Source organism: Hymenobacter sp. HD11105, assembly GCF_054051685.1.
The window spans coordinates 1-230,686 of the sequence record NZ_JBSWBR010000004.1 but is presented as its reverse complement, the minus strand read 5'-3'; the positions used below and the strand labels follow the sequence as shown (position 1 = coordinate 230,686).

Genomic DNA, 230,686 nt, shown 5'->3' with positions numbered 1-230,686 from the left:
CTATTGGCTCAGGGGTTTTGTGAGGTCGAAGTCAGCCTGAAACCGTAGCTGCCCATCGCGCTTCAGAATGTAGCTGAACGTTTTCTGGTCTTCGCTGAGTGCCGTCGACCACTCGTTGGTGGCGGCAGCAGGTATCAGCTTGGCCGTGTAGTCGTCGGCCGGAAAACTTTGGCTGTACAGAGTGCCGCCGGCTTTGGCATAGCCTCCGTACATGGTCACCGAGTCGGGGGTGCCATCGGGGTGGCGGTGGTCGTGCTTGAGCAGGAGGCCCTGGTCGCTTTTAGTAAACACCCAGGTACGCGACTTATCCTCGCCAACTTGAAACGGTACGCGTATTTCGGTGGGAGAGCAGCTTTGCAACCGCATCACCAATGCCTTGCCCGCAAATGGATCTTTGCCGCCTTCCGGATACACCACTTTGCCCTGATACGCCTGATTGCACAAGCTGCTGAGGCGCCCGAAAAAGTCGGGGGCGGGCGTGGGGGGCATTTTGGCCGTAGTGCAGCCCAATACAAAAAGGATGAGAAGGAGGTAAGCGTTTTTCATAAATGATACGTATTGAGGGCTAGACCACCAGCGGGCGTTTGCGGTATGTGTTGCTCAATTTAGACCTTGTCGAGCTGTAAGATTACGCTAAAACCAGCAGTTCAGCCGCTGGGCTATCAGGATGTGCAGCCCCACAGTACGCGTACCCAGCTTGGGAAAGGTTACTTATTCATTCACCGCCGGGCCGCCCCGGAGTTATAAATTCCACCCTAGCATAATTTCACCATGCCAAATACCCCTGATCTCGAAACGCTGCTCGATACGCAGCAGAAAAAGCTGAGCTTTTTTCAGAATCTGGTACTAGTGGCCGCCGCCGATGGTGTGCTCGACAATAGTGAAAGCGACTTTCTACTGCAAATTGGCCGTAGGCTAGGCCTGTCGGCCGAAGATGTGCAGCCCATTGCCGACAACCTTGATATACTCAGCTTCGTGGTAGCCTCAGAAGGCATGCAGCGCACGATGGAGTTGCAAACCCTAGTGCAAATGATGCTGCAAGACGGCCAGATTGACCCCCGCGAATACGGCCTGTGCATGGAGTACGCCAACCGCATCGGCTACAGCAAAGACATTCTGGATGACATGGTAAGCCAATTGGCCGGCGGCGAGCCCACTGGTGGCAACCGCAACCCGCCCACAGTAAAGTAAGGCTGGGCTTGCATCAGCGGCCTTTCACGCCGGGATAAAGCGTTTGAACTATATCACTTTGGACGAATTCTTTGGTACGCACATTCATCAGGGTCAACAGCCCGCCGTAGGCCGCACCTTGGTCTAGGTTCCAGACGTTGGCCCGCTGGCACGGCACAGCGCTAGCGGGCCAAGTAGGAGTGTGCCCAATGAAGCATTCCTTGTAAGCATTGGCAAACAAGCCATTACGCCAAAGTAATCGGTCCCAAACCAGGTCGTAAGGATTTTGCTTGGCTATTGGCTGGTAAGGGTCGAAGCCACCGTGCACATATAGGTTGCCTGCTTCGTCCTCAAAATATGGTTGCTGCTGACCAAAGAAAGTCTGAAAATGCCGCTCAAGCTGCTCCTGTGGCCCACGTTCATAGGAGTCGTAGGTAGCCTTGCCGCCCTGCTGATACCATAGCATATTGACCTTTGTCCGCGGTGGTTCGGTAGCCATCCACTCGGCCGTCCACCAGTCATGGTTGCCTTGCAGCCAGATGCTGTTTGGAATGCTAAGCAGTCGTTCCACACATTCAGCTGTTTCGGGCCAGCCATCGGAGATGTCGCCCAGATGAACGAGGCGGTCAATACCGGGCCGAAAGGGGCTGCGTTCTAATACTTGTTCGAGGGCACGATAGGCACCGTGAATGTCGCCGAGAGCATAAGTTTCCATGCCGACTACTACGGGCACAGAGGCAAGTGGGCTGTGGTTGAGCTGGGGGGCTTTTTTAGTTTATCGACAAAAGTTGAACAAAGTAGAAGCGCCTAGTTGCGTCTCGTTGTTGCTGAAGTTGCTTGGCCAAAAGGCTCAGTAACAACCCTTCAACGACGAGACACAACTAGGCGCTTCTACTTTGCTTTGTATTTACAGAGCCAGCACGCCAACAGCAGTGGCTACATTTATGCGGCCCCAGCCAAGCGTGCTGCTACGGGCGCTGCGGTTGGAGCTGGCCGCTACCAACCGATTCATGATTTGGGCGCGGGTTTCGGTCGGATATTTCGCCCACACCAGCGCGGTCATGCCGGCCATGGTGGCAGTGGCGGCAGAAGAGCCGCCAACGGTGCTGGGCGCATCGCCGCTCATCGCCAAGGTAAGAGTAGTCAGGTCGTTGCTGGGTTTCTGCATCACTACCGTGAACTCAACTTCAGCCCCCACGTGGCAATCATCGCAGCGCGTGGTCAGGTTGTCTTTTACGCCGGTGACGGCCACAGCTTCGGGAAGAGTAGCCGGGTAAGTAACCCCCACAAACCCCGACGACCAGTCGAAGGAAGTGCCCGCCGCGCAGAAGATAAGCTTGCCTCGATTGTAGGCATAGCGGATGGCGTCGGTCATTTGTGAGGAAGTAGTCAGGCGGCCCATGCTCATGCTGATGATGCGCACATCGGAGCGGTTGCCAGCCAAGATATACGCATCAGACACACCTTTTACCTCGCGACTCGCATCCAAAAACACGTCCTGCGCAGCGCGTATTGTGATGAGGTTGGCATTATACGCCACGCCTACCGAAGCCCCATCAGTACCGCGTGGAGCAGCCGCTACGCCGGCCATGCTTGTACCGTGCCCGCAGGCATCGTCGGGCGTTTCTACGGGGCCCGTAGGAATACCCAGGAAAGTAGGCCGCGGCAAGGTTACGAGCCGCTCAATGGTGCGGCCCGCGCTTAGACCCTGGTTAAAGTCGGAGCCTAGGTTTTCCTGCGCTAACGACGAGCCCGAATCAATGATGACAATCTTGATGCCTCGCCCCGTGCTTTGGCTCCAGCCAGCCCGAATACCGTGAAACTGGTCGGCCTGATTCCACGACGATTTACTGCCATTCGATAAAACGGTGTAGTCGGCGCCGGCTAATAAGCCAGGGGCGGGCACGTTGTTATCGCAGCCGCTGCTGCTCAGAATAGAGGCCGTGCTGTTGGCCGTAACACTCGGCCGACGGTTGGGCTCGTAACCCATGGGCTCGGCGTAGCGCACCAGTCTGGAAGCGCGCAGCTTTTCAATCGTGCTCAACTCCCGCACCGTTACGTCAAGCACGGGCAGTACATTCTCCTCATAGGCAACTATTTGGGCAGGGTTCAGCTCGGGGTTGGCTTTGCGTTCTTCCTCCATAATCAGCTCCAACACTTGAGCGCGGGCTTCCTGCCATGCGGGCGACGTAGCATCAGCGGGTAGTTCCCCCTCAAAGCCAGCGGGCCGGTAGCCTACCGACAGCACATAGTCGGAGCGGCGGAGGGCACTCCAAACAAAGTGGGCCGAAGCCTGATTCCAGTCAAAACGGCCCGTTTCGCGCAAACGCTTCATAATCTGCGAGTCGAGCTGCTGGGTGCTGAGCGCCACGGTAGGGTCAACTTTGGGTTGAGGCGTCAGTTGGTCGTCGGACTGCTGCTGGCAGCTTGTCAGCAATGCAGCCAGCAAAGCCGTGGAAAGAAGAGAAGTAGAAGTGCGCATATGCTTTCGATAATAAGAGTAGGGTGGGAATATCAGTAGATTAATTGACGGAAAATCAGCGTCAAACGCAAGTGATTTTAGTAGTATTACGGCACTACCTCTCCCCGACAACTCACCAACCCAAAACGCCCTCCAACCTTCCACTACAACCGCCGCTATGAACATCCAAGAAGCCTACAACACCTGGGCCGACAGCTACGACACAGTTCTAAACAAAACCCGCGACCTGGAAGCCCGCGCTATCCGCGCCGTGGTACCTGGGGGGCATTTTGCCCAAGTAATTGAGCTAGGCTGCGGCACTGGCAAGAACACCGAGTGGCTGGCCACCCGCGCCGCCCACCTCACCGCCGTCGATTTTTCCCAAGAAATGCTGCTCAAGGCCCAGCAGAAGCTTCAGCAGCCGCACATTTCCTTCCAGCAGGCCGACATTACCCAGGACTGGCAATTCGCTCACAACCCCGCCAACCTCATCACATGCAGCCTCATCCTGGAGCATATCCAAGACTTGAACCACGTCTTTGATCAAGCCCGCAAAGCACTCCAGCCCAACGGCCATTTTTACATCGGGGAGCTCCACCCATTCAAACAATACCAAGGAAGCAAAGCCCGCTTCGACACGGCTGCGGGGGGCATTTTTGAGCTTGATTGCTACGTTCACCACATCTCAGACTTCACCGAAGCCGCCCGCCGCCACGGCTTCAGCTGCGTAAGCCTGCAAGAGTGGTTCGATGATAACGACCGCACTACCACCCCGCGAATCGTGTGCTTTCTTTTTCGTCGAGAAGAATAGGCAGGTTGGGTAAAACTGACAATTAATAAAAAGGCGGTCATGCAGAGGCGGAGCCGAAGCATCTCGCGCTGATGTCAGAGTAGTAACCAACTAAACACGCGAGATGCTTCGGCTCCGCCTCTGCAAGACGGGCAAATAAGCGTAAATTCTACCGTCTACCCCCTCTAGCTGAATCAGATGAAAAAGCTTGGTTTACTTCTCATATTTCAGGTGATGACGCTAAGAGGCTTCGCTCAAGATGCAGGCTTTACTAAAACGAAATTCGAGATTGGCATATCCGCTCCCGAATTGCTGCACGCAGGCGTTGGGTTCGATGTAACTTCATACAATCAGCTAGGTTTTACTGTTGGGGTGGGGCCTACGATGGGTGGCGTGTGGCCGGCGCTAAGTGCAGAGCACCGCCTATATTTTGGGAACGTACAAGCCAGCACCAACCGTCGAAAATTGTTCTTTCGTCAGGGTGCGACATACTTTCCCGCCGGCGATGAAGCTGCCGGCGTATTGTCGTTGGGTATTGATTTAAAATCAAAAAAAGCAAACAGAGGCTGGACTATCGACGCGAGCTATTTTCTGCTGTTTCCACGCACGGAAGACCGAAACAGAGACTCTGCTCCAGCGCTGCGGTTTCAGTATTACAGCTATTTCAAGAAACCGTAGAGAGCTGCGTTAAGTCAATGCACAAAAAACAATAAGCCCCATTACAAGGCTACTTGGGGGGCTTTTGCCTTCAAGTAGCCTTGTAATGGGGCTTATTAGTCTTCGAATTTTAGCTCTCTTCCTCTACTAAACTATCAGCCTGAGTAGTGGCTTCGTAGGTGTCGGCGTACTTAAAATCATCGAGCCAGTAAGCGGAGCTAACCACATCGAACACGACGGACTTTTCCTCGTGCTTTAGGGGTTTCAGCTGCCAAATGATAGACGGTGCTTCAGGGAAGCTAGTGCCGTCGAGCTGCTCGTGAAACAGGCGCTTGAGCAGGGTGCTGTCGGGCATGCCTTGGGCTAGGAGGCGCAGGAGGGGGGCTTCCGGCTGGGTGTCGAACAGGGCCAGGCCTTCGGCGTCATCGGTGGTGAGCTGCACTTGAAACTGCACCGCCTCTGCACGCGGAAACTTGCCGTTGTAGGCAGTGTATAGCAGTTGGGTGGCTTTAAAAAAGCCTTCGTGCTGGTCTAGCTCCGGGTTTTCTTCCCACAGTTTCTCCGTGAGCATCTGGTGGGCTAGGTTTTCTATCTGGCCGGTCGTGAGCTGACCCTGGAGGAGATGCTCCAATACGAGTTGGGCTGCTGCCGTGGGCTCCAGGTCGGTGAGGGCCATGTGGCACATGGTCTTTAGCTCGTCGGGGGCTATTTCGTCGGGGTTATCGTAGCCGGTTTTGAGCAGGAGAGCTTTGTAGTCTTGGGGTTGCCAGGAGTTCGGTAGCTCCGTAAGGGAATCGAAGGACAGGCGCTCTACGGTGAATTTTTGCATGATCAGGAATACTTGGGGTGGCCAGCGTTGGCCACGGGCGGGGCTGGCACGCGTGTATCCTGTGTACGGGAGCTGGACAGAAGCAACTAGAAATGCTCCCAACTTCTTGATTCGGACTATCTCACTCGACGTGCATCAATGAATCTCTACAAGATCGCGCCAGCTTTGGGAATTTTTATATGTTAAATATAGTGTCCTCTTTATCAATTGGTTTAAGGAGATTAAACTTTTGCTTTTCTATCTCATTTAGTGACTTGCCATTTACGTCCTTCCAATTCTCCCTTCCATTAATATTGTATCCTACAATAACAGCCGCAGCAGCTGAGGGAGAGCCGAATAATACATCATTCTGGAATAGATATTTGTTTTCGTTGAGTACCAAAGAATTATTTGCTATTAAATCTTCTCGAAGATTTCTATAGCCTAATCCTAGATTAGCAGTATGTACTTCTGCTGCTTCAGAGTTTTTGCAAACAACTAACCCCTCGTTTGTTTGTATTGCGTTTGCTTTTAAGGTTCCTACTTTAAGAAATAATGAAGATGTAATATCATCATAAGATATACTATCATTATTTGTAAGTGATTTAAGATCTTGAGTATGCGACTTAGTCTGATGAGGAGCTATTGGCTCAAGTGTATATTTCCCAAATACGCCTAGTAGTAATTTGATGTACACTAGCAACTCCTCCATTGCTTCTTTGTCTGCAACAGGCAAGGTAGATAATTGCGGTTGGTTGATATTATCAACGGTATTTCTTTTTACGAAAAAAGCAATTTCTATAGCCTTGCTTTCTAAATATTTAACATGTGATTTTGTTAAATTCTCATCCTTGCTTGTGAAGAAAATAACTTCATCCCAAAAATCCTTTTTATTAGCGTGCTCTTGAATGCGACTAAATATATTCTCAGCTTCACCAATATAAACTTTAGGTAATGTTGTTGATTCATCTATGCCGAAAAGAAAATAAATTCCTGGTCTATTTGCTTCGCTGAAAGTATAAAGCTCATTAACTCTCGTACGCGGACACGTAACGGACTGAATTGTATGATTTACTATTTCGGCAAACCTAATTCCTGTTGAAGTGCCGTCTTTTAAAAAGATTCTTACGCTCTTGCCAAATGTGGTCACGATTGCTATTAGTTTTTAGTGGATTTTCTCAAATGTAATATTTATCATAATACCTCTTCACGCTGCCGTATCCTCTACTTCATCTCCATCATCCACCATTACCCGCGCTAGCTTCTCGATATTGAGGCTGCGGGCCGAGGCGTCGAAGATCTCGCGGTAGGCGCCGCGCTTGTCGTAGAGCTCGTCGTGGGTGCCGCTTTCTACCATGCGGCCCTGCTTCATGACGTAGATGCAGTCGGAGTCCACGATTTGGGCGAGACTGTGGGAGATGATGACCACCGTGCGGCCCTGCTTGATGGCGTCGAGCGAGTTCTTGATTTGCTCAGTGGCAATGGCGTCGAGGGAGGCGGTGGGCTCGTCGAGGAAGATGATTGGCGGGTTTTTGAGGAAGAGCCGGGCAATGGCAATGCGCTGCTGCTGCCCACCCGACAGCTGCTGAGCATCGGACTGATACTGCTGGGGCAGGGCCATGATTTGGTCGTGGAGGTAGGCCTGCTTGGCGGCGGCTTTTATCTCGTCCAAGGTCGCGGAGAAGTTGCCGTAGCGGATGTTTTCCTCGATGCTGCCCTTGAAAATGTGGTTTTTCTGGAGCACCAGCCCGATGCGCTGGCGCAGGGCGTGGGTGTCGTAGTCGGAGAGGGGGCGGCCGTCGAGGAGCATTTCGCCGCCGTTGGGCTCGTAGAATTTGCACAGTAGATTGAGAATCGTGCTTTTGCCCGCCCCGGAGAGGCCGACCAGGGCGGTGGTTTGGCCGGCCGCAATGGTGAGGCTGACATCGTGGAGGGCCTGGGTGCCGCTGGGGTAAGTGAAGTCGACGTGGCGGAGCGAAAAAGCCCCCCGGAGCTGGTCGGGCGGGGTGGGGCCGGTGCGCTCGGTTTCGGTGGTGGCGTCGAGGATGTCGAAGAAGCCTTCGGAGTAAGTGAGGGCCTCGTTCATCTCGTCGTAGATGCGGTGGAGCTGGCGGATGGGCGCCGACACGTTATTGAACAGCAGAATATGGAACATGATGGCCCCGATGGAGATCTGCCGATCTAGCACGAGGTAGGCCGTCAGGATGATGATGAGTACCACGCCAATCTGCTCCACGAAGGTTTTGAGGCCGTCGAAGAGGAAGTTGGTTTTGCGGGTTTCGAGCTGGGTAGTCACGAGGTTACGCTGCATGCCGGCCTGCTTCTCGCCTTCGTAATCTTCACGCACAAAGCTCTTAATCACCACAATAGAGTCGATGATGTTGATGAGGCCCTGGCTGCGCTGCTCGCGCAACCCGCGCAGACTACGGCGCACGCCGTTGAGCTTATCGGCCTGCCGGTAGCTGATCCAGAAGTAGATTGGCAGAATGCCCAGGGCCACCAGCCCCACGTACACGTTGGCCGTGAACATGATAATGAGGGCCACAATGGAGTTGGCAAACAGCGGCAGGATGTCGATAAAGAAGTTCTGGACCAGCTTCATCAGGCTCTCCACGCCGCGGTCGATGCGGGTTTGGAGCTTGCCGGTTTGGTTGCCGCTGTCGGAGTAGAAACCTAGCTGGTAGCTCAAAATCTTATCCACGGCCGACTGGTGTAGGGTGCTCGAAACGTTGATGCGAATTTTCTCGCCGTAAAACTTCTGCCCAAACTGTATGAAGGTGTTGATTACTTCCTTGCCCAACAGCAGCGCGCTAACAACAAGCAGCAAATTTGCCCCCTGGGTCAGTCCGAGGCCCTGATCCAGCAGCCCCTGCACGGTATCCACGGTGTAGCGCAGCACAAACGGATTGACTTGCGCCGCTAACGACCCCACCAACGTCAGCAGCAACGTGCTGATAACCAGCCCGCGGTAAGGCAGAACATACGGGTACAGGCGGCGGATAATTTGCCAAAGACTCATAGCAGCAGCGGAACAGTAAAAGCTGCTGGGTTAGACGAGGGAGGTGGGGGTGGGGTTATTGGGGGCAAAAAAGAAAGCCTAACTTATGAGGTCAAGCTTCCAGTTACTTAGGGCAATTAAGCTGATATATTGATACTACTGCACAGGCATTATGAAACTTGATTCTTGCACAGCTAAAGTATCACCGGGACCTATAGTAGCAATAGCCGCTTCATTAAACTCATTGAATAATAATCCAGATAATTCATTGCTAGGAAATCCCAAAGAATTACGTTTGAGACGATAGTGCAACAAAGCAACTCTCATATTGCTTTGACCTCTATAGCCTACTCGTACTTCCTTAGTAAGATGCATTATTGAAGAAGAGCTTACAGGAAGTTCAACTATTGGAGCAATGTATTTCAATAACGCTCTAATATGAGTTTCAGGGGCACCACTAAACCTGTTAGTGGGTATCTGTACGGATCTTACAGAGTAAAACAAGTGCTGATTGCCGTTTTGAGTTACGTAAAAGCTCATGCCCCCTGTACCAAATATAGCAGTGTCCGGTGCTACAAATCGAATAATAGCCGCTGGATCAATTACAGTAGGTACAGTAAATGGAGTACCTGAATTTATAATAAAGCGGCCTTTTACACGCTGGTCTTTTATTTCGATTCCGTTAGTAAAGACACGCTGACGTACCTTTATATCAGGACTCTGATCATCTTTTTTGCAAGACGATAAGAAGAGGATACTTAGTGATAACGATAAGATGGAGCGAATTAACATTTCGAGTATAATACAATTTTGATCATGCAAGATATCACTAGTTACTTGGTCTAATGCAACTTGCGATGTTTTCTTGCCTCTTTGCCTATCAAACTATCTCTCACCACCAACCAAACCACATGACAACACTCCGACTCTTAGCCTTGGCCGGTGGCCTGGCGCTGGCCGCACCTACCTTAGCCCAACAAGCCGAAAAAGTTGATCAGGCCATGATTGCCAAGATCAAAGACGAAGGCATGAACCGCTCTAAGGTGATGGAAACGGCCTTTTACCTCACCGACGTTTGCGGTCCGCGGCTGGCCAACTCCGACGGCCTGAAGCGCGCCAACGAGTGGACCAAAGGCCAGCTCACCAAGTGGGGCATGAGCAACGCCAACATCGAGCCTTGGGGCGACTTTGGTCGCGGCTGGGACATCGAGAAGTCATATGTGGCTATGACGGCGCCGTATTATCACGCCATGATTGGTGCACCGAAGGCCTGGACGCCCTCTACCAACGGCAACGTAAAGAAGCAGGTGGTGTACGTGCAGGCCGCTACCGAGGCCGATTTGGCCAAGTACCAAGGGAAAGTGCGCGATAAAATCGTGGTGATGGCCGTGGCTACGCCGCCCAAAACCACTTTCGAGGCCGACGCCAAGCGCTACACCGATGAGGAACTGACCAAAATGCTGGAAGCTCCAGCCGCGCGCTCAGCCGCTGATGAGGCTGCCATGGCCGAGCGCATGACTACCTACCGTGCTCAACTCGCCCTGCGCACCAAGCTCAATGAAATGCTGATGAGCGAAGGCGCGGCCGCTGTGCTAAGCACCCGCGGCGGCTCGCACGGTACTTTCTTCACCAGCAATGGCGCCCCTTACGCTGCCAATGCGAAGCCGGTACTGCCCGAAATAGAAATGTCGCCCGAGGATCAGCTGCGTCTGATTCGGTTGGTGGAAGCCGGGATTACGGTGGAAGTAGAAATGGAAACCAAAACCCGTTTCCAGAACACGGATTTGAAAGGCTATAATGTCATCGCCGAAATCCCTGGCACTGACAAGAAGCTGAAAAAGGAAATAGTGATGCTTGGGGGGCATTTAGACTCCTGGCACGCCGCCACTGGTGCTACAGACAACGCGGCCGGTTGCGCCGTGATGATGGAAGCCATGCGCATCCTGAAAGCTACCGGTGTAAAGCCCCGCCGCACCATCCGCATTGCCCTGTGGGGCGAGGAGGAGCAGGGTCTGCACGGCTCGCGCAACTATGTGAAGAACCACTTTGCTGACCCCGCTACCATGAAGCTGTTGCCCGACCACGAGAAACTGGCCGGCTACTTCAACCTCGATAACGGCGGCGGCAAAATCCGCGGTATCTACTTGCAGGGCAACGAAGGCGTAGCGCCCATCTTTACCGCTTGGCTCAAGCCCTTCGCTGACCTAGGCGCCACGACCGTAACGCCCCGCAACACGGGCGGCACTGACCACCTAGCTTTCGACGCAGTAGGATTACCCGGTTTCCAGTTCGTTCAGGACGGCCTCGACTACAACACCCGTACTCACCACACTAACCAAGATACCTTCGACCGTCTGCAGGCTGATGACCTGAAGCAAGCCTCGGTTATCGTGGCTTCCTTCGTTTACCACACTGCCATGCGCGACCAGAAGCTGCCGCGCAAGCCACTGCCAGCGGCCGTGCCTAAGTCGTAGTGCTTTGCTAGTGAAGCATAAAAAAGCCCCCCAGACTGTTTCTGGGGGGCTTTTTTAATGATGATATTTTGCTTTTCCACGAAAAGACAACAGAATAATTTATTTAGCTCGGCGAAGTAAATAAGCTAAACCGTTATCTCCGTAAGCGCTCATCTGAACTACTTCCCAGCCTTCCGCTGCTGCATCATTTAGTGCTTTCGTCAAAGTAGTGCGCATTTTCTGGCTACGGTCATCTCTGGCTTTAAGCTGCTTTTCAACTTGCTGTCTATATTTTTCCCGACGCTCTTTCGCTTCGGCCTTATACTTAGGGTCCTGTGTATCTACACTCCTGACTTCAATAAGTTGATTCTTATCTGTCTGGGTTGTCGAGGTGGATGAGGGCCCGATAACAGTATCAACTATACTCGGTTCATCCAGCTTAACATCTGTCTGGTTGTGAAAGGCTGGGCTAAAACTCATGAATGCGAAGCCGGAAGAAACTGCTGGGCCATTGAAAAAAATCTGCATGTACGTGTAGGGCTTTGACACGGTACTTTGTGCCTGCACCGATGCAGAAAACTCGCTTAAAGCAGCAAATAGAAGCAGGAATGTGAGTAACTTTTTTTTCATGAAAGCAACAAAATATACTTTGAAAATCAGGTTCTAAAAGTCAGCCTATCCTACTGGCTTTTGCATTTAGCAAGCCATAAACCATTGTATTTCCACCAATAGCCCTTTATCGAAAAGCAAAAGCCAAGACTCGTCACTCACATTTCTACCCATTGCTAAGGAAACCTCTATTCGTTTGCCGACTTTGTGCACGTCCAGTTCGCCCTGCTTTTTTACGGCCTGCGGATAGATTTTAGCAAGCGACGCTAGAGTAGTTTTATTGTTTAGCCGCAGAGTAGGAGTTTTTAATTCTAACTCCGGATTGTGGCGAAAATCAATGGAGGTCATGACCGCCGTATCACCATATACTTCTGCGCGGCTTTCTTTGAAATAAGCATACTGGAAAATCTTATCATCAAAGTAGTGAACGCATACATCATTAAAGTCTGGGCTTACCAAACTATCAGGCTGGCCTAAAAGCTTATATAAATCCGCAGTTTTTCCAATCAGCGGCAGCTTGCCGTTAAGTCTCACAGCGTCCCAATCCAAGTATTCATCAACGAAAACAGGTGCTGCCGCGGCTTCGGGCAACTGACCCACAGCCGTGGTATCGAGGATTGGTGAATGAGTAGCAGTTGGAGCCGTAGAGGTTTGCGTGGAGGGCTTTTCCTGACAACTTACAGCAAATACCGTCCAACACGAAACACCTACCACTCTCAAGGTAGGCCTGAATAAGGATATCATTAAGCTGAAATAGCCTAGCTTAACTCCTTCTTAAACAACCCCAATGTCCGCTCCCAGGCTAGCTTGGCGGCTTCGGCGTTGTAGCGAGCAGGGGAGGAGTCGTTGTTGAAAGCGTGGTTTACGCCCTCATACATAAACTGCTGATACTTAACATTGGCAGCTTTCAGTGTTGCTTCGTAGGCGGCAGCTCCAGCATTCACGCGCTCATCGAGGGCGGCGTAGTGGAGCATTAGGTGAGCTTTGATTTTAGATACGTCGGCGTCCTTAGGCTGGGTACCGTAATAGGCCACGGCGGCGTTGAGTTTGGGGTCGCTGAGGGCGAGGCGGTTGGCCATGGCACCACCCCAGCAGAAACCGACGCAACCGGTTTTGCCGTTGCTGTCGGGGCGCTGGCGCAGATAGGTGAGGGCAGCGAGGTAATTGTTGAGCGTTTTTTGCGGGTCGAGCTGGCCGATGAGCGTGCGGCCTTGGTCTTCGTCGGTGGGCGTGCCGCCCAACTGAGACAGGGCATCGACGCCCAGCGCTAAGTAGCCGGCTTGGGCTACACGGCGGGTTACGTCTTTGATATGGGGTGTCAGGCCACGGTTTTCGTGAATAACCACCACCGCACCGCGCTTTTTTTTACCCTTTGGGTGCACTAAGTAGCCCTGCATGGTAGCACCGTCACCGGGCCAGGTTACGGTTTCTTCTTCCAGCTTAGCATCCTGTACAGGCACGGTGGCGGCGTTGGCGTAGCCAGGCTCCAACACGGCTAGCGCCGCCGTTGCCAACGCTGCGCCGCCGGTTATTTTCATCAACCGCTCCATGAACTCCTTGCGGGAGAGTGGGGCATGGGTGTATTCGTCGAAGAGGTTGATGATGCGCTGATCCATAGGGGATAGGGTAGAGGAAGTGTAAGGCCAGGCCGTGGCGTGGCAAATCGTTAGAAAATGATTTCTGGGGGCATTTTGCGGTGTTGCGCACGCTCCGTCAGCCCCTTGAACAGCGCCGTTACGCAGGAGTTTAACGCTACTCTTCCCGGTTCACGGTGTCCATCGAAAAAGCGGGTACGCAAATCGACCAGTACTCACACTCCGCATCGAACGGATTAGAGTACCGCACCCGCGCCCCGGCCTTGATCAGCAGCGACTCGCCGGCGCTCAGTTCAATGATGTCGCCATCTACCTCGAACCGCTTACGGCCGCGCACTACGATGGTGATTTCGTCGAACTGCGGGCGCTGGTGAGGCTCGCTCCACTGCGGCGGCGCCACCATATGGGCCACGCTGTACTCGCTGGTGTGGGTGCTGGCCAGGCCAATGTGCTCCTCAATGAGCTTGCCATCGGTGGTGGGTACGCGGAAGGGCGCTTGCTGGCGGAAGTACTTTTTTTCGTCGGGCATATAGGGGGCAACTATTCGATTTAGGGTTTCTCGGGGCATTCTCCTTTGGTATAGGAGAGCACGCCGGCATTGGTAGCTACGCAGTCGTTGCTGTAGGTTTTGCCGTTGCAGCCGCACACCGGGTCGTACTGCATGGTACAGATGCCCGCCGGGTCGATTTTGGTCGAGTCGATGCAGGCAGCGGTGGTAGTGGTGGGCGTGGAGGCCGTAGAAGCGGCCGGTGGTTGATTGCACATAGCCAGCAACGGTAGGCCGACAACCGCGAAAAGCAAGTTTTTCATAATGCAAGTACGCCAAAACAGCTTAGCCGCTCAAGATGAGTCGGTAGCTCAAAGTACGACTTAGGTTTAAAAAAGCCCCCCAAGCACCTAAATATCTTATTTCATCTATTTTTTGCTGCTTAGATATAACCCAGCTTAACTGTGTTCGTATAGGCAATCAGCTTAACAAGCCAGGCGCACCTTCTTTTGGCATTTTCCTACCGTTGGAGCCACTGATACCGCCGCCTGTTTTCAAGTATTCACATTCTCTCCCTTACCAACATGTCGTATCAACAAGAAGACAACTCAGGCAAAATTCTCCTCGCTGTATTAGCTGGTGCTAGCGCCGGTATCATTGCTGGCCTGCTAATGGCGCCCGATAAAGGCGTAGCTACCCGCGGCAACCTGAAGAACGCTGCCACCAAATACAGCGGCCAACTCGGCGAGCAGCTTTCCAAGTATGGCGAGCAGCTGGATGCACAGTTCAAAGGCTACGTTGAAAAGCTCGAAGATATGGGCATCACGGGTGCTGGTAGCAGCCTCAAGCTGAAAGGCGACTGGAACGAGAGCAAAGGTAAACTGCGTCAGCAGTATGCTCAGCTCACCGACGAAGATCTGCAATATGCTGAAGGTCAAGAAGAAGACCTCGTAGGCCGTTTGCAGCAGAAGCTAGGCAAAGGCAAGCGTGAAATCACGAAAATGCTGAATGACCTGTAAGCCACCCCTGGCTTTCGATTAGTAAAAAAAGACCCTCATCTTAGTAGATGAGGGTCTTTTTTATGATAACCTTCGCGTAACAAACGCGTTACTCTTTGCGGATTGGTCGGAAGCTCTTTCATCTCAACGCCAGTTCTTCGTTCACTTTTCTATTCTCACTCTACCCTCATGAAGGACCAAAACGGCAAAATCATTCTTTCCCTGCTGGCCGGCGCCAGCGCTGGTATCATCGCAGGCTTACTCTTAGCCCCCGATACTGGCGAGGAAACCCGCACTACTCTAAAGAAATCGGCCTCCAAATTCAGCGACGACCTGACCAAGCTTTTCCAGGACAGCCTAGCGAAGGTTAACGATTTAAAAGGCAGTGTTGTGCAGAGCGGCCAGGACTTGGCAAACCGAGCCAACGCCGACGACATTCTTAATTCCTTGAAATCATCGGTTGGTACGCGCGGCGACCAAAGCGGTGACCTAGCCACTCCCGCTGGCGCTGGTCAGCAGGGCGGCCACGACATCACGGAGCCCGGCTCTATAGGTGGCGCTGTTGGCGGTGAAGATGCTGACGCTGGCTTAGGCCGCGGCTTGTAAAAGTTTTTTAGCTCATTCGTAACCTTCGTTTGGCTGAGCCGTTAAAGACACTATAACCGGCTTGAAAGAAGATCGGAAATGCACTGGAAGCAAAATTGCCGATAATAGGAGCTTCTACTGAGTATTGGTTTATTGAACTTGGTAGCAAAATCAGATTATCCATCGCAAGCTTCTTCTTGTTCGCCCCGATCGGAAGGGTAAGCCAGTTTTAAAAAGAAAAGCCTCTCGCGTTTAATTGCGAGAGGCTTTTCGATTTTATATAGTTTCGCTAACACAAAAAAAAGCCCCCCAGAGCTATTCTGAGGGGCTTTTTTGGGTCACAAAGGAAACGAATACAGAATCCGCGATTTAGAGCGCTTCCGGCTTCATCTGAGGGAAGAAGAGCACATCCTGAATGGAGTTAGAATTAGTCATAATCATGCTCAGGCGGTCGATGCCGATACCTAGACCAGCTGTGGGGGGCATTCCGTATTCTAGAGCCCGCAGGAAGTCCTCGTCGAGCACCATAGCTTCCACGTCGCCGCGCTTGCCTAGTTCCAGCTGCTCCTCAAAGCGCTGGCGCTGGTCGATGGGGTCGTTGAGCTCAGAGAAGGCGTTGCAGATTTCTTTGCCATTGCAGATGGCCTCAAAGCGCTCTACTAAGCCGGGCTTAGAGCGGTGCTTCTTGGCCAACGGCGACATTTCCACTGGGTAGTCAGTGATGAATGTAGGCTGAATCAGCTTAGGCTCGCACAGTTCACCGAACAGCTCGTCAATGATCTTAGCCTTGCCCATGCTCGGGTCCGTGTGTACGTTAAGCTTCTGAGCTGTTTCGCGCAGGGCTGCCTCGTCCATATTGGTAATATCGACGCCGCTGAAGTGCTGAATGGCCTCGAACATAGTGAAGCGCTGCCAGGGGCGCTGGAAGTTGATAAGGTTATCGCCTACCTGCACTTCAGTTTTACCGTGCAGTTCGAAGGCTACACGCTCTACCATCTCCTCCACTAGGTCCATCATCCAATAGTAGTCTTTATAGGCCACGTACAGCTCCATCTGAGTGAACTCCGGGTTGTGGAACCGCGACATACCCTCATTACGGAAGTCCTTGCTGAACTCATACACGCCATCGAAGCCGCCGACAATCAGGCGCTTGAGGTACAACTCGTTGGCAATGCGCAGATACAGCGTCATGTCCAGCGTATTGTGGAAGGTCTTGAAAGGACGCGCCGCCGCGCCACCGTACAGGGGCTGTAGGATAGGTGTTTCTACCTCCAAATAACCCTTGTCGTTCAGGTAGTTGCGCATTGCTTGCACTAGCAGCGTCCGCTTAATGAACGTCTCGCGCACCTGTGGATTCACCACCATGTCCACGTAGCGCTGACGGTAGCGCTGCTCGGGGTCGGTGAAGGCGTCGTATACTTGGCCGTCTTTTTCCTTTACTACCGGCAGCGGACGCAAGGCTTTCGACAGCAACTTGAACTCCGTTACGTGCACCGATGTCTCGCCCACCTGAGTTTTGAACACGTGGCCTTTCACGCCCACGAAGTCGCCCAAGTCAACCAGCTTCTTGAAAACAGTGTTGTAGAGCTCCTTATTCTCGCCGGGGCAAATTTCGTCGCGGTTGATATACAGTTGAATGCGGCCCGAGGAGTCCATCAGCTCCGCGAAGGAAGCTTTGCCCATCACGCGCTGCGACATAATGCGGCCGGCCAGCACAACTTCCTGGAAGTTGTTAAGCTCGGGGTGGTAGTTGTCCAGAATCTCCTGGGCAGAGAAGTTCACGTCGAACAGCTCGGACGGATACGGCTCAATACCAAGCTTATGTAGCTCGTCGAGCTTGTGGCGGCGTTGCTGTTCCTGTTCGCTGAGATGGTGCATGGTCAAAGGCTTAGAAATAAGGCCGCGAAGTTACGCCCGCCGCCCGGATTATATAGTAACAAAAAGCGCTGCCCCAAGGGAGCAGCGCTTACGTGTATCTGTAGTAAGACAGTAAATAGAACGGATTAAGCCGCGATGTTCATCTGGGCAGGGGCCTCGCCAGTCAGCAGTGGCTCGATGCGGTTGCGCAAGCGGTCAGCTACGAAGCTGTGCTGCAAGTGCTTCGGCAGATCAGCGATAAGCTGCTGATAGCGCTCAAGACCCATGGCCTTGGCTACATAGCTCTCGTGAATACCATTGAGGTAACTCACAATGTTGAGCAGCGACTGGTGGAAAAGCTTAAAGTCAATCTCGGCTTCCACGTAGCGCTCAATCTCACGGCTGGTCTGCGAGATGCGCAGACGGCTAAGCAGATCGAAGATGGTGGTATAGCCTAAGCGCCACGTGATCTGCTGCCAATGGGCGGCCGTCCACTTATCCAGCACCTTGCCGGTCTTCTGGCTACGTAGCGCGGTGTTGGGGTTAGCCTGTACCTGCTGACGCGTGATCTGAGCTTTCATCTTGCGCGTAGTGCGCAGGAACTGCCCGATCTGAGCCTGAGCCTCAATCTCTTTGCCAGCGATGTGCAAGCCAGCCTTGTAGCCAGCCAGCGGCAGACGGTGTATGCTGAAGTCGCCGTAGGCACCAGCGGCGTAGAACGACACCGGCCGCGGATAGGCATTGCGTACCACCAGGCGCCCCACCTCACGCTGCACGAGCGAAGGGTTATTAGACCGCACCCCAGTAGTATACAGGAAAGCCTGCAAACCAGATAAGATAGTATGATACGCCTGCGGGAAAGTCCAGTGCAGGGCGTTGCGCAAGTAATCCTCATCACCTAGCTCGGCGGTGGCACGCAAGGCGTACTCCGTGCTCCAGCAGGCGTGAAGGAGCTTGGTCACGTTCGGGAGGTCGGCGTCGGTTAGCTCAGCTTGGTGTGCCCGGAAGTAGGGCAGGTGCTGCAAGCCGCCGGTAGCGTCGTCGTTTTCCTGAATGTGGTAGTTGATCGCAAAGAAGTAGTTGAGAAAAACCTGGGCCGGAATCGATTTGCGCCACGTTTCCTCCGCTAGCTTCTGCTCGTCTGTCACGAGCGGAATGATGTTATTCTCTAATATCGTTGTCATGCTAAGTAAACAGGTTAAGGCCAGTATGAGTTGCATATTTACTAAAAATAATCGCAAATATTTTACTGTATTAAATCATTGATTATGAGGTATTTATGCAAGATATATATTACCTATTTAGCAATGGCTTTTAGGGTCGATTTACTAACTACATTGTCAAGAAACTTTGGCCAACAAAAAAGCCCCCCAGAATCGTTCTGGGGGGCTTTTTAGAAAGTTGCTTTGAAAGCAAACTAGCTTAGATCTGGTCTTTGATTACAGCTACAGCTTCCCGTAGGGTAATGTCTTTCTTTAGGTTGCGAGTGAAGCGGCTAGCGCGGTTCACCTGTACTGTGTCGGAGCTTAACTGACGTAAGTCAACGGCCAAGGGAGCAATTTCGAGCGGCTTTGCAGCTTTCTGCAACTGCTCATATTTATCTGACTCAGCTTTGGCTTGTAGCTGCTCGGCCCGATAGGTATCAAGCTTTAGGCTTACCATCGTCTCATTCTTCCGCTTGACCATACGTTGAACCATATCGTTGATCAGCTTGAAGCTTGGGCTGTTATCTACGCGCTTCTTGCTGGCCTCGCTTAGCTTAGCTACAGCTGGAGCACCGCTCCAAGGACGGTAACGAGCTGGGCTGATTTCGTCCCACTTCAATGGGTAGTCCTGCTCCTTCTCACCCTGATCGAGGTAGCTGTACAGATCAGGAAGAATGATGTCTGGTACTACGCCTTTGAACTGCGTGGAGCCCCCGTTGATACGGTAGAATTTCTGGGTTGTCAGCTTCAGCGAACCAAAGGGCTTGATATTGTTGAACTCAGCTGGCATAGCGTCGTCAAGGTCGAAGATGCGCTGCACGGTGCCTTTACCATAGGTGCTAGACGAGCCCATCACGATACCACGCTTGTAGTCCTGAATGGCAGCGGCCAAAATCTCGGAGGCAGAAGCACTGTACTTGTTCACCAGCACTACTAGCGGGCCCGAGTACTGTATGCGTGGGTCACGGTCGTTGAGGATGTTAGGTGCGCCTTGGCTTGAGCGAACCTGCACTACTGGACCATTCTCCACGAACAAGCCCGCCATCTCAACTGCATCTTGTAGGGAGCCACCACCATTAGAACGCAAGTCGAGCACTACGCCTTGCACGTTCTCGCGGGTCAGCTTCTCCAGCTCTTTCTTAACGTCAGCGGCGCTGCTGCGGCCCCCGTTATCGTTAAAGTCAGCATAAAAGCCGGGCAAACGGATATAGCCTACTTTCTTGCCGTCTTCATTAATAGTAGCCGACTTAGCGAAGGTTTCTTCAATAATTACCACATCACGAATGATGGGAATAACCTGGGTGCTGCCATCAGCTTTCTTAACCGTCAGGCGTACCTCTGTGCCTTTCTTGCCTTTGATTAGGGCTACAGCCTTATCCAAGCGCAGGCCTTCAATAGAAACTGGTTCTGCGGCACCTTGCGCCACGCGCAGAATAATATCACCAGCTTTTAATTCGCCCTGACGATAGGAAGCGCTGCCCGGAATCAAATCGGATACTTTGATTTGACCGTCTTTCTCCTGCAAAGAAGCACCGATGCCCTCAAACTGGCCCGTCATCTGCTCATCGAACTTGTCTTTGTCGCGGGGGGCAAAATACTCGGTATGGGGGTCGTAGGTATTGGCAATAACGTTGGCGTACAGAGCTAAGCGCTCAGCTGCGTCCGTTTGCATCATGTCCTGAAACTGGCTATCGAAGTATTTCAGCACCCGCTTGCGGGCCTCAATTTCCATTTCGGCCGGGGTCCGGTTAGGCTCATTGGTAGCTACAATGGGAGTTTTGCCGATAGAGGCAGTTGGCGCAGACGCTTTTTCTTTGCGCTTGGCCTGCTCATCCATCATCTCTGACACCCGTGATAGGGTCTGGTACTTTAAGTATTTGCGCCACTCTTCGCGCTGAGCTGCCTTATCGGATGCATAGGTCATTTTATCCGACTCGGTTTCAAACGACTCTTCCTTCGTGAAATCGAAAGGCTGCGTTAAGATCTCGCGGTACATTACCTGTACCTCCTTCATGCGCTGGTCCATGAGCTGAGAGGCGAGGTCCAAGAACTCGTGCGTTCCGGCTTTCACCTGGTCGTCAATGGCCGTCTGGTACTTGCGCAATTGAGCTACATCCGACTGCAACAAGAACTTCTTGTTGTAATCGAGGCGCTTCAAGGTTAAGTCAAATACCCGCTTCGAGAAGGCATCGTCTACTTTCTCGGGCTGGTAGTGCGCTACAGTTAAGCCCTGTAGCATGGCTTTGATAAGGACTTCATCTTTCTGCGGCGCCCGGGCATCGCTACGCCGGTATAGCTTATAAGAAGCAAGCACAAAAATGGCCATCACCAGCGAGGCATATAGCCCTATTTTCAAGCGAGGAGAAGACATGGAAATCGGCGTGAAATGGAGGAAAATCGACTACAAACAAAACGTGTTCCGGATACCTGCTAACAAGCAAGCGACCAGTTACTCTTTCAAAACGTTGGTTATTGGCAAATAAGTGCCCAATATTTAAGGAAAGGCCCCAGCTTACCGGTTGAGGTTGCATCACCGGAACTAGGCCACTCACAAAAGCAATAACTGATACGCAATAGAAGCTTATTTGGATAATGAAACATAGGCCTCTTGGTTAAAATACATAATTAAGCTCGGCAGGCAAATCTCGCTTAAAACAAAAAAGCCCCCTCCAGATTGGAGGGGGCTTTTTCAAAAGTTAATCAGCTACTAGTAGCGACGAACCCGGTCACCGTTGTTGCGACGGAATTCTTCTTCGAAATACTTAGCGTCATCATCGTTGCGGGGCTTCACGCCCATCACGATGCCGCCTTGCTTAATGTCTTGCTCGTACTCAGCAGCGTGCTCCTCAGGAATGCCTGAGCCTACTAGAGCGCCTACTAGGCCACCTGTCAAACCACCGGCACCAGCACCTGCTAAAGCAGCTGCAATAGGACCAGCAATAACGAGGCCTAAGCCTGGCAGAGCAACTGAAGTACCAATGGCAGCAATAGCACCGATTACGGCACCAGCAGTACCACCAATAGCCGAACCTACACCAGCACCTTCCATAGCCTTATCGCCTAGGTCAGTATCAGGAGTGTTGTCGCCGAAATGCTTCTTACGAGTTTCGTCCGACATCAATACGTTGACATCGTCCTTGCTGTAACCACGCGACGATAGAGTGGTATAGGCACGCTCAGCGCTGTCACGGTCGCGGAAAGAGCTAGTCATCATACCGCTACCCGAACCTGACTGATATGGCTGGCCAGTTGCGGCATGTGCTGCGTGGTCGGCAGTATTTTGTACGGCATCAACGCCACGGCCTACTACTGCACCAGCAGTACCAGCTGCAGCTGCACCTTTGGCTGTTGCGCTATAGTCATCGCCGCTAACATTAGAGCTTCCAGTGCTTGCGTTGCCCATGTTGCCGCTTGATGTTGTATTACCCGATGTGCTGTTGCTCATGCCGGTACCAGCTGAGCCAGTTCCGTAATTAGCGCCTGAGCCTGTACCAGTATTCATTGGGTTGTTGCTTTCGTTCGTTTCCATGGGTAGTTTAAGTTTGGGATTAAGGGAGATGTAGTTCTAGCTAGCAGAGCTTAAATAAAAAGCGCCGAATAGCCAGATGAGTAGCTAAACGGCGCGATTACGGTGGGGGTTACAGAAATTTGAATCTGCTTCCTATTATATCTATGAATTATTGTTTATTAGCTCTCTATATCAGCTTAATCAGCGAATTTCTCATAATTCGTGTCGGTCTGCCAAAACGCTCGACACTCGTCCCGCAGGTTCTTTAAGAAGTCAGGGTCCTGTTTAAGAGTGCGCCATTCGCCTAAACCCAAACGTTCGCAGAGCTTAAAGAAAGTATCCCCTTGGCCTTTAGAGCCAGCTACTTTCACAAGGCAGCTAAGGATAGGGCGACCGTTACGATATTCTTTCTCCGAAATCTCACTCAGAATATCATTTAAGCGAGCTTTCTCGTGGGAGATTTCCAAATTGAGACCCAATTCGGCTTCCTGAACCAGATTCAAATAGCTAGTAGTGCCCACTTGGTTGCGGGCGAAACGAATTAGGTGACTGCGGACGCGTGCATTCATCGAGGCAATGGGCGAGTGGGCGGGCGGAAAATATCAGCAATGTACTACTCTAAATGAATATACCAGAGGAGTACAGGGCCCGTAAACCAAAATTGTGCCGACGTAGCTAAACCTTTTGTACGTCCTATTTTTTCGCCTTGCGACGCGCCATTTCTCTTTGAATAAGCGAAAACTCCCGGCTGCTCTGGCCCGCTATGGCCGTATTCTCATCGGCCCGGCGTAGCAGGTAGGGCATTACGGCTTCTACTGGACCGTATGGAACGTATTTAGCGGTATTATAACCGGCGTTTGCTAGGTTATAGCTCAGGTTATCGCTCATGCCATAGAGCTGAGCAAACCAGATGCGCGTATCCTGGGGCTGCAGATTATGCTCCTGCATGAGTTCAGTGAGCAGCAAAGAACTAGCCTCATTGTGCGTACCGGCACAAATGCTGATGCGGTCCACATGAGCTACACAATAGCGCAACGACTCATTATAGAGCTGATCGGTAGCTTCTTTGGTTGGATTGATGGGGTTTTGGTAGCCACGCTGGACCGCCGTGCGACTTTCCTTTTCCATGTAGGCACCGCGCACCAATTTGCCCCCCAGGAAGTAGCCATCGCGCTTGGCGTCGGCATAGGCTTGCTGAATGGCTTCCAACCGGTCGTGGCGATAGAGCTGGTAGGTGTTCCACACAATGGCCGACTCACGGTTGTACTTGGCCATCATCTCATAGGCCAGCGTGTCGATGGTCTCCTGAAACCAGCTTTCCTCGGCATCCACAAACACACGCACTCCATACTGGTGTGCCCGGGCACAAATGGCGTCTACCCGCGCCTTGGAGCGGTCGTAGCTAACTTGTTCAGCTTTGGTGAGCGTTTGCTTAGCCTGCACTTTCTCCAGAATAGCGCTGTCGGCGAGGCCCGTAACCTTAAACACTGAGAAAGGAATATGAGTAGAGCGGTGGGCCATGTCGATGGTGGCCAAAATCTCATCGCGGGTGAGGTCGAAGCTTTTGTCGCTGCCTTCACCTTCCACCGAGTAGTCGAGAATAGTACCGATGTTGTAGCGCCCCAACTCCTCAATGACGGGCAGGCATTCCTGAATAGTCTCGCCGCCGCAGAACTGCTCGAAAATAGTTTTTTTGATCAAAAACTTTACCGGTAGGCCCCACTTGAGCGCCGTTTTCATCATTCCGCCCCCAGCCTTGACCAAGGTGTTATTATTCATGGCCGCGAACAGTGCGTACATCTGGCGCAGCTCCGCATCCGATTTGGAAGCAAAGGCAACGGCCGTATCATTGAAGGAAAGGGCGGGGGCGTGGGTGGCTAACATAGGGCGGGTGGTTTTTAAACGACGCTTTTGGGTGGGCGAAGATAGGTTTTAAACAACGTTTTGACCGGCAGAGTTACCTTGCAGCCCGCTCTTTTTCTGATAGCCTCCCTGATGAGGCTGGGGGGCTTTTTACGTATGCCTTCTCATTTTCCGTATTCGCTTTCATGGAAATTCCTGCTGTCACTACTTTTTTTACCAGTCGCTTAGCGGCTAAAGGCCGTCCGCTGCTTATTGCTGGCCCTTGCAGTGCCGAAACCGAGGAACAAGTATTGACCACGGCTCGGGCGCTGAAAGCACTAGGCCAAGTAGATATGTTTCGCTCTGGGGTGTGGAAACCCCGCACTAAGCCCGGCGGCTTTGAAGGCATGGGCGCGGCAGCTTTGCCCTGGCTACAGCGCGTGCGCGAGGAGGTTGGTCTACCTGTCACCATAGAGGTAGCCACGCCCCGCCACGTGGAAGAAGCCCTGCGCGCGGGCATTGATGTGCTCTGGATTGGGGCCCGTACCACGGTTAATCCATTCGCCGTGCAGGAGTTGGCCGATGCCCTGGCTGGTACCGGCGTACCCGTAATGGTCAAAAATCCGGTTAACCCCGATGTGGCTTTGTGGGCCGGAGCGCTTGAGCGCCTGGAGCGCGTAGGCATCACTGATCTGGCGGCTATTCACCGTGGCTTCAGCACGTTTGCGCCCTCGCGCTACCGCAACGCGCCCACCTGGCAATTAGCGTTTGAGTTGAAAGCCCGCTTCCCGCATGTTCCCCTTATCTGCGACCCCAGCCACATCAGCGGCCGCCGCGACTTGATTCTGCCCGTGTCCCAAAAGGCACTGGACCTCGACTACGATGGGCTGATGATCGAGACTCACCCCGACCCCGACCACGCTCTTTCTGATGCTGCCCAACAAGTAACGCCCGCTAGGCTTGGCGAAATCCTGGCAGAGCTAAAATACCGTTATCGCTCCTCAAACAATGCCGAGTTTCTAAACAAAGCCGAAGAGCTGCGCCAGCAAATAGACACGGCCGACCGCGAAATCGTGGAGGCGCTAGCTACGCGCATGGCGTTGGTGGAGCAACTGGCCGAGTACAAGAAGGAAAACAACGTGAAGATTCTGCAAATGGACCGGTGGCAGGAGATCTTTGATTCACGTCGGGAGTGGGGGGCAAAATTGCGGCTCAACGAGCCTTTTGTGGCCAAGCTCTACGAGCTGATTCACTTAGAAAGCATCCGTAAGCAAACGGAAGTAATGAATCAGCCAGAATAGACTGGCTTGGTGATACTTCGAATTTCGCGGAGCAAGTAGTACTACCACTGTCCTTACAGAAATCACTAGCGGTAATAAGGCATCTGCAACACTACTGAACTGCTGTTTTCTCTATTATCTTCTCCTGCCGCTCCATACACTGTTGGCCGAATGAAGTTCGCGGAAAGGCTTAAAATTGTGTCATAAGCAACTCGTTGCTTGATACCGACAGGCGTGTTGCGCAAGCCTGCTAATCCTTTACAAGTCGTTACTCTCTCGTTTTCATGAAAATACTTCTGATTGTATTGCTGGGCTGCTTGGCAATGAGTTCAGCTAACGCTCAGCAAGGTGCTGAGCCGGTGAAAGTGACTGACTTGCTAAAAATTCAGCAAATCGGCAGCATCACGCTCACCCGCGACGGACGCAAAGCTGCCTTCACCGTGCTAGGCGTGGAGCCCGACGAGAAGAATAAGGCTGACTATAAAAACGTGAGCCAGCTTTATGAAATAGGAACCGAAGCCGGTGCTAAGCCTCGACAGCTCACCTCCTCAAAAGAAGGCGCCTCACAGCCAGCTTGGAGTCCGGATGGGCGGCAACTAGCCTTTGTGCGAACCGTGGATGAGAAGCCTCAGGTGTTTGTAATGGCTGCTATGGGCGGCGAAGGACGGCAGCTTACGCGCTACAAGCACGGCGCTACTGCTCCCAAATGGTCGCCTGATGGCCGGCAGGTTCTGTTTTCCTCCGCCATTCCGCTGCGCGAGTTGTTAAAAGATTCCCTGCTAAACGCCGCCAAGCGCCTGCCCCGATGGCCTTTTGAAAAGCCTGGCTTCGATAAAAACGACCAGCTAGCCGCCACTACCGCCAAGCCTAACGCCAACGGCACCCTGGCCGAAATCAGAGCTTATCTCGATCAGAATGAGATTGACAAAAAGGCCAAGGTGCTCACCAAGCTTAACTTTCAGGATGAGCGTGATGTGTCGGCGGAGCAAACCTTCTCGCAGTTCTTCGTAATTGATGCTACTGATGTAGAAGCGAAGCCCGTGGCCCTTACCAGTGGCTTTTACCGCTTCAATCAGGCTGCATTCACCCCCGATGGCCAGCACCTGCTGCTCTCCGCTGACATTGACTCGGTGCAGCACCCGGACCGCTCGCTGGAAAACGAGATTTATCTGGCTGACCGCAATGGCCGCAACCCGCGCTTACTGCTAGGCCAAGATAACACCATCTACTCGAACCCTGAAGTTTCGCCCTCCGGCAAGTGGCTAGCCTTTCAGATGGCGCCTACAATGGGCGTAAACGTACCTGAACTAGCCGTAATGCCCCTCAATGGCACCGCTAAGGATATTATTACCATCCCTTTCGACCGCAACAAGGGCAACCTAGTGTGGAACGACGATGACAAGTATGTCTACTTCACAGCGCAGAGTAATGGCGGTGCACCACTTTATAGAGCCAATATCAAGACGCGAAAAGTAGAGAAACTCTCGGCCAATGACACGGGAATTTTAAGCTTTGACGTGGCGAAAAACAAAGTTGTGTTTGCCCAAACGGGCGTACTTAATCCATCTGATTTATTCGTGGCCGATGCTGGGCTCAAGAAATTGCAGCGCGCTGGCACCTTCAACGAGTGGGTGAAAACCCGGCGGCTTTCATTGCCCGAAAAGCACACCTTTGTAAATGATAAGGGCTTGACGGTAGAATATTGGGTGATGAAGCCCACTGCATACCAGGCTGGCAAGAAATACCCGGTGGTGCTGGAAATCCACGGTGGCCCCTCAGCCATGTGGGGGCCTGGTGAGGCCAGCATGTGGCACGAGTTTCAGTATTTTGCTGCTCAAGGCTACGGGGTAGTATATGGAAATCCTCGCGGTTCGGGTGGATACGGGCAAGAGTTCCTTCGGGCCAACATCAAAGATTGGGGAACGGGCCCTAGCAGCGACGTACTTACTGCCCTCGACAAAACGGTGGCCGAAGGCTGGGCAGATCCAGCCAAACTCACGGTGACTGGCGGCTCCTATGCTGGTTATCTTGTGGCCTGGATTATCAGCCACGACCAGCGTTTTAAGGCAGCTTGCTCCCAGCGCGGCGTGTACGATTTGGCCACATTCTTCGGTGAGGGCAATGCCTGGCGTCTGGTACCCAACTATTTTGGTGGTCACCCCTGGGAGCCCGCTGTGAAGGAGGTGCTCACTCGCGAATCGCCTATTAGCTACGTGCAGAATATTACCACGCCCTACATTCTGTTTCATGGCGAAAACGACCGTCGCACTGGCTTTGTGCAAAGCGAGATGATGTACCGCAGCCTCAAGGTGTTGGGTCGGCCAGTGGAGTACGTGCGCCACCCCGGCGGCACCCACGAGCTCACTCGCTCCGGCGACAACCGCCAGCGCATCGACCAAATGCTGCGTACCTACGAGTTCTTTGAGCGATATATTGATGCCAGAAGCTTAGTTAATTAACCGGGGGCTCACTCGTGCTAACTGTGTGAACAACGCCAAACCACTTATCAAAGTAGACCCTTATGTGAGTAACGGCCTACTTGAATTTGCTTGGGAGAGCTTGGTTCATACATCTCAACCGCATACAACTCAAATCCTATCGTATTGATTGATAGGCTGATTTGCGAAACTATCTACTTCAGCTGTGTTTTCACCAGATACTATCTTCATCGGTCCTGAGGCCCTAACGGCTCTCGCAGATTTCTTACGCCAGCCAGCAGTTAGCCAGGTTTTCGTGCTGGCTGACGATAATACGGCCCGCCTCTGCTACCCTCAGCTTCGGGCGCATTTACCCGACAATCACACCTTTATTCCGATTGAAGCTGGCGAGGAGTATAAGACGTTAGCTACTTGCGAAATAGTGTGGGATGCACTAACCGAAGCCCGCGCCGACCGCTTTGCTGTACTCGTGAATCTTGGGGGCGGGGTCATTACCGATCTGGGGGGCTTTTGCGCGGCGTTGTATAAGCGCGGTATCCGCTTCGTGCAGGTGCCTACTACCTTACTAGCCCAAGTCGACGCTAGCGTGGGGGGCAAAACCGGCATCGATTTTCAGAATTATAAGAACCAGCTAGGCGTGTTTCAGGCGCCTGCATCTGTATTTATCGAGCCTCGGTTCTTGACAACACTTGACCCTCGCCAGCTAAAATCAGGCTACGCGGAGGTGGTAAAGCACTGGCTGATTGATGATGCCGCTGCATTTGATCACCACCGCCGCGCCGGCTTTTTCGTGGACGATTGGACGCCCATCATCCGCGAATCGGTGGCCACCAAGCAGCGCATTGTAGCCGCTGACCCGCTGGAAAGTGGAATGCGCAAAGTGCTCAACTTCGGTCATACGGTAGGGCATGCGCTCGAAAGCTACTTGCTGGTGCAGCCCGGCCGCGAGATTCTACACGGCGAAGCCATTGCCGCCGGTATGATTTGCGAAAGCTGGCTTTCCATGAAAAAAGGACTGTTGAGCGAAACGGAGCTAGACAAGATCGAAACGTTTCTGTTTTCAGTGTTTGAGAAGGTGCAATTCGTGACTCTCGAAACCGACGCCATTGCCGAGCTAGCCCTGCAAGACAAGAAAAACGCCGGGGCCACCATCAATTGCACCTTGCTGGAAGGTATCGGCCACGCCGTGTATGATCAACCCGTTACGCTGCGGGAGATTGGAGAATCATTGCGCTATTATCATCGGCTGTTGAGCTAAATACAGTTTCTTAAGCCCAGCGCCCACTTATTCCGATTACAATACCAGAATGCCCGAAGCACTAACCTTAACTTGGTCCGGCGGCCCTTTGCAGGGCACAGCCCAGCTCCCTGCCTCCAAGAGTGAAAGCAACCGCGCCCTTATTATTCAGGCCCTAGCCGGCAACGGCACCCTTACCAATCTCTCCGACGCCAACGATACCCAGCTCATGCGCCGGTTGCTGACCGACCCAACTGCTGAAACCCTTGACGCAGAAGATGCCGGTACCGTCATGCGCTTTCTAACTGCTTATTTATCTGTTACCAATCGCCGAGTGCATCTTACGGGTACCGTCCGCATGCGGGAGCGCCCCATTGCCGTGCTCGTCAATGCATTGCGTGAGCTAGGAATGCAGGTTGATTATGCGGAGCAAGAGGGTTATCCACCACTAAATATTCAGGGTTGGGGGACAAATTTGCCCCCTACGGAAATGGCGGAGCTTACTGTACGCGGCGACATCAGCAGTCAGTACATCTCGGCTTTAATGATGATTGCGCCTCAATTGGCCGGCGGCTTGCAGTTATTTCTAACTGGTAAAGTTGGGTCGCGGCCCTATATCCGCATGACTCAGGCGCTTATGCAGCATTTCGGGGCCAAATGCCGCGATTTGGGCTCTGTCATAGAGGTGCGTCCCGGCTCGTATCAGCCTGCCGATTATGCTGTCGAATCCGATTGGTCGGCGGCGAGCTACTGGTATGCTATGGTGGCCTTATCGCCCGCTGGGGGGCAAATTCAGCTGCCCGGCCTCCGTCGTTACTCCCTGCAAGGCGACCAAGCCATAGTGGGTATTATGGAACATTTAGGAGTGGCCACCGAATTCCTGCCCGATGGTGGCGTACAGCTTACTCAGCAGCCTCCGACGGGCGCCTTCTCCCAGGATTTTACGCACTGCCCCGATCTAGCCCAAACCGTAGCGGTAGTAGCCGCCGCCCAAGGTGTAGAAGTCGAAATGACGGGTCTGGAAAGTTTGCGCATTAAGGAAACCGATCGCATTCTAGCACTTCAAACCGAACTAGCCAAGTTTGGCGCCGTTCTCACCGAAACGCGCCCGGACGTATTACACGTGGCGGCTCCTGATTTCCAAGTAAACGGCCAAACCGTAGCCACCTATCACGACCATCGTATGGCTATGGCCTTCGCACCGCTAGCATTACGCGGCCCACTGACCATAAATGCCCCCCAGGTTGTACGCAAGTCGTACCCTAGCTTTTGGAATGAGCTAGAACTGGCCGGTTTCAACCTATAAGCATGCATTAAAGAGCTGTCAGACAGAGTTCAACGCTGCCTGATAGCCGTTTGCCATGTATTTTAATTCTCAATTGCCCTCCTCAGATCAGCGAAATAAGCGGCTGATTTGAGCAAGCGGCTACCGTACCAGCTAAACAACTCCCCATCCACAATTCTGATTTTCGCTGGGGAGCAAATTTGCTGAAACTCGGCCACGTGCTTATCCGCGAATGGATAAGGCTCCGAGGATAAAAGCAGAACACTTGAAGCTGCCGCCGCGAGCTGCTCCGCCGACACTTCTGGGTAGCGTTGCTGGGGGGCAAATACGTTGGCAAAACCCGCGCGCGTCAGCATATCATCAATAAAAGTGCCCGCGGCCGCCACCATGTAGGGTTTGCGCCAGATGAAATAAGCCACAGACAGTGGCGAGGCTACTAGTGCAAGCTGCGCAAAAGAGCTCTCAATGTCTGCGGCTAGTTGGTCGGCCTTGGTTTTGGCACCTACCACCACGCCCACCTGCCGAATCATGCGCAGGGCATCATCAAGGTTGGTGATGTCGCTGAGCCAAACCGGATAGCGGTCCGCGAGCTGCTCGATACCAGCTTGGTAGTTTTCTTCTTTGTTGCCAATGATAAGATCGGGTTGCAGGGCATCAATCTTCTCGAAGTCAAAATTCTTAGTGCCACCAATTACAGCTGCCTGCTGCCGCGCCTGGGTGGGATGAATGCAGAATTTAGTCACGCCGACTACCCGCTCGCCCACTCCCAAATCAAACAGCAGCTCCGTCTGGGAAGGTACAAGCGACACGATGCGCCGCGGCGGATACGGCACCACCACTCGCCTGCCCATCTGGTCGGTGAGCGTTAGGGGTAGGGTCGGAGTTGGCGGCAGAAGCTGCGGCATAAAGAGAATAGAATGTAGTATAAGCTACCTGTGAAATCGAAACGCCGGCCTGACGTTATAGTGTCAAACCGGCGTCCCGCTTAGTTGATTTTAACCTTATCTCTACTTAAAATAGCGGAAGTCGTGGCCATCTTCAATGCGCAAAAGCGTTTCGTAGATAAGCCGAATTACGTTTTCCACATCATCCCGATGCACCGTTTCTACGGTGGTATGCATGTACTTTAGAGGCAGAGAAATAAGAGCAGCGGCTACCCCTGAGTTGGAGTAAGCAAAAGCGTCCGTATCGGTGCCGGTAGCCCGAGTGGCGGCGGCCCGCTGGAAAGGAATATCTGCCGTAGCGGCGGTGCCGATGATGAGGTCGCGAAGATTGTTTTGCACGGCCGGGCCATAAGTGATAACCGGTCCTTTACCGCAGTGCAGGTCGCCGCTGGTTTTCTTCTCGTACATGGGCGCCTGCGTGTCATGCGTCACATCGGTAATAATGGCTACATCAGGCTGAATACGGTGGGCCACCATTTCGGCGCCCCGCAACCCTATTTCTTCCTGCACCGCATTCACGATATACAGGCCGAAGGGAAGCTCCTGCTTGTTTTCTTTAAGCATTCGAGCTACCTCCGCAATCATGAAACCGCCGATCCGGTTGTCGAGGGCCCGGCCCACAAAGTACTGCTGGTTCATCACCATAAACTCGTCCTCAAACGTGACGACCGAGCCCACATGGATACCCATACGCTCCACCTCGTCTCTGGAAGTGGCGCCGCAGTCAAGGAAAATCGTTTCGATAGTAGGCGCCTTATCCTGTTCTACCTTGCGCACGTGAATAGCCGGCCAGCCAAAAATGGCTTTGACGATGCCCTTATCCGTGTGAATGTTCACCCGCTTCGATGGGGCCACCAACGCATCCGAGCCGCCATTGCGCCGCACGTATATGTAGCCTTCTTTCGTGATATAATTCACGAAATAGGAAATCTCATCAGCGTGGGCTTCAATAACCACTTTGTATTTCGCCTTCGGATTAATCACCCCCACCACTGTTCCGTATGTGTCGACGAAATACTCGTCGATGTACGGTTTAATGTATTCAAGCCACAACTTCTGCCCTTCTTTTTCGAAGCCAGTCGGGGAGGGGTTGTTTAAATACTTCTGAAGAAAATCAAAGGATTCGCTGCGCATAGTAGAATCAATTTAATAGTTGCCATCCAGTAGAAACAATAGCACGCAAGGCGTACGCTCAGCTAACTTGCCAATCAGCTAAAGTGTCTTCACGCGGTGCATTCAGGATGACTAATTGAATGCAGCTTAAGTGTAAGACAAGAATAAAAGTTTGTCTTACAGAGGAATATTGCCGTGTTTTTTACGTGGCAACACGTCCACTTTATTTTCCAGCATTTTAAACGCCCGAATCAGTTTCTGCCGGGTTTGCGATGGCAGAATTACTTCGTCGACAAAGCCACGGTGAGCAGCGCGGTAAGGCGTAGCAAACTTCTGCTGATACTCTTCTACTTTTTCGGCCAGCTTGGCTTCGGGATCAGCGGCTATAGCAATTTCTCGCTTGAAGATGATCTCAGCTGCTCCTTTAGCACCCATTACCGCGATTTCGGCGGTTGGCCAGGCGTAGTTCAAGTCGGCTCCGATGTGTTTAGAGTTCATTACATCGTAGGCACCCCCATATGCTTTGCGGGTAATCACGGTAATGCGTGGCACAGTAGCTTCGCAGAACGCATAAAGTAGCTTCGCGCCGTTGGTAATAATGCCGCGCCACTCTTGGTCGGTGCCCGGCAGGAAGCCCGGAACATCTTCCAATACTAATAATGGAATATTAAACGAGTCGCAGAACCGCACGAAGCGAGCTGCTTTCGTACTGGCATTGATATCGAGCACGCCCGCTAATACCGCCGGCTGATTGCCCACAATGCCAATGCTGCGCCCACCCAAACGGGCAAAGCCAACTACAATGTTTTCCGCAAAATTCTGATGCACTTCCAAGAAAGTGTCGGCATCAATAATCCCCTCAATTACTTCCCGAATGTCATACGGCTGATTCGGATTTTCGGGAATAATAGTATCAAGTACGGCGCGCAGCTCATCGCCTTGAGGCTCGTATGGAAGGCTGGGGGGCGTTTCTTCGCAGTTCTGCGGCATGTAGCTCAGCAGCTGCTTGAGGTGAGTAATGCAGGCAACCTCGTTGGCGCAGGAAAAATGCGTCACGCCACTTTTGGCCGAGTGCGTGCTGGCGCCGCCAAGCTCTTCGCTGGTTACGTTCTCGTGAGTTACTGTTTTTACTACGTTGGGGCCCGTCACGAACATATAGCTCGTATTCTCCACCATCAGAATAAAATCAGTGATGGCCGGTGAGTATACAGCTCCACCAGCACACGGACCCATAATGGCGGAAAGCTGGGGAATAACTCCCGAGGCCAGCGTGTTTTTGTAGAATATGTCAGCATAACCCCCTAGGCTAACTACACCTTCCTGAATACGAGCTCCACCCGAATCATTCAGGCCAACAACGGGGGCGCCATTCTTCATGGCGAGGTCCATTATTTTAACGATTTTCTCGGCGTGCGTTTCCGATAAGGAGCCACCGAATACTGTGAAATCCTGGGAGAAAACGTAAACCAAGCGGCCATTCACGGTACCATAACCTGTCACTACACCGTCGCCGAGGTAATACTCTTTATCCAACCCAAAGTCCTTCGAGCGGTGCATGACAAACTTGCCTATTTCCTCAAACGAGCCTTCATCCACCAGCAAATCTATCCGTTCTCGGGCCGTCAGCTTTCCTTTTTGGTGTTGGGCATCAATGCGAATTTGCCCCCCACCAAGCAATGCTTCGGCGTTTTTGCGTTCGAGAATTTCGATTTTGCTTAGGTGAGCTTCGATGTGTGGATCGGACATATGTGGGTGGGGGAAATATATGTAGCTACTTAGGTTGTGAAGCCAAAGGTAACCGAAGGAGGCAAAATAAGCCGCACAGAAATTGGGCTACTTCTTATATGCATGCGTGAAACAAGGTAAACGCAATCCAGCTGAAATGCTAAGCAAAAAAAAGAGCCGGTCTCTATTCAGAAACCGGCTCTTTCACTAAGCTATAACTTACTTACCCTTGCCCTTATCAGTCGCGTCGTCGGCATCTGGCTCGGGGGCTTCAGCGGGTCGCTCGTCGCTGGCTAAGTCAGGCTTATTACCACTGCTGCTTACGGCGAAAGTTAGTTCTTCAGCACCCTCCGCGAAGTCAGCGGTAATCACGTCACCTTGGGCAATTTCTGCCTTCAGGATTTCTTCCGCAATCGGATCTTCGATGTACTTCTGGATAGCCCTGTTCAGCGGACGTGCACCGTATTTCGGATCGTAGCCTTTGTCGGCCACAAAGTCCTTAGCGGCTTCAGTCAACTCAACTTTGTAACCCAAGGTCTGGATACGCGACAATAGCTTGGCTAGCGAGATGTCGATGATTTTGTGGATGTCTTTCTTCTCTAGTGAGTTGAAGACAATCACATCGTCCAAACGGTTGAGGAATTCTGGCGAGAAAGTCTTACGAAGGGCGTTGGTGATGGTGCCCTTCATGATATCATCCATGTTCTCCATCCGGTTTTTCGTGCCGAAGCCGATACCAGCACCGAAGTCCTGCAAGTCGCGGGCACCGATGTTAGAGGTCATGATGATAATCGTGTTGCGAAAGTCCACCTTGCGGCCTAAACCGTCGGTCAGGATACCGTCGTCAAGTACTTGCAACAGCAGGTTGTAGACATCGGGGTGAGCCTTCTCGATCTCATCGAGCAGGATAACTGAATAAGGCTTGCGACGAATTTTCTCCGTTAACTGACCACCTTCTTCGTAACCTACGTAGCCGGGAGGCGCGCCCACCAGGCGCGATACGCTGAATTTCTCCATGTACTCACTCATGTCAATACGCACGAGTGACTCTTCCTTGTCGAAGAGATAAGTAGCTAATACCTTGGCAAGCTCCGTCTTACCTACACCCGTTGGGCCGAGGAACACAAAGGAGCCGATTGGCTTCTTGGGGTCTTTTAGGCCAACGCGGGTACGCTGGATGGCTTTCACCAATTGCTTGATAGCCTTATCCTGACCAATTACTCGACCTTGCAGCTCTTCACCCATGTTGAGCAGCTTAGCGCTCTCGTTTTGGGCTACGCGCACCACCGGAATACCAGTCATCATGGCGATTACCTCGGCCACGTTTTCCTCTTTCACAGTGTAACGCTTCTTCTTGGTTTCATCTTCCCAGCTTTTCTTAGCTGAGTCGAGTTGCTCGAGAAGCTTCTTCTCTTTGTCGCGAAGCTGAGCGGCTTCTTCGTATTTCTGCGACTTCACCACGCGGTTTTTCTCCACTTTGATATTCTCAATCTGCTCTTCGAGCTTGAGAATATCTTCGGGAACTACGATGTTGTTGATGTGCACGCGGGCACCCGCTTCGTCGAGAATATCGATGGCTTTATCTGGCAGGAAACGGTCAGACATGTAACGGTCCGAAAGCTTCACGCACGACTCAATCGCCTTATCGGTATAGATAACGTGGTGGTGGTCCTGATACTTATCCTTGATGTTGTGCAGGATTTCAATCGTCTCCTCAGGTGTGGTGGGGTCCACCATTACCATCTGGAAACGACGAGCCAAGGCACCATCTTTCTCAATGTACTGACGATACTCGTCGAGCGTGGTAGCGCCAATGCATTGAATCTCGCCGCGGGCTAGAGCGGGCTTGAACATGTTGGAGGCATCCAGCGAGCCCGAAGCTCCACCAGCACCTACAATCGTGTGCAGCTCGTCAATGAAGAGGATAACGTCGGGCGACTTTTCCAGCTCGTTCATCACGGCCTTCATGCGCTCCTCAAATTGCCCCCTGTACTTAGTGCCAGCCACCAAAGAAGCAAGATCCAGCGTTACCACGCGCTTGCCGAAGAGCACACGCGATACTTTCTTCTGGATAATACGCAGGGCTAAGCCTTCCGCAATGGCGGTTTTACCAACACCAGGCTCACCGATGAGGATGGGGTTGTTTTTCTTACGACGCGACAAAATCTGCGCTACGCGCTCAATTTCTTTTTCGCGGCCCACAATAGGGTCGAGCTTGTCGTCCTCGGCCAGCTTAGTCAAGTCGCGGCCAAAGTTGTCGAGCACCGGGGTGCGCGACTTCTCGCCGGGCTTCTTCGCTGCTGAGCTGCTGCCGGAGCTGCTGCCGCGGCTAGAGCCGCCGAAGAGCTTGTCGTTGTCGTCGTCGTCTGTGTCGGGGGCGCGGTCGGTGGGGGCAGGGTTGCCGTGATAGTCCAGCGAGTCGCGTACGGATTCGTAGTTCACGTTGAATTTGCTGAGGATTTGCGAAGAAATATTGTCTTCATCACGCAGAATCGACAGCAGCAGATGCTCCGTGCCGATAATTTCGCTCTTGAAGATTTTAGCCTCTAGATAGGTTATCTTGAGTACTTTCTCGGTTTGTTTGGTCAGCGGAATAGAGCCGGTAATGCTCGTGCCTTGCGTAGCCGTGTTGCGAGTGGCTTGTTCCAACGCATACTTAAGCTCTTCCACCGAAACACCCAATTTCTTGAGCAGTCCGATGGCAGTGCCCTCGCCTTCGCGGATCATGCCCAGCAGCAGGTGTTCGGTGCCGATATAATCGTGCCCGAGCCGGATGGCTTCTTCCCGGCTCAAAGAGATGACCTCTTTGACTCGATTTGAGAATTTAGCTTCCATGCAGATAAGGTAGTGAAGAAAATATAGATCCCCGCTATAAAACGGGTTGGGCCGGATCAACCTGAAAACAGGAAAGGGCGGGCGAAGGTTCGGGGGCAGCATTAAGGAAATCTACGCGAGATAACTGCCGGCGTTGGGGCCCTGCGAAAATAGCAGGTCCAGGATGCTCAAATGGGGAACAAATTGCAGGCCAAAGGTCTGCGAATAAGGCTGCACCCAGCCGTGTTCGGACGGAGTGTCAGGTTCGGGGTGAGCGGGGGCTTTTGGTGTCAGCCAATCGCGCCGGTCGCGCACTGTGGGGTCGGAGTAGGAGGGGCGATAGTCGGTAGTGAATGCCAACGGAATGCGCAACCGTAGGCAGCGTAAGTAGAAGTGCAATAAGGTGAGATTGAAGTTAAACAGCAGCGGTGGTTTTTGTACGTAGATATCGTGCAAATAGTCGGCGTAATATTCAAAATACGGACTGCTGCCGTAAGCGGTTTGCAGTGTACGCCAATGCTGGTGAACCCAGTTCTGCCGATAATCAATTTCTATGTCTGCTGTTTTAACTTTCTCGCTCCGATTACCATCTACTACAGGCACAGTAAGCGGCTTTACACCCTGAGCTGTAAGGATAAGACACCGATTACGATAGGTTTGTTTACGATAGTTCTCGTGGCTTTCTACTAACAAAGAATCAGCTCCCACTAGTTCGGCAAAAAAGGCAATAGGCGGATTATAAGGCAATTCAAATAAAACGGGCATGATGCTGGCAAGTCGGGCGCAAAAATGAAGGTCCTGCAATAGTAAGGAGTTCGGGAGTACTTTTGTCCCGCCATTAATCAGCCAAAATGACAAAATTCTTTGCCCTGCGCTTGCTCGTCGGGTTACTACTGCTCAGCAATGCCTTGGCGGCTCAGGCCCAAAAGCCGACACTACTGCTCGATGTTACTCGCTTCCGCAATGAAAACTCTACGGCCAAAGGAGCCGTGGTAGAGCTATACGCAACCGTTTCCGGTCAGGCTCTGATTTACCGGAAGCGGGCCCCCAAAGTGTACCAAGCCGCCGCCGTGCTTACGCTGGAGGCGCTACGGGCCGATGGCTCGGCGGCTTACCAAGAAACCATCACCCTGAAACCGCCCGTGCTGAATGACACGAGCAGCGCTATCAAGAACCCAATTAGTTTTCAGAAGCGCTTGTTACTGCCCGATGGACAGTACACGCTGCGGGCCAAGGTGCAGGATCAGATGAGTAAAAAGAGCCTTGGACAGTTAGAGCAGCCATTGGTGTTAGACTTCGATCAGGAGAAAACCCGTTTAAGCGATATAGTGCTGCTAAGTCGGGTGGGGGGCAAATCGGCGGTGGAAGGCGATAATTTTACGCGTGGGGGCTATAGTCTTGCCCGCACACCCAACGGCTTGTACGCCCGCGGCGCCGACCGGCTGGCTTGGTATGCCGAGCTTTATGACGCGCCATCGCCCCTTGTGTTAGCCACCCGCGCCAGAATACGCCCAGCAGTTGGTGGCTCTGATGTAATGACCTCTGCTGGTCTGGCTCGCCCCGTAGCGGGCGCCCCGCATCTGGTGCTCGGCGATATGAACATCGCGAATCTGATGGCCGGCGACTATGAGCTGATCATTGAAGTACGTGATGCCAAGGGGAAACTGCTGACCTCACAAACCACCCGCCTCCAGCGTCGCCCCGACGAGTACGCGCCTGCCTCGGCCACTGTATCTCAATGAAGAGTCTTCCCCACAAACCCTATCCTTGGTACTATCTGCCCTTGGAGTGGCTCCTGCTAGGCTTGGCGCATTTGCCGCTCTCGGTGCTCTACGTAGTGGCCGATGGATTTTATCTGCTCATGCTTTATGGGCTGCGCTATCGGCGGCGGGTAGTGCTCGAAAACTTGCGCAACTCATTTCCTGATAAAACCGAAGATGAGATTCAACAGCTAGCCAAGGAGTTTTACCAACACTTTGCCGAACTGCTGGTGGAAATACTTAAGCTGGGGGGCATTTCTGTTGATGAGCTTAAGCAGCGGGTACACATGCCAAACCCAGAGGTGCTGGAGAAACTGCTGGATAAAGGCGGTCCGGTTCTGGCGCTGGGTTCGCACGCCGGCAATTGGGAGTGGATTATCACGGCCGGCGCGCTTTGGCTGGGCCCGCGGGCCGACGGAGTGTACAAACCGCTTTCCAATCCATTTTTTGAAAATTTCGTGTATCGGCTGCGCACTCAAACCGGGGCCAAACTCGTGCCCATGCGCGATACGCTCCGCCACTTGGTACGCCACCGCAACGAAGGACGCGTACTAAGCCTGCTCAGCGACCAAAGCCCCAGCCGCGCCGATCAGCAGTTCTGGACCACCTTCCTGCACCAAGACACAGCTTTTTACACTGGCGCCGACAAAATGGCGGCTCAGTTTCATTGTCCGGTGGTGTACGTCAGCATCCAGCGTCTCCGGCGTGGTCACTATGAGATGCACCTCATCGAACTCTACGATGGTGAAGCGCCCTTACCCAAGGATGGCCACCAGATTACCGAAGCCTTTGCCCGCCAGCTAGAGCGCGACATCCGCATTGACCCTGCTAACTACCTATGGTCGCACCGACGCTGGAAGCATAAACGCCCCGCTTAGTGAGGTAGTTAATATCTTGAACACGTATGATAGCGAATAAAAAGCCCCCCAGAATTTATCTGGGGGGCTTTTTTACTACAAAGACAATTCCTCAATACTTATCAGCGTGCTACAGGTACTGCTCAATATCGCCGGCACCTTGGCGAATGATGTCGAAGTCATCATTTGTGCAGTCGACGACGGTGCTGGCGATGTTATTGCCGAAGCCGCCATCAATAACCAAGTCTACCAGAGGGCGATATTTCTCGAAGATGAGGTCAGGATCGGTGGAGTATTCAATCAAAGTATCTTCGTCGTGGATAGAAGTGCTCACGATGGGATTACCCAGCTCACGCACCATGCCCAGGCAGATATTGTGGTCGGGAACGCGAATACCCACGGTTTTGCGCTTAACGCCGCCGTAGCGCGGGGCCTTCGGACTGGCTTCAAAAATAAACGTAAACGGGCCAGGCAACGCCTTCTTCAACACTTTGTACACCGGCGTCGTGATACCGTGGGCGTAATCGGTGATGTGGGAAAGATCGTGGCAGATAAACGACAGATTAGCTTTTTCGGGATGAATGCCCTTGATGCGGCACAGCTTTTCAACGGCTTTCGCGTTGTGGATATCGCAGCCCAGGCCATAAATCGTGTCCGTTGGATAAATAATGACTCCGCCTTTGCGCAGCACTTCCACGGCTTGCAACAATCGGTTTTGGGGTGGATTATCAGGATGGATGCGTAGCAGCGTAGCGGACATGAACGGGCGAGTAAAAGGTGAAAGAATCGGAAGGAAACCGGTGCTGGGCCGAAATCGGGCAAGATACTGTAGTAACTAAGTAACTGTCCCTCCTTCGCAAATTTTTGCTGAAGGTTACTGTTTGCTCTGTTTAAATCCAAAAAATGGCTTCCATTGGCTGCAACTGAACACCGGGGGGCATTTTTATCGTTAGCAAAACCAGAAGCTACAGAAGTGTACTTTTGAGCCCGAAAAAATAAGCTGCTGATAGGCGCGGTTTGCGTCTCTGGGTTTCATTATAAGCCGTATCTCATTTTCCAATGTCTCAACTTACCCGCGCCGAATCCAAGGCAAGAGCCCAGAAGCGCCGAAATCGTTTTGCCGCCGTGGTGGCCGTACTGGGCGTCCTGTTCGTGTCGTTCTCCTACTATTTCTACCAGGTTTTCTACACGCCCAACGTCGAAACCAAAGGCCAGCCAACCTACGTGCTCATTCGGCAGGGGCAGAGCTACAAGTCCGTCATGGACTCGATCGATGCAAAAAATGTCATCATCGACCGGCTCTCATTTCGCTTCGTGGCTAAGCTCATGAAATATAATGAGCTCGTGAAGCCCGGCCGCTACGAGCTAAAAGATGGGTATACCAACCGCGAAATGATCAACGATCTGCGTCGCGGTATACAGTCGCCACTCAAGCTCACTTTTCAGAATATCCGCCTGCGCAAGGACCTAGCTCAGAAGCTTAGCACCACCATCGACGCCCGCCCCCACGAGTTCGATAGCCTGCTCAGCAGCCCTAGCTACACCCGCACGCTAGGCTTCGACACGACCAGCATCCTCGGCATGTTTATCCCGAACACCTACGAGTTGTACTGGAACACTTCGGCCGAAAACCTCATGCAGCGCATGAAAAAGGAGTACGAGAAGTTCTGGACGCCCACCCGCGACGCCAAAGCCAAAGCCTTGGGCTTGAGTCGCGCTCAGGTAAGTACCCTGGCCAGCATTGTGGAAGCCGAGCAGCAGCAGCACGCCGACGAGCGTCCGCGCGTGGCCGGCGTGTACCTCAACCGCTTAGAGCGCGGCATGCTGCTCCAGGCTGACCCGACCGTGGTATATGCCAACGGCGACTTCGGCATTAAGCGCGTCTTGAACGTACACCTGGCTAAAGACTCGCCCTACAACACGTACAAGTACAAAGGTTTGCCCCCCGGCCCCATCAATCTGCCCAGCATTGCTAGCATCGACGCTGTGCTAAACCCCGAGAAGCACCAGTACATTTATTTCTGCGCGAAAGAAGACTTTAGCGGCTACCACGCCTTCGCCACCAACGAGCGCGACCATCTGCTGAACGCCCGCCGCTACCAAGCTGCTCTCACCCGAAGCGGCATTATGAAATAAATTGGTGAGTTCCCAAAGGTTAAATGGCTGGTCGTTCCAACAAACTGTAGAACGACCAGCCATTTAACCTTTGGGCATTTAGCCATTCAACTCTTCAGCTCATGTACTCTTCCGATATCCAAATCCGCGTCCGCTACGCCGAAACCGACCAAATGGGCTATGTGTACCACGGCAACTACGCGGCTTACTTTGAAGTCGCCCGCACAGAAGCGTTTCGGCAGCTTGGTATTCGCTACAAAGATTTGGAGGCCGACGGCGTCGGTATGCCCGTTGGTGAGATTCGGACCCGTTTCCGGCGCCCCGCCCGCTACGACGACTTGCTGACGGTTAGGCTGATGCTGCGCCAACCCGCTGAAGGGTCGAGGGTATTATTTGAGTACGAAATCTATAATGAGGCCTTAGAACTGCTCACCGAAGGCCACACGCTCATGGTTTTTGTGAGCACCACTACGGGCCGCCCGGTGCCCATTCCGGCCGACATTCAGGATAAGCTCATGCCCTACTTCACCGACGATGAAACGGCTGGTCCGCTCACGCCTACTTCGGCCAAATTGCCCCCCGATGCACCCGCGCCGGCTGCCTTTGCTCCAAAGAAAGAAGGGTAAAAGCGAGCGTGATAGCCTCTAAGATTGTTGTTCGGTACATAGTCTTCTGAGCTACCAGTCACGTATTCAGCTAGTCACTCATTATTTATGAAAAATCCAGTGCGTCGCTATCATTACTCCGAAGTGCGCCGCCGACGTTCGTACCGCAAATTCATCGTGTGGCTCAAGCGTCTACGCTTCAACCACGGACGCGCGTCGGTGTACGACGTGCTCGACCGCATGATTCAGGAGTTGAGGCTGGATAGCATTACCAAGCGCGCCAGCTACATGGCCTTCAACTTCACCATTGCCATCTTCCCAACCATAATCTTCCTGTTCACGCTCATCCCATACATCCCCATTCCCGAGCTGAACATTGATATTCTGCAGTTTCTGCGCGACATTATGCCGCGGGAAATGTACGTGGCCACCGCCGGCACCATCGAAGACATTGTAAACATTCCGCACGGCGGGTTGCTGTCTTTCGGTTTCCTAACCGCGCTAGTACTCTCTTCTAATGGCATTATGGCGTTGCTGGACGCTTTTGAGAAGAAATACCCCTCGTTTAAGCGCCGCACCTACGTGCGTAAGCGTGTTATTGCTACTCTGCTCACTGTGGCGCTGTCATCGGTGCTGCTGTTCGCCGTTGCGGGCATTTTCTTTGGTACCTACATTATCGACACGCTGGTTTTCTATGAAATCGTGCCCGGCGAGCTGACCAATCAGCTGATCAGTCTGCTCAAGTACGGGTCGGTAGCGGGGTTATTTTTGCTTACCACATGCGTCATTTATTATTACGTGCCACCGGTGCTTGATAAATGGCCCTTTCTGTCGGCGGGGGCAGTGGTGGCTACGCTGCTCATCTTTTTGGTGTCGTTTCTGTTTATTCTGTACATCAAGATTTTTGATAGCTACAACCACTTTTATGGCTCTATCGGCACGTTGGTCGGCTTTATGGTGTGGCTGGACTTTGTATGTATGACCCTAATTCTGGGCTTTGAGGTGAACGTGAGTATTGATGCCGTTACGGGTCGGCTACGGACCGTGGCCAATGAGGCTACAGCCAAGAGTGGCAGGCGCTTGGCGGCAGCTGGTCGGCACTAAATAGGAGGGAGGTATAAAAATTTCACTTATAATTGCCCCCTAGGCATTGCTAATTGTTAATTGCCTCTTACTTTTGCCGTCCCCAAACCGCCTATTTGGGGAAGCGTTAGAGAGGTGGCAGAGTGGTCGAATGCGACGGATTCGAAATCCGTTATACCGGCAACGGTATCGGGGGTTCGAATCCCCCCCTCTCTGCTGAAGTTAAAGTACGCGTGACCTAGAGAGCTGGCAGAGTGGTCGATTGCGGCGGTCTTGAAAACCGTTGAGGGTTAAACCTCCGGGGGTTCGAATCCCTCGCTCTCTACAAAAAGCCCCGTTTCTGATACAGAAACGGGGCTTTTATTTTATGCTACAAATTTTCTCAGGCATTAGCTAGTTAGCTTATTTGGCAGAAATCAATTGCCAACTGGTTGGGCGTAGCATCAATTGATTGTGCGGATAATCAATTACAATATCGAAGCGGCGTAGCACATCAAAGCCGAGAGTGCCATTGCGCGGGATGGTGATACGTTGCGCTATATTATTGGAGGCATCGGGAAAGGAAGTAGCTAACGATTCTAGTTGATAGCCGCCAAGCTGTAGCGACCTCACTCGCCCCACAAAGCCCCTTATCGATCCACTGAGACCCTGGCCTAGATAAGCCCGCATGCGTTGCTTAGGCAAACACAAGCTCGGGTGAGAGCCGAGTTCAAGCGAGAGGGCATGGCCGGCCCCTGTGTCTACCACAAGCTTCAGGGGCAATACTATTGATTCGGTTACGGCAATATCGGCCGTGATATATGGTTTGGAATCCTCCAAAGCTAGCGGGATGCTAGTCCAACTGTTGTCTTTTACCAGATCTGACCGAGTAGGGTCGGTGAAGGTGATAGTGCCGCGCGTTGGCTGCACGGTCACAATAAAGCTTTGAAACAAGTCGAAGCCCAAAATACCATCGATTGGTACGCCCGTAAGTCTTTCAAAATCTAAGGCTTTCTCCGTGACAATAGTGAAGGAGAAATTAAGTGCTTCAATGCCGGCAAACTCTACATGTACGGGCTGGGTTCTGTATGCCAATAAAGGTGTTTTAGGTCCTACCCCGGCTATACTGTATTCCTTAGCAGTGTGTATACCTAACTGCCGCTTTAGCCTCGGATTAGTAATCGTAGATGTTGCGACTCCAGTATCCAGCAAGAAATTGAACGGGCCTTTCCCATTTAAGTAGACCGGAATGACCAGTAAATTGGTTTCGGCGGCATAAGCTACCGATACCTGGTGCTGAGTAGACTCCTTGAAGCGAAATGGCAGGTTTGGAAAAACCTCGGCCGCGTAACTGGCATAACTCAGCAGACAGCAAACAAGCAAGCTGTAGAGGCTGCGTTGAACCCGATAGAGAAAAGAGAAGGGGAGCAGCAGAGCTACTCGCTGAATGACGGCTTTTGACTCCTCAAAAAAGCCCTGCCAACGCACGAAAGCCACCATAGCACACCAGAAGTTAGAGTAGAAGACCGGTGCCGCCGACACCTCCGTGGTGCCTCCTGACCGAAATCCGCCCCTATACAATCACTTTGGGGTGCCTACTTCAAGGTGTATTCTGTGAGATGCCCTAATCGTCCTGTAAGCTGCGTATTTACGGGCCAAATAGAGTAGCATCAGGGCTGAAAAAACAAGTAAAATTGGCCGTGTTTACTTCTTTCTATCTACCTGAGATGGCCTTGTACTTCGAGTTAACTTTTGTCTAAAACCTTTGACTACTAGTGTGTTATTACCTGTTTCCTTCGCTTTAAAACGCACAAGGGAGCTAGCCACCTAAGGTGGCTAGCTCCCTTCTGACAACCCTAGCGGGCAATTGTGTACCTACTGGTTTTTAGTAAGAAAAGCCTTTGCGTTTTCCCGATAGCAGCGAGTCCATTTCAGCGTATGACCGCCCGTAAGCTTGACCAGATATTCCCCATTGAAATAGCTCTCTAGCTCTTCCACATAATTCAGGTTGATCAAGTAAGAGCGGTTGATGCGAGTAAAGTCTGATGGATCAAGCCGTTGTTCTAGCTGTGTAAGGCTCTCATACAGCATAAACGTGCGCTGCAAGGTGTGCAGCGTGATATAATTGCCGTCCGCATCAAAGTAAATAATATCATCAACCTTGATAAAATAAAGCTTGTGATGGTCTTTGACCATGATGCGCTTCATGGGGGTGGCAGGAGGAGGCTCCTTCCGCTTTTGGGGCAGCAATTTGTCTCCTTCTTGCGACGATTGGGCTCGGGTTAAGTTGGTTTTCATAGGTCAAAGGCTTGGGAGAAATTGCGGCAATTCAACACACATCTTGTATAAGAGACTGAGCTCACCTACTTGTAAGCTCTCATCAACCCTGCCGATTATAAGGTCCTCAAAAGCTTAGAAAAGACACTTATTCCAAGCCTTTCATGTGCTTACAATACTCACCATCATAGGTTAGCATTTGTCTTGTTGGCGAGAAAGCGTAATCCTTATTCTAAGGATGGCTAATGTCTGGAATACGTTGCCTCGTCGGAGAATTAGTTAGCTAAATGACGCTGGTATTTTCTTAGGGCTGCATAGGCATACGAATATTTTCGTATGCCTTGAAAGCTAGCTAGCAAAGCCAAGTGGTAACGAGAGTGTACAGGCAATCAGCTTCTACAAGGGAGGTAAAGTCGTAAGTGGTTGAAAATAAGGCGTTAAATTTTTTAACGTCTCTCTTCTGGCTATTCGACGTGTGTTTGCATGACCGAGCCGCTGGATATGGTCAAAACGCCCCCCAGCCTGGTAACGAGCAAAGTTCAGCCTAAGCCAAGCCTCTTAAAGTGTCTAACGAACACTCGCACTGCAGCGACCGGCAACGTTCCCGATAACGATTGCATAAATAAAGCCTCTGATAGTCAGGGAATAGGCAACAGGAATATTTAACATTATGGCACGCTAATCTTCAATAGGAAGAAATCTGAAAGGTTTTAATGCTTAGCACTAGTGAGCAGAACCTGGGGTAGCTGACACAAAGGTTAAACTCGGACAGTAGTCAAAACCTTGCGTGCTTGGTGGTGCTCTTGCTGCGCGCCTGTATCGTGCTGTGTCTCAATTTCATTCATCACATACACTATGAAACACAAACTACTCGTACCAGTGATCCTGCTTTGTGCGGGCATGCCGGCTTGGGCGCAACAAGCCCGTTCGGTTACGGGCCGCGTGCTTGATGCCGCTACCGGGGAAGGCTTGCCCGGTGTGACCGTTATCGTGAAGAATAGCACGGTTGGGGCCTCCACCGATAACGACGGCCGCTTTCTGCTAAGCTTGCCTGATGGCGGGGAAGCAAGCCTGACGGTAAGCTCCATCGGCTACCTTACGCAAACGATTAATGTAGGCACGCAAACGGACCTCAAAATCCGCCTCGCCCCTGATACTAAGGCGCTGGATGAAGTAGTAGTAATTGGGTACGGGCAGGTGAAAAAGAGTGACGTAACCGGTGCTATTGTGTCGGTGAAAGAAGCCGACCTGAAAAAGGTGCCGGTGGCCAACGTCATGGAATCGTTGCAGGGACGGCTGCCGGGCGTTGACATCGTCAGTGCTGGTGGGCAGGCGGGTGCACCAGTGAACATCACGGTGCGCGGCAACCGCTCCATCAATGCCAGCAACGGACCGCTGTTCGTGGTAGATGGGGTGCAGTACAACTCTATTCAGGACATCAACCCCAACGACATTGCCTCCATGGAGGTGCTGAAAGATGCGGCTTCTACGGCCATCTACGGTGCCCGGGGGGCAAATGGCGTTATTATCGTGAGCACTAAGAAAGGGGCGGCGGGCAAAACGCGCGTTACGCTCAATTCCTACTACGGCATCACCGATCGGGTGTATTACCCAGAGGTAAACAACGCAGCTGAGTTCGTAGCCCAAAAGCGGGAAGCCAACCGCACCAGCGGACGTTGGGCCACCGTTGCCGACGACCCGAAGATTTTTACGGCTGCCGAACTGGAGGCTATTGCCAATGGAACCTCTACCAACTGGTCTGATCTGCTTTTCCGCGATGGTGTGCAGCAGGAACACCAAATCGGCCTTTCAGGCGGCTCGGAGAAGACCAAGTTCTACCTGTCGGGCGACTTCTATAACGAGCAGGGCTTGTTTCGCAACGACAACCTCAACCGGTATTCCTTTCGGGCCAACATCGATCAGGCACTTAATGATAAAATAACCATCGGCCTGCAAAATCAGCTGACTTACTACAACCAGGATACCCGCCGCGACCCTACCAACCAGGCTAACAAAATTAATCCTCTGGGTACGCCCTATGACGCGAACGGTGATATTATACAGTATCCTAATAATCAGGCATTTATCAATCCATTGGTAGATGAGCTGCCAGGTAACTACACCAATAATACCCGCACCACCCGCACGTTCTCCACGGCTTACATCAGCTATCAGATTCTGCCGAGCCTGAACCTACGCTCCAACTTGGGCCTGACGCTTTCCAATGGCCGCACAGGCATTTATTTAGGTCAGTACACTCTCGACCGCAACGGCCAAGTGTCGCAGTCGTCGTACGGCACGCGGTTCGACACAAACTGGAGTTGGGAAAGCATTCTTAACTATAATAAGACTTTCGGCAACCACTCCTTAACTGCCACTGGTGTTACGTCGCTGCTGACTTTCAATACGGAAAACTCCAATGCCCAAGGCCGCAATCAGCTGCTGGCGTACCAGGAGTTTTACGCCTTGGCTAATGCCAACCAGCAGGTTGGCATCAATAGCGCTTACACAGACAGCAAGCTGATCTCGTTCACGGGTCGGGTGCAATACGGCTTCCGCGGTAAGTACCTGCTGACGCTGACGGGCCGCGAGGATTTGTCGTCTAAGCTGGCGCGAGGCAACAAGGGCTCCTTCTTTCCCTCAGCCGCTGTGGCCTGGCGCGTGATCGACGAGGAGTTCATGAAAAACCTGACGCCAGTTACGGATCTGAAGCTGCGCGTGAGCTACGGCCGGGCTGGCAACTATGATGTGCCGGAATATTCTTCGCAGAGTTTGCTGTCGCGCATTCCGTATGCTTTTGGCGAAACAGCCGCCGCGGGCTACACTTTTGCTAATCGCATCGGTAACCCTGAGCTAGGCTGGGAAATTTCGTGGACTAAGAACCTCGGCCTTGATTTCGGCTTTTTGGATAATCGCGTGACCGGCTCTTTGGACGTGTATGACACCAAGACCAGCGACCTGCTGCTCAACCGCTTTCTGCCGTTGTCGTCGGGCGTGTCGTTCATCACTCAGAACATTGGCCAGACCCGCAACCGCGGGGTAGAATTGGGCATGAATGCGCGCGTCATCGAGCGGGAGGATCTGAGCTGGAACGTAGGCTTGACCTGGTTTAAGAACAAAGAAGAGATTCTGGAGCTAGGCACCGGCGCCAACGACATTACTAATGGCTTGTTCATCGGCTCGCCGGTGCGGGTGTTCTACGACTACGAGAAGATCGGCATCTGGCAAACTGAAGAAGCTGACGCAGCGCGGGCTTTTGGCCAAAAGCCTGGTCAGATCAAAGTGAAAGACTTGAACGGCGACGGCCGCATCACGGCGGCCGACGACCGGCGCGTACTGGGCTCAGCTGTGCCTAAGTGGAGCGGCAGCTTGAGCAGCGACCTGAGCTACAAGGGCTTTGACCTTTCGTTGCAGGTGTTTGCGCGCATCGGGCAGATGATCAATTACGAGTACGCACAGGTATTTGACCCCCAGGGCATTGAAAATAGCTCGCGCCAAAACTACTGGACCCCCGAAAACCCTTCCAACGACTACCCGCGCCCCGACGCAGCCCTTTCTAAAAGCACGCTCCAGAACGGCCTGTTTGGCACCACGCTCGGCTACCGCGACGGCTCGTTTGTAAAGCTACGCGGCGTGACGCTGGGCTACAACCTACCCGCGGCGTGGCTGCAAAAAGTGGCTATCGGATCGGCTCGCGTGTACGTGCAGGGCAAGAATCTAGTGACGCTCAGCGAGATTGATAACTATGATCCTGAGCGCGGCGGCCCCATTACCACGCCTATTCCGCGCGTGATATCAGCAGGCATCAACCTGGGTTTCTAGGGGGCTTTTTTGCTGGCTGAGGCCTCCGTTTTCAACCTGTATTTGACGAAGAAGATGAAACTAACGAAGATAACTTTAGGACTGGCTGCTTGTGCGCTGGCCTTCTTGACCTCCTGCGAAAAGCAGCTGGAAGAATATAACCCCTCCGGCCTCACCGCTGATGCCGTGTACACTACGCCAGCCGGTTTTGAAAGCCTCGTAAATGCCGCTTACTCCTACACACGCTGGTGGTATGGCAAGGAAGACGGCTTCAGCATGTCGGAAATGGGGACGGACCTGTGGCTACGCGGCGCCGGTGACGTGAACCCCGACCTGACCGAGTATACCACTTTGCAATCTAGCTCGCGGGCGGTGGAAAGCCTATGGGGTAAGCTCTACACGGCTATTAACCTATGCAATGCTGGCATCTCCCGGGTAGGAAACTCGGGCATGACGGATGCGCAGAAAGCCGTTCGGGAAGGTGAATTACGCTTCCTGCGGGCTTTCTACTACTGGCACGTTGTGGAAACCTGGGGCGGGGTGCACTTTACCACCACCGAAACGGCCGGGGTACAAACTACTTCTAACCGCACGCCGGTTGATACCTTTTACAAGCAAATACTAGAAGATTTGGCCATAGCCGTGGCTAATCTGCCGAACACGACCACAGAGTACGGCCGTGTTACTAAACCCGCAGCTGAGGCTTTCTTAGCCAAAATCTACCTGACGCGGGGCGAAAACCAACAGGCGGCTACGCTGGCCCAGAAGGTTATTTCGGGCTACAACTTTACCTTGCTGCCTAGCTACGCCAGTCTGTGGGCAATGAACAACCTAGAAAACCGGGAAATCGTGTGGGCCGTGAACTACACGCGGGAGCTGACCTTGAACGACCGGGTAGACAACACGCTCTACCCCGACGGGCACTCGCGGGGCGGCAACAATGGACACTTACTTTGGATGATGAAGTACGACGACCAGCCCGGCATGACCCGCGACATTGCCAACGGCCGGCCCTTCAACCGCTTCATGCCGACCAAATTTCTGCTGAATCTGTTCGACGAAACTAAAGATTCGCGCTACGCGGCCTCCTTCCGCACGGTGTGGTTGGCCAATACGGCCGTGGCCGGTCGCTTAGCCGTGGGCGACACGGCTATTCTGGCCACCAAAAAGGCAATACCAGCCGCGGTACAGGCATCAAAGAAGTACGTGACCTACGACGTAAACACCGTATACAACGCCAACGGCACGGCCAAAAACCGCTTGCAGTACGTGTGTCTGCGTAAGTTTGACGACCCCACTCGTCCCACCATTCAAGAGGAGCAAAGCGCCCGCGACGCCTACGTTATTCGCCTGGCCGATGTGTACCTTATGGCCGCCGAGGCTAATTTCAAGCTGGGTAACACCGCTCAAGCTGTCACCCAGATTAATGCCGTGAGAGAGCGGGCCGCCTTGCCGGGCCGCGCCGCCGACATGCGCATCACCGCCACCAACCTCAGCCTAGACTTTATTCTGGACGAGCGTGCCCGCGAGTTGGCCGGTGAGCAAGTGCGCTGGTTTGATCTGAAGCGCACCAACAAGCTCGTGGAGCGCGTGAAGGCCAACAACCCCGAGGCAGGCGCCAGCATACAGGCCTATCACACCGTGCGGCCCATCCCGCAGCGCCAGCTTGATGCCATCCTGAACAAGGAGGAGTTTACCCAAAACCCGAGCTACCGCTAGATTTCGATTTCAACTAGGTCTTAACCGCACTGGCCATTCGTGGTCAGTGCGGTTTCGTTTTTAGGCTGTATGCACACTATAGACTAAAGACATTAGAAACTACTGACCGAAATAGGGGCGGTCATGCAGAGCAGAGCGAAGCATCTCGCGTGCTGATGCTAGATTACTAATCACACTACCGCGAGCGAGATGCTTCGCTCTGCTCTGCATGACCGCCCTTATTTGTCTACTGTTAATAAAGAAGACAAAACCGAAGTGCCAGCTAAGCTAGCTAAGAGTTGCTCTAAGCGTCTGGGGGGCATTTTTAAGGCGTTATTCATTCAGCAGAAAGCCCCGTTCCCATATTGGAAACGGGGCTTTCTGCTGAGGAACTTTACCAAGTACTGGGGGCATTTTTAAGCCTTGCGCCACTTGATGGTGCAGCCTACCGCCTTAGTTGAATTGGTGGTAGCTGGCTTGCCGGCCATAATTTCGGTGAGAGCGTTTTCTACGTACTTGGTTTTCACGGCCGTTGGCTCCTCCGAGTTGTCATCGATGGCGCCAATGTAGGCCACTTTCAGGGCGTTGCCTTGGCGGGTGAGCACGTAGAGGTGAGGCGTGCGCGTGGCGCCGTAGGCTTGGGCTACGCTCTGAGTTTCGTCGAAGAGGTAGGGGAAAGGGTACTTTTTGCTGCTGGCGCGAGCCTGCATTTTGTCGAAGGAGTCGCCGGGGGCAATGGCCGGGTCGTTGGGGTTAATGGCGACAACAGGGTAGCCCTGGGGGGCAAATTTCTTGTGCAGATCAATAATACGGCTCTCGTACGCTTGGGCGTAGGGGCAGGTGTTGCAAGTAAACACCACAATAAAGCCCTTAGCCGTCTGATTGTCGGCCATGGACATGAGCTTGCCGTCCACGTTTTTTAGCTTAAAATCGGTGGCCGTATCGCCTACCTGGTAGCCGCCAGCGGTGGGGCGAACGAAGGCACTCAGCAGCACAAAGCTCAGGCAGAGCGCGAAAAAGGAAGTCAGCTTTTTCATGGGAAGGCAAAAAAGTTAGGAGGTGTTAAAACGGGTTAGAAAGGCAAGCTATTGCAAAAATTTTTGGAGCTGCGTAGTCAATTCGGCTTGGGTAAACTCCTGCTCGAAGGCGGCACGCTTCTGCTTCTTGTTGTTGAGCATCAGCGTAAAGGGTATAGCTCCCGACCACTGCTTATCTACTTTTTCGAGCCAGGTATTAGGATCAGTTTCGTTGAGCAGCAATATCTCCGATTTCAGACCGCGCTTCTGCACAAAGGGTTTTACCTTCTTATCGAGCTGCGAAGCATAATCGAGACTTACCAGCAGCACCTTCACCTTTTTGCCAGCGTAAGCGGCATTGGCCTTCTCAAAATAGGGCAGCTCCTTAATGCAGGGTCCGCACCAGGTAGCCCAGAAGTTGACCACGTAAGTAGTGTCGTTGGGCTGACTCAAGCGCTTTTGCAGGACCGGAAACTTAATGACTTCCACTTGTTGGGCCTCGCTGGGGGCCGCCAGCAGCAAAAGGACACTAGCTAGAAGAATTCTGAAAACTAACATGGGCATTAAACGTTGCTTACGGAGCTTTGGTACCAAGGACACTAAAAAATGAAGCGGGTGGCATGGCTCCGTGTCTTTCAACTGAATTTGCTGGTTGAGTTGCTCGGATACCGCCTCGTAAGTTTAACTTTTTCAGAGAAATAACAGCCGTTGCCGCGGAGTTTACCGTTTAGGGGGCATTGTAATTACAATAACTGAATTTTGCCTGATAGCCCGACCTCTGCGTCCATCCTGACCTCTTCAGCTGCGCCGAAGAAGGCACGCAGATGGGGCAGATGGATATTGGGCGTCGCGCTAGTGCTGGGCATACTCATTGGGGCCATGCTGCTCTTGCTGGACCCCTGGCTGCGCCGCACCTTGGAGCGACAAGTAACAAAGGCCTCCGGTGGCTACTATCAGTTACAGGTCGAAGATCTCCGCACCAGCTTATGGAGCCGCTCCATTACACTACGTGGCTTGCAGCTCCGCTCATCCGATTTGACCACGCATGAACGCCTGCCCCGCCTACGGGCCGATGTCGGCTTGATACGATTGCAAGGTATCGGGTTGCTGGCCTTACTACGCCGGGATGTGGTGCCGCTAGATACAGTATTGGTACAGCGCATGCAGCTAGGAGTAGGGGAAATGCCTACCAGCACGCCCGATTCGGCTAAGGCTCTGCACGAAAAACTTCCCCTCAACTTGAAAGGTTTGCGAGTTGGCTATCTGTCGCTTCGCAACCTAGGGGGCAATTATACACCCGAACAGCAACTGGTAGCTTCCCTGCGCCGCGCTGACTTAGAAGCGCACGATATATTAATCAGTGCAGCTGGGGCGGCCGACACCCAACGACTAGGGTACGCTCGCCGTCTGGCTTTTCAACTCGCCGATGGTAGTGTGTGGGCGCAACAGCACGCGGGCAGCTTCAGGGCAATACGCTTTTCTACCAACCAGCAGCGGCTGGAGTTGGATTCGGTTCGGGTGCGACCCGTAGGTAGAAATAAGCAGGCTGCTACCACGCCACGCCTAACCCTTGCTTTAGCCCAACTACGCCTGACAGGCCTCCGTGCGCCGCAGCTAGCGCGTCAACAATTCCGGGCCGATTCGCTGTTGCTCACTGCGCCTCACCTTACGTTCTTGGCCGCAAAGTCGGCTGCTAAAACGGGGGCTCTACACCAACAATTGGCGCCGTGGCTGCGCCGCAGCGTATTGCGGTACATTGGGGTTTCTGGGGGGCAATTGCAGCTACCGGGCCTGAGTGAAGCACCTACGTTTCGCGCTATTGAAGTAAGCGGCCACGACCTGGTGCTAGATTCCGTGTCGGCCCAAGATAAGGCGCGCATTTACTACGCCCGCGTTTGGCAAGTACGCACCGGGCCTGCTACGGCGGTAGTAGAAGCACCTTTTTACCGAGCCCGCTACGAAAAGCTCTCCTTAGATACCCGCACTGGAGCGGCTCAGGCCGACAACCTGACGCTAACCCCAACGATGGGCCCGGCAGAGTTTGCCCGTCGCAAAAGACAGTCAGTGTCGCGCCTGACGGTGCAGATTCCCCAACTACGCCTTGCAGGGCTTAATTACGCTGCATTAGCACGCAGCGGTGCCCTGATTGCCAAGGTATTGGAGCTGCGCAACCCCCGTCTGCAAGTAACCAGCGACGCCAATTATCCGCAGCCAGCGCGCCAGTCTATCGTCTCGCCCGAGCAGATTGGCAAGTTGCCTTTCCGAGTAGATATAGACGTGACGCGCATTATCAACTTCAATTTTCGGAGCGCCGAAATTTCCCAGGGGGCTTCCGTGCCGGGAATATTTGCAATTACCCGCTTCAATGCCAACATCACCAATTTAACAAATAGACCGGGCTCTCCACCGACTATCGGGCGCGTATCGGGGTGGCTCGAAGACAAGTGCTTGATGGAGGGCGTATTCCGATTCAACCTGCGCGACCCACAGGGCAGCCACAGTTACGAAGGCACCTTTGGGGCCGCGCCGTTTGCTATTCTCAACCCCGTGAGCGAGCCCGCCGCGTTTATCCGCTTCGAGCGGGGCCAGGTGCAGCGCATTGCGTGCAAGCTGCAGTTCAGCCGTCAGGGGGCCCGTGGTGTGGTGTGGGCTCGTTACTCTGACTTGAAGGTGTCTTGGCTAAAGAAGAGTCCTGGCCCGGATAAGAAGAATATTTTGACCCGCATTGGGTCTTTGGCTACCAATAAGCTCATTGTGCGCGACAACAACCCGCGCCGGGCTGGTCAGGCCCTGCAGGCAGGACAGGTAGATGTGGACCGCGACCTGCGCTATTCCGTGTTTCGGGTGTGGCGCGTGGCGGTGGTAGATGGTGTTCTGAGCAGCTTCGGCGTGCCAGAAGCCATTGCCGATAAAGTGGAATAATACCTTATTGCTTTTCACGAAACGTCTTTCGGGCTTAACTCCTCCTACCTTCAGCGGTTCTCAGGAGGTAGCGTAGCTTACCAGCCTCAAAATGCCTTCTAATGCAGTAGCTTTACGCGGCGCTAGGCCGCAGAGAAATCTGTGGTTAAGGACAAAACTCCGGTTGAGCTTTCGCGTACTGACTACTCTAAAAATCCAACTTTCAGCATCACACCTTGTGCTTCTCGTCCCTACTATGCTGAAATGGCTTTTTTCTGCCTTGGCCGCTTTGCTGCTATTTGCCCCGTCAGCGTCGGCGTATTCGGTGCTTACCCATCAAGCCAACATCGACTCAACTTGGGATGAGTGCTTGGTGCCACTGCTCAAAACCAAGTACGGCGACGCCACCCGAGAAGAATGGGTTGAAGCCAAATCGCACGCTTACGGGGGGGCAATTATTCAGGATATGGGCTTCTATCCGTTTGGCGCCAAGCTTTTTACTAACCTGACGCACTATGTACGCAGCGGGGACTTCGTGCGGCATCTGCTAGATGAGGCTCACGACCGTAACGAGTACGCTTTTGCCCTCGGTGCTTTGGCCCACTACGTAGCTGATATCAAGGGTCACCCCATCGGTACCAATGTGGCTATGGCTTCCGTGTACCCCGATTTGAAAGCCAAATTTGGACCCACTATCACTTACCACGAGGCCCCCGTGCAGCACACGCAGCTGGAATTTGCCTTCGATGTGGTGCAGCTGGCTTCAGGGCGCTACCGCTCAGCCAATTATCAAAGCTTTATTGGTTTTCAGGTTAGTAAGCCCGTGCTGGAGCGGGCATTTTTGAAAACTTACGGTCTGGAGCTAGGTCAAGTGCTGGTGAATGTGGATCTGGCTATTGGCAGCTACCGTTTTGCCGTGCGCCAGCTTATTCCCATTGCGGCTCGGGCAGCCTGGCACGCTGAGCGCGATGAGATTAGGAAGCTAAGCCCCCGGGCGCGCCGCCGCGACTACATGTACCGTCAGAGTGAGCGGGCTTATCGCAAACAGTATGGCTCAGATTACCAAAGGCCAGGACTAGGGGCTCGCCTCCTGTCCAAAGTAGTGCGCGTGCTACCCAAAATTGGCCCCCTGCAGCCCTTCGCTTTTAAGCTGCCTACCCCAGAGGCTCAGGAAGTGTTCAAGAAAAGCGTGCGCGTAGTGATGCGGGAATACTGTAGCATGGCCCAGCAGGAGCAGAGCGGCAAAGCTCATCCGTTGCCCAATACCGATTTCGACACGGGCAAACCCACCCTCGCCGGCGAGTATGCGCTCGCTGACGAAACCTATGGTGAGTGGTTGCGCAAGCTGGCCGATAAAAAGTTTGATAATATAACTGCCCTCCAGCGACAGAACATTCTGAACTTCTTCGGTGATATGCCAAAGCAGCCAGTTGATGAGGAAGAGCAGCAAGCCAAGACCATTGCTAAGACGCAAGAAGCACTCCGTGAGCTACGGGAAATGCAGCTGCCCTCAGTTCAAGAAGCAAAACCTAAATAGCCGCTCAACACCGAACGCCCACCTCAACCAGCCTAAGCCAAGCGGTGGACCAGAGTTGTGGTTGCAACTCGACCAATGAAAAAGCCCCCCAGACTGTTAAATCACAGTCTGGGGGGCTTTTTCGGGTGCTATGCTATGCGCTAGGGGCGGGGTGTACCTTCTTGTACTAAGTACCCACTAAGACGGCGCAGGGCGGTCTCGGCCTGCTTGGCTTGGTAGCGAATATCCAGCAAACGAACTTCAGCATCGAGCTGGCTGCGCTGGGCTACCCGTAGATCGAGGGGCGTGAGCAGGCCCAGGCGGTAGCGCTCCAGAGCAATATTCACGTTTTGGCGGGCCAGCAAAATGTTTTCCTCTTCCAGCTCCAGCAGCTGCAGACGATTCTTGTAGCGATTTAGGGCTTGCTCAGTCTCGGCGTCGAGGTTGAGGCGAGTCTGGTCCAGTAGCAGACGGCTTTGCTCTTCCAGCACACGAGCGTTCTGCTCAAGGCGGCGCTGCTCAAATCCATTAAAAATCGGGACGCTAGCCACTACTCCGTAGTTTAAGCCTTGGTTGCGACTGATGTTGGTGGCCAGCTGCGTACCAAAGAAAGCCGCATTATTGATATTACGGTTCAAGCCATAGCCACTTGTCAGGCTCACTTGGGGCCAACGATTTGACCTTACCAAGCGGCGTTCGTAGCGGGCTACATCTACGCCGAGGCGCGCCTGTTGCAAACGCGGGTTGCGGTCGAGTACGCCCTGCACGATTTCTTCGGCCCGCAAGCCCGTCGTGACTACGATTGAATCGACGGGCTGAAAATCGATGAGCGTGGTGCGGCCCAATAGGTTGTTCAGGTTGATTTTGGCCGTGTTCAACAATTCCTGCTGTTGGAGTAGCAAGGAACGGTCGGCGTTATAATCAACCCGGGCCGTCAGTACTTCCACTTTCGCGCTAACGCCCACATCAACGCGGCCCTGGGTCAGATCAATGCGTTGCTGGCCAATGGCAAGCGCTTCTTCTAGGGAGCGAATCTTGCCCGACTCCCGCACCACGTTGTAGTAAGCATCCGTAATGTTGGCTATGCCTTCCTCAATAGTAGCGCGCGTAATTTGTTGCTGCTGCCGCTCTAAGGTTTTTAGTTGATCATAGGCGATAAACATGCCCAGGCCATCGAAAACAGTCCAGTTAAGAGCTACGTTGGTATTAAGCTGGTTCGACTCGGCGCCATTAGCAATACGCGGATCTTGGTCACCGAGCTGCTGGCGTACATTGTTGCGATTGAAGTTGCGAGTGAAGTTGCCATTGATAGACGGCAGCTGCCCCGCGTTGCCCCGCGTTACGTTGTTGTTGGCAATCTGCTCGTCGGTACGGGCCAAACGAATGCCGTAGTTATTCTCTAGTCCGATGCGAATTGCATCCAGCAGGGTGAGCGGTGGAGCAGGAGCTACCGTTTGCGGCTTGGCGGTCTGATCTTGTTGTCCCCACGCTAGCGGCGTAATACTAAACAGCAGGGAAAGAGAAAGCAACGAACGGAAAAGGGGGGACATTCTTACCACAAAAACGCGGGTCAATAAAAAAGAGGGGTCGTAGGGGCCGTTGAGGGCTTCAGCGGGGGGCTGGGGGGCAATTAGCGCAAGGCCAGTTCCTCCTCAGTTTCTTCCACCTTCTTGCTGTGCTTCTTGGCCGTTGCAAAGTACGAGTACATTACCGGTACCACGTACAGTGTAAGACCCGTTGCAAAAAACAGCCCGCCGACTACACCAATACCCATGGCCCGGCGGCTCAACGCACCGGCGCCAGTAGCAATGGCAATCGGCAGAATACCCAGAATAGCCGATAAGCTGGTCATCAGGATGGGACGCAGACGAGCCGTAGCGCCTTCTACTAGGCCGGTCATATAATCGGCACCTTGCTCTACGCGCTGGTTGGCGAACTCAACGATCAGGATACCGTTTTTCGTCACCAGACCAATCAACATAATAATGCCGATCTGGGAGAACAGGTTAAGGGTCTGGTTGAAATACCACAAGCTCAATAAGGCACCAGACAATGCCAGCGGCACCGTCACCATGATAATGAAGGGGTCGCGGAAACTTTCGAACTGCGCCGCTAGTACCAAGTAAATCAGTATCAGGGCCAAGCCGAAGGCAAAAATTAGAGAAGAAGAACTCTCCTGGAAGTCGCGGGAGGCACCCGAGAGTTCGGTCGAGAAAGTCTCGTCCAACTGCTTGTCGGCGATAGCCTGCATGGCCGCAATGCCGTCGCCCAAGCTTTGGCCAGGCGCCAGCGAAGCAGAGAAAGTAGCCGAGTTATAGCGATTAGTCCGGTAGAGCTGAGGCGGTGTGCTGCTCTCTGTCAGGCGAATCACGTTATCGAGCTGCACCAGTTTTCCATCGGCGCTTTTCACTGATAGCAGACGCACGTCCAGGGGCTGGTTACGGTCTTCGCGGGCTACCTGCCCAATAATTTGGTACTGCTTGCTGCCCCGAATAAAATAGCCGTAGCGCTGCCCGCTCAGGCCTGCCTGCAACGTCTGGCTAATGCTTTGCACCGATACACCTAGGCTTTGGGCTTTTTCCCGATCAATGGTGATACGCAGCTCTGGCTTATTAAATTTCAGGTTTACATCCACGAATTGAAACGTTGGATCTTGACGGGCAGCATCCAAAAACTTAGGTACTGCTGCGCGCAACTTTTCGAAGTCCTGGGTTTGAATAACGAACTGAACTGGCAAACCACCCCCGCCATTACCTATACTCTGATCCTGCGAAACTGAGGTGCGGGCCGCCGACAAACGCTTCACCCCATTTGATAATGTGGCCGCTATTTGATCCTGCGTAAGAGGGCGCTTGTCAGCGTCAAGTAGTAGTACCCGCGCATTGCCTGAGTTGCTGCTGCCACCTCCCCATCCTGGCGAGGTTACCGTAAAGACACTACTCAGGTTTTCCTTGCTAACCGAGTCAGTAATTAGCTTGGTTACGTCGGCCATATAGGCATCCATGTACTCAAACGAGGCTCCTTCTGGTCCCGTAGCATTCATATTGACGCGGCTACGGTCTTCTACTGGCGCCAGCTCTGAGGGAATGATTTTCATAAAGCCCCAGATACCTATACCTGTACCTACTACAATCAGCCAAGCCATCCAACGGTTGCGCAGGAAGGATCTGAGGCTACTTTCGTACCCAGCAATCATGCGCTCAAAAAACGGTTCGGTCTTACGATAAAACCAGTTGTGCTTTTCCTCCCGTTTCAAAAGAACCGAGCACATCATTGGCGTGAGCGTAAGTGATACGAAGGCGGAAATCAGTACCGAGCCTGCCACCACAATGCCAAATTCGCGGAAAAGACGACCCGTGATACCCGTCAGGAATACTACGGGCAAGAACACTGCGGCCAGAACCACCGTGGTACTTACTACTGCCAGCAGAATTTCCTCGGAACCTTTGATGGAAGCCGTTCTAGGGTCTTCGCCGTTCTCTATTCGGGAATAGATATTCTCCAGCACCACAATCGCGTCATCTACCACCAAGCCAATGGCCAGCACGACGGCCAGTAGCGTGAGCACGTTGATGGAGAAGTTGAGCAGGTACATCACGAAGAAAATGCCCACTAGCGACACCGGAATAGCTACTACTGGGATAAGAGTAGAACGCCAATCGCGCAGAAACAGGAAGATGATAACTACCACCAGCACAAACGCTTCGATGATGGTGTGCTGCACTTCCGAGATAGACTGCCGAATAAAAACGGAGTAGTCAATGGCGGTCTGTAGCTTCAGATCCTCAGGGAGGTCTTTGCCATAAAGCTCGATTCGCTTGTTGAACTCGTCCGCGATATCAATCTGGTTGGAGCCAGGCTGGGGCACTACAGCCAAGGCTACACCGGGTGTCCCGTTTACCCGGAAAATGGTCTGGTCGTTTTCGGGGTACAGCTCAGCATACCCAATGTCGGAAAGCCGCACCAACGAGGAGGCATCCTTGCGAATGATGAGGTTATTGAATTCTTCGACCGTGGTAAGACGACCCATGGTACGCAAGGTGAGCTGGGTATTTTGACCCGTCACGGCGCCGCTGGGAAGCTCTACGTTTTCACGGGCAAGGGCAGCTTGCACGTCCACCGGCGACACGCCCAGCGCCGACAACTTCACGGGGTTCAGCCAGAGCCGCATAGAGTACCTCCGCTCTCCATATACCCGAATTTCTGAAACGCCTGGAATGGTCTGCAGACGCTCTTTAAGGGTGTTGTTTGCGTAGTCGGTCAGTTCCAGCAGGTTGCGGCGGTTGGAGCTGACATAAGTCATTACAATGGGCTGGGAGTCGGCGTTGGCCTTGCTCACAACCGGCGGGTCGATGTCGCGTGGTAGGCGGCCCTGGGCACCCGACACCTTATCTCGCACGTCGTTAGCGGCCGTTTCCAAGTCAGCATCGAGGTCAAACTCTACTGTGATCTGGGTGCGACCGTCGCGCGAGCTGGAAGTCAGGTTTTTAATACCCGCAATACCGTTCAACGCTTCTTCCAGCGGCTCCGTCACCTGTCCCTGCATTACATCAGCCGAGGCACCAGTGTAAGAAGCCGAAACACTAATGATAGGAGGGTCAACACTCGGATATTCCCGAACGCTTAAGTACCGAAACCCGATAACGCCAAAAATCACGATGACGAGGCTCATCACGATGGCAAGAACGGGGCGGTTGATACTGGTGGAGGATAAGCTCATAAGTTGTTGTCAGAATAAAACTATCCCGGCCTTAGCCAAGGCAAAGCTTACTTGTTCACTTTCGTCACGCGCACTGCGTCGCCGGGCTTCACTTGTAGAATACCAGTCTGGATCACAGAGTCGCCAACAGCTAGGCCGTCGGTAATCTCAATGACCTTATCGGAGCGGATACCTATTTTAACTTTCTTGGGGACCATTTTGCCCCCCTGCACCGTGTATACGCTGTAACCGCTGGCCTCAGGAATTACAGCCTCTGTAGGAATTTGCAGGGCGTCGGTTGATTCGCCTAGCTTCAGGTTTACTTTCACGTAAGCGCCGGGACGTAGCTCGTTGTTGCCATTGGCGTAGCGGGCTCGTACTGGCTGCGTCCTACTCACTGGGTCAATTTGGGGGTCGATGGCGTAGACTTTCGCTTCGTACACCTTATTGGTGCCCTCGTCGGTTATGCTCACTACGTCGCCCACCCGTATCTGATTAGCGAAGCGGCCCGGCACAGAAAAGTCAATCTTGACGGGACGCACCCGGGAGAGTGTAGTAATTTCAAAGCCGGGGCTTACATAAGTGCCTACCGTAGCAGTAGTCAGGCCCAGTACCCCATCAAACGGAGCCCGCACAAATGCCCTATTCAGCGTAGCTCGCAGAGCCTGCAAGTCCGATTGGGCCGTGAGATACTGGTTATTGGCCTGCTCGTACTCTTGAGCGCTGATGTATTCTTTCTCCAGCAGCGTGCGCTGGCGTTGTTCCTGGTCGCGGAAAAGCTTGATGTTGTACTCCTGTTTGCGAATGGCAGCCTGCGCTTCGTCGGCATTAATACTAAAGAGTAGCTGGCCCTTCTTTACTGGCTGACCTTCCTTAATATTGAGACTGGTGATTTTTCCCGACAGCTCGCTCTTAATTACCACCGACTCATCGGGTAACACCGAGCCCGTAGCAGCTACTTGGTTGGAAAGGTTGGTCGCCTGTACTATGTATACCTGCACGGGCGATTTGCCACCGCCGCCACCGCCACCTCCGGCGGCACCTTTACCGCCGCCAGCACCGCCCTTGCCGCCCGCAGCGGGGGAGGGGAAGTATTTCATCTTCACAAAAACGGCGGCCCCGATAAAGGCCAATACCAATACTATCCAGAGTATTTTACGCCCGGGGCGAGACTCTTCTATTTCGGGCGCTAGTACTTCTTTCTCCTTTGTTTGCATGTGGTAAGGGAGCTATTCCCGACTCAGTATCAGTGTAATAGTGTAATAAGGTGCTGGCAGGGTGGCGAGCGTATATCAACGCCTTCGCTCCATAGTAAGTTTAGTAGTAGCCCCAGTAACTAGGAAATAAATGTCGCGCACACAATCGTTTGAGCTTTATTTGCCCCCCAGGCTCGATTAGGACTACTTCCTCGTCGGTTTGCTTAAGCAGTTAAGACACAAAAAAAGCCTGCAGGTTGCAGGCTTTTTTATAAAAAGTTGGAAAGCTTACATTGCCTTCTGGTTCAGGTAGTTCTTGGCTAAGTCGTTGAGCTTGGTGTCAGTCAGTTGCTCTTCTTCCAAAGACTGACGCAGCAAAGAAGCCGCTTCGTCTTGGCCGAGGCGCTCCGCATAGTGAGCGGCTGTACCATAGCCCGCAATTTCGTAGTGCTCGATGCGCTGGGAGGTGGCAATCAGGGCTGCGTCCATTACTTCGTCAGTCGCATTTTCCGACATGGTTTCGTTGCCTTCGGCGATTAGGCCTTCCATGGCCTTACAAGTGTGGCCGCCCAAGTCGATGTTCATGGACTTACCGATTTGCTCCAGGCGAGCTACTTGGTTTTCAGTCTCGCGCAGGTGACGCTCAAAGCCTTGGCGCAAGCGGCCATCTTTAGCTTCAGCCGCCATTTTCGGTAATGCCTTCACCAGCTGATTTTCGGCGCTGTAAAGGTCTTTCAGTTGCATTTCTAGCAGATCGTCGAGGCTCTCAAGTTTGCTGAACATAGTAATTAGTTAGGTTGGATGGGTTGAGGAAATAAAGCGCCGTCTTCATCGGCAGCGCCCTGCTTGGTTACGACTACAACCTTGTGCAGGTTGGTGTAAAAAATGGTTTTTTACTAGTGTTGAGCTTGTTTCGGGCAATGGCCTCGCTTCTAATTTTAGTTACTTTGCTCTATGAAAACCCCGCAGGCACCGACTGATACGCAGCGCAATTTTTTCCAAGATGTGCATGAGGTAGTGCGCCTGATTCCGCCGGGCCGTGTGAGTACCTATGGGGCCATCGCTCATTACCTGGGCGCCCGTCACGGCGCTCGGATGGTAGGCTACGCGCTTATAGCGGCCGTTCCGGCCCGCGGCTTAGAGCAAGTGCCGGCCCAGCGCGTGGTGAATCGGCAGGGACTACTTACCGGGCGCCACCATTTCGCTACGCCTACCGCTATGCAGGAAGCATTAGAAGCTGAAGGGGTGCGCGTAGTAGATGACCAAGTGCAGGATTTTGCAAACGTATTCTGGGACCCAGCCCTGGAACTGGTGTAGGGTATACGTGTACGAGTGGTTACAAAAAAGCCCCCCAGACATGTCTGGGGGGCTTTTTTTAAGGTGTCATACTTTAAGGCTACTGATTCTGAATGACTGAGTTAGGCTTATTAGCTTGCTGGCGAACAACGATTTCAATGGCCTTACGCACTTCCTCAGGGTTGGCATTTTTGAGCAAATACCCGTGGGCTCCCTCCGTACGCAGGTTGTCGATTAGTTCAGGCTCATCGTGCATAGAGATGATAATGACCCGCACGTAAGGATATTGTACCCGCAGCAGTCGCACCGTTTGCAGACCATCGAGCACCGGCATTTGCAGGTCCATAAGTATGACGTCGGGCACCACGCCGAAGTCGAGACGTTCGAGTAGCTCCTGGCCATCGCCAGCCTCGAACAACACTTCCATATTGGCAAACCCGTTCACCAGAGCCCGCAGACCTTTGCGAAACAAGAGGTGGTCATCGACCACGGCGATGCGGATAATGTCATTATTCATGGAATGAACTGGTAATAGGTGTCTGATCGGTAACAAGATACGGTAGGGGTATTGTAATCCAAACGCTAGTGCCGGCCCCCGGTGCCGACTCATGATGAAGGGTGCCACGGAGTACGGCTACACGGCTGCGCAAGTTGGTTAGCCCCAGGCCTGTGCGCGCGCCGGGTGCTGGCAGGGCATCGCCAAGCATGGGGTTGTAGCCTACGCCATTATCGGTGTAGTGCAGGGTAAGCTGCTGAGGTTGGAAGTCGACAGCAATACGCAGGGTTTGGGCATGAGCATGCTTCAGGCCATTGCCCAACAGCTCCTGCGCAATCCGGTACACAATCAGCTCCAAGCCAGGATCAAGGCGACGTGGGTCACCCGTTTGCTTGATGCGAACCTGCGTGGGGCCATCGGGCGGCACTATGCGGGCCAGCGCATCGAGGGCGAAGGGAAGGCCAAACTTTTGCAGCGCCGCCGGTAGCAGATTGCGCGAGATGCGCCGCACTTCCGCAATTACCTGATCGAGCAACTCCGTGACTTCCTGGGTGTGCGGGGAGTTGCCGAGGGCGTGCAGGTGCATTTTGGCAATGGCCAGGGTGGTACCCACGCCATCGTGCAGGTCAGCTGCTATCCGCTGCCGCTCCTCCTCCTGGGCCAGCAAAGCTGCTTCGAGAGCTTGTTGCTGAGCATCTTCGCGGAGCTTCTGCATTTGCCGGTGCTGCCGCATGCGCCGCCGCTGTTCCCGAATCACAAACACCACAATGCCACCGGCTAGCAGCAGCAGAATGGGGGTGATCAGGAGAAGAGCTAGTAGCGCTTTATTCATTCGCGGCAGATGAAACCGGGGAAGATGTGCCCAGCACGGCCGGCGTAATTAGTGGTATGGGAGTAGAACAGCAAGAAAACCAATGGCACTAAAAAATGCCCCCCATAGTATGCATAAAGGTAACGAAGAGCAAAAGTTAAATACCTAACACTTTTGAAGTTCCTTACTAAGTAGCTGCTCGGTAAACGGTTGGTGTAGCAAGCGGAAAGGGCGCGGGTGCCAACTGCTATAGTGCAACCATTTGGGTAAGGCCCGGCGCGGGTTAGTACTAAGCGGATAGAAGGAAAACATCCACGCTAGTAATGCCATAGCTACAGCCAATAAAACAACATCAGGAGTCTCAAAAAGATAGTCTAGCCTGGAATCATAGCCTGGTGAAAAATATATAGAGCTAGCTATATGTGTGATGAATGAACACGAACTGTAAACTAGAACTGCTAAACTTAAAAAAAAGCTGGGCTCTTTTTCCAATAGATCATAGCGAGTGTCCGTGGTTAGGTGGGCTATGTGAGCCATTGCTAAAACAAGGAGCATGCTGCAGCCAAAAGGATGAGAATACCTATTGACCATAGTAAATAATCCATCAAGGAAAGCGGCATCTAGGAAGGCTACCGTGTAAAAAAGAAATAAACCTACTGGGATAGCTGATCGGACTCTGCTAGGTGGAAGTATCCTACTATATGTTTGAGTGAAGAAAAAGACCAATACAAATGTGCCTAAATGATAGAGGTACATGTTATTATGTACCGTAATCCGACTTAGTCTATCTAGGAAATAAAAGAAAGTCTCGACTCCTACGTAGTAATAAATGGGTTTGAATTCGTAAGGAATATGACGCCGCCGCAGCCAAGCTGCGGCGAACGCCAATAAAGGAGCAGACTCTAGAACTCGGTTAACAAGATGAAGCCGCGCATAGGGATCCATAAAGATCGTTGAGAAGGAATTCCGCTAAAGCCTATTGCATCAATGGGCTATTTGTGTCACATGTTGAAGGGCAAGCCATAGGCGAATCACCTACTATGCCGCCTCCGTCGTCCGGTAAGGTGCCGTCCTCGTTAATGGGGCCAATCAGGTCGTTGCCTTGAGCATCAACACCAACTACCAACACGCGGCGCGTTCCTTCATCGTCTATGGCTTGGTAGATGCGCAGGCCAGCGCAGGTATCTTCTTTTAGAATGCTCTGCAGAAATTCTTTGCCGAAGTATTGAGCAAGAGTAGGCGTGTCACCGTGCTTGCGGGGCTTGAGGCGGTAGTTCTTGGTCCAGCGTGCAGCATCTTTTGGCTTTACTTTTTTGCCGGCTTTAGGATCGAAGGGAGCTTTTAAAACTTCCATTAGGGGTAAAAATAGATGTGGTAAAAAGAGAAAATCGCCCAAGTACAACTTGAGCAAAGAGCGAATTCAAATATAGCTACAGGCTATTGTTTTGAAACGCAAGGCTTCTCTTATCATCAAAATAAAGGCTAGCGCTACCCCTGCACTTTAAGAGTTGTTCAGAAGCGGGAGGCAAGACGGGCTGGGGGCAAATGTGTGTTTTGCAACCAGGCCGCTTTTACCAGCCTGCGCTAGCAGCTTTATCAGAAAGGTAACTCGCCCGGCAAGTGGGGCGGCGGGGCCGTTGGCCGCACGCGCGGAGTCAGGCCGCCGGGCGTAGTGTGGGGAGGTGCTGGCTCATCGTCATTCTCGTCGGCCGGCAAGTCCTCGTCCAATTCGTCTTCTTCATCCAGGTTCTCAAACACTCGATCGATGGCTGACTCGGCGGAGCGGAGCTTTTGCTTGCAAAGCCGGATAAGTTCGGCCGAGCGCTGCACGCGGGCCGTGAGGTCGTCCACGTCAACAGTGTCGGTTTCGAGGGCTCGCAGGATGGTTTCCAACTCTTCAATGGCTTGGCGGTAAGTTAGGTCGTTGGTCATAAATGGCTCATGTCGCGCCGGGTTTAGCAAAGCTGCCAACGCGCGGCGACGAAGTAAGTAAAGGTAAAAATGGGGAGCTTTTTAGTTTGTAAAGACCGGCGGGCAGAGCAGGAGAGAAGCCCGCCGGCCTCTGCTATAAGCTAAGGATTGACTTCGGGCGGAAGCGCAGGTAATGATCCCACCAAAATGCCCCCCAGCACGTCAGGTTGAGGAATAGCTTGCAGGTGTGCTAGCCGCAGCTCAGCCCGATGCAATAGCCGTTCCGCCGCGAGCTGTAACTGATAGCGCTGCCGCAGTAACTGAAGCTGCCGCCGCTGCTGGTGGCGCCGGAAGCGTTGGGCCAACGCCCGCCCAAAGGTGCGCAACTGGCGCTGCTGGCCGGCTAGTGCCCGCTGTGCGGCGCGCTGTGCAGTGTGGCGCGTCCGGTTTAGGCTACGGTACTGCTGGCGCAATTGGGCCCGCGGCGCGGTGGCAGCCAACCGGATGCGCTGGTGCAGCAAGTTGCGTTGCTGGGTAAACTGCGCTTGGGCCGCTTGCTGTGTATAGCGGGCCAAGCGACGCAACTGCTCAGCGGCGGTTTGCACCTGGTTCAAAGCCAATTCCTGAATACGCTCCGCATACCCATCAAAAGCCGCATCGAGGCGGGCAAGACGCTCCAGAAAGAAGATAGCCACGGCCGTGGGCGTTTTCAAGGCCGTGTGCGCCGTCAGGTCGACTACGGCCTCGTCGCGGTCGTGGCCGATGCCGGTAATAACGGGCAGCGGAAAGGCGCCCACGGCGGCAGCTAGGCCATAATCGTCGAATGCCAACAGGTCAGTTTTGCCCCCGCCACCCCGGATGATGATGACCGCATCGAAGGAGCGCCGCCGGGGCCGGATATGGTCTAGAGCGGCGCGGATGCTGGCTGGCGCCTCCGCACCCTGCATGAGGGCCGGCACCAAGGTCACCGAGAAGTCATACACCGACTCGCTGAGCTGCTGCATAAAATCCTGAAAGCCCGCGGCCGTGGGTGAGGAAATAACGGCCAAGCGCTGAGGCCCAATGGCGAGCGGAAGACGCTTTTGTCGCTCCAGCAAGCCTTTAGCTGTGAGCTTGCGCACCGTATCGAGGCGCTGCCGGGCCAAATCACCCACGGTATAGGTAGGGTCGAGGGCCAGTACATCGAGGCTGAGGCCGTACTGCTCGTGAAACTTGATTTGCACCCGCAGCATCACCTTCAGGCCCGGCTGAAGCGGCTGACCCGTAGCCTCGTAGAAAGCTGGCGCCAAGGCCTGATAGCGCTGGCTCCAGATGGTAGCGCGAGCCTGGGCCTTGAGTTCGGCGCCGCGGCCGGTGCGGTGCTGGTCGGTGAGGGTAAGGTAACAATGGGCACCGTCGTGGCGGGGCGGAGTCAGCTCCGCTATTTCGGCCAGCACCCAGTAAGAGTCCGCAAAGCGGTCAGTGAGCGTTTGTTTTACGCGCAGCAGCAGCTCGGCTAACGGCAAAGCCAGCGGCGGACGGCTGGGGGGCAAATTGGGCTCGGGGCGACGATTGAATAGCGGCGGCATATACTACAAAGTACGGAATTGAGGGATGCGGGAACAAGGAAAGCCATAAGAGTACTTATAGGACAGATGGTGACTAGTATAACTTAGCCATCATCTGTTTGGACGCTTTCGCTTATCTTTCTTGCCTCAATCATCTGTTTCACCAACCTATTTCATATGAAAAACCGCAACAGTCTGACGCTGGCCGCTCTGGCCGCGGTGAGTCTGGCTTGGGCCGGCTGTAGCTCCTCGAAGACGTCGACCACGTCGGACACTGCTTCTGCCGCTACCACTGCTACAACTGCCAGCACCGAGGGAGCCGTTGTGAAAGGCGTGGGTTTGGACCCAGCCAACATTGACCAGTCGGTGCAGCCTTGTGATGACTTCTTCCAATACGCTTCGGGCACCTGGCTTAAGAACAATCCTATTCCGGCCACCGAATCGCGCTGGAGTTCCTGGAACACGCTTATCAACCAGAACGAGGCCGTAATGCGCCAGATTCTGGAGGAAGCCGCCGCCAATACCAGTGCTCCCAAAGGCAGCAACCTGCAGAAAGTAGGCGACTTCTACGCCTCTGCCATGGACTCGGCGGCTATTGAGGCCGCTGGCTTGAAGCCCTTGCAGCCCGAGTTAAGCCGCATCGCGGCTATTAAGGATTTGAAAGGCCTGCAATCAGTGCTCGTGCGCCAGCAGATGCTCCAAACCCGCTCGGTATTTGGTGCTTATGTAGGGCAGGACCGCAAAAACAGCACCCAGTATGCCGTTTATATGTCACAGGGTGGTCTCACCCTGCCCGACCGTGACTATTACCTGAAAGACGACGCGCGTTCTAAAACTATTCGCTCGGCTTACATGACATATCTGACCAATATGTTTAAGATGTTGGGCGATAATGAGGCCACTGCTGCTAAGAATGCCAGCACGGTAATGCGCTTAGAAACACGCTTAGCAAAGGCTAGCAAGGACCGGGTAGCCCTGCGCGACCCGTATACCAACTACAACAAGATGACTGTGGCCGAGGCCAACAAGCAGTTTCCGAACCTGAACGTGCCCGTGCTGCTTCAGCAAATGGGTTTGGGGTCGGCCAAAGAGGTAATTGTAGGACAGCCTGATTTCTTGAAGGAAGCCAGCACTGCTCTGAAATCTGAGCCACTGGCCGACTGGAAAACTTATCTGCGCTGGCACGTAGCTTCCACAGCGGTTCCAGCTTTGCCCAAAGCCTTCGTAGACGAATCATTCCGCTTTAATCAGGTCCTGACGGGGGCTAAGCAACAGCAGCCGCGCTGGAAGCGCATGTTGCGCGCTACCGATGCTTCGTTGGGCGAGGCTTTTGGCCAACTCTATGTAGATAAAGCCTTCACGCCTGAGACGAAAGAGAAGGCGATGGAGATGGTGAACAACATCCGCGAGGCTATGTCGGAGCACATCAACCAACTGGATTGGATGAGCGCCGACACCAAAGCCGAAGCTCAGAAAAAGCTCGCCGCCTTCGTAGTAAAAATCGGTTATCCCGATAAGTGGAAAGACTACTCCGCTCTGGATATTTCGCGCGAGTCGTATTTGCAGAACATGCTCAACGCTCGCATGTGGGAATACAAAGACAACGTGAGTAAGTTCGGCAAGCCCATCGACCGCGGCGAGTGGGGCATGACCCCCCCCACGGTGAATGCCTACTATAATTCGTCGTTGAATGAGATTGTGTTCCCGGCCGGTATCATGCAGCCGCCCTTCTTCGATCCGAAGGCCGACGACGCGGTGAACTACGGTGGTATGGGTGCCGTCATTGGCCACGAAATCACGCACGGCTTTGATGACCGTGGCCGCCAGTCGGACGCGGAAGGCAACCTGCGCGATTGGTGGACCAAAGAGGACGCAGAGAAATTCACCCAGCGCGCCGACATGGTGGGTGCTCAGTACAGCGCTTTCTCGCCCCTCGACTCGGTATATGTGAATGGCAAGCTGACCATGGGTGAAAACCTCGCTGACTTTGGTGGCCTGAACATCGCCTTTACGGCTCTGCAGAAGCAGCTCAAGAAGAAGTATCCGAATGGCAACGTGCCTAAGTACGATGGCTTCACGCCCGAGCAGCGTTTCTTCCTCTCGTGGGCTCAGATTTGGCGTACCAATGCCCGGCCGGAGTATCTCCGTCAGCAGGTGCTGACCGACTCGCACTCGCCGGCTCAGTATCGCACCAACGGTCCGCTCATGAACATGCCCCAGTTCTATGAGGCCTTCGGCTGTAAGGAAGACGCCAAAATGGTACGCGCACAGAATCAGCGCGCTCGTATTTGGTAAGCTTGATTTGATTATTGCTCTTGAAAAAGCCCCCCAGCCTGTGGTTGGGGGCTTTTTTGTGCTGCATGGCTTTGCTCACTGCCTCCTTAGACGAGCTTTTTCTTTATCTTTCACCTCGAAATACTCCTGTTTTACACCCTTTTTCTGCCTTTCCACCCATTATGAACAAACAGAAAAGTCTGACCCTGGCCGTAGTAGCCGCTGCCGGGTTAGCCCTTGGGGGCTGTGCCACCAGCACTCCACCTGCCGCCACCGACACTGCCGCTACCACGAATACCACCACCGAGGAGCCTATGGTAAAAGGCGTAGGTCTGGATGTAGCCAATCTAGATAAGTCGGTAGATCCTTGCCAAGATTTCTTCCAATACGCCAGCGGCAACTGGCTCAAGAACAACCCAATTCCGGCGGCTGAATCTCGCTGGGGTAGCTTCAATGAGCTGGCCGACAAGAACAACGCCATCATGCGCCAGATTCTGGATGAGGCATCAGCCAACACCAGCGCTGCTAAAGGCTCCAACGCTCAGAAAGTAGGTGATTACTACTTCACGGCTATGGATTCAATGGCCATTGAGAAGGCTGGCATTACGCCCCTTAAACCCGAGCTGGACCGCATTGCAGCTGTAAAAGACCTGAAGGGTTTGCAAACTCTACTCGCACGTCATCAGATGCTGGGCACGGGGGCCTTTTTTAGCGCTTACGTAGGGCAGGATGATAAAATGAGCACCCAGTACGCGGTGAATATGTACCAGGGCGGCCTAAGCCTTCCCGACCGCGACTACTACCTGAAGGACGATGCGCGTTCCAAAGCTATCCGCACTGCCTACCAAACGTATTTGACCAACACGTTCAAGCTGGCCGGTGATACAGAAGCTGTTGCGGCCAAAAACGCAGCTACGGTAATGCGCATCGAAACGCGCTTGGCGAAGGCCAGCAAGGCTCGCGTGGAGCTACGCGACCCGTATGCCAACTACAATAAAATGACCGTGGCCGAGGCCAACAAGCAGTTCCCAAACCTGGGTCTGCCTACGCTGCTGGCTAACAATAAGCTCGGGGCCGCCAAAGAAGTGATTATTGGGCAGCCAGCATTCTTCAAAGAAGCCAGCACCTTAATGAAAGATACGCCGCTGGCCGATCTGAAAACATACATGCGCTGGCACTTTGTAACGTCGATGACCTCGGCGCTGCCCAAGTCGTTCGTGGATGAGTCGTTCCGTTTCAGCCAAGTGCTCAGTGGTGCCAAGGCCCAGCAGCCGCGCTGGAAGCGTATGCTGCGCGCCACCGATGGCGCTTTAGGTGAAGCATTCGGGCAACTGTACGTGGATAAGGCGTTCACGCCTGAGGCTAAGGCCAAGGCGCTAGAAATGGTAAATAATCTGCGTTCGGCCTTCTCCGAGCACATTCAGAAGAATACCTGGATGAGCGCCGCTACCAAGGCTGAGGCCCAGAAGAAGCTCGACGCCTTCACGGTGAAAATTGGTTATCCGGATCAGTGGAAGGATTATTCGGCCTTGAACATTAGCCGAGATTCTTACGCGCAAAACGTGATTAATACCCGTATTTGGGGTTTTAACGACAACGTAAGCAAGTTCGGCAAGCCTATCGACCGCAAGGAGTGGGGTATGACACCACCCACGGTGAATGCTTACTACAACCCATCAATGAATGAGATTGTGTTCCCGGCTGGTATTATGCAGCCGCCGTTCTTCGATCCGAAAGCCGATGATGCCGTAAACTACGGTGGTATGGGTGCCGTCATCGGCCACGAGCTTACCCACGGTTTCGACGACCAGGGCCGTCAGTACGACGCTGAAGGCAACCTGCGCGACTGGTGGACTAAAGAGGATGCAGAAAAGTTTGAAGCCCGCGCCGCCATCGTGGGCGCCCAGTACGACGCCTTCACGCCCCTCGACTCGGTACACGTAAACGGTAAGCTGACCATGGGCGAAAACCTCGCTGACCTCGGCGGCTTGAGCATTGCTTACACTGCCCTGCAAAAGCAGCTGGAAGGCAAGCCCAAAACTAAAATCGACGGCCTGACGCCCGAGCAGCGCTTCTTCCTAGCATGGGCCCAGATCTGGCGCACCAACGCCCGCCCGGAGTACCTGCGCCAGCAGGTGTTGACCGATCCGCACTCGCCAGCTCAATTCCGCACCAACGGCCCGCTCCAGAATATGCCTCAGTTCTTCGAAGCCTTCGGCTGCAAGGACGACGCGAAGATGGTGCGTGCTGAAACCAAGCGCGCCGTTATCTGGTAAGCGTGTAGATTTTTGACTATGCTAAAAGGCGACTCGCACCATGCGGGTCGCCTTTTATCGTTATTGTCTCAGGTAGTTGCCTTTGAACGGGACACGTAAAAGCTATCAGATTTCCAGCCAATTTGCCCTCCAACTCCTTATGAAACTCCGACTCTTTCCGCTCCTGCGGCCCGCTTTCATTAGCTTTCTTTATTCCCTGATTCTGCTGGTTGGTTGTCAGAGTAAAGAGCAAACACTTCAAGATTATCTGGCGAGTCCAGAGGCAGGTGATGTGTATGTAGTTAGCTACCAACCCGCGGGCAGCACGAAGCCGAGTTATTTCTACTATCAGTTAATCCGCTTTTCTGCCGACAGTGCCCATTTTCACCCCGCCCGCCGCGAAGTAACTTCTGCCGACGTGGACCTGGAAAAGGAGCCCAATCTGTTTGACTCGAACTCAACTAAAAGCTTCTCGCGTCAGGAGCTACAAGAGTTCACTCAAGCTCAGCAAGGTGACGCGTACAAGATTCTGCTCACAGCTATTCGCCGGGAGTAGAAAGCTAACAGCTAATAGCACAGTCCAAATGGCCGTCATGCAGAGCGGAGCGAAGCATCTCGCATGTTTAGTTGTTTAGCTTGGCAACGTCAGCACGCGAGATGCTTCGCTCTGCTCTGCATGACGGCCTTACTAGCAACTGCCTTACTAGTTCTCTACTTTTTCTCTACTACTTCAATCTTGATACCCACATCTTTCAGGGGCCATTTATAAGCGTCGACGGGCTCGGCGGCAATTTTATTCATTACTTCCAAGCCTTCCACAACCTCCCCAAACACCGTGTACTGGCCATCGAGAGGGGGCACGCCACCTAGGGTAGCGTAGGTACTTACTTGCTCGGGGGTGAGGGTGCGGGTAGTCATGCGGCGCGATTGGTCGGGGGTGAGCTTTTCGCCGAGGGTGAAGTAGAAGTCGGTGGAGGAGGAGCGGCGGTCGGGGTTTTGGTCATCGTCGTAGCGGGCCATGGCTAGGGCGCCGCGCTTGTGAAATCGATTGGGGCGAAATTCCGCGGGCAGACGGTAGCGGGCAATTGGGATAGTACGATTCTCGCCCCGGCCACCCTGAATGGCAAAGCCTTTTACCACGCGGTTAAAAACGGTTTCGTCGAACACACCGTGGCGGGAGAGGAGCAGGAAATTGGCTTTGTGAATAGGCGTGTCGTCGTAGAGGCGCACGCGCATATCGCCGTGGCGAGTATGCACGATTACCTCATCGGCGGGGTATTGTTTGAGATAGGGGAGGAGCAGTTCAGTTACATTGCTGTCGGATAGAGACGTAAGCTCGGGGCCGGGAATAGTGGGAGCGGCGGGTGCTTCCGGTGTGGCGGTTTCCGCTGGGGGTTGGTACTGATTGCAGGCCGGCAGAAACCCAATAGTCAGTCCTAGTGCTACCAGCGACATACGCCAGCCTGGGGGGCAAATTTGAGAAGCAGCGAAGAGGAAACGCATACGACAAGGCAAATGCACGGACCGACCTACGCCTGCCGTCCGTTTGGTGAAGCCAAAAAAAAGGTGCTGCCATTCAACCGAAGGCAGCACCCAAATCTAAGTAGCCGAAGCCAGAACTATTCAGTTACATCTTCATACCCATTTTCTTGGCGATGTCCTTGAACATATCGGGGTCGTAGTCGTCGGCGCCGGGCGAGTTAAGCTGGGGCTCCTCTTCCAACTCTGGGTACGGTACGCCTTGAAAACCGCCCTGAATCAGTTCCAGTGGTTGGCCATCCTCGGGGTGATTGCCATTCCAAATGATACCAGCCTGCTTATAGTCGTCGGGGCTAAAGGTGTAGAGCTTGAGGTGAAGCTTCTGCTGGTCCTGAAGCTTTTTGGCCTCGGGGAAAGCATCGTTGCTCAGCTCAGGTACGGGCACCAGTTTGGTCACTTCCACGCCGGTCAGCTTTTCGAGGGCTTTGGCGTAGGCCACTACGTGCAGGCCGCCGCGTACCAGCAGGTAGCCTACCATCGTGCGGGCGCAGGGGTCCGTCACCATTTCATACACCCGCATTTTGTTGGCGCGGGCGCCGCACTCCAAGAAAAAGTTGTGCAGCAAATCCAGCTTCAAATTGCCACTGCTATGCACATATTGACCCGTCCAAGGGTTACCCATCGAATCGAAAGGCACAGCGGCTTGAGGGCTGCTCAGGAAATGGTAGCTATTGCGGGCATCAACCGCGCCTTTCAGCGGGCCGGGCACCGGATCTTTACCACGCACGGTCTGGCCGGTCAGCAGCAAGTTAATGGCGTACGATACGGCTTCAATGTGGCTATATTCTTCAGCAGCAATGCTGCACGTTAGGTCATAGAAAGGACGGAGCCGGTCGCGGCCCCGGAAGTTGAACGACTGAAACGTATAATTCATCAGCGTCGACATCTCACCATATTTGCCCCCCAGTAGCTCCTGAATGGCAGCGGCATCGTTGGGCGAAGGATTTTTGGGCTTGGGCAACTCAACGGCCAGCCGATCATAGCGTAAGATCATAGCGGTAATCTGGTAAGAGTGTGGAAGTGAAAGAATAGAACGCCCAGCCCGTAAGCTCAACGAGTCCGTTTTAACCCTACGGCTCACACAAGCTGAAGTTTAAACTAATCCACTGAAGATCAACTATATAGCTATAGATGAAAGGATAGCTAAGTAGCTGATACTAACAGCTTAAGCTTGACAGCTCAACCGTAGTTAGAGGATGATACATAATACGGGCATGCTGGCGCACAAACAAAAAGCTTCCCCCAACCAGCCAGTTACCTGAATGATTGGAGGAAGCTTCTAGTAAGCAGCAAAACGGCCGCTGGGGGCTTTTTTACCAGCCGTCGTCGGTCTTTTTGGCCTTTTGCTTATCGGTGCCCGTTGGGGTCTTCACTTTGGTTTTCACCTTTTCGGGCACTACGGGCATGGAAGCTGGGGCTGGGGCGGGCACGATGGCCGGAGCCGGGGTCGGCTCAGCAGGCGCGGGGGCAGGCGCTGACTGGTCGGCCGATTTGATTTCATCGGGGCGCTCTACTACTTTCTCTTTCTGCAAGGCCAATAGTGTGTTTTGCGCTACTAGCTCATTGTTCTTCCAGGTTTTTAGCTGGGCCGCAAGGATGGCTTTTTCCTCTTTGTCCGGCTTGCGGGTCATCAGGGCGTTCAAGTCGGGCTTGCCGGCATCCTGCCAGGCCGTGAGCCACATCGAGGCAACCGACGTGGGCGCCTGCTTGAGGCGATAAGCCACCATGCCGCCTACTTTTTCATGATACGCATCAGCAAAAGCGTCGGAGTAAGCCCGGCGGGTTTTGCCATAGCGGTGCGAGAAAGTGTATTTGGTTTCGGGCGTGAAGTTGCGGGTCACGGCTTCCTCAAAGTCAAAAGTAGCTCCTAGGAAGCCGTACGATTCCTGTACTACCTTCCAGATAGCGGCTTGCGGGTCTTTGATATACTTAGCTGACTTGCTGTCCAGCTTGTACTTAGCGATGTGACGCTCAGGCAGCTTCGACTCCCACAGGCTATGCAAACCCGTCTGGTTGCTGAGCTGGCCGTCGTAGTTTATGGTAGTATGCAAGGGCACGTAAGCGTCGGAAATGTAGTGGCACAAGTCCGCCGACAGAGCAATAATGGCCGTGGTATCGCGCTGGCGGAAGGCTTCAGTTAGCTTCTCCTTTACCTCTAGCACCGTCCACGGCACAGTGCCGTATTTGCGCAAAGTATCGGCAGTGTATTTGGCTGTGGCCGCGTCCCACGCCTTAGGCATGTCATTGAAGGGGTCGTCGCCGAAATGGTCCATGTCGATGAAGTGGCGGGGAGCTTCGGCATCATCCGTTTCGCGGCGCTCGTCGGGCGCTATGGAGAGCTTCACCAACTCATCCATGTGGCGGAAATAGAAGGCCTGCATGGTTTTGGGAAGAGCATAAATAGCTACCTGGGCAATGGTTTTGTGGGCAAAGAACCCCCAACCATTAGATAATACTGGCAATACGAGTACCAGTGTAAGTGTGATAAAGAGTTTTTTCATAACGGCAAGGACAGGCCAGAATAGAAGGATGCCGCGAAGTTCGGTATTTTTCGGAGTAGGTGGTAGTTAAATCTAGGCTGCCGTGTAGCACGGTTCAAAACGGCTGGCGTGCTGACGCTGAAATATCAGCTCTAAGGGCCGGAGAGATGCTGCGGGCCGCGCTGCATGATGTTCTTTTAATAACTTACCTCGACTCCGCCCCACCCGTCCATGACCAAAATCACCAAAAAGAAAATCTCTTACTCCATCGGCAAACCGCTGCGGAGTTACCTGCACGAGTACGACCGCGAAACCCGGCTGCCCGTCACCTACCTAGACCTCACCCGCATTAGCGGCGCTTTTCCGCTCGTGGACCGTAATGGGCGTGATACGCTCTGGCAAACGGTTTTCTATGAGCCTTCAATGCTGCAGGAGCTGGCCGCAGGCCTCACGGAGGTGTACGCGCTGTTAAAAACCGACGGCGATTTGTCGTTTAGTGAGCACCTGCTGACCGACCGCATCGATTATTGTCAGTTTGGCAACTCCAATCCGTTTCGGGTGCGCATCGTGAATCAGTTCAACGACAACTACGACTATTTCTACGTGAAACGCGCTGATGCTTCGCGGGTCTATGGCTTGGAGTTGGAGCATATTCTTTCGCCTAACAGCATCAACTACCTGGTTTGCGGTGACTCGCTGATTGAGGAGCACATTGCTGGCATTCCGGGCGACGATTTTATCCGCGACCATCTGCAGCGGCCTCATCTTAATCAGGTGCGCATTGCCAAGGAGTTTGTGAAGTTCAACGAGCGTTGCTTTGCGCGTTTGCTGGGCGATATGCGCGCCTACAATTACGTCATTGACGTGACGCCTGACTTTGAGGACGAGCAGTACCGCGTACGCGCCATCGACTTTGATCAGCAGAGCTACGAGGGAAAAAAGACCATGTATTTGCCCCAGTATTTCAAGGATAACCGTGCCGTGGTGCAGCTGTGTAGCAAGCTGCTCACGGCCGAAAGCATCCGTCAGTACCAGACCGAAGAACGCACCCTAATGGCCCGTCGCGCCCGCGCCGAACGCTACCGCCTCAAAGACCTGATGGACTGCATGCGCCCCGATGAGCTATCGCCGCCCGACAAAACGGCTCATTTGCAGCAGGAGCTAAATCAGCACCACCACACTACCCAGTTTAACCGTTGCCGCACTATGGGTGATATAGTGCGCCTCAATCTGCGGCTGATGTTGGGACGACCGCGGCCGGAGTAGAGTTGTCTATAAAAAAGCCCCCCAGTAATGATACTGGGAGGCTTTTTTATAGACAACTCTTAGCCAGTTATCGACCTAAGCCGATACTCATGCCTAGCGTAATTTCCAGGCCACCAGGACTAGTAGCTTCCACCACATCGCGCATGCGCTGCGAGGGCATCTGACCGTTGGCGTAGGTTACTGGGTTGCCGGTGAAGAGCACGCCGTAACCGAGGGTGCCCAGAAGGCCTACGCGGCCCGGCTGCCAGCGTACGCCGGAGCGTAGGTTCAGCACGCCGCTAGGTGCCAGCGTGTAAGCTGTAGACTCCTGCGTGGGCATGCCCTCGTCGATGGTCAATTTGAAATTGTCGATGCGACCTGAACGGGACAGGTTAGCCCCAACATATGGCGAGAAGGATCGGGTTGGGTTAAAAAAATGTCGCACGCCAATGCCCAATTTGCCCCCTACGCCTAATCCGAAGCCCGCATTTATGTCGGTGCCAGGTGCGACTAAATGGGCGTAGTAAAAGCCCAAGCCCCCATATGGCCCACCCCACCCTAAATCGATGCCCAGGGAGGAAGTGCGATAGAGGCTTGTGGGGGCGGCAACGGAGGCTGGCTGTCCCGCATATATGGTGGAGCGGGTAGTAGGTGCCACGGGGGAAGATGGCGTAGCCGGTGGGTTAGTGTTCAACTCGGTTTGGGCCAGAGCAGGTACCGTTATGGCTACAGTCAATAGCGAGGCAAGCGTAGTAAAGATTTTCATGTAGATAAAAGAAAATAAGCTAAGATTAGTGCAAAATAAGATCGAGGATCAGCCGGGTGTAGCAGCGCTGATAGAAGCCCGTTAAACCCAATTGGTCCTCGGTTTTCAGTGCTTGCCTCGTCAGGCAAGCTTCATGCCTATTCTTGCTTATATACCACCCCTTGTTTCATTACAAAGCGGACCCGCTGCATAGCGGCAATGTTCTGTAGTGGGTCGCCGTCTACGGCTACAATGTCGGCGAGCTTGCCAGCTTCCAGCGTACCTAGCTGGTCGCTCTGGCCGAGTAGGTCGGCGGCGTGAATGGTGGCGGCGCGCAAAGCTTCGATGGGGGGCATTCCGGCTTCAACCATATAAGCAAACTCCAGTCCGTTGGCGCCGTGGCGAAATACGCCCGCGTCCGTCCCGAAGGCAATCTTCACTCCAGCCTTATACGCGCGTCCAAACGTGGCTTGCAGCTTGGGGCCAATGCTTTGGGCCTTGGGCGTCACCAGTGCCGGATAGTAACCCATGATTTTGGCTGAGTCGGCCACCGATTTACCTGCCGTGATGGTGGGCACGTACCAGGTGCCGTTTTTCTTCATCAGCTTCATGGTCTCATCATCCATGAGGGTGCCGTGCTCAATGCTGGTTACGCCGGCCCGGATGGCGCGCTTCATGCCTTCTGCGCCGTGAGCGTGGCAGGCTACTTTCAGGCCCAAGTCGCGGGCAGTTTCCACGATGGCGCGAATTTCGGCCTCGGTCATCTGGGCACTGCTGCCGTCTTTGGCCACGCTGAGCACACCGCCAGTGGCCGTTATCTTGATTAGGTCGGCCCCATTCTTATACTGCTGGCGCACAGCTTGGCGGCCTTCGTCGGGGCTGTTCACCACACCATCGGCGGGGCCAGGGTTGCCCATCAGGTCTTGGCGGTAGCCGTTGGTGGGGTCTGCGTGGCCGCCGGTACCGGAGAGTGACTTAGCCGCCGTAAAAATGCGTGGGCCCGGCACCTGGTTGCGGTTAATAGCATTGCGCAAGGCCACATTTACGCCCGAGCCGCCCAGGTCGCGGACGGTGGTGAAGCCGGCCATAAGCGTTTTGCGGGCGTACTCCAGCGACACGAAAGCAACATCAGCCTGATTTTGGGTGAACTCGTCGAGCTGGTTGGTTTTGCTGGTTTGGTGTTCCAAGTGCACGTGCATATCGAGTAGGCCCGGCATCACCGTTTTGTTTTTCAAGTCAATTACTTTGTCGGCACCGCTGCCGGTAGCAAAGCCGCTTTGTACGGCGGCTACGCGTCCATTCTCAACTACTACCGTCATATCGGGTTGCAAGCGACCAGTGCGCACATCGAGTAGGCGGCCGCAGTGCAGGTAAGTTTTTTGGGCGTGAGCAGGAGCGAGGCTTATAAAAAAGCCCCCCAGCAGCGCGAGGAGGAGACGCATGGGGTAGAAGTTGGTGGGGTGAAAGTGGATGATGGCCGCGTGGCAAAGCCTGTATCTGGCTGCCGCGTTATTTGCAAGGTGCAGCAGAAAACTCGTAACTCGCAACTCCTCACTTAACTCATTGCCTTACCATTTCTAATCCGCCCTATTTATGGCCACTACCGAAGAGTTTGAAGCCGCCGCCCAGCGTGCCCAACAATTGCCCACTAAGCCCTCCAATCTGATTCTGCTCCAGCTATATGCGCTCTACAAACAAGCCACCGAAGGCGACGTAACCGGCGACCGGCCCGGCGGCTTCGACTTCAAAGGCATTGCCAAGTACGACGCCTGGGCGGCCATCAGCGGCAAGTCGCAGGACGAAGCACGCAAGGAGTACGTGGATCTGGTCAACTTTTTGGCTGCCGATTAAAGAGCTATTGCTCATTGCTACATAGCTAAAAAAGCCCCCCAGATTTTTCTGGGGGGCTTTTTTAGTTAAAGAAACCTGTTCGATTTATTGAACCGCTATTTAAACCTTAGGCGCTGGCAGGTCAAAGGCGGTAGCGTCGTGCTCAAAATGGCCTTTATGCGAACCGTCGCAGAAAGGCTTGTTGCTGGAAAGGCCGCAGCGGCAGATGCTAATTCGCTCGCGACCACCTAAGCCGTACGCGTTGCCTTGGGCATCTACAAGTTCTATATCGCCTTCTACGCGGAGCGAGCCGTTGCTGAGTACAGTGAGTTTGGTTGCCATGTCTTGGTTGTTTGATGAGTGGTAGGGAGTAATAATTGTTGTGTTGCTGAGTGTTTTTTGCTTGCTCAGCTTCAATCTATACGGTGAAACGCCTAAAATAGGCCGCTACCTGCCGTCTACGTTGTCTGGACTTGCTTCTGAGATAAGAAGGTGCTGCTACGTCAGCTCTTTGCGCATTACGTAGTCGTTCATCCAGTACGGGCCAATGGGAATGTCCTCCTCACGGTGCTGCTGGAAGCCTTGTCGCTCGTAGAAGCTAATGGCGGGGTTGTAGCGGTTCACGTTTAGCTCCAACGCGCGGCCTCCGGCTGCCCGGGCGGCTTCTTCTACCGCCAGCACCAGCTGCTGACCCAAGCGCTGGCCTTGGTGCGAGGGCAAAACATAGATTTTATGGAGCTTGTACACCCCATCGGCTGGAGCAGGCTGACGCGAAAAAGACGCGTAACCGGCAGGATGACCGTCGGTGTGCAGCAGCAAAAATACGTGTCCTTCGGTCGTCATCTGACGCTCCAGCGAAGCCGGCGTATAGATGACACGGTACATATAATCGATCTGCTCCTTGGAAATGATAAAACGGTAAGTAGGCTCCCAGGTGGCCTCGGCCAGCTGAATAATAGTGGGAATATCAGCCAAGGTGGCGGGCTGAATGCTGACGGAAGCGGTATCGGTGGCGGGCATAAGGTGCAAAAACGCAAATTTTAGGTTAACAAACGTGGTTAAGCGTTGCTGGGGGGCATTTTGGGACGGAAATTGTATTGTGCCAGCAATAAATTGCCCCCCAGGGGTCGTTTTCACGCCAATTACTCTCTAGCTGCCATGAAAAAGATTCTGCTACCAGCTCTCCTAGGTGCTGCCAGCCTACTGCTCGCTCCGCTGAGCGCAACCGCCCAGCAAACTACTAACCCTGCACCTGCCAAAACGACTTCAGCCGTGGAGCGCGACCTGCGTCGCTTCAGCGATTGGGTAAACGAAAAAATGGCTCGCGCCGAAGATGGTGCCCGCCGCGAATGGCCCAACCTGATGGCTGACTATGACCGCCAAAGTGCCCGCCTCGACCGCGCCACCGATAGCCTGTCGGTAAAGTCGCGCCGCGAGTACGTTGCCCAAAAGTCACGTTATCAAACCTGGGCCGCCGAACAGCAGCGCCTCGATAGTATGGCTAATGAGCCAACAACTGCCGCCGCTGCGCAGCGCCGTTTGCTCAATGAGGAAATAAACATCAAGCGGGCCCGTGCTACTGAACTGCCCGACCTCTACAGCCGTCTGCTGGAAACTACCCGCGAACAGCGCCGCCGCTGGAGCGCCGCCGACTGGAGTGCGGCCTCCGCTGTGCTCACTAGCCTTAACGCCCGCTACGAGGAAGTACGCACGCAGCTGCCTACTGAGGAGCGCCTGCGAATCCGTTCCTGGCAAGCCGAGTTTCGGACTTTAGAAAAAGCCCGCAGCGCAAAAGAGATTATAGACGGCCGCTAAGCGGCCGTCTTTCTTTTAAGCGCTAATGATCGTCGGGCTAATGTGCATATCGATGACAGGATAGTGTTCAGTTTGCGTAAATGTAGCTTCCTTAGATAGTTAGGTTATGTGTCTTGGAAATTAAGCTCCAGCTAAGACAAATGTAGGGTTGGCTTCGGCCCCGATGCGCTACTTTTGTGCCTCACTTTTAGCTGCTCATCTCGCTCATGCACATTGCCATCGTCGGTAACATCGGAGCCGGCAAAACTACGCTGGCCAACAAGCTAGCGCACCATTTCAATTGGGAGGTCTTTCTGGAAGATGTAGATCATAATCCCTATCTCAAGGATTTTTACGACGATATGCCCCGCTGGGCGTTTCACTTGCAGGTGTATTTCCTGAACAGCCGTTTCCGCCAGACCCAGCGCATAAAGGAGATACAAACTGCCGGCAAAGGCGTTATTCAGGACCGCACGATCTACGAGGATGCCCACATCTTCGCGACTAATCTGCACCAGTCAGGCCTGATGACGCAGCGCGACTACGACAACTACCACGGCCTCTTCGACTCCATGATCAGCATGGTGAATCCGCCGGATTTGCTGCTATACCTGCGCGCCGACCTGCCTAAGCTCATCCAACAGATTGAGCGCCGCAACCGCGACTACGAGAACAACATCAAGATTGAGTACCTCAAGCACCTAAACGAGCACTACGAGCAGTGGATCAGTGGCTACAAAGAAGGTAAACTGCTCATCATTGATGTCAATAACCTCGACTACGTGAATAACCCCGAGGACCTCGGCCTCGTCATAGAGCGTATCAATAGCACCTTATTCGGGCTATTTTAAAGCCAATATTGTTGCCACAAAAAAGCCCCCCAGAACAATTTTGGGGGGCTTTTTTTGTGACAACAGCACTAAGCACGCACTCAACTGTCGCTTTCAGGCAGTTAGCCTTCCGTCAATGCCTGATTCAGGAAGCGAACAAGTGGCTGAGACGCCCGAAGCGAGGCCACCATTTCCTGTACCAAGTTGGGTTGCAATACTTCTTTATCTGTAAATGAGCGGGAAACGAAAAAGTCTTTAAGTTTTAGCCATTCCAGATCCGGGTCGTTTTTGTCGTAGCCCTTGGGCGGACGCTGTAGCCGTTCGCCTTCCAGACCATCAGGAAAGTAGCGCACCATGTCGGTTGCCTCGCGCATGGCATGGAAGTCGGGAGCGTTGTAGTGAATCTCCTGGCGGATGCGGGTTACGGCCGGCGTTTCGGGTCGCCACTTGCCAGCCCCCACCCACGTAGTACCTTCCGGCCCCACAGCCAAAAAATAGCCCGCCCAAGGTGAATGGCGCCCGTCGCGGGCAAACCCAGCGCCCATGTGCTTTTTGTAGGGCTCATTGCTTTGCTGAAACCGATCGTTTTTATTAATGCGGTACTGACTAGCTGCCGCAGTGAGGCCGGCTAGTTCAGGTTCGAACTGTTGTAAGCCCTGTAGTACGCTTTGCACCAGCTCCGTAAACTCGGCCCGAGCACGCTGATATTCCGCACGATGGGCATCCATCCAGGGCTTATTGTTGTTGGCAGCTAGCTCGCGCAAAAAGCTTAGAACGGGTGCAAGATTCATTGGGGGCAAATTATTGTGGTATAACGTCCGCCGTACAGTTATACACTTCTACGGATGTTGTGAAGTGAGTACAAGCTACTGTTGAGCATACCAATATGTTATTAAGTTGTAAGGTTCCTTAAAACAGCTTCGGCGTTCTGGAATAACCAGAACGCCGAAGCTAGGAAGAAAATGGAGCGAGTTTATTGCTTGATAAACCGTGCCTGACGTACACTCTGATCAGGACCAAGAACTCGTACCATGTATACACCAGCGGGCAGAGTACTTACCGTGAGCGAAGTAGCCGCTGCATCGGAGAAAGTCTGGTTTAAGACGCGCTGACCGCGGCTATTATAGATTTCAGCTGTGTGATTACCGGCTCCCAACCCGTTGAGGGTAAGTACGTCAGTGGCCGGCACTGGGCTAAGCGTGAATGCTACGGCTCCCATCTGTACCGTAATTGGCTGCGAGTACACCGACTTGCCATCCAAATCAATCTGGCGCAGACGGTAGTAGTTGTTGCCAGTGGCCGTTGAGCGGTCCACATACATGTAGTTATTACGCTGGTTAGTTGTGCCGTTGCCTGCTACGAAGCCTAACACTTTCCAGTCACCTTGGTCAGAGCGACGCTCCACTTCAAAGCCTTTGTTCTGCTTTTCAGAAGCAGTAGCCCAGGTTAGACGCACAGCATTGTTCTCACCTTTACCCGTGAAGCTGACAAGCTCGACAGGAAGGGGGTTCCTACCATCGGCTAGGGAGAAGTAACCTTGTAAAGCGAGTGTACCCGTAAAGGTTAGGTTTCTATTCTGTTGTGAAGGAGTATTCGTGCCACCAGGCACCGGGCGATAATTAAATGTACGTTCAGAAGACTGGTACAGCACTAAATTGTTTGGGCCGTTACCTTCCAACTCATCTGGGTTGCCATTACGATAGCCAAAGACAAGGGATGCATTTATAGGTTCAGGGTTGGAGGCGGCAATAAAAAAGCGACGACGAATAGTTTTGTTAGCGGTAGCAGTAGGCGTGCTGGCGTCTATCCCAAATCCATCAGTTATGCGCTGAACCAACACCGTACCTGGACGGCCCAATGCATTGTTCGGTGATATTATTGTCAAACCAATACCACCAAAATTGTCGCTTCTTGGCCCTGTAATAGTTCTCGTAGATGTAACAGTACCCAATATATAACCACCAGCCGGTCCTGCATCTGACGGAGCTGGCTCCTGTAAGCCCCCAGTTGTTCCTAAATCAACTAGATAAGGGCCCGTAACTAGCGTGCCTCTCGTTAATACCAAGGAGTTAGTAACTGTGAGGTTATTATTGCTCAGAGTTTTAATTCCATTACCTTGAATAGTAAGGGAACGATAAGTACCACCACTAATGGTCTGATCGTTATTACCGGTCAGAGTAACGGCAGCCGTTACATCAAAAGCCGCCTCACTATTAAATTCTAGGTTCCCACTTACTATTAAGTCACCCACTGGATTTACATAGCGGAATATTCCTCCATCAAAAATTCGTATATCACCAGCAACGCTTACAGGAGAAGGAGAGTCACCGAGATTGAGAGTGCCATTAGCAACCCTGAGGTTACCTTGCACACTCCAAGCGGAAGAAGTACCAATTCGAGTGATTAATGCACCGGGAGTATTAAGAGTAAAATCATATACATTTAGCCCCCCAAAGTTATTGATGCTAGACCCAGAATGCGAGTAGCTATCTAAGCCATTTGGCCCAAAAGCATTCGAAGCGCTTCCAGCCGCTGTATTCAAAACAGTAAAGTATCGAACGAAATTCGCATTAGCCCCAATATTGCCTTTGGGATTGGCTACTGGCACCTGGCCATAGGCGCCACCACCTGAGTTGGCGATATAACCCAGCCAATTGAAGTTTGCCGGTAAACCAGCAGTGCCATTTATGGTAGCCCAAGGAATAGAGAATTCTCGCACCCGCGGTTGGTCGCGAGCTTCAGTACCAACCTGAGCATACTCGCCTGCAGACACCACAGGGGCTCTCCACTGACCTGTTTCTCTATTAAAGGTCCGGATTTCGCGGTAACCACTTTTGACATAGAGAACGGCATCTGCTTGGAAAGGAAGCGTACCCGTGGATCCGTCATAGCCCTCCGGCAGGCCTTGAGTGGTGCCATTACCAGGTGCATTGACTATAGTTTGCGGATCCAGATCAAGATAAATAACTGCTCCTTCAGCGAGGCGGGCATCTGAAATGGCAACAAACAGGTTCGCTTGGTTCCAGGTCATGTGCCATGTCAGGTTTGGATCCTGATTGGGAGCAGTACCGCTTGGGCTACGGTATGCATTGTCATACTCACCGATGCTAATAACGCCGTCAACGGTAGGTATTTTGAATTGAGCCTGAGCTGGTTGTGCTGAAGTTAGCACGAGACAAGCAGTTCCTAAGGCTGTCATCACAGCGGGTATAAATTTCATATAGGCAGGATAATAGAAGGGTTATAAATCAAAAATATCTAGCCGTAAAACTAGATATTTTTGATTTAATAATAATTTACTTAACAAAAATTCATATAATAATGCAATATCTCAACCATAATCTAGCCTTCTTCTAAGCCTCTTATACTAAGAGGCTTAGAAGAAGGCTAGATATAGATGCCTTGGTTGTTTTTGAACTTTATAAACCAAACTCCAGAGTAGCAGTTGTTCAGGTTTACTTGTAGCTAACCACTGTTAGCTCATCCCCAATCTGAAGTTGGCCGTAGCCCGGTCCTGTTACATTCTGGCCAAACATAACTTTGCCCCCCAGGGTGCGGTAAGAGGCAAGCGTACGCAACGTTTCGGGGTTTTTCTGGCCTGTTTTCTGGTCAATGGTTGTCACTACGCAACGCCCGCAAGCTTCTACGGCCCGAAAGTTCAACTCGCCAACTCTGAACTCCTGCCATGTGTCTTCAACATGAGCTAAACCGCCACTAAATACAAGGTTAGGCCGAAAGCGGTTCATGGGTACTTGCTCAGCAAGGCGACTATTTAGCTCATTCAGCGAGCCTTGCCCAATAAGCAAAAAAGGATAAGCGTCAGCAAAGCTTACTACCGCATCGGCTGGATTTAACTCTGGATCAACAGGGCGCATGGCCATATCCGACATATAGACAAGGCGGCACGTGCGGCCCAGTGCATCCGATAGCCACTCATCGGCGGTCTGCTCTCCACGCCAGGCAAACACGAAATCATCCCAGATAGTGACGAAAAGGCTGCGCTCAGGTGTAGCCTCAAAGGGAACAAACAGCGGTAGCAGATCGGGCCGAGCGCGATGCGTGAGCAGAAAGCCATTGTGAGCGGGCGCCACTTGGAGCAGCGCCATTTCGGCGGTTTGACGCTGCGTCATAAACTGGTTGCGCTCATTCACAATCAGCCAGCGGCGGTCGTAACGTAAGCCGCGAGCCTCCACGGTGGCTTTGGTTAGGCGAATGCCCCCCAGCGACTTAATAGGATAAATGTAGAGATCTTGTAAAAGGAGCGAAGTAGACATAGGGCGAAGGTAAGCGCACGATAAATAGGCTGCTTATTACAGCGTACCAATGAGGCATAAAAAAACTTCGGCGCAATGGAAGTCCATTGCGCCGAAGCTAAAAATGAAAAACAGTGAAGATTACTGCTTGATGAAGCGAGCGTTCTGGGTGCTCTGGCCTGGGCCAAGAACGCGTACCATATAAACACCAGCTGGCAGAGCGCTCACCGTTATAGTGCTGGCCGCAGCATCTGAGAACTCTTGGCTCAATACACGCTGACCGCGGGCATTATAAATTTCAGCTACATGTTTGCCAGCACTCAACCCGTTGATGGTCAGAACATCGGTAGCAGGTACTGGGCTAAGCGAGAAGGCAACTGCGCCAACTTGTACAGCCACTACCTGTGAGTACACCGATTTGCCATCCAAGTCAATCTGACGTAGGCGGTAGTAGTTGTTGCCAGCTACAGCTGAACGATCCAGATAGTTGTAGTTGTGACGCTGATTGGTCGTGCCATTGCCAGCTACGAAACCTAACTTCTGCCATTCGCCCTGTTCAGTGCGGCGCTCTACTTCGAAGCCCTTATTCTGTAATTCAGAAGCTGTAGCCCAAGTTAAGCGCACTACATTGTTTTCTGCTTTTCCGGCGAAGCTGATCAGCTCAACTGGGAGAGGCGTATTGCCATCGGCAAGCGAAAAGTAGCGGTTAAGCCGTAAGTTACCAGCGTAAGTTAAAGTATTGGTAGCGGCGTTGGGCGTGTTAGCATTACTAGGGGTTACTAACTGATAACCGTTAACAGGATCAGCTATGTTGGATGACTCATAAAGGCGTAATGCTGCTTCCGTATTGCCGTTCAACTCAGTAGGAGGAATATCACGATAAGTGAAATCCAACGTGACATTGGTACCGCTGTTATTGGTTGGGTTGTTATTGATAAAGAAACGACGGGCAATGGTCTGATTAGGGACAGTAGCAGAACCAGCTTGTAGTAGGCCTCTACCACCGGTAATACGTAGTACATCTATAGCACCTGGTAGATCATTACCGCGTTGAGTAATTCTTAAACCTATACCGCCAAAATCAGATGAGGCACCAGGAACATTCAAGGGAGTAAGCGTCGAAGTTGCAATTCTACCCAATAGATAACCAGGTGCATTCTCTGTCAATCGAGCGCCTGGTATCAATCGAACTTGGTTAGTACCCGTAGTTAGGATGCCATTATTCAGAATCAGTGTCTCCCTAATGTCAAGGTTTGTATTCAAAGTCTTAACGCCTGCACCTTGTATGGTTAATAGGCGGAGGTCTACAGGAGCATTATTGTCCGTAGAAATTGTTTGAGCACCAGTTCCTGTCAATGTAACACCAGCATTAACAAGAAAAGAATTCGCAGTAGCTAATTGAATATTTCTACCTATAGTTAGGGTTCCTGCAGGGGCAGGATAACGGATGACACCTTCTCCAGTAACACGTATATCACCACCTACTATGACAGGAGCAGTAGTAGCTCCAAAATTGAGGGTACTGTTATTAGCTACTGTCAGATTATTCTGAATATTCCAGATGACACTATTCCCATCTCCAACGCGAGTGAGAATAGCATTAGGGCTATTAACAGTAAAGTCATACACTGAAATGCCCCCCAAGGTGCTCACAGCAGGTCCAGTGTACGAGAAGCTCTCAGTGCCATTAGGGCCGAAAGCACTGTTATCGCTACCTGCATCAGTATTCAAAACTGTGAAATAGCGCGTCCAATTGTAATCTTCATACCGTCTGCCATCCACGTCATTAAAGCGGAAAGTGCCATCATTATCTCTCGGTGCTTGACCATATAAACCACCACGCACTGGGTTAGGAATAGTTGGTTCTTGTTCCTCGGTGTCTGGATCATCCATGCTGATTGGATCAAACCCATAAACGACAAAGCCAAACCAATTAAAGTTTTTAGGTCGCGCCCCGGTAGTGCTGATCAGAGACCATGGAAGAGCAAACTCTTTAACTGTGCCTGAAAAATTTCTTTCGGGATTCCGTGAACTCCACTTCTCACCATCGGCTCCACCATTGTCGGCATATTGTCCGATGCGCTTACTCACGTCAGGGTCAGTAGGCTTTCCCCATTCCCTAGGCTCACTCCATTGGCCTGTTTCCTTACTAAAAACGCGAACCTCCCGATAAAATTTTTCGGCGAGAATGAAGATATCAGCCTGAATAGGCAAATTTCCATTGATACCACCGGATATAGGCTGACCTTTTATAGGATTACGTTCGCCCGCGTTTACGGGAGTCTGTGGGTCCGTATCTAAATAGAGAACGGTTCCTTGTTGAAGATTAGCGTCTTCAATGACAACGTAAAGATTGGTGTCGTCCCAAGTAACACGCCATTTTAGGTTTGGATCGTCATTATTGGGATTCGCATATTCGTTACCGTACTCGTTGGGCCCGACTACTCCGTTGACTACCGGGGTGCGAAACTGCGCCTGCACGGTCTGAGGCACGCTCAGTGAGAGAAATACGGCCCCTAAGGCTGCGATTCCAGTATGTAAAATTTTCATATAGGCAGAATTGATTTTAAAGTCCTAATACGAGCAAATGTAGTTTGAAAGTTAGATTATTTTGTATAATTCTTTATTAATAAATTAAAAAACCTCTCTATAGTGCTATAAGGCAACGAATCAATAAGGCAACATGTAATGATGGTATCTGTTGATACCACTGGGCTACAGCTACCTCTGTTTATCGCTTACCTTTGGCTTCTTATTTTAACTGCCATTTAAATGCGCTTACTGTCCTTGCCTGCCGCGCTGGCTTTGCTGTTTTTACCGCTTGTAGTTTCAGCCCAAAGTCCCAAAACTTACTCCGCAGCCGATATTGCACTTAGCCTGCGCAAACTCAATGTTTTAGGGTCGGCACTATACATTGCGGCGCACCCCGACGATGAGAATACGCGTCTGATTGCCTACTTGGCAAACGGGCGCTTGCTGCATACTGGCTACTTAAGCTGCACCCGCGGCGATGGGGGGCAAAATTTGGTTGGCCCCGAAATTCGGGAGGGGCTAGGTGTAATTAGGACGCAGGAATTGCTGGCCGCGCGCCGCATTGATGGCGGACGACAGTTCTTCACTCGTGCCAACGACTTTGGTTTTTCAAAGACCGCCGAGGAAACCTTTACCATTTGGGACCGGGAGCAGGTGCTGGCTGATATGGTATGGGTGATTCGTCAGCGCCGCCCTGATGTGTTGATTACCCGCTTCTCTCCTAAGCCCAACGGCACCCACGGTCACCATACCGCCAGTGCACAATTGGCCCTCGACGCCTTCGATGCGGCCGGCGACCCGAAGCGCTTCCCTGAGCAGCTACAATACGTGCAGCCTTGGCAACCGAAGCGGCTATTCTGGAACACTTCATCCTTTTTTCTGCAGCCGGGGCAGAAGTTTGATGCTACCGGAAAAATCGTGGTGGATGCAGGCAGCTATAATGCCCTACTTGGGAAAAGCTATGGTGAGATAGCAGCCATTAGCCGCTCTCAGCACAAAAGCCAAGGCTTCGGCTCGGCGGCTACCCGTGGGGAAGCGATTGAATACCTGGAGCCTTTGAAGGGAGAAAAAGCGCAAAAAGACCTCTTGGAAGGTGTCGACTTAAGCTGGAACCGAATAAAGGGAGGGGCACCGGTGGGCAAGCTGGTAGCCCAGACTATTAAGGAATATGACCCCGCCAACCCGGCTGCCAGCGTGGCTAGCTTGCTTAAAGTGCGCGAAGCTTTATTAAAGGCACCAGATGATGGCTTTTGGAAAAAGGAAAAGCAAGAGCAAGTAGAGCAGCTCATTCAGGCCTGCTTGGGGTTGTACCTGGAAGCTACAGCGGCGGAAGCGACGGCCGCTCCCGGCCAACCAGTGGCCGTGACTGTGGAGGCAATTAACCGATCTGCTGTACCCGTTACGTGGGTAGGTACGGGCCTCATTGGTTACCAGCGCGATACGACCCTGAATAAGCAATTGGCTGCTAATGAATTGCATCGGGTGCCTTTGCGCTTCCGCGTTAGCTCGCAAGTAGAGGCCTCGCAGCCGTACTGGTTGCGGCTGATGGGTACAGTGGGTATGTACGCGGTGCCGGAAAAACTGCTGGTAGCTGAGAGCGGCTCAGCGGCGTTGTTCGGTCCCGTGACGGGGCAACGTTTGGCATCGGGTGGGGGACAAAAAGAGCCGGCAGCGCTTGTAATTAATCGCCAAAACCTAATTGGTACCCCCGAAAACCCAGCTTCTGCTTATGTCGGCTGTTTGCTGCAGGTTGTTGGCACGCCAATTTTCTATTCTGTGCCGGTGCAATTCAAGCGCACCGACCCAGTAGAAGGGGAGGTATATCGCTCTCTGACGGTGGTGCCGCCGGTAGCGGTTACTATTGGCGGCAAGGCCTACGTATTTGCCGAAAACCAGCCCAAACTGGTGCCCGTGACGGTGAAGGCCGGTCGGGCGGGAGTGAAGGGGACGGTGGCGCTGAATTTGCCCCCTGGCTGGCAGTCGGAGCCGGCTTCGCTTCCTTTTGCCTTGCAAGCCAAGGAACAGGAGCAAACATTGGAGTTTCGGGTGCGGCCTACGAACACGACAGAAAGTGCGGGGCAAATACAAGCCGTAGCTACTGTGGATGGGAAAACGTACTCGCAAGGTTACCAACCTATTATCTATACTCATATTCCTAACCAAACCCTCTTCCCTGAAGCGGCAGCTCCGCTGATTAAGCTGGATTTGAAGCGTAAAGGCAATGAAATTGGCTACTTGATGGGTGCCGGCGACGAGGTGCCGGAAGCTCTGCGCCAGATTGGCTACCAGGTGACCATGCTTAAAGAGGCCGACCTGACAACTGCCCATCTGCGCCGCTTCGATGCCGTGCTGCTGGGCGTACGGGCATATAATACGGTAGACAGGCTGCGGTTTTTGCAGCCCGTGCTGTTGGAGTATGTGCAGAATGGGGGCAATTTGATTGTGCAATACACCGTGAATCGGGGCACGGTATTACCCGAAATCGGCCCTTACCCACTCAAGTTGTCAAATGATCGGGTGACGGTGGAAAACGCTGAGGTGCGCTTCCTAAAGCCCCAGCACCCTTTGCTGAACTCGCCTAATAAAATTACTAGCCGCGACTTTCAGGGCTGGGTGCAAGAACAAGGGCTGTATTATCCCAGCCAGTGGGATTCAAAGTACCAAGCCATTATCAGCAGCAACGACCCCGGCGAATCGCCCAAGGATGGGGCTATTCTGGTGGCTGACTACGGAAAAGGACACTATATATATACAGGTCTTTCGTTCTTCCGGGAGTTGCCGGCTGGCGTGCCGGGCGCGTATCGGCTACTGACCAATATGATTTCGCTGGGGAAATAATCAGCCGGTTTACTGCTTCCAAAAGCAACCTTATTATTACCCTGCGCTCCTTCTTACTTCCCGCCCATCTTTTACCAGTAAAAAATGCCCCCCACGCCCCAGCCGCCCGCCCCATCACCTGCCGATAACACTGCGCCGCCGCTCTTTGCCACTTGGCGAGGCTGGTACGCGCTAGTACTCGGTGCACTGGTAGCGGAGCTAATTGGGTTCACTATCTTAACCCGTTGGTTCGCGTGAGTACACTGGACTGGCTGGTACTCGGTGGTACGCTGCTTTTTATTGTGGGCTATGGCACCTGGCGCACCCGCAAGGCCGGGCGCACGCTTGATGGCTATTTGCTGGGCGGCAGACAAGCCAACTGGTGGGGAATCGGACTAAGCATTATCGCTACGCAAGCCAGCGCCATCACCTTTCTGAGTACGCCGGGCCAGGCCTACGACGACGGGATGCGGTTTATCCAGTTCTACTTTGGTTTGCCGGTAGCCATGATTCTCATTGCGGCGGTGGCCGTACCCATCTATCACCGGCTCCAAGTTTTTACCGCCTACGAGTACCTCGAAACTCGCTTCGACCGGCGTACTCGGACGCTGGCAGCGGGCTTGTTTCTAGTGCAGCGCGGACTTAGTAATGGCTTGTCGCTGTACGCACCAGCCTTGGTGCTATCGGCTATTTTGGGCTGGAATATCAACCTCACCGTCTGGCTTATTGGTGGCCTGATGATCAGCTATACCGTAGCGGGCGGTACGCGCGCGGTGGCCGTGACCCAACAAGGGCAGGTAGCAGTAATCTTTACCGGCATGGTGGTAGCGGGATATTTACTTGTGCATTATTTGCCCCCCAGTGTAGGGTTTAGCGAAGCCATGCAGGTGGCAGGTCATCAAGGCAAGCTCAACCTCGTCGATTTCACCTTCAACCCCTCGGACCGCTACAATTTCTGGACGGGCATGACTGGGGGGCTTTTTCTGGCTCTGTCCTACTTTGGTACTGACCAAAGCCAGGTGCAGCGCTACCTAGCGGGCCGCAGCATCACGGAAAGTCGTCTAGGCTTGCTGATGAACGGCTTGGTGAAGGTGCCCATGCAGTTTGGGATCCTGCTTATCGGGGTGCTACTGTTCGTGTTTTATCAATTCAATCAGCCTCCGCTTACCTTCAACCGGCCTGTGCGCGAGCAAGTAGCTAGCCAGCCCGAATTTGCCCCCCAGCTTCAAAATCTGGAGCAGCGCTACGCTACTTTATTCCGTGGGCAGCGCGCGGCCAATGAGCAACTGGTAGCCGCTTTGGGCCAAGATGATCCGGCCCAATTAGCTGCTGCGCAAGCTCGCTTGCAATCCAATCAATTGGCAATCCGTGAGCTACGCACCGAAGCCAATACCTTTTTCAAGCAAGCAGCGCCCTTGGCCGAAGCCAAAGACACGGACTATGTGTTCCTGACTTTTGTGCTTCAATATATGCCACAGGGTTTGGTAGGGTTGCTGATTGCCGTGGTACTAAGCGCTGCCATGGCCAGCGCCGCCGCCGGCCTCAATGCGCTTGCCTCCACTACCGTCATCGACTTGTACAAACCTGCCCGCCCACACTCCGATGAGCATCACTATGTAAGCGTTTCGCGCTGGGCTACTATCACTTGGGGCGTGCTGGGCATTGGCTTCGCTCTGTTTGCGGCTCGCCTCGAGAATCTGATTCAGGCCGTGAATATCCTGGGCTCACTGTTCTACGGTACCATTCTCGGGATTTTTGTGGTGGCGTTTTTTATGAAGCGCATTGCCAGCAAAGCCGTGTTTTGGGCGGCTGTGGTTACGCAGGGAATTATATTCCTACTCTTTTTTACCACCGATATTGCTTATCTGTGGTACAATATCATCGGGTGCGCCTTGGTAATGATGCTGGCCACTGGCTGGGAGGTACTCACACCGCAACCTCAGTTGGCTTCAAGCACTAAGTCTTAAGAGAAAAGCTTAACGCTACTCATTCTGCCTCGTCTCAGAAACTGATACCGCTTTCAAAATACTTTCGTAACAAAAAAAGCCCCCCAGCACTGTGCTGGGGGGCTTTTTTTGTTACGAAATCTAAGATTAGACGGATTACTTGGTAGCGCCGCCTTTTTTAGCGCTAGCAATCAGCTCGTCGTTCATCTTTACATAGTCGTCGTTCTTGGCTTCAGTAGCCAATTTCTTCGACTGCTCAGCGGCGGCGGTGGCACCTTTGTAATCCTTCATTTTCATGCGGATTTTGGCTTCTGTGTGCATGTTCCAAAACTTAGGATCCTTCTCGTTGGCTTTCTGCATCCAAGCCAGGGCCTGCTTCATGTCCTTGTCGTTGTCGAGGTAGTACACGGCAGCGGCGGCGTAATCAGCGGGGGTAGCAGTAGCGGCCCCTTTGATTACTTTCTCATTGATCTGAGCCATCACCTTCGGGTCAACCTCCGTGGTAATGCGAAATTTGGCGCCGATGTTTTCCCACTGCATGTCTACGTTGGCGGTAGCAGGCGTCAGGTCGCTGAAGTTGATGGTGAAAGTTTCCACCTTGTTGGCCAAGTTGTAGGTTTTGGCCGAGATGGTAGCCACGTTGTCCTCATCCTTGAAGGCATCCACGTTGGCGCCCTGCTTGGTGTTCTTGCTCAACACTACTGACCAGGTGTCCTTGTTAGGAATGGTGTACAAGCCATATTCGCCGGCTGGCACCTTCTTGCCTTCCAAGATTACTTCATCCGAAAAGCTGATTTTGGTAGTGGCGTTAGCGCCCGTGCGCCAGCGCTTACCCATTGGAATGAGGTTGCCGGCCACCGTACGGCCTTTAGCGCTGGGGCGCGAATAGGTGATGGTAATGTCCGTCAGGCCCACACGCTGGGTAACGGTGCTAAGCGGGCTGGGCTGGGGGGTGCTTATCTGGGCTTCGGCGCGGCCAGCGAGCAACAGAGCACTCAGGGCGAAAGCAGTGCTGGTAGTCTTGAAAAAATTGGTCATTTGGGGGATTTGATGGGTGTTTGAATGCCGTAAAAGTAGGCAAAACCGTCCAACGTCGCGAACAGGAAAAAGTATGTACTTAAGGATTATAAAAAAGGCGGTCATGCTGAGCATTAGCAAAGCATGACCGCCTTTCGTGAATTTTAATCAATTTACGACAACTCGAACTGCAGCTTCAAGAGATTCGCGTACAGCCCATTCTCACTGCTCGATAGCTCCTCGTGCGTGCCTTGCTCCACGATGCGGCCGCCGTCGATGACCAGGATCTTGTCCACTTTGCGGATGGTGCTGAGGCGGTGAGCAATGATAATACTGGTGCGGTTTTTCATCAGCTCATCCATAGCATCCTGTACTAGTTTCTCCGATTCGGAGTCGAGGGAGGAGGTGGCTTCGTCGAGGATGAGGATGGCGGGGTTTTTCAGGATAGCACGGGCAATAGCTACGCGCTGGCGCTGTCCGCCCGAGAGCTTGATGCCCCGCTCGCCCACCACCGTATCCAAGCCTTCGGGGAAGGAGGAGATAAACTGCCAAGCATTGGCCTTGCGAGCCGCCGCCGTGATTTCAGCGTCGGTGGCGTCGGTTTTGCCGTAGGCGATATTCTCGCGGATGGACCCTCCGAAAAGCAAGGTTTCCTGGGGCACAATACCGATGTGGCGGCGCAATTCTGTGAGGTCGAACTGGCGCACATCGCGGCCATCGATCAGGATTTTGCCCGCGCTCAGCTCATAGAATTGCATAAGCAGCTGCACGATGGTGCTCTTGCCGGCTCCGCTAGGTCCTACCAAGGCAATCTTCTCGCCGGCCTGAATATCAAAGCTGATGTCTTTAAGCACTGGCAAGTCAGGACGTGTTGGATAGCTAAAGGCCACGTTCTGATAATCAATGTCGCCGCGCACTTCGAGCGGAGCCGTGCCGGCCATACGGGGGCGGTGGGTAGGCTCGGAAGGCTCGTCGATAATCTCTAGAATGCGCTCAGAGGCACCTAGCGTGCTTTGAACTTTGCCATAAAGCTCACCCAAGCCACCGACCGAAGCGCCGATGAAAATGGTGTAGAGAGCAAATGAGGTCAGGTCACCAATGGTCATTTGGCCCGCCGCCACCAAGGAAGCGGCCCGCCACAGCACCAGAATAATGCCTCCAAACAAGCCGATAATCACGAACGACACGAAGCCGCCGCGGTAGCGGTTGCTGCGCAGCGCGGCTTTAACCGTATTCGTGAGCGAGCCAGTGTAACGCTTGGTTTCAAACTGCTCATTGGTAAACGCTTTTACGGTGTTGATTCCCTGAAGCGTTTCCTCTACAATGACGTTGGTTTTGGCCAGCTCATCCTGCGTGGCCTTAGCTAAAACCCTGATTTTGCGCCCAAAGAACATGGCCACCAATACGATGGGCGGAAACGTAGCCAGCATAAACAGCGACAATTTCACCGACACCATCATAATAAACACCGTACCCACAACCAAGGTCGTGACCTGGCGGAACAACTCGGCTAGTGTAAGCGAAAAGGTGTCCTGAATTTGGCCGACGTCGGAGGTAATGCGCGAGGTGATGGCGCCTACGCGGTTCTTCTCGAAGTAGGGGATCGGAAGGGTTACGAACTTCTGATAGAGCGCCTGACGGATGTCGCGCACGGTGTACTCGCTTACCTGCGTGAAAAACCAGATGCGCCCGAAGGAGAAAATCCCCTGAAACACAATGATGACAAACAGGCCAACGGCGATGTAATCGATGGTAAGGGCGCTGCCGTTGGGCAGTACAAACGGTCGGCCATTAGCGGCGTCCGTCAGCTTGCCAATCACCCACGGGAAAGCCATGACGGTGGCGCTAGAAAAAGCCAGCAGCACCATGCCAATGATAAACTTGGTTCTATAGGGCAGCACATAGCGGAATATCCGCAAGCCTTGCCGAAAACTCTCTTTGGTTAATTTCTTCTTGGGCACGTCCGGATCGAGGGTCGTGCCGCTGGTATTCATTCCACTTCGGGCCATTATATAGTAGAAGTGAGAAGTGACAAGTGAGAGGTAAGACTTTGTACCATAGCTATGTATTGGAGCAAAGTCTCACTTCTCACTTGTCACTTCTCATGTCTTATTTATCTTATTCAAACTTCATTTTGCCCTTCGGCTTTTCCACTTCGATAATGGATGAGTTGCCAAACGGCACCGGCAAGCGCACCTGCACAGCTACAGGCTGACCTTTGCGGGTGGCAGGCTTCCAGGCCGGCATCTGCCCCAGCACGCGCAGCGCCTCGGCGTCGCATTCGGGAGAAAGGCTGGTAGTCACCGTTGGGTTGCTCACGCGGCCATCCGTTTCCACCGTGAAGCTGGTGACAACGTTGCCCGTAATAGCCTTGTCGCGCGCGGCGACCGGATATTTTACTTGTTGCTGAAAAAAAACGTTGAGCGCCTGGGCTCCGCCCGGAAACTGCGGGGGCACATCGGGTCGGTTGGCAGCAGGCTTAGCCTGGGCTTGCATCTGGCCAGCCTTCAGCTCAGTGGGGGGCTTTTTGGCGGGCTGTTGGGCCCAACTCACCAACGGCAACCCCACAAGCAATAGCAGAAGGAAGAGGTTTTTCACGTTTCGAAAAAAAGATAGAACCAGACCAGAGGCAAATTGCCCCCCAGCACCGTTTCGCAAAGGTACGAACCAGTCAGCGGGTCATCCTTTTTTCAACAACTATTAGCGCGCAGGGTTCAACTCCGGCGCTGCTTCTACGTCTGCCGGCCGCGAAATAGCTAATAGCCCCAGGAAAGTGAGTAACCCGTTGAGCAGCAAGATCTCAAAGCCGAACTTATAGCCTCCTAGCCATGCCTCCGAGTTGGCGTTGATGAGCAGGGTAAGCAGGGGCGCCGCGATGCACACGGGCAGCACCAACGGCTCGCGCAGCATACGGCTGGTCATTATGCCAAACGAGAACAAGCCCAGCAGCGGTCCATAGGTATAGCCGGCCATCTTAAATACGGCCGTAATGAGGCTCTGATCATTAACGGCCCTGAAAATCAGAATGATGACAATGAGCACTACCGAAAAACCTAGGTGCGTAAGCTGGCGCAATTGCGTTTGCTTCTTCTCGGAGTACTGGCGAATAGAAAGGAAATCGACGCAAAACGACGTGGTTAGGGCCGTGAGGGCGGAGTCGGCGGAGGCGTAGGTAACGGCCACGATGCCCAGAATGAAGATGATGCCCGCAAACAAAGTGAAATGCTCGGTGGCCAGCAGCGGAAATACGTCGTCGCCGATGATCTTGCCCGCGGCGTTGGTGGGCAATTGAATGCCTTTGAGAGCCGCGAATTTATACAGCAGCACGCCCAGCGTCAGGAACAGGATATTAACGAATACGAGCACGATGGTAAACCAAAACATATTTTTCTGGGCGTCGCCGAGGCTGCGGCAGCTCAGGTTTTTCTGCATCAAGTCCTGGTCAAGGCCTGTCATGACGATGGTAATGAAGGCACCCGAGGCGAACTGCTTCCAGAAGAACTTATCGTCTTTGAGGTCAGAGAAATAGATCTGCGACATGTCGCTGCTTTTCACTGTGCGCACCAGCTCGGCAAATCCCAAATTCAGCTCTGAAGACACCAAGTAGATGCTTACGCCCACGCAGGTAAGCATGGCCAGCGTCTGGAAAGTGTCGGTCCAGAGAATGGTTTTGAGGCCGCCGCGAAACGTGTAGAGGTAAATGAGCATGATGCTCACGATAACTGTAACTACGAAAGGCACGCCCATTTCATCAAATACGGCCAACTGGAGCACGCCCGCCACCAGGTACAGCCTTAAAGCTGAACCGGCCGCGCGCGAAATCAAGAAAAAAAGCGCCCCGGTTTTGTAGCTCCAAAACCCAAAGCGCTGCTCCAAATACCCATAGATCGACATCAGCCGCAGGCGGTAATACAAGGGCATGAGTACCAAGCCAATTACCAGATAGCCAACCAAATAGCCCATTACTACGGCCATATAGCTCCAACTCTGCGACTGCACCATGCCCGGGACCGAGATGAACGTGACTCCCGAAAGCGAAGTCCCGATCATAGCGAAGGCTACCATGTACCAGGGAGCATTTCGGTTGGCCACAAAGAAGCTTTCGCTGGTGGCTTTGCGCGAGGTGAGCAGCGCAATAACGATGAGGATAACAAAGTAGCCCGCAATCAGGCTCAGAATAAGGGTGGGCGACATTCGGAAGTGCTGAGATTGAACGGAGGAGGCTAGGTAGACAAACAACGCCTGCTTTCGCCGGGCGGCTAGCTCGAAATAAAGAGTAAAGCTAAGCAGCAGCGCCTTATTTACAGCAATTGATTAAGCTCGGTAGTCTAGACTGCTCGTTATTCCCAATCCTGCCAGCGCATGATTTCGCCCACGGCAGGGGCGTGCAACTCACCGCGTAGCATTTGCCCATTGGCCACGTCCTGCAAGGTGCGCAGAGGCTCGGAGGCTGGCTCGTCGGAGAGGTCGAAGGTGCCGTAATGCATAGGTACCACGTGCCCGGCGCGCAGAATATTAGCGGCTTTGGCGGCTTCGTGCGGGTCCATGTGACTGAGCTGCATCATGAAGGCGGGCTTGTAGGCACCGATAGGCATTATGCAGGTATCGAGGGGGCCGAAATACTTCTCAATTTCCTCAAAATGCCCCCCAAAGCTGCTGTCGCCGCAAAAGTAGAGCAGCTTGTCGGCCACGCGCAGCATGAAGCTGCCCCAGAGTACACGGTTCATATCGGTCAGGCCGCGGCGGTGCCAGTGAGAGGCCGGCAAATAGGTGATTTCCAGCGGTGAGTTGGCCCCCAAATCATACTGCTGCCACCAGCCGGCTTCTTGCACGTGCAAGCTGGGTGCCATGCCGCGCAGCAGCTTGGTCATGTTCAGCGGAGCTAGTACCTGCATCTGGGGATTCTGTCGGGCTAGCTGCTTGATGGATGTCTCGTCGAGGTGGTCGCGGTGGCCGTGGGAGAGGAGCAGGTAGTCGATGCCCGTGATGTCCTCGGGGCGGCAGGGCAACGCATGGCGGTGGCGCAACCCAATGGAGGAAAACAAAATCGGATCGAACAGCAGCGTGACGCCGGCTACCCGCCACAGAAAAGTGGCGTGGCCTAGCCATACCAGCATGTCTTCGGTGGAAGTGAAGGCTTCGGCACAGGGAACCACTGTAGGCACCCAAGTATCAGCTTTCTTCTCGGCCTTCTGTGGATTTTCGGCTAGCTGCCAGCGGATTACGGTGCTAAATTGGGGCTCGTATAACTCTTCGCCGTTACAAAACTCATTACCAATCATCTTGTTGCCAGGATAATTGGGCCGGATAGTAGTTAGGTTTTCGTTGCGGCGGTAGGTAGTGCGGGCGGCCATGGAAGGCAAAGGTGAAGTGAGAAAAAGGCACGGTAAGGTAAACAAACAACCTCGGCGAAAAGATAAAAAGCCCCCCAGCCGAAGCTGGGGGGCTTTTTAAACTGACAATCAAATAAACAAACGTGTTGTCAGCTTAGGTAGATGGGTTGGCGGTCGACTCCGTTTCCTCCTGTACACCCAGCAAGGAACTATGATAGCGCGCTTCTTTCCAGGTGTCGCCAACTTTCTTCCAAACGATAGTACTCAGGCAGGAGAACCGCATGCGTTTACCGCCGAAGACCAGCATTTGATCGAAGTCAACCACGCTATAGCCCATTTCAGACGTTTGCACGGCTTCGTAGCGGGTTATTTCCGACCACGTTTGGGCCTGAAGCGTGGTGAGCTGCACAAAAAGGCTTTGAAACCACTGCTCCCATTCGGCGCGGTTGCGAATGACCAGCGTACCACCCTCGGCGTTGATATCGATGATACCGAAGTCATCATCGCAGAGGGCGGCTAGTCGGGCAAAGTCATGGTCACGGACGTAAGCAAACAGCTGCTGGGTTTCTACAAAGAATGGTTTGTCCTCCATAGAATAAAGAGTTGCGAGAGCCGCTTAACTATACTACGGAAGCAGCATTGGCCGGCGCCACTTTCACCACCGATTCGCTGCGGGCAATACCGTACACGACCAGGCCAAAGCCGATTTTGTTGATGGCATCGCCGATGTTATATATCAGGTCGAGGTCGGTGGGGCGCAGCAGACCGGCACCGTCGGGACCGAGCCAGCCGCCAGGCATAGCCATATAGCCAATGGGGTAAATGGCCCAGCCTACTAGAATAAACCACGCCAGCGCGCGCACGCCCTTTTGCACCGCTATTGAGTCAGATTTGGCAGCCAACTGTGCCACCTCACCTATCCAAGCCGAGTACAGAATATAGATGTAGCCCAGCGTAGAAAGCGAGCCCCACAGCACGGAGTGTCCCATAGTACCATCGGTAAAGGCTTCACCAATGTAACCAAACACGAGCATGACAAGCGCCGCAATAATCAACTTCCAAAGCAAGGCCACCTTGGCGCCCGCCGCTCGCACTAGCAAGTAAAACTCAACCACCATCAACGGCACCGTCAGGGTCCAGTCGATGTAGCGTAGGGCAATCGGCGTCGTTCTGGACATTACATAATAGTCACGCATGTAGTAGTAGTGCACAGCTGCAATACCGGTAATCATGCCCGAAATCAGCAGTGAGGTTTTCCACTTGTCAGCAACCGTGCTCCGCTCAAACAAAAAGAACACGGAGGCGGCAGCCATAGCCATATACCCTACAAAGAAGGTAAAAGCTACCGGGTCATCTACTGGCACTGTCAGGACATCTAGTAGGATGGTTTTCATGGAAAAAATGGTTGAGGTTAAACTGTGGAGTATAGACAGTACATAATATAAATATGTTTAAGATTTAAGGCTGAAAAGTTCAACATAAACATAAATAGTTTTGCCCCTATGGTACAGCTCCGCCAGTACCAAGATTTGGTTGATAAAAAATTAACATTGAGAGCTTTAGACTCGCCCTTTCAACTCTCGTTGGCCCTGCCTTGGTGGCTAGATATATAACTATTGGCAACACATCCCGCAGGAATAATAACACCTGACTTTACTTCAGAAAACAGAAGCGTTAAAGCCAAAAAAGCCCTCCAACTTCGGTTGGGGGGCTTTCTAAAAGTGGTTTCTGTTAAACGTCTACCAGCCGTAGGGCGAGCCTGGACCCATGCCCATGCCATAGCCCGGAGCAGCGCCCGTAGAGTAGCGTATGCCGCCGGAGACGGAGAAGTTTTCGGTGATGTGGTAGTCCACACGCGCATTCACGCCCGAGCCCATATTGCCACCACTAAAGCCCCGGATACCGGGTGCGGGGGGCAAATTTGAGAAGTCGCGCCAGGCCGTGCCCGTCAGGGATACACGAGGGCTCAACATATACTCGGCGCCAACCTGTACCAGATAATTATTCGTAGCCATTGGCGCGCTCATGATAGGGCCGCCGTCAGTAATAGCAGCGGAGGAGTAATACACACCCGGTAATGAGCGGATATACGTCAGGCCCGTGAACAGCCGCAGGCGGTTGGTCGCCTGGTAGCTCATCGTTGGGCTGAGGTAAGTAGCCGAGCCAAAACGGCCGGCGAACATAGCCCCAGCATTCAGATTATACGACACCCGCGACCGAAGCAAGCTGGGCACCGCTGGGCTAGTCTCAGCGTCGGTGGGCGTTTGGGCCACAGCGCTGCCCGTTAGAAAAAGGCCAGCTGCGACGAGTAAAGCGGATATTTTGGAAAACATAGGCAGATAGCAAAAACCGGAAAGCAACATCAAGATACGAAGTCAACACTTAGCAGACTACATCCAAGCTGAATAGGTTGCGCCTTCCAGTTAGAAAAAGGCCCTGTCGGCTGATTTGGTTCAAGCGTGAACGGCCGGTTGCAAATCAGCGCCACGCCATGCCTGCCAGGCTACCGCACCCAAGCACACCGCAAACCAAGCCCACGGCAACCGCAGATCCAGCACCGACAGCCCGCCGAAAACCAACGTAGTAGCAAAACTGGCCAGCCCCTGCAAAGCCTGATTTAACCCAAATATTTCGCCCCGGTTGGTTTCCGTCGTGCGCTGAGCCAGCAAGCCTTCTAGCAGCCCTTGAATCAAGGATAAAGTGAGGCAGTCGAAGGTAACAAGCACGTAAAGACTCACCCGCGACGAGCCAATAAGTCCGTAGCCCGCCAGTACCGGCACGCCTAAGGCCGCCAGCCAAAAAATAGCCCGCTGCTGATTAATGCGGTCGGCAAAGAAGGTGTAGAAAACATAGTTGAGGCCGATGCTTAGCGCCCCAAAAAACATGAAGAAGTAGGATATAGCCCGCGCATCCATTTGCTGCTCCCCCATGCTCACAAACGGCACAAAGTAGAAATAATAGCCTGTGCTGAGCGTAAGCGCCACTTGCATGAGCACGATGCGGCGCAGCCCGCGCGCCGGTGTATCTTGAGCGCGCAGTCGGGCCCACAGAGTCAGTGGATTCAGGCTGCGACTAAGCTCGGTCCGAAGCTCAGCTCCGCGTACGCCCGAGCGCTGCAAGTGCGTTTCGGGCAGGGAGAAGCTGAGCAGTACGTTCACAGCGGCTAGACTTACGGCCAGCGCAGCCACATAGGTGGCTTGATTAGCAGGAGCTACAGCAAGGGTAGTCAGAAGCAGACCAGCGGCCATAGGTCCCAGCACAAACCCTAAGGAGATGATGGCGCCCTCTATGCCAAGGTTTTTGAATAGATCATCCTTGCCCGAAATGTCCGTAATGGCTGAGCGGATAGTGGCGTACATGCCATTGGTAAGCCCGTCGCTTCCTCGATTAACGAAGTACAGGCCTGTGCGAACCGGCAGCAGCAAGGCATTAGCCAACAAGGTACCGATAGCTGAAAAAATCAGGATAGGCCGCCGCCCGTAGCCATCGGAAAGGCGGCCCAGCATCGGCGCCGAAAACAGCTGAATACCTAAAAATAGCCCCGTGCCTACCGACAGCCATAGTTGTGGCTCCGGCAGCCCCCGCACGTACTCTGGCATAATGGGCCCAATAGCTGAGCCCACGATGACATCGAGCAGAATAACGGCGTAAATGAGCGCGAGGCGAGGGTTTTTAAGCAAAACAGAACGTTAGTTTACTTCGCCTTGCTACCCAGCCACGCCGCCCGGAACGCCAACTGCTCGGGCGTAGCGGTAGGTGCAAGCGCCACTTCCAATTGAGAGTCTTCGGCCAGCGTCACCTGCACGGTGCGGACGCCGGCCCGGCCGCGCACTTCCACGGGCACCACATCGCCGGGCTTGTGCTTGCTGAGCAGCTTGCCAAACTCTTTCTGATTCTTGAACGGTTTGCCGTCCAGTTTGAGCAGTACATCTTCCCGGTCGATGCCGGCCAGGTAGAGTGGGCTGCCAGCCAAGGTGCTGCCGTTGACAGTGGCGCCTTGGGGGGCAAAAGTTAGGTCTAGAGGCCCCAGACTGGGCTGGCCAGGGCGAGCACGACGCACCAGCAAGCCAGCGGGCGCCAGCAACTCCTCATATTTTGGCAGTTGATGGCCGGTGATGTGGGTACGGAAAAATTGGCCGGCAAAAGCCGTGTCGCGGGCTACCTCGCCTAGTATGCGCTGCAAATCGGGGAGGGTGTACGACCGTTGGGGGGCAAAATTCTGCTGCGCCTGTCCATGCTGCTGCCATACGGCCCGCATATAGGCGTCGAGGTCAGTTTTATGATTCTGCCGCAGCAACAGGTCCAGCGCTAGGGCATTAGCACCCCCGATAGTGTAGTAGGAGAGGTACGTATTCACGCGGTTGTTAGGGTCAATAGATACCGCCGCATCGACAAAAGGCGCCTGCTGACTCATCTGCACCGGCGAGTACAACCGGGCGCCGGGCGCATTCAGCATGTTATTCACTACGGTGGTCAGCTCCTGCATGTATTGCTCATCGGAAAGAATGCCCGCCCGCCGTAGCAGCAAGTCGCCGTAATACAGGGTGAAGCCTTCGGCAAACCACAAGGCCTCGCTCTGATTGGCGCGGTCAAAGTCGAACGGCTCTAAAGACTTGGGCCGGATGCGCTCTACGTTCCAGGCGTGAAAGAATTCGTGCGACACGGTGCCCAGGTTGTCAATGGCGCCTTGGCCGCGCAAGGGGCGGGAGCTGGTAAGCGAGGTGGAGTTGCGGTGCTCCATACCGTCGCCGCTGGTTTGGGGTAAGTAGCTGGCTATGAATGTGTAGCGTCCAAAATCGAAGTTGGGCAACTCGCCAAATACGCCGCAGGCTTCACGCACAATCTTCTTGGTGTTGTCGGCGTAGGCGTCTAGCTCAGCTGTTGTGCCTTCGTGCAATACGGCTAGCTCAATGGTTTTACCTTGCTCTTGCCAAGTACGCACTTGCTGAGCACCCAAGGAAGTAGGCGAATCCATGAGGTACTGTAGGTGGGGGGCAAAATAGGTGTTAGTGGCTGTTTCGGGCCGCAGTTGGGTAGCCACCTGCCACCCGGCGGGCAGCTCGAAGCGAACCTGCGCAGGCCGTTCCTCTAAGCCCCGAGCGTAAGCCAAAGTGGCCGGAATATTCAAGTGTGCATGGCGTTCGTCGATGCCGGCGTACGTGCCGTCGGTGCGGTCACCAAAAAGAGTATAGCTAAAGCGCACCGTGCCGTCGTGGCCAGCCACGTCCCAGCCCGACGCATCGGGGCGACTGATTGCCAATGCTTTGCCTTTTGAATCAGTCGCTTGTACGGCATACACATTCTTGGCGAACTCATGCAGCGCGTAGCGACCCGGCGAGCTGCGGGCCATGCGTACCTGCAAAGGCCCCGGCTTCAAATCCGAGAAAACCACCGTAATCTGGGCCTCGTGGTGTACGGCGTTGGGAAAAGCTAAGCTGTATTGCACAGGCTTTTGAGCCAGAGCCGTACCCGATATTAAACAAGCGAAAAGAAAAGGGACAACTGCTTTTTGCATACAACTAGGCGGAAGAGAAGAGAGGTTGGAGAGGTAAAAATGGGTGATTTTTTCAGAGCCCAAACGAAATGTTTTAAGCAACCTCCTAAGACGTGGGCACCTCCTCATCGCGCGTAAACAATGCCGCTTCCACCATGCCGCCAAAAAAGGGCATCTGCCATTGTCTGCTAAGCCCAAGCCGGATTAGCTCAGTTGGCCAAGGCGGCAATTGCCGGGCTTCGATGTTGACTGTAAGCCGAAAAAAACGATACATCAGGGCCAGTAGTAAGCATTGCCACCAAGTGCGTGGGGGGCAAAAATCGGCCACTAGCCACCGCGCCTCTGGCTTGCTAACCGCTTGGAGTCGTTGCAGCAGATTTCGCAGCTCCGGTACCGGAAATAAGTCGAGCAGAAAAAAGGTAACCAGCGCGTCGAATTGGGGGCTGGGGGGCAAATCTGCTTCCGTGCCCAGCCTGAACTCTACTTGCGCAACGCACGCAGGCGCCAGTCGCTGTAGTCGCTCCTGCGACTTACGCAGCATCACGGCCGAAGCCTCCAGATACAAAATACGCGCTGCGGGCCGCTGGTGGAGCACTTCGCTCAGTACCCAACCCGTGCCCCCACCTACGATAAGCACGTGCGGCGCGTCGGGGGGCAAATGGGCCAATGCCGCTTGCTGCGCTCGCTGCAGAGCCGAGCCAAACACCAGCCGGGCCAGCGGATCGTAGAAAGCCGCTACAAAATCGAAGGAAGGCAAAGGCGTTGTATGAGTTGGGTAGAAGTAAAGTAAACTCGACTTAGGGGGCAAAACTACCTCGCCGCGAACCAGCCACCAGCGCCGGCAATAGGCTGCACGGTAATATCGCGTATAAGCGCTACCTACGTACTAGCTTGTCCTGCGTAAGCTACACCAAGCAAGAATTCTCAAACCCATGACCAATGCGTTGCGCCGCTTGTTAGCGGGCCTCCTCTTATTTCTGACCGAATTTGCCATTACCCTGACTTTGGGCGTGGTGGGAGTTGTATTATTTCTGGCTCTGAGTCGGGAAGTGTTTGATCAAGATGCAGCTCAATTTGATGCGCAGGCCTTCCGGTCGGTGCGTCAGCTGCTAGGGCCAGAGCGGCAGAACTGGATAGAGGCAATTACCTTTCTGGCTTCCCGCAATTTCATTACGGTCCTCGGTCTGGCGCTCATTGGTTGGTTTATGTTCAGGCGTCGTCATCGCTGGTATTCCCTGCTGATTCCGGTGGTGGCTCTGGGCAGCATCTCACTCAATCTGGTGCTGAAGAATTTTTATAACCGACCCCGGCCCTTGCTGCCGTTGGTATCGGCCTCAGGCCTGAGCTTTCCTAGCGGCCACGCCATGATTAGCGCCTCCTTTTATGGCCTGCTAATATACCTGGTATACACGCACGTGCAGCGCCTGGCCTGGCGTTGGCTCCTGATTGGGTTTCTTGTTTGTCTGATTCTACTCATTGGCCTCACCCGGATCTATTTGCGAGTGCACTACGCTACCGATGTGCTGGCTGGCTTCACAGCTGGTATTGTATGGCTGCTCATTGCTATTCCGTTGCTGCGCCGTCTCGAAACCCTTATAAAAAAACGCTTTCAGCGCAGCCTGCAAACACTTGAAGAACAGCCTGCAAGCTAACATGACTATCAGCTGAGGATAAATTTTTGCGAAAAGAATTGTCGAAAAACCTTGGCTCCTTCTATCTTTGCAGCATCAAAAGCCACCTCTAGCGAGAAAAAATGGCTTTTGACCTCTTGCTGCGCTTGTGGCGAAATTGGTAGACGCGCTGTCTTCAGGCGGCAGTTCCGCAAGGTGTGGGAGTTCGAGTCTCCCCGAGCGCACAACGAAAAAGCTGGCCCCGATGGGCCAGCTTTTTTTGTTTCAGCGTATAATGCTGGCTAAATAGGGCTAGTAAAACAGCCTTGTTCAGCCCTTTGCTTGTCTTTAGGCCCGGCTCCGCATGAAAAACCTCACCGCCCGATTCATAAAGCTTTTAGGACTGCTGACGGTGGAGGTAGTGCTCGTAAGTGTATTATTTCTGACTGCTTTCATTGCGTTTTTCTACCTGACGCGAATCGTATTCAGTGAGCAATCCGGCAACCTAGACGAAGCAGCTTTTCGCTGGATGGACGCGCGGCGGACAGCCTGGCCTGGCCTTACGCCCGTTGTAAGCGTTGTCACATTTTTTGCCTCAGCCCCTTTTCTGGTAGCTGTAGCGGTGCTTTTGCCCGCTGGATTGGCTCTTCGCAAATTTCGTCGCGAGGCCATTGAAGTATTCTGGGCCATTGTAGGAGCCGCCTTGCTCAACCAACTGCTAAAAACCAACTTCAACCGCCTCCGCCCTGATTCAGCCCTTTTGCAGCAGTATGGCCTAAGCTTTCCCAGCGGCCACGCCATGATCGGCCTGGCTCTCTACGGCTGCATAGCGTGGCTACTGTGGCGCCACGGCCGTCACCCCGCTTGGGGTTTGGTGTGGCTTTTTTGGGCTATCATTATTGGGTTGAGCCGGGTGTACTTGCACGTTCACTACATCACCGACGTGCTGGCTGGTTTTGCCGCTGGCTTGGCCTGGCTTATTCTGTTGCGTGTAGGCCTGCACCTATGGTGGCGCGAGAAGCGAGTGCTCGACCGAGAAGAACAACGCGCTGCCTAACCGCTGGCTTTACATCCTGCGATTCTCTTTTCTGACAAGCAAGCGTTAGAGCTTTACCTTCACGCGTAAGGCAAGCAGGCCCTTTACACCCTGCAACTCCTCCAGTTCCAGCTCTTCTACCTCCGGCTCCAGCAAGCCACGATCCTGCAAATAGTCGAGGTACTCTAGGTACTCATCGGCCTCCCGCTGTTGGGCGTACACAATAGCGATATAGCCAGGTTGCGTAAGCCGCTCACCCGTGCCGAGCACAGTGGCTTTGTCGATGCGCTTTTTGATAATTTCGTAGCGGATATTATACGCTCCGTCTACGTCGAATTGCCGCTCATCCAACCGGAATCGAATATTGAGGGGCTGTCCGTGGATAAGAATAAGCTGGGTAGTTTCGAGCGGCACAGGAAGCTTATCGCGCAACAACGACGTCCGACGTGTAATCTCCGTCATTACCAGCAACTGCCACAGACGCAGATTCTTAAGGAATACTAAGTCGAAGGGCTTATTCTCCACCAAAGAAGCCCCCACGTAGATGTTGTGCTCCACACCATCGGTTTTAAACCGCTGAAAATAGTGCGGAAACATCAATTGGGCTTTTTCTTCTTCGTCGTCTAAGTAGTCGCTCACCGTGTCATTGAGCAGGGTTACACTTTGCTCGAAGTCCTTGCGGCGCTTATACAATATGCCCAGCTCCGGGTCGATATTAGACCAGTAGTTCGCAATGACCGGGCGCAGCTCGGGCGTATTCTGAGATAAATACTCAAACAACGGCTCCACCTCCGTTTTAAGCGACTCAAAAATGCTCACTTCGTCGCCGGTCAGGATGCCTTGACGTAGCCGACGCAAGTGTTTGGTTACATAAAATTTAAGCTCATCAAGAATAGGCAGAGCCTGAAACTCTGACGCCTTTTTGAGCACTTTATTGGCAAGAGTAAGATGCTCAATAAGGTCACCTTGAATGGCGTCGTTGCGAGCGGCGCTGCTGCCCCGAATATCACTGGAGCCGTGGAGCGGATACACCTCGTGGAATACGATAGGCTCGATTTCGGCGCTCTTATTTCCCGCTTCTATTTGCGAGAGTAAGTTCAAAGCCGCATCGGTAAAGCGCCACTCCATTGTAGGGTGGATGGCCGTAAATTTCTCCTTGATAATCGACTGCACCCTCGTTTGTATCTCTTCTGCATTGCGCTTAACCGCAACCGCAAACAGGGGCACAAACTGGTTTACTTTCTCCAGGCAAAACTCATCCAGATCGTTCACATTCGGCGAGCCTAGCTCAAGCAGGCCTACTGTATCGTCGCCGTAAGGAAGTAAGGCCAGAATAGCGCTGCGAATACCAATACCGAGAATTTGCTGCCGCAAATCTTCGGGAATATCAGCCTGCTCCACATCTTCCAACACCAAGGGCTGGCGGTCTTGCCAAAGCTGAGAATAAATCTGGCGGAAGCCGCTGCCAACTTCTTGATTTGCAAGCTGCTTGGTCAGAAAGCTGTGATTGATTTTGCGGCCAAAATCGACGAAGGCCTTCTTCTTCTCGTCGTAGGCGGCAATGCCCAACTGCAGAAACGGCCGGCCAAACAGCACCCGCAGCTTCTCCTGAATTTGCTCCAGCCGGTCAGAAGCCTGTAGCACATCGCGCTCCAGTAGGTCGTACTTCAGCTCCGAGAGAATCTCCTGCTCTGTTACATCTGTTAAGTTCAGAATATTAAATCCTTCCAACTCAAAGCTGCTGGGGGGCAAAAGCTCCCGCCACAAATCCGTTCGGTGCAGGTTATGAGTTAGCTGTTCCAACTGGGCTGAACTGAGCGCCGGCCGCTCGCCCACCACGCGCACATTCAAAAAGGTGGAGTCGAAATCGACGCTATAGTGCCGATACAGGCCGATGTTGTAGTCAGGAACGGTGAACGTAATGGCTCCCGTGAAAGGCAGCTTTACGCCGTACACTTTGTCCAAAATCAGAGCATACGCCATGCGCGCCATGTATACTTCCATGGTACGCGCATCCACATTGAGGGGCTGCTTTACAGTCCGCTGGGCATTCAGCAGCACCTCGGCAAAGCGGGGCGTGTGGTAGAAGCTATAGCGCTGAAAGGGCGGAATCACTCCGCTAATTGCCGTCTGGAAGGAGGCGGGCGGAATCACGGCCAGCATCAGCGTCTCCACCAGATCACAATTGCACTCCAGTGTAGAGTAGTCGCTGATGGGCCCCCGCGCCCAGGCCGACGCAGCAACTTGTTCGCCAATAGAGCGAGCTAATAGCGCCATGCCCGGATTAGGGTCCGTTTCGCGCGTTTGCCAATAGGCAATCAACGGCTCCAGGCTCAGGGTCGTGGTAAAGGGAAAAGTAGAGGCAACGTGGGGAGATAATTCTTGCAGCATAAGGAAGAGTAAAACCCCAAAAACGAGAGATTAATTGCAGTGGGTGTTGCCCGATTCAGCAGGCTTGTCTTCAGGCCGTAAAGACACCTGTAAATATAACCAGCTCAAACCGATTCTAGAGGGTCTAACGACTGAGTAAGACGGTCTTGGGTTCCTCGCCTGCAGGAGTCGTTACGTTCAAGATAGTGCCCGCCCGGCCAAACTCTTTGCCTTGGCTCACGCGCAGCTGCTTCCCTTGGTTTTCGTAGCAGGTGCAGCACCCGTCACCGATAAACTTGCCAGCAAGTATGAATTGGTCAAGTGAGTAGAATACTGGTTCGAGCGTATTGCTGACATCACCTTCTTTTTTGAAACGTCGCACCACATAAAGCTGGTACTTATACGCGTCCAATTTGCGACCCCCGCCCGCCGTAAAGGGCGCGTTATTGTTAAGAACAATGGGCGCGGAAACTAAGGCCCGCGTGCGAATTATCCGCGCTGTGTCGTTTGGGGGAGCAGGAGAATTGGGGGGAAGCATAGGATCGATGTAAGCGTAGCGAACGAGCACGACCGTATCAACGTCCGCCGCCCGAAATCCAGTGGTTCCGAGCGAATCGGCAAGATTGAATTGAAAGTATATAGCGTCTTCGAATGTGTCGTCGCACTCGCACGAGACGCTGCCGCAGCAGGCGCTTACCAGCACAGCTACCAGCAGCCCAAGAAGCCAAGTTGAAAATTTACGCATCATAGTCGGTAAAGATAGGGGGGAGGCGAGGATACAAATGCCCCCCATGCCTGTATAAACTCAACGAATGGAGACCAAAAGTTATGCGGGCTCAAGCTTTTTTATCCGAGGTAGAAGACAACAACCGGCTATATATAGTTGAGGTTAAAATAGGATTAAATATATGTAAATTGTAACATATACAAATTAGGTGAGGTATTATCAAGCGACACACCAACCTAAGCAACACTTATGACTGACACTACGCTCTACTCCATTTATATCATCTGCATGGTTCTGGGGGCCATTTTGTTTCTGTATTGGGGCCTGGCAGACCGGCGGGGCGTACCTCGGGCCGAGTACCTGGTGGCTTTTCTGATTCCGGTGTGGTCGGCTACGGCTTACTTTGCACTATCTACGGGGCAAGGCACCACCGAAGCGGGCGATACTACCCATTTTGCGCGCTACCTCGACTGGGTCGTAACGACGCCCCTGCTTTTATTTGCCCTCGCCTCTACGGGCATGTATTACATAAAAAAAGACCGGGTTATCATTGGCGGCTTGGTTCTAGCCGATGTATTTATGATTCTCACCGGCCTCATTGCTGACTTATCTACCGGATCCGTGCGCTGGGTGTGGTACGGCTTGGGCGTAATGGCTTTTCTCGGCATCATGTGGACGCTCTGGGGACCATTGCGACGCCGCGCGCATAGCCAAGGCCCAGCCCTAGCCGCGGTTTATAACAAGGCGCTCAGCTTTCTGACTATTCTCTGGATTGCATATCCCGTCATCTGGGCGCTCGGGCCCACTGGCATCGGTGCCCTCGATTCTTTCACTGAAAAGCTGTTGTTCGTGGTAGTACCTATTCTTTCAAAAGTAGGGTTCAGCATCGTCGATCTGTCGGGGCTGCGCTCCTTACGTGAACAGCCCGAAGAGTTGGCTTTTGAATAAGCTTTTAGCAATGACTTGCGAATAAAAAAGCCCCCCAGCACTCTGCGGGGGGGCTTTTTTATTACTTAGGGTTGGCAACTGCCGTCTGCCCCATGATTACTTCCACCGGCCCACGGCTGACTAACTCTTTACGCAGCGCAACGGCATCAACTTCGAGCTGGGGCCGAATCTGATTCAGGGCCAGGCGCAGCGCCTCCAGATCGGCTAGGCGCGGCGCGGCACTTTGGGAGTAGCCGTGGTACATAGCCACCCGCACCGAGGACTGACCCGTGCCAGCGTAGGTGCCCAGCAACTCGCCTTGCGCATCATATAGCTGAACTTCAGCCCGTACTCGACTGCAATACCAGCCCAGCGGAACACCTAGAATAGAAGGAGTGAGCAGGGTAGCCATCTGGAATGCCTGCAACGCCCGGCCCGGCCGCGTGACGGTAGCTTCCAGAATCTGCAGCTTCACGTAACCGAACTTAATGGTGTCACCGGGGTCAAGGATATTTTGGTTTAACTCCTGCTCAAACAGCTTGCGCGCATCGTCGTACTCCGTAGCCTCCGAAACCATGAGCAGACTGTTGTCCACATCAACCTGCATGGCTGGCAGACGGCTACTAAGGTTGGCCGACGGAGCTTTAAACAATACTTTGTCCGCCGATTTGCAGCCGGAGAGGTAAAACCCAGACAGCAAACTAAGCAGTAAGCACCGTAGAGCGAGTTTCATAAACGTTGTCTTTCAGAGCGATATAACACGCGGCTATATCAAAAATAGGACAACTTTATAGCGCTTTAAGGGAAATTAAGGCCGGTTATTCGATAAATAATACATTTAGCTAGATAAATACCAGTTTAGCTATGTTTATAGCCGGTACGAGTCAAAACATCAAGTGGCCCCGTCATCTCCCATGGGAAGTTGACGGGGCCACTTATCGAGCAAACCGTTGAGGGCTAATTAGTGTGTCTGCTGGGCTAAGGCACTATCCTGCTCGGCCAAATCGTCGATGGGCTCAGCCACGTAATTGTCTACAAATTCACCTTCCCAGCGGGCTACTACGGCCGTAGCCAGGCAGTTGCCAATTACGTTCACGGCGGTGCGGGCCATGTCCATAAGCGCATCGATGCCCAGAATGATGAATACCGGCCACGACGGTAAGTTGAAGGAGGCAACAGTAGCCAGCAGAATTACGAGGGAGGCGCGGGGTACGCCAGCCACGCCTTTGCTGGTAAGCATGAGCGTAAACACCATCACCAGCTGCTGGCCAAAGCTCAACTCTATGCCCGCGGCCTGTGCTACAAACACTGCGGCTAGGGAAAGATAAAGTGTTGTACCGTCCAGGTTAAACGAATAGCCCGTAGGCATTACAAAAGCCACGATGCGACGCGGTACGCCAATGCTTTCCATAGCTTCCATGGCCCGTGGTAGTGCCGCCTCCGAGCTAGTCGTGGCAAACGCAATACTTACTGGCTCAGCAATGGCTTGCACGAAGCGCTTGATGGGGATGCGAGCAAAGAAGGCAATAGGCAGCAGTACCAGTATGATAAAGGCAATAAGCGCCACATACAGAGTAAGCAGCAGCTGGAATGCGTTGAACAGAGGGGCAAAACCCATTTTGCCCACCGTATAGGCCAACGCGCCACCTACACCCAGCGGAGCAAATAGCATAACCACATTAGTGAATTTGAACATGACCTCCGATAAGCTTTCCATCACTTCCAGCATGGGACGGCGGTGTTTGCCGTGCACCATAGCTAGGCCAATAGCGAAGATGATGGCAAACACCACGACTTGCAGTACCTGCCCCTCCGCTACCGATTTGGCAATATTCTCGGGGAAAATGTGCAGAATGATATCAGACGTAGTTTGCTCCACAGCTTGAAGCTGCTCAGTAGTATCGGCGCCGGCCTGACTGATGCCTACGCCAGCCCGGCTCAGGTTGATAGCCACTAAGCCAATGATGAGAGCAAACGTGGTGACAACCTCAAAGTAAACCAAGGCTTTAATGCCCATTTTGCCAACCTGCTTCAAGTCGGCGTGGCCGGCGATGCCCACGACCAGCGTAGCAAAAACCAGCGGGGCAATAATGGTTTTAACCAGACGCAAGAACACGTCGCTAAGTACTTTCAGGCTCTGGGCGAAAGCCGGAAAGTCGTTGCCAATTTCGCCCCCGATAAACATACTCGCCACAATCCAGAAGGTGAGGGAGCGACGCTGGACGGCATACGCCGTCAGGGCAGCCAGGGCAATCCACCGGGCCACCTGGGCCACCAGCGGGTCTACACCCAAGACATTGTTGACAGCGGCCGCAGTGAGGGCAGCAGCTATAAAGAACAAAACCAAAACCAGCGGAACGAGGCGCGAAAACTTCATGCAGAGTGGGGTGGGGTAATACAAGGGAATGTCAGCAAAGATAAGTTTTCAGTCAACAGTTACAGATTATGCGCGGCAGCTAACTTATTATTCCTTCTGGGGGGCATTTTATCACGCTTTGTTTAGCCAATTTTAGCCCATCGGAAAAGTAGCTTTGTGCTCGGCTCTCGCAAGGCTGGCTGTTGTTTCCTGCTTCCTCAACCATTCCTCACCTTACTACATGCTCTGGACTCTTGAATCGCGTGAGCTGCCGCTGCGCTACACCTGGAAAATCTCGCGCAACGCCTCCGATACCAAAACCAACCTTTTTGTGCGGGTACAGCAGGCGGCAGGCGGGGCGGTAGGGTGGGGCGAGGCAGCGCCTAACGTGCGCTATAATGAGTCGCCCGAGAGCTTGCAGCGGGAGTTTGAGCAACTAGTTGCTAGCGGCTTAGATAAAGTGACCTCGCTGGCTGAGCTAACCGAATTCACGACCTACCACTCCGTAGCGCACGCCTTGAGCTTTGCCCTAGAGTCGGCGTACGTGCATTGGCAGGCAGCTAGCACAGGCCAGTCGGTGGCGGCGGTGCTGGGCTTGCCGGAGCCATCGGCCTCCGTACCCACTGCCCTGACCTTGCCCATAATGGCCCCCAGCGAGGTAGCCGCTTTTATACAGGCTCAGGATATGGGGCGCTTTTCTGTCCTCAAAATTAAAGTAGACCAGGCCAGTGGTTACGAGCTGCTGCGCGAAGTAACGCGCATCTTACCAGGTCGGCCGCTGATTATCGATGGCAACGAAGCCTGGACGGATGCCGATGCGCTGTTGCAGTTTCTGGAAAAAATTGCCCCCCTGCCCGGCCTAGCGGTGCGCTTGCTGGAGCAGCCCTTACCCGCCGCTTGCACCGACCACTACCGCTACCTGCGCCCCCGCTCACCTTACCCCGTTTTCGCCGACGAATCGGTTACCAATGAGGCTGACTTCGGTGAAATTGCTGAGCAGTTTCACGGCGTAAATATGAAGCTGATGAAGGCAGGTGGCTACCGCAACGGCCTGCACCTACTCTCCCAAACCCGCGCCCATGGCCTCGATACGATGCTCGGCTGCATGGTCGAGACTTCGTTGGGCATTTGGGGGGCTTTGCAAGTGAGCAGTCAGGCGCAAGTGTGCGACTTGGATGGTTTTCTGGTAGTGCGCGACGAGCCCTTTGGGTTCGTACGCGAGGAGAACGGCCAGTTGAGCGCTCAACTGGCCGTCCCTAACTTAGAAAAGTAATGAGCTTAGTTTCCTTATTTCTTCATCGTTAGTACAGGGTCCTTGGCATTCTTATCAATGGAGGTGTTATGTCCGTCGATGACAAGCCATTTGCCTTTTCGCTTTTCAACAATCAGCGTCATTACGCCGGTAGACACATCGCTCATATCACGGCCATCGGGCATTACCCAACCTTCCAATTCCCAATTGTGACGCACAATGGCCAAGTCTGTCCTTAACATTCTGACTTCTGTATGAAGTACCTTATGCTGCGTTTTATTGAACATGGCCTTCATAAAGATATCTAAGGCGTATTTGTGCTCAGCTTCATCACGCCACCACATGCCCACTACATTTACCCACTGCGCATCAGGAGCAAAGTAGCTGAAATACAGATCTAAGTCGTGCTTGTTCCACGCCTCGGCAAGGCCCTTATTTACTTGCAGAACAGCCTTTTCATCGGCTGAATACTTCGTGGTTTGTGCGTGAGCAGCATTGGTCAGGCACAAAAGAAGGAGGAGGCTGGGTAGCTTTTTCATGTCGATTTATCGTTTTAAAGTGATGAATCGAAGGTAGAGGCTCAGCCAGGGGAGAAATAGTAAAAAAACGACGTTTAAAATGGGCTGCCTGGAAAAAGCCGTAGGGGAGAAGTGGCTTCCTCTTTTAACAGAACAGAAGGCGTCACCGCTGCAAACAGCTTAAAGTCTTTGATCAAGTGCATCTGATCATAATAGCCACACCGGTGCACGATGTCCTGCCAATCGAGCTGGGGCTGCCGATTCTTCAAGCGGTATGCTTGTGCAAAGCGAACCACGCGCATAAATAGCTTGGGACTCATACCAATACGCTCCAGAAACTTTCGCTCAAACTGTCGAGAACTCAGGCAGGCTTGATCGGCAAGCCAATCCAAGGAAAAGGACCGCGAGTGGCTCTGAAGCATAAGCTGAGCTACTTTATCCACGGCATGAGCATCCGTTTTAAGTGCAGCTACTTTGCTTAGTAGATATGTTTCAACTAAGGCAATCATCTGCGCATAGTCGCTTATCTCTCGCAGCTGCTCATTGAGCTGGTTGATTTCTCGGCCTGCAAGATCGTAGCTATCTACCGTTTCGTCAAGCAGTTGCCACATAGGAGGGGTTCGAAATAACCGAAAAAGCCCCCCAGGTTGAAAGCCTACTTTGATAGTCAGTTGGTTGTAGCCCATGCGCAGATTTACTCGCGCTACCTGCGGGCCAACGATTACGCTAAGTGGGCTAGTAACCTCTTGACCTTTACTGTAATTAAATACTTCAATCGCGTCGCGGGCGTAGAAAAACAAGCATTGCTCCGGATTGGTTGGATAAGGATTTACTCCCCTAGGAGCCGATGGGTCCAACTGCACATGCATAAGCATGTAGTTGCTAACGAAGGGCTGAAGCGCAGGACACGGCCGGCAAAATTGGCAGAATAGACTTTCCATGGCTTCTGTTGGTGTACTGCAACCCTTAATCGGCTACCACCCGGCCCGGATGCAATAAGAGCTGAGGAATGTAGTTGAAGATCGTATTATCAACATGCGTGAAAAGATTAACTGCCTCGTGCGCCAGGTGCCCTACCGTGCGCTTTTGGCCACAATAAGGACGAAATGCTCCCGGCGGCAGCTGGTAGTTGCAATTCAGGCAGGCAGCAGTAGCAGACATAGTGCGTGGCAGAGAGGGGAACATAAGTAACTCACTTTTTGCGCAGTCCACAATACCAGCCGGCTGCCAATGACATTCTCTACAAAGCTTTATCCTGTTTGAAAAGCTTGTACAAAGCCCTTGTAGAGATATAGTTATCTTCGCTATCTGCCTGGGAGCCGAAAGTATAATACCTGGCCGATATAGCTTGCCCCAAGCGTGGTGCTAGCGATTGAACGCTATAAAAAATGCCCTTGTGGCTTATTGAAAAAGGTGGCTATGCAGCCCGCTACCTATATTCTGTTTCCTTATAGCCTAGACGCATTTTAAGTCGGCTAATTCCTCCCGGCAACATAGTTCTGAAAATATTTTTGCGAACTATGTTGCAACATTAAATGTAGGTACATATATTTGTAGCATCATTCGGCATTAGCTGCCGCAAGTCATGAAAATCGAAGACGAAATCAAACAGCCCACCTTTAAAGACGACTACCAGAAAGCCCATATCAATCTGATATACACAGCGGGCTGGATACAGTTGCGTCAGGCGGCCGCTTTTCGCGAGTTTGATGTAACCCTGCCCCAATACAACATCTTACGCATTCTACGTGGTCAGCACCCCAAACCTGCTACCGTGAATCTGCTCATCGAGCGCATGCTCGACAAGACTAGCAATGCTTCGCGCATTGTGGACAAGCTAGTAGTTAAGAAATATGTTACCCGCACTGTTTGCCCCAGCAATCGTCGGGCGGTAGACATCCGCATCACTGAAGCCGGATTGGAACTGCTACGCAGTATGGAAGGGGCAGTATTAGATCAGAATTCTGGCTTACATAATCTTTCGCCTACCGAGGCCGCTCAACTAAGCGACCTTCTCGATAAAATCCGTGACTGACGGCTTTCAGTTAACCTCTTCATTATTTCTATTTCCCCCGATCATGAAAAAAATCGCTCTGTCAGCTCTTTTCGTTGCCGCCCTATTCACTGCTCCGGCAATGGCTCAGCAACCCGCTGTCAAGAAAACCACACCCGGTACTGCGCAAGCCGGTGGCACTGCTTACCAGGTTCAGCCTCAACTCAGCACGCTAGGCTGGGTAGGTAAGAAAGTAACCGGTGAGCACAACGGCACTATCCAGTTCAAGGAAGGCAATGTGTTGGTGCGAGGCAACCAGCTAGTAGGTGGCACTTTCGTAGTGGATATGAATTCGCTGAAAGTAGAAGACATTAAGGATGCCGATACTAACGGCAAACTAGTAGGTCACTTAAAGGCTGATGACTTCTTCGGCACCGAGAAAAACCCTACCGCTACGTTCAAAATCACGAACATCACACCTATCAAAGGTGCGGCTGCTAATGCCAACAACGCCACTATTACCGGCGACCTTACCATCAAAGGCATCACCAAGCCTATCACCTTCCCCGCCAAAGTAGGCGTGAAGAATGGTATGGCCGCTGCTTCGGGCGTTGCCACCATCGACCGTACTAAGTACGACATCAAGTATGGCTCAAAGTCGTTCTTCGAAGGTATCGGTGACAAAGCTATCTACGATGAGTTCACGCTGAGCTTCAATGTGATTGCTAAAAAAGGAAGTGGCGTAGCTGCTAACTAAGTAGTCGCAATTCTTCATAAAAAGCCCCCCAGACCAAGTCTGGGGGGCTTTTTTAATCTGGAATAATCAACTCGTGAGGCAACTCGAAGCGCAGATTGTGGCTTTTGTTGCGATTGTGAAGTTGAGTCAGGAAGTTGTCCAACTCGGCTTTGTATTCCAGCCACAGGTCTTCGTGCAGGTTAGTGAGTACCAGCTGCACGGCGCGGGCCGTCATACGGGCCGTGCTGACGTAAAAACCGTTATAGGGACTGTCGAACTGACCTGTGTAATTGTCGAAGATCAAGCGCAGGGTGTACAGAATCAGGTCGATTTCTAGGCGCTTGTCTTTAGTGATACGCCGGGCGCGGGCGGTTTCTTTGGTGGCTTTGCCTAAGGCCTTGTTCAGGCTACGATTGAGCAAGCGGCCCGTTACAGCCACGTTGAATAGCTCATGAATGCGGTCGGAAGTCTGCTCGTACACCTGCTCCAGGGTCACGTCGGGCAGCAGTTCGTAGGCGAAGGTTTCGTAGAGTTCGGCGTCGCGGCGTACGGCCCGTAGAAGCATGGCCTCTTTGTCCTTATCGGGCAGTTGCTTTAGCGCTTTTTTAAAGTCGGAGGAGGGAACGGGCATGTACGCGTTGCTTGGTGAAGTTGGGCAGTAATAAAAGGTGAAGTGGGGAATAGAAATTGGCTAAATGAGCGAAGTTGTTCATCACTTCCACCTTCATCACTGCACAATTTCACCCTTCACCATTTCATCATCTCATTTCGCGAAACGAATCTGGCCGCCCGACGGTTATACTAGACCGGCGCGAGCCCAAATCTGCGCCTTTTTACTTGATAATCCGTACTTTTGCGCCATGGACACCAAGCCGCAGATTGACTATAACGAGGACGTTTTACTGCTCGAAGAAACCATTGATGTACGCGACCTGATCGTGTACAATGATGACGTGAACACCTTCGACCACGTGATCAAAACCCTCATCGACGTGTGCGGGCACGAGCCCGAACAAGCCGAGCAATGCACCCTGTTAATTCATTATAAAGGCCAGTGCACTGTAAAGCACGGCGCCTACGATGAGCTAACCGGTATGTGCACCGCCATCCACGACCGCGGTATTTCGGCCGACATTCTTTAAATGGCTAAATGGCAGAAGGTTAAATGGCTGGTTGTTCAATTTAAAAATAAGAACGGCCAGCCATTCAACAGTTCAGCCATTTAACAACATAGCTACATGGAATTCCCCTCCAAACTGATAGAAAACGCCGTGGTGGAGCTTTCTAAGCTGCCCGGTATTGGCCGCAAAACGGCGTTGCGCCTAGCGCTGCACCTGTTAAAAGCGGAGAGCGACAACACGGCTACATTGGCCGAGGCGTTGGCTAAAATGCGCTTTGAAATTACCTATTGCCATACTTGCCACAACATTGCCGATACGGAGGAGTGCAGCATTTGCGCCAACAAGCTCCGCGACCACGCCATGGTGTGCGTGGTATCCGACATTCGCGACGTAATTGCCATTGAAAACACCAGCCAGTACCAAGGGGTGTACCACGTGCTGGGGGGCGTTATTTCTCCCATCGAAGGTATTGGGCCATCTGATTTGCAGATCGACTCGCTTCTGAAGCGCATTCCAGAGTCAGAAATCAAAGAAATCATTCTGGCCATCAGTCCCACGATGGAAGGCGACACGACGGCCTTCTACCTTACCCGGAAGCTGCGTGAGTTCCCCGACGTGCACATCAGCACTATAGCCCGCGGAATTCCCGTGGGGGGCGAATTGGAGTACGCCGACGAAATTACCCTAGGCCGTAGCATTGTGGAGCGTCAGCGGCAGGTGCGCTAGCCGGCTGGGGGCATTTTTAGCTGAACATTACCTGAACTGTACAAAAAGGCTTGTCGCACGCGGCAAGCCTTTTTTGTGCCTGTTATTCTGCTTAATTGCCTCAGGCAACGTCCAGCATACAAAAATCTGAATCAAGGGATGCAGTTTAGTCCGTAACTTTCCCCGACCCGTCCCATTCCGCTGCTCCCCGTCGTGAAGCTCTCCGTTATCATTGTCAACTACAACGTCAGCTATTTCCTGAGCCAGACGTTGTTGTCGGTGCGGCGGGCTTTGGAGAAACTGGAGGGTGGGGCAGAGGTATTTGTGGTCGATAACAACTCCGTAGATGGCTCCGTGGCTATGGTGCGGGCGCGGTTTCCGGAGGTTATTCTGCTGGAAAACAAGCACAACCCCGGCTTCGCTAAGGCCAACAACCAAGCCATCCGGCAAGCCCAGGGCGAGTACGTTTTGCTGCTCAACCCCGATACGGTGGTGGAGGAAGATACTTTTCGAGCTTGCTGTGCCTTTCTGGATGAGCACCCAGAAGGCGGTGGCTTGGGCGTGAAAATGCTGGATGGACAGGGAAAGTTCTTGCCCGAAAGCAAGCGCGGCCTGCCCACACCCCGGGTGGCTTTTTACAAAGTATTTGGGCTAGCAGCGCTGTTTCCTGGCTCACGCACCTTCGGCGGTTACCACCTGGGCTACCTCGACAAAGATGAGATTCACGAAGTAGACGTGCTGAGCGGGGCATTTATGCTGCTGCGCAAACGTGCCTTGGATGTAGTTGGCCTGCTCGATGAAGACTATTTCATGTACGGCGAGGATATAGACCTCTCGTACCGGCTTACCCGCGGCGGCTGGAAAAACTATTATTACCCCGGCACGCGCATCATTCACTACAAAGGTGAGAGCACCAAGCGTACCAGCGTCAACTATGTGTTCGTGTTTTATCGAGCCATGATTGTATTTGCCCGTAAGCACTTCGCGCCCAACCAGGCCGGGCTTTTCTCCCTGCTTATTCACCTAGCTATCTGGCTGCGGGCTGGCATGGCAGTTAGCCGGCGCATGCTGACGAGCGTAGCGCCCGTTTTGCTGGATGCGGGCTTGCTATATGGGGGCATGTATCTGCTCAAAAACTACTGGGAAGACTATCATAAAACAGGCCCCGCCGAGTATCCGTCGCCGCTGATGGAGGTAGTGGTTCCGGCCTACGTGGTGGTCTGGCTAAGCTGCGCCTACCTAAGCGGCAGCTACGATAAGCCTTTCAGTACTTGGCGCATCGTGCGCGGCATTGTCATCGGAACCGTCTTGATTTCGGCAGGTTCTAATTTTCTGGAGGCGTACCGGTATTCCAATGCGCTTATTTTGCTGGGGGGCATTTGGTGCGTAATTGCTTTAGTGGGGCGGCGACTACTTAGCCATATGGTACGCTACCGCAACCTACGCCTGCTGGAGCGGGGCCAGAAAAATATTGCCATCGTCGGGTCGGCGGCGGAAAGCCAACGGGTGCGCCATTTGCTAGAAAGTGCTGGTGTGCAGGCCCGCATTGTGGGGCACGTGGCGCCCGTACCCGATGAAGCTGCGCCACCCAGCCGCTACCTGCTTGGCCAGCTCCACCAACTCGACGAAATCATCCGTATTCATGCCCTGGATGAGCTGATATTCTGCGGTAAGGATTTGTCCGCGACGAGAATCATTTCGCTCATGATTCGGCTCCCTCAATACCCGCCGGTCGCCTATAAGATATTGCCGGAAGACAGCGAATACATCATCGGCAGTTCCTCGAAAGACTCGCCCGGTGAGTATTACGCCCTTGATATCGCCCTAAATCTATTTCAGCCCCAACGAGCCCGCGCTAAGCGCCTGCTCGATGTGCTGACGAGCTTAGGCTTATTGCTGACAGCGCCCGTGCTAGTATGGTTTGCGCTCGAAAAAGCGGGTTTTTTACGCAATTGCGTGCGCGTGCTAGTGGGCAGTCGCACCTGGGTTGGTCTGCGCCACGCCGATGCTTCGCGGCGCACCACGCCCGCCGTTCTTTCGCCCGCCGACTCTACCGACGCTGCCGCCGCGCCGCTACCCGAAGCCACCCGTCGCCGCTTAGAGTTGCTCTACGCCAAGGACTACACGCCCTCCACCGACCTGAATATTTTGGTGCGACGCTTCCGGTGGCTAGGACAGGAGTGATAAAAGAGAGTCTTAAAGGGCTAACTGGTAATATAATAGGCGGTTATAATAAAGCCCTTCATGCAGAGCGGAGCGAAGCATCTCGCTCGTGGTCGTTGAGTTAGTAATCCAGCATCAGCACGCGAGATGCTTCGCTCCGCTCTGCATGACGTACTCTTAGATTGATTAGAAATGCCAATCGCGAGCGAAAAGCTTCATGTCGCTCAAAATGCATTTTCGGCTCTTGATAACACTTAACTCAGCGTGAGCGATGATACCAATGTTCAGCTATTCTGGGCGTAGACAATTGGTAGTAAGCCTCGATTCCGTACTTTACCAATACTTTTGTGTTACTCCAAAGCTTCTGAATCTATGTCTGCTTCCGCTACCCTCGCTACTTCGTTTTTATCCGATCGTATCAGTGCTTTGCAAGAGTCGCAGACGATTGCCATGGCCAAAAAATCGCGCGAGCTAGCTGCTCAGGGTCATAGCGTGATTAATCTCAGCTTTGGGGAGCCCGATTTTCAAACTCCACAGTACATCAAGGACGCCGCCAAACAAGCCCTTGATGAAGGCTACACCAAGTACACGCCCGTGCCGGGCTACGTAGAGCTGCGTCAAGCCATTGCCGACAAGCTGCGCACCGAAAACCGCCTCGATTATCAGTGCGAGAACATTGTAGTAAGTACTGGCGCAAAGCAAGCTCTGGCTAATGCCATAATGAGCCTAGTTAATCCGGGCGAGGAGGTGATTATTCTGGCGCCCTACTGGGTGAGCTACGAAGAAATGGTACGCTTGGCCGAGGGCGTGACGGTGCGGGTAATGGGGTCGCTGGAAAACGACTACAAAGCCACGGCCGCCCAGATTGAAGAGGCCATTACGCCGCGCACCAAGCTTATTATGTACTCCTCGCCTTGCAATCCCACGGGCTCCATTTTTTCGCGCGAGGAGCTGGCCGACATCGCCGCCGTGCTGGCCCGTCACCCGCACATATACGCTATGGCCGACGAGATTTATGAGTACATCAACTTTGTGGGGGAGCATGTAAGCCTGGCCGAGTTTGATGAAATCAAAGACCAGGTGATTACCGTCAATGGCTTCTCCAAGGGCTACGCCATGACGGGCTGGCGCGTGGGCTACCTCGCGGCCCGCAAAGAAATTGCCTCGGCCTGCGAGAAAATGCAAAGTCAGATTACGTCGGGTACCTGCTCTATTGCTCAGCGCGCCGCTCTGGCCGCGCTAGAAGGTGGCCGCAGCTCCGCCGACGAGATGGTAGCCGCTTACCGCCGCCGCCGCGACTTAGTGCTGGAGCTAGCCCAAGACATTCCGGGCTTTCAAACTCCAACGCCCAGCGGTGCTTTCTACATTTTTCCGGATGTAAGCGCCTATTTTGGTAAAAATGCCCCCCAGGGTGAAACCATCGAAAATGCCACCGATCTGGCGATGTTTCTGCTCAATGATGCTTATGTAGCCGCCGTTACGGGCGAGGCGTTTGGCGCACCCAACTGCATTCGCTTTAGTACCGCCGCCTCCGATGAGAAGCTGCGCGAAGCCTTTATCCGCATCAAAGCCAGCTTAGAAAAGCTGCAGTAAGGTTAGGTTTTAGTATAGATTAACGCGACCCTGCACGGTGCTTCGGCGTCGCGCAGGGTCGCGTTTTGTTGTTAAAATTGCCCCCCGCGCATCGTGCTTCAAGATGCGGGCTATATGTAAATCACTACTGCCTTTGGCTGCAAGGGTCCTTGAGTAGGAAACCAGTGTTACATCGCGCTACTTTCTACCTTTGCGGCTTCTTTTGCCGAACGCTGTAAAAATGCCCCCCATCGTACCGCCCACCTCGCTGCCTGAACTATTTGCTGCTTTCAACCGCCTCACGGTCCTCATTGTAGGCGACGTAATGCTGGATGCTTACGTGTGGGGCAAGGCTGGGCGCATTTCGCCCGAAGCGCCTGTGCCCATCGTGCACGTGAGCCGCACCGAGCAACGCCTTGGAGGCGCGGCCAACGTAGCCCTAAATGTGCAGGCCCTGGGCGCGACGCCGCTGCTGTGCGCCGTGGTGGGGCAAGATGCTGGTGGTAAGCAATTGCTAGGGCTCTTGGAAGGAAAAAACCTATCGGCCGAGGGAATCGTGCAGAGCCCTGACCGGCCTACAACCGTAAAGCAGCGCATCCTAGCTGCCGGCCAGCATTTGCTGCGCATTGATTCGGAAGTAGAAACCGATTTAAACTCTACCGAAGCGGCTGCCCTTACTGCCCGATTCGAAGCTCTACTGCCCCAGGCAGACGTCGTAGTGTTTGAAGATTACGATAAAGGCGTGCTCAACGAGGACCTGATTCAGGACTTCATTGCCCAAGCCCGGCAGCGCAACATCCCGACTGTTGTAGACCCCAAGCGCAAAAACTTCTTGGCTTACCGCCACTGCACGCTGTTCAAGCCTAATCTAAAAGAGCTGCGCGAAGGCCTTAAGCTAGATTTCGACGATACCGACGCCGACCGCCCACAGTTCGAGGCCGCCGTGCAGCGCCTGCGTGAACTGCTGACGCCTGCCATCATCTTGGTCACGCTTTCGGAGCGCGGCGTGTTCAGCGACGCACCCGCCACCGGCCGCACTTACATTCCGGCTCACTTGCGCGCCATTTCCGACGTGTCCGGCGCGGGCGACACGGTCATTAGCATCGCGGCTTTGTGCGTGGCCTTGGGTCTGGAGGCACCCATATTAGCCGCGCTAGCCAACCTGGGAGGTGGGTTGGTGTGCGAGCAAGTAGGCGTAGTGCCTATCGAGAAGCAGCGGCTGCTGGAAGAAGCCCAAGACGCCGAATTGTTTTCGGCAGTTGAGGACAAGTATAAATATGCTAATCCGGGCAAGTAAAGGCTTTGCTCCTGGATAGCCTTGTACAATGGTATTTTTGTGTTGTGATATAACGCAAAAATACCATTTATAGCTTCTTGTAGTACTGTTTGTTATTTATCAGTACAGCAGATAGGGAAACAAGCGACAAACACTCCTCTGGGCGCATCCGTGAGGATATTCTAATTTATCTAAGATAATAACTTAGGTCCAGCTCCCAACGTCATTTGCGTATTTGCAGAGATCAGATAACACAAACTAATAAATAGTAAATATACTAAAACTAGAGGCAAGCGGTATTCCTTTATTTTTTGCCATGTCCAGTGCTTGGGCCATCCAAAGCATGTTATAGAAAACAAGAGTAGATGTACCGGCATCAAATATCGGCACTCCATTGGGAGAGGTAACATTAAGGTTGATGGAACTATTATGGGTAATATAAGTAAAAGCTGTAGTTGGGATAAATACCGAAACCGCATTATAGTAATTACTGAAGCAAAAAATAACATTGTATAATTAAAAAAAGCTAGGCCTGAAGTGAAAGTGTACACCCTGAATATGTATGGCGCAGGGTACAGCACGTCCAAGCCATTAAATAAATGCCTTGCGTTTAGTGTTATTATATCCAGAGGTCGTCTGAATACTAGAAGGATATACTCAGTGTATGAATCTATTTTTTTATTATCTATACGGGATATGATATTTGCGCCAGCAGCATCATAGTAGCGAACCTGAGGTACAGGATAATCAGCTGCTATGCTGGTTTCATATTTTTGTAGGGAGAAGCCTGCAGTAATTTGCTCTAAATATAAGTTTCCCCCAGCACCAGTTGCCGGGTCATCAATAATTCCAATTACTAAAGGAGAGTTGGTGTGAAAGTTATTGTAATTAATAAGCCACTGTGGTATACATAATAGTATAAACCCTAAACAATAAATAAATAGTAACTTGCCTATTGCAAGCAATTTATATGTGCCTTTTTGATGTGCTACAAGCCATATTATTAGTAATGCTACAAAGGGGAAGGCCGCTACATATATTGGTCGAATATTAGTAGCGGCGGCTACTAATAGTCCAGCTAATAGAGCTCGGTTCAGGTTGACAGTAGGCAGTAATAAAATTAGGGCACACCCTAAAGCGACAACTGCTGGAAAGTCGCTTAAGATATAATTAAAGTAATCACGCCAAAGAAGGAAAGCTGATATTATAAGCAATAGTCTGCTTTTCCAATTAACTGCTTGCTTAGTAGCTTTTTGCCATAGAGTCGGTATAATAATTCCAAAGAGTACACCTGCTAGAACAGAATTAAATATTTTTATCAATACTTCCGCTGATAAAAATGTAAATTCTTTTGTTAAGTAGGGTATTAGTGAAAGTACAAGAGGTAATAAATATCCTCTGAGAGAACTATTAAAGTTAAATAAAGAAAACCCGTCCTGATTATTAAAAATATTAGCTAAAAGCCAGTATCCGCCCGAATCGTAGACTTGTTGATAAAAGCGTGAGGTGAGCGTATGTATTCCAAAAAGTAGTGTTGTTATGAGAAACCAAAAAAGAGGTTTGTTACTAATACCGCTAAATCGAGATAACATAAACAGAAAATAATATTCTGCTTCCCTATAAAAATGCCTTCTTATACAGAAGGCATTTTTATAGGGAAGCAGAATTGAAAATCTAATTGTTAGGAGTCCAATGTTTTACCGTCTGGATAAACACCTTTACGTTATCCGGATTGGTATCGGGGTACACGCCGTGGCCGAGGTTGGCAATGTGGCGCTGGGGGCCGAACTGGCGCAACATCTCGATGGTCGCCTGCTGCACTTGCTCCGGCGTGCCGTAGAGGGCGCAGGGGTCGAGATTGCCTTGCAGGGTATAGTTGTCGCCGAGGATGGCGCGGGCAGCCTTCGGGTCCTGGTTCCAGTCAAGGCCGATGGTCTGGCAGTCGAGTTGGGCGAAGTCGTCGAGGGCGAAGAATGCACCTTTGGCAAACACCGTCACGGGAACATCGGGCAGGGCCTCGCAGATCTGGGCGATATAGCGCGTGCTGAACTCGCGGTAATGGTTGGGGGGCAAAATTCCGGCCCAAGAGTCGAATACCTGAATCAGGTTGGCGCCGGCTTTTACCTGGGCCTGTAGGTAGGCAATGGTCGTAGCCGTAATTTTCTCCAGCAGTTTGTGGGCCAGCGCGGGCTCGGCGTAGAGCATGCGCCGGGCTTTGGAGAAGGTTTTGGAGCCGTGACCCTCCACCATATAGGCCAGAATAGTCCAGGGGGCGCCGGCAAACCCGATGAGCGGCACGCGGCCGTTTAGGGCCCGCTTGGTCACTCGAATGGCATCCAAGACATAACCTAAATGCTCTTCAGGATCGGCTACGCGCATTTTTGCGACGTCGGCGGCGGTGCGAATGGTTTCCGGAAACAGCGGACCGCGGGCTTCCACCATCTCATAGGTGAGGCCCATGGCATCGGGCACCACCAGAATGTCGGAGAAGATAATGGCCGCGTCTACGTCGAGCGCATCCACGGGCTGAATTGTGACTTCGGCGGCTAGCTCGGGCGTTTCTACCAACTCCTTGAAGCCGCTGAGGCGGGCGCGCAGGGCACGGTATTCGGGCAGAATGCGGCCGGCCTGGCGCATCAGCCACACGGGCGTGCGCTCAGTTTGTTCGCCGCGGGCGGCCCGAAGTAGAAGGTCGTTTTTAATCACAGGGTTACTGATTTGGGCGGATTTTGCAGCCGCAAAGATCGATGAAAGCTTCTGATACAAGCTGCTGCGCAAAGATAGGAGTTCTCATCTGCCGCCGGAATGACCGATTACAGATCCTCTTTTGATTATTTCTACTCCTGAAACAGGGCCTTGATAGCCGTTGCTATAAAATTAACTCCAATAGCTAGGGTGATAAAACCCATAATACGAGCCAGCGCAGCCATGCCGGGCCGCCCCAAAAACCGGGTGAGCCGCAACGACGACATCAGAATGATATAGGCCGCCAACGCCACAAGCACGAAGCCCAAGAAAATCAGGCTCATGTCGAAAAAGCTGAGCCGCTCCGTAAATAGGCTGATACACACGGCCATCGAGCCCGGCCCCGATAGCATGGGCATGGCTAGGGGCGTAAACGAAATATCGTTTTTGTGCATACTTTCTTCGAGAACCGCCGGCGATACTCGGTCGCGGTTGCCGCCGGGCGTGAGCAGATCGAAAGCCGAGCGCATCAGCAAAATGCCCCCCGCAATGCGCAAGTGGTGAATGTTGATGCCAAAAAAGTTGAGCACGTATTGGCCTGCGAAAAACGACACGGAAAGCACCGCAATCATGTAGAGGCAGGCCCGCAGTCCTATTTGGCGGCGCTCTTGGGGCGTGTCTTCTTCGGTGAGCGTGAGGAACACCGGCATGGCCCCAAAGGGATTGACGACGGAAAACAGCGTGGTAAACGTGGCAAGCAGAATTTCCATGAACGAGAAAGCATGGTGAAGACGGCTAAAGGTACGAGGCGCCCGGAAAGCAGCAAGGCCGGAAAATGCTATGTTTGGCAAACCAACCGCCCCGCTAACGCCGCGTACAAGTCGCGTGGGCACTTGGTTAGCCTGCATATCTCTCCCTATCCCGCATGACTCCCGCTGTTACCACAACAAACCCTTCCGAAGAATCCCGCGAGACGCCTTTAGTAGGCATTATAATGGGCAGTCAGTCTGATATAAAAGTAATGTCGGCTGCGGCCGAGCTGCTGCGGCAGTTTGGAGTTCCCCACGAGTTTACGCTTGTCTCGCCCCACCGCACGCCTCACCGTCTAATCGATTACGCCGAAACGGCACGCAAGCGTGGCTTGCGCGTGCTGATTTGCGGCGGGGGCGGCGCGGCGCACCTGCCCGGCATGGTAGCGGCTTTTACCACCCTGCCCGTTATTGGGGTGCCCATTAATTCTACTACTTCCATTCGCGGCCTGGACTCGGTACTTTCTATGTTGCAGATGCCCGCAGGCGTGCCCGTGGCCACCGTTGCCATCGATGGGGCTACCAATGCTGCTGTGCTTGCCACTCAGATACTTGGCGTGCACAACGCCCGATTGGTCGATGCTCTAGAGAAATACCGGAATTCACTGAAAGACAAAGTTATGCGTACCATTGAGGAGCTTCGTAAAGGGGGCTTCAATGAAGAGTAAGTAGAAAATGCCCCCCAGCGAATGTTCTGAGGGGTATTTTGTCTTTCAAAAAGTAAATTCTAAATTCCGAATATTTTTCCCTCCATGCCTGACCTCGACGCGCCGTTTTGGATACTGCTAGCACACGGCCTAGTGCTGCTTCTAACGGTAGCCGCGCTGATTGCTACGCTGTTACCCTTGCTTCGCGCCGAGGCCTGGTGGATCCGAGTTTTTGACTTTCCACGCCTTCAGATTGTTGGTCTGGCCTTACTGACGCTGGCTGGCGGTCTGGTACTAGAATGGCACGAGCTGCCCGGCTACTGGGGCATTGGGCTACTGCTAGCATTATTGGGAGCGGTGGTATACCAGGTGGTACGTATCGTTCCGTACACGCCGTTGGCCAGCAAGCAGGTCGGCGACACTACCCTGCCCGACGATACGCGCCACATTAGTTTGGCCGTGATGAATGTGCTGCAATTCAATAAGCATGGCAAAGAAGCCTTGGCCGAGTTGGAGCGCATTGACCCCGATATTATCATGGCCGTCGAGACGGATAAGTGGTGGCTGGAGCAGTTGAAGCCTCTGGAAAAAACCCACCCGCACACCTGCCACGAGCCACTAGATAATACCTATGGCCTGCTGTTTTTCTCGCGCTTGCCGGTGCGCGACTGCCACATTAAGTATCTACTCGACGATGATGTGCCGTCCTTGCACACCCACGTGCAGCTACCCGATGGAAAAACCTGGGTGCGACTCTACGGCTTGCATCCCAAACCGCCAGCGCCGCAGGAGTCGAAAACTAGTACCCGGCGCGATGCGGAATTGCTGTTGGTAGGCAAGGAGATAGAAAAGAAAGACGAGCCCACTATCGTGTTTGGCGACATGAATGACGTGGCCTGGTCGCACACCTCTGAGCTGTTTCGGCGTATCAGCGGCCTCATGGATCCGCGCGTGGGTCGTGGCTTGCTTCCGACATTCCACGCCGATTATTCCCTGCTGCGCTGGCCCCTCGACCACGTATTTGTGTCGGCTGACTTCAAGGTAGAAGACATCCAGCGCCTCAACTACGTGGGCTCCGACCACTTTCCTATCTACATCAAGCTCACCTACGAGCCTCACGATAAGCACATTCAAAAGCAAAATGCTGAAGAAGCCGACGAGGAAGATCACGAAGAAGCCGCAGAAAAAATTCGGGATGGTTTCGAGGAGGAGCGGGAAGAGGAGCTAGAGGAAGCCCAAAACCCCGGCAAGAAGAAGGAGCTGGCTACCTAAAGCTCTGTTTTATACAGAAACTCCATCTGACGGTTGTTCACCGAGGCCGGCACGCGGCGCATCACGGCGTTGCGCAGGCCTACTAGCCACGGTTGCTCTATTTGCGCTACTTTACCTAATTGCCACGACTGATTTACGATGCGTGTAGTGCGCGGGCGCCGCTGCTGGTCGAAGGCCTGAAAAGCTGCTTCTAGGCTTGGCGCCTGGGCCAGACAGCCAGCCAAGGCGGCAGCATCTTCCACAGCTTGACCCGCCCCCTGACCCATATTGGGCGTAGTGGCGTGGGCCGCATCACCGAGTAATAGCACCCGACCGAAGTTGAAGTGGCGTAGCGGCTTCAAATCAATAATATCTCCCCAAATTACTTGCTCGTCGTTAGTAAGGGCCAGCAGCTCTGGAATGGGGGAGTGGTAATCGGCGAAATGGCGCTGCAAATCGGCCAAGCGGAAAGCGCGATAGTGCGGATTTTGCGCTTGAGCGCTGTTGATACAGGCAAACCAATACACTTGTCCGTTACCTAAAGGCACCACGCCAAAGCGGCCCGTGCCACCCCAGGTTTCGGTGGAGCGGCCAGCGGGCAAATTCAGCACCTGCGCTTCTATTACGCCACGCCAACATGTATAGCCCGCGTAGCGCGGCTGGCTGTCTGGCAGCAACTGCCGCCGCACCCGCGAACGGATGCCATCGGCCCCAATCAAAGCCTGACCTTCCAGTTTGCTGCCATCCGTGAAGTAAGCCGTTACTTGACTGCCTTTCTGCTCAAACCGCTCTAGCGCTTTGCCAAGCTGCACGACACCGGGAGGTAAATTTTTTAGCAGCACCCGCTGCAAATCAGCGCGGTGAATCGCTAGGTTATCGTAGCCAATGCGGCGAGTGAAAGGCAGCGTATCTACGTCATTGAGCATCCGGCCATGGCGGTCGAGCAGGCTGACACGAATAATGGGAAACCCGGCCGCCTTCACAGCGTCGTGCACGCCCAGGCGATCTAGCGCTTGCATGGCATTGGCGCCCAGCACCACGCCCGCCCCGATTTCGCGCAGCTCGGCGGCAGCTTCCACTACCTGCACGTCGTGGTTTTGCTGGCGCAAGGCCAAAGCCGTTGCCAAGCCTCCAATCCCCGCCCCGACGATGATGAATTTCATGAGTTACTGGTGCTGAATTAGAAAGGTGTAGAGATACATACTTGTGTTGTTTAATTAAATAGCACTGCATTATTGAATGATAAGACACAAGTACGTGTCGTTACCTCGTTCTGATCATTAACAAAAAAGCCCCCCAACATTCTGCTGGGGGGCTTTTTTACATAAGGCTACAACTTATTTGTTGCTGCCTACTTCTTCGTAATCTACGTCGGTCACGTTATCGGCAGGCTGGCCCTGCTGGCCATTGGCGCTGCCGTTTGATTGACCGTCGCCGCCAGGGTAGCCCTGGGGTTGGCCTTGGCCTTGATCTTGGCCAGCGGCGTACATCTCTTGCGAGGCAGCCTGCCAAGCGGCGTTGATAGCCGTCATAGCTGTTTCGATAGCACCGAGGTCTTTGCTCTCGTGCGCCTTTTTCAGGTCGCCAAGGGCATTCTCGATAGCCGTTTTATTGCCGCCGCTCAGCTTGTCGCCGTACTCAGCGAGCTGCTTTTCGGTCTGGAAAATCATTGAGTCGGCAGCGTTAACCTTCTCAATGCGCTCTTTTTCCTGCTTGTCAGCTTCTTCGTTGGCTTTGGCCTCGTTGCGCATCCGCTCAATGTCGGCGTCGGTGAGGCCACTGCTGGCTTCGATGCGGATTTTCTGCTCCTTACCAGTGCCTTTGTCCTTGGCCGATACGTGCAGGATACCGTTGGCATCAATGTCGAATGTTACTTCAATCTGCGGTACGCCGCGGGGTGCTGGCGGAATGCTGTCGAGGTGGAAACGACCGATGGTGCGGTTCTGCGAAGCCAATGGGCGCTCGCCTTGCAGCACGTGAATCTCTACGGAAGGCTGGTTGTCGGAAGCCGTTGAGAACGTCTCGGATTTCTTGGTAGGGATGGTCGTGTTCGACTCGATGAGCTTGGTCATTACGCCGCCCATGGTCTCGATGCCCAGCGAAAGTGGAGTCACGTCGAGCAGGAGCACGTCTTTTACTTCACCGGTCAATACACCACCTTGGATAGCAGCACCGATGGCTACTACTTCGTCGGGGTTAACACCTTTCGAAGGCTTCTTGCCGAAGAACTTCTCAACCTCTTCCTGAATGCGCGGAATGCGAGTCGAGCCACCTACTAGGATTACTTCGTCAATGTCAGAAGTGCTCAAGCCAGCATCCTGGAGGGCCTTTTTGCAAGGCTCCATCGAACGCTTCACCAAGTTGTCGGCAAGCTGCTCGAACTTGGCGCGGCTCAGTTTCACTACCAAGTGCTTCGGACCCGAGGCAGTAGCCGTCACATAAGGAAGGTTGATTTCAGTCTCAGTCGAGCTAGAAAGCTCCACTTTAGCCTTTTCAGCGGCTTCTTTCAAACGCTGCAGAGCCATTGGGTCTTTGCGCAGGTCGAGACCTTCGTTGTCATTCTTGAACTGCTCAGCGAGGAAGTTGATGATAACCTGGTCGAAGTCGTCACCACCGAGGTGAGTATCACCGTTGGTGCTTAGTACTTCGAATACGCCATCGCCCAACTCTAGAATAGAAATATCGAACGTACCACCACCCAGGTCATACACAGCGATTTTCTGGTCTTTGTGCTTCTTATCGAGACCGTAGGCCAAAGCAGCGGCCGTAGGCTCGTTGATGATACGCTTGACATCGAGGCCCGCAATAGCACCGGCTTCTTTGGTAGCCTGGCGCTGAGCGTCGTTGAAGTAAGCAGGTACTGTAATAACAGCCTCAGTTACCGTCTGGCCCAGATAATCCTCGGCGGTCTGCTTCATTTTTTGAAGCACCATGGCCGAAATCTCTTGGGGAGTGTACTGACGGTCACCGATTTTCACAGCTACCGTGTTATTGGAGCCACGCTCCAACGCATACGAAATGTGCTTCGACTCTTCGGTTACTTCGCCAAAGCCGCGGCCCATAAAGCGCTTAATCGACTGAATCGTATTCTGCGGGTTGGTAATGGCTTGACGTTTAGCTGGGTCACCAACTTTACGCTCACCTTTGCCCCCGTCGAGAAATGCTACGATGGATGGCGTCGTACGGCGGCCTTCGCTATTCGGAATAACCACCGGCTCGTTGCCTTCCATAACGGCCACACAGGAGTTAGTGGTGCCGAGGTCAATACCAATTATTTTGCCCATCTGAATGGTATAGTTAAGTAAGTGGAAATGTCAGAGTGTATAGTGCGATTTGCTCGCGAAGGGTGAATGACAAGCAGCGTACCAGCGGGCAAATCAGGCCATTTCCGTGACACATTGTCATTTTTGTATATCCTCATCGGCCATTTCCCGTCGCTCTGACTTTTCCGCGAATCAGAAAGCCACCATTGCCTGTCAGGCCGGCGGATTGCCCATCGGTTCAGCTTGTTCTAAGCCAGAACGAGGTAGAGACGCAGTATTTTGCGTCTCGTCGTTGAACGACTGTAGCAGGGTTTAGAAATTGAACAGCACCAGCAACCGAAGAACATCGGAGCTAACGACAAGACACAAGTATGTGTCTCTGCCTCGTTGTAACGGGTCGCAAATAGATTTAGCTAAACGCTTGGGGAGCTTTTTTACAGCATATACTGCTGCATAAACCGCTGGATAGTGCTGCGCCAAGCCACCCGGTGCTTGCTATGATACGGCTCGTGGCCTACGCCGGCAAAGTAGCGCCGTTGCTTCGGGCCACCGAGAGCGTCATAAATAGCATCGGTTTCCTCGCGAGTCACGCGCGGATCGGTGAGGCCGTAGAGCAGAAGGGTAGGCGTCTGGATACGGCTGGCGTAGGCGCGGACATCCAGGTCGAAAGCCCAAAAGCCGTTTTGCACGCCGCTCCAGAATACGAGTAGGTTAGCCAGCGGAAAAGCGGGCACGTGCAACGCGTGAAAGCGGTTTTGAGCCGTTTGAAGCATGCTGCCGTACGGGCACTCCACAATCGTAGCCGTGGGCCGCACGCCCAACTCGCTTTCGGCCCGCAAAATAGCCACGGCCCCCATCGAAACCCCATATAGAAAAAGCGGTGCCTGTGGGTGTTGCGCCTTCAAATACGCGAAGGCCGCCGCTACATCATCTGCTTCCCGGTAACCTACTGTAGTCTGCACGCCTGCGGAGCCACCATTGCCGGCAAAATCAATCAGCAAAACCGAGAAGCCTTGCTCTAGGAAAAACTCCGCTTCCGTCAGCAGCTTCGACTTGTCGCTGGTGTAGCCATGAAACAGCGCCACCTGCCCAACTGCGTCGGGCGCGGGGCTATACCAGGCTTCTAGCCGGCCGTTGGGGCTTTGCAGCCAAATGGTTTGGTACGGAAAAGCAGGCTTAGCCGCATTGATCGGCTTAGGGTTTTGTATGCCCGTGAGCAGTAGCGTTGCTTTCTGCAACACCGATAATTGCTCGGGGCTGGCCTGGCGCAAACCGGGCTCATCAGTAAAATGGGTGAAACGCCAAGCGTGAAAAAAAGCTACCGCGTTGACGAGTAAAACGGCGGCAGCTCCTACGGCCAACCACCGTCGCTTCATCGGGGGCGGGAGGTTTTGGGCCCACGCTTCGGACGGGCATTACCGCCGGCAGGCCCTTTCCCGGATGCAGGGGCACCGCCAAACTTGGGACCTGCCGGCGTAAAGGACTTACGTTTTGGAGCACCTTCGGGCTTGGTGCCCGGGGCCGTATTTGGGGCCGACTTTTTGGGCGCTGCGTCTTTCGAGAGCGGTGGGCGCTCGCCAGGCATTTTAGTAGCGGAGAAAGCGGCCTTCAACTTAGCGGCTTCAGGAGCGGTTAGCTCGCGCCACTGGCCGGGGGCCAAATTCTCGATTTCCAGATGTCCGATCTTCACTCGTATCAAGCGCAGCGTCGGAAAACCCACGGCAGCCGTCATCTTACGCACTTGCCGGTTGATGCCTTGCGAAATAGTAAGCTGAATCCAGGACGTAGGAATGTTAGCCCGAAACCTAATAGGCTTGGCACGCTCCCAAACGGCGGGCGGTTCGGGCAGTAGCTCCGCTTCGGCCGGAGCCGTGAAGCTGGTTTTGATGTCAACTCCCCGGCGTAGCGTAGCCAGCGCTTCCTCGGTAGGCACGCCTTCTACCTGCACCCAATACGTCTTGGGCACCTTGAAGCGCGGCTCCGACAAGCGGTGCTGCAAGGGCTTATCGTCGGTGAGCAGCACGAGGCCTTCGCTGTCATAGTCGAGGCGGCCGACGGGGTATATCTTGGGAATGGGCACAAAGTCCTTGAGCGTGGCGCGGCCGTTCTCGTCCGTAAACTGGGTGAGGACTTCAAAGGGTTTGTTGAGCAGGACGTAGCGCATGGAGCAAGGAAATATAAAACAAAGGAGTGTTCACTAGCCTCTTACGGCTTTTGATAAAAGGCAGCGAAAGACAAAGGTCGGCAGAAGCTAGGTTTGGGCCGCGATAACCTCTAAAGTTTACCGGCTGGGGGTATTTATTTGGCAGCCGCCTTACTTTCTCCTCGCAGCGGCACCTGGCCCGTAAACAGCACAACTACACTGCGCGGCGGGTACACCACCGCATCCACGCTGTCGCGCCGACTAAAGCCCTCTTTAGTTTCTTCGCGGTACTTGTGGCGCACAAAAACTCCTATTTCAGTATTGTCAGCCTGGCGGGCCTGCAGGCGCTGCCGCTCCTGGGCGCGGCGGGTGTCGTCGGCAGTGAGGGTGAGGCTGGCTCCATTGGCAGCAGTGCTGACCTGCTTTGCTGCGCGCTCGGTTACCTGAAGCACGTAGGCTATCGAGTCCTGACGGGTAAATGGCTGGGTATGAAATCCCTCAGAGTAATAATTACTAGGAACACTCATACCATACTGCACATATTCAGCCACGGCAGCCTGCGCCCGCTCAGTGGGGGTTTGCTGGCAGCTGGTGAATAAGGCAGTAAATCCTAATGCGTTTAAAAGGAGAAATCTCATACAGTGGGCTCAGTAGTAGCCATTATTTTACTAGCGCAGAACACGTGTACTAGCGTTTCGTTATTACTAAAATTGTGTATTCAAGTACATACACGCCATTTGTTGGCGGGCTTCTGATAGACTCATTCTAAATGCCCCCCGAGTACTTGCGCGCCGCCCACTCGGCCGATACCAGTGCTACCAGCAGGAAAAACAGCCACTTCAGATTGATTAGGTCCCGGATGTTCTCCTGGCTGTAAATCACCGGCTTGTAGTTAGCCTTCTGAATATCTTGAGTGAGCTGGTCAAACTGCTGGGGATAATACAGGCGCGAACCGCTGCGGCGAGCGAGCTGGTAGAGCAGGTTGTGGTCGGCGCGGGCGTTGAGAGATTCAAGCTGTTGCTCCTGCACCAGTAGCTCGCCCTGATCTTGCTGATTTTGCCCCCCGAGCGTGGCGCGGGCCACGTAGCGGTACACGCCGCCGGGTAAAGTGCCAAGGCGCAGTGGGGTGCCATCTTCACTGTTAGTAAACGAATAGGTACGGACGCGCTGCTGCTCGTCGGTGAGCGTAAGTGCGATTTGCTGCCCGTAGATGCGCTCAAAAATGGCGTTGTAGGTTTCTGCGCCAAAGGTGATTTCGTCGGCGGTGCTGAAGGCGTCCTGAGTGGGATACACGTCGAGGCGCTTCTTGTTGGCGTTGGCGGTCAGCAGCTGCAGCGTGCGACTGATGAGCCGGTCGTAAGCGTCGGGGCGGTCGGCGTGGTCGGCGGCTTCTTGTAGGCGCCATTGCCAACCGCCATCAGTGAGCAGGGTAGCTCGGCGTTGCTCGGGCGAGCCACCAAAAACTAGTAGTGGCTTCTGCGTCTTGAGCCGCCCTACCTGCTGATACAGAGCCACTTCGGCGCCGCCGCCCAAGCGATACTCGCCAAATGGTACTGGCGCGGGCGGATACGCTGCGAAGCGGCGCAAGGCATCTTCCTCGAAGGAAAACCGCGAGAAAGACGCGTTCAGCACGGGCGTTACTTCATCCGTCTGCTGGCCCCGAGGCGCGATGGTGAGGCCCGTGCCCAGGTTATTATATGCGTTTAGATCAGACTGGGCGCCGATGATAAATAATGTGGGAATGCGGCGGTTGCGTACCTGGGCCAGTACATCGGCCCCTTCGCCTGTGCGGGCCGGGAGCTGGTGCAGGATGGCCACGTCGTAGTCCTGGGCTTTGAAAGGAGCGATGCCGGGCAGGTAGATGGTCAGGTCGAAATTGTCGTTCTGCAAAATTGCCCCCCGAAGTGCCTTAATATCAGGGTGCGGCGCGGCGCCGGCCAGCAGTACTTTTAGCTTGCCCTTCACCACCTCCACGTAGGCGTTGCGGCTATTATTGAGGGGCGTAAACTCGCCGGCCTGGGCCTTAATAGCCACCTCGTAGCGGCGCTTGCCAGGGGCAGGAGCCGTGAGCAGAAAGGTAGCTTTCTGCCGGCGCTGGCCGGGGGGCAAATTCACGCGCTTGGTTTCCAATACCCGGCCACTCTCGCGCAGCTGCACCACCGCCGTACCGCCCGCAAAACCCTCATAGACGATTTCAGCTTCGATAAGAAAACGGTTGCCGCTAAAGGCTACGCGGTTGTAGTTTAGCGTTGGCAAGCTCAGGTCGCGCTTAGGCACCGTATCGCCCACGGCCACGCTGTAGATGGGGAAGTTGAACTCGGAGTACACCGGTGAGCGACCCTGGTTTACGAGGCCATCAGACACCAGCACCACGCCGGCCAGATTGCGTCCTTCGTAGCCTTCGCGCACGTTGGTCAGCAATCCATCTAAGTCGGTGGCCTGGGCTTGAAAGCGCACCGAATCAGGCCGAACATCCCGCGCGGGGTTAGGGGGCAAAATCTGTGTTTCAACCTGAAAGCCTTGGCCGCGCAACGTAGTGGCCAACTGTTGCAAGCCCTCCGTCGCCTGACGCAGCACTTCAGGGGGCGTAAATAGCCCCACCGACTGGGAGTTGTCTACGGCCAGCACGATGGTGGGCGCTTCGGTGGTGGTGCTATTGGTTTTGATGAAGGGCGAAAGCAGCAGAAAGCACAAAAAGCTCACGACCACGAAGCGCAAAGCAGCCAGACCATAATTCAGGGCCTTGCTCCAAGGCGCTTTCGCCGAGTAGAGCAGCGCCGCGTAGCCCGCGCCCACGGCCAGGCACAACAAAATCAACCAGGGAGAAGCAGCGACGGAAATCAAAGACAGGAATACCAGCAAGTGAGAGTACCAAAAACCCGGAAAGGAGCTATAGAGTTGCGTGCAACAGCTAAAGCTTACTAAATCGCGGGTTGGGTGGCGAAGTTAGGGAGTTGCGGTATAGGTTGTGAAAAGGCAGAATAAAGCGGGCCTAGCGCATCGTGACCAACTCCTTATTGTCAAACATGCGTACCTGCGAAATAACTTTTTCCGTCAGCGGAATTCGTTTGCCATAGCGTTCCTTAAGCTTGGCTTGCACGCTGGGATGGCTCAAATCAAATTCCTGTAGTTTAAGTAGGGGCCGTTAGTAGCAAGAGCGGCAACAGAATTATTCAACCACACTTGGCTCTTGGAAAGCGGCAAGAAAAGTAGGAATGCCAGTAAACCTCCTAGTAGGCGGTCATGCCGAGGCGGCGCCGAAGCGTCTCGTGTGCTGCTGTTGCATTGTTGTGTACAACGACCTCACGCGAGATGCTTCGGCGCCGCCTCGGCATGACGTTCACTAAGATAATTTATTCGGTGTGGTAGCTTACGTCAGCATGCCACCGTCAACCTGCAATACCTGCCCGGTGATATAGCTGCTGTCATCCGAAGCTAGAAAAGCAGTGGCTTTAGCTACGTCTTCGGGGGTGCCACCACGCTTGAGCGGAATAGCTTTGCGCCATTCATCTACTTGCTTAGGATCGAGGGCATCGGTCATTTCGGTTTCGATAAAGCCGGGCGCAATAGCGTTGCAGCGAATATTGCGCGAACCTAGCTCCAGCGCTACCGACTTCGTGAAGCCAATAATACCCGACTTGGAAGCAGCGTAGTTAGCTTGCCCAGCGTTGCCTTTGATGCCGACTACCGACGTCATATTCACGATGCTGCCGGCTTTGGCGCGCATCATCGGCTTGATGGCGGCTTTGGTCAGGTTGAACACTGACTTGAGATTCACGGCCAACACCTGGTCCCACTGCTGCTCGCTCATGCGCATGAGTAGACCATCTTGGGTGATGCCAGCATTATTAACCAGAACATCCAGGCGGCCAAACTCAGTCATTACATCGTCGATTAGCTTTTCGGCGTCGGCGTACACGGAGGCGTCAGAGCGGAAACCTTTTACTTTGGTGCCGTGGGCAGCTAGCTCTTGTTCGAGCTGTTGGCCTTTCTCCACGCTGGAAAGGTAGGTGAAGGCGATGTTAGCGCCGAGTTGGGCGAAATGGGTAGCAATAGCGCGGCCGATTCCTTTGGAGGCGCCGGTAATGAGGGCGGTTTTTCCGTCGAGCAGTTTTGTCATGTGGGCGAAGGTAGCAAGGCTGGACAATTTCCGCTAACCAATCCACGCGGCGTAGCGGCAGGCATTCAAAAGGCATCGTACCTTCGCCCCGACTTATGCGTGAAATCGATATCTGCATTTTGGGGGCCGGGCCCGGTGGTGCTACAGCCGCCCTGCACCTCGCCAACGCGGGCCAACGCTGCCTGCTGCTCGACCGCGCCACTTTTCCTCGCGACAAAATATGTGGCGATGCGCTCAGCGGCAAAGTGGTAAGTGAGCTGCGCCGCATAGCCGAAAATTTGCCCCCCAGATTAGCCGCCGATGCCGCGCAGCTGCCCGCCTGGGGCATCGATTTCTTCGCGCCCAACGGCCGCCGCCTCGGTATTCCCTTCCGACCTCATTTTAATAAAGCAACGGACCCTGCCGCCGGTCACATTGCCAAGCGCATCGACTTCGACAATTTTCTGGTTAAAGAAGTCCGTCAGCGCCCGGAAATCGAGCTATTAGAATCTGTAGACATTACGCACCACGAGCGCACTGCCGACGGCCACTGGTATCTGCGCACAGCCGATGGCGCTATAGAAATAAAAGCCAAGCTGCTGCTGGTAGCCAACGGGGCGCAGTCAGCGTTTGCGCGGCAGATTGGCGGGCATCAATTGGAGCCTGACCATCACTGCGCTGGCCTGCGGGCGTATTATCAAGGCGTAACTGGGTTGAGCAAAGACAACTTTATTGAGCTTCACTTCATCAAAGAATTTTTGCCCGGCTACCTCTGGGTATTTCCCTTGCCTAATGGGCAGGCCAACGTGGGCGTCGGGATGTTGAGCAAAACCGTGTCGCAGAAGAAGATAAACCTGCGTCAGCGGCTCTCAGAAATTCTTGAAACTCACCCCGCTCTGCGCGAGCGATTCAAAGACGCCCAGCGTTTGGGCCCGGTGCGCGGATTCGGCTTACCGCTGGGCTCGAAACGCCGCTCTCTCTCCGGCGACGCATACATGCTGCTCGGCGATGCAGGCTCTCTCATCGACCCATTCTCCGGTGAAGGCATCAGTCACGCTATGGTGAGTGGCCGTCACGCCGCCGACTGGGCCTCCCGTGCGCTAGCCGCGCATAATTTCTCCGCTGATTTTCTCAAGGGCTACGACGCAGCTGTGTATAATCGGCTGTGGCAGGAATTGCGCCTGAGTCGCGCCATGCAGCGCTTGCTAGCGTTTCCGTGGCTGTTTAATGTGGTCGCCAACCGCGCCGCCAACAACCCCACGCTGGCCGAAACCATCAGCAACATGTTTCTGGATCTGAACCTGCGCGAGCGGCTGCGGCAGCCGAGCTTCTACGTGAAGCTGTTGCTGGGTAGTAAGTAATCATTTAGCCCAAATTTCAAAAAGGCGTCATGCAGCGCGAAGCATCTCGCGGGCTCACGCGAGATGCTTCGCGCTGCATGACGCCCTTTGTGACAACTAAGTAAGCCAATCCTAAAGCGTCGAATCAGGTGGGGTAGTGCTGAGGGAATCGAGGTTTCGGGGGGCAGGGGGCTCAAGCTTAATGGCACGGCGCGCTGATGGAGTCGACTTGAACTTGGTAGGCGCTTCATGTTCGGGCGTAGAGGCACACTGCGTCGTGAGCAGCAGCACGCTAGTTGCAATTAAGCAGAGTAGGGTTGTTTTCATATCACCAGAAAGTACGGACGTAACCCAAACCAGACCAGCTGTCAAGTGGTTGTGTATTGTACGGCTAGGTCACCGCTGGGGGTAAATTCATGCCCTTTTAACCGGAATCGGCTCTTCAAAACCTTATTGTTGAGAGTAACAAACGCTGGTTATCTTTGCCCGGCTCGGGTGGCTGGCCTTCCGGACGAAATTTTCTATCTCTTCTCAAGCACAAGAATATGGCATTGCAATATGATCTGGTCGTGGTTGGCAGTGGGCCCGGTGGCTACGTAGCCGCTATTCGGGCTTCACAACTCGGGTTGAAAGTAGGTGTAGTAGAGCGCGAATCGTTGGGGGGCATTTGCCTCAACTGGGGCTGCATCCCGACCAAAGCGCTGCTCAAAAGCGCTCAAGTATTTGAGTATTTCAAACACGCCGAAGATTATGGCCTGAAGGTCGAAAACCCTAGCTACGATTTCGGTGCCGTAGTGCAGCGCAGCCGTGGCGTGGCCGACGGTATGAGCAAAGGCATCAACTTCCTGTTCAAAAAGAATAAAATCGAAACAGTATCGGGCACGGGCAAACTGCTGGCTCCCGGCAAAGTGGAAGTGACCAAAGCCGACGGCTCGAAGGAGACAGTAGAGGCCAAGCACATCATCCTGGCTACCGGTGCCCGCTCGCGCGAGCTGCCTAACCTGCCTATCGATAACAAGAAAATCATCGGCTACCGCAAGGCAATGACGCTGGAGCAAATGCCCAAGCGTCTCGTGGTAGTGGGCTCAGGCGCTATCGGCGTCGAGTTTGCGTACTTCTACCGCGCTATGGGTTCGGAGGTAACTATCGTAGAGTTTATGCCCCGTATCGTGCCCGTAGAGGACGAGGAAATTTCGCGGCAGATGGAGAAGTCCTTCAAGAAAATGGGCATGACCATCCTCACTAGCGCCGAAGTAACCAATGTGGACACAAAGGGCGAGGGTTGCAAAGTGACAGTGAAGACCGCCAAAGGTGAGCAGCAGATTGAGTGCGACGTGGTGCTGTCGGCCGTGGGCGTGCAAACCAACCTCGAAAATTTGGGCCTCGAAGAGCTGGGCATCAAAGTAGAGAAGGGCCGCCTCATTGTAGATGAGTATTATAAAACCAACGTCGACGGCATCTACGCCATCGGCGACATCGTGCCCGGCCCGGCGCTGGCGCACGTGGCTTCGGCCGAAGGCATTATCTGCGTAGAGAAAATTACCGGCCACCACCCCGAGCCGCTCAATTACCAGAATATCCCCGGTTGCACCTACGCTCAGCCCGAAATTGCCAGCGTTGGCATGACCGAAAAAGAAGCCCGCGACAAAGGCCTCGACATTCTGGTGGGCAAATTTCCCTTCTCGGCTTCAGGTAAAGCCAGCGCTGGCGGCGTTAAAGACGGCTTCGTAAAAGTGATTTTCGACGCTAAGTACGGCGAGTGGCTCGGCGCTCACATGATCGGCTCGAACGTAACCGAAATGATTGCCGAGGTAGTGGTAGCTCGTAAGCTCGAAACCACCGGCCATGAAATCATTAAATCCGTGCACCCGCACCCCACCATGTCGGAAGCCGTGATGGAAGCGGCCGCAGCGGCTTACAATGAGGTGATTCACTTGTAATTTGAGTTAACTAAAAAAGCCCCCCAACTACATAGTTGGGGGGCTTTTTTAGTTAATGTCTAGTCCAGTACGGGCTCCAGTGGTACTTGCGGCTTTGGCCTGCGACTTACCAGAAATACGCCGCCAAAAATCAGGGCCGCTTGCAGGGCCCGGCCCCAGGTAAAGTGATCTTTGCCCAAACTCACAGCAATAAGCACAGCCAGCACCGGCTGCAAATAGATATACACGCCCAGCAGGGCAGGGGAGGCGTATTTCAGTGCCCAGTTGTTGAGCAGGTAGGCAATAATGGTCAGGAACAGGACCATATAAATCACCTCTGCCCAGATGTAGAGCGGGAAGTGGGCGTAATCAGTTGTGAGGGCATCGCGCCAACCGAAAGGGACTGCTACTACGGCACCGACCAAAAAAATGCGTGCTAGTACGGTGAAGGCATTATACTTCCGCATGAGCGGCGTAACCAGAACCAGATAGACCCCAAACGCCGTGGCATTGAGCAGAATCAGAATATTGCCTAGCGTAGCGTTGGGGTAAATGGCATCGGTGGGGTTACGACTCAGAATAAGTGTGGCTGCACCCACGGCCCCCAGCAAAATGCCCCCCACACGGGCACCCGTAATTTTTTCGCCCAGCAGCACCGCCGAGGCAATGACCACTACAATAGGCGCAATCGTCTGAAGCAGAGAAGCATTGATAGGTGAAGTATAATTCAGCCCGGAGAAAAATAGCAGCTGATTCACTCCAATACCCGTGACCCCGCAGATGATGGAGCGCACATTATCGGCGCGGCCCTGAATTCGATCTTGGGGCGCAACGAGGCGACTGAGTAAGGCGAAAAACAGCGCCGCGCCCACTATGCGCAGCGTTACGATGCCGAAAGGACCCATATATACGGGCATCACATCCTTGGAAAGACTGTAGTTGGCCGCGTAGATCAGGGCTACCAGAAACAAAGCCGCGTGGACGCGCAGGGAATTTTTCATCGGCGGCAAAGGTACGGGTAGTGCAAAGCTTCTATTGCTCCTTTTGTGGAGCTTTCATGAACTGCCTTATGGCAACTAATGCCTCCCAAAGCACTAGCTTCGTCAGAATGTTCTGCGACTGGCTTAGCGCCCGCGTTACTTTTGGGCTTCGCTTTACGTTACTCTCCGATGACTACCGGCTCCCTCTTCGACCCCGAACCCACTCCGGCCCAACCCGCCAAACCGTCCCAAAATGCTCCTTTGGCTGAGCGTCGGCGTCCGCATACGCTCGCCGAGTACGCAGGACAGCAGCATTTGGTAGGCCCGGAGGGCGTGCTGCGACGCTACTTGGCCGGGGGGCGTTTGCCTTCGCTAATTTTGTGGGGCCCGCCGGGCGTGGGCAAAACCACCTTAGCGCACTTGCTGGCTGAGGAGCTAAAACAGCCTTTTGTAGCTTTGAGCGCCATAAATGCCGGTGTAAAGGACGTACGCGACGTGATTGAGAAGGCCAAGTCACGGCCGGGCACGGTACTCTTTATTGATGAAATTCACCGCTTCAGCAAGTCCCAGCAGGATGCCTTGCTCGGGGCGGTAGAGCGCGGCGTGGTTACGCTTATTGGCGCTACCACCGAGAATCCTTCTTTCGAGGTAATTCCGGCCTTGCTGAGCCGAGCGCAGGTGTACGTGCTGGAGCCGCTGAGCAAGGAAGTGCTGACGGAGCTAGTAGATAAAGCTATAATCCAAGACGAAACGCTCAAGCGCAAAAACGTGCGCGTGGCCGAGTACAACGCTCTGCTCACCATTTCGGGCGGCGATGCACGCAAGCTGCTTAACCTGCTCGAAATTGTGGTTGAAGCAAGTCCCATGAACCCCGAAACGGGCGAAACCGTCGTTACCGATGCTGTGGTGCAGCAGCTGGCCCAGCAGCACTTAGCTCGCTACGACAAAGGCGGCGAGATGCACTACGACGTCATTTCGGCCTTTATCAAAAGCATCCGCGGCTCCGACCCTAATGCTGCTTTGTACTGGCTAGCGGTAATGTTAGAAGGCGGCGAAGACGTGAAGTTCATTGCCCGCCGCCTGCTTATCCTGGCCTCCGAAGATATCGGCAACGCCAATCCTAACGCCCTCATGCTGGCCCAAAGTTGCTTCCAGGCCGTAACGGTTATTGGCTTGCCCGAAAGCGATATCATTCTGGGTCAAACGGTAGTGTATCTAGCGACCAGCGTGAAGAGCAACGCCAGCTACAAAGGCATCCGGGCGGCGCGGGCGCTGGTGCGCGAGCAAGGTGTGCAGTCCGTACCTATTCCGTTGCGCAACGCGCCCACGCGCCTTATGAAACAGCTCGGCTACGGCCAGCAGTACCAGTATTCGCACGACTACGAAGGTAATTTTGCCCCCCAGGAGTTTCTGCCCGAAGCCCTTAGCGGCACCCGCTTCTACGACCCTGGCCATAATGCCAGCGAGCAGAAACTGCGCGAGCGGCTGCGACAATGGTGGGGGGCAAAATATGAGTATTGATAATCGGCAAACCAAGTTGGTCTTCGTTGACCAAACCCTTCTACATTTGTTAGGCACCCAGTTAATCTTCCTTTTTCAATGAGACAGTTTTTAAAATATGTATTGGCTACCCTCGTGGGCCTTACAGCCTTTGCCTTTCTTGGGTTTTTGCTGCTGCTGGGCGTGCTCATGGCAGCGGCGAGCTCCGATAGCGAGATCGAGGTAGCCAAAAACTCGGTGCTGGAGCTCAAGCTCGACCAGCCCATTTCGGAGCGCGAAAACCCGGAGTCGTTGGGCAGCTTGCTGGGCGGCGGCAGTAGCGCCAGCAGTGGCCTGGTGCAAATAAAAGAAGCCATTCGGCGAGCTAAAAAAGACGATAATATCAAAGGCATTTTCCTGAATGTGGAGCTAGTGCAGGCCGGTATGGCCACGCTGGAAGAAATTCGCAACGAGCTGCTGGACTTTAAGAAGTCGGGCAAATTCGTAGTGGCTTACAACGATTTGTCGTCGGAGAAAAGCTATTACTTGGCTTCCATAGCTGATCGAATCTACTTGAATCCGCAAGGCACGCTGGAGTTTAATGGCTTGAGCTCGGAGACGTATTACTACAAAAACCTCTTCGAAAAGCTGGGCATCGAGCCGTATATCTTCCGGGTAGGCTCGTTTAAGAGCGCCGTAGAGCCGTATTTCCGAGATAGCATGTCGGACTCAGCGCGGCTGCAAACTTCGTCGTTCCTGAATTCGATGAACGACTTCATGCTCGGCCACGTAGCGAAGGCCCGCCGCATTGCGCCCGCCCGTCTGCGCGTGATTTCTGACTCCATGCTAGTACACAACGCCAACGATGCCAAGCGTTTGGGCTTAGTTACCAATGTAGGTTACTACGATCAAGCTCTGAACTTCATGAAAAAGAAAGTGGGCTTAGAAGAAGATGAGAAACTTGGTTTAATAAGCCTGAGCACTTACCAGCGAGGCGAAGGAGATACAGAGGGCAGTAGCGCCAATCGTATTGCTGTTATTTATGCCGATGGCGACATCGTGACCGGCAAGGGCGGCAACACCGATATCGGCAGTACCCGCTTCGCCGAGGCTATCCGCCAAGCCCGCCTCGACGACAAGGTGAAGGCCGTGGTGTTGCGTGTCAACTCGCCTGGCGGCTCGTCGCTGGCCTCCGATATTATTTATCGCGAAGTGGTGCTCACCAAAAAAGTAAAGCCCATCGTGTGCTCTATGTCAGATGTAGCGGCTTCGGGGGGTTATTTTATTGCCATGGCCTGCGACACCATCGTAGCGCATCCAAATACCATCACGGGCAGCATTGGCGTGTTTGGCGTGCTGCCTAATATTCAGCCCTTGCTGCGCGATAAGCTCGGCATTACCACCGACCGCGTAACTACCGGCAAGTTCTCGGATTTGCCCACCATCACGCGCCCACTCACTGCCTACGAGCAGCAGCAGCTACAGGAAGAAGTAAACCGCATCTACGCCGACTTCACCACCAAAGCCGCCAAAGGCCGCAATATGCCTGTTGAGAAGCTGCGCGGCTATGCCTCCGGTCGGGTATGGTCAGGCTCGGAAGCTAAGGAGCGTGGCCTCGTGGATGTGCTGGGCTCGTTCGAGGATGCGCTGCGCATTGCCGCTCGCCGCGCCAAGCTGGATGAGGGCGATTATCGCCTGCAAAGCCTGCCCCGCCAGAAAACCTTCGTGGAGAATATCTTCAACAGCTTTGGTATGGAAGCACGGCAGCAGCTCGTGAAGCAGGAGCTAGGCCCGCTGTATCCTATGTACGAGCAGTATCAGAAGCTCACGAAGCTGCAAGGCGTGCAAGCGCGCATGCCATTCGAAATGCGGATTGAGTAATTACTGTCAAAGACAAGAATAAGAAAGGGCCAGCAAATAACTGGCCCTTTCTTGTTTACTTGTGGTCGTATCTACTTAAGGAAGCCTCCGACAATACCAAATTGTATCAGGTGCGCGGCTTGGAAACTGAATCTTGTTTCTATAGATTAAACTATCTCCGTTTGCTTTCACGCGAAACTCACCAAAGTATCGTATTACGTCTCGGGTGTAATCGGTAAAGTAATAGTAGGATCCTTCACTTGAAAAAGGCCACTGCTGTGTGAAGACACCAAACAAATACAAAGTCTGGTGTCTTACCTTAATCAAATCTGGTCCCACAGCTACAACATTTAAAGTAGTCTCTGGTAAGCGCTTCTTACGTAGGTCAACGCCAGAATTCCAGTAGGATACGATAATCTTATTACAGTAATATTGGCCTACAGCTTTTGCCCTAATCAGAGCGGTAGTATCGGCCTGAGCTAGGGTAATAGTTTTGCTTTTAGTGACATCAGCCATTTGAGGCGTGCTTAACGTGACAGTGTAATTGCCCGCACGCCGGAAAGTATGCGCTGGATTTGCCTCAGTGGAGGTACTGCCGTCACCAAAATTCCACTCGTAGCTGCTGATATCCTGGCGGCTAGCGGAGAACTGGATAGGAGTAAAGTTTTGAAGAGTACCCGTATAAGTAAAGTCTATTGACGGGGTACTTTTTTCTTTTTCACAACTAAGTAAGATTGCTCCGGTACTTAGCAGCAAGCCAGTGAATAGATTCGTGTATTTCATATAAATATTTAAGAATATATCGAAAGTAATACTTTTTAGGGTTTGTTCTTTCTTTTCTACCATTAATACTACTACTCATTTACATTGCTTTGTGTGCTTAATTTGCCCCTATGAATATTACTGCCGCCCAACAAACTGCGCAATTGCGCGAAGCCGCTGACCACATACGCCACCAGTTCGGCGAGTTTCAACCTGAATTCGGTATCATCCTCGGCACCGGTTTGGGAGCGCTAGTGAAGGAGCTGGAAATTCAGCACGAGTTTTCCTATGCCGACTTGCCGCACTTTCCGGTTTCAACCGTCGAGAGCCATTCAGGAAAGCTGCTGGGGGGCATTTTGGCCGGTCGGCGGGTGCTCGTGATGCAAGGGCGCTTCCATTATTACGAGGGCTACACTATGCAGCAAGTGGTGTTCCCGGTGCGCGTGATGAAGCTACTGGGCATCCAGAAGCTATTTGTAAGCAACGCCGCCGGTGGGCTCAACCCCGACTTTGCCATGAGCGACCTAATGCTCATAGAAGACCACCTGAACTTACAACCTACCAATCCGCTTATCGGGCCGAACCTAGATGAGCTGGGCCCGCGCTTTCCCGATATGCTGGAGCCCTACGACCGCACGCTGCTGGCCCAGGCCCAGCGCGCGGTCCACGATTTGGGCTTCACCAACTACGTGCGCCGCGGCATCTACGCTAGCCTGCCCGGCCCTATGCTCGAAACGCCCGCCGAATACCGCTACCTACGCACCATCGGAGCCGATGCGGTGGGCATGAGTACAGTGCCTGAAGTAATTGCTGCCCGCCAGATGGATCTGCCTGTGCTGGCCATTTCTGTCATCACCGATCTGTGCTCGCCCGGTAAGCTCAAGAAAGTAGACATTGCCGACATTCTGCGCGCCGCCGCTGCCGCCGAGCCCCGCCTTACGGCCCTGATACGGGCGGTAGTGGAGCGTCAATAAATGTCTAATTGATGTTAATAATAAAGCCCCCAGAATATCTCTGGGGGGCTTTTTTTAAGGTAATAGGGGTGAGAATTGCAAGAGAATTTCCTTAAGGCACAAGGTTGAAAACTTTCGATTCTGGTTGCCCTTGAATCTCTCGGATAAGAGAAATTTGATTGGATGGGCCTCCACTGGGTTTGTTGCCTCTTATTTCGTACGTCTGAGGAGCTCCCTTATGATCTATCAGGTCGAGGGTATGACCAGAATTAGTCAATTTCCAGGTACCCGTAAATTCGTCGCCAGTTGTCAGCAACTTTTGAGTATAGTTGCCCTGACCTTGAAAGGTGAGCGTATAGCGGTCTTTGATAGCACTGCCGCTACTAGTGACTTGTCCTGCTTTGCTAATTTCATCTAGCCGCCATGTGCGGGATAATTCGGTTTCTGTCATGCCCAATGCAGGCATCGGGCTACAGCCACAAGCTTTCTCGCAGCTAGTGACCATACCAGCCAGAATAAATGAGACAACAAGAGTTAAAACATAAGAATAAGAGCGGCGCATAAGCATCAGTATCAGCAATTAAAGTGGATAGATGCCTTGAAGATATCTGTTATAGATCCACTAGTTGCATGCTGGCTCAAAATATAGGTCACCGGATAGTTAGCGATTGTCGCTGGTAGCTCAGAATGGTGAATACGCCTATGCCACCCTGCACCGTGGATTGGATAGCGGCGGGTTGGCCGAAGGGGTTTCCGTTTGCATTGCGCGCATTCTCAGTCGATTGCAGAAACTGGTAGTAAGGCTGATCCAAGTGATAAAGGGTCACGATAAGCGAGTCGCCAGGATCGAAGATATAACTGGTGCCGAGCGTGATTTCCTTGCCTTCATTGAGGCGGTCTTCAATGCTGTAATCAATTTCGGGCTCTTGGGAAATACTGTCGCGGTGTACTTGAAACCGATAGTAATCAAGGGTTTGGAGTGGGTCGCGAAATCGGGTGATAACATAGGCCTCCCGCACGGGCCGATCATTAAATTTGAATTCTACGGTATCAATCGGCACCACTGCGGGCATGCGGGCGGTACCCGTCACGAGGCGGCCTTTCGTGTCGCGGGCTTCCAGGGTAAACTCGTCGCCGGGCCGAATAACTAGTCGGCTACGACCCCGATGGGTGTACACTTTGCCCGTCAGAAAATTGAAGCCCGGATCATAGGTCATGACCTCGCGCTGCCGGTTAGGGCCGGTGATAGTTACCACCACATCTTCCGGCACTTTTGGAACGGGCGACGACAGGTAAGGCACCGTTTCGCTTACCGTCAGCTGGGGCCGCTGGTTGGGCTCTAAGTAACACTCGACCACCAGCTGAGGTGGCGCCACGGGGAGCACCACGTCAATATCTTTCTGCAAATTATCGCAGCTCGTAGCCCCCAGCAGCACCCCGAGCAGCAGTAACTGCCACACACCGTACGTCAGACTATTTTTCAGGGAATGAATCATAAGTAAAGCAGCGTGGCGGTCAGAATTTGAAGTTATACGTCACGGACGGAATAACCGGGAACAGTGACACCTGCCGAGCGCGATAGCCCGTCACAACGTCCGTTTCGGGGTCCTTTACCTGATCAAAATACACGAAGTAGGGATTGCGACGATTGTAGGAGTTGTATACGCTAAAAGTCAAATCCGACTCATCAAACCAACGGTTAGGCTTGAGCCGCCACACTACACCCAAATCGAGGCGGTGGTAGGGGGCTAGGCGGTACGTGTTGCGGTCGGGATAAATGGGCACAGCCACGGGCTCGGCGCCAAATATTTCCTGAAACACAAACCGCCCTTGGGGTAGCGTGGTAGGCGCACCGGAGCTGTATACAAAAGAGCCTGTCAGGTTTAGGCGCTCCGTGAGTTGGTGCAAGAGCACTACCGTTAGGTTATGGCGACGGTCATAAGTGGGGTAGAAGTCAGCGCCATTGTTGATGCCTGTTGTGCCGCGCTGGGGCGGAAAGCGGCGCTTGCTCCAGGCTAGGGTATAGCCCACCCAGCCGGTGGTGCGGCCGGTTTTCTTTTCCAGGTATAGCTCATTGCCGTAGCTCCAGCCTTTGCCAAACAGAAACTCTGCATCCAAATCAGGATTTACAAACAGCTGCGCGCCGTCGCGAAAGTCGATCTGGTTTTGGGCCCATTTGTAATACACTTCGTTGGTCAGCAAAAACTTCCCTCCACCCAACAAAAAGCTGACCCCTGTAGCCACTTGCTGAGAGCGCTGCGGCTTCACCGACTCGCGCGAAGGGTACCAGATATCAGTAGGCAAGGAGGCGCCGGAGTTCGTGACCAGGTGCACGTACTGGTACATGAGGGCATAACTGGCCTTGAGTGAGGTGTTGGGCGTGAGCGAATAGCGCGCCGCGGCTCGGGGCTCCAGGCCGCCGTAGCTGTCGGAGCCGCTCTGAAAGCCAGTAGCGCGCAGGCCGTATTCCAGCTGAAGCTTCTCGCTGGGCTGAAAATTGTCGCTGGCGTAAAGGGCAGCTTCCTGGCCCTTGTAATTCACGTCGGAACCGAAGCCAAGGCGGCCGTCTTCGCTACCCGCCTGGAGCCGGCCTACGCCAAAAACGTGGTTGGTAGCACTAGCGCCAAACTTAAGCGTGTGCCGGTCATTGGCCTGATACTCAAAATCGGTGCGCAGGGCTACATCCCGAATATCCGACGACAGGTTAAAGCTGAACTCATCCAGCTTATTGCTCACTTCATACTGATAGCGCGTGAAGGAGGCCGTGGTATTTACAAACAGCTTGGGTGAGAATACGTGGTTCCAGCGCAGGGCGCCAACTGTGTTGCCCCAAGTGAAATCGAAGTTGAAGCCGTTCGCGCTATTAAAACCAAACACGTCGCGGCCGTAGTAGCCAGTCAGGAAAATCTGGTCTTTGTCGCCGAGTTTGTAGTTGGCTTTGGCGTTATAGTCGGCGAAGTAATAGTCAGGAATAGGGTTGAATTCCGGATCGTCGGCATTGAGGCGGTTAACCTGCCGTGTAAATACATCAAAGTAAGTGCGCCGGCCCGATACGATAAAAGAGCCTTTATCTTTCACAATAGGGCCTTCTACAGTCAAGCGTGATGAAATCAAGCCGAGTCCACCGCTCACGCCTATCTTGTGGGTGTTGCCTTCGCGCAGCTTTACATCGACCACCGACGATAAACGCCCCCCAAACTGCGCCGGGAAGCCACCTTTATACAGATCTACGCTCTGAACGGCATCCGGATTGAACACCGAAAACAGGCCGAATAAATGCGAGGGGTTATACACCACAGCCTCATCCAGCAAAAACAGGTTCTGGTCGGAGGAGCCGCCGCGCACAAAAAGGCCACTGGTACCCTCGCCGCCGTTCTGCACGCCGGGCTTAAGCTGCAGGGTTTTCAGCAAATCGACTTCACCAAATAGGGCTGGCAGCAGCTTTGCTTCGCGGGTAGTGAGGCGCTCCAGGCTCATTTGAGTGGTTTGCAGCTTCTGCTGCAAGGTGCCGGAGCCTTCCACTACTACTTCGCCTAGCTCGTTGGCAGCCTCCGTTAGCGTAAAGGAAATGCGCTGGGTACGCGCCAGATTTACTTCCCGCGTGAGGTTTTGATAGCCGATAAAGGTGATGACCAATTCGTGGCGGCCAGCGGGTAAGGGAAGCGAATAAAACCCTTTCTCATCGGCCGTGACGCCGGTATTCAGGGCCGGGACGGCCACGGAAGCGCCGGGCAAAACGCCTTGGTCGGAGGCGGCGCGCACGTAGCCGCTCAGCGTAACCGTAGCCTGGGCCCAAGTCAGTGCGGGAAACGTGCACAGGATAAAAAATAGAAGAAGGAAGGGAACAGAAAGTACTACTCTACGCATAGTCAGACAACGAACAGAAATAGAAATGTGCTATGCGAGGGGACAAACATTCGGAATAGAAAGACTAAAGCAACTCACGAATATAAAGCTTATGGTTCTCAAATGTTTTGGTGCTAGCTCGCCGCCGTTGGGGCAAACCTCTTCCGCACGCCACCTACATAGCAAACCGAGGCAGGCAGCAGCCGAATAACAAATAGAACGAACAAAGGGCAGCTGGGGGGCAAAATTACCCCGCTGAAGTGAGCTTAAATAGCTAAAACGCAGAAGAGAGACCGAATTCTGCGTCTTGTTGTCCGCTCAGTTTTAGTACTGTTCAACACAAGTCGTAGAACTCAATCTCTCTTCTGTCGCCCGTCATCAGAAAGGCTAGCTTGAATCAACCTCTTAGTGAATAACCGACCCAATGGCCTGGCTGAGCTGCTGGGCGGGCACCACACCCGATTGACGCCATATGGGCTGGCCTTTATGAAACAGAATAAGTGTGGGAATACCCTGCACCCTAAACTGCTGAGCCGCCGCTGGATTCTTATCCACGTCTACTTTAATGACTTTAACCTTGCCCTGATGCTGGTTGGCAACCTGCTCCAGAATCGGCGCCATCGTTTTGCAAGGGCCGCACCAGTCGGCGTAAAAGTCCACTAACACCGGCATGCCAGGGCTACTAATAAGTTCGGCAAATGATTTCTTGGGCATAAGTTGAGTCGAGAGGAAGTTGAACCATTAAAACCTAACAGCCAGCCGGGCCAAATGCCCCCAGCTTTACTCTGCTAATACGTAGCCGCTGCCGAAAAGAAACGCCCACGTTCTCTAGGCCCATAAAAAAAGCCCGGCGCTGCAACGCCGGGCTAGTACTAAGTGAGAAAAGGAGAAAGCAAAAAAAGCGAATTATTTGCGGTTCTCCACTACGGTTACATCATTCGCCACCGCTGGAAGCTCAAAACGGCCTCCCACAACTCGTTTTCCGCCTACGCGGCACTCCCAGGCATACTTGCCAGGCATCTGCCGAGCAGCTTCACCTTTCTCTGTTTTGAAATACTCGGCCTCGGAAGGCTCGGACGGAAACAGCACGTCAATACCATTTTTGCCCTTTTCCACTTCTTTCGTCAGCAGATACTCTTTGCCCGACGTTTGATCCGTCACCACGAAAGTAGCGTTATAGGTACCCAATTGACCAAACTTATCCATTACCCCAATTTTAATGTAGGCATCAGTCGAAACGAGCCATGTTTGGGCGTGCGCTTTAGTTGGCGCCAGAACAATTAGAGCAAGAAAGAAGCCCGCTACTTTCAGCAAAAGTGCAAAGCGACGTGGTAAGCGAAGAGTAAGAGTTTGCATAGGGAAAGAAGTGAAAGTGAAAAAAACAGTAAAAGTTATGGTTGAATTATTCTTAGGAAAGTTTGAACTTCAATTAAAGTCTGGTTGATTTAATATTGTCTCAAGTGCTTGTTGAAAGCATTTAAAACGTGTAAACGGTCAGCTTATGCACTAAGTCACTAAAACCGAATATAGAATTTATTTGAGCAGACCCTTCTGTGCAAAGCTTTATTTGTTGAATATCTGGTCTCCTACATCTTACTGCTATCATCGGGCCAACTTCTTACATTATTGCATTTTATGCCTCGCCGCCGATTCGAAAATTATCCTGAGAGTTCCGCTGGTGGCTCGGACGTGCAATGTGAACTATGCGAGCGGCACGTACGCCATGTCTCGCGTCATCACTTGGTACCGCGGGAGGAAGGTGGTCGCCATGGCCCCACGGTAGCTTTGTGTCAGCCATGCCACAGCACTATTCACTTGCTGCTAACCAATCGGGAGTTGGCTAAGAATTACGCTACTGTTGAGGCGCTACGCGGCGCTGAAGAGCTGCAAAAATATCTGCATTGGGTACGCCGCAGCCGAGTAGAGCATATCTCTAACCGTCGTAAGAAAAGGTGAGGTAGGGAGTTTGTTGTTTGTTTGCGTAGTAGTAACAGGACTTTTGCCATTTCACCGTTTCGCAAACTACACTTCACCTTTGCCACACCATTTTGTTCCTTTTGCTGAAGCCCGTCAGCAGCCTACTATTTTAGTCGACAGCACCGGTTTACGGGCCTCGTTAGTACTGGCGCACTGGCGCGGCGCAGCTACACCCATAGCCCTGCGCGACGATACCAGCGCCGGCTCCGTGTTACGTGCTCTGCGCGCCCCGCACACACCCGGCTTGGAGGTAGCAGCCGTCAGCGCCAACCACTTCGACGTCGATGGGTTCGTGGGGGTGTGGAGTTTGCTCAATCCGGAGCAAGCTCTGCGTCACGAGCCGCTACTACGCCTCGTAGCCATTCTCGGTGATTTTCGGGAACTGGACTGGAACAATCCGCTGGCCGATGACGCGCTAAAGCTGGTGTGCTGGCTCAATGCCAAAGAAAAAGAGCTGTTTTACCCGCCCTTCGGCGCCCCAGTGCTGAAGCGTAGTGAAGCAGAAGCTTCAGCAGAGAAATTCGCCTGGTTTCTGCCCGCCTTTGGGGAAATCTTGGAAAACCCGGAGCAGGGCCGCGCCGCTTGGGAGCCCGAATACACGCGAGTGCAGCGCGCCATCGAGATAATGCAGAGCCCCGAAACGCGTCTTGTTCGCTACCCCGAGTTAGGTTTAATCGTGGTGCACACGCCCGAGCCACTGCCTTACTACGCCTTATTTGGCCTAAGTGCTGGCTTTGATATAGTGCTAAGCTGCTACAGCGGTAAGCGCTATGAGTTGGAATACAAATACACAACCTGGATTGACTTGGAGTCGCGCCCCACGCTGCCGCGCCTGCCGCTAAACGGTTTGGCCGCCCGCCTCAGTAGCCAAGAAATGCCCCCCAGCACCTGGGTTTTCGATGCCATCACGGACACGGGGCCACTGCTGCGCCTGGGGGGCAAAAAGCTTAGCAAAGCGCAGCGCTACGCCGACCCCTACCAACGCCCAATTGAAACATCTTCTATCAATGCTGAAACGCTAGAAAAGGAAGTCGTGGCATTTTTTCGGCAGAGGTATGCCGGCATTGAGCCCCACGGCTACTGGACTTGGGCCGAGATGAAAGCGGTGGGCAGCACGGAGTAAAAAGCCGCGCTACTCACTCTCCCCGAACCCGACAACCCGCAAGGTACTAATGCCCCCTACACCTTTGCGCACGTTGATTTGGGTGCTTACGCGCTCCTTCAGGGCTTCTACGTGCGAGATGATGCCGATCATTTTTCCCGTGCCTTGCAGAATTTCAAGGGCGGTAAGTGCCACTTCCAGTGCATCAGCATCCAGAGTGCCGAAGCCTTCGTCAATAAACAGCGTTTCGATCTGAGTTTTGTGGCCCGCCAGCTCCGATAAGCCCAGTGCCAGGGCCAGACTCACTAGAAAGCTTTCACCCCCTGAAAGTGAATTCATAGAGCGGGTGCTGTCCGCCTGATAGTGGTCCACAACCAGTAAGTCCAAGTACTCCTGGGGATTGCGCGTGATGCGGTAGCGGTCGGTGAGGCGATTGAGGTGACGGTTGGCCAACTCTGTGAGGCGCGTGAGGGTGAGGCCCTGGGCAAACTCACTGAATTTCTTGCCGTCGGCCGAGCCGATCAGTTCTGCCAACTGCCGCCAGCGTCGGGCTTCCTGTTGCTGTTTTTCCAGGGTGGCGGCCAATTCGGCGTGGCGCTCCAAGCCCTGATGATGGTCGTGGAGACGCTGCCGCCGCTGCCCTAGCTGCTGGTGCAGCTCCGCCAAATCCCGCTCCGCCGCGCGCAGCTGCTCTCGTATCATTTCTATGGGCTCAGTAGTGAGGGCGCGGGTTTGCTCTACTGCTAGCTGCTGTTGAGCCTCAGTAAGAGCGCTTTGGGTGGTAAGCAGGGCGCGCTCGTGCGATTGAAGCTGCTCGGCGAGACGGCGCGCTTCGGAGTCGGGGAGGAGGCGAGTGCCCAACTCGACCGGATTGGGGGGCAAATTGGCGGCTTGCAAATCAGCTACCATCGTGGTGTAGAGCTGGTCGCGCTCCTGCTGCTCGCGGGCTGCTTCCTGCTCCAGCTGGCGCAATTTCTCATCGGCGCGCGCAAGCTGGCTTTCGTGCTCACAAAAGGTCTGGTGGCTGCGCTCGTAGGCCTCAGTGCGGGCTTTTACCTCGTTGGCTAGCTCTCGGCGCGCCTGGGCAACATCGGCCTCGGCGAAAAACTCCCGCCGCTGCCGCCGCTGCTCCTGAATGGCCTCGTGGTGGCGGGTCAGCTCGGCCTTGCGTGTGGTGAGCCAGGCTTGGGTTTCAGTCAGCGCTTTTTTGAGTTCTTCACTCTGGGCCTGGGCGGCGATGCGCTGGTTTTCGGCCTTGTTGCGTAGCTCTTTGTGCTGCTCATACTCCGTGGTAAGGTCTTCCAACTGCTTGACTAAAGCTGGCCCATTATCACCCGTAAACGTGAGCTGAAAGTACGCCAGCATGCTCGTCACCTGCTCCCGAATTTTAGGCGCCCTGTCGCGAGCATCTTCCAGCTTCGCCGCTAGTTTTGTCAGCTCCTCCTGGGCTTGGCGCTGCTGCTGACTGGCTAGTTGCTGCTCGCCGTGGGCCTGGGTGCGACGCACGGTGGCCGCGTGGCGCTGCTCCTGTAACTCACGCAGTCGTTGCGCCAGGGTGCGAGCTTGCTTAGGCGCCATTTCTTCCTCTTCCGTGGAAAGAGGTAGTTGGGGGGCGTTTTCTGCCAATAATATTTGCCCCCCAGCATTCTCCAGCATGCCTATAGCGGTTAGTAGCTTTTGCACGCGCCCGTTCAGATTACGCACTTGCTGGCCTAAGGCTTCTTCCCGATCCTTATTGTGCTGCAAAGAGTCAGCGCTAACGGCAAGGGCGCCCAGGGCAAACGGGTGCTCAGTGGCCCCGCACAAGGGGCACGGCTCCCCAGCCGTCAAATAGTGACGGGCTTCCTCATGGCTTAAAATCAGCTGCTGGGCTTGGATAAGCAAGCGCAGATCGGTCAGGTGTTTGTCCTGCGTCGCGTGCTGGTCCTGTAAGCCAATTACGAATTGCTGCAAGCGGGCAAGCCAGGTGTCGCGCTCGGCTTCCGTTTGCCGTTGGGCTTCGGCTAAGTCGGCGGCTTGCTTTTCGGCTTCGGCTTGGTGAGTAGTGGCCTGAATTCCCACTTGCTGAGCTTGGTGCAGGGCCGCAGTCTGGGCTTTGTGCTGAGTAGTTAGCTCCAGCAACTCCCGGTCTACGTCGGCCAGGTCTTCGAGGTGGCCGTTTAGCTGGGGACGAATTTCGGGTAAGTCGATGCGGCGGGCGTGCTGGGCAAGCCAGGCCGCCAATTCCGTGAGCTGCTCACCTAGGCGACTTACCTGACTCGTGGCCTGCTCGTATTCTGCTTTTTGGCGCTTGCACTGCTCGTTGCGCTGCTCGTATTCATGCTTTTCCTTGGCGAGCTGAGCTTCTTCGGTTTGCAGAACGGCATCCAGCTTTTCTGCCTCACGCAGCTTGGGCTCTTGCGCTTCCTGAGCCGCAACAGCCTCTTTTTGGGCCTGGTGTGCCGTAGCCCGACTTGCATGCACAGCATCTAGTTGCTGCTGCAAGCGCGGGCGCTGCTCCCGCGCTTGCAGCGCTTCCAGCTGGAAGCGCTGCAAGCGCGTATCAGCAGCTTGCAGCAGCTCCCAGGGTGTGCGAAAGGGCAGTGCTTGCTCGTGGGCGGTAAGGCGCTGGCGCAGAGGGGCCAAGCTCTCGGCTTCGGTGGCAAGGGAAGTAAGTGTCGCTTCAGCACGTTGCTGTCGGGTAGCAAGGTCGGCCAGCTTCGTGAGCCAGGCTTGTGCTTCCTGCAACTGTTGCTGGGTGGCCGTGCTGACTTGTACCTGTTGCTCAATACTGGTCATTTCGGCTGCCAGCGCTGCTACTTCCTCATTCGATAATAGCGTAACGCCCGCCAAACCCGCGCGCAGAGTTTCTACCTGCTGAGCCTCCTCCTTGGCTTTTCTGAAAGCAAAAACCGAAATATCCGAGTACTTGCGCGTGTCGGTAATCTTCTCCAGCAACTGAGCCCGCTCGCCGGGACTCGACTTCAAAAATCGCGTAAACTCGCCTTGTGCCAGCAGTACCGAGCGCAGAAACTGCCGATAATCCAGGCCGCTTAGCTCCGCTACCCGGGCTGGCACCTTGGATTTGTAGCTCTCAATGATGGGCCAATTATCCTCGGGTGCGTCGGTGGGTGAGGTGGGTTCCTCGCTGAGCTCCATACGCGAATCCTGGAGCTTGCCCTCGGCTTTTTTGCGGGCTCGGTATTGACCCCACTTCGAGCGGTAGCGGCGCCCATTCACTTGAAATTCTACCTCCGCCCAACTCTCACCAGTGCCGTGGCTCATGACTTGCTCCACCCCACCCTCGTGGCGGGGCACCTGCCCATACAAAGCCAGCGTAATAGCGTCAAGAATAGTGGTCTTGCCAGCTCCTGTGGGACCAGTAATAGCGAAAAGGCCCGCGTCGGAGAGAGGCGAATGACTGAAGTCTATTTCGTGCTGTCCGCGCAGCGAGTTAAGATTGGAAAAACGGACGCGGAGTATTTTCATGTACTTATAAAACCAATATCAGACAGTCAACCAGCTGTCATGCAAAGCACAGCGAAGCATCTCGCCAGCGGTAGTAAGATTAGTAATCTGGCATCAGCATGCGAGATGCTTCGCTGTGCTCTGCATGACGTTTTTGTAAAAACGTCTACTTTTTAATGCAGCCTTTTGTAGTGTGGGCAGTACGCTCTTCTGCTACCCTTGCCGCATCAGTTCCATCAACTCATCAAACGCGCCCAATAACTCCGTGCGCGCTTCTTCTGGTTCTTCTTCCAAGCGTTTTTCGAATACTTCGCGCTCGGTAAAGTCGTGGAGGCTACGGGTGAGGGGTTCGGGCTCGTCACCGAGGGGCCGGAGGGTAAGCATGCGGAAATGACGGCGGGCTAAAACTTCCAACTGGGTGCGGTCGAGCTGGGTAATGACGGCCAGCAGCTGCTCGGCTACTTCCAGCTGCGAGAGCTCGGAGCGGACTTCTACATCGGCCCAGGCCGGGAGCTGGTAGCCGGTGTTGTCGTAGGCGGCCAAGCGTACTAGCACTTCATCTAAGGGGCCGTGAAAGCGCACCAGCCGCCGAGCGCTGGGCACGGGCAAAGCTTCGATGGTGAGGCTCTGGGGGGCAAATTCTAGCAGCAGTACTTCCTTCGGATGGTCTATTTCCGAAAAAGACAGCGGAATAGGGGAGCCAGAATAGCGAATATGCTCGCGCCCACCCACGCGCTGGGGGCGGTGCAAGTGACCCAAGGCCACATAATCAAACACCGTAGGAAAATGGTCGGCTGTGACCTGGCCTAGGTTGCCTACGTGAATGGTGCGCTCCGAATCGGAAGCCATAGCGCCAGCCGCGTATAGGTGGCCGGTAGCCAGCACGGGCACGCCAGCCGCTTTCAGTTGCCACACCATCTCTACTTCAGAGGTGCGGGCGTAGTGGTCAGCAATGCCTTGGCGAATGCGAGCTTCGCGCTCCTCGGCCGCCTCACCGGGCACGGACAAGCGCACGTCACGGTCGCGCAGGAAGGGGATGGCGCACACTACGAGGCCGGGCTTGCCGTCGGCGGTATCGAGCACGATTACCTGATCCTCAAAGCAATCGGGCACGCAGCCGACCACGTGCACGCGCAGGTGGCGGAGTAAGCGGGCCGGGGCATTGAGCGTAGCCGGAGAGTCGTGGTTGCCACCCACTACCACAATATCGCGGCAGCCAGTAGCCTGCATTTGCAGCAAAAAGGAATAGTACAGCTCCAAGGCCGCATTGGAGGGCGAGCTCGTATCGAAAATGTCGCCGGCCACGACCAGCACTTCTACCTTTTGGGTTTGGATGGTTTCGACCAGCCAGCTTAAAAAGTGCCGATGCTCCTCGGTGCGCTCGTAGCCACCATTACTAAACCGTTGACCCAGGTGCCAATCGGCGGTATGTAGTACACGCATAGACATCAAAGATAAAGCGCAATGCGCAGGTTCCCACAACGCAAAAACGCGGAGGCGCGCAGCGGGCTCCAAAACGGCCCCTGCTCACCTCCGCGTTTGTTGGCGAAAACCGACTAATGGTGCACCGTCTGCGACTGGAACTCCGTCACGGCTTCACCCAAATCTACTACCTCGACGCCCGGCAAAGCGGCTTGCAAAATGCTGCTGCCAGCCGCTGAGCGGTAACCCCCAGCGCAATGCACCAGAATTGGCTTTTCGGTGGGTACTTCCTGGACCCGCTCGCGCAACTCGGGCAGCGGGATCTTTAGAGCATCGGGGAAGATAGACTGTTGTGTTTCGGCGCGGTTGCGGATGTCAACGATGGTGAACTCCTCGGGCCGCTCACGTACGCGAGTCAGGTCAAGCTCGGGGCTGGTGGCGGGCAGCTGAGCCGGAGTGAGCATGGCACCCAGAATGTTGGTTTCGTAGCCTATTTTGGCGGCTTTGCGAATAACGGTGTCCAGGGCAATCTGAGAGTCGGCCAGCAAGTAAAACTTCTCTTTGGGGCCTACCATTGAGCCCAGCCAGGTTTCAAACTTGCCCCCGTCCATCAAATTGATCGCGCCAGGCAAGTGGCCAGCCCGAAACTGAGCAGCCGGCCGGGTATCGATTATCAATACGCCGGGTTCTAGAGTCGTTCCCGAGGGCAGGCGCGGCACGGCCCGCACACTATCCTCAAAGGGCTGAGCACCCAGGCGGTTCAGCACGACATCATGCCCAAAATACTTGGGTACAAAGGGCTGATCTTCGAGCAGAACTTTGATAAACTCCTCCTGCGACATGGGTTGCAGGGCGTAGTTGGTTTTTAGCTCTTTGCCAATGCTGCTGTCCAGGTCGGTGCTGGTTGTTTTTCCGCAGAGTGAGCCAGGGCCGTGAGCTGGGTATACTCGCGTGTTGGGGGGCAATGTCATCAGCTTTTCGCGGGTGCTGTGGTAAAGCTGGCCTGCTAGCTCTTCGCGCTTGTGGCCACCTACGTTTTCATCCTCGCGCAGGTCGGGGCGGCCTACATCGCCCACGAATAGAGTGTCGCCGGTGAATACGGCGCGGGTTTGGCCCAACTCATCCATCAGCAAAACGGAAATGCTGTCGGGCGAGTGACCAGGGGTATTAATGGCGTGCAGCTCCACGGTACCGAGGGTGATACGGTCGCCGTCGTCGAAGGACTTGTGTGGGTAAGCTGCCTTTACCAGCTTGCTGCAATAAATGGTGGCGTCGGTTTCCTCGGCTATTTCGAGGTGAGAGGAGACAAAATCGGCGTGCGGATGCGTCTCAATAACAGCCACGATAGTGGCCTCGTGCTCGTCGGCGAAATCGTAGTAAGGTTGCGGGTCGCGGGCCGGATCAATGATGGCTACTTGGCGACCGGAGCGAATAACGTAGCTAGCGTGGGCAAGGCCCTTATCATAAAACTGTTGAATTTGTACCGACCCGGTACTACTAGGCAAGGGGCTCATGGTGGTAGGTTGTGGTGGCGAGGCGACGCACCAGATAGTTGGGGTGCGGCTGACTGGTTAAGCCAGCGCTCATTTTCAAATATAACAAGGAGTAGCCCTTCTCAAGGAGAAACGACGAATATCCAACCTAAGTTTAGGTAGTAAACAAATGAGAGTCAAGTATCTACTTTGTTAAATTAAGTGTAACATCCTGCTCGGACGAGCTTTTATAGCCCGGTGTGCACCCTTGCTACTCAACCGTAACTGGCATTTTCAAGGGCTCAAAAAAGCCCCCCAGCCAACTGACTGGGGGGCTTTTTTTGAGCCTCATTGTTGAACCTAGCCGCGGGCTTTCATCCGGTCTTTGCGCTTGTTAATACGCTCGGTGCGCTGCTGGTCGTACTTGGTGTACTGGTCAGCCGAAAGGATGGCTTTGAGCTGGGCATCGTGCCGGTCGCGGGCGGCTTTGGCTTCCTCGCGGTTGGCCGCGTTTTTCGTGCGTACGGCTTGCATTTCTTTAGCCTGCGCCAGATTTAGCTGGCGCACCTTTTCCGTTTGCTCGGCAGTCAGGCTGAGTGATTTGGCCAGCTGCTGGGTGCGGGCTTCGGCGCGCTGCTCCGGGGTTTTGTTGCCTACTTGGTCGCGGTCAATGCGAATCGGGGCAGGTGTAGGAGCAGAGGTTTGGGCGTTAGCTGCGCCGGCAGTCAGGGTGAAAGCGGCGAGCAGGATGAGCATCTTTTTCATAAAAGGAGAGTCTGTGGGTGAAATTCTGCTGCTTGGATATAGGTGCCGGGCTAAGGTTTAATTGGACTGTAGCGAGGACATATTAGGCCTCCCTGTGCTACCTGAACCGGATAATCGCCTATATTCGGGCCACGCAGCCGCATTTCGGGGCCGCTAGTGCCTCTTTTTACTCCATTCTCACCTTCTACCTTTCCTCTTTTTCATTTTCTATGGCAAATATTTTCGCCAAAAAACCCCTGGCTCAGTTGCTGGGAGAAGCGAATACCTCCGGCGAAGGCACGCTGAAGCGTACCCTAGGTGCCCTGAACCTGATGGCGCTGGGCATCGGCGCTATTATCGGAGCTGGTTTGTTTGTGCGCACGGCGGCAGCGGCGGCGCAGGCCTCGGGCCCTGGCGTGACGCTGGCCTTCATCGTGGCCGCTATTGGTTGCGCCTTCGCGGGTTTGTGCTACGCCGAGTTTGCGGCCATGATTCCGATTGCCGGTTCGGCTTACACCTATGCCTACACCACCATGGGCGAGTTTGTAGCCTGGATTATCGGTTGGGCTTTGATTATGGAATACGCCTTGGGCGCGGCCACCGTATCGATTGCCTGGAGTGAATATTTGAACAAGCTTTTGGAGGAGTTTGGGACCAGTATACCCTACAATCTAAGTCACTCGCCCTTTGAAAGCTCTGTGGTAAACGGCGTAACCGAACACGGCCTGATCAACCTGCCGGCGCTGTTGGTTATCGTAGCCTTGTCGCTGCTGCTGATCAAAGGCACCCAGGAATCAGCAGCTTTCAACGCTATCATTGTGGTGGTGAAAGTAGCTATCGTATTGATTTTTATTGCTGTGGGCTGGCAGTTCATTGAGCCCGCCAACCATACGCCTTACCTGATTCCTGAGAATGCTGAGCCAGTGAAAAACGCGGCCGGCACCGTCGTGCGCGAGTACACCGCCTGGAATAAACACGGCTGGGGCGGTATCTTGGGTGGCGCAGCTATCGTGTTCTTTGCCTTCATCGGCTTCGATGCGGTGAGTACGGCAGCGCAGGAAGCAAAGAACCCTAAGCGTGATATGCCTATCGGTATTCTAGGCTCATTGGCCGTGTGTACCATTCTTTATATTCTTTTCGGTCACGTGCTGACAGGCGTAGCCAACTGGCGCGAATTTGCCGACCCAGCACTAGGCGGTGAGGCCTCCGTAACCTATGCTATTGCGCAGCACATGCCCGGCTACGAGTGGCTGGCTACGGCCGTAACTGTCGCCATTCTGGCCGGTTTCTCTTCCGTAATTCTGGTAATGCTTATGGGCCAGAGCCGCGTATTCTTCTCGATGGCCAACGACGGTCTAATGCCGAAAGCCTTCTCCGAACTGCACCCTAAGTTCCGCACCCCTTACAAGTCTAACCTGGCGCTGCTGGTGTTCGTGGGTGGTTTCGCAGCCTTCGTACCGGGCTCTTTGGCCGGTGACCTGACCTCGTTTGGTACGCTGTTGGCCTTCGTGCTAGTGTCGGCGGGCGTCTGGATTATGCGCCGCTCCGATCCAGCCCAGCATCGTCCGTTCCGCGCGCCGCTCTCGTCGCCTATCTTCCCCTTCGTGCCGATTATGGGCATTGTGGTATGCGTAGGCATGATTTTGGCCCTCGACCTGTTCACCCTGAAAGTAGCAATGGGCTGGATGATTCTCGGCTTCATCGTGTACTTCATTTACGGACAGCGCAACAGCAAATTGCAGCAAGGCATTGTAGTAGTGCCGAAAGAGATGGAAGAGCAAGCATTCATCGAGCCTGATAAAGACAACTTGTAAACTGTCTGTATCATATAGAAAAGCCCCCCAGAGAAGTTCTGGGGGGCTTTTTTCATGAAAGCACGCTTCTTCGAGCTACTTTTTCTTGTCAGCGGAGGCTGTTACTTCGCTTTGCAGCTTTACGACCTTATCGCCGTTTTCCTGCACAATCACGAAAGCCGGATTGTCAGCTGTACCATTGCGGGTGATGTCGCTGCCCTTGATTTTTTTGGTGATGGACTCCTTATGGACTTCCTCTATTTTGCCGCTGGCGGTGCCAGTGCCATATTTCCAGGTGACGGTGGTGCCTTTGCGCATGGGATGGGGTGGTTAGTGCTGAGTTGTATAAAGCATGTACTGAGGCAGCTAGCACAATGTTACAGGAAACGCAGGTGGGGTAAAGGAGATGTTTGCGAAGCGCTGCAAGCCTGTGTTGGCGGCCATAATTAATAACTACTTTAGGCGCTAATCCTCCCTAGCGCACCTCGTTTATGCTCCACTATTACCGCACCGCGTTGCTTTTGCTAGCAATAGGCCTTGCTGGCCCGGTTACTGCCCAGACAAAGCCTAAGCAATCAGCCCAGGCACGTACTATACACGAGCGGCTTTTCACCGTCGACACTCACCAAGATACCCCCGACAACAGCCTGCTCAGCCCCGGCTTCGACCTTACCCACGACCACGACCCCGACTCGGCCCAGGTCGATTTGCCCAAAATGCGCCGCGGCGGCCTCGATGCTGCTTTTTGGGTGGTATACATGGGGCAGGGCCCGCGCACCCCAGAAGGTACGGAAGCCACTCGGCAACGGGCGCAGGCCATGTTCGAGGGCATTCAAACTGCCGTAACTTCTCATCCCAAAGATCTTGCGTTAGTTACCACACCCGAAGCCGCCCGCCGGGCCGGCAAAGATGGTAAGCGGGCTATTTTCATTGGTATGGAAAACGGCTATCCCATAGGCCGCGACCTAAGCCAATTGCAAGCGTACTACAAGCAAGGCGTGCGCTACCTTACGCTCTGCCATTCCTCCAACAACGAAATCTGTGACTCCGCCACCGATCCTAAGGGCCCAGAATACCAAGGTTTGAGTTCATTTGGAGAGCAGGTAATAGCCGAAATGAACCGTTTGGGTATGATGGTCGATGTTTCGCACACTTCGGATTCCACTTTTTACGATGTGCTGCGATTGTCGCGGGTGCCGGTTATTGCGTCGCATTCCAGTTGCCGCGCCCTGGCTGATGTGCCCCGTAACCTCTCCGACGACATGCTACGCGCCCTGGCCCGCAATGGTGGCGTGATTCAGATTAACTTTTACAGTCCCTATGTGAAAACGGAGGCTAAATCGCCCGAACGAGTGGCGGCCGAGCAGGCTTTCTTCGCCAAATGGCAGATAAAAACTTCTTTAAATGTGTACGGCCTGCCGGCCGAAGACCAGAAACAGGCTTTGTCTGAACTAAGCCAGCTACAGAAGCAATTTCCGGTACCCCTAGCGACCCTTCAGGATGCCGCGAATCAGATTGACCACGCCGTGAAAGTAGCCGGCATCAACCACGTAGGCATTGGCTCCGACTTCGATGGGGGCAGCACGCTCGCCGGCCTGCGCGACGTAGGCGACTTTCCCGCCCTGACGGAGGAACTGCTGCGCCGGGGCTACTCGCGCCGCGATTTGGCTAAGATCTGGGGTGGTAACCTGTTTCGGGTGATGGACGCGGTGGATAAAGGCAAGCGCGCACCAATAGCTGCGGCTCCATGAAGTGATATTCGAGGGCGAGGTCACACAACTAGCTAATCTGCGACTTCCTTCTAAATAGCTCGGTCCCGGGTTTCAGCGCCAAGCGCTAATTATCTACATTTGAAATACTGCCTGCTTTCTCGCGGGCTGATCTGCTTCTTTGTTTCTTCTCAACCCAAAACCCTTCATGCAAACCTCTATTCCCCGTTTGGGGCTAGTGGGTGGGCTGCTGCTCGTCGGTCTCGGCGCGGTTGCTCAACCCAGTACCTATCCCCGCAATGGCGTGTACGACCAACGGCCCGGCCTGTACGCCTTCACTCACGCCACCATCTTCACCGATTACAAAACCAAGCTCACCGACGCGACCCTGCTTATTCGGGATGGCAAAGTGGAGGCGGTGGGAACCAATGTGAAGATTCCGGCCGGCGCTGTGGTGCAGGACCTAAAAGGCAAATATATCTATCCCGGCTTCGTGGATCTTGCCACCAGCTACGGCGTGCCGGAGGTGCCCGCGCCCGTGCGCGCTAATCGTCGCGTGGGTCCCCAGTTTGAGAGCAAAAAGGTAGGCGCCTACGATTGGAACCAGGCCATTCACCCCGAAACCGACGCCGCCAGTGAGTTCAAAGTAAACGACGAGCAGGCCGACGCTTACCGCAAGCTGGGCTTCGGGGCCGTGCTTACCCAGCAGCCCGACGGCATTGCCCGCGGCACGGCGGCCCTCGTAACGCTGGCCACCACCAACCGCCGCGAAACGGACGTAATTCTCACCGACCGCGCCGCCACTGGCTTTTCCTTCGACAAAGGCACCAGCACCCAGGATTATCCGGGCTCACTGATGGGTAGTATTGCCTTGCTGCGCCAAACTTACCTCGACGCCGAGTGGAATCAGCGCAATCCTGGTAAGGAGCAGAACCTGTCGCTCAGAGCTTTGCAGCAACAGCGCGGCTTGCCCCAGATATTCCAGGTAAGCGACAAGATGAACGCTTTGCGCGCCGATAAGCTCGGCGACGAGTTCAAAACCCAGTACATCATCAAAGGTCGCGGCGATGAGTACCAGCGCGTGGCCGACATCAAGGCCACCGGCGCGCCTTTTATTCTGAGCCTCAACTTCCCCGATGCCTACAACGTGGACGACGTGTACGACGCCTCGCGCATCTCGCTAGAAGAGTTGAAGCACTGGGAAATGGCCCCTGCCAATGCCGGATTGCTTGCCAAGGCCGGCGTTCCGATTGCCTTGTCGGCCAGTGACTTAAAGGATAAGAAGAAATTCCTGCCCAACCTGCGCAAGGCCATTCAATACGGTCTGACTGAGGAGCAGGCCCTGCGCGCCCTCACCGCTACGCCCGCCGAGCTGGTAAAAGCCCAAGACAAAGTAGGCAGCCTGAAGCCCGGCCTGACCGCTAACTTCCTGGTGTGCTCCAACCGCCTGTTTGCCGAGGATAATGTAATGCTCGATAATTGGGTACAGGGAGAGCGGTACCAACTCACGAATTTACCCGCCGACTACCGCGGCGTGTATACCCTACAAGTCGGTAACCGGCCGGCCGTGCAAATGCTGCTGGCTGGCAAGCCCGAGGCGCCCGAGCTAAAGATTGCTGTAGCGCCTAAAGACACCGTGCGGGGGGCAATTTCGGTGCAGGGCGACCTGGCTACCATTGTGTACAACCCTACGCCCAAAGACAAAACCACCGCCGTGCGCCTCAGCGGCTACTACACCCCCGAAACCCGGCAATTTCAGGGCGATGGCCAGCTGCCTGATGCTTCCCGCGTGAAGTGGTCGGCCAAGCGCCAGGAGGTAGCCAGCCAGGCCGCCAAGCGCGACTCGGCCAAAGCTGCCGAAGTGGTACAGCTAGGCGCTATACTCTATCCGTTCACGGCTTACGGCCGCGCGGCCATGCCCCAGCAGGAAACAGTATTGATCAAAAATGCCACCGTCTGGACCAGCGAAGCCGCGGGTAAACTGGAAGGCACCGACGTACTGCTCGTGGGGGGCAAAATTTCAAAAATTGGCAAGAACCTCTCCTCCAAAGATGCCCGCGTAATCGACGGTACCGGCAAGCACCTCACGCCCGGCATCATCGACGAGCACTCCCATATTGCCGTAACCGGCGGCGTAAACGAAGGCACTCAGGCCGTAACCTCCGAAGTGCGCATCGGCGACGTGCTCGACCCGGAAGACGTGGACCTGTACCGCGACCTGGCCGGGGGCGTAACGGCGACCCAACTGCTGCACGGCTCCGCCAACCCCATCGGGGGGCAATCTCAGCTGATTAAGCTCCGTTGGGGTGCCGCGGCCGAAGACTTGAAAGTGGCGGGCGCCGACGGCTTTATCAAGTTTGCGCTGGGCGAAAATGTGAAGCAGTCGAACTGGGGTGAGGCCAATGTGCTGCGCTTCCCGCAGTCGCGTATGGGCGTGGAGCAGGTGTTTGTTGATGCCTTCACGCGGGCTAAGGAGTACGAAAAGGAGTGGGCGGCTTATAATAAGCTTGGCAAAGGCAAGCAGAAAAAAGCCGAAGCCCCGCGCCGCGATCTGGAGCTGGACGCGCTGGTCGAAATCTTGAATAATAAGCGCTTCATCACCTGCCACAGCTACGTGCAGAGCGAAATCAACATGCTCATCAACGTGGCTGACCGCCTGGGCTTCAAGGTGAACACCTTCACCCACATTCTGGAAGGGTACAAAGTGGCCGACAAAATGAAGGCCCACGGAGCCGCCGCCAGCACCTTCGCCGACTGGTGGGGCTACAAAAACGAAGTGCGCGACGCTATTCCCTACAACGCCGCCATCATGCACGACGCCGGACTGAACGTCGCCATCAACTCCGACGACGCTGAAATGAGCCGCCGCCTTAATCAGGAAGCCGCCAAAACAGTGAAGTACGGCGGCTTATCGGAAGAGGAAGCCCTGAAGCTGGTTACCATCAACCCTGCTAAAATGCTCCACGTTGATAATAAGATGGGCAGCATCAAGGAAGGCAAAGATGCCGACGTGGTGCTGTGGAGTGCCCACCCGCTCAGCATCTACGCCCACGCCGAGCGCACCTTCGTCGATGGCCGTCAGATGTTCGACCTGGAGTCGGACAAGGCTATGCGCGCAGATATGGAAAAGGAGCGCCTGCGCATCGTGCAGAAAATGCTCGCTGCCAAGAAAAGTGGTGCTCCCACCCAAAACCCCGTAGCCAAGGCCAACGGCCATTTCCACTGCGACACAATAGGGGAGGAGAAGGAATTAGATAAGTAGCATGTCAAACTACCCTGCTCAGCAGAGAAGGGGAACTGATACTAACAAACTGACTCATAAGATGAAACATATATTTCTCTCCCTAGGCTTGCTGGCTGCTATGTCGGCTTCTGCCCAGGTACCTACACCCGCTCCGCCCCAAAACCGGCCTATTCTGCTCGTGGGGGGCAATTTGCACGTGGGCAACGGTACCGTAGTGCCCGACGCGGCTGTGGCTTTCGATAAAGGCCGCATCACGTATGCCGGGGCGCAAAATGGCTTTAGCCAACGCGAAGGCTACGAGGTAGTGGACGTGAAAGGCAAGGAGATTTACCCCGGCCTGATTCTGCCCAATACTACCCTGGGTTTGACCGAAGTGTCGTCCATCCGGGCGACGGTAGACGAGCAGGAGGTGGGCATGATGAACCCCAATGTACGCTCCATTATCGCCTACAATACCGACTCCGACATCATCCCGACCGTGCGCACCAACGGCGTGCTACTGGCCCAAATTACGCCCCGTGGCGGCATGCTCTCAGGTCAGAGCAGCATTGTGCAACTCGATGCATGGAACTGGCAGGACGCCACCGTGCGCGCCGATGACGCTTTGCACCTGAACTGGCCCCAGATGATACTCAAGCTGAACCCAGCCGAAGACGAAAAGGTGACCGAGAAGCGCACCAAGGACCGCCAGGCCCAACTGCGCGAATTAGAAGCAATGTTCACGGAAGCTGCCGCATATAAAAATTTGCCCTCCAGTCGCCGCGAAAACCTGCGTCTTTCCGCTTTGGGGGGCATTTTCGATGGCTCTAAAACCTTGTTTATCCACGCCGACTACGGTAAGGAAATCATCGAGGGCGTGAGCTTCGCCAAGCGAATGGGCGTGCAGAAAGTAGCCGTAGTAGGCGCCCGCGACGCTTGGATGATGCTCGATTTCCTAAAGCAAAATGACATTGCCGTGGTGCTCTCGCGCACGCACGCCCTGCCCCGCCGCTCTGGCGACGACTACGACTTGCCCTACAAATTACCGAACATGTTGCAGCAGGCCGGCATCCGCTTCTGCCTTGATTATGAAGGCAGTATGGAAACTTCGGGCTCTCGCAACCTCGCCTTTATTGCTGGTACCGCGGCCGGCCACGGCCTAACCCAAGAGCAGGCCATCACATCCGTTACACTCAGCCCCGCCCGCATCCTGGGCATCGACAAAGACTACGGCAGCCTCGAAAACGGCAAAAGCGCTACGCTAGTCGTGAGCAGTGGCGACCTGCTGGACATGCGCACCAACAACATCACCCACGCCTACATCGACGGCCGTGCCTTCAGCCCCGATAACAAGCAATCGTACCTGAACCGGAAGTTCCGGGGTAAGTATGGTATGCCGGTAGGAGTTAAGTAAAGCTTACATTGAAGAGACGGAAAAAGCCCCCCAGATTTTATCTGGGGGGCTTTTTCCGTCTCTATATCCAATAGAACGTCATGCAGAGCGGTAGCGAAGCATCTCGCGTGTTTAGTGAGATTAGTAATCTTTCGTCAGCATGCGAGATGCTTCGCTACCGCTCTGCATGACCGCCTGTTATGGTCTCATCAATGACAAGGAAGCAGATTGCTTATTCTTCGATCTGATAGCCAATTGGCTTAAAAGAGTAATTATTCGACATCTCCGCAGAGCAAGCCGTCATACCTACTAATAAGTCCATTTTGGCTTCTAGCACCACGTAGTCTCCGGCTTTACTCTTGGGGGGCAAAACGCCCACTTTGCCGGTGTCGCCATCCACGGTGACGTGCATGAAAATGTTGAAGCAGATAGGAATAGCATCGGGGCTGATGCCGTGCTCATCGAGGGCAGCGCTCAAGTTGCCGAAGCAGCCCCGGTGCGGCTGCTGGTGCCCGTAAATGATGCGAAACGTATCGGCCGAGCAGGGCGTGAGCAGGAAATCGTGGCGGCCTACCGTGTCCTCCACCATGTCGAACATGATGTTGCTGCGGTTGGAGTAGAAAGGGTGGCCTTTGGTGAGGAAAATGGTCTCGGCATAGTCGATGGTGCGGCCCGAAGACAGGTATTCAGCTTTGTCCTCTAGGTTGTAGCAGATAAAGTCGGCTACCTGCTCGCCTTCGATATCTACCACCCGTAGACGCTGGCCTTTTTTTACAATGAATGCAGTGCCGCTACGCGGCGGTATGATGGTCAGTTGTGGCATGTTGGCTTAAAAAAGGGCATTTCCAGGATTCATCGTACACCCGGCCGCTGTACTGATATACTTCCGACGATTGGCCGTAATCTTCTAGCATTGGGTTTATAGAACCTGAATACGCTATATCCCGCGTCCGGATGGTATTGCGCAGCCCATCGAAACGGTTGGCTTCCCGGATCTGCTCGAATTGGGCATGGGCATTAAACACCAAAGTAGGGTACTTAAAACGCCGCGCCAACCGGCTGCTGCCGGGGTGTAAACCAATAATAAAGAAAGCTTCTTCTTTTAAGCTGAAGCTAAAGTCGGGGGAGGAGGGGTCGGCTACTACACGCTTGTCGTAACCATACTGCTTGGCATCCAGGTTAGATAAAGCTTGCAGGCGCTGCCACAAAAATTCTTCAAACTGGGCCTCGTTGGGGTCTTCGGGGCCTTTAAAAATGATGGCTACGCTATGGTAGAGCTTCGTCGACTGCCGATATTCTTCGACAAAATCATAGACGAACTGTAGGATGGCTTGGTCGTCTTTGGGGCAAGCCATATGGTCTACCACCAAGCACTTTAGCTGCTTCCAAGTAAGGGCTGTTTTGGCAGCTACACAGGGGAATTCCTTGTTATTTATAAAATCAAAGTATTCCTCTATTATTATATTTGATTCAACATTATGCATAAACAAAGCTCAGGTTCAACATCACGTGCGAAATAATCAAACTCCGCAGTTCCGCTAACGAACCTCGACATTATAAGGTTGAGCCTTTTTGGTTAAAAAGTTAAACAAAATTATCAAGCTCAACCGTAGTAATATGCTGTTCTTCAGATGGTAAGCCTAGTGTTAATGTAAAATTAACTGGTAATAGGTAAGTAAAAATTGTGGCTGGTTAGGATACAAATACCAGTTCACAGGCCTAGTTTGGAGAAGAAGCAATGGGGATGCTTAGATTATATAGAGGCAGTATAATAGGTACGTTAAATGGTCTTGTGCGCTACTGTTATGTATTAGTACAGTGCAATTGCAAAAGTGGTTTACAAGCGACTTGCAATGATTAGCAAATGCAGCTAGAAGCCTACAGCTAAGCACGTGAGAGGTGAGTAGTAAACATCAATTTTACGCCTAATTAATGTGGAAACATATGCCCTAAACTGCTAGCAGCAGAGGTAGGTCGTGGCCTTTCTTGTTCTCTTGTTTGTCTTGACAGATCAAAGACAAACAACTATATTACTGTATATTTCTGCCTGTAATTATATTCCTGAACTAGTTGCTGACGCCGCAAACTACACGGGGTCAATACTGCGTAACTTGTTCCTCTATCTGACCATTTGCGCAATATGAATGACACGCTACCAGAACCTTACATTGCCGTGTTGGTGGTAGATGACCATCAAATGGTAATTGAAGGAGTTAAAACGTTATTGAAGTCCCATCCGGGTATCAAAGTAGTAGCACAGGCCAGTAACGGCATAGACGCCTTAGAGCGCCTGCGCAGTCACCCAGAAATACGAGTGGTACTTACCGACCTGAACATGCCCCGTATGTCAGGGGTCGATTTTATTCGGGCGGCCCGAGAGTTTAAAGACAGCCTCCGTATCGTGGCCCTGAGCATGTTCTTTGATCACGGCTCCGTAGCCGATGTGCTGAGTGCTGGTGGCTGCGGGTACTTACTGAAGAGCATGAACCCCGAGGAACTGGTACAAGCCGTGGAGCAAGTGGCAGCGGGCCATACTTATTTTAGCCCGGAAGTAGGTACTATGCTGCTGCAAAATCTGGAGCTGGCCACGCTGCGTCAGGCGCCTCCCGCTGCGGATACTCCGGTGGCCCTCACCTCGCGGGAGCAAGAGGTGCTACAGCTCATCAGTCGCGAGTACTCCAATCACCACATCGCTGAGACCCTGTTTATTAGTGAGCGTACGGTGGAAACGCACCGCAAAAACATTCTGACCAAGACGAACTCAAAGTCCATCATTGGGTTGATTCGCTACGCCCTTCGCCACAAGCTAATCCAGTAAAACCTAGCGCTTTCCCCCTAGCTAAGCCTCCGCTTTTTGCGGGGGCTTTTTTGTTTTCCGACAGCGGCTAGCCGATGCAGTGCGCGAGGGTAAAAACAGACCCTAAAAACGGGGCTGATCCGGACTACTGAAAAAAGGGCAAATCCAAGATGTGGGGGGCGTTTCACAATCACTTATAGGAGCTTATGCGGAGAGGCACCTCCGTACTGTCCCTGAGAGGAAATTACGGGATTGTACGCATTTACTTTTGGATAATAAATGATCTACCTTAGCATCATTCAAACAAATGTCATAATCATTATACTTATCTGATTAAGTCAAACGATTCTCTTGTTTTACTTTCTCTTGATTTAAGTTTCAAACTCTCTTCGGTTTCACACTTAACATTCTCATCTATAACATAAATTTACCATGCCATCCAAGATCCTGTCCTTTATCTGCCATGTGCCCGGCATGATGCCCGGCGCGTACCCTTCGGTTCCTACTACACCCAGCCCCCGGGCGACGGACCGCAAAGCTGAAACTAAGAGCGCTGCCGGCGGCCACTTCGCCGCTATCTATGAGAATGACCGCTTTGTACGCTTCAAGTACATCAACAACGGCGCTACCAGCTAACTCCCTTCCGCTCGCACATCCTAGGCTAACCTTCTTAATCAACCGCCGCTTTTGCTTTAGGCAAGGGCGGCGGTTGTTGTTTGAAGGGCTAACCGGTGCAGATTTCCGCTAACTTGCGGCCCAGTCCATTCTTTATTGCGTGCATGCTCCCTTCGCCGCTTCGCTTTCTACTCCTGTTGTTGGCCTTTGCTACGGCTGGCCCTCTTTTCGCCCAATCAACGCCCTTCATACCCGATGAGACTGCCTATTATGGCATCGCGGCCCGCAGCAGTGGCCGGTCATTGGACATCGCCAACTCCTCGGTTGAGAGTGGGGCGGCCATGGTACAGTGGGAGTTTACCCACGCGCCCAGCCAGCAGTGGCGCTTTGTGCGCATTATGCCCGGCAGCGATTACTTCCGCATCGAAAGCCGCCATAGTGGTAAGTGCCTGACGATAGACAAACCCGACGAAAACTCTCCGTTGGTGCAGAGGCCTTTTTCGGGCAGTGTGTACCAGCAGTGGCGCCTGGTACCAGGCGGCCCGGCGGGCAGCTTACAGATTATTAGTAAGGGCAACGACCGCTGCATTTCCGTAGCTTCTGTCGACAAAGCAAACGGCACACCTATTGTGTCGCAGAAGCCAGCCAACCGGGCTACGCAGCAGTGGCGTTTGTTTAAGCTGCGCCTGAACGTAGACCCTAAACTGCCCGGATTTGGCCCCCCGCAGCCCCTAACTGCCCTTAACACTTCCGGCAACGAGCTCCATCCTGTGCTGGCTCCCGATAATGCTACGCTCTTTTTCACGCGTACCAAGTTTGCCGGCAATACCGAAGGGAATGCCGAATCGGGCGATATCTGGATGAGCCGCTCCGCTGATCTAGGCAAAACATGGGGCCCTGCCACTCGCTTTGATGGCCTGAACACGCCTCAGCACAACGGGGTGATGGCCGTGGTAAAGGACGGCTACTACCTGCTGGTGCGCGGCTACTACGAGCGCGACGGCACCTTTCATGATGAAGGCGTGTCGCGGGCCCCACGCAATGTGGGGGGAAAAAATGGCAACCGCACCGAGCAACTAGATATCATCAACTATTACTCGACGGGCACTGCAACGACTTTTTTTCAAACCAACGACGAGAAAGTGCTGCTGCTTTCTCTGGAGCGGGCCGATGGCTACGGTGGCAACGACTTATATATCAGTCAGCCGGCCGGTAAAGGCTCCTGGAGTGAGCCCCGTAACCTCGGCGACGTAGTGAATTCGCCAGGCTTCGAATTTGCCCCCTGGCTGACGCCCGATGGCAAAACGCTCTATTTTTCCTCTTACGGTCACGGCGGCTACGGCAGCGCCGACATATTTGCCAGCACCCGCCTCGACGACTCCTGGACCAAATGGAGCGAGCCCCGCAACCTAGGGCCCACAATCAACGGACCCGGCTTCGATGCCTATTTCAGCCTAACGCCCGATGGCAAGCAGGCGTACTACGCTGCCTCCCGCACCGCCAATGGCCCTGCCGACTTGTTTCGGGCCGACGTAGGCGTATTGCCCCCCGATTCTGTGACGGAGAAAGTGCCGACGCCCACATTTGCCGTGGCACCCCCGCGAGCCTTGCTCTCAGGAAAAGTAATTAATGCCAAAACCCAGCAGCCCGTGGCTGCCGAGGTGAAAGTAGCGAGCCTGGGGGGTAATTTCTCCTACAACGCGTCGGCGCGGGTAGAAGCGGCCACCGGCGGTTACCAATTTACGCTGCCACCCGGCCGCTATCGTCTCTCGGCCGTGAGCGGTGGCTTCCTGACGGCTACTGATACCCTTACCGTTACGGCTCCGCTTTCCCGCAATTTACTGTTGGTGCCTGCCGGCGTGGGCTCGCGCCTGGAGTTGCCTACGCTGATCTTTGCCCAAGGCAAATACAACCTGCTTGGTGCCTCCTACGCCGAGCTGAACCGCCTTGCCACTACCCTCACTGATAACCCGACCGTAAATATTCGCCTGGAAGGCCACACCGATAACCAGGGCAATGCCGACCTGAACCAAAAGCTGTCGGAAGAGCGTGTGACGGAAGTGAAGCGCTACCTCGTCAGCCGCGGCGTGGCCGAAAACCGTATCAGCACCATCGGCTACGGCGGCACCAAGCCCCGCGCCAGCAACGCCCAGGAGGATACGCGCCGCTTGAACCGTCGTGTGGAGTTCACAATTACTAAGGAGTAAGCGCTTGGCCGACTAGGCATTTATCATTTCAAGCAAAGCGAGGAATCTGGGAAGAACTGCTAAACAAGGTCTCTCAGATTCCTCGCTTTGCTTGAAATGACAAGAGTAACTTTTAAAAATGCCCCCCAGAACCGTGGGTGCGTATGCAGGCATAGAAACCAACGCCTAATCCGTAGGCTATGCTATGAAAGCAACCATCCTTCGTCAGTTTGACTTGCCTGAACTGCCCTCGGCCTCCGGGGTAGAAGTAGTAGGCGACACGGCCTATATCATCGGCGACGACTCACCTTTTCTGTATTGCTTCGATGCCCGGGCGCTGGTGCCCAATGGCCGCATCACGCTTTTTGAATCAGTGCATTTCAGCTCCGGCCGCTTACCCAAAAGCCTCAAACCCGATTTGGAATGCCTGACGGCCGTACCCGCTACTGGCGGCGGTACGGCCTTACTAATCTGTGGATCGGGGGCTACCGCGGCGCGGGAAGTGGGCTTTTGGGTGACATTGCCAACCGCGGCGGGCGCGAGCGCTACCGTGTATCCTCTCTCGCTGAGCACCCTGTACGCGGCCTTACGCAAACTTCTGCCAGGTGGGGTTGTGCTGAACTTGGAAGCTGCCGCCGCCACGGCAACTGAGCTACTGCTGTTTCAGCGCACCGTAGGCTCCGCGGTCGGGAATCTGCTGTTTCGGCTGCCACTCACCGCCGCCCTCGACTTTATTCAGCATCGCACGGCTAAGCTACCGCCCATTCAGCTTCAGCATTATCAGTTGCCTACTATCAACCAAAAACCCGCCGGCTTCTCGGGCGCGTCCATCCACGCCGGCAAGCTGTTCGTTACGGCCTCGGTCGAAGACACTACCGATCCCGTGGCCGATGGGGAGGTGCTCGGCAGCTTTGTAGGCATCCTCGACCTTACCCAGCGCTCCGACCGCCCGATACCCGCGCAGTTCGTTCAGCTGGTCTTACCCAATGGTAAACCTTATCTGGGCAAGGTAGAAAGCATCACCGTGCGCCACGAAATGCCCCCCAGCCGCTACGAGCTGCTCCTCGTAACCGACGACGACGCGGGTGGCTCCACCGCCGTACTAGTAGAGCTACAGGCCACAGCGTAAAGACACTACATTTCGCGCCTCGTCTCTATAGTCGAACTAGGCTATAAGGCTCTTACTCAGATAAGGCGGTCATGCAGAGCACAGCGAAGCCTCTCGCGTGCTGATGTCAGAGTAGTAACCCAACTAAACACGCGAGAGGCTTCACTGTGCTCTGCATGACCGCCTTATCGTTTGCTGTCTGCTAGCTTATATCGAGGAAGCCCCAAAACCCCAAGTCGCTTTTATCGGTTGAAAGAGCCGGCCGTACCTCCTGCGGCCCTTTATTATCCATCCTTGTTCCTCTGAATAATGTCAACCAACTCTAAAAACTGGTTTATTACTGGTGTCAGCACTGGCTTCGGTGCGTCGCTGGCCGAACTGCTTTTGCAAAAAGGCGATAAAGTAGCCGCCACTTTCCGTCAGCAACAGCAAGCCGATGAGTTCACTCAAAAAGCTGGCGAAAACGGTCGCGGCTTCGTCTGCGACGTTACCAACGAAGGCCAAGTGAAACAAGCCGTCACCGACGCCATTCAAGCCCTGGGCCACCTAGATGTGGTGGTAAATAATGCCGGCTACGGCTCGATGGGCAGCATCGAAGAAATCACGGCTGAGGAAGTACATCGTCAGTTTGATGTCAACGTATTTGGCCCCCTACACGTGTTGCGGGTCGTATTACCGCATCTGCGCGAGCGTAAAAGTGGCCATGTTATCAATATCACTAGCATCGGCGGCCTGAAAACTTTCCCCGGGGTGGGCGTTTACAACGCTTCCAAATTTGCCCTTGAAGCTATTGGCGAAAGCCTTTCTCAGCAAGTTGGCCCACTAGGAATAAAAGTCACCAACATTGAGCCCAGCGGCTTCCGCACCGATTGGGCCGGCCGTTCCGCCAGCTTCGTCGATACCCAAATCGATGACTACCGAGCCACCGTGGGCGAAAACCTAAAGGGCATCCAAAGCTACAGCGGCCGCCAGCCCGGCGACCCCGACCGCGCCGCCCAAATCATGTATGACCTCGTACGACAAGAGAATCCGCCCCTGCACCTGCCTTTGGGCAAAGCTGCAGTGAAAGGCGCGAAGGATAAGTTTACCGGCCTGATGAAAGAGCTGGAAGGTGTAGCTGAAATTGGTAACTCTGCCGATTTTCCAGAATAGAGAATTAGAATAGCGACTTATCTAAGCAAAACGACCCGGAAGCACGCTGTTTCCGGGTCGTTTTGCTTATAATCAACATTGCCATTAGCAGTAGTTAAGCTCTTGTACCAAGGGCGTATTTCTTCCCGCATAGCACACTTAGGTTTTCGCTTGTAGATAAGTTAAGGCCTGCTCTGCCAACTCATCGGGTGTGGCGTTGATGGGCAGGTGCAGGCCGTAGGCGGGGCTTTCATAGTCTGCTAATTGGGAGTCTAGCAAGCTGATACCCATGTAATGGCCGGAGCGCCCTTGCAGCCGAGATAGGAGAAGCTCCTTGTCGCCCTCAAGGACAACCCAGTCAAGCGAGCTTGCCCCAGCACCTTGTTGTAGCACACTGCGATACTGCTCCTTCAGCGCCGAGCAAGCCAGCACGGCGCCTCCGGCTTGCCCCCAAGTAGCGAGGCCAGCAGCTAGCTTAGCCAGCCAATCCTGCCGATCCTCATCGGTCAGGGGAATGCCTTGGCGCATCTTGCCTACGTTAGCTGCTGAGTGGAAGTCATCGGCGTCGTAGAAAGGTAGATTGAGCCGTTGGGCTAACTCACGACCTACAGTGGTTTTGCCACTACCCGAAACACCTATGACAATAACGAGCATACGCACAAAGAATACGAAGGACGAGAGGGGAAGCTACTCAAAAACGTGTGAACCTAACGTTTGGGCTAGCAGGTTTAGAAGCAGAATCGGCTAGGTTAACCCGCATCTGTCCCCGCGGCCGGCCCTAGCGTTACTTGGCTTAGCTCTGCTTTATACGTGCGCCACTCCGGCATAAACTGGTCCATGAAGCCCCAAAAGCGGGCGTTGTGGTAGCGCTCGTGCAGGTGTACCAACTCATGCACCACTACATATTCCAGGCAGGCTAGGGGGCGTTTAATAAGCTCCAGATTCAGCCAAATGCGTTTTGCTTGGATGTTACAAGTGCCCCAGCGAGTTTTCATTTGCTTCACGCCCCAGGAGGCTGCTTGTTTGCCCACAACGGGCTCCCATTTGGTTAGTAGGGCCGGTAGCTGCGCTTTTAGCTGGGCGCGGTACCAAGTGGTTAGCAATTGCTCGCGCTGGGCGGTTGTACTGTCAGCAGGCAGGTGCAGCTCGAGTTGCCCTAGCTCCTCACGCAGTACAACACGCGCCCGCCCAGCAGTAGACAGTACTTGCAACTCGTATCCTTTGCCCTGATAAAAATGCGTTTCGCCCGTAACGTAACTCAGCGCCACGGGCCGCTCCCGCGCCGCGAATTTTGCCTGATGCTTTTGAATCCAGTTCCGGCGCGCTGCTACAAACTCCTCGATGGTGCTAGCCGGCGTGCGCAACGGAGCCGCCACGCGCACCTTGCCATCGGGGGCGTACACGGTTAGGCGGAGGCTGCGGATGTTTTTGCGGACCAGTTCTACCTCTAGGCCGCTAATCTGTACATGCGTCATTCGCGCAAATGCTTTAAGTCACCGAACACAAAAAAGCCTGAAAAACCGCATCCGTTTCCAGATTCTCGATTTCTCAGGCTTTTTGTTTCTGCTACTCTGTACCCAGAGCCGGAGTCGAACCGGCACACCTTGCGGTATTGGTGTTTGAGACCAACGCGTCTACCGGTTCCGCCATCTGGGCTTCACTACGCTCCCACGACTCAGGAACGGGTGGCAAACTTAGCCAGACTTTCGCGAATACGCAACAAGTATCGCCGTTTCAAATAATAAGTACGCACTTGCTGTAAGGCTTGGGGGCGCACATCGGGGGGCAAACCGGGGTAGCCGGTGAGCACTGGCTCGATGCCCGCATCAAGGGTTTCGGCTATGGCATTTACCTCATTCTCAACGCTTGCCACTACCGCGGGGTCGGGCTCCATCTCCAAATCCATAAGCTGTTCGTTGAGCTCCATTACCTCCATCAAAAAATCTGGCGGAATTTCTTGTTTGCCTTCTTCCAGCAGTCCGTGGCGACCAAGAATATAGGCCATGCGCTGGTCGGGGTCGGAGAGGGTACGGTAGGCGTTGGTATTTTGAGTCGCTAGGTGCAGGATTTCCTGCTGACGTTCGGGGGCTGCGGTGGCGTGAAAATCGGGGTGGTACTCGCGGCTTAGGGCGTAATATTTTTGCTTGAGCGCGGACTCGTCGAGGTGGAAAGCTTCGGGTAAGTCGTAGAATTCGAAGTAATCATTCATGAATCGCAGAGTTGAAGAATTGAGGGGGTTGCACAGACCTGGGTGGCAATAAGCCTAGATGCCATCGTGCTTATACTAACCATACGGCAGAGCAGTGGAGACAGCCAACCCAGTGACCTCTTGTTATTCACTTACTCGGTGCGTGGAAAACGCTTGGGCTGGAGCCGCAAACAGCGCCTTCGTAGCCGGCCATACTTCCCCAAACAAACCTGACTTCCGATACGCATTCAAAGCCTCCTCCGACTCCCAATGACTGTAGGTGCAATAGATATTGGGCGTGCTAGCATCCTGCCACAGCTCCAAATGCTGGCAGCCCGGCATCTGGCGAATACGGTCTTCGGACGAGCGAAAAATTTCCAGAAAAGCCCCGGTGTGCTCTATCATAAACGTCATGCGCACTATTCGGATCAGCATAAGGAAGCGAGGTTGATTAAGGAAAAAGAAAAATGCCCCCCAGCATAGGGAGGCATCCTAAGTAGCTATGACAGGATGTCTTACTCTGCTTAACATAATATAAAAACAGAAATAAGAAGCGCTTTTAGACGCGATAGAGTAGGTTTCTAGGAGTTGAAACGAACAACTCTTTGCTGGCTTACTTCGGCTGGTGCTCCTTCCACCACAAAGCGGATATCCACCTGTGAGTCGAAGTGGAGGCCGAGTAGCTCGGCGGCGTGGCCCTGGTTGATGCCGATGCACAGCACATCTTGGCTGTTGTAGATGCACACCGCTTCGCCGGGGTCGGTGGCCTGAAAGTGGGGGGCAATTTCGCGCACCGTCTCGCGGGCAAAGTGTACCGTGCACGGCCGGCCATGGCCTACCGCCTCAATGGCGGTGCGCGTGATGTTGGTGATGAGGTTGCCGTAGTGATCCACGTGTACCACGTGGCCCGTGATGCGGTGATCCTGGATGCGGAGCTGGCGGTTGAGCAGCTGGTACAGCTCGGTGGTGGCGGGGCCGAGGTCGAGGAGGGAGCGGCCCTGGGCCAGGTGCACAGCGGCGGGCGCCAGAATATCGCGGGTAGGGGAGGGCGTGGCGGCGGGGGGCAGGCGCACTACTTCGGCGGGGCGGCCGTCGGTGAGCAGCGTGAGCAGGCCGTTGTCGGCAGCCACAAAATAATGATCCTCGAACAGCACGGCGTGCCAGCGGCCTTGCGCCCCGCCGTAGTCATTCACGCCCAGCAGGTGTACAGTGCCGGCCGGAAAATCACGAAATACCGCATTTAGAACGTGTAAGGCGTGCGCGATGTTGAAGGGTTCGATGGCGTGCGAAATGTCCAACACGGGCTGCGTGGGGGCCAATTGTAGCAGGCGCGCCTTCACGGCTGCCACATAATGGTCGCGGTAGCCAAAATCAGACAGAAACGTAATTAACCCCATTGCCAGAAATCCTGAGTTCTTCGTACTATTGTTTACCCCGGTTTAGATCGGGGTGGGGGCGGCAAAAGTAGGCATTTGCTCCTACCGACGCCCCACATTCGGTCTTTTTATCCAATTCTTCGCCTTAAAGCACCCATAATTTGGTCGAGAAAATCATCACCCTCGAAAATGTCTCCCTGGTCGAGTTCCTCGGACCCGACAACCAGAACATACGCCAGCTGGCTGCCGCTTTTCCCGGCAGCAAGATCATCAGCCGCGGTAACGAAATCAAAATCCAGGGCCAGACGCCCGTCATTGCCCGCATCAACGAAATTCTTTCCTCACTTATTGAGCATTATCATCAGTACGGCGCCATCACCGACCGCAACGTGAGCGAGTACATTGCCGCCGCCGACGATGAGCAACAGGAGCGCATTATCGCCACCGCCTCGCCGGCCGACGTAATTGTGTTCGGGGCCAAAGGCGGCGTTATCAAGGCCAAAACGCCTAACCAGCAGAAGCTGGTGGATACGGTCATGAAGCATGACCTGACTTTTGCGCTGGGGCCTGCCGGTACCGGCAAAACCTACGTTTCGGTGGCATTGGCGGTGCGGGCTCTAAAGAATAAAGAGGTCAAAAAAATCATCATTTCGCGTCCCGTAGTGGAGGCCGGCGAAAGTCTAGGCTTCCTGCCCGGCGATATGAAGGAAAAAGTTGACCCCTACCTGCGCCCCATCTATGACGCCCTGGAAGACATGATTCCGGCCGAAAAGCTGAAGTTTTACCAGGAAAACAAGATCATCGAAATTGCTCCCCTGGCCTACATGCGCGGCCGGACGCTGAACAACGCCTTCGTGCTGCTGGATGAAGCCCAGAATACCACGCCTTCCCAGCTCAAGATGTTCCTGACCCGTATGGGCCCGACGGCGAAAGTGATGGTAAACGGCGACCGCAGCCAGATCGACTTGCCCACCAAGCAGAAATCAGGCTTGCTGCAAGCGCTTGACATTCTGCGTGATGTGCGTGGAATTGGTTTCGTGGAAATGACAGCCGAGGACGTAGTACGTCACCGCCTGGTAAAGGAAATTGTGTACGCCTACGACCGCTACGACACGCAAACGCAGCGCGACCAGGCCAACCGCCCACCTCGCGACTTGTACCGTCCGCACCCAGATTCGCGGCCTGAATCGGACTTTCCTGCTGCTACTGGCGCTACTGGCTTGCCCGTAAATCAGGAGCAGCAACTCTAGATCACAGATTTCGCTGATTCAGGCAACTAAGTTAGAGAGGTTGACACTCGTTAGTCAACAATCATTTCAAAAAAGCCCCCCAGAAAGCTGGGGGGCTTTTTTGTTCGTTGTACTTTCGTCGGCTATGCGGTCTGGCTTAACGCTGCTCGTATTTGCGGTAGAGACACAATATTTTGGGTCTTGTCGTTGCAGTCGTTGGTATGCTTTACCGCCTGATTTTTTAACGACAAGACCCAAAATATTGTGTCTCTACTGACTGAAACGTAGCAGCAAGCCATACTTATTCGAATCTTAAAAAATCTGTGATCAATGATTACCGCCGAACGAGTTACTGACCTGCGCGACCTCGACGACGCCTTCACCATCCGCGAAACCGTGTTCGTACACGAGCAAGGCGTACCCCTCAACGACGAATACGACGAGCACGACCGCACCGACGCCACCCACTACCTAGCCCGCGCCGCCGACGGCACGCCCTGCGGAGCCGCCCGCTGGCGACCCACCGACAAAGGCGTGAAGCTGGAGCGCTTCGCCGTGCTGGCCGATTACCGCAACCGGCAAGTGGGCGCCGCCTTGCTGCATCGGGTGCTGGAAGATGCGCACGCGGCATACCCGGAGGCTACACTGTATTTGCATGCCCAACTGCGGGCCATTCCTTTCTATGAGCGCCACGGGTTTGAGAAAGTGGGCGAGCAGTTTTCGGAGTGCGATATTGAGCACTTCAAAATGATCTGGCGTGGCACTTTATGAGGAGGTATCTTCTCGCTCACCGTTCAATAAGAGTCCTTCTGCACTAAATGCGGAAGGACTTTTGCATTAAAATGCCCCCTAGCAATTAGCAAGGGAAACGACTTTGTCTATCCAAGTGGCTACGCGAATTATTACCCCATTATCTGACTGTGAATAAGCAAATTCAGTGGGCGCCCCTGGCGTTTGTGCGGCTGGTTTTGGCGTTGGCGGCAGGTATTCTTACGTATTTATATGCTGGTTTATATGCTGGCGAAACACTGCCGGAGACACTCCCGTGGCTGCTGGGGGGCATTTTGGTGTTCCTGGGCTTGCAGTTCTGGGCCGCACGGCGCCCAACTCCTGCGGCTACGGATGCGGCCGGACTGCTCGCGCTAACCGTCGTGTTTCTGGCCGGGCTTACCAGTGCTCAGCTGGCCACCGAGTCGCGGCGTGCTGACCACCTTAGTCAGCTTGCGGGGCCGGTGGAGTTTTACCGGGCGGTGGTGGACGAAGCTCCCGTGGTGCGGCCGGCTACGTACGCTACCACCTTGCGCGTGTCGGCGGTGCGGGTGGCCGGTCAATGGCAAACGGCGGTGGGCGGCATCCGGGTGTCAGTGCCGAGGGTAGAGGGCGTGGCCGCGCCGCACTACGGCGAGGTGTGGCTGGTGCGCGGACAGCCAACTCCGGCCAAAGCGCCGCTCAATCCCGGCGAGTTCGACTACCGGCGCTACCTGGCTTACCACCAGATCTATCACCAACAATTCGTTCACCCCGACCAATACCGGCAAGTGGCTTTTTTGCCCCCCAGCTACGTGCGGGCCATGAGCTTGCGGGCGGCGCAGGTGCTGGATGGCGTATTTCGGCGCTACATTCCTGCCAAGCGGGAATACGCTATGGCGTCGGCTCTGGTGTTGGGCTTGAAGGATGATATCGATCAGGAAACCAAGCAGGCCTACGCCAACACGGGCACCACGCATATTATGGCCGTATCGGGCTTGCAGGTGGGGCTACTGTTTGGGCTGATTACCTGGACTTTGCAGCGGCTGTTTGGCGGCACGCCCGGGTTTCGGTACTGGTCGGCGGGTGTGGGGCTGGCAGTTATCTGGAGTTACACGCTGGTGACGGGCTGCTCGGCCTCGGTGCTGCGGGCGGCGGTGATGTTCAGCTTTATCATCATAGCGCGGGTGTCGGAGCGACAAAGCCGGATGTACAACACGTTGGCGGTGGCCGCTTTCGTGCTGCTCTGCTACGACCCGTACCTGCTAGCCGATGTAGGCTTTCAACTCTCCTTTCTGGCTGTACTCAGCATCGTGTATTTGCAGCCGATGATTAGCCGTTGGTTCGATTTCAAGGAACTTGCCGCCCGCCGCCAGCGGCCCTGGCAGCCGAGTGCGGTACGTAAGCTGTGGCAAGCCGCTGGTTGGTCGGCTGATGCGATATGGCAGGCCACGGCCCTGACACTGGCCGCGCAGGTAGCTACGTTTCCACTGGGACTGTATTACTTCCACCAATTTCCGCTCAGCTTTTTGCTGTCCAATCTGGTGGCGGTGCCGCTATCGTCGGGGGCCTTGTATGTGGGATTGGGGCTACTAGCTCTGACGGGCATCACGCAAGGCATTGGCGCACTGGTGCCAGCTTTGGGGCCCGCACTGAACGTAGCACCTCAGGGTGTGGCGGTTTTGCTAGAAAAGATAATCTGGGCCTTCAACGAGTACATCTTCTGGATTGGCCGGCAGATGCCTCAGGCTCTGATAAGCGGCATTCAGCTTACGGCTCCGCAAACCTGGTTGGTGTTCGGTATCATTCTGACCGTGCTTACATTCCTAGCCGCACGCCGCCTGGCCTGGCTGGGGCTAGCCTGCGTGCTAGGGGGTATTTTTGCCGGCAGCCGGGTGTGGGCCGCTCAGCGCCTCAGCACCGACGAAGAAATAGTTATCTACAGCATTCCGCGTCGCTCGGTCTGCAGCTTTTGGCAGGGCGCGGGGGCTGATATTGTGATGGTCGATTCCCTGCCGCTTTCCGAAACAGAGCGCACCTATCGTATTGTGCCGGGCTCCATTCAGCGGGCGGCCCAGCGCGTAAGCTACCATCAAGGTTGGGACGCCGCACCCGTGCCCGCCAAGCTCCAAACCGGCGACGGACTGGTGCTGGTGGTGTGGCGCGGGCTGCGGCTGGCATTCGTGTCGGGTTACCTGAGCCCGGCTAGTCAGCCGTGGCCCGTAGATGTGGTAGTGCTGCGCCGCAATGCTCGCGTACGGCCGGCGGAACTGGCGGCCGTGTTCGGCAAAAAGCCCCCCATCGTCTTCGATTCATCGTGTCGGAGCTGGTATGTGACCCGTCAAGACTCGGTGCTGCGGGCAGCGGGCTTTCGGACACATGATGTCACGGCGCAAGGAGCATTTCGGCGGCAGGTGCATCGGTAAAGACAATAAAGTCAGCGACAGCCCAGGGCTATATAGTTTCTTTACCGCATCATTTTTGCTAGGTTTGGTCACGGCGCCGGCTCAATGGCGTCTGGGGGCATTTATAATCCTCCCCCAGCGTTGCCCGTATACTGCTAAGCCTAACGACCATGGAAGATACCCCAACCGAGGACCTACAAGCCCTGCGCTACATTCGCTACGAATGCCAAGAGGCTGTAGGCTATATCACGCTCAATCGTGCCGAAAAGCGCAATGCGCTTAGCTCTGATATGGTATCGGAGCTAAAGGTGGCTTTCGAGTACGCTGAAGACGACGAAACCTGCAAGGTTATCGTGCTGCGCGCGGCCGGCGACGTGTTCTGCGCCGGTGCCGACTTGGCTTATATCCAGGAACTGCAAAATTTCAGTTACGCCGATAACCTAGCCGATTCTACGCATCTGATGCAGCTTTTCCATCAGATTTATACGCTCAACAAAGTCGTCATTGCCCAGGTGCAGGGCCACGCTTTGGCCGGTGGCTGCGGTCTGGCCAGTATCTGCGACTTTGCCTTTGCCGTGCCCGAGGCCAAGTTTGGCTATACTGAAGTCAAAATCGGTTTTCTGCCAGCTATAGTGAGCGTGTTTTTGCTGCGTAAGATCGGAGAGGCTCGCACCAAGCATTTGCTGCTCACCGGCGACGTTATTTCTGCCCAGTCGGCACTGGAGTTTGGCTTGGTTAATTTTCTGGTTGCCAAAGAAGAGCTAGCCGAAAAGGTACACGCTTTTGCGCGGCGCCTCTGCGTCGAAAATTCTGCGCAGAGCATGGAAACGACCAAAGAGATGCTGGCTCGTATTCCGGAAATGCCCTTAGAGGACAGCCTGCGCTACGCCGCCCAGATGAACGCCGAGGCCCGTGGCTCCAACGACTGCCGCCGAGGAATTGCCGCATTTCTGAACAAAGAGAAAATTAGCTGGGAAAACGCTGGCGCTTAAGCAAACTACGCCTCTGGCTTGGAATGTAAGTTTCAAGCTCGGCAGCCAAAGCTTAGCTGGCACTTTTAAACATCCTTCCTGCTCTCTGGTTAGCACCTTATGACAGTACTGGCAGCCGCGGCCGTAACGACGGCCACCTTTCTGGGAATGGAATTCGTCGCCTGGTTTATGCACAAATATGTGCTGCACGGGGCACTATGGTTTTTGCATCGCTCTCACCACGTGCGCCATCCGCACCGCTTTGAGCGCAACGACTTCTTTTTTCTATTCTACGGAGCGCTTTCAATGGGCTTTATCATGAGTAGCGCCGAGACGAAAGACTGGCCCTTTTGGGTTGGGGTCGGTATCGCGGCGTATGGCACAGTTTATTTCTTTGTGCACGATGTCCTGATTCATGGACGGTTGCGTTTCTGGCGCAAATCGAGCAGTAAATATCTTCGCGCCCTCAATATGGCCCACAAGATGCATCACAAAACCAGTGCGCGCGACGGCTCCGAAGAGTTCGGGATGCTGTGGGTATCTCCCAAATATTTTGCGTTGGCCCGTAAAAAGAAAATTAATAATTAGTACTTGGTAATTATTAATTAAACATAGTGGGACAATTCTCGATCAGCGACCTGGAAAACCTTTCAGGTATTAAAGCGCCCACTATCCGCATGTGGGAGCAGCGCTACAATGTGCTGCGCCCAGAGCGTACGGCGACCAATATCCGCACCTACTGCGACGCCGATCTACGGCGCCTGCTCAACGTAGCTACGTTGTGTAGCCGCGGGCATCGCATCTCGCAGGTGGCGCGTCTCAGCGAAGAAGAGCTGGCAAAAGCCGTACTGGAAGGTACCGACGATCCGCATGACTATGCGCGCCAAGTGAATGCGCTGCTGGCGGCTATGTTGGAAATGAATGAGCACCAGTTGACCAAGGTGCTCACCACTACTATTCGCCAGCTAGGCTTTGAGACGGCCATCATGTACGTGGCCTATCCATTTTTGCAGCGTATTGGTATTCTGTGGCAAGCAGGCAGCGTTAATCCGGCGCAAGAGCACTTGGTTACCAATCTGTTGCGGCAGAAAATGCTGGTAGCCACAGATAGTCTTACCTTGGTTTCGCCTGCTGTATCCCGACGCTGGGTGCTATTTCTGCCCGAGGGTGAGCTGCATGAGCTGGCGTTGCTGTTTATGAATTATGCTCTGCGGTCTCGGGGCCACCATGTCCTGTATCTGGGGCAGAATATGCCTCTGAACGACTTGAAGCTGGTGTATACCACGTATCAGCCTCACGCTGTTTGCTGCGTAATGACGGCGCTACCTGAGCGCGACCATGTGCAGGCATATGTAAATGAGCTGGCTCAACTATGCCCCGAGAGTGAGCTGTTTCTATACGGGGGCCAAGCCCAGCACCAAGAGGTGCAAATGCCCCCTAGCGCAACCCGCATCCGTCTAATGACGGACTTCCTGGCGTTAGCCGATGAGCGACGTCATCAACCAGTTAGATAAGTTGTTGTCGAACTGCAGGAGGGTTTTTGGGGGGCTTTTTCGTTGAAAATTATGGGGTATAAATTAGAATAAGCTCGGCCGTAATATGCCTTGCGCTGTAACTTTTTGTTGGACAAAGTTTAACGTGAGAAAAGTCGAGTTTGTCCGGCAATGAAGGGTGTTCAACAGCCAAATAAGACTGAACGCCGATTTGCTTCCGTATTCTTCCTCCTGATTATCAGCACATTCGTACATTGAAGCACTCTAAACAAGTGCATGAGGACACAAGAAAATAATTGCTTCAAAGCTATCCGACTTTCAAAACTTCTCGTATATTTGTTTAACTTTTTGCCACGAAAAGCTAAACAGTATGACCTCTCTGGAATTCACCAATCAAGTACAAAAGATTTCCTATTCGCTGAAGCCCGTGGCGATGAACCTGACCCGCGACGCTGACGATGCCAAGGACTTAGTACAAGAAACTTTGCTTAAGGCGTTGCTGAACAAGGACAAGTTCAAGGCTGGTACCAATTTGAAGGCATGGTTGTACACCATCATGCGCAACACCTTCATTAACAATTACAATAAGATTACCAAGCGCAATAGCAATATTGACAGCACAGAGTATTTCCAGTATTTCAACACCGACGAGAACTACATCACCCACAACGGCGCCTCCAGCGACTTCGTGGTAACGGACATCAATGAGGCTATTGCTAGCCTCTCAGCCGATTACCGCACCCCGTTTATGATGTACTACATCGGCTACAAATACATGGAGATTGCCGAGAAGCTGCAAATTCCGATTGGCACTGTGAAGAACCGTATTCACATTGCCCGTAAGGAGCTAAAGCAAGCGCTTAAAGTATACGCCCCCGGTGTGTAAAGTATAGGGAGAGATAATACCGCCGCCCGGGCGTAGAGCGGGCCGTAGGATGCAAAGCCGAAAGGTGGCGCCCCCGCGGCCCGCTTTTTTTATCGCAAATTTTGCAGATTGAGACGGTTTTGCTGCCTCAAGCAGTACAGCGCTAAACCTCTCAGCAACTCAACGGTATGATAAGAGGCGTTAAAGTATCGCTGCTGGCAAGAACGCTATGGGCAGCAAAACCCATTTAATCTGAATAAACAGTCATTTGTGAGTAAACACGTTTTAGTTATTGGCGCGGGCTTCGCGGGTTTATCGGCCGCTACTTCCCTAGCTCAGCGCGGCTACGAGGTTACCGTACTAGAGAAGAACGAGGGCGCTGGTGGCCGGGCGCGCGTGTTTCAGGCCGAAGGCTTCACTTTCGACATGGGCCCGAGTTGGTACTGGATGCCGGACGTATTTGAGCAGTACTTCGCCCGCTTTGGGCACCGCGTAGCCGATTTCTACGATCTGGTGCGCCTCGACCCATCGTACGCCGTAATTTTTGGCGACCAGGACTTTTTGAACATTCCGGCTGGCATGCCTGAACTGCGCGCCATGTTCGAGCAGCTGGAGCCCGGTAGTGCCGCCCGCCTCGACGAGTTTTTGCGCCAAGCCGCCTACAAGTACGAAGTAGGCATCAACAAATTTGTGCACATGCCTGGTCGCTCGCTCATGGAGTTTGCCGACCCACGCCTGCTGGTTGATGCGGTACGCCTGGATGTGCTACAAAGCATGAGCCGGCATGTGCGCCGCTTCTTTAAGCACGAAAAGCTGATCAAACTCATGGAGTTTCCCGTGCTGTTTTTGGGCGCTACGCCTGAAAATACGCCGGCGCTGTACTCGCTCATGAACTACGCCGACCTAGCTTTAGGCACCTGGTACCCCCGCGGCGGCATGCACAAAATAGTAGAGGGTATGGTGAAAGTGGCCCAGCAGCAGGGCGTAAAGCTGGAGTACAACCAGGAGGTGCAGGAAATACGCGTGGAAAACGGCCGCGCTACCGGCGTGCAAACGGCTGCTGGCTTCCGCCCCGCAGACATCGTAGTAGCCGGCGCCGATTATCACCACGCCGAGCAGCAGCTATTAGCCCCCCAGCACCGGCACTACGACGAAAAATATTGGGATTCGCGCACCATGGCGCCTTCATCGCTCCTATTTTATCTGGGCATTAATAAGCGACTCAACAACCTGCGCCATCATAATCTCTTCTTCGATGAGGACTTTGCTCGCCACGCCCAAGAAATTTATGAGCAGCCGCAGTGGCCTAGTAAGCCCTTGTTTTACGCGTCGGTGCCTTCCCAAACGGATCCGACGGTGGCCCCTGAAGGTTGCGAAAATCTGTTTTTGCTGGTACCCGTAGCGCCCGACCTCGCCGATCCGGAAGAAACGCGAGAGCGATACTATCATCTGGTAATGGATCGCCTGGAGCGCCTCACGGGCCAAAGCATCCGCGACGCGGTGGTGTATAAGCGCAGCTACGCCCACAGTGACTTCGTGGCCGACTACCATAGCTATAAGGGAAACGCCTACGGATTAGCTAATACTCTAAAGCAAACGGCCATTTTGAAGCCCACACTGAAAAGTAGAAAGGTTAGTAATCTGTATTTTACAGGACAACTCACGGTGCCCGGTCCTGGTGTGCCGCCCTCGCTTATCTCGGGGCAGGTAGTGGCTAAGGAAGTAGAAAGAGAAAACCAGTTGTCATTCAACAATTAACATTTAGCAGTTAGCTGCTCTCTCCAGGGCCCGCTTGAGTGATAAATGTTAATTGTTAATTGTTAAATGAAAAAATGGACCACGTTGCCCTCTTCGATCAAACCAGCCTAGCATGTAGTAAGCTGATTACCAAGCGCTACAGCACGTCCTTTACCCTGGGCATCCGCACCCTCGACCCGCGGTTTCACCTGCCGGTGTACGCCGTGTATGGTTTCGTGCGCTGGGCCGACGAAATCGTGGACACCTTTCACGACCACGACAAAGCCGCGCTGTTTGCTGATTTCCGGCGCCAGACCTATGAGGCCCTCGACATGCGCTTTAGCCTGAGCCCGGTGCTGCACTCGTTTCAGCTCATGGTGCACCGCTATGGCATCGACCGAGAGTTTATCGAAGCGTTTTTGCGGAGCATGGAGATGGATCTGGAGGACTGCAACTATAATCAGTCGCTCTACGACGAGTATATCTATGGCTCGGCCGAGGTGGTGGGACTAATGTGCCTGCGCATCTTCTGCGAGGGCGATACGGCTCAGTTTGAGCGGTTGCGGGAGCCCGCTCGTCGTCTGGGGGCCGCTTTTCAGAAAATAAACTTCCTGCGCGATATCCGCTCCGACTACGAGGATAGGGGGCGGGTGTACTTTCCCGGCGTAAGCTACGAGCATTTCAACGACGCCGTAAAGCGCGAGATTGAGGCCGACATCCGTGCTGATTTTGAGGCTGGCTACGCGGGCATTGTGCAGCTCCCACGGGCAGCGCGCTTAGGCGTGTATCTGGCTTACGTGTATTATCTGAAGCTTTTTCACAAAATCCGCCAGTTGCCGGCCCAGCAAATCTTGGGAGGGCGCGTGCGCGTGCCCGACAACACGAAACTATTACTCCTGGTCGGTTCGTACTTCCGCTATCGGCTACGAGCTATTTGATTGAAAAAGCCCCCCAGAACCTTCGCCGGGCGCTGGGGGGCTTTTTCACCGCTAACTAAAAATCTCAACTTCCACCCACCTTCATTTTATGAGTTCTACTTACGACCTCCCTACCCTGCGCCGCCACTACGAGCAAGCTGCCGCCGACAAAGCTGCGGGCGAGAAATTCTACAAGCTCACCAGTGGCTACGAAGGCAACGAGGCCCTGCCACTAGCCTACAAAGCCGCCGCCGAAGCAATCCGGGCCCGCGACGCTTCCATGTTTAACAAGCTGACCTATGCGCAGGCCGCCACCCGCCTTTTTGAACAAGCAGTAGGGGCCGATGCTACCAGCGCCGAAGTCCGGTTTTTACGCTTCAGTGTAGAAAGCAATATTCCTGGTTTCTTAGGCTTGAGTACTCACGTAGAAGAGGACCGCCAGTTTCTGCTGGATGCTCTGTTTCAGCATCCAGCCTCAGGGCTCGACGCGGAGGCGTTCAATACGGTGCGCAATTTCCTAATTGGCCGGGGGCATGTAAGCGCTGAGCAAGCCCAATCCTTGGAGCAGATAGCAGTTTAGAGGCCCTAATACTTCATTGCTAGGTTTATCTGCACACGCTTATGGTGCACCATCACTTTGGCTTCGGCAAAAGATGGTGGTCCCATCGTGGTGCGCGGATTATTGGAGAAGGCATAGCCCTCGGTAGGAATACCGATCAGGTTGGTATCTAGGCGTCCGTTGTTGTTTTCGTCGTGGTAGGCGGCTATGGCGTAGTCGCCTTTCGGTAGTTTCTCGAAGACAAACGTACATTCCTTGGCGGTGAGTTTTACCTTTTGAGTGGCCACGGCTGTCTTGCCCGGAAAGCCTTCTTTGCGGTCGTAGAGAGACACAAAACAGATGCCGCGAGCGCTGCGCAGGTTAGTGACAGTGCCCACGATGGTGCCGGCGGCCGGAGTATCGGAGTCGGTAAGGCTGCCTCCGAAAATCGCTGAAGTGAAAACTGCTATGTGAAGCAGCATGATCGAAAAAAAGGAATGAAGCAAGTGCAAGTAGGAGAGAAGTAGAGGTGGCTTGGGGCAAAACCGGGCCGAATCCGGTAGCCAAAGCTAGCGACACACTACGTGCCAACCTTCAAAAGTGCTTAATCTTGTTCCGGTATTTTGCAATAAGGCAATGATTTTGGAAATTGTAGAAGCCAGATTACCAATCTATAACTACTGCAAGCTGAACTATAGGGCTTCCTTATTGTATACCTTATGAACAGTGCCAGTTTTAAGCGATAACCTTCTGGCGGTTTTCCTGGTTACCGAGCTATGCCGCACCATCTGAGCGTCCGTATTGACCCTAACTCTGGCTTTTGCTTCGGCGTCATCTATGCCATTCAAATGGCCGAGGATATTCTTGACGAACAGGGCTACCTGTATTGTCTCGGCGACATTGTGCATAATGACGAGGAAGTAGAGCGCCTAGAGCAGCGCGGGCTGCGCATCATCGATTATGACACGCTAGCTCAGCTGCACGATGAAAAGGTGCTTATTCGGGCCCACGGCGAGCCGCCGAGCACGTATCAGATCGGCCTGAAGAACAATCTGACGTTGATTGACGCTTCCTGCCCTGTGGTGCTGAAGCTGCAAAACCGCATCAAAACCAGTTACGACAAGCAAGAGCGTATATTTATATATGGCAAGCACGGCCACGCTGAAGTGCGCGGCCTGTTGGGCCAGACCAGCGGCAACGCAGTCGTTTTCGAGAACCTGGACGAGTTGCTAGGCCACGAATTGCCCCCCAACATCACTCTCTACAGCCAGACCACCAAAAGTACAGACAGCTTCTACCGCATTAAGGGCGAACTGGAGCAGCGCGGCTACGCCATCAACGCCAACGACACCATCTGTCGGCAGGTCAGCAACCGCGACAAAGACCTGCGTAGGTTTGCCGCTCAATTTGATCAAATCGTGTTTGTATCGGGCACCAAGAGCAGCAACGGTAAGGTGCTGTATCAAGTTTGCAAAGAGACGAATCCGCAAACTCACTTTATTTCGAAGGTGGAAGAACTATGTGCCAGTTGGTTTCAGCCGGGGCAGTCGGTTGGAATTTGTGGAGCTACCAGTACGCCTATGTGGCTGATGGAAGATGTTCGAGACGCCTTGCTAGCCTTATGAACTGTCTGATAAGAAATTATAAATCGTTGATTATCCTTTGACAGACGCCGCATCCGGCCGCTGCCAGCCGTATACCACAATAATCTACTGGCCTTAGTAAAACGAATGCACGCTACCGTTCCCACTCATTCTCAGCCTACTCGGTTGAAGCCAGTGCCAGTTGGCAATAAGGGCGTGTTGGTGGCGGGGGGGATTTTGGTGGCCTGGGGGGCGTTATTGACGTTTTTGCTAGCCTTCTACGTGCCTGACTGGCGTACGCCCTGGCCGTATCTGCTGCTACTGCTGCAGACCCATCTCTACACTGGCCTTTTCATCACGGCTCACGATGCTATGCACGGCGTAGTAAGTGCTGATAAGCGCCTAAATAATGGGTTTGGTACTGTAGCAGCCTTGCTATTTGCTTTCAACTGGTTTCCCAGAATGCTACCCAAGCATCATCAGCACCACCGCCACGTAGGTACGCACGATGACCCCGATTTTCACGATGGTCGTCATCCAGGCTTTCTGCCATGGTTGGCGCGCTTCGCTTGGAACTACGTTACCTGGTGGCAAGTCGTGCTAATGGCTGCTACCTACAATGTTTTGAAGCTATTCTTTCCGCAGGCTAATGTTATTGCCTTCTGGATGATACCCGCCATCTTGGCTACCGTGCAGTTGTTTTTCTTCGGTACCTACTTACCCCACCGCGGCGAGCATGCCGAGCACAATCCTCACAAATCGCGCAGCCAGTTTCGGCACCACCTATGGGCATTTGTGAGCTGCTATTTTTTCGGCTATCACTACGAGCACCACGATCAGCCCTATTTGCCTTGGTGGCGGCTATGGCAAGCCAAAGAAGCCGCAGAGCAGCAATAATTACAAGTAATCACAAACAAAACCGCTCCCTTGAATGCAACTCAAGGGAGCGGTTTTGTTTGTGATTACTTGTAATTATCCTAAAAAATAAAAACTTATTTCTACGCTACATATAATATTTTAGCTCTTTTGGGGCACTGTAAGGTTGACTTTCGAGAAGTATAGTAATAGCTATATTTTTTTCTAACTAAAAAAATCCCAACTTAGCGCGGTATCACGTATTTAAGTTGATAGTTTGGTACTCACAGTTTTAGCCAGTCTTCTACCTAGTGCTCGGGCCTATGCGCTACGAGTGCTGAAACTGTGTGTCAGCGTCGTTCTAAGCTCAACTGCTATGGGAAGGTTCGGTTGGCCTACTGGGCGGCAAGTTCGCTTGGGAATGCTGACTGTGGGGCTACTAATGAGCGTTACCGAAGCGGCGGTAGCAGACAGCACAGCAACATCTCGCCCCACCGCAGCCCAACTGCACGAACAGTTTAGTCATAAGGGCACAGTCACTAACCCCCAGCAAGCACTAAAGCGGGCAAAACAGAAACTGAAAGCAGCTACGGCTTCCCAAAATGCCCCCCGGGTCGCGCTGGCTCAGCTGCAGCTTGGGCAAGTTTACCAAACCCTACGCCTCCCCAATGAAGCTGTGCCCCACATTGCCGAGGCAGTGCATCATTATGAGCGGGCGCATGATGCCCGCCGTGCAGCAGCCGCGCGCTATGCCTTAGGCAGTGCGCGGTTTAGCCAAGGTGACACGGGCAAAGCGCGCGAAACTTATCTGCTTGCGCTACAGTCATTCGCAGTGCTGCATGATCTGGTCGGAGTGGCGCAGGGGCACGAACTGCTTGGTCATTTATACGCTAGTGAATCACGGTGGGCTCAAGCGTTGAAAAACCACGAGCAGGCTTTAATGGCTTGGCAGCAAGTCGGCAACGACTACCAAACGGTGGTTGCTCTGAACAATATTGGTCTCGTGCACCGCCAAGAGCGCCATTTCAGCCGGTCATTATACTACCTACAACGAGCGTATCGGCTGGCGTTGCAGTACCAGGATAGTACCTGTACTGGGCAGACACTCACCAGTATTGGGCAGGTGTACCAGACCATGAACAACCAGGAGGTAGCGGCAAGCATTTACACCCAAGCGCTTGCCCATTTGCCCCCTAGTACGGCCCCCGGCTATCTAGCCGACCTGCTCCACTCCCTGGCCACAGCTCAAGATTCGATTGGTAACCCCGATAGGGCAGTAATGTATTTGCGGCAGGCGCTGCCGTTGGCGCGGCAGGCAGGCTCACTTCAACAGCTCAGCGGCATCTACCACTCGCTGGCCAGTCATTACCAACTGACAAATCAATATCCCTTGAGTTTGCAGGCCTTGCGCCACTACGCTGACCTCCAGGATAGCGTGTTTGCCGAGCGGCGGTCAGCGCAGGTAGCTGAATTGCAGACCCGTTATGAGACCGAAAAGAAGGAGCGTGAAATTCAACTACTAACTAAGGACCGACAGATTCAGGTCAGTCGCTTGCATAGGCAGCGATTGCAGCGCAATATTCTGCTATCCGGCACTGTAGCATTGCTCGTGCTGGCAGCAATACTGTACCGCAGTCGGCGGCGCCATCAGCGCCTGAATGCCTTATTAAAGCAACAGAATATCGCCATTCAGGCGCAGCGAGATGAGCTAGGGCTGCTGAATCGGACCAAAAACACGCTTTTCTCAGTGATTTCGCATGACTTACGCAGTCCGCTAGGGTCTTTGTATTCTATGCTTTCTCTGCTAAATATGGGGGCTTTGCCGCCTGAGCGACTGGCAGTGCACTCGGAGCGTCTAAGTCGTATGCTAGACACAACGTTGCGCTTGCTGGATAACCTGCTAAACTGGTCGGCTGCGCAAATGGCGGGGGAGGCGACGCGGCCTGAGCCGGTATACCTAGATGAGGTAGTAGAAGAAACTTTGTCGCTGCTGTTGAGCGACGCTGAGCGCAAGAAAATTTACTTGCTGAATCAAGTGCAGGAGCCCCTCGTAGCGCATGCCGATCTGAACATGATTCGGCTGATCCTGCGCAACCTCGTGTCCAATGCCATCAAGTTCACGCCCGACTCGGGAACGGTAACTGTAGCGGCTCAGCGCTTAGGCACCATGTGGGAAATTACCGTTACCGATTCGGGGCTGGGCATTGCCACTGCCGACCGGCAAAAGATCTTCGGTCAGGGTGGGCCGCATTCTACTCTGGGCACGGCCCACGAGAAGGGCACTGGCTTGGGCCTGCTGCTCTGCAAGGACTTTGTGGAGCGCAACGGAGGCGAGCTAACTTTCGAAAGCGAAGTGGGGCGCGGTACAGCTTTCCGCTTCACGCTGCCCGCTTCTACTCAGATGCTGGGTATGGACCGGGGCGCTAGTGCTGCCGCCGGATAAGCGAGCGGTTCACTACGCCTTCGGTTAGGCGCTCCCGGTACGTCTGGCCCAAGGGCAGGCTCTGACCGCCTACACGCACTTCCTGGCTGCTTACTGACTCTATATGCATGGTGTTCACCAAATACGAGCGGTGAGTGCGAACAAACATGCCAGTGGGTAACTGTTCTTCCAAATTCTTCAGATTGACTAATGTAAGATGGGTACGCCCATCGGTAGTATAAATTTTGGTGAAATCTTTAAGAGCTTCCACATACACTACCTCGTGGTAGTTTAGGCGCACAAACTGTGAATCGATGCGGATGAAGAAGGAGCCAGGTAGCAAAATTTGCTCATAGATGTCGGCCTCCGTCGCGGTTGAATTGCGCACTAGACTTACCGCCTTGCTCACCGACCGCAGAAATCTATCGAGGGTGATGGGCTTCAGCATAAAATCAATTACATCGAGATTGAAAGCCTCCATGGCATACTGCGGAAACGAAGTCATTAGAATGACGAGGGGAGGATGCCGCAAAGCTCGCACGAGGTCCAAGCCGCTAAGATGGGGCATTGTTACATCAGTAAATAGTACTTGTACCTCATTGTGAGTCAAATAACTATGAGCTTCGAGCGGATCAGTAAAAACTGCTTTCACTTCCAGTACATCCGTCATGGCTATGTACGCCTGCAACAACTCCAGCACCAGCGGGTCGTCATCAAGAAGCAGACAACTAATCTTCATAAAGGAAAAATTACTAGTTGGTAGGGTGTGAATATAATAAGATTTAGATAATCAGAGCTATTCATTTAAAATCATCTTAACAGAGTTCAACTGTCTAGGAACCTTACTGGTATACTCTTTTGGGCCGTTACTCTATAAATACAGGCCCTAGCAAGCATAATGGACTTAGTATATAGAAGGAATGTGTTTGTAAAAATTATATGAAATAATGCTGCCAGCTTTTGAAAGAATCAAGCTATTAGTGATAACTAGCTGAAATAGCATCAGTAAAAATCTACCGACTATAAAAACCAAAGCCCGAATCAAAATGATTCGGGCTTTTTACATGGGTAAAAGAGTTTAATGCTTAGCGCCGTCGGTGTGAACACCATTAGTCTTTTTGCAGCACTCCGGGAGCTTATCATACGCCCGGTCGTCGGCGGGCTGGGCGTCGGCATCATAGCCGGTGCGCTGTACAGCCGTGCGCAGGGCAGCAGGGTTGGTTTTATCGGGGCGGTAAGTCACCGTGAGCATTTGGGTTGGCACGTCAAGGGTTGCGGCCTGCACGCCTTTCTCATATGCCAATGACTTCTCTAGCCGCGCCTTACACATGTCGCACACGGCGGACGTTTTGAGCTGCACCTGTGCCGTAGCATCTGCTTTAGCTTTGGCAGTTGCCTTGGTTTGGGCGTTGGCGAAGGGCGCTATAGCTACCAGTGCGAGAGTGAGGAGCAGGGATTTGAAGCTTTTCATATAAGTAGAATGAGCAATTTGAAAGTGTGGTATTAAGCGTCTGGGGGGCTTTTTAGTTAATAACAAGAGCTAGTCAAAAATTACTCCAGTCGGAAGCGAAAACCCAAGTAGCTAACGCGCCCATAAACTGGACCCCAGACCATAGCGGCGTCAAAGTTGGGCCCAAATGGGTCGTTGGCGCCCATAATAGGGTCGCGCTGACGATAGTTGGTTAAGTTTTCAACGCCTAGATAAACGTCCCAATGCTTGAAGGCGCGGGTAATCTGGGTGTTAAACAAAGCAAAGCGCGGTGACATCTGCAGCGGCTCGCCGGGAAGTTGGCCGCCATGCTGCCCGTCCATGCCAGGACTCATGGCTAGGGGGCTTTTTCCGAGCGCCTGCATCGTAAGATCAGCGCGCCATTTATCGAAAGCCGTAGCGTAGCCCAGGTTGGCAAACACGCGGTGGCGGGGCGTAAGGGGCTTAGGCAGCAGCTGACCGGTGTAATAAGTCTGCACATCCAGATACTTATAGGCAGCTTTGGCCTGCAAGCCTTTCAGAGGCTCAGCCTGCACTTCGGCCTGGAAACTGCGCGAATAAGAGCGCCCACCCGGCAGCAGGTTGCTGATGTTGAGCTGGTTGGGCGAGTAGTACGCATCGGCTACCACCTGATTCTGGAATTCAGTGTGGTAATAATCGGCTACAAAGGTTGCGGGGCGGCCAGCCAGCGTGAAGTACTGGGTAAAACTGCCCCCCACGTTCCAGGCTTGCTCGGGCCGGAGGTTGTTGGAAATCACAAAGTCACGGGAACTGACTAGCATACCTGTGTTTTCGGCAATGGGATTGGCAGTGCGGAAGCCAGTGCCGCCAGCCAAACGCAGAATGGTGTTCTTAGCTACATCGTACTTAACATTGACGCGGGGCGTCAGGAACCAGCCATAGAGGTTGTGGCGGTCGAGGCGCAGGCCGCCGACTAGCGTTAGGTTGCGAGCATTCTGGTAGGTGTACTCGGCGAAGGCCCCGGGCACTTGCTCCCGGCGGGCGCGGTTTTCGCGCTCGAAGCGCTGAGTGGCTGTTTCGGAAGGAACCGAAGTATAATCGGGCTGCAACAGTACCTCGCGGAAATCGTCATACAAGTAGCTCAGGCCCGTGCGGTAGGTATGGGCGGTGTTGCCCAACACACTCTGAAACAGCAAGGTAGCTAAGCCTGTGCGCTGGCGCCCGTCGTAGGTGCGGCGACCGTACTGCGAGTCAAAATCGTGGTCCGTAGCAGTGAGGAGCAGGCCCAGGCTTTGATAAGGGCGGCCAGGCCAGGTGTAAGATGTTTTGGCAAAGCCGGTGTAGCGGTTCGTGCTGAGGGTGGTACCGTAGTAAGGATTCGCTGTTTCCTCTCGAAAATCAACTTGCCCACCCTGCCGGGTTTCGCGCAAGGCGCCTAAGCCCACTTCGCTTACAATGCCATTGCCCGATTGGTATTTCCACTTGTTGAACACGTTATACTGGGTAGCCAGGGGCAAATCCAGAAAACCATCTTTATTTCGGTCGACGCGGCGGCCGAGGTGGTCGGAATGCAGGAGCAGGGCAGTGCTGAGCTTCTTGGTGACGGGCGCCGACAGGTTCAGATTAAGGTCGAATTTGCCTAAGTCATTGACATAGGCATTAAAGAGCAGCCGGTCGGTTTTAGCAGGGTCTTGCAGGCGCACATTCACCTGCCCAGCCATGCTTTCGTAGCCGTTCACCACCGAGCCCATACCTTTAATAATGTCAATGCTCTCAATCCAGGGGCCGGCCAAATAGCTCAGGCGGTAAGGCGTGGCCAGACCGCGCAGGGCGGGCAAGTTGTCCACCGTGAGCAGGGAGTAGGCACCATCCAGACCCAACAGCTGTATCTGTTTGGCGCCCGACACGGCATCGGTAGTCGAGACCTCTACTGCGGCGTTGGTTTCGAAGCTTTCGGCTAGGTTGCAGCAGGCCGATTTGGTCAGGTCGCGACTAGTAATGACCTGGGTATTGGTGGGCGTGAGGCCGGAGTAGGAGAGGGCCCGCTCCTCCACACGCACCTCACCCAACTCGGCCGAGCGGCGCAAGGTCACGCGCACAAACGACTGCTCAGTGGCGCCAACAGCAATAGTGTCAGCACGGTAGCCTAATGATTGAATAATCAGGCGGTGGGTGGAGCCGCGTAGGGGACGCAGAATGCGAAAAAGGCCCCCCGCGTCGGTAGTCGTAGCATCGGTAGGGTCGTCGAGCCAGCGCACCACGGCGCCGGGCAGTGGGGCGGCAGTGGCATCGGTCACCTGCCCACGTACGGGCAGACTGGCCGGAGTTTGAGCGGCGGCTGTTACGCTGAGAGCGAATAAAAAGCCCCCCAGCGCCAACAGACTGCGCCTTGATAAAAAACTCATAATAATAAGAGTAGAAGTATTTCCAAAGACAACAGCAGGAGTAGTAGCCCTGCACGCCCACACTGATACAACTCAGCTAGGCAGATGACTAGGAGATACCTCTAGATTACCAGTGTGCAGCCGAAAGTCAGCAGCACGCGCCCGGCCCGAGGTGGGGGCGAGGCATCGGAAGCGTACCAGCGCACAGCAGCCTGAGCGAGCAGAGGCGCCGCTGGAAACGGTGGCCAAACCGTAGTCGGCAGCCAGGCATTGATGGCTGGAGCGGGTAAGAATTTGCCCCCCAATAAGGCCGGGGCGGGGGCGTTCAGCTTATGGAAATCGGTTGAAAGATCGCAGCAGGCTTCGCGCAGTTGGAGGAGGTCAGCGCAACAAGCGGAGACCGTAGGAACTGGCTCGCAGGCATCGGTGGCCGGCGTGAACGTGAAAGCAGACGTGCTGCGGCCGCTCATGTGGCAGGTGCGGCGTTGCACCGTCAGGCCCACCGAGGCGGTGAGGACGAGCAGGGCCAGCAAGCCACTGAAAAACCGATGTGTAAGTGGACGCTTCACGAGTGCAAAGATACGAAGCCGGGCGGGCCAAATTCGGATCGAAAGGTACTGAATATGGGGCGACACAACTTATGCCCCGTCGCACGGGCTTCAAGTTAAACACTTGAGAATAGCTAATAATTCGGTAGTGATCTATATGATTTAGGCTCCTCGTTTTAAAGTAAGCACACAAGAAAGGTTAGCCTGACATTTTGACAAAAGGCCTACCACCGTCTACCACTTTTCATATCGATCTAATAAAATTTAGTGAAAAAAGCCCCCCAGTATCTTAAAAACGGCTTTTCGCGTAGTGGTAGAAAATGGTAAATCGTGGTTGCCTTTTGGTAGGCAATCTGTACTTTTGCTAACCTCCCTTTTTCATGGCCCAGCGGCCTGATCTACCCTATGAATCTTCTCTCTGGCGAATATGAGTGCAAGCTTGACCCGAAAGGGCGCTTGGTGCTGCCTGCCAAAGTGAAGGGGAATCTGCCGGAAGCCTCCGGTAATCAGCTAGTGCTGGTCCGGGGGTTTGAGCCTTGCTTGGTGCTATACCCGCGCGCCGCCTGGCGTATTATCCATGATAAGGTGATGGCGCTGGACGAGTTCAACGAAGAGTATCGGCAGTTTCAGCGCAACTTCTTCCGCGGCATGACGGAGGTAGACTTCGATAGCATCGGCCGCTTCATGCTGCCGCGAACTATGCTGCGCTACGCCGGCATCGAGAAAGAAGCCATCATTGTGGGCCTGGGCAACCGCTGCGAAATCTGGGACCCGGAGCGCTACGATGAGTTCTTAATTAAAGACCAGCAGAGCTTCTCTAAGCTGGCCCAGAAATTTTTGTCTACCGAAACGCCCCCCGCAGGGCAACAAGCCGCATGAGTGCCGCGCAGCCTACCAACAGCGCGGCTTACCACCGCCCCGTGATGCTGGCCGAGTGCCTGCAAGCTCTGGACTTACAGCCCGGCGGCCGCTACGTGGACGTTACTTTTGGCGGCGGCGGCCACTCCAAGCCTATTCTGGAAAGGCTCACCACCGGTCACCTCTACAGCTTCGACCAAGACGCCGACGCCGAGCAGGAAGCGGCGGCTCTGGCTGGCCCGAATTTCACGTTTATCCGCGCTAATTTTCGTGACTTACAGCAGGAGCTAGCCGCCCACGGTGCTCTGCCCGTCGATGGCCTGTTGGCTGACCTGGGGGTTTCCTCTCACCAGTTTGATACAGCCGAGCGCGGCTTCAGTACCCGCTTCGATGGACCGCTGGATATGCGCATGGACCCGGATGCCGATCGCACCGCCGCCGAGGTAGTGGCCGAGTATTCGGAAGCAGAGCTGCACCGCATCTTCGGCATGTACGGCGAAGTAACCAACGCTCGCACGCTGGCCAATACGCTGGTAGCGGCGCGGCGCGCTCAAGCGGTGCGTACCATCGGCGAGTTGAAAAAAGCAATTGCGCCCTGCACGCCGCGGGGCAAGGAGAATAAGTACCTGGCTCAGGTTTTTCAGGCCCTGCGCATTGAAGTAAACGATGAGCTGGCGGCTTTGCAGGAAATGCTGGTGCAGACGGCCCAGGTGCTGCGGCCCGGTGGCCGCTTGGTGGTCATGTCTTATCATTCATTGGAAGACAGACTGGTGAAGAACTTCATGGCCAAGGGCAAGTTCTTTGGCGACGTGGAAAAGGATTTTTACGGTCATCAGCACACGCCCTTCACCGTGCTCACGCGGCGCCCCGTGGAAGCGTCGGCGGAAGAGGTGGCCGATAATAGCCGCGCCCGGAGCGCCAAATTGCGCGTGGCGGAGCGGAGTCAGGAAAAAGTTAAGAGTTGAGTTGCTATGGCTATCAATACCATCAAACCACCCGTGGCGACGCCCCGCGCCAACGTGCCCCGCGCCGTAGCGGCCCCGCCACCGCCCGCCCCGGAGCCCGTGCAGGCTCCCGAGCCTGAGCCGCTACCAGTAGCAGTAGAGGAAGAAGCCCCCCGCGCCCCGCGCCCCGCCGCAAAGCCGCGCAACTCCTGGAGCGTGTTTACGCTGCTAGAGCGCATTACGCGCATGGATGGCTTGTTTCGGGAAGGGTTGCCGGTGCGCTACCTGCCCCACGTGCTGTTTATCATGTTCCTGACGCTGCTTTACATTGGCAACACGCACTATGGCTACCGCATGAACCGCAATATTCAGAAGCTGAAGCTGGAAACCGAAGACTTGCGCGCCGACTACACCACCCTGAAATCGGACTACATGGAGGCCAGCAAGCAGAGCGAGGTGGCTCGCAAGGTAGCAGCGTATGGCTTGGTCGAAAGCTCCTCACCGCCCTTCCGCATCACGGTACCCGCTGGTCGCCTCGATGAGGCTGAGCTGGTTCGACTACCCATCATCACGGCCGATTCGTTGGCGGCACGGGCGCTTGCCGATTCGGTAGCTGCTGTCCGCGCCGATTCGGTTTTGGCGGACGAATAACCTTGGTAGCGCCGGGCTTTGGCTTGGTGCGTTTTAGAAAGTAAAAAGCCCCCCAGCTTCTTCCCAAAGCTTTATATCAGCAATACTTTGAAAGGAAACGTTAAAAAATCCATCGTTACCCGCGTACGGCTGGCGTTTTTGGGCGTCTGCCTATTCTCGGCCGCCATCGTGTGGAAGGTGTCGCGGATTCAGTTCCACGAGGGCGATCGGTGGCGCGCCTTGGAGCAGGAGCGGCGCGTGGTCTACCAGCCGGTGTTTGCGACTCGCGGCACTATTCTGTCGGACAACGGCAGCATTATGGCCACTTCGCTGCCCTTCTATCGCGTAGCTTGGGACCCGAGCGTGGTTGATAATCAACTGTTTCGCAATAACGTGGACTCGCTGGCTCTGCTGTTGTCGCAGTTTTTCGGCGACCGCTCGGCCCAGGAGTATCGGCGCAAGCTGATGAATGCGAAAAAGTCGAAAGAGGTGGTGCGTTACCTGCGCCTGAACTCGCGGCAGATCAATTATCAAGACAAGAAGAAGCTGGCCCAGTGGCCCATATTCCGGGCTGGTAAGAACAAGGGGGGCGTTATTTTCGAGAAAGTAGACAAGCGCTTCCGGCCCTTTGGCGGCCTGGCCCAGCGTACCGTAGGCTTCTTAAATGAAGACAAAAACGGAGCGGGGCTAGAGTTTACTTATAACACCCAACTTGCAGGCAAAGATGGCGAAGCGCTATTTGAGCGCCTGCCTGGCGGTAACAAGCCCATTTATGATGGCACCGAGATAAAACCTCAGCCGGGCTACGACATCAAGACCACTATCGATATTAACCTCCAAGATGTAGCCGAAAACGCCCTCTACAAGTCGCTAGTAGACAATGACGCCCAGTATGGCTGCGTGATTTTGATGGAAGTGCAGTCGGGCGAAATCAAGGCTGTGGCTAACCTAGGTAAGGCCGCCGACGGCGTGTACCGCGAGGATTACAACTACGCCATTGCCGACCAGGGCCGCACCGAGCCGGGCTCAACCTTCAAGCTGGCCTCCATGATGGCGCTGTTTGAAGATAACCCCGATTTGGAGCTGACCGATATTGTGGACACTGGCAACGGCCGCATGTACATTGGCGGGGCTGTGAAAACCGACTCCCACGCCAATGGCAAGATTACAGTGCAGCAAGTGGTAGAGAAGTCGTCGAACATCGGGGTGGCGAAGCTGGTGAACGACCATTTTTTACAGAAGCCCGACAAATACACTGATTACCTCAAACGCTTCGGCCTCGATAAGCCGCTGGGCTTTCAGATGCACGGTGAGGCACGTCCCTACGTGAAAGACCCCACCGACCGAAGCTGGAGCCGTACCTCGCTCACCACCATGAGCATCGGCTACGAGCTGAAATTGGCCCCCCTACAAACCCTAGCTTTCTACAACGCCATTGCCAACGACGGCGTGAAAGTGCAGCCCATTATTGTAAAGGAAATCCGGCAGGCTGACAAAGTAATCGAACAGTTTGAGTCCAAGGTGTTGAACCCTAAAATATGCTCGGAGGAAACCCTACGCAAAGTGCGGGCAATGCTGGAAGGCGTGGTGCTGGATGGTACCGCCAAGGCCATCAAGTCGCCCGACTTTAGTATGGCTGGCAAAACGGGTACGGCCTGGAAGTTCAAGAACGGACAGTACACCAAAACGTATTCAACTAGCTTCTGTGGCTACTTCCCGGCCGATAAGCCCAAGTATAGCTGCATCGTAGTTGTCGATTCTCCCAAGCGAGGCCGCATTTATGGCTCCGATGTAGCCGCACCGGTGTTCCGTGAGGTAGCCGATAAAGCCATGGCCCGCGACATTGCCAGCCAGCGCCCCTTGCTGGCTCGGGTACCGCTCAACAAGACGCGGATACCTACCGTGAAGGCGGGCTTACAGGATGAGCTGGCGCTGGTGTGCCAAAAGCTGGGGGTGGAGCACCAGCCCCAGGCAGCAGGTGAAGAGTGGGTGCGCGCTGATACTAATACCCGCGCGCTAGCCTGGCAGGCGCAGCCCGTGCGCCGCGGCCAGGTGCCCGACGTGAGTGGTATGACCATGCGCGATGCGCTATTCTTGCTGGAAAACCGCGGACTGCGCGTGCGCATTGTAGGTAGTGGCCGCGTGTATCGCCAGTCGGTAGCGGCGGGTACGCCCCTGCGGCGCGGCACCACAGTCACGTTGGAACTGCAGCCTATTGGCAGCCTGGCCGGATCCAAACCACAGCCACCGCCGGCCCGAACCAAACTGGCCGAGAACAAGCTGCTGACCCCCGCCGACCCTGACCCAGCCAAGCAGCGCGCCAAAATGCTACTGCGTCAGGAGCAAATGAAAAAGAAGCTTCAGGGAGATGAATCAAAGCCATTAGAAGCGAAAAAGCCCGAAGTCAGCAAGGATAAAAAGAAGGTGTTAATAACAAGCCTTCACTAGACCAATAGCACCCAACCATTGACCACTTCATCTCCCATAGCGCAGCCATTAGCTAACCTGCTGTCCGCCGTAACGGTGCAAGCGCAGCACGGCCCAACCAACGTAGTTGTGCAGGGCCTAACCCTGGATTCGCGGCAGGCTGGGCCGGGCATGGTGTTCTTCGCCCTGCGCGGCGCCCAAACTGATGGCCACCAGTTTATTGAAAAAGCAGTAGCTCAGGGTACGGCGGTAGTAGTATGCGAGAATTTGCCCCCCAGCCTTGACCCAGCTACCACCTATGTGCAAGTGCCAGATAGCGCCGAGGCAATGGCCCACATGGCGGCAGCTTTCTACGGCCACCCCTCGCGCCAGCTCCAACTGGTAGGCGTAACGGGCACCAACGGCAAAACCACCTGCGCCACGCTGTTGCATAAGCTGTTTCGGGAGCTCGGCTACCATGTGGGGCTGCTTTCAACAGTGCAAAACCAGATTGATGAGGAAGTAATTCCGGCCACGCATACTACTCCGGACGCCATTCGACTGAATGAGCTTCTGGCCCGGATGCTGCGCGCCGGCTGCACGTACGTGTTTATGGAAGTTAGCTCGCATGCGGTTGTTCAGCACCGCACCACGGCTTTACGCTTTGTGGGGGGCATTTTTACCAACCTCACCCACGACCACCTCGATTATCACGGCACCTTCGACGCGTATTTAAAAGCCAAAAAGGGCTTTTTTGATCAGCTAGGTAAAGATGCCTTTGCCCTCACCAACGCCGACGACAAGCGTGGGCCGGTAATGCTGCAAAATACCGCTGCCAGCCGTGAAACGTACTCCTTGCGTAGTCTGGCTACTTTCCGGGCGAAGCTGTTGGAAAATGCGGTTCACGGCTTACACCTGGAGATTGACGGCCGCGAAGTACAGTTTCGTCTAATCGGGGTGTTCAATGCCTATAATCTGCTGGCCGTGTATGGGGCTGCAGTGTTATTGGGCGAAGACCCCATTGAGGTGTTGACGGTGCTATCTGGTCTGACCTCGGCGCCGGGTCGCTTCGAGCCTATCTTGGCTGAGCGCACCCGCGTGACGGGCATTGTGGACTATGCCCACACGCCGGATGCGCTCGAAAACGTGCTTTCTACCATCGCCCAGATTCGTCAGCCCAGCCAGCAGGTAATCACTGTAGTGGGCTGCGGCGGCAACCGCGACGCGGCCAAGCGCCCCGTAATGGCCAATCTGGCTGCCAAAGGCTCCGACCGCGTAGTGCTGACCTCCGACAACCCGCGCTTCGAGGACCCCAATGCCATCCTGGCCCAGATGCAGGCCGGTGTGCAGGCCCAGGATTTGGGCAAAGTTTTGACAATCCCGGATCGTCGCGAAGCCATCAAGACGGCCGTAGCCTTGGCCCAGCCGGGCGACATTGTATTGGTAGCCGGCAAAGGCCACGAAACCTATCAGGAAGTGCAGGGCGTACGGGGTCCATTCGATGATAAGCAGGTATTGCAGGAGATGTTTGACCTGCTGAATAAATAACCCATGCTCTACAGTAAAAATCGCGAAAACACAACGTTTGACCTCAACCCAAAAAGCTAAACCTTTGCATCTTGGCCTAACTCCACATTCTACTCGCTGACCCCCGCGCCCATGCTTTATTACCTTTTCACGTACCTCAGTAAGCAATACAATCTGCCAGGGGCGGGCGTGTTCCAGTTTATCTCGTTTCGGGCGGCTATGGCCGTTATTACCTCCTTGCTTATCGCGCAGGTTTTTGGCAAAAGCCTGATCAGAATACTACAGAAAAAGCAAGTGGGCGAAAGCATCCGCGACCTAGGCTTGCAGGGCCAGTTGGAGAAAAAAGGCACCCCAACGATGGGTGGCCTAATTATCATTCTGGCCATTCTGGTGCCCGTGCTCTTGTTTGCCAAGCTCGACAACATCTACATCGTGCTGATGCTCTTAAGTACCGTGTGGTTGGGTCTGATTGGGTTTCTGGACGACTATATAAAGGTGTTCCAGAAGAACAAAGAAGGCTTGAGCGGGCGCTTCAAGGTGCTTGGGCAAATTGGCCTGGGCATTACAGTGGGCTGGGTGCTTTTTTTCAGCAATGATGTAACCGTGCGTCAGTACCTACTGCCCAACGGCCAACTGTCGGCCGTGGATGCCAGCACCGTGTACCAGGATGTGAAGCTGATGATTACCACCATTCCCTTCGCCAAAAACAACGAGCTGAACTACGGCAACCTCTTCGCCTACGCCGGACCGTACTTCAATGGCCTCTACAGCTTCCTCTATATTCCTATTGTTATCCTCATCATCACGGCTGTAAGCAACGGTGCCAACATCACCGATGGTCTCGACGGCCTGGCGGCAGGTACGTCGGCCATCATTGGTATTACGCTGGCCATTTTCGCTTTCGTGAGTGGTAACGCGCTGTTGGCTGATTACCTAGATGTTATGTTCATCCCGAACTCTGGGGAATTGGTAATCTTTTGTACGGCCTTTGTGGGAGCGTGCGTGGGCTTTTTGTGGTACAACAGCTATCCGGCCCAGGTCTTTATGGGTGATACCGGCTCGTTGGCCATTGGCGGCATTATCGCGGTGCTGGCGCTTATTATTCGCAAGGAACTGCTGATTCCGGTGCTTTGCGGAGTGTTTCTGATCGAAAACCTCTCAGTAATGGTGCAGGTGGGCTACTTCAAATACACCCGGCGCAAGTACGGCGAAGGCCGCCGCTTACTTCGCATGTCGCCCTTGCACCACCATTACCAGAAGCTCGGCTACCACGAGTCCAAAATCGTGTCGCGGTTTTGGATTGTGGGTATCATGCTGGCCGTGTTTACCCTCGTAACCTTGAAGCTACGCTAAGTAAACGTCGCGCCGTGGTGCGCGACGCTCAATGTATATAAGTATGAAACTAGTCATCCTCGGAGCAGCAGAAAGTGGAGTAGGGGCGGCGCTCTTAGCGCAAGCCAAAGGCCACACCGTGTTCGTGTCCGATGGCGGTGCTATCAAGCCGGCTTATAAGCAGAAGCTGACGCAGGCCGGTATTCGCTTTGAGGAAAATAAGCATACGTTAGAGGAAATCTTGAGCGCCGATGAAGCGGTGAAAAGCCCCGGCATTCCAGAAAAGGCCCCCGTGATCAAGGCCCTGCGCGAGCAAGGCACTCCTATTATCTCCGAAATCGAGCTGGCCGGCCGTTATACCCAGGCCAAGTGCATCTGCATTACAGGCACCAACGGCAAGACGACAACCACGTTGCTCACCTACCATTTGCTCAAGGAAGCAGGCCTGAATGTAGGCTTAGCCGGTAATGTGGGTTATAGTCTAGCCGAGCAAGTTATTGGGGATAAACACGAATACTACGTAGTAGAGCTGAGCAGCTTCCAGCTCGACGACACCCACGATTTTGCCCCCTGGCTGTCCCTTCTGCTCAACATCACCCCCGATCACCTCGACCGCTACGGCTACTCGCTTGACAACTACGCGGCAGCCAAAATGCGTGTTGCCCGCAACGTAAGCCGATACTTTATCTATAATGCCGGTGACCCAGAAACCCGGAAAGCAGTAGCAGCTTCGGCTTCGGCAAAAAATGTCTTGGCCTTTGATCAGCACTTGAACCAGGAAGCTGGTGAAAATCTCGCGGCCTGGTACGGGCAGGATGGTAGCTTGCAGGTGCGCTTGCCTGAGTGGGCAGGGGATAAGGTAGAGAGCATTGAAGTTGCCAATTCTCCGCTTATCGGTCAGCACAACCAGCAGAACATGGCCGCAGCTATTCTTGCTGCCCGCGTGGTCGGCCTGACGCCGGCGCAGATTGAACGCGGCTTGGTCACGTTCAAAAATGCCCCCCACCGCCTCCAATTGGTCGGCGAAGTGAACGGCGTAAAATTCATCAACGACAGCAAAGCGACTAACGTCGAAGCGGCTTGGTTTGCCCTCGACGGCGTGCAACAGCTCATCGTCTGGATTGCCGGCGGCACCGATAAGGGCAACGACTATACTTCCTTGCTGCCCCTAGCCAAGCAAAAAGCCAAAGCCTTGATCTGCCTCGGCGTAGATAATGAGAAGTTGAAAGCCAGCTTTAGTGCAATCGTGCCGCACTTGGAAGAAACGCAAAGCATAGAAACCGCCGTGCGCCGAGCCGCTGAGCTAGCCGCGCCCGGCGACGTGGTGCTGCTATCGCCCGCCTGCGCCAGCTTCGACCTATTTAAGAACTACGAAGACCGTGGGGGGCAATTTGCCGCCGCCGTGGAGAAATTGACTCAAGAAAAATCAGTGCACTCAGCCTAATCTGCGATTTATGGAACCCGTAAAACTCTGGCTTCAACGCAACCTCAAAGGCGACCCCATTCTGTGGGGCATCGTGCTGCTATTCTCCTTTATTAGTATTGCGGTAGTGTACTCGGCAACGGGCACCTTGGCGTACAAGAAGATGGGCGGTAATACCGAGTATTTCCTCGTAAAGCACACGGGCCTGATCTTCGTGGGGCTGGCCTTTATGTGGCTGGCCCACCGCATCGACTACCGATACTACTCGCGCCTGTCTCTGTACGCGCTGCTATTGTCGGTGCCACTGCTGCTGTTCACGTATTTCATGGGCTCGAATATCAATGAGGCCTCGCGCTGGCTTACCATTCCGGTTATCAACCAGACCTTTCAGCCTTCTGACTTAGCTAAGCTGGCCCTGATTTCTCACCTAGCTTCCATGCTCAGCCGTCGGCAGCAGCATGTGCAGGACTTCAAAACTACGCTGCTGCCCGTAATGCTGTGGGTAGGTTTGATCTGCGGCATTATTATCATGAGTAATGCCTCTACCGCGCTGCTACTGTTTGTTACCTGCTTGCTGCTGATGTTCATTGGGCGAGTGCCAATTAAGCAAATGGCCGTGATGGTGCTCATCGGGGCAGTGGTAGGCGGTATTGGTCTTTCCTCGGGTCAGCGTTACAAAACGGTACTTACTCGCATTGAAAGCTTTACTGACAAGAGCAAGCCAGTGCCTTTTCAGCTGGAGCACAGCTACATCGCTATTGCCACGGGCGGACTAAGCGGTAAAGGTCCCGGTAAAAGCACCGAGCGCAACATTCTGCCCCACCCTTACTCCGACTTTATCTACGCCGTTATCATTGAAGAATATGGCCTAATTGGGGGCGTTGTCGTCCTGTTCCTTTACCTAGCCTTCCTCTATCGGGGCCTGAATACCGTAATACACAGCTACGGGGCATTTGGGGGGCTTTTATCAGCGGGACTAACGTTTAGTTTAGTCTTGCAGGCGATGGTAAATATGGGCGTAGCCGTGGGCTTAGGGCCCATCACTGGTTTGCCGTTGCCGCTGCTAAGTATGGGCGGCACCTCCCTGATTTTTACTGGTATTAGCATTGGTATCATTCTCAGCGTGAGCCGCGGTGAGCGGGAAATTCGCCCCATGACTGGAGAGCCCGAGGATACGGCGCGCATTCCAAAGAAAACCGCCTACGCTTAACAGCCCCTTTGCCTCACCCGCCTACCTTATAGTATAGTCACCGCTTACATGCCCCAGTCGAAACCTCAATTTATTTCTTCGCAGCCCGCGCCTTACCGCATTATTATCAGCGGTGGAGGCACGGGGGGGCATATCTTTCCGGCGGTGGCTATTGCCAATGAGTTGCGTCGTCGCCAGCCCGAAGCGGAAATTCTGTTTGTGGGCGCCAACGGCCGTATGGAAATGACCCGCGTACCCGAGGCTGGCTATGACATTGTGGGCCTCGACATCACCGGTCTACAACGTCGCCTGACGCCGCAGAACCTGTTGTTTCCATTGCGAGTGTTCCGTAGCGTGCGGAAAGCGGGCAAAATCATTGAGAAGTTCCGCCCCGAGGCTGTGGTAGGAGTGGGCGGCTACGCATCAGCTCCCATTCTGCTAGCGGCGGCTTCGCGCGGCATTCCCTCGCTTATTCAGGAGCAGAATTCTTATGCCGGCTTAGTGAACAAGCTGCTTAGTCGACGCGTGAATCGTATCTGCGTGGCTTATGATGGCATGGAGAAGTTCTTCCCAAGCAATAAGCTAGTCGTCACGGGCAATCCAGTCCGCACCGAAATTGCGGCTGGTAATCGGGCTGATGCGCTAGCGTTTTTTGGGCTCTCGCCAGAGAAGAAAACTCTGCTTGTAATTGGCGGCAGTTTGGGTGCTCGCACCTTAAATGAAGCTACCGCTGCCGCCCTGCTTCGCCTACAAGCTGCCGGCGTGCAGCTACTCTGGCAAACTGGCAAGCTCTATTACCCAACGGCTAAAGAACAAGCCGCGCCGTTTGCCGCCGATGGCATTCAGGCCCTAGAGTTTGTGCAACGCATGGACCTCGCCTACGCCGCCGCCAATGTAGTTGTGTCGCGGGCTGGGGCATTGTCCGTATCCGAGTTGTGCCTTACCGGCAAGCCATGCGTGTTGGTGCCTTCGCCTAATGTGGCTGAGGATCATCAAACCAAAAATGCCCTTGCCTTGGTACGTCGCCAAGCTGCTTTGCTCGTCACTGATGCAGAGGCGCCCGCGCGCCTTTACGACGAGGCCCTGAGCCTATTGGCCGACGAGCCCCGTCAGCGTCAGCTCAGCGCCAACGTGCTGGAACTGGCCCGCCCCGATGCTACCGCCGCCATCGTCGATGAACTCCTTACGATTATGGACCGCCGATGAAACCCGTAGCTGCATTTCCATACGTCTACTTTCTGGGCATTGGTGGCATTGGTATGTCGGCCTTGGCTCGCTGGTTTCAAGCCAACGGTCACCAAGTGAGCGGCTATGACCGCACACCCACACCGCTCACGGAAGCTTTAGCAGCTGAAGGCATTGCCGTGCACTACGCGGATGCGGTAGAGAATATCCCGAGCGAAGTACGCGAAAATGCCCCCCAAACGCTGGTGGTGCTCACACCTGCTATCCCCGCGGGGCACCACGAGTGGGCTTGGCTACGCGAAAATGGCTACGATATTCGCAAGCGCAGTCAGGTTTTGGGGTTGCTTACCCAAGGGCAGCGCACTATTGCAGTAGCTGGCACCCACGGCAAAACTACGACCTCTTCCATGGTCGCGCACTTGCTTCACCACGCGGGCGTCGACTGTTCAGCCTTTCTGGGGGGCATTTCTGTGAATCTGGGTTCCAACTTATTGTTAAGTAGCGGCACGGGCACCGGTTCCGCGCCCGTAGTAGTGGAAGCCGACGAGTACGACCGCAGCTTCCTCACCTTGCACCCTGATGTGGCCATCGTGACCAGCACCGACGCCGACCATCTGGATATCTATGGCACTCAAGAAGCGCTAATCGAATCGTTTAGGCAGTTTGTGGGGCAAATGAAGCCCGGTGGTACTCTGTTGCTCAACCATACGGCCGACGTCAGTGTAGCCGCTGCCGTGCCGGCTGGCGTGCAGGTTGTTCACTACGGTTTGGAGAAAGGAAAGAAGGCCACCCTATACGCCGCCAACGTTACGGCTCACGGCCACGAGTTCCGCTTTGATGTGCATAGTCCGCTCGGCAACCTGATTGGTTTGCAGCTCACCGTACCGGGATTTCACAACGTTGAAAACATGCTGGGGGGCATTTTTGCGGCTCAGCTTGAAGGCGTAGCCACCGAAAAGCTCGTTGCGGCGGTAGCTGCTTATCGGGGCGTGAAGCGGCGGTTCGAGTTTATTGTGACCACTCAAAGCAAGGTGTATGTGGACGATTATGCCCACCACCCACGCGAAATCGAAGCTTTCCTTCGTTCTCTGCGCGCCTTGTATCCGCAGAAACGCCTGCGCGTCATATTCCAGCCTCACCTTTTCACCCGCACCCGCGACTTCGCGCCGGGCTTCGCTGAAAGCCTGAGCCTAGCCGACGAGGTAGTGCTACTCGACATATATCCAGCCCGCGAGTTGCCTCTTGAAGGGGTTACGTCGGAGTTGATTCTTTCTCAAATAACAGCCTCCAAAAAGTCGCTGCAAACTAAAGCGCAAGCCGTAACGGCCGCCGCTACTGACGATGACTTTGACGTGCTGGCTACCGTTGGGGCCGGCGATATTGATCAGCTGGTGCCTCAGCTACGAAACATTTTAACCAGCCGCTGGCATGAAACTCAAGCCTAACGCCAAAAATTATCTGTTTGCGACGGCCTGTCTGTTGCTTCTAACCGGCCTAGCCGTGTTTGCCGGTGTGCGGCAAGCCAGCCGCCCGGTAGGCCAGGTCATCGTGACCATCAGCAACGAGTTTAACAACTACTTCATCAGCGAGCAGGAAGTAACGGCGCTGCTGACCCGCAATGGCAACCAGCGCCTCGAAGGGGCCCGCCCCGAAGACCTAAACCTGAAAGCCTTAGAGGCACGCCTCAAAGCGCACAGCTTTGTGCGAGAAGCACAAGTGTACCGCGACCTATCAGGGAATTTGCACGCCGAGGTACGCCAAAATCGTCCTATCGCCCGCCTCGTGCACGCCGATACCCGCCGCGATAGCTACCTCGATGCTGAGGGGCATGAGTTGCCCCTCTCACCCTTGTTTACTGCTCGCGTAGTGCCCGTCGCACGCCAGGGTGGCCAAGAACTGCCCGCCACCTTCTTCCGCGACTCTACGGGGCGCCGCTACCTCGAAGTGCTTCGCTACATTGACGAGCACCCATTTTGGCGAGCCCAAGTTGCTGAAGTATTCATTGGCCCTAATGGTAAGCTTGCTTTCACCCAACAAATAGGAGATCAACGAGTAGAATTTGGGTTTCCAGAGAATATTTCAGAAAAATTCGCGAAACTAATGGTATTTTACCGGCAAATTCCGCCAGTTTTAGGATGGAATACCTACCACCGCGTTAACGTTGAATTCAAAGATCAGATCATTTGCGAATAACCGTACCCTTGCTGTAACGCCTAAAAAGGCCTTCGAAAGGTCTAAAACAGCGTTTTTTAAGAACATCACCGCAACTTCCCGCAAACTTCGCCAGTACCTACCCCATGCAAAACGATAAAATTGTAGTCGGCCTCGACATCGGCACCACCAAAATCTGCGTCCTAGTAGGACGCAAAAATGAGTTTGGCAAACTTGAGATCCTCGGCATGGGTAAAGCCGTCTCAGAGGGTGTAGTGCGCGGTATTGTATCCAATATTGATAAAACCGTAGACGCTATCAAGAAGGCCATTCGTCAGGCTGAAGAACAATCTGGCATCAATATCGGCGTGGTGAACGTTGGTATTGCCGGCCAGCATATTAAGAGTTTGCAGCACAACGGGAGCATTACGCGGGCCTCGCAGGACAGCGAGATTACTGTAGACGATGTGAACCGGCTGACCAACGATATGTATCGCCTGGTGACTCCGCCCGGCTCCGAGATCATCCACGTAATGCCCCAAGACTACAAGGTGGATTACGAGGAAGGCATCATGGACCCCGTAGGCATGTCGGGCGTGCGGCTGGAGGGCAATTTTCACATCATTACCGCCCAAAGCACTGCCATCAACAACATCAATAAGTGCGTAACCAAGGCCGGGCTGGAAATCGATAACTTGATTTTGGAGCCGCTGGCTTCGAGCATGTCGGTACTGAGCGATGAAGAGAAAGAAGCTGGGGTAGCCCTGATTGACATCGGTGGCGGTACTACTGATTTGGCTATTTTCAAGGATGGCATTATTCGCCATGCGGCCGTGCTGCCCTTCGGTGGCAACATCGTTACTTCTGACATCAAGCAGGGTTGCTTGGTAATGCAGAACCAGGCCGAGCAGTTAAAGGTGAAATTTGGAAAAGCCATTGCGGAGGAAGCTTCCGATTATGAAATCGTAAGCATTCCCGGCCTGCGTGACCGGGCTCCCAAGGAGATTTCTCTGAAGAACCTGGCTCATATTATCGAGGCCCGTATGGAGGAAATCGTGGAGCTTGTGTACGCTGAAATTCAGCGCACCGGCCACGCCGACAAGCTAGCTGCTGGCATCGTACTGACGGGTGGCGGCTCGCAACTGCAAAACTTGGTGCAGCTCACGGAGTACGTGACTGGCCTTGATACTCGTATTGGCTACCCTAACGAGCACTTGGGCAAGAGCCGCATCGAAGCCGTAAAGTCGCCGATGTACGCTACTACGGTGGGCCTAGTACTGGCAGGCTACCGCTCTATCGACGAGCGGGTGAGTCGTGGCTTTGAGCCCGAGGAGCAGGTTTACCGTCCTGCTCCAGAACCTCAGCACCAGCAGCACCGCGTGGAAGCTCCTATTGTTCCAGCCGCTCAAAAAGTCCCCCAAGCACCTCCCGCGCCTAAAAAGCCATCCGGAGCTGGCAAGTTTTTTCAGGATATTATCAGCCGTACGAAAGGGTTGTTGATTGACGACTTTGACGATAAGCAATACTAAGGTCTAAGAATAGATGCTGAACGATAAAATCGTCTGTCATCCTGAGGAACGAAGGACCTTATTACGCTGAAGTTTTTTGTTTAATTGGCTTAAGGTAAGGTCCTTCGTTCCTCAGGATGACAAGCGTATTTCCCTCATTGAAAACTGAAATAGCATGAATTATAAATTCGATATTCCTTCTACTTCCAAGTCAATCATCAAGGTGATTGGCGTGGGTGGTGGCGGCTCCAACGCCGTAAACCACATGTTCAGCCAGGGTATCAAGGACGTGGAGTTCGTCATTTGCAATACCGATAAGCAGGCGCTACACAGCAGCACCGTGCCCACCAAATTGCAGATTGGCGTTGACCTCACCGAGGGCCTTGGCGCTGGCGCTAACCCCGAGCGCGGCAAGCAGGCGGCCATCGAGAGCCGCGAGCAGATCCGCGAGTTGCTCAGCAATGGAACCCGCATGGTGTTCATTACCGCTGGCATGGGCGGCGGTACTGGTACTGGTGCAGCTCCCGTTATTGCCAAGGTAGCCAAGGAATTGGGGATCCTGACCGTAGGTATCGTAACGGCGCCTTTTTTGTTTGAAGGCAAGAAAAAGCGTCAGCAAGCCGAACACGGTATCAAGGAGCTAAGCGAGAACTGCGACACCGTCCTTGTGATTCTTAACGATAAGCTGCGCGAGATTTTTGGCAACCTGCCGATTCGGGCGGCCTTCGCCAAAGCTGATAACGTGCTGAGTACGGCGGCCAAAAGCATTGCTGAGATCATAACGGTGACTAGCGAGGTGAACGTGGACTTTGAAGACGTGAAAACCGTCATGAAGGACTCGGGTGCGGCCGTAATGGGCAGTAGCATTACTGATGGTGAAAATCGCGCCCAGCGCGCCGCCGAAGAAGCTCTAGCTTCACCGCTGCTCAATAACACTGATATCCACGGCGCCCAGAAAATCCTGCTCAGCATCATGTCTGGCGACCAGGCAGAGCTGGAAATGGATGAGTTGACTGAAATCACGGAGTATATTCAGGACAAAGCTGGTCAGGATGCCGAGGTTATCTTCGGTCACGGCATCGATTCCACGTTGGGCCAGAGCATTCGCGTGACGGTTATTGCTACGGGTTTTGCCCGCGACGCACATACTATTAACACGGGTTTCGTAAACAATAAAGCTGCCGAGCCAGAGCCTGATCCACAGATTAACTTGTTCGACAAGGATCGTCAGGAGGCTCCTGCTCCCGTAATCCCGACGTTCAGCACGCCGGCTTCTCCGGCGCCCGCTCCAGCATCTATCCAGGCACCTGCACCTACACCAGTAGAGCCGCCTAAGGTAACTTTCGACCTTGAAACTTCAGTTTCTAATTACGTGCCGCCAGTGGCTGCTCCGTCTTCACCAGCTCCTGAGTTGGTAGCGGTACAGCAGTCCGCTCCCCAGCCGCAGCCTTCACCAGCACGTCCTCAGCTCGATGTTCGTGCGGAGGAGCGCCGCCGTCGTCTGCAGGATCTCAGCAATGGCCTCACCAACGATGCTATTAAGGATCAGCTTGAGACGCCGGCTTACTTACGTCGCCACGTGAAGCTGGAAAATGTAACGCCTTCTAATGAGCGTGACATCTCCCGGTTTAACTTATCAGATGACAACGAACTGCTCGGCGACAATCGGTTTTTGCACGATAATGTAGACTAGCTTATCGGCCCCAATACCATGTAAAGCAGAAACCGCTGGAGATTTTCCAGCGGTTTCTGCTTTTATATCCTAACCCAACAATACCCAAAAACACTGATTTCAGTACACGTTAGGATACTTTTCACAAAAGGTACTCATGGCGAAGAAAAAGGAAAAGACAGAGTTTGTACTGAAATTCATACTCTTGCGTGGCGTGGTAGATGGAGTAGAGGAGCTAGAGCTACAAACCAATGCTGGGCTACTATTGGCGCGTTTTCACCCGATAGAACAAGCTACAGACGCCATAATATGGGTGGGAGGCACGGGTGGTGGGCTTGATGGTCCAGCGCGAGGCATGTATCCGCGGCTTGCCAGGCAGCTGGCCCAGTATGGGATTGCCTCACTTCGGCTGCATTATCGCAGGCCCGGTTACCTAGAGGAATGCATAATGGATACCATGCTGGCGGTAGCTTACTTGGCTCAGGCGCGCCAATGCTCCCGAATAGCATTAGTAGGGCATTCTTTTGGCGGAGCGGTAGTTATTAGTGCGGGCGCGCTGAGTGAAAATATTGCAGCGGTAGTGGCGATGAGCAGTCAAACGTACGGCACTGATTTAGCCCCCCAGATCAGCCCGCACCCTCTATTGGTGCTACACGGCACCGCCGACGAGGTATTATCGGACCGTTGTGCACATGATATCTATGCTCGGGCTAAGGAGCCAAAGAAGCTTTTACTATATCCGGGCTGCCGACATGGCCTCGACGAGTGTCAGGATCAAGTAGACAAAGACGTGGTGGAGTGGCTACGAGATCAATTTGAAGCGGGAAAACCAGCTGAGCTGTAGAAGTTAACTACTAGGGTCTGAGCTGGCCAAGGGTATCAGCAGGCGGGGCAAGCGAATCGAGGACTGCAGAGTCACGTAGCGTAGGCTCGGCCATCTCTTTATCGGCACTAAGTGTGCGTGTGCCCGAGGAGGAAGTAGTGCTGCAGGCACCCAACGCGAATAGAGCTATAAGCACAAAAGAAGAGAAGAGGTTTTTCATAGCTGGGGGGCTTTTTACGAACAACTAGTTAGGCAGAAACCATGAAATGATTTGCCTTGGTTCGTCGCAGTAGATATCAAACAGAATCGGGCAGCCTCAGGAGCCGCGCTAAAAGCGACTCTTGAGGCTGCCCGATCTGGTGGTTACCTTCTCTGTCTTATTGCTGGCCTTGGTTGTCACCTCCTGCCTTTTGGTCGTCGTTGCGGATGCTCTTCTTAGGGCGACCTGCACGATTATCCATTTTACCAAACTGATAGTTGAAGCTCACCCGCACGCCGCGGTTGTACACGTAGTTGTTACCACGGGAGGTAAAGCGGGCCGCATCCAGCTCGTTGCGGAAGCGAATAGTCCGGTTGAATGGGTTATCTAAGCCCACGCTCAGGCTACCTTTTTTCTTGAACAGCTCCTTCTTAGCTGCAATGCTGTAGTACTGATAAGCGGAAGTGCGGCCTTGCAACTGCACGCGCGGCGAGTTCAGAAAGCCCGAGAACTGCGCGCTGTAGCCTTTATCGAATTGATAGGACGAGGAAATGTTGGCGTTATACATAAAGCCGTCATTTGTCGTGTTCAGGCTAGCGCTTTTGAGCGTTACATAATACGTGTTTACGTTGCCATTCACCGTCCACTTGTCGGTCAGCTTCGTCGAGCCAAACACGCTCATACCGTAAGTAGCATTGCGCGCCACGTTCTGGAAAGTGGTATAAATCACTTGCGCTTCCGTGTCGGTAGTTTCAATTAAGTCACTGAGGGGCACTAGGCGCGACACGCTCTCAATGGCGTTGTTGGTACGACGAGAGTAGAGCGAGAAGTTCAGGTTGCTCTTCTTGATAAAGGTGCTGTAACCCAGCTCATACGAATCGGTTAGCTCAGCGTCGAGGTTAGGATTTCCGGAGGAGAATATGCGCGGGTCGCTGGTATTCAGGTAAGGGTTCAGGAAGTAAATGTTAGGACGCTGCACCCGGCGAGTATAGCTGAGTTTAAACTTCTGATTCTTGTCTTTGCCAAAGTCGCGGGAAGCAACAATGCTTGGAATGAAGTTGGTGTACTGCTGGCTGATTTGGGTGTCGTTGGAGAAAAAGTCACCCCCGATGCGGGTGTGCTCCACGCGGGCGCCTAGTTTGAAGGTATATACTTTCTGCAAGCTGAAGCCGTAGGTACCATAGCCCGAGTATACATCCTGGTCGTAGCGAAATCGGTTGGTGCGGTCGGGGAGGAGCAAGAAGCCGCGACCATCTACGCTATCCGCTTCGATTTGGAAATCAGTATTTACTTGACGCAAGATGGTTTTGGCGCCTAGCTCCAACGTACTAGTGCTATCGAGTGGCTGCACGAGGTCGGCCTGGAAAGTGGCTTCGCGGTTGCGGCTATCGTTGAAGCTTTGCTCGCGGTAATCAGGGCCAAATAACTCGGGCCGAAACTGGTCCAGATCATACTCATTTAGGCCCTTATTTACGCTATACAAGGCCAAGACGCTAAACTCCTGCCGCGGCTTGGCCAGCGTTTTGGTGTAGCCAAAGTTTAAGTCGATGTTACGATTCTGGTTGTCCGTATCGATGTCGCGGGTATAGGCATCGAGGCCAGCATTCGTGACATAATCCGAGCGCAGACTACGGTCGCCCATAAAGCGAAATAAGTTGCCGCGGGCACTGAGGTTGAAATTGTCCTTGGGGGTAAGATCATAGTCGCCACCGATCTGCCCATAAAAACCGCCCCCCAGGTTTCGGTTCGTGCTCAACTGGTTGAGCGTGGCAATGGTAGTGGAACCTTCAAAATCGCGGCGCACCGTTTCGCCTCGCCCCCGGTTGTAAAAGCCAAAAGAACCCAAGTTGGCATTCACGCCTACTTTGCCTTTCCGGGCGTTTAGACTGGAATTTAGGTTGCTGGAGCGCGTACCAGCTGATACGTTCACTGAGCCGTTTACGCCGGCCAGGTCGTTTTTCTTCAGAATAATATTGACAATGCCTCCCGTACCCTCCGCATCGTATTTAGCAGAAGGTGAGGTTATTACCTCCACCGTTTTAATCTGGTCGGCCGGAATCTGGCGCAGCGCGTCGGCTACGGACGAGGCTACAATGGTGCTCGGCTTGTTGTTGATCAGAACGCGCACGTTAGACGAGCCCCGCAGTTCCACGTTGCCATCTAGGTCTACGGCCAGCAGGGGTACTTTTTTGAGCACATCGGCAGCGGTACCACCGTTATTGGTAATGTCCTTGTCGGCATTATAAACAATGCGGTCGACTTTGTTTTCCACTAAATCACGCTCGCCTGTCACTTTCACTTCACCAAGTTGCTGAGTGGTAGCGACAAGGGAAATGCCCCCCAGGTTCACATCAGCATCGGCTGAGGCTAAGCGAACATTGTCAAGCACTTTGGTCTGGTAGCCGACAAAGCTAATGCTGATCTTATAAGCACCCGGAGCCAGCTTGGTGAAAGCAAAGCGTCCTTTCTCATCGCAGATGCCCCCATCCACGGCCTTGTCGGTTGTTTGGTCGAGCAGGGCTACAGTGGCGTACTCTACAGGCTGACCGGTTTTGCTGTCTGTCACGACGCCGCTAATACTGGCGTTGCCGCGCGGCGGCGCGGGTGGCGTATTCAGCGCGGGGCGGGGAGCAGTGGGGGCGGGAGCAGTTGGAGCCGTTTGGGCCAAGACCTGACAGGACAAACCAAGTCCGGCCAGTAACAACGGTAAAGCGTGTTTCATGGGGTAAAAGTAGAGAGCGGCATAGCCGCTCAACAGGTTATTTCGATGAATGGAGGCCAGTTTCGGCCAAAACCCGAAATCATCGGGTGGATAGCAAATTGTCTTTAAGGATAGAGAGGCGCGTAGTGGTAGGGCAGTGCTTTAAGCGGCGGAGTCGTGACGTAGAAAATGCCCCCCAGCCATGTCTATAAAATTGATCTGCCCTACAGACAAGTATAAAGGCATACAGTTGCTTGTAGATATAGTGTCGAGCTAAATTTCCTGTTGAATAATAATGCACCAGTTGCGACCTCAACTCAAAGCAAGGCAGTAACGCGAGAGTTGGAGGGCAAATCTGTGCAAAGTCAGGCGCAACACGGTAGATGCCTGATGACACTATACCTCAGTTGGTAGCTAAGAAAGCACTGATGCTTGAACAAAAGCATAATATAAAAAAGGCTCATACGAATCCGTACGGGCCTTTTTTTGTTCTAGCAAAATAACAATGAGCTGTTATTTGATATCAACTAACAAGCTGGCAAATACCAATCAATGTTAGCACCACCATATACCTGCGTATTGTTGTTGTCCAGCAGGTTGGGGCCACTCTGAGTTTTAAAAAGCTATTAACTGGGCAGCCTGTTCCTGCAATAGCTGCTGATACAGCGGGTTTGTTAGCTTTCCATCTTCGCTCAAAAACTTATCAATAGCAGGCAGCCGCACGCGGGCAGGCAATACCGCCGTGCCCAGGTACATAAGAATATCGGTCAGGTGGCTAAGTGCTAAAATGCCCCCCTGGACCCCAGTTGATATTCCAATCAAGGCCGCTTTCTTCCCACGAATGCCTCCCGGATAAGGTAAGCCATCAATGAAAGCCTTTAGTACACCGGGAAAGGAGCCATTGTATTCGGGAACCACGAACACCAGCTTATTAGCGTTGTTAGTGAGCTCAAAGAGCTCGTTGAAACCATCATGCTGCCCTGTATTAGCATAAAGAGCCGAGGTAATAAAGTCGGAGGGCAGATCAGTAAGATCTAGGAGTTGGCACTCGGCCCCTAGACTTTTAAGCAAGTCAGCGTATAAAACGGCTACCCGACGAGCTCGGGATTTCGGACGATTTGTTCCGATAATAATTGTGATCATGGTGCGTGAGAGCGGAAAGTAGGGGGCAAAAAAGAGGGCGAAACGGAAGCCGTTTCGCCCTCTTTCACTATAACAGCACAACCCTATGCTAGGTTGTCCGAAGTAGCTTTTGCGTTAATAAACTCACGGTTTAACAGCGCAATATTTTCGAGAGAAATACCTACTGGGCATTCCGCTGCGCACTGACCAATGTTGCTGCAGGCACCGAAGCCTTCTTTGTCCATTTGTGCTACCATGTTTTCCACGCGAGTCTTGCGCTCAACTTGACCCTGTGGCAATAAGGCTAATTGAGAAACCTTTGCCGATACGAATAGCATGGCTGAAGAATTTTTGCACGCAGCCACGCAGGCACCACAGGATATGCACGTCGCGGCTTCAAACGCCTTATCTGCGATATTCTTCGGAATCGGAATCTCGTTGCCGTCGGGTACACCGCCAGTGTTCACGCTAATGTAGCCACCAGCCTGAATGATGCGGTCGAAAGCTGACCGATCTACGCTCAGGTCACGATTGACAGGAAAAGCGTTAGCACGCCAAGGCTCAATTGTAATGGTGTCGCCGTCGCTAAACTTGCGCATGTGAAGCTGGCAGGTTGTAGTGCCTTTCTCCGGACCGTGCGCACGGCCATTAATAAACAAGTCGCAGGAACCACAGATGCCTTCGCGGCAGTCATGGTCGAATGCCACCGGATCATCGCCTTTGTGAAGCAAGTCTTCATTGAGCACGTCCAGCATTTCCAGAAAAGACATCTCAGGTGAAATATCCTTTACCTGGTACTCTACTATTTTGCCCTCGCTATTACGGTTGCGCTGCCGCCATACCTTAAGCGTAAGGTTCATCGGTTTTGCATTAGGGTTATTACCGGCCATTTTATATAGAAAACTGAGAGTTGAAAGGAGAGAGGGGAGAGAAAGAAAGAAGATGAAAAGGAATCGATAAAGGCTTCGCTTCTTTCTTCTTGCTCTCCCTTCTGGGCTTACTTATAGCTACGCTGCGTGAGTTTTACGTTTTCGAATTGTAGCTCTTCCTTGTGCAGAGTTTCGGGTTGATTATCGCCCATCCACTCCCAAGCGGCTACATAAGCGAAGTTTTCGTCATCGCGAAGCGCTTCGTTTTCGGGGGTCTGGTATTCCTCACGGAAGTGACCACCGCAGCTTTCCTCGCGGTGCAAAGCATCGTCTACCATGAGTTCACCGAGTTCCAAGAAGTCAGCTACACGACCAGCACTTTCCAGCATCTGGTTTAGCTCTTCATTGGTACCGGTTAGCTTCAGATCCGTCCAGAATTCGCGGCGTAGCTTCTGAATTTCTTGCTTAGCAAACTTCAAACCCTCAGCATTGCGGCTCATACCGCAGTGGTCCCACATGAGTAGGCCCAAAGCTTTATGAAACTGACCCGGAGTGCGAGTACCCTTAATGCTTAATAACTTCTGTGTACGAGCATGTACTTCTGCTTCGGCTTCCTTGAAGGCCGGATGCTGCGTCGTAACAGGCGTGGGGGGCATTTGTGCTAAGTAATCACCAATGGTGTAAGGGATTACGAAGTAGCCATCAGCCAAACCTTGCATAAGAGCCGAAGCACCCAGGCGGTTGGCGCCGTGGTCAGAGAAGTTGCACTCACCGGTAGCATACAAGCCTGGAACCGAAGTCATCAGGTTGTAATCTACCCACAAGCCACCCATTGTGTAATGCACCGCTGGGTAGATGCGCATAGGCAACTCGTAAGGATTCTCAGCGGTAATTTTCTCGTACATGGCAAACAGGTTGCCGTACTTCTGACTCACCTTATCTACGCCATCGCGCTTGATAGCGTCGGCAAAGTCGAGGTATACAGCCAAACCGGTCGAGCCTACCCCGCGCCCTTCGTCGCAGGCTTGCTTAGCATTACGCGAGGCTACGTCGCGGGGCACGAGGTTACCGAAGGAAGGGTACTTACGCTCCAAGAAATAATCGCGGTCATCTTCCGAAATGTCGGCCACCCGGATTTGGCCCTGGCGCAGGCGCTCAGCCATTTCCTTCGTTTTGGGTACCCATACCCGTCCATCGTTACGCAACGACTCCGACATCAAAGTCAGTTTTGACTGATAATCGCCGGAAACCGGGATACAGGTTGGGTGAATCTGCGTGAAGCAAGGGTTAGCGAAGAAAGCACCCTTCTTGTGTGCACGCCATGGAGCAGTAACGTTGCAGTACTTGGCGTTTGTGCTCAGATAGAATACGTTGCCGTAACCACCCGTTGCTAGCACTACCGCATGAGCAGCATGCGTTTCGATTTCACCCGTAATTAGGTTGCGGGTTACGATGCCACGCGCTTTGCCATCCACTACCACTAGCTCCAGCATTTCGGAGCGAGTGTACATCTTCACTTTGCCGTAAGCAATCTGACGACTTAGGGCCGAGTAGGCACCTAACAATAGCTGCTGGCCAGTTTGGCCCCGAGCATAAAATGTACGGCTTACCTGAGCACCACCGAACGAGCGATTAGCTAAAAGCCCCCCGTATTCGCGAGCAAATGGTACACCTTGCGCAACACACTGGTCGATAATGTTGACCGACACCTGAGCTAGGCGATACACGTTTGCCTCACGCGAACGGTAGTCACCTCCCTTGATGGTATCGTAGAATAAGCGAAATATAGAGTCGCCGTCGTTCTGGTAGTTTTTCGCTGCATTAATGCCGCCCTGCGCAGCGATAGAGTGCGCACGACGAGGCGAATCGTGATAGGTAAATGCTTTTACGTTGTAGCCCAACTCAGCTAATGACGCGGCCGCTGATGCGCCGGCCAAGCCCGTGCCCACGATAATTACGTCGTACTTCCGCTTATTAGCAGGGTTCACAAGCTTCACATTGAACTTGTGTTTCTCCCATTTTTCGGCGAGAGGACCTTCAGGAATTTTGGAGTCCAAATACATAGCGTGGGTGGTTAGGAGTTAAGTAAGTACTTCACGAAGAAGTAAATGGGCATCGAGGCAAAGCCAGCACAAACGACAACGGCGAAAATGTACCCAATGACGCGAATGATAGGTGTGTACTTGCGATGATTCAATCCCAAGGTTTGGAAACCGCTGCGGAAGCCGTGAATTAGGTGATAGCAGAGAGCGATTTGAGCTCCTACATATAGAACGACGTACCACCACTGTTGAAAAGAGGTAACGACTAGGGTGTAGAGGTCGTCGTTATTATTGATATCTGGGTCAAGATCCCCGAAGCGAGCACGGTAGAAAAAGTTGTACATGTGCACAATCAGGAAAATCAGGATCAGGGTGCCAAGCAGTGCCATGCTGCGCGAGTACCAGGGGCTGTTTTCCGAGGGTCGGCTGTCAACGTAGCCTACTTTGCGAGCTGCACGGTTGCGTGCGGCTAGTGTGTACGATTCATAGATGTGGAAACCAAAGCCAAGTAGTAGTACCCATTCCAGCGTCCGGATTACCGGATTGGTACCCATGAAGTGGGAGTATATATTGAAAGCAGCCCCACCATCATCTTTGAACAACTGTAGGTTGCCTACTAAGTGAACAACTAAGAAAGTACACAGAAAAAGTCCCGTGATGGCCACAATAAGTTTGCGGCCAATACTGCTGGTAAACGTGTTTGTAATCCAACTCATAGGAGTTATTGGTGGTTTTAGTACGGTCGGTTGTATTTGGTCAAAGGTAAGGGCCGACTAAGTACGAAACAATTGACCTTCGACGTTTAAGAAAGACCTGAATCAATCTGGCAACGCGGCCGTTAGAGCTTCGTAGTGAATATATAACACCACGCGCGCGTTGTTTGTTAGGTTGTCAGCGGATTTTTGCTGACCTTCTCTTTCTGGATAAATTGTCTTTAATCGATCTTTCATATGAAGCTTTCGCTACCCCAGCGCGTTAGTTGGTTATGGGTGGTGCTGGTCCTGACGGTGCTGGCCTCCCTCGGCCTAACACCCACGGCGCAGGCCTCCCACATTCGGGCCGGCGACATTCAG

Annotated in this window: 195 protein-coding genes and 4 tRNA genes; 89 read left to right on the top strand and 110 right to left on the bottom strand. The window is 53.7% G+C overall.

Annotated elements, in window-relative coordinates; all coding sequences use genetic code 11:
• Positions 1 to 546 carry a hypothetical protein gene (locus tag ACW9KT_RS14140; RefSeq protein ID WP_457081467.1) on the bottom strand — a complete coding sequence of 182 codons (546 nt, stop codon included), beginning with the start codon at positions 544 to 546 and terminating at the stop codon, positions 1 to 3.
• 225 nt (positions 547 to 771) lie between these two features.
• On the opposite strand from ACW9KT_RS14140, the gene ACW9KT_RS14135 reads away from it, so the two are divergent.
• Positions 772 to 1,191: a tellurite resistance TerB family protein gene (locus ACW9KT_RS14135; protein ID WP_457081465.1), complete on the top strand. Its 420-nt coding sequence runs from the start codon at positions 772 to 774 to the stop codon at positions 1,189 to 1,191.
• A gap of 13 nt (positions 1,192 to 1,204) precedes the next feature.
• Here ACW9KT_RS14135 and ACW9KT_RS14130 read toward each other — a convergent pair whose 3' ends face one another.
• Together ACW9KT_RS14130 and ACW9KT_RS14125 are read right to left on the bottom strand one after the other, a co-directional pair.
• Positions 1,205 to 1,903, bottom strand: a complete 699-nt coding sequence (locus ACW9KT_RS14130; RefSeq protein ID WP_457081464.1) for a metallophosphoesterase — start codon at positions 1,901 to 1,903, stop codon at positions 1,205 to 1,207.
• Between the two features lie 174 nt (positions 1,904 to 2,077).
• The gene (locus tag ACW9KT_RS14125) at positions 2,078 to 3,652 is read right to left on the bottom strand and encodes a S8 family peptidase (RefSeq protein ID WP_457081462.1); all 1,575 of its coding nucleotides are present in this window, start codon (positions 3,650 to 3,652) and stop codon (positions 2,078 to 2,080) included.
• Positions 3,653 to 3,809: 157 nt separating this feature from the next.
• On the opposite strand from ACW9KT_RS14125, the gene ACW9KT_RS14120 reads away from it, so the two are divergent.
• Together ACW9KT_RS14120 and ACW9KT_RS14115 are read left to right on the top strand one after the other, a co-directional pair.
• Positions 3,810 to 4,442, top strand: coding sequence for a class I SAM-dependent methyltransferase (locus ACW9KT_RS14120; RefSeq protein ID WP_457081460.1), 633 nt, complete (start codon positions 3,810 to 3,812; stop codon positions 4,440 to 4,442).
• Positions 4,443 to 4,619: 177 nt separating this feature from the next.
• On the top strand, positions 4,620 to 5,099 hold the full coding sequence (locus ACW9KT_RS14115; RefSeq protein ID WP_457081458.1) for a hypothetical protein: 480 nt from the start codon (positions 4,620 to 4,622) through the stop codon (positions 5,097 to 5,099).
• Positions 5,100 to 5,208: 109 nt separating this feature from the next.
• On the opposite strand, the gene ACW9KT_RS14110 is transcribed toward ACW9KT_RS14115, so the two are convergent.
• The 4 genes from ACW9KT_RS14110 to ACW9KT_RS14095 all read right to left on the bottom strand — a co-directional run bounded on the left by ACW9KT_RS14110 (position 5,209) and on the right by ACW9KT_RS14095 (position 9,676).
• The gene (locus tag ACW9KT_RS14110; RefSeq protein ID WP_457081456.1) at positions 5,209 to 5,907 is read right to left on the bottom strand and encodes a hypothetical protein; all 699 of its coding nucleotides are present in this window, start codon (positions 5,905 to 5,907) and stop codon (positions 5,209 to 5,211) included.
• A gap of 175 nt (positions 5,908 to 6,082) precedes the next feature.
• On the bottom strand, positions 6,083 to 7,036 hold the full coding sequence (locus tag ACW9KT_RS14105) for a GIY-YIG nuclease family protein (protein WP_457081454.1): 954 nt from the start codon (positions 7,034 to 7,036) through the stop codon (positions 6,083 to 6,085).
• A gap of 57 nt (positions 7,037 to 7,093) precedes the next feature.
• A complete protein-coding gene (locus tag ACW9KT_RS14100; RefSeq protein ID WP_457081452.1) occupies positions 7,094 to 8,905 on the bottom strand; it encodes an ABC transporter ATP-binding protein in 1,812 nt (603 codons plus the stop codon).
• A gap of 135 nt (positions 8,906 to 9,040) precedes the next feature.
• The gene (locus ACW9KT_RS14095; RefSeq protein WP_457081450.1) at positions 9,041 to 9,676 is read right to left on the bottom strand and encodes a hypothetical protein; all 636 of its coding nucleotides are present in this window, start codon (positions 9,674 to 9,676) and stop codon (positions 9,041 to 9,043) included.
• Between the two features lie 119 nt (positions 9,677 to 9,795).
• On the opposite strand from ACW9KT_RS14095, the gene ACW9KT_RS14090 reads away from it, so the two are divergent.
• A complete protein-coding gene (locus ACW9KT_RS14090; RefSeq protein WP_457081448.1) occupies positions 9,796 to 11,358 on the top strand; it encodes a M28 family metallopeptidase in 1,563 nt (520 codons plus the stop codon).
• Positions 11,359 to 11,457: 99 nt separating this feature from the next.
• On the opposite strand, the gene ACW9KT_RS14085 is transcribed toward ACW9KT_RS14090, so the two are convergent.
• The 5 genes from ACW9KT_RS14085 to ACW9KT_RS14065 all read right to left on the bottom strand — a co-directional run bounded on the left by ACW9KT_RS14085 (position 11,458) and on the right by ACW9KT_RS14065 (position 14,351).
• Entirely contained in the window at positions 11,458 to 11,967 is a 510-nt protein-coding gene (locus ACW9KT_RS14085; protein ID WP_457081446.1) for a hypothetical protein, read from the bottom strand.
• 66 nt (positions 11,968 to 12,033) lie between these two features.
• Entirely contained in the window at positions 12,034 to 12,546 is a 513-nt protein-coding gene (locus tag ACW9KT_RS14080; protein WP_457081444.1) for a hypothetical protein, read from the bottom strand.
• Positions 12,547 to 12,704: 158 nt separating this feature from the next.
• Positions 12,705 to 13,562, bottom strand: a complete 858-nt coding sequence (locus ACW9KT_RS14075; RefSeq protein ID WP_457081442.1) for a dienelactone hydrolase family protein — start codon at positions 13,560 to 13,562, stop codon at positions 12,705 to 12,707.
• Positions 13,563 to 13,698: 136 nt separating this feature from the next.
• Positions 13,699 to 14,070, bottom strand: coding sequence for a cupin domain-containing protein (locus tag ACW9KT_RS14070; RefSeq protein ID WP_457081440.1), 372 nt, complete (start codon positions 14,068 to 14,070; stop codon positions 13,699 to 13,701).
• Positions 14,071 to 14,090: 20 nt separating this feature from the next.
• Positions 14,091 to 14,351: a Kazal-type serine protease inhibitor domain-containing protein gene (locus tag ACW9KT_RS14065; protein ID WP_457081438.1), complete on the bottom strand. Its 261-nt coding sequence runs from the start codon at positions 14,349 to 14,351 to the stop codon at positions 14,091 to 14,093.
• A gap of 261 nt (positions 14,352 to 14,612) precedes the next feature.
• Here ACW9KT_RS14065 and ACW9KT_RS14060 point away from each other — a divergent pair, with 261 nt between their 5' ends.
• Both ACW9KT_RS14060 and ACW9KT_RS14055 read left to right on the top strand, forming a co-directional pair.
• Positions 14,613 to 15,047, top strand: coding sequence for a YtxH domain-containing protein (locus tag ACW9KT_RS14060; protein ID WP_457081437.1), 435 nt, complete (start codon positions 14,613 to 14,615; stop codon positions 15,045 to 15,047).
• A 168-nt stretch (positions 15,048 to 15,215) separates the two neighbouring features.
• A complete protein-coding gene (locus ACW9KT_RS14055; RefSeq protein ID WP_457081435.1) occupies positions 15,216 to 15,632 on the top strand; it encodes a YtxH domain-containing protein in 417 nt (138 codons plus the stop codon).
• 348 nt (positions 15,633 to 15,980) lie between these two features.
• Here the strand turns inward: ACW9KT_RS14055 and lysS are convergent, their stop codons facing one another.
• From lysS to ACW9KT_RS14025, 6 genes are all read right to left on the bottom strand, one after another.
• Positions 15,981 to 17,489: a lysine--tRNA ligase gene (lysS, locus tag ACW9KT_RS14050; protein WP_457081433.1), complete on the bottom strand. Its 1,509-nt coding sequence runs from the start codon at positions 17,487 to 17,489 to the stop codon at positions 15,981 to 15,983.
• 125 nt (positions 17,490 to 17,614) lie between these two features.
• On the bottom strand, positions 17,615 to 18,652 hold the full coding sequence (locus tag ACW9KT_RS14045) for a hypothetical protein (RefSeq protein WP_457081431.1): 1,038 nt from the start codon (positions 18,650 to 18,652) through the stop codon (positions 17,615 to 17,617).
• A 238-nt stretch (positions 18,653 to 18,890) separates the two neighbouring features.
• Complete coding sequence (locus ACW9KT_RS14040) at positions 18,891 to 21,044, bottom strand: carboxy terminal-processing peptidase (protein ID WP_457081429.1); 2,154 nt, start codon at positions 21,042 to 21,044, stop codon at positions 18,891 to 18,893.
• 336 nt (positions 21,045 to 21,380) lie between these two features.
• A complete protein-coding gene (locus ACW9KT_RS14035) occupies positions 21,381 to 22,202 on the bottom strand; it encodes a hypothetical protein (protein WP_457081427.1) in 822 nt (273 codons plus the stop codon).
• A 176-nt stretch (positions 22,203 to 22,378) separates the two neighbouring features.
• Entirely contained in the window at positions 22,379 to 22,750 is a 372-nt protein-coding gene (locus tag ACW9KT_RS14030) for a hypothetical protein (protein ID WP_457081425.1), read from the bottom strand.
• A gap of 124 nt (positions 22,751 to 22,874) precedes the next feature.
• Positions 22,875 to 24,065: a proline dehydrogenase family protein gene (locus tag ACW9KT_RS14025; RefSeq protein ID WP_457081423.1), complete on the bottom strand. Its 1,191-nt coding sequence runs from the start codon at positions 24,063 to 24,065 to the stop codon at positions 22,875 to 22,877.
• Between the two features lie 164 nt (positions 24,066 to 24,229).
• Between ACW9KT_RS14025 and ACW9KT_RS14020 the strand changes: the two genes are divergently transcribed.
• From ACW9KT_RS14020 to ACW9KT_RS14005, 4 genes are all read left to right on the top strand, one after another.
• Complete coding sequence (locus ACW9KT_RS14020) at positions 24,230 to 25,324, top strand: chorismate mutase (RefSeq protein ID WP_457081421.1); 1,095 nt, start codon at positions 24,230 to 24,232, stop codon at positions 25,322 to 25,324.
• A 263-nt stretch (positions 25,325 to 25,587) separates the two neighbouring features.
• On the top strand, positions 25,588 to 27,762 hold the full coding sequence (locus ACW9KT_RS14015; RefSeq protein WP_457081419.1) for a S9 family peptidase: 2,175 nt from the start codon (positions 25,588 to 25,590) through the stop codon (positions 27,760 to 27,762).
• Between the two features lie 184 nt (positions 27,763 to 27,946).
• Positions 27,947 to 28,999 (top strand): 3-dehydroquinate synthase, encoded by a 1,053-nt coding sequence (gene aroB, locus ACW9KT_RS14010; protein WP_457081418.1) that lies wholly within the window; start codon positions 27,947 to 27,949, stop codon positions 28,997 to 28,999.
• A gap of 49 nt (positions 29,000 to 29,048) precedes the next feature.
• The gene (locus ACW9KT_RS14005) at positions 29,049 to 30,284 is read left to right on the top strand and encodes a 3-phosphoshikimate 1-carboxyvinyltransferase (RefSeq protein ID WP_457081416.1); all 1,236 of its coding nucleotides are present in this window, start codon (positions 29,049 to 29,051) and stop codon (positions 30,282 to 30,284) included.
• A gap of 62 nt (positions 30,285 to 30,346) precedes the next feature.
• Here the strand turns inward: ACW9KT_RS14005 and ACW9KT_RS14000 are convergent, their stop codons facing one another.
• The 5 genes from ACW9KT_RS14000 to ACW9KT_RS13980 form a co-directional block, all read right to left on the bottom strand.
• Positions 30,347 to 31,168 carry an ABC transporter substrate-binding protein gene (locus ACW9KT_RS14000; protein WP_457081414.1) on the bottom strand — a complete coding sequence of 274 codons (822 nt, stop codon included), beginning with the start codon at positions 31,166 to 31,168 and terminating at the stop codon, positions 30,347 to 30,349.
• 102 nt (positions 31,169 to 31,270) lie between these two features.
• Positions 31,271 to 32,341, bottom strand: a complete 1,071-nt coding sequence (locus ACW9KT_RS13995) for a M42 family metallopeptidase (protein WP_457081412.1) — start codon at positions 32,339 to 32,341, stop codon at positions 31,271 to 31,273.
• Between the two features lie 156 nt (positions 32,342 to 32,497).
• The gene (locus ACW9KT_RS13990) at positions 32,498 to 34,066 is read right to left on the bottom strand and encodes an acyl-CoA carboxylase subunit beta (RefSeq protein ID WP_457081410.1); all 1,569 of its coding nucleotides are present in this window, start codon (positions 34,064 to 34,066) and stop codon (positions 32,498 to 32,500) included.
• A gap of 198 nt (positions 34,067 to 34,264) precedes the next feature.
• On the bottom strand, positions 34,265 to 36,880 hold the full coding sequence (locus ACW9KT_RS13985; RefSeq protein WP_457081408.1) for an ATP-dependent Clp protease ATP-binding subunit: 2,616 nt from the start codon (positions 36,878 to 36,880) through the stop codon (positions 34,265 to 34,267).
• A gap of 111 nt (positions 36,881 to 36,991) precedes the next feature.
• The gene (locus ACW9KT_RS13980; RefSeq protein ID WP_457081406.1) at positions 36,992 to 37,624 is read right to left on the bottom strand and encodes a WbqC family protein; all 633 of its coding nucleotides are present in this window, start codon (positions 37,622 to 37,624) and stop codon (positions 36,992 to 36,994) included.
• Between the two features lie 86 nt (positions 37,625 to 37,710).
• Here ACW9KT_RS13980 and ACW9KT_RS13975 point away from each other — a divergent pair, with 86 nt between their 5' ends.
• Together ACW9KT_RS13975 and ACW9KT_RS13970 are read left to right on the top strand one after the other, a co-directional pair.
• Positions 37,711 to 38,601 (top strand): hypothetical protein, encoded by an 891-nt coding sequence (locus ACW9KT_RS13975; protein ID WP_457081404.1) that lies wholly within the window; start codon positions 37,711 to 37,713, stop codon positions 38,599 to 38,601.
• Complete coding sequence (locus ACW9KT_RS13970) at positions 38,598 to 39,497, top strand: lysophospholipid acyltransferase family protein (protein WP_457081402.1); 900 nt, start codon at positions 38,598 to 38,600, stop codon at positions 39,495 to 39,497. The genes ACW9KT_RS13975 and ACW9KT_RS13970 overlap by 4 nt, the downstream gene beginning before the upstream one ends.
• Before the next feature lie 109 nt (positions 39,498 to 39,606).
• On the opposite strand, the gene ACW9KT_RS13965 is transcribed toward ACW9KT_RS13970, so the two are convergent.
• Entirely contained in the window at positions 39,607 to 40,236 is a 630-nt protein-coding gene (locus ACW9KT_RS13965) for an L-threonylcarbamoyladenylate synthase (RefSeq protein WP_133273742.1), read from the bottom strand.
• A 299-nt stretch (positions 40,237 to 40,535) separates the two neighbouring features.
• Between ACW9KT_RS13965 and mltG the strand changes: the two genes are divergently transcribed.
• From mltG to ACW9KT_RS13940, 5 genes are all read left to right on the top strand, one after another.
• Positions 40,536 to 41,612 (top strand): endolytic transglycosylase MltG, encoded by a 1,077-nt coding sequence (gene mltG / locus ACW9KT_RS13960; protein WP_457081400.1) that lies wholly within the window; start codon positions 40,536 to 40,538, stop codon positions 41,610 to 41,612.
• 101 nt (positions 41,613 to 41,713) lie between these two features.
• Positions 41,714 to 42,217, top strand: coding sequence for an acyl-CoA thioesterase (locus ACW9KT_RS13955; protein WP_457081398.1), 504 nt, complete (start codon positions 41,714 to 41,716; stop codon positions 42,215 to 42,217).
• Between the two features lie 87 nt (positions 42,218 to 42,304).
• Positions 42,305 to 43,300: a YihY/virulence factor BrkB family protein gene (locus ACW9KT_RS13950; protein WP_457081396.1), complete on the top strand. Its 996-nt coding sequence runs from the start codon at positions 42,305 to 42,307 to the stop codon at positions 43,298 to 43,300.
• A 108-nt stretch (positions 43,301 to 43,408) separates the two neighbouring features.
• Positions 43,409 to 43,495, top strand: a tRNA-Ser gene (locus ACW9KT_RS13945).
• Positions 43,496 to 43,519: 24 nt separating this feature from the next.
• A tRNA-Ser gene (locus ACW9KT_RS13940) sits at positions 43,520 to 43,604 on the top strand.
• A 77-nt stretch (positions 43,605 to 43,681) separates the two neighbouring features.
• On the opposite strand, the gene ACW9KT_RS13935 is transcribed toward ACW9KT_RS13940, so the two are convergent.
• Positions 43,682 to 44,758 (bottom strand): aspartyl protease family protein, encoded by a 1,077-nt coding sequence (locus ACW9KT_RS13935; protein WP_457081394.1) that lies wholly within the window; start codon positions 44,756 to 44,758, stop codon positions 43,682 to 43,684.
• Positions 44,759 to 45,133: 375 nt separating this feature from the next.
• Positions 45,134 to 45,556 (bottom strand): LytR/AlgR family response regulator transcription factor, encoded by a 423-nt coding sequence (locus ACW9KT_RS13930; RefSeq protein ID WP_457081392.1) that lies wholly within the window; start codon positions 45,554 to 45,556, stop codon positions 45,134 to 45,136.
• A gap of 834 nt (positions 45,557 to 46,390) precedes the next feature.
• Between ACW9KT_RS13930 and ACW9KT_RS13925 the strand changes: the two genes are divergently transcribed.
• Both ACW9KT_RS13925 and ACW9KT_RS13920 read left to right on the top strand, forming a co-directional pair.
• A complete protein-coding gene (locus ACW9KT_RS13925) occupies positions 46,391 to 49,357 on the top strand; it encodes a SusC/RagA family TonB-linked outer membrane protein (RefSeq protein ID WP_457081390.1) in 2,967 nt (988 codons plus the stop codon).
• A 54-nt stretch (positions 49,358 to 49,411) separates the two neighbouring features.
• On the top strand, positions 49,412 to 51,055 hold the full coding sequence (locus ACW9KT_RS13920; protein WP_457081388.1) for a RagB/SusD family nutrient uptake outer membrane protein: 1,644 nt from the start codon (positions 49,412 to 49,414) through the stop codon (positions 51,053 to 51,055).
• Positions 51,056 to 51,450: 395 nt separating this feature from the next.
• On the opposite strand, the gene ACW9KT_RS13915 is transcribed toward ACW9KT_RS13920, so the two are convergent.
• Together ACW9KT_RS13915 and ACW9KT_RS13910 are read right to left on the bottom strand one after the other, a co-directional pair.
• On the bottom strand, positions 51,451 to 52,071 hold the full coding sequence (locus ACW9KT_RS13915; protein WP_457081386.1) for a thioredoxin family protein: 621 nt from the start codon (positions 52,069 to 52,071) through the stop codon (positions 51,451 to 51,453).
• A gap of 48 nt (positions 52,072 to 52,119) precedes the next feature.
• Positions 52,120 to 52,608: a TlpA disulfide reductase family protein gene (locus ACW9KT_RS13910; protein WP_457081384.1), complete on the bottom strand. Its 489-nt coding sequence runs from the start codon at positions 52,606 to 52,608 to the stop codon at positions 52,120 to 52,122.
• 321 nt (positions 52,609 to 52,929) lie between these two features.
• Here ACW9KT_RS13910 and ACW9KT_RS13905 point away from each other — a divergent pair, with 321 nt between their 5' ends.
• Complete coding sequence (locus ACW9KT_RS13905) at positions 52,930 to 54,972, top strand: hypothetical protein (protein WP_457081382.1); 2,043 nt, start codon at positions 52,930 to 52,932, stop codon at positions 54,970 to 54,972.
• A 235-nt stretch (positions 54,973 to 55,207) separates the two neighbouring features.
• The gene (locus tag ACW9KT_RS13900) at positions 55,208 to 56,488 is read left to right on the top strand and encodes a zinc dependent phospholipase C family protein (RefSeq protein WP_457081380.1); all 1,281 of its coding nucleotides are present in this window, start codon (positions 55,208 to 55,210) and stop codon (positions 56,486 to 56,488) included.
• Positions 56,489 to 56,628: 140 nt separating this feature from the next.
• Here the strand turns inward: ACW9KT_RS13900 and ACW9KT_RS13895 are convergent, their stop codons facing one another.
• The 4 genes from ACW9KT_RS13895 to ACW9KT_RS13880 all read right to left on the bottom strand — a co-directional run bounded on the left by ACW9KT_RS13895 (position 56,629) and on the right by ACW9KT_RS13880 (position 63,145).
• Entirely contained in the window at positions 56,629 to 58,017 is a 1,389-nt protein-coding gene (locus ACW9KT_RS13895) for a TolC family protein (protein WP_457081378.1), read from the bottom strand.
• An 80-nt stretch (positions 58,018 to 58,097) separates the two neighbouring features.
• Positions 58,098 to 61,187, bottom strand: a complete 3,090-nt coding sequence (locus ACW9KT_RS13890) for an efflux RND transporter permease subunit (protein WP_457081376.1) — start codon at positions 61,185 to 61,187, stop codon at positions 58,098 to 58,100.
• 47 nt (positions 61,188 to 61,234) lie between these two features.
• Positions 61,235 to 62,383, bottom strand: coding sequence for an efflux RND transporter periplasmic adaptor subunit (locus ACW9KT_RS13885; protein ID WP_457081374.1), 1,149 nt, complete (start codon positions 62,381 to 62,383; stop codon positions 61,235 to 61,237).
• A 267-nt stretch (positions 62,384 to 62,650) separates the two neighbouring features.
• A complete protein-coding gene (locus tag ACW9KT_RS13880) occupies positions 62,651 to 63,145 on the bottom strand; it encodes a YciE/YciF ferroxidase family protein (protein WP_457081372.1) in 495 nt (164 codons plus the stop codon).
• A gap of 171 nt (positions 63,146 to 63,316) precedes the next feature.
• On the opposite strand from ACW9KT_RS13880, the gene ACW9KT_RS13875 reads away from it, so the two are divergent.
• Positions 63,317 to 63,679 carry an MGMT family protein gene (locus tag ACW9KT_RS13875; protein ID WP_457081370.1) on the top strand — a complete coding sequence of 121 codons (363 nt, stop codon included), beginning with the start codon at positions 63,317 to 63,319 and terminating at the stop codon, positions 63,677 to 63,679.
• 79 nt (positions 63,680 to 63,758) lie between these two features.
• Here ACW9KT_RS13875 and ACW9KT_RS13870 read toward each other — a convergent pair whose 3' ends face one another.
• The 5 genes from ACW9KT_RS13870 to xseA all read right to left on the bottom strand — a co-directional run bounded on the left by ACW9KT_RS13870 (position 63,759) and on the right by xseA (position 68,444).
• Positions 63,759 to 64,175, bottom strand: coding sequence for a response regulator (locus tag ACW9KT_RS13870; RefSeq protein ID WP_457081368.1), 417 nt, complete (start codon positions 64,173 to 64,175; stop codon positions 63,759 to 63,761).
• On the bottom strand, positions 64,168 to 64,986 hold the full coding sequence (locus ACW9KT_RS13865) for a sensor histidine kinase (RefSeq protein WP_457081366.1): 819 nt from the start codon (positions 64,984 to 64,986) through the stop codon (positions 64,168 to 64,170). Before ACW9KT_RS13865 ends, ACW9KT_RS13870 begins: the two co-directional genes overlap by 8 nt.
• 955 nt (positions 64,987 to 65,941) lie before the next feature.
• On the bottom strand, positions 65,942 to 66,319 hold the full coding sequence (locus tag ACW9KT_RS13860) for a hypothetical protein (RefSeq protein ID WP_457081364.1): 378 nt from the start codon (positions 66,317 to 66,319) through the stop codon (positions 65,942 to 65,944).
• 242 nt (positions 66,320 to 66,561) lie between these two features.
• The gene (xseB, locus tag ACW9KT_RS13855) at positions 66,562 to 66,897 is read right to left on the bottom strand and encodes an exodeoxyribonuclease VII small subunit (protein WP_457081362.1); all 336 of its coding nucleotides are present in this window, start codon (positions 66,895 to 66,897) and stop codon (positions 66,562 to 66,564) included.
• A 140-nt stretch (positions 66,898 to 67,037) separates the two neighbouring features.
• Positions 67,038 to 68,444, bottom strand: coding sequence for an exodeoxyribonuclease VII large subunit (gene xseA / locus ACW9KT_RS13850; RefSeq protein ID WP_457081360.1), 1,407 nt, complete (start codon positions 68,442 to 68,444; stop codon positions 67,038 to 67,040).
• A 156-nt stretch (positions 68,445 to 68,600) separates the two neighbouring features.
• Here xseA and ACW9KT_RS13845 point away from each other — a divergent pair, with 156 nt between their 5' ends.
• The 3 genes from ACW9KT_RS13845 to ACW9KT_RS13835 all read left to right on the top strand — a co-directional run bounded on the left by ACW9KT_RS13845 (position 68,601) and on the right by ACW9KT_RS13835 (position 73,508).
• Positions 68,601 to 70,718 (top strand): M13 family metallopeptidase, encoded by a 2,118-nt coding sequence (locus ACW9KT_RS13845; RefSeq protein ID WP_457081358.1) that lies wholly within the window; start codon positions 68,601 to 68,603, stop codon positions 70,716 to 70,718.
• A 161-nt stretch (positions 70,719 to 70,879) separates the two neighbouring features.
• Positions 70,880 to 72,973 carry a M13 family metallopeptidase gene (locus tag ACW9KT_RS13840; protein WP_457081356.1) on the top strand — a complete coding sequence of 698 codons (2,094 nt, stop codon included), beginning with the start codon at positions 70,880 to 70,882 and terminating at the stop codon, positions 72,971 to 72,973.
• Positions 72,974 to 73,112: 139 nt separating this feature from the next.
• Entirely contained in the window at positions 73,113 to 73,508 is a 396-nt protein-coding gene (locus ACW9KT_RS13835; RefSeq protein ID WP_457081354.1) for a hypothetical protein, read from the top strand.
• A gap of 155 nt (positions 73,509 to 73,663) precedes the next feature.
• On the opposite strand, the gene ACW9KT_RS13830 is transcribed toward ACW9KT_RS13835, so the two are convergent.
• From ACW9KT_RS13830 to ACW9KT_RS13820, 3 genes are all read right to left on the bottom strand, one after another.
• Positions 73,664 to 74,455, bottom strand: coding sequence for a peptidylprolyl isomerase (locus ACW9KT_RS13830; RefSeq protein WP_457081352.1), 792 nt, complete (start codon positions 74,453 to 74,455; stop codon positions 73,664 to 73,666).
• 124 nt (positions 74,456 to 74,579) lie between these two features.
• Positions 74,580 to 75,485 carry a manganese catalase family protein gene (locus ACW9KT_RS13825; RefSeq protein WP_457081350.1) on the bottom strand — a complete coding sequence of 302 codons (906 nt, stop codon included), beginning with the start codon at positions 75,483 to 75,485 and terminating at the stop codon, positions 74,580 to 74,582.
• Between the two features lie 319 nt (positions 75,486 to 75,804).
• Entirely contained in the window at positions 75,805 to 76,992 is a 1,188-nt protein-coding gene (locus ACW9KT_RS13820; RefSeq protein WP_457081348.1) for a zinc dependent phospholipase C family protein, read from the bottom strand.
• A gap of 210 nt (positions 76,993 to 77,202) precedes the next feature.
• On the opposite strand from ACW9KT_RS13820, the gene ACW9KT_RS13815 reads away from it, so the two are divergent.
• Complete coding sequence (locus tag ACW9KT_RS13815) at positions 77,203 to 78,237, top strand: hypothetical protein (protein WP_457081346.1); 1,035 nt, start codon at positions 77,203 to 77,205, stop codon at positions 78,235 to 78,237.
• A gap of 67 nt (positions 78,238 to 78,304) precedes the next feature.
• On the opposite strand, the gene ACW9KT_RS13810 is transcribed toward ACW9KT_RS13815, so the two are convergent.
• Together ACW9KT_RS13810 and ACW9KT_RS13805 are read right to left on the bottom strand one after the other, a co-directional pair.
• Positions 78,305 to 78,982 (bottom strand): hypothetical protein, encoded by a 678-nt coding sequence (locus ACW9KT_RS13810; protein ID WP_457081344.1) that lies wholly within the window; start codon positions 78,980 to 78,982, stop codon positions 78,305 to 78,307.
• 137 nt (positions 78,983 to 79,119) lie between these two features.
• Positions 79,120 to 80,403, bottom strand: a complete 1,284-nt coding sequence (locus ACW9KT_RS13805) for an amidohydrolase family protein (RefSeq protein ID WP_457081342.1) — start codon at positions 80,401 to 80,403, stop codon at positions 79,120 to 79,122.
• A 151-nt stretch (positions 80,404 to 80,554) separates the two neighbouring features.
• On the opposite strand from ACW9KT_RS13805, the gene ACW9KT_RS13800 reads away from it, so the two are divergent.
• Positions 80,555 to 80,812 (top strand): acyl-CoA-binding protein, encoded by a 258-nt coding sequence (locus ACW9KT_RS13800; RefSeq protein ID WP_457081340.1) that lies wholly within the window; start codon positions 80,555 to 80,557, stop codon positions 80,810 to 80,812.
• Positions 80,813 to 80,911: 99 nt separating this feature from the next.
• Here ACW9KT_RS13800 and ACW9KT_RS13795 read toward each other — a convergent pair whose 3' ends face one another.
• The gene (locus tag ACW9KT_RS13795) at positions 80,912 to 81,133 is read right to left on the bottom strand and encodes a CDGSH iron-sulfur domain-containing protein (RefSeq protein WP_084444526.1); all 222 of its coding nucleotides are present in this window, start codon (positions 81,131 to 81,133) and stop codon (positions 80,912 to 80,914) included.
• Between the two features lie 156 nt (positions 81,134 to 81,289).
• Positions 81,290 to 81,928, bottom strand: a complete 639-nt coding sequence (locus tag ACW9KT_RS13790; protein WP_457081338.1) for an N-acetyltransferase family protein — start codon at positions 81,926 to 81,928, stop codon at positions 81,290 to 81,292.
• 21 nt (positions 81,929 to 81,949) lie between these two features.
• Between ACW9KT_RS13790 and ACW9KT_RS13785 the strand changes: the two genes are divergently transcribed.
• Positions 81,950 to 82,606: a DUF6565 domain-containing protein gene (locus ACW9KT_RS13785; protein ID WP_457081336.1), complete on the top strand. Its 657-nt coding sequence runs from the start codon at positions 81,950 to 81,952 to the stop codon at positions 82,604 to 82,606.
• Positions 82,607 to 82,812: 206 nt separating this feature from the next.
• Positions 82,813 to 83,436: a deoxynucleoside kinase gene (locus ACW9KT_RS13780; RefSeq protein WP_457081334.1), complete on the top strand. Its 624-nt coding sequence runs from the start codon at positions 82,813 to 82,815 to the stop codon at positions 83,434 to 83,436.
• Between the two features lie 101 nt (positions 83,437 to 83,537).
• On the opposite strand, the gene ACW9KT_RS13775 is transcribed toward ACW9KT_RS13780, so the two are convergent.
• From ACW9KT_RS13775 to ACW9KT_RS13760, 4 genes are all read right to left on the bottom strand, one after another.
• The gene (locus ACW9KT_RS13775; protein ID WP_457081332.1) at positions 83,538 to 84,206 is read right to left on the bottom strand and encodes a DUF2461 domain-containing protein; all 669 of its coding nucleotides are present in this window, start codon (positions 84,204 to 84,206) and stop codon (positions 83,538 to 83,540) included.
• Positions 84,207 to 84,388: 182 nt separating this feature from the next.
• Positions 84,389 to 86,635 carry a T9SS type A sorting domain-containing protein gene (locus ACW9KT_RS13770; protein ID WP_457081330.1) on the bottom strand — a complete coding sequence of 749 codons (2,247 nt, stop codon included), beginning with the start codon at positions 86,633 to 86,635 and terminating at the stop codon, positions 84,389 to 84,391.
• 235 nt (positions 86,636 to 86,870) lie between these two features.
• Positions 86,871 to 87,689 carry an MOSC domain-containing protein gene (locus ACW9KT_RS13765; protein WP_457081329.1) on the bottom strand — a complete coding sequence of 273 codons (819 nt, stop codon included), beginning with the start codon at positions 87,687 to 87,689 and terminating at the stop codon, positions 86,871 to 86,873.
• 120 nt (positions 87,690 to 87,809) lie between these two features.
• Positions 87,810 to 90,218 (bottom strand): T9SS type A sorting domain-containing protein, encoded by a 2,409-nt coding sequence (locus ACW9KT_RS13760; RefSeq protein ID WP_457081327.1) that lies wholly within the window; start codon positions 90,216 to 90,218, stop codon positions 87,810 to 87,812.
• A 222-nt stretch (positions 90,219 to 90,440) separates the two neighbouring features.
• Here ACW9KT_RS13760 and ACW9KT_RS13755 point away from each other — a divergent pair, with 222 nt between their 5' ends.
• From ACW9KT_RS13755 to ACW9KT_RS13745, 3 genes are all read left to right on the top strand, one after another.
• Complete coding sequence (locus ACW9KT_RS13755) at positions 90,441 to 93,038, top strand: PIG-L family deacetylase (RefSeq protein WP_457081325.1); 2,598 nt, start codon at positions 90,441 to 90,443, stop codon at positions 93,036 to 93,038.
• Positions 93,039 to 93,122: 84 nt separating this feature from the next.
• The gene (locus tag ACW9KT_RS13750) at positions 93,123 to 93,275 is read left to right on the top strand and encodes a hypothetical protein (protein WP_457081323.1); all 153 of its coding nucleotides are present in this window, start codon (positions 93,123 to 93,125) and stop codon (positions 93,273 to 93,275) included.
• Positions 93,272 to 94,984, top strand: coding sequence for a sodium:solute symporter (locus ACW9KT_RS13745; protein WP_457081321.1), 1,713 nt, complete (start codon positions 93,272 to 93,274; stop codon positions 94,982 to 94,984). Before ACW9KT_RS13750 ends, ACW9KT_RS13745 begins: the two co-directional genes overlap by 4 nt.
• A 135-nt stretch (positions 94,985 to 95,119) precedes the next feature.
• Here ACW9KT_RS13745 and ACW9KT_RS13740 read toward each other — a convergent pair whose 3' ends face one another.
• The 11 genes from ACW9KT_RS13740 to ACW9KT_RS13690 form a co-directional block, all read right to left on the bottom strand.
• Positions 95,120 to 96,001 carry a DUF2911 domain-containing protein gene (locus ACW9KT_RS13740; protein ID WP_457081319.1) on the bottom strand — a complete coding sequence of 294 codons (882 nt, stop codon included), beginning with the start codon at positions 95,999 to 96,001 and terminating at the stop codon, positions 95,120 to 95,122.
• Between the two features lie 152 nt (positions 96,002 to 96,153).
• On the bottom strand, positions 96,154 to 97,989 hold the full coding sequence (locus tag ACW9KT_RS13735; RefSeq protein WP_457081317.1) for an ABC transporter ATP-binding protein: 1,836 nt from the start codon (positions 97,987 to 97,989) through the stop codon (positions 96,154 to 96,156).
• A 109-nt stretch (positions 97,990 to 98,098) separates the two neighbouring features.
• The gene (locus ACW9KT_RS13730) at positions 98,099 to 98,578 is read right to left on the bottom strand and encodes an energy transducer TonB (protein ID WP_457081315.1); all 480 of its coding nucleotides are present in this window, start codon (positions 98,576 to 98,578) and stop codon (positions 98,099 to 98,101) included.
• A 102-nt stretch (positions 98,579 to 98,680) separates the two neighbouring features.
• Complete coding sequence (locus ACW9KT_RS13725; RefSeq protein ID WP_457081313.1) at positions 98,681 to 100,174, bottom strand: sodium:solute symporter; 1,494 nt, start codon at positions 100,172 to 100,174, stop codon at positions 98,681 to 98,683.
• 146 nt (positions 100,175 to 100,320) lie between these two features.
• On the bottom strand, positions 100,321 to 101,334 hold the full coding sequence (locus ACW9KT_RS13720; RefSeq protein WP_457081311.1) for an MBL fold metallo-hydrolase: 1,014 nt from the start codon (positions 101,332 to 101,334) through the stop codon (positions 100,321 to 100,323).
• 133 nt (positions 101,335 to 101,467) lie between these two features.
• The gene (locus ACW9KT_RS13715; protein ID WP_457081309.1) at positions 101,468 to 101,905 is read right to left on the bottom strand and encodes a nuclear transport factor 2 family protein; all 438 of its coding nucleotides are present in this window, start codon (positions 101,903 to 101,905) and stop codon (positions 101,468 to 101,470) included.
• 28 nt (positions 101,906 to 101,933) lie between these two features.
• On the bottom strand, positions 101,934 to 102,707 hold the full coding sequence (locus ACW9KT_RS13710) for a bacteriorhodopsin-like (RefSeq protein WP_457081307.1): 774 nt from the start codon (positions 102,705 to 102,707) through the stop codon (positions 101,934 to 101,936).
• Between the two features lie 345 nt (positions 102,708 to 103,052).
• Positions 103,053 to 103,646 carry a hypothetical protein gene (locus tag ACW9KT_RS13705; RefSeq protein ID WP_457081306.1) on the bottom strand — a complete coding sequence of 198 codons (594 nt, stop codon included), beginning with the start codon at positions 103,644 to 103,646 and terminating at the stop codon, positions 103,053 to 103,055.
• A gap of 120 nt (positions 103,647 to 103,766) precedes the next feature.
• On the bottom strand, positions 103,767 to 104,993 hold the full coding sequence (locus tag ACW9KT_RS13700; protein WP_457081304.1) for an MFS transporter: 1,227 nt from the start codon (positions 104,991 to 104,993) through the stop codon (positions 103,767 to 103,769).
• A 14-nt stretch (positions 104,994 to 105,007) separates the two neighbouring features.
• A complete protein-coding gene (locus tag ACW9KT_RS13695) occupies positions 105,008 to 106,759 on the bottom strand; it encodes a M61 family metallopeptidase (protein ID WP_457081302.1) in 1,752 nt (583 codons plus the stop codon).
• 154 nt (positions 106,760 to 106,913) lie between these two features.
• Positions 106,914 to 107,564, bottom strand: coding sequence for a class I SAM-dependent methyltransferase (locus tag ACW9KT_RS13690; RefSeq protein ID WP_457081300.1), 651 nt, complete (start codon positions 107,562 to 107,564; stop codon positions 106,914 to 106,916).
• Positions 107,565 to 107,739: 175 nt separating this feature from the next.
• On the opposite strand from ACW9KT_RS13690, the gene ACW9KT_RS13685 reads away from it, so the two are divergent.
• The 3 genes from ACW9KT_RS13685 (at position 107,740) to ACW9KT_RS13675 (ending at position 109,474) form a co-directional block, all read left to right on the top strand.
• Positions 107,740 to 108,459 carry a phosphatase PAP2 family protein gene (locus ACW9KT_RS13685; RefSeq protein WP_457081298.1) on the top strand — a complete coding sequence of 240 codons (720 nt, stop codon included), beginning with the start codon at positions 107,740 to 107,742 and terminating at the stop codon, positions 108,457 to 108,459.
• Between the two features lie 121 nt (positions 108,460 to 108,580).
• A tRNA-Leu gene (locus tag ACW9KT_RS13680) sits at positions 108,581 to 108,662 on the top strand.
• Between the two features lie 119 nt (positions 108,663 to 108,781).
• Positions 108,782 to 109,474 (top strand): phosphatase PAP2 family protein, encoded by a 693-nt coding sequence (locus tag ACW9KT_RS13675; RefSeq protein ID WP_457081296.1) that lies wholly within the window; start codon positions 108,782 to 108,784, stop codon positions 109,472 to 109,474.
• 45 nt (positions 109,475 to 109,519) lie between these two features.
• Here ACW9KT_RS13675 and ACW9KT_RS13670 read toward each other — a convergent pair whose 3' ends face one another.
• The gene (locus ACW9KT_RS13670) at positions 109,520 to 111,844 is read right to left on the bottom strand and encodes a GAF domain-containing protein (RefSeq protein WP_457081295.1); all 2,325 of its coding nucleotides are present in this window, start codon (positions 111,842 to 111,844) and stop codon (positions 109,520 to 109,522) included.
• A 124-nt stretch (positions 111,845 to 111,968) separates the two neighbouring features.
• Positions 111,969 to 112,571, bottom strand: a complete 603-nt coding sequence (locus tag ACW9KT_RS13665; RefSeq protein ID WP_457081293.1) for a hypothetical protein — start codon at positions 112,569 to 112,571, stop codon at positions 111,969 to 111,971.
• Positions 112,572 to 112,799: 228 nt separating this feature from the next.
• Between ACW9KT_RS13665 and ACW9KT_RS13660 the strand changes: the two genes are divergently transcribed.
• Positions 112,800 to 113,498, top strand: coding sequence for a bacteriorhodopsin (locus ACW9KT_RS13660; RefSeq protein WP_457081291.1), 699 nt, complete (start codon positions 112,800 to 112,802; stop codon positions 113,496 to 113,498).
• Between the two features lie 61 nt (positions 113,499 to 113,559).
• Here ACW9KT_RS13660 and ACW9KT_RS13655 read toward each other — a convergent pair whose 3' ends face one another.
• The gene (locus ACW9KT_RS13655) at positions 113,560 to 114,210 is read right to left on the bottom strand and encodes a hypothetical protein (protein ID WP_457081289.1); all 651 of its coding nucleotides are present in this window, start codon (positions 114,208 to 114,210) and stop codon (positions 113,560 to 113,562) included.
• Positions 114,211 to 114,438: 228 nt separating this feature from the next.
• On the bottom strand, positions 114,439 to 115,854 hold the full coding sequence (locus tag ACW9KT_RS13650; RefSeq protein ID WP_457081287.1) for a dicarboxylate/amino acid:cation symporter: 1,416 nt from the start codon (positions 115,852 to 115,854) through the stop codon (positions 114,439 to 114,441).
• 220 nt (positions 115,855 to 116,074) lie between these two features.
• On the opposite strand from ACW9KT_RS13650, the gene ACW9KT_RS13645 reads away from it, so the two are divergent.
• Complete coding sequence (locus ACW9KT_RS13645; RefSeq protein WP_457081285.1) at positions 116,075 to 117,106, top strand: enolase C-terminal domain-like protein; 1,032 nt, start codon at positions 116,075 to 116,077, stop codon at positions 117,104 to 117,106.
• Positions 117,107 to 117,120: 14 nt separating this feature from the next.
• Here the strand turns inward: ACW9KT_RS13645 and ACW9KT_RS13640 are convergent, their stop codons facing one another.
• From ACW9KT_RS13640 to ACW9KT_RS13630, 3 genes are all read right to left on the bottom strand, one after another.
• Positions 117,121 to 117,624: a YybH family protein gene (locus tag ACW9KT_RS13640; RefSeq protein ID WP_457081283.1), complete on the bottom strand. Its 504-nt coding sequence runs from the start codon at positions 117,622 to 117,624 to the stop codon at positions 117,121 to 117,123.
• A 74-nt stretch (positions 117,625 to 117,698) separates the two neighbouring features.
• The gene (locus tag ACW9KT_RS13635; RefSeq protein ID WP_457081281.1) at positions 117,699 to 118,472 is read right to left on the bottom strand and encodes a helix-turn-helix domain-containing protein; all 774 of its coding nucleotides are present in this window, start codon (positions 118,470 to 118,472) and stop codon (positions 117,699 to 117,701) included.
• Between the two features lie 97 nt (positions 118,473 to 118,569).
• Positions 118,570 to 118,764: a hypothetical protein gene (locus tag ACW9KT_RS13630; RefSeq protein WP_457081279.1), complete on the bottom strand. Its 195-nt coding sequence runs from the start codon at positions 118,762 to 118,764 to the stop codon at positions 118,570 to 118,572.
• Positions 118,765 to 119,188: 424 nt separating this feature from the next.
• Here ACW9KT_RS13630 and ACW9KT_RS13625 point away from each other — a divergent pair, with 424 nt between their 5' ends.
• Both ACW9KT_RS13625 and ACW9KT_RS13620 read left to right on the top strand, forming a co-directional pair.
• Positions 119,189 to 119,638: a MarR family winged helix-turn-helix transcriptional regulator gene (locus ACW9KT_RS13625; RefSeq protein WP_457081278.1), complete on the top strand. Its 450-nt coding sequence runs from the start codon at positions 119,189 to 119,191 to the stop codon at positions 119,636 to 119,638.
• Between the two features lie 43 nt (positions 119,639 to 119,681).
• On the top strand, positions 119,682 to 120,353 hold the full coding sequence (locus ACW9KT_RS13620) for a YceI family protein (protein WP_457081276.1): 672 nt from the start codon (positions 119,682 to 119,684) through the stop codon (positions 120,351 to 120,353).
• 52 nt (positions 120,354 to 120,405) lie between these two features.
• Here ACW9KT_RS13620 and ACW9KT_RS13615 read toward each other — a convergent pair whose 3' ends face one another.
• Positions 120,406 to 120,963 carry a hypothetical protein gene (locus tag ACW9KT_RS13615; protein ID WP_457081274.1) on the bottom strand — a complete coding sequence of 186 codons (558 nt, stop codon included), beginning with the start codon at positions 120,961 to 120,963 and terminating at the stop codon, positions 120,406 to 120,408.
• A gap of 229 nt (positions 120,964 to 121,192) precedes the next feature.
• Between ACW9KT_RS13615 and ACW9KT_RS13610 the strand changes: the two genes are divergently transcribed.
• From ACW9KT_RS13610 to ACW9KT_RS13590, 5 genes are all read left to right on the top strand, one after another.
• Positions 121,193 to 121,474, top strand: coding sequence for an ATP-dependent Clp protease adaptor ClpS (locus ACW9KT_RS13610; RefSeq protein WP_457081272.1), 282 nt, complete (start codon positions 121,193 to 121,195; stop codon positions 121,472 to 121,474).
• A gap of 96 nt (positions 121,475 to 121,570) precedes the next feature.
• Positions 121,571 to 122,179: a recombination mediator RecR gene (gene recR / locus ACW9KT_RS13605; RefSeq protein ID WP_457081270.1), complete on the top strand. Its 609-nt coding sequence runs from the start codon at positions 121,571 to 121,573 to the stop codon at positions 122,177 to 122,179.
• A 192-nt stretch (positions 122,180 to 122,371) separates the two neighbouring features.
• Positions 122,372 to 124,342 (top strand): glycosyltransferase family 2 protein, encoded by a 1,971-nt coding sequence (locus ACW9KT_RS13600; RefSeq protein ID WP_457081268.1) that lies wholly within the window; start codon positions 122,372 to 122,374, stop codon positions 124,340 to 124,342.
• Positions 124,343 to 124,693: 351 nt separating this feature from the next.
• Positions 124,694 to 125,914 (top strand): pyridoxal phosphate-dependent aminotransferase, encoded by a 1,221-nt coding sequence (locus tag ACW9KT_RS13595; RefSeq protein WP_457081266.1) that lies wholly within the window; start codon positions 124,694 to 124,696, stop codon positions 125,912 to 125,914.
• A gap of 220 nt (positions 125,915 to 126,134) precedes the next feature.
• Positions 126,135 to 127,190, top strand: coding sequence for a bifunctional heptose 7-phosphate kinase/heptose 1-phosphate adenyltransferase (locus ACW9KT_RS13590; protein ID WP_457081264.1), 1,056 nt, complete (start codon positions 126,135 to 126,137; stop codon positions 127,188 to 127,190).
• 170 nt (positions 127,191 to 127,360) lie between these two features.
• On the opposite strand, the gene ACW9KT_RS13585 is transcribed toward ACW9KT_RS13590, so the two are convergent.
• The 3 genes from ACW9KT_RS13585 to ACW9KT_RS13575 form a co-directional block, all read right to left on the bottom strand.
• Complete coding sequence (locus tag ACW9KT_RS13585) at positions 127,361 to 128,761, bottom strand: hypothetical protein (protein WP_457081262.1); 1,401 nt, start codon at positions 128,759 to 128,761, stop codon at positions 127,361 to 127,363.
• 82 nt (positions 128,762 to 128,843) lie between these two features.
• Positions 128,844 to 129,875 carry a uroporphyrinogen decarboxylase gene (hemE, locus tag ACW9KT_RS13580; RefSeq protein WP_457081260.1) on the bottom strand — a complete coding sequence of 344 codons (1,032 nt, stop codon included), beginning with the start codon at positions 129,873 to 129,875 and terminating at the stop codon, positions 128,844 to 128,846.
• 131 nt (positions 129,876 to 130,006) lie between these two features.
• Positions 130,007 to 130,624, bottom strand: coding sequence for a MarC family protein (locus ACW9KT_RS13575; protein WP_457081258.1), 618 nt, complete (start codon positions 130,622 to 130,624; stop codon positions 130,007 to 130,009).
• A 155-nt stretch (positions 130,625 to 130,779) separates the two neighbouring features.
• Here ACW9KT_RS13575 and purE point away from each other — a divergent pair, with 155 nt between their 5' ends.
• Both purE and ACW9KT_RS13565 read left to right on the top strand, forming a co-directional pair.
• Positions 130,780 to 131,331: a 5-(carboxyamino)imidazole ribonucleotide mutase gene (gene purE, locus ACW9KT_RS13570; protein WP_457081256.1), complete on the top strand. Its 552-nt coding sequence runs from the start codon at positions 130,780 to 130,782 to the stop codon at positions 131,329 to 131,331.
• An 84-nt stretch (positions 131,332 to 131,415) separates the two neighbouring features.
• Positions 131,416 to 132,582, top strand: a complete 1,167-nt coding sequence (locus ACW9KT_RS13565; protein WP_457081254.1) for an endonuclease/exonuclease/phosphatase family protein — start codon at positions 131,416 to 131,418, stop codon at positions 132,580 to 132,582.
• Here ACW9KT_RS13565 and ACW9KT_RS13560 read toward each other — a convergent pair.
• The 8 genes from ACW9KT_RS13560 to fabG all read right to left on the bottom strand — a co-directional run bounded on the left by ACW9KT_RS13560 (position 132,579) and on the right by fabG (position 142,087).
• Entirely contained in the window at positions 132,579 to 133,724 is a 1,146-nt protein-coding gene (locus ACW9KT_RS13560; RefSeq protein WP_457081252.1) for an FAD-dependent monooxygenase, read from the bottom strand. The two genes, ACW9KT_RS13565 and ACW9KT_RS13560, sit on opposite strands and share 4 nt — an antisense overlap.
• A gap of 174 nt (positions 133,725 to 133,898) precedes the next feature.
• Positions 133,899 to 135,845, bottom strand: a complete 1,947-nt coding sequence (gene dnaK, locus ACW9KT_RS13555) for a molecular chaperone DnaK (RefSeq protein ID WP_457081250.1) — start codon at positions 135,843 to 135,845, stop codon at positions 133,899 to 133,901.
• 413 nt (positions 135,846 to 136,258) lie between these two features.
• Positions 136,259 to 137,200 (bottom strand): alpha/beta hydrolase, encoded by a 942-nt coding sequence (locus ACW9KT_RS13550; protein ID WP_457081248.1) that lies wholly within the window; start codon positions 137,198 to 137,200, stop codon positions 136,259 to 136,261.
• Positions 137,197 to 137,988: a pseudouridine synthase gene (locus ACW9KT_RS13545; protein WP_457081246.1), complete on the bottom strand. Its 792-nt coding sequence runs from the start codon at positions 137,986 to 137,988 to the stop codon at positions 137,197 to 137,199. Before ACW9KT_RS13545 ends, ACW9KT_RS13550 begins: the two co-directional genes overlap by 4 nt.
• Before the next feature lie 134 nt (positions 137,989 to 138,122).
• Positions 138,123 to 138,605 carry a hypothetical protein gene (locus tag ACW9KT_RS13540; protein ID WP_457081244.1) on the bottom strand — a complete coding sequence of 161 codons (483 nt, stop codon included), beginning with the start codon at positions 138,603 to 138,605 and terminating at the stop codon, positions 138,123 to 138,125.
• A 127-nt stretch (positions 138,606 to 138,732) separates the two neighbouring features.
• A complete protein-coding gene (locus ACW9KT_RS13535; protein ID WP_457081242.1) occupies positions 138,733 to 140,811 on the bottom strand; it encodes a VWA domain-containing protein in 2,079 nt (692 codons plus the stop codon).
• 148 nt (positions 140,812 to 140,959) lie between these two features.
• Entirely contained in the window at positions 140,960 to 141,082 is a 123-nt protein-coding gene (locus tag ACW9KT_RS13530; protein ID WP_457081241.1) for a hypothetical protein, read from the bottom strand.
• 255 nt (positions 141,083 to 141,337) lie between these two features.
• Positions 141,338 to 142,087: a 3-oxoacyl-[acyl-carrier-protein] reductase gene (gene fabG, locus ACW9KT_RS13525; protein WP_457081239.1), complete on the bottom strand. Its 750-nt coding sequence runs from the start codon at positions 142,085 to 142,087 to the stop codon at positions 141,338 to 141,340.
• Positions 142,088 to 142,182: 95 nt separating this feature from the next.
• On the opposite strand from fabG, the gene ACW9KT_RS13520 reads away from it, so the two are divergent.
• Positions 142,183 to 143,427, top strand: a complete 1,245-nt coding sequence (locus ACW9KT_RS13520) for an NAD(P)/FAD-dependent oxidoreductase (protein WP_457081237.1) — start codon at positions 142,183 to 142,185, stop codon at positions 143,425 to 143,427.
• A gap of 111 nt (positions 143,428 to 143,538) precedes the next feature.
• Here the strand turns inward: ACW9KT_RS13520 and ACW9KT_RS13515 are convergent, their stop codons facing one another.
• On the bottom strand, positions 143,539 to 143,733 hold the full coding sequence (locus ACW9KT_RS13515) for a hypothetical protein (RefSeq protein WP_457081235.1): 195 nt from the start codon (positions 143,731 to 143,733) through the stop codon (positions 143,539 to 143,541).
• A 218-nt stretch (positions 143,734 to 143,951) separates the two neighbouring features.
• On the opposite strand from ACW9KT_RS13515, the gene lpdA reads away from it, so the two are divergent.
• On the top strand, positions 143,952 to 145,346 hold the full coding sequence (gene lpdA / locus ACW9KT_RS13510; protein ID WP_457081233.1) for a dihydrolipoyl dehydrogenase: 1,395 nt from the start codon (positions 143,952 to 143,954) through the stop codon (positions 145,344 to 145,346).
• Positions 145,347 to 145,405: 59 nt separating this feature from the next.
• On the opposite strand, the gene ACW9KT_RS13505 is transcribed toward lpdA, so the two are convergent.
• Positions 145,406 to 146,326 carry a DMT family transporter gene (locus ACW9KT_RS13505; protein ID WP_457081231.1) on the bottom strand — a complete coding sequence of 307 codons (921 nt, stop codon included), beginning with the start codon at positions 146,324 to 146,326 and terminating at the stop codon, positions 145,406 to 145,408.
• Positions 146,327 to 146,494: 168 nt separating this feature from the next.
• Here ACW9KT_RS13505 and ACW9KT_RS13500 point away from each other — a divergent pair, with 168 nt between their 5' ends.
• Both ACW9KT_RS13500 and sppA read left to right on the top strand, forming a co-directional pair.
• Positions 146,495 to 147,826, top strand: a complete 1,332-nt coding sequence (locus ACW9KT_RS13500; protein WP_457081229.1) for a replication-associated recombination protein A — start codon at positions 146,495 to 146,497, stop codon at positions 147,824 to 147,826.
• A 78-nt stretch (positions 147,827 to 147,904) separates the two neighbouring features.
• Positions 147,905 to 149,665 carry a signal peptide peptidase SppA gene (gene sppA, locus ACW9KT_RS13495; protein WP_457081227.1) on the top strand — a complete coding sequence of 587 codons (1,761 nt, stop codon included), beginning with the start codon at positions 147,905 to 147,907 and terminating at the stop codon, positions 149,663 to 149,665.
• A 75-nt stretch (positions 149,666 to 149,740) separates the two neighbouring features.
• Here sppA and ACW9KT_RS13490 read toward each other — a convergent pair whose 3' ends face one another.
• On the bottom strand, positions 149,741 to 150,490 hold the full coding sequence (locus ACW9KT_RS13490; protein ID WP_457081225.1) for a PKD domain-containing protein: 750 nt from the start codon (positions 150,488 to 150,490) through the stop codon (positions 149,741 to 149,743).
• A 47-nt stretch (positions 150,491 to 150,537) separates the two neighbouring features.
• On the opposite strand from ACW9KT_RS13490, the gene ACW9KT_RS13485 reads away from it, so the two are divergent.
• Positions 150,538 to 151,380: a purine-nucleoside phosphorylase gene (locus tag ACW9KT_RS13485; protein ID WP_457081223.1), complete on the top strand. Its 843-nt coding sequence runs from the start codon at positions 150,538 to 150,540 to the stop codon at positions 151,378 to 151,380.
• Between the two features lie 91 nt (positions 151,381 to 151,471).
• Here ACW9KT_RS13485 and ACW9KT_RS13480 read toward each other — a convergent pair whose 3' ends face one another.
• From ACW9KT_RS13480 to ACW9KT_RS13460, 5 genes are all read right to left on the bottom strand, one after another.
• Entirely contained in the window at positions 151,472 to 151,921 is a 450-nt protein-coding gene (locus ACW9KT_RS13480; protein ID WP_457081221.1) for a hypothetical protein, read from the bottom strand.
• 88 nt (positions 151,922 to 152,009) lie between these two features.
• A complete protein-coding gene (locus ACW9KT_RS13475) occupies positions 152,010 to 152,855 on the bottom strand; it encodes a DUF4249 domain-containing protein (RefSeq protein ID WP_457081219.1) in 846 nt (281 codons plus the stop codon).
• Positions 152,856 to 152,874: 19 nt separating this feature from the next.
• Positions 152,875 to 155,226, bottom strand: a complete 2,352-nt coding sequence (locus ACW9KT_RS13470; protein ID WP_457081217.1) for a TonB-dependent receptor — start codon at positions 155,224 to 155,226, stop codon at positions 152,875 to 152,877.
• A 384-nt stretch (positions 155,227 to 155,610) separates the two neighbouring features.
• Positions 155,611 to 155,919 carry a thioredoxin gene (trxA, locus tag ACW9KT_RS13465; protein ID WP_457081215.1) on the bottom strand — a complete coding sequence of 103 codons (309 nt, stop codon included), beginning with the start codon at positions 155,917 to 155,919 and terminating at the stop codon, positions 155,611 to 155,613.
• A gap of 192 nt (positions 155,920 to 156,111) precedes the next feature.
• A complete protein-coding gene (locus tag ACW9KT_RS13460) occupies positions 156,112 to 156,561 on the bottom strand; it encodes a hypothetical protein (RefSeq protein ID WP_457081213.1) in 450 nt (149 codons plus the stop codon).
• 279 nt (positions 156,562 to 156,840) lie between these two features.
• On the opposite strand from ACW9KT_RS13460, the gene ACW9KT_RS13455 reads away from it, so the two are divergent.
• Positions 156,841 to 157,161 (top strand): HNH endonuclease, encoded by a 321-nt coding sequence (locus ACW9KT_RS13455; RefSeq protein ID WP_457081212.1) that lies wholly within the window; start codon positions 156,841 to 156,843, stop codon positions 157,159 to 157,161.
• Between the two features lie 79 nt (positions 157,162 to 157,240).
• A complete protein-coding gene (locus ACW9KT_RS13450) occupies positions 157,241 to 158,305 on the top strand; it encodes a DUF6687 family protein (RefSeq protein WP_457081210.1) in 1,065 nt (354 codons plus the stop codon).
• A 9-nt stretch (positions 158,306 to 158,314) separates the two neighbouring features.
• Here ACW9KT_RS13450 and ACW9KT_RS13445 read toward each other — a convergent pair whose 3' ends face one another.
• From ACW9KT_RS13445 to ACW9KT_RS13430, 4 genes are all read right to left on the bottom strand, one after another.
• Positions 158,315 to 161,752, bottom strand: a complete 3,438-nt coding sequence (locus tag ACW9KT_RS13445; protein WP_457081208.1) for an AAA family ATPase — start codon at positions 161,750 to 161,752, stop codon at positions 158,315 to 158,317.
• Positions 161,753 to 161,944: 192 nt separating this feature from the next.
• Positions 161,945 to 163,174 carry an exonuclease subunit SbcD gene (gene sbcD, locus ACW9KT_RS13440; protein ID WP_457081206.1) on the bottom strand — a complete coding sequence of 410 codons (1,230 nt, stop codon included), beginning with the start codon at positions 163,172 to 163,174 and terminating at the stop codon, positions 161,945 to 161,947.
• Between the two features lie 113 nt (positions 163,175 to 163,287).
• Complete coding sequence (locus tag ACW9KT_RS13435) at positions 163,288 to 164,667, bottom strand: MBL fold metallo-hydrolase (protein WP_457081204.1); 1,380 nt, start codon at positions 164,665 to 164,667, stop codon at positions 163,288 to 163,290.
• A 318-nt stretch (positions 164,668 to 164,985) separates the two neighbouring features.
• Complete coding sequence (locus ACW9KT_RS13430; protein ID WP_457081202.1) at positions 164,986 to 165,390, bottom strand: hypothetical protein; 405 nt, start codon at positions 165,388 to 165,390, stop codon at positions 164,986 to 164,988.
• Positions 165,391 to 165,599: 209 nt separating this feature from the next.
• Between ACW9KT_RS13430 and ACW9KT_RS13425 the strand changes: the two genes are divergently transcribed.
• Positions 165,600 to 167,183, top strand: a complete 1,584-nt coding sequence (locus ACW9KT_RS13425) for an amino acid permease (protein WP_457081201.1) — start codon at positions 165,600 to 165,602, stop codon at positions 167,181 to 167,183.
• A gap of 75 nt (positions 167,184 to 167,258) precedes the next feature.
• On the opposite strand, the gene ACW9KT_RS13420 is transcribed toward ACW9KT_RS13425, so the two are convergent.
• On the bottom strand, positions 167,259 to 167,480 hold the full coding sequence (locus tag ACW9KT_RS13420; RefSeq protein WP_457081199.1) for a DUF2945 domain-containing protein: 222 nt from the start codon (positions 167,478 to 167,480) through the stop codon (positions 167,259 to 167,261).
• Positions 167,481 to 167,653: 173 nt separating this feature from the next.
• On the opposite strand from ACW9KT_RS13420, the gene ACW9KT_RS13415 reads away from it, so the two are divergent.
• The 3 genes from ACW9KT_RS13415 (at position 167,654) to ACW9KT_RS13405 (ending at position 173,508) form a co-directional block, all read left to right on the top strand.
• A complete protein-coding gene (locus ACW9KT_RS13415; RefSeq protein WP_457081197.1) occupies positions 167,654 to 168,913 on the top strand; it encodes a dipeptidase in 1,260 nt (419 codons plus the stop codon).
• A gap of 166 nt (positions 168,914 to 169,079) precedes the next feature.
• A complete protein-coding gene (locus ACW9KT_RS13410) occupies positions 169,080 to 172,133 on the top strand; it encodes an amidohydrolase family protein (protein ID WP_457081195.1) in 3,054 nt (1,017 codons plus the stop codon).
• A 61-nt stretch (positions 172,134 to 172,194) separates the two neighbouring features.
• Positions 172,195 to 173,508 (top strand): amidohydrolase family protein, encoded by a 1,314-nt coding sequence (locus ACW9KT_RS13405; RefSeq protein WP_457081193.1) that lies wholly within the window; start codon positions 172,195 to 172,197, stop codon positions 173,506 to 173,508.
• Positions 173,509 to 173,719: 211 nt separating this feature from the next.
• Here ACW9KT_RS13405 and ACW9KT_RS13400 read toward each other — a convergent pair whose 3' ends face one another.
• Together ACW9KT_RS13400 and gntA are read right to left on the bottom strand one after the other, a co-directional pair.
• The gene (locus ACW9KT_RS13400; RefSeq protein WP_457081191.1) at positions 173,720 to 174,310 is read right to left on the bottom strand and encodes a DUF1989 domain-containing protein; all 591 of its coding nucleotides are present in this window, start codon (positions 174,308 to 174,310) and stop codon (positions 173,720 to 173,722) included.
• On the bottom strand, positions 174,279 to 174,971 hold the full coding sequence (gene gntA / locus ACW9KT_RS13395) for a guanitoxin biosynthesis heme-dependent pre-guanitoxin N-hydroxylase GntA (protein ID WP_457081189.1): 693 nt from the start codon (positions 174,969 to 174,971) through the stop codon (positions 174,279 to 174,281). Before gntA ends, ACW9KT_RS13400 begins: the two co-directional genes overlap by 32 nt.
• A 656-nt stretch (positions 174,972 to 175,627) precedes the next feature.
• On the opposite strand from gntA, the gene ACW9KT_RS13390 reads away from it, so the two are divergent.
• The 5 genes from ACW9KT_RS13390 (at position 175,628) to ACW9KT_RS13370 (ending at position 181,345) form a co-directional block, all read left to right on the top strand.
• A complete protein-coding gene (locus ACW9KT_RS13390) occupies positions 175,628 to 176,305 on the top strand; it encodes a response regulator (protein ID WP_457081187.1) in 678 nt (225 codons plus the stop codon).
• A gap of 411 nt (positions 176,306 to 176,716) precedes the next feature.
• Entirely contained in the window at positions 176,717 to 176,920 is a 204-nt protein-coding gene (locus ACW9KT_RS13385) for a hypothetical protein (RefSeq protein ID WP_457081185.1), read from the top strand.
• Between the two features lie 143 nt (positions 176,921 to 177,063).
• Positions 177,064 to 179,106: an RICIN domain-containing protein gene (locus ACW9KT_RS13380; RefSeq protein ID WP_457081183.1), complete on the top strand. Its 2,043-nt coding sequence runs from the start codon at positions 177,064 to 177,066 to the stop codon at positions 179,104 to 179,106.
• A 184-nt stretch (positions 179,107 to 179,290) separates the two neighbouring features.
• Entirely contained in the window at positions 179,291 to 180,214 is a 924-nt protein-coding gene (locus ACW9KT_RS13375; RefSeq protein WP_457081181.1) for a DUF6929 family protein, read from the top strand.
• 288 nt (positions 180,215 to 180,502) lie between these two features.
• A complete protein-coding gene (locus ACW9KT_RS13370) occupies positions 180,503 to 181,345 on the top strand; it encodes an oxidoreductase (protein ID WP_457081179.1) in 843 nt (280 codons plus the stop codon).
• Between the two features lie 138 nt (positions 181,346 to 181,483).
• Here the strand turns inward: ACW9KT_RS13370 and ACW9KT_RS13365 are convergent, their stop codons facing one another.
• The 6 genes from ACW9KT_RS13365 to ACW9KT_RS13340 all read right to left on the bottom strand — a co-directional run bounded on the left by ACW9KT_RS13365 (position 181,484) and on the right by ACW9KT_RS13340 (position 184,909).
• Complete coding sequence (locus ACW9KT_RS13365) at positions 181,484 to 181,978, bottom strand: gluconokinase (RefSeq protein ID WP_457081177.1); 495 nt, start codon at positions 181,976 to 181,978, stop codon at positions 181,484 to 181,486.
• A gap of 95 nt (positions 181,979 to 182,073) precedes the next feature.
• Complete coding sequence (locus ACW9KT_RS13360; protein ID WP_457081175.1) at positions 182,074 to 182,799, bottom strand: M48 family metallopeptidase; 726 nt, start codon at positions 182,797 to 182,799, stop codon at positions 182,074 to 182,076.
• A gap of 99 nt (positions 182,800 to 182,898) precedes the next feature.
• Positions 182,899 to 182,980, bottom strand: a tRNA-Leu gene (locus ACW9KT_RS13355).
• Between the two features lie 19 nt (positions 182,981 to 182,999).
• A complete protein-coding gene (gene hscB / locus ACW9KT_RS13350) occupies positions 183,000 to 183,533 on the bottom strand; it encodes a Fe-S protein assembly co-chaperone HscB (RefSeq protein ID WP_457081173.1) in 534 nt (177 codons plus the stop codon).
• A gap of 123 nt (positions 183,534 to 183,656) precedes the next feature.
• Complete coding sequence (locus ACW9KT_RS13345) at positions 183,657 to 183,947, bottom strand: putative quinol monooxygenase (protein ID WP_457081171.1); 291 nt, start codon at positions 183,945 to 183,947, stop codon at positions 183,657 to 183,659.
• Positions 183,948 to 184,093: 146 nt separating this feature from the next.
• The gene (locus tag ACW9KT_RS13340; RefSeq protein WP_457081169.1) at positions 184,094 to 184,909 is read right to left on the bottom strand and encodes an SAM hydrolase/SAM-dependent halogenase family protein; all 816 of its coding nucleotides are present in this window, start codon (positions 184,907 to 184,909) and stop codon (positions 184,094 to 184,096) included.
• Positions 184,910 to 185,049: 140 nt separating this feature from the next.
• Between ACW9KT_RS13340 and ACW9KT_RS13335 the strand changes: the two genes are divergently transcribed.
• From ACW9KT_RS13335 to ACW9KT_RS13290, 10 genes are all read left to right on the top strand, one after another.
• A complete protein-coding gene (locus ACW9KT_RS13335) occupies positions 185,050 to 186,138 on the top strand; it encodes a PhoH family protein (RefSeq protein ID WP_457081168.1) in 1,089 nt (362 codons plus the stop codon).
• 309 nt (positions 186,139 to 186,447) lie between these two features.
• Positions 186,448 to 186,888 carry a GNAT family N-acetyltransferase gene (locus ACW9KT_RS13330; protein ID WP_457081167.1) on the top strand — a complete coding sequence of 147 codons (441 nt, stop codon included), beginning with the start codon at positions 186,448 to 186,450 and terminating at the stop codon, positions 186,886 to 186,888.
• Between the two features lie 149 nt (positions 186,889 to 187,037).
• Complete coding sequence (locus tag ACW9KT_RS13325; protein WP_457081165.1) at positions 187,038 to 189,290, top strand: ComEC/Rec2 family competence protein; 2,253 nt, start codon at positions 187,038 to 187,040, stop codon at positions 189,288 to 189,290.
• Between the two features lie 149 nt (positions 189,291 to 189,439).
• On the top strand, positions 189,440 to 190,261 hold the full coding sequence (locus ACW9KT_RS13320) for an enoyl-CoA hydratase/isomerase family protein (protein WP_457081163.1): 822 nt from the start codon (positions 189,440 to 189,442) through the stop codon (positions 190,259 to 190,261).
• 99 nt (positions 190,262 to 190,360) lie between these two features.
• The gene (locus ACW9KT_RS13315; RefSeq protein ID WP_457081161.1) at positions 190,361 to 190,828 is read left to right on the top strand and encodes a fatty acid hydroxylase; all 468 of its coding nucleotides are present in this window, start codon (positions 190,361 to 190,363) and stop codon (positions 190,826 to 190,828) included.
• Positions 190,829 to 190,854: 26 nt separating this feature from the next.
• Positions 190,855 to 191,754, top strand: a complete 900-nt coding sequence (locus ACW9KT_RS13310) for a MerR family transcriptional regulator (protein WP_457081159.1) — start codon at positions 190,855 to 190,857, stop codon at positions 191,752 to 191,754.
• Between the two features lie 349 nt (positions 191,755 to 192,103).
• Positions 192,104 to 192,619: a sigma-70 family RNA polymerase sigma factor gene (locus ACW9KT_RS13305; RefSeq protein ID WP_457081158.1), complete on the top strand. Its 516-nt coding sequence runs from the start codon at positions 192,104 to 192,106 to the stop codon at positions 192,617 to 192,619.
• A 249-nt stretch (positions 192,620 to 192,868) separates the two neighbouring features.
• Positions 192,869 to 194,356, top strand: coding sequence for a phytoene desaturase family protein (locus ACW9KT_RS13300; RefSeq protein WP_457081156.1), 1,488 nt, complete (start codon positions 192,869 to 192,871; stop codon positions 194,354 to 194,356).
• A 74-nt stretch (positions 194,357 to 194,430) separates the two neighbouring features.
• Entirely contained in the window at positions 194,431 to 195,273 is an 843-nt protein-coding gene (locus tag ACW9KT_RS13295; RefSeq protein ID WP_457081154.1) for a phytoene/squalene synthase family protein, read from the top strand.
• A gap of 88 nt (positions 195,274 to 195,361) precedes the next feature.
• Positions 195,362 to 195,832 (top strand): hypothetical protein, encoded by a 471-nt coding sequence (locus tag ACW9KT_RS13290; protein WP_457081152.1) that lies wholly within the window; start codon positions 195,362 to 195,364, stop codon positions 195,830 to 195,832.
• A gap of 5 nt (positions 195,833 to 195,837) precedes the next feature.
• On the opposite strand, the gene ACW9KT_RS13285 is transcribed toward ACW9KT_RS13290, so the two are convergent.
• On the bottom strand, positions 195,838 to 196,272 hold the full coding sequence (locus ACW9KT_RS13285) for a DUF2141 domain-containing protein (RefSeq protein WP_457081150.1): 435 nt from the start codon (positions 196,270 to 196,272) through the stop codon (positions 195,838 to 195,840).
• Positions 196,273 to 196,566: 294 nt separating this feature from the next.
• On the opposite strand from ACW9KT_RS13285, the gene ACW9KT_RS13280 reads away from it, so the two are divergent.
• The 3 genes from ACW9KT_RS13280 (at position 196,567) to ACW9KT_RS13270 (ending at position 200,671) form a co-directional block, all read left to right on the top strand.
• Entirely contained in the window at positions 196,567 to 197,415 is an 849-nt protein-coding gene (locus ACW9KT_RS13280; protein WP_457081148.1) for a 4-hydroxy-3-methylbut-2-enyl diphosphate reductase, read from the top strand.
• A gap of 105 nt (positions 197,416 to 197,520) precedes the next feature.
• Positions 197,521 to 198,270: a fatty acid desaturase gene (locus tag ACW9KT_RS13275; RefSeq protein WP_457081146.1), complete on the top strand. Its 750-nt coding sequence runs from the start codon at positions 197,521 to 197,523 to the stop codon at positions 198,268 to 198,270.
• Between the two features lie 400 nt (positions 198,271 to 198,670).
• Entirely contained in the window at positions 198,671 to 200,671 is a 2,001-nt protein-coding gene (locus ACW9KT_RS13270) for a tetratricopeptide repeat-containing sensor histidine kinase (RefSeq protein ID WP_457081144.1), read from the top strand.
• On the opposite strand, the gene ACW9KT_RS13265 is transcribed toward ACW9KT_RS13270, so the two are convergent.
• The 4 genes from ACW9KT_RS13265 to ACW9KT_RS13250 form a co-directional block, all read right to left on the bottom strand.
• Entirely contained in the window at positions 200,652 to 201,389 is a 738-nt protein-coding gene (locus tag ACW9KT_RS13265; RefSeq protein ID WP_457081142.1) for a LytR/AlgR family response regulator transcription factor, read from the bottom strand. The two genes, ACW9KT_RS13270 and ACW9KT_RS13265, sit on opposite strands and share 20 nt — an antisense overlap.
• Positions 201,390 to 201,728: 339 nt before the next feature.
• Positions 201,729 to 202,121: a heavy-metal-associated domain-containing protein gene (locus ACW9KT_RS13260; RefSeq protein WP_457081140.1), complete on the bottom strand. Its 393-nt coding sequence runs from the start codon at positions 202,119 to 202,121 to the stop codon at positions 201,729 to 201,731.
• An 80-nt stretch (positions 202,122 to 202,201) separates the two neighbouring features.
• Positions 202,202 to 204,505 (bottom strand): TonB-dependent receptor, encoded by a 2,304-nt coding sequence (locus tag ACW9KT_RS13255; protein ID WP_457081138.1) that lies wholly within the window; start codon positions 204,503 to 204,505, stop codon positions 202,202 to 202,204.
• Between the two features lie 101 nt (positions 204,506 to 204,606).
• Positions 204,607 to 205,053: a hypothetical protein gene (locus tag ACW9KT_RS13250; protein WP_457081136.1), complete on the bottom strand. Its 447-nt coding sequence runs from the start codon at positions 205,051 to 205,053 to the stop codon at positions 204,607 to 204,609.
• A 384-nt stretch (positions 205,054 to 205,437) separates the two neighbouring features.
• Between ACW9KT_RS13250 and mraZ the strand changes: the two genes are divergently transcribed.
• From mraZ to ACW9KT_RS13180, 14 genes are all read left to right on the top strand, one after another.
• Positions 205,438 to 205,911, top strand: coding sequence for a division/cell wall cluster transcriptional repressor MraZ (gene mraZ / locus ACW9KT_RS13245; RefSeq protein WP_457081134.1), 474 nt, complete (start codon positions 205,438 to 205,440; stop codon positions 205,909 to 205,911).
• Positions 205,908 to 206,855 (top strand): 16S rRNA (cytosine(1402)-N(4))-methyltransferase RsmH, encoded by a 948-nt coding sequence (gene rsmH / locus ACW9KT_RS13240; protein ID WP_457081132.1) that lies wholly within the window; start codon positions 205,908 to 205,910, stop codon positions 206,853 to 206,855. Before mraZ ends, rsmH begins: the two co-directional genes overlap by 4 nt.
• 6 nt (positions 206,856 to 206,861) lie before the next feature.
• Positions 206,862 to 207,485 (top strand): FtsL-like putative cell division protein, encoded by a 624-nt coding sequence (locus tag ACW9KT_RS13235; RefSeq protein ID WP_457081130.1) that lies wholly within the window; start codon positions 206,862 to 206,864, stop codon positions 207,483 to 207,485.
• An 87-nt stretch (positions 207,486 to 207,572) separates the two neighbouring features.
• Positions 207,573 to 209,912, top strand: coding sequence for a penicillin-binding protein (locus tag ACW9KT_RS13230; protein ID WP_457081128.1), 2,340 nt, complete (start codon positions 207,573 to 207,575; stop codon positions 209,910 to 209,912).
• Positions 209,913 to 209,930: 18 nt separating this feature from the next.
• Entirely contained in the window at positions 209,931 to 211,418 is a 1,488-nt protein-coding gene (locus tag ACW9KT_RS13225; protein WP_457081126.1) for a UDP-N-acetylmuramoyl-L-alanyl-D-glutamate--2,6-diaminopimelate ligase, read from the top strand.
• Positions 211,419 to 211,529: 111 nt separating this feature from the next.
• Positions 211,530 to 212,750 (top strand): phospho-N-acetylmuramoyl-pentapeptide-transferase, encoded by a 1,221-nt coding sequence (mraY, locus tag ACW9KT_RS13220; RefSeq protein WP_457081124.1) that lies wholly within the window; start codon positions 211,530 to 211,532, stop codon positions 212,748 to 212,750.
• A gap of 43 nt (positions 212,751 to 212,793) precedes the next feature.
• Positions 212,794 to 214,173, top strand: a complete 1,380-nt coding sequence (murD, locus tag ACW9KT_RS13215; protein WP_457081122.1) for a UDP-N-acetylmuramoyl-L-alanine--D-glutamate ligase — start codon at positions 212,794 to 212,796, stop codon at positions 214,171 to 214,173.
• 10 nt (positions 214,174 to 214,183) lie between these two features.
• Positions 214,184 to 215,362, top strand: coding sequence for an FtsW/RodA/SpoVE family cell cycle protein (locus ACW9KT_RS13210; protein ID WP_457081120.1), 1,179 nt, complete (start codon positions 214,184 to 214,186; stop codon positions 215,360 to 215,362).
• 48 nt (positions 215,363 to 215,410) lie between these two features.
• A complete protein-coding gene (gene murG, locus ACW9KT_RS13205; RefSeq protein ID WP_457081118.1) occupies positions 215,411 to 216,547 on the top strand; it encodes an undecaprenyldiphospho-muramoylpentapeptide beta-N-acetylglucosaminyltransferase in 1,137 nt (378 codons plus the stop codon).
• A complete protein-coding gene (murC, locus tag ACW9KT_RS13200; RefSeq protein ID WP_457081116.1) occupies positions 216,544 to 217,971 on the top strand; it encodes a UDP-N-acetylmuramate--L-alanine ligase in 1,428 nt (475 codons plus the stop codon). Before murG ends, murC begins: the two co-directional genes overlap by 4 nt.
• Entirely contained in the window at positions 217,955 to 218,719 is a 765-nt protein-coding gene (locus ACW9KT_RS13195; protein ID WP_457081114.1) for a cell division protein FtsQ/DivIB, read from the top strand. Before murC ends, ACW9KT_RS13195 begins: the two co-directional genes overlap by 17 nt.
• Before the next feature lie 104 nt (positions 218,720 to 218,823).
• Positions 218,824 to 220,206 carry a cell division protein FtsA gene (ftsA, locus tag ACW9KT_RS13190; RefSeq protein WP_457081112.1) on the top strand — a complete coding sequence of 461 codons (1,383 nt, stop codon included), beginning with the start codon at positions 218,824 to 218,826 and terminating at the stop codon, positions 220,204 to 220,206.
• A gap of 154 nt (positions 220,207 to 220,360) precedes the next feature.
• The gene (gene ftsZ / locus ACW9KT_RS13185; protein ID WP_457081110.1) at positions 220,361 to 221,878 is read left to right on the top strand and encodes a cell division protein FtsZ; all 1,518 of its coding nucleotides are present in this window, start codon (positions 220,361 to 220,363) and stop codon (positions 221,876 to 221,878) included.
• Positions 221,879 to 222,014: 136 nt separating this feature from the next.
• A complete protein-coding gene (locus ACW9KT_RS13180) occupies positions 222,015 to 222,701 on the top strand; it encodes an alpha/beta hydrolase (protein ID WP_457081108.1) in 687 nt (228 codons plus the stop codon).
• 10 nt (positions 222,702 to 222,711) lie between these two features.
• On the opposite strand, the gene ACW9KT_RS13175 is transcribed toward ACW9KT_RS13180, so the two are convergent.
• The 6 genes from ACW9KT_RS13175 to ACW9KT_RS13150 all read right to left on the bottom strand — a co-directional run bounded on the left by ACW9KT_RS13175 (position 222,712) and on the right by ACW9KT_RS13150 (position 230,329).
• The gene (locus ACW9KT_RS13175; protein ID WP_457081106.1) at positions 222,712 to 222,900 is read right to left on the bottom strand and encodes a hypothetical protein; all 189 of its coding nucleotides are present in this window, start codon (positions 222,898 to 222,900) and stop codon (positions 222,712 to 222,714) included.
• A 157-nt stretch (positions 222,901 to 223,057) separates the two neighbouring features.
• The gene (locus ACW9KT_RS13170; RefSeq protein WP_457081104.1) at positions 223,058 to 225,601 is read right to left on the bottom strand and encodes a TonB-dependent receptor domain-containing protein; all 2,544 of its coding nucleotides are present in this window, start codon (positions 225,599 to 225,601) and stop codon (positions 223,058 to 223,060) included.
• Between the two features lie 594 nt (positions 225,602 to 226,195).
• Complete coding sequence (locus ACW9KT_RS13165) at positions 226,196 to 226,723, bottom strand: NADPH-dependent FMN reductase (protein WP_457081102.1); 528 nt, start codon at positions 226,721 to 226,723, stop codon at positions 226,196 to 226,198.
• A gap of 83 nt (positions 226,724 to 226,806) precedes the next feature.
• Positions 226,807 to 227,562: a succinate dehydrogenase/fumarate reductase iron-sulfur subunit gene (locus ACW9KT_RS13160; RefSeq protein WP_457081100.1), complete on the bottom strand. Its 756-nt coding sequence runs from the start codon at positions 227,560 to 227,562 to the stop codon at positions 226,807 to 226,809.
• A 137-nt stretch (positions 227,563 to 227,699) separates the two neighbouring features.
• Complete coding sequence (locus tag ACW9KT_RS13155; RefSeq protein ID WP_457081098.1) at positions 227,700 to 229,634, bottom strand: fumarate reductase/succinate dehydrogenase flavoprotein subunit; 1,935 nt, start codon at positions 229,632 to 229,634, stop codon at positions 227,700 to 227,702.
• Between the two features lie 11 nt (positions 229,635 to 229,645).
• Positions 229,646 to 230,329, bottom strand: a complete 684-nt coding sequence (locus ACW9KT_RS13150) for a succinate dehydrogenase cytochrome b subunit (RefSeq protein ID WP_457081096.1) — start codon at positions 230,327 to 230,329, stop codon at positions 229,646 to 229,648.
• Between the last annotated feature and the right edge of the window lie 357 nt (positions 230,330 to 230,686).

Bases quoted from the DNA above. Each gene is read 5' to 3' on its own strand.
- ACW9KT_RS14140 (WP_457081467.1), bottom strand. From the start codon at position 546: ATGAAAAACGCTTACCTCCTTCTCATCCTTTTTGTATTGGGCTGCACT.
- ACW9KT_RS14135 (WP_457081465.1), top strand. From the start codon at position 772: ATGCCAAATACCCCTGATCTCGAAACGCTGCTCGATACGCAGCAGAAA.
- ACW9KT_RS14125 (WP_457081462.1), bottom strand. From the start codon at position 3,652: ATGCGCACTTCTACTTCTCTTCTTTCCACGGCTTTGCTGGCTGCATTG.
- ACW9KT_RS14120 (WP_457081460.1), top strand. From the start codon at position 3,810: ATGAACATCCAAGAAGCCTACAACACCTGGGCCGACAGCTACGACACA.
- ACW9KT_RS14115 (WP_457081458.1), top strand. From the start codon at position 4,620: ATGAAAAAGCTTGGTTTACTTCTCATATTTCAGGTGATGACGCTAAGA.
- ACW9KT_RS14110 (WP_457081456.1), bottom strand. From the start codon at position 5,907: ATGCAAAAATTCACCGTAGAGCGCCTGTCCTTCGATTCCCTTACGGAG.
- ACW9KT_RS14100 (WP_457081452.1), bottom strand. From the start codon at position 8,905: ATGAGTCTTTGGCAAATTATCCGCCGCCTGTACCCGTATGTTCTGCCT.
- ACW9KT_RS14095 (WP_457081450.1), bottom strand. From the start codon at position 9,676: ATGTTAATTCGCTCCATCTTATCGTTATCACTAAGTATCCTCTTCTTA.
- ACW9KT_RS14090 (WP_457081448.1), top strand. From the start codon at position 9,796: ATGACAACACTCCGACTCTTAGCCTTGGCCGGTGGCCTGGCGCTGGCC.
- ACW9KT_RS14085 (WP_457081446.1), bottom strand. From the start codon at position 11,967: ATGAAAAAAAAGTTACTCACATTCCTGCTTCTATTTGCTGCTTTAAGC.
- ACW9KT_RS14075 (WP_457081442.1), bottom strand. From the start codon at position 13,562: ATGGATCAGCGCATCATCAACCTCTTCGACGAATACACCCATGCCCCA.
- ACW9KT_RS14070 (WP_457081440.1), bottom strand. From the start codon at position 14,070: ATGCCCGACGAAAAAAAGTACTTCCGCCAGCAAGCGCCCTTCCGCGTA.
- ACW9KT_RS14065 (WP_457081438.1), bottom strand. From the start codon at position 14,351: ATGAAAAACTTGCTTTTCGCGGTTGTCGGCCTACCGTTGCTGGCTATG.
- ACW9KT_RS14060 (WP_457081437.1), top strand. From the start codon at position 14,613: ATGTCGTATCAACAAGAAGACAACTCAGGCAAAATTCTCCTCGCTGTA.
- ACW9KT_RS14055 (WP_457081435.1), top strand. From the start codon at position 15,216: ATGAAGGACCAAAACGGCAAAATCATTCTTTCCCTGCTGGCCGGCGCC.
- lysS (WP_457081433.1), bottom strand. From the start codon at position 17,489: ATGCACCATCTCAGCGAACAGGAACAGCAACGCCGCCACAAGCTCGAC.
- ACW9KT_RS14045 (WP_457081431.1), bottom strand. From the start codon at position 18,652: ATGACAACGATATTAGAGAATAACATCATTCCGCTCGTGACAGACGAG.
- ACW9KT_RS14040 (WP_457081429.1), bottom strand. From the start codon at position 21,044: ATGTCTTCTCCTCGCTTGAAAATAGGGCTATATGCCTCGCTGGTGATG.
- ACW9KT_RS14035 (WP_457081427.1), bottom strand. From the start codon at position 22,202: ATGGAAACGAACGAAAGCAACAACCCAATGAATACTGGTACAGGCTCA.
- ACW9KT_RS14030 (WP_457081425.1), bottom strand. From the start codon at position 22,750: ATGAATGCACGCGTCCGCAGTCACCTAATTCGTTTCGCCCGCAACCAA.
- ACW9KT_RS14025 (WP_457081423.1), bottom strand. From the start codon at position 24,065: ATGTTAGCCACCCACGCCCCCGCCCTTTCCTTCAATGATACGGCCGTT.
- ACW9KT_RS14020 (WP_457081421.1), top strand. From the start codon at position 24,230: ATGGAAATTCCTGCTGTCACTACTTTTTTTACCAGTCGCTTAGCGGCT.
- ACW9KT_RS14015 (WP_457081419.1), top strand. From the start codon at position 25,588: ATGAAAATACTTCTGATTGTATTGCTGGGCTGCTTGGCAATGAGTTCA.
- ACW9KT_RS14005 (WP_457081416.1), top strand. From the start codon at position 29,049: ATGCCCGAAGCACTAACCTTAACTTGGTCCGGCGGCCCTTTGCAGGGC.
- ACW9KT_RS14000 (WP_457081414.1), bottom strand. From the start codon at position 31,168: ATGCCGCAGCTTCTGCCGCCAACTCCGACCCTACCCCTAACGCTCACC.
- ACW9KT_RS13995 (WP_457081412.1), bottom strand. From the start codon at position 32,341: ATGCGCAGCGAATCCTTTGATTTTCTTCAGAAGTATTTAAACAACCCC.
- ACW9KT_RS13990 (WP_457081410.1), bottom strand. From the start codon at position 34,066: ATGTCCGATCCACACATCGAAGCTCACCTAAGCAAAATCGAAATTCTC.
- ACW9KT_RS13985 (WP_457081408.1), bottom strand. From the start codon at position 36,880: ATGGAAGCTAAATTCTCAAATCGAGTCAAAGAGGTCATCTCTTTGAGC.
- ACW9KT_RS13980 (WP_457081406.1), bottom strand. From the start codon at position 37,624: ATGCCCGTTTTATTTGAATTGCCTTATAATCCGCCTATTGCCTTTTTT.
- ACW9KT_RS13975 (WP_457081404.1), top strand. From the start codon at position 37,711: ATGACAAAATTCTTTGCCCTGCGCTTGCTCGTCGGGTTACTACTGCTC.
- ACW9KT_RS13970 (WP_457081402.1), top strand. From the start codon at position 38,598: ATGAAGAGTCTTCCCCACAAACCCTATCCTTGGTACTATCTGCCCTTG.
- ACW9KT_RS13965 (WP_133273742.1), bottom strand. From the start codon at position 40,236: ATGTCCGCTACGCTGCTACGCATCCATCCTGATAATCCACCCCAAAAC.
- mltG (WP_457081400.1), top strand. From the start codon at position 40,536: ATGTCTCAACTTACCCGCGCCGAATCCAAGGCAAGAGCCCAGAAGCGC.
- ACW9KT_RS13955 (WP_457081398.1), top strand. From the start codon at position 41,714: ATGTACTCTTCCGATATCCAAATCCGCGTCCGCTACGCCGAAACCGAC.
- ACW9KT_RS13950 (WP_457081396.1), top strand. From the start codon at position 42,305: ATGAAAAATCCAGTGCGTCGCTATCATTACTCCGAAGTGCGCCGCCGA.
- ACW9KT_RS13935 (WP_457081394.1), bottom strand. From the start codon at position 44,758: ATGGTGGCTTTCGTGCGTTGGCAGGGCTTTTTTGAGGAGTCAAAAGCC.
- ACW9KT_RS13930 (WP_457081392.1), bottom strand. From the start codon at position 45,556: ATGAAAACCAACTTAACCCGAGCCCAATCGTCGCAAGAAGGAGACAAA.
- ACW9KT_RS13925 (WP_457081390.1), top strand. From the start codon at position 46,391: ATGAAACACAAACTACTCGTACCAGTGATCCTGCTTTGTGCGGGCATG.
- ACW9KT_RS13920 (WP_457081388.1), top strand. From the start codon at position 49,412: ATGAAACTAACGAAGATAACTTTAGGACTGGCTGCTTGTGCGCTGGCC.
- ACW9KT_RS13915 (WP_457081386.1), bottom strand. From the start codon at position 52,071: ATGAAAAAGCTGACTTCCTTTTTCGCGCTCTGCCTGAGCTTTGTGCTG.
- ACW9KT_RS13910 (WP_457081384.1), bottom strand. From the start codon at position 52,608: ATGTTAGTTTTCAGAATTCTTCTAGCTAGTGTCCTTTTGCTGCTGGCG.
- ACW9KT_RS13905 (WP_457081382.1), top strand. From the start codon at position 52,930: ATGCTGCTCTTGCTGGACCCCTGGCTGCGCCGCACCTTGGAGCGACAA.
- ACW9KT_RS13900 (WP_457081380.1), top strand. From the start codon at position 55,208: ATGCTGAAATGGCTTTTTTCTGCCTTGGCCGCTTTGCTGCTATTTGCC.
- ACW9KT_RS13895 (WP_457081378.1), bottom strand. From the start codon at position 58,017: ATGTCCCCCCTTTTCCGTTCGTTGCTTTCTCTTTCCCTGCTGTTTAGT.
- ACW9KT_RS13890 (WP_457081376.1), bottom strand. From the start codon at position 61,187: ATGAGCTTATCCTCCACCAGTATCAACCGCCCCGTTCTTGCCATCGTG.
- ACW9KT_RS13885 (WP_457081374.1), bottom strand. From the start codon at position 62,383: ATGCAAACAAAGGAGAAAGAAGTACTAGCGCCCGAAATAGAAGAGTCT.
- ACW9KT_RS13880 (WP_457081372.1), bottom strand. From the start codon at position 63,145: ATGTTCAGCAAACTTGAGAGCCTCGACGATCTGCTAGAAATGCAACTG.
- ACW9KT_RS13875 (WP_457081370.1), top strand. From the start codon at position 63,317: ATGAAAACCCCGCAGGCACCGACTGATACGCAGCGCAATTTTTTCCAA.
- ACW9KT_RS13870 (WP_457081368.1), bottom strand. From the start codon at position 64,175: ATGAATAATGACATTATCCGCATCGCCGTGGTCGATGACCACCTCTTG.
- ACW9KT_RS13865 (WP_457081366.1), bottom strand. From the start codon at position 64,986: ATGAATAAAGCGCTACTAGCTCTTCTCCTGATCACCCCCATTCTGCTG.
- ACW9KT_RS13860 (WP_457081364.1), bottom strand. From the start codon at position 66,319: ATGGAAGTTTTAAAAGCTCCCTTCGATCCTAAAGCCGGCAAAAAAGTA.
- xseB (WP_457081362.1), bottom strand. From the start codon at position 66,897: ATGACCAACGACCTAACTTACCGCCAAGCCATTGAAGAGTTGGAAACC.
- xseA (WP_457081360.1), bottom strand. From the start codon at position 68,444: ATGCCGCCGCTATTCAATCGTCGCCCCGAGCCCAATTTGCCCCCCAGC.
- ACW9KT_RS13845 (WP_457081358.1), top strand. From the start codon at position 68,601: ATGAAAAACCGCAACAGTCTGACGCTGGCCGCTCTGGCCGCGGTGAGT.
- ACW9KT_RS13840 (WP_457081356.1), top strand. From the start codon at position 70,880: ATGAACAAACAGAAAAGTCTGACCCTGGCCGTAGTAGCCGCTGCCGGG.
- ACW9KT_RS13835 (WP_457081354.1), top strand. From the start codon at position 73,113: ATGAAACTCCGACTCTTTCCGCTCCTGCGGCCCGCTTTCATTAGCTTT.
- ACW9KT_RS13830 (WP_457081352.1), bottom strand. From the start codon at position 74,455: ATGCGTTTCCTCTTCGCTGCTTCTCAAATTTGCCCCCCAGGCTGGCGT.
- ACW9KT_RS13825 (WP_457081350.1), bottom strand. From the start codon at position 75,485: ATGATCTTACGCTATGATCGGCTGGCCGTTGAGTTGCCCAAGCCCAAA.
- ACW9KT_RS13820 (WP_457081348.1), bottom strand. From the start codon at position 76,992: ATGAAAAAACTCTTTATCACACTTACACTGGTACTCGTATTGCCAGTA.
- ACW9KT_RS13815 (WP_457081346.1), top strand. From the start codon at position 77,203: ATGACCAAAATCACCAAAAAGAAAATCTCTTACTCCATCGGCAAACCG.
- ACW9KT_RS13810 (WP_457081344.1), bottom strand. From the start codon at position 78,982: ATGAAAATCTTTACTACGCTTGCCTCGCTATTGACTGTAGCCATAACG.
- ACW9KT_RS13805 (WP_457081342.1), bottom strand. From the start codon at position 80,403: ATGCGTCTCCTCCTCGCGCTGCTGGGGGGCTTTTTTATAAGCCTCGCT.
- ACW9KT_RS13800 (WP_457081340.1), top strand. From the start codon at position 80,555: ATGGCCACTACCGAAGAGTTTGAAGCCGCCGCCCAGCGTGCCCAACAA.
- ACW9KT_RS13795 (WP_084444526.1), bottom strand. From the start codon at position 81,133: ATGGCAACCAAACTCACTGTACTCAGCAACGGCTCGCTCCGCGTAGAA.
- ACW9KT_RS13785 (WP_457081336.1), top strand. From the start codon at position 81,950: ATGAAAAAGATTCTGCTACCAGCTCTCCTAGGTGCTGCCAGCCTACTG.
- ACW9KT_RS13780 (WP_457081334.1), top strand. From the start codon at position 82,813: ATGCACATTGCCATCGTCGGTAACATCGGAGCCGGCAAAACTACGCTG.
- ACW9KT_RS13775 (WP_457081332.1), bottom strand. From the start codon at position 84,206: ATGAATCTTGCACCCGTTCTAAGCTTTTTGCGCGAGCTAGCTGCCAAC.
- ACW9KT_RS13770 (WP_457081330.1), bottom strand. From the start codon at position 86,635: ATGAAATTTATACCCGCTGTGATGACAGCCTTAGGAACTGCTTGTCTC.
- ACW9KT_RS13765 (WP_457081329.1), bottom strand. From the start codon at position 87,689: ATGTCTACTTCGCTCCTTTTACAAGATCTCTACATTTATCCTATTAAG.
- ACW9KT_RS13760 (WP_457081327.1), bottom strand. From the start codon at position 90,218: ATGAAAATTTTACATACTGGAATCGCAGCCTTAGGGGCCGTATTTCTC.
- ACW9KT_RS13755 (WP_457081325.1), top strand. From the start codon at position 90,441: ATGCGCTTACTGTCCTTGCCTGCCGCGCTGGCTTTGCTGTTTTTACCG.
- ACW9KT_RS13750 (WP_457081323.1), top strand. From the start codon at position 93,123: ATGCCCCCCACGCCCCAGCCGCCCGCCCCATCACCTGCCGATAACACT.
- ACW9KT_RS13740 (WP_457081319.1), bottom strand. From the start codon at position 96,001: ATGACCAATTTTTTCAAGACTACCAGCACTGCTTTCGCCCTGAGTGCT.
- ACW9KT_RS13735 (WP_457081317.1), bottom strand. From the start codon at position 97,989: ATGGCCCGAAGTGGAATGAATACCAGCGGCACGACCCTCGATCCGGAC.
- ACW9KT_RS13725 (WP_457081313.1), bottom strand. From the start codon at position 100,174: ATGTCGCCCACCCTTATTCTGAGCCTGATTGCGGGCTACTTTGTTATC.
- ACW9KT_RS13720 (WP_457081311.1), bottom strand. From the start codon at position 101,334: ATGGCCGCCCGCACTACCTACCGCCGCAACGAAAACCTAACTACTATC.
- ACW9KT_RS13715 (WP_457081309.1), bottom strand. From the start codon at position 101,905: ATGGAGGACAAACCATTCTTTGTAGAAACCCAGCAGCTGTTTGCTTAC.
- ACW9KT_RS13710 (WP_457081307.1), bottom strand. From the start codon at position 102,707: ATGAAAACCATCCTACTAGATGTCCTGACAGTGCCAGTAGATGACCCG.
- ACW9KT_RS13705 (WP_457081306.1), bottom strand. From the start codon at position 103,646: ATGTTTTCCAAAATATCCGCTTTACTCGTCGCAGCTGGCCTTTTTCTA.
- ACW9KT_RS13685 (WP_457081298.1), top strand. From the start codon at position 107,740: ATGACCAATGCGTTGCGCCGCTTGTTAGCGGGCCTCCTCTTATTTCTG.
- ACW9KT_RS13675 (WP_457081296.1), top strand. From the start codon at position 108,782: ATGAAAAACCTCACCGCCCGATTCATAAAGCTTTTAGGACTGCTGACG.
- ACW9KT_RS13670 (WP_457081295.1), bottom strand. From the start codon at position 111,844: ATGCTGCAAGAATTATCTCCCCACGTTGCCTCTACTTTTCCCTTTACC.
- ACW9KT_RS13665 (WP_457081293.1), bottom strand. From the start codon at position 112,571: ATGATGCGTAAATTTTCAACTTGGCTTCTTGGGCTGCTGGTAGCTGTG.
- ACW9KT_RS13660 (WP_457081291.1), top strand. From the start codon at position 112,800: ATGACTGACACTACGCTCTACTCCATTTATATCATCTGCATGGTTCTG.
- ACW9KT_RS13655 (WP_457081289.1), bottom strand. From the start codon at position 114,210: ATGAAACTCGCTCTACGGTGCTTACTGCTTAGTTTGCTGTCTGGGTTT.
- ACW9KT_RS13650 (WP_457081287.1), bottom strand. From the start codon at position 115,854: ATGAAGTTTTCGCGCCTCGTTCCGCTGGTTTTGGTTTTGTTCTTTATA.
- ACW9KT_RS13645 (WP_457081285.1), top strand. From the start codon at position 116,075: ATGCTCTGGACTCTTGAATCGCGTGAGCTGCCGCTGCGCTACACCTGG.
- ACW9KT_RS13640 (WP_457081283.1), bottom strand. From the start codon at position 117,624: ATGAAAAAGCTACCCAGCCTCCTCCTTCTTTTGTGCCTGACCAATGCT.
- ACW9KT_RS13635 (WP_457081281.1), bottom strand. From the start codon at position 118,472: ATGCATGTGCAGTTGGACCCATCGGCTCCTAGGGGAGTAAATCCTTAT.
- ACW9KT_RS13630 (WP_457081279.1), bottom strand. From the start codon at position 118,764: ATGTCTGCTACTGCTGCCTGCCTGAATTGCAACTACCAGCTGCCGCCG.
- ACW9KT_RS13625 (WP_457081278.1), top strand. From the start codon at position 119,189: ATGAAAATCGAAGACGAAATCAAACAGCCCACCTTTAAAGACGACTAC.
- ACW9KT_RS13620 (WP_457081276.1), top strand. From the start codon at position 119,682: ATGAAAAAAATCGCTCTGTCAGCTCTTTTCGTTGCCGCCCTATTCACT.
- ACW9KT_RS13615 (WP_457081274.1), bottom strand. From the start codon at position 120,963: ATGCCCGTTCCCTCCTCCGACTTTAAAAAAGCGCTAAAGCAACTGCCC.
- ACW9KT_RS13610 (WP_457081272.1), top strand. From the start codon at position 121,193: ATGGACACCAAGCCGCAGATTGACTATAACGAGGACGTTTTACTGCTC.
- recR (WP_457081270.1), top strand. From the start codon at position 121,571: ATGGAATTCCCCTCCAAACTGATAGAAAACGCCGTGGTGGAGCTTTCT.
- ACW9KT_RS13595 (WP_457081266.1), top strand. From the start codon at position 124,694: ATGTCTGCTTCCGCTACCCTCGCTACTTCGTTTTTATCCGATCGTATC.
- ACW9KT_RS13590 (WP_457081264.1), top strand. From the start codon at position 126,135: ATGCCCCCCATCGTACCGCCCACCTCGCTGCCTGAACTATTTGCTGCT.
- ACW9KT_RS13585 (WP_457081262.1), bottom strand. From the start codon at position 128,761: ATGTTATCTCGATTTAGCGGTATTAGTAACAAACCTCTTTTTTGGTTT.
- ACW9KT_RS13575 (WP_457081258.1), bottom strand. From the start codon at position 130,624: ATGGAAATTCTGCTTGCCACGTTTACCACGCTGTTTTCCGTCGTCAAT.
- purE (WP_457081256.1), top strand. From the start codon at position 130,780: ATGACTCCCGCTGTTACCACAACAAACCCTTCCGAAGAATCCCGCGAG.
- ACW9KT_RS13565 (WP_457081254.1), top strand. From the start codon at position 131,416: ATGCCTGACCTCGACGCGCCGTTTTGGATACTGCTAGCACACGGCCTA.
- ACW9KT_RS13560 (WP_457081252.1), bottom strand. From the start codon at position 133,724: ATGAAATTCATCATCGTCGGGGCGGGGATTGGAGGCTTGGCAACGGCT.
- dnaK (WP_457081250.1), bottom strand. From the start codon at position 135,845: ATGGGCAAAATAATTGGTATTGACCTCGGCACCACTAACTCCTGTGTG.
- ACW9KT_RS13550 (WP_457081248.1), bottom strand. From the start codon at position 137,200: ATGAAGCGACGGTGGTTGGCCGTAGGAGCTGCCGCCGTTTTACTCGTC.
- ACW9KT_RS13545 (WP_457081246.1), bottom strand. From the start codon at position 137,988: ATGCGCTACGTCCTGCTCAACAAACCCTTTGAAGTCCTCACCCAGTTT.
- ACW9KT_RS13540 (WP_457081244.1), bottom strand. From the start codon at position 138,605: ATGAGATTTCTCCTTTTAAACGCATTAGGATTTACTGCCTTATTCACC.
- fabG (WP_457081239.1), bottom strand. From the start codon at position 142,087: ATGACAAAACTGCTCGACGGAAAAACCGCCCTCATTACCGGCGCCTCC.
- ACW9KT_RS13520 (WP_457081237.1), top strand. From the start codon at position 142,183: ATGCGTGAAATCGATATCTGCATTTTGGGGGCCGGGCCCGGTGGTGCT.
- ACW9KT_RS13515 (WP_457081235.1), bottom strand. From the start codon at position 143,733: ATGAAAACAACCCTACTCTGCTTAATTGCAACTAGCGTGCTGCTGCTC.
- lpdA (WP_457081233.1), top strand. From the start codon at position 143,952: ATGGCATTGCAATATGATCTGGTCGTGGTTGGCAGTGGGCCCGGTGGC.
- ACW9KT_RS13505 (WP_457081231.1), bottom strand. From the start codon at position 146,326: ATGAAAAATTCCCTGCGCGTCCACGCGGCTTTGTTTCTGGTAGCCCTG.
- ACW9KT_RS13500 (WP_457081229.1), top strand. From the start codon at position 146,495: ATGACTACCGGCTCCCTCTTCGACCCCGAACCCACTCCGGCCCAACCC.
- sppA (WP_457081227.1), top strand. From the start codon at position 147,905: ATGAGACAGTTTTTAAAATATGTATTGGCTACCCTCGTGGGCCTTACA.
- ACW9KT_RS13490 (WP_457081225.1), bottom strand. From the start codon at position 150,490: ATGGTAGAAAAGAAAGAACAAACCCTAAAAAGTATTACTTTCGATATA.
- ACW9KT_RS13485 (WP_457081223.1), top strand. From the start codon at position 150,538: ATGAATATTACTGCCGCCCAACAAACTGCGCAATTGCGCGAAGCCGCT.
- ACW9KT_RS13480 (WP_457081221.1), bottom strand. From the start codon at position 151,921: ATGCGCCGCTCTTATTCTTATGTTTTAACTCTTGTTGTCTCATTTATT.
- ACW9KT_RS13475 (WP_457081219.1), bottom strand. From the start codon at position 152,855: ATGATTCATTCCCTGAAAAATAGTCTGACGTACGGTGTGTGGCAGTTA.
- ACW9KT_RS13470 (WP_457081217.1), bottom strand. From the start codon at position 155,226: ATGCGTAGAGTAGTACTTTCTGTTCCCTTCCTTCTTCTATTTTTTATC.
- trxA (WP_457081215.1), bottom strand. From the start codon at position 155,919: ATGCCCAAGAAATCATTTGCCGAACTTATTAGTAGCCCTGGCATGCCG.
- ACW9KT_RS13460 (WP_457081213.1), bottom strand. From the start codon at position 156,561: ATGCAAACTCTTACTCTTCGCTTACCACGTCGCTTTGCACTTTTGCTG.
- ACW9KT_RS13455 (WP_457081212.1), top strand. From the start codon at position 156,841: ATGCCTCGCCGCCGATTCGAAAATTATCCTGAGAGTTCCGCTGGTGGC.
- ACW9KT_RS13445 (WP_457081208.1), bottom strand. From the start codon at position 161,752: ATGAAAATACTCCGCGTCCGTTTTTCCAATCTTAACTCGCTGCGCGGA.
- sbcD (WP_457081206.1), bottom strand. From the start codon at position 163,174: ATGCGTGTACTACATACCGCCGATTGGCACCTGGGTCAACGGTTTAGT.
- ACW9KT_RS13435 (WP_457081204.1), bottom strand. From the start codon at position 164,667: ATGAGCCCCTTGCCTAGTAGTACCGGGTCGGTACAAATTCAACAGTTT.
- ACW9KT_RS13430 (WP_457081202.1), bottom strand. From the start codon at position 165,390: ATGAAAAAGATGCTCATCCTGCTCGCCGCTTTCACCCTGACTGCCGGC.
- ACW9KT_RS13425 (WP_457081201.1), top strand. From the start codon at position 165,600: ATGGCAAATATTTTCGCCAAAAAACCCCTGGCTCAGTTGCTGGGAGAA.
- ACW9KT_RS13420 (WP_457081199.1), bottom strand. From the start codon at position 167,480: ATGCGCAAAGGCACCACCGTCACCTGGAAATATGGCACTGGCACCGCC.
- ACW9KT_RS13415 (WP_457081197.1), top strand. From the start codon at position 167,654: ATGCTCCACTATTACCGCACCGCGTTGCTTTTGCTAGCAATAGGCCTT.
- ACW9KT_RS13410 (WP_457081195.1), top strand. From the start codon at position 169,080: ATGCAAACCTCTATTCCCCGTTTGGGGCTAGTGGGTGGGCTGCTGCTC.
- ACW9KT_RS13405 (WP_457081193.1), top strand. From the start codon at position 172,195: ATGAAACATATATTTCTCTCCCTAGGCTTGCTGGCTGCTATGTCGGCT.
- ACW9KT_RS13400 (WP_457081191.1), bottom strand. From the start codon at position 174,310: ATGCCACAACTGACCATCATACCGCCGCGTAGCGGCACTGCATTCATT.
- gntA (WP_457081189.1), bottom strand. From the start codon at position 174,971: ATGCATAATGTTGAATCAAATATAATAATAGAGGAATACTTTGATTTT.
- ACW9KT_RS13390 (WP_457081187.1), top strand. From the start codon at position 175,628: ATGAATGACACGCTACCAGAACCTTACATTGCCGTGTTGGTGGTAGAT.
- ACW9KT_RS13385 (WP_457081185.1), top strand. From the start codon at position 176,717: ATGCCATCCAAGATCCTGTCCTTTATCTGCCATGTGCCCGGCATGATG.
- ACW9KT_RS13380 (WP_457081183.1), top strand. From the start codon at position 177,064: ATGCTCCCTTCGCCGCTTCGCTTTCTACTCCTGTTGTTGGCCTTTGCT.
- ACW9KT_RS13375 (WP_457081181.1), top strand. From the start codon at position 179,291: ATGAAAGCAACCATCCTTCGTCAGTTTGACTTGCCTGAACTGCCCTCG.
- ACW9KT_RS13370 (WP_457081179.1), top strand. From the start codon at position 180,503: ATGTCAACCAACTCTAAAAACTGGTTTATTACTGGTGTCAGCACTGGC.
- ACW9KT_RS13365 (WP_457081177.1), bottom strand. From the start codon at position 181,978: ATGCTCGTTATTGTCATAGGTGTTTCGGGTAGTGGCAAAACCACTGTA.
- ACW9KT_RS13360 (WP_457081175.1), bottom strand. From the start codon at position 182,799: ATGACGCATGTACAGATTAGCGGCCTAGAGGTAGAACTGGTCCGCAAA.
- hscB (WP_457081173.1), bottom strand. From the start codon at position 183,533: ATGAATGATTACTTCGAATTCTACGACTTACCCGAAGCTTTCCACCTC.
- ACW9KT_RS13345 (WP_457081171.1), bottom strand. From the start codon at position 183,947: ATGCTGATCCGAATAGTGCGCATGACGTTTATGATAGAGCACACCGGG.
- ACW9KT_RS13340 (WP_457081169.1), bottom strand. From the start codon at position 184,909: ATGGGGTTAATTACGTTTCTGTCTGATTTTGGCTACCGCGACCATTAT.
- ACW9KT_RS13330 (WP_457081167.1), top strand. From the start codon at position 186,448: ATGATTACCGCCGAACGAGTTACTGACCTGCGCGACCTCGACGACGCC.
- ACW9KT_RS13320 (WP_457081163.1), top strand. From the start codon at position 189,440: ATGGAAGATACCCCAACCGAGGACCTACAAGCCCTGCGCTACATTCGC.
- ACW9KT_RS13315 (WP_457081161.1), top strand. From the start codon at position 190,361: ATGACAGTACTGGCAGCCGCGGCCGTAACGACGGCCACCTTTCTGGGA.
- ACW9KT_RS13305 (WP_457081158.1), top strand. From the start codon at position 192,104: ATGACCTCTCTGGAATTCACCAATCAAGTACAAAAGATTTCCTATTCG.
- ACW9KT_RS13295 (WP_457081154.1), top strand. From the start codon at position 194,431: ATGGACCACGTTGCCCTCTTCGATCAAACCAGCCTAGCATGTAGTAAG.
- ACW9KT_RS13290 (WP_457081152.1), top strand. From the start codon at position 195,362: ATGAGTTCTACTTACGACCTCCCTACCCTGCGCCGCCACTACGAGCAA.
- ACW9KT_RS13285 (WP_457081150.1), bottom strand. From the start codon at position 196,272: ATGCTGCTTCACATAGCAGTTTTCACTTCAGCGATTTTCGGAGGCAGC.
- ACW9KT_RS13280 (WP_457081148.1), top strand. From the start codon at position 196,567: ATGCCGCACCATCTGAGCGTCCGTATTGACCCTAACTCTGGCTTTTGC.
- ACW9KT_RS13275 (WP_457081146.1), top strand. From the start codon at position 197,521: ATGCACGCTACCGTTCCCACTCATTCTCAGCCTACTCGGTTGAAGCCA.
- ACW9KT_RS13270 (WP_457081144.1), top strand. From the start codon at position 198,671: ATGAGCGTTACCGAAGCGGCGGTAGCAGACAGCACAGCAACATCTCGC.
- ACW9KT_RS13265 (WP_457081142.1), bottom strand. From the start codon at position 201,389: ATGAAGATTAGTTGTCTGCTTCTTGATGACGACCCGCTGGTGCTGGAG.
- ACW9KT_RS13260 (WP_457081140.1), bottom strand. From the start codon at position 202,121: ATGAAAAGCTTCAAATCCCTGCTCCTCACTCTCGCACTGGTAGCTATA.
- ACW9KT_RS13255 (WP_457081138.1), bottom strand. From the start codon at position 204,505: ATGAGTTTTTTATCAAGGCGCAGTCTGTTGGCGCTGGGGGGCTTTTTA.
- mraZ (WP_457081134.1), top strand. From the start codon at position 205,438: ATGAATCTTCTCTCTGGCGAATATGAGTGCAAGCTTGACCCGAAAGGG.
- rsmH (WP_457081132.1), top strand. From the start codon at position 205,908: ATGAGTGCCGCGCAGCCTACCAACAGCGCGGCTTACCACCGCCCCGTG.
- ACW9KT_RS13235 (WP_457081130.1), top strand. From the start codon at position 206,862: ATGGCTATCAATACCATCAAACCACCCGTGGCGACGCCCCGCGCCAAC.
- mraY (WP_457081124.1), top strand. From the start codon at position 211,530: ATGCTTTATTACCTTTTCACGTACCTCAGTAAGCAATACAATCTGCCA.
- murD (WP_457081122.1), top strand. From the start codon at position 212,794: ATGAAACTAGTCATCCTCGGAGCAGCAGAAAGTGGAGTAGGGGCGGCG.
- ACW9KT_RS13210 (WP_457081120.1), top strand. From the start codon at position 214,184: ATGGAACCCGTAAAACTCTGGCTTCAACGCAACCTCAAAGGCGACCCC.
- murG (WP_457081118.1), top strand. From the start codon at position 215,411: ATGCCCCAGTCGAAACCTCAATTTATTTCTTCGCAGCCCGCGCCTTAC.
- murC (WP_457081116.1), top strand. From the start codon at position 216,544: ATGAAACCCGTAGCTGCATTTCCATACGTCTACTTTCTGGGCATTGGT.
- ACW9KT_RS13195 (WP_457081114.1), top strand. From the start codon at position 217,955: ATGAAACTCAAGCCTAACGCCAAAAATTATCTGTTTGCGACGGCCTGT.
- ftsA (WP_457081112.1), top strand. From the start codon at position 218,824: ATGCAAAACGATAAAATTGTAGTCGGCCTCGACATCGGCACCACCAAA.
- ftsZ (WP_457081110.1), top strand. From the start codon at position 220,361: ATGAATTATAAATTCGATATTCCTTCTACTTCCAAGTCAATCATCAAG.
- ACW9KT_RS13180 (WP_457081108.1), top strand. From the start codon at position 222,015: ATGGCGAAGAAAAAGGAAAAGACAGAGTTTGTACTGAAATTCATACTC.
- ACW9KT_RS13175 (WP_457081106.1), bottom strand. From the start codon at position 222,900: ATGAAAAACCTCTTCTCTTCTTTTGTGCTTATAGCTCTATTCGCGTTG.
- ACW9KT_RS13170 (WP_457081104.1), bottom strand. From the start codon at position 225,601: ATGAAACACGCTTTACCGTTGTTACTGGCCGGACTTGGTTTGTCCTGT.
- ACW9KT_RS13165 (WP_457081102.1), bottom strand. From the start codon at position 226,723: ATGATCACAATTATTATCGGAACAAATCGTCCGAAATCCCGAGCTCGT.
- ACW9KT_RS13160 (WP_457081100.1), bottom strand. From the start codon at position 227,562: ATGAACCTTACGCTTAAGGTATGGCGGCAGCGCAACCGTAATAGCGAG.
- ACW9KT_RS13155 (WP_457081098.1), bottom strand. From the start codon at position 229,634: ATGTATTTGGACTCCAAAATTCCTGAAGGTCCTCTCGCCGAAAAATGG.
- ACW9KT_RS13150 (WP_457081096.1), bottom strand. From the start codon at position 230,329: ATGAGTTGGATTACAAACACGTTTACCAGCAGTATTGGCCGCAAACTT.